Origin of the sequence: Gordonia malaquae, assembly GCF_037148075.1 — a bacterium.
In the GTDB taxonomy this organism is placed as follows: Bacteria; Actinomycetota; Actinomycetes; order Mycobacteriales; family Mycobacteriaceae; genus Gordonia; species Gordonia malaquae.
Genome location: NZ_JBBCUB010000003.1, coordinates 1 through 230,686 on the forward strand (window position 1 = coordinate 1; position 230,686 = coordinate 230,686).

The window sequence follows — 230,686 nt, forward strand, 5'->3', positions numbered from 1 at the left end:
CAGGCGAGCGAGTTCGAGAGGCGAATCGGGAAGATCAAAGGTGCTGGTCATGGTGTCCATCTCCCTTCGTCGCATCTTGCGATCATGTCCGGTTTTGCTGTTATCTCCAGTGTAGACCTACTATGAGTAGAATCACACTACTTTCGTAAATCAGTTCGATTTCCCGTCGAGTGCCTGCGATCTTCCCTGAATGAGCCTGATGACTGCGTTCAGTGCAGCCTCCGACGTCGCACCGACATCGGAGGCGGCGGCGAGATAGTCCGCAGCGAGCCCGAGGATGCGGTCGTCCATCACGAGCGCATCCTCAACGTCCGGAACCGCGGCGACTCGAGTGCCCGCTCCCCGCCGTGTCGTGATGACTCCAGCCTGCTCCAGTTCTCGGTACGCGTGAGCCGCCGTTCCCACCGCTACACCCAGGTCGCGCGCCAGCTGCCGCAGCGCGGGCAGCTTCGCGCCAATCGGCAGCCGTCCCGCTGCGATGTGTCCGATGATCTGCCGCCTGATCTGCTCAAACGCGGGTGTCGGATCGTCAAGATCGAGCGTGATTCGCGCATCCGGTTCCGTCATCGAGCGACCATCACCGGATCGTCCTCTCGGAGCTTCGGCGGGAACGCGAACATTCCCAAGGCGCCAAGCACGCCCAGGTAGCTCAGATTCATCACCCATGTCGACGTCGTCTTGACCGGGAAGTTGACCAGCCACCGATAGCCGTCCACGGCCGTGCCGCCTCCGTCCAGGTAGGTCACATATGCCCACGCAGCCGTCGACACCTCGTTCGCCACCGCGCCGATCGCGGCGAGGCTCGCGACCAGCATCAGCCCGAGCGCGCGGATGACGACCCCACTTCGTGACCACTTGTCGCTGTCCGTCCGGGGATCAAGATCCGGCCTCCAGACCGCCGCCCGGACGGTGACAGCGGCAAGCAGCGCGGCCACGACGACGTAGATGATCTGCAGCCAGATGTCGGCGCCGCCGCCGTAGTTGACGTCGACGCGTGGAGCATGGAATTCGCGGGCGTCACGAATCGCCGGCACCGCCACGAACAGCGTCGACACCACCGCGAGCCCGGCGACGACCCCAACGCTCCACACCAGCCAGGTCGGCGCCAACGTCCGCACGCTCCGTGGCGTTAGCGTCGCGATTCGCTTCGCCGGCTTCGGACTCGTGAGTTCGGTGATGGACAACGCGGCTAGCGGCAGCATGTACGCTCCGGGGTTCACCAGGAGCGCAAGCGCGTCGCCCGCCCAGTCAGGGAGCCCGAGAAACGAGTCTGTTGCGCTGGTCGCGCCGATGCCGTCGACGATGTTGAGGACAATCGACGCGACCATCAACGCGACCGCAATCATCATGTTCCGGCGCAGCCGTCGCCTGAAGTCCAGGTACTCCGGCGAGTCCGGCCCAGCTTCTGGCTTCGATGCACCCTTGAACAGCACGGACCCGGCGATGACCAATGCCAGAACTAAAGCTACGACGAACATGACCCGACCCCGATCTTGTATCAGTTGACTGATACATGATGGATCAGGCAGTCGACTTGTGTCAATCGACTATGACAAATCGCCGATCAAGGCCGGCGCGCGGCCGACTACTCCAGCACGAAGACGGGAATCAGCCGGTCGGTCTTGGTCTGGTACTCGGCGTAGGGCGGGTACGCGGCCACGGCGAGCTCCCACCAGTGGGCTCGCTCGTCGCCGGACACCTCGCGGGCGGTCTTCACGGAGACGACGTCGCCGTCCTGCACTGTGACCTGCGGGTTGGCTTTCACGTTGAAGTACCACGACGGGTGCTTCGGGTCGCCGCCCTTGGACGCGACCATCGCGTACTTGCCGTCCTCCTCCACGCGCATCAGGGGCACGTAGCGCTCCTTGCCCGACTTCGCGCCGAGCGTGGTGAACAGCACCACCTTCATGCCGTTGATTCCGACACCGTCGGTGGTTCCTTGGGCGAGGATCTTCTCGGTCTGGTTGCGGACCCAGTCGGTGGGGCTCAGTTCAGGAGTCATGCCTTCGACGGTAGCGCGGTTCCCGCGAGCTGACGCGGACATGAGAGGACCGCCCGGGTGGGGGGGATGCCCGGGCGGTCCGTGCTCTCGTAGATGTCAGCTCAGATGATGCACCTCCTGCAGTCCGTAGACGGGCGTGTCGAGGCCCTCGAAACGAGCCTTGAGCTGGAGCGCGAGGTACAGGGAGTAGTGGCGGGACTGATGCAGATTGCCGCCGTGGAACCAGAGACCCGGCTGCTGAGTCGGCTTCCACATGTTGCGCTGCTCCCCCTCCCACGGGCCGGGGTCCTTGGTGGTGTCGGAGCCGAGGCCCCACACCTTGCCGACCCGGTCCGCGACCTCTTGCCCCATCAGGTCGGCCGCCCAGCCGTTCATCGAGCCGTAGCCGGTCGCATAGACGACGACGTCGGCGGGCAGTTCGGTGCCGTCGGCGAGCACCACGCTGTTCTCCGTCAGATGATCGACACCGCCGTGGGCCAGCTTGATGGTGCCGTCGGCGACGCGCTCGCAGGCGCCGACGTCGATGTAGTAACCGGAGCCGCGTCGCAGGTACTTCATGAACAGACCGGACTCGTCGTCACCGAAATCGAGGTCGAATCCGGCCGCCTCGAGTCGGGCGTAGAAGTCCTTGTCGCGTTCGCGGATCTGGTCGTACAGCGGGATCTGGAACTGATGCATGATCTTGTACGGCAGCGACGCGAAGGTCATGTCGGCCTTCTTCGTGGTCATGCCGCCCTTCACCGCCTGCTCGCTGTAGAGCGCGCCGAGGCCGATCTCCATCAGCGAGTCGGACTTCACGATGTGCGTCGACGAACGCTGGACCATCGTGGTGTCGACGCCGTTCTCGACCAGCGCCTTGCAGATGTCGTGCGCCGAGTTGTTGGCGCCGATGACCACGACCTTCTTGCCGACGTACGCGTCCGGTCCCGGGTGCCGGCTCGAATGGTGCTGGTCGCCCGCGAAGACGTCGGCACCGGGAAACGTCGGAACATTCGCCTTGCCGGACATGCCTGTCGCCAAGACGAGCTGAGTCGGGTGCAGCGTCATCTTCTCGCCGTCGCGGACCAGCTCAACTGTCCATCGGCCCGCTTCCTCGTCGTATGACGCGGAGGTGCACTCGGTCTTGCTCCAGTACGGGACCTCCATCACCTTGGTGTAGAACTCGAGCCAGTCGCCGATCTTGTCCTTCGGCGCGAACACCGGCCAGTTGTCGGGGAACGGCAGGTACGGGAGGTGGTCGTACCAGACCGGGTCGTGCAGGCAGAGCGTCTTGTAGCGGCTGCGCCACTGGTCGCCCGGGCGGTCGTACTTGTCGACCACAACCGACGGAACACCGAGCTGCCGCAGGCGGGCGCCGAGCGCGATGCCGCCCTGACCGCCACCGATGACCAGCACGTACGGCTGGACGGCGGTGCCGAGTTCGGCTTCCTCGTCGTCCTTCTTCTCCGCCCACGACCGACGGTCCGGGTCGTTGCCGTGCACCGCGCCCATCGGCCGCGAGAAACCGTTGCGCTCCTCGTGCCCCTTGAGTTCCTGGAGGGTGGTGAGCAGCGTCCACGCACGATCCTCCCCGTCGTCGTCGGCCTTGATGCGGAGATGGCCGTCGCCTCGACCGGTGGCCGTCTCGAACTCGATGAACGCTTCGACGACGCCGTCCGACTCCGACGGGGCCTCGCTCGGCGCGAATCCGCGCGGTGCGGTCTCGGCGAGCCGCTCAGCGAGCATCTCTGCAATCTGATCCGGCCCCTCCACGGTCTTGAGGTTCCAGGTGAACGCCACCAGGTCGCGCCAGTAGCTGTCGGAGACGAACAGCGACGCCACGGCCTGCGGGTCGTTCGCTGCGAGCGCGTTGTTGAACTTGGCCAGCCAGGCGTCCATTCGTGCTCCCGGCGAGGCGGCTGCCGTGTCGATCACGATGTCGGCGGTCTGCGTCATCTGAACTTCCCTCTCGTTTCTCATGCACTTGATGTGATGGACAGCACACTCCATCGCCGATCGGGCAGACAAGGGTTGCAGAGCGTTGCAACGTCGTTGCGCCGCCTCACCGTGCGGCGCACTCTGGACGACAGGCAGATGTGACTGCCGCCACACGGTGAGGACGAGGACCAGATGACGATCACGACAGGCCACCCCGCACCCGAACCGGCCCTCGCGACCGGGGAGGACCCGCGCGCATTCGCACAGGTGCTGCACGCCGTCTACGACGCGGCGATGGCAGGCGAGCGCCTGCCGGCACGTCCCCGCTCGGTGATCGGGCAGTCATGGGAGCGGGCCGCCCACGCGGGCGTCGACCCCGACCGAGGCGGGCCGTCGGACCCGATCGCCGCCGCCGACCTCGCCGAACGACGCCGCTCGTCCGGCCTCGCAGATCTTCTGGACGACCTCACCCACGGGCTCGACGCCGTCGTCCGCGACAGCCCGAACATCCTCGTCGTGGCCGACGCCGACGGGCACGTCCTGTGGCGGGCCGGCACGTCGGCGGTGCGACGCCGCGCCGACCACCTTGGGTTCGTCGAGGGCGCGTCGTGGGCCGAAGGCGCCGTCGGCACCAACGCCATCGGCACCGCGCTCGCGTCCGGCCGAGCCGTGCAGGTGTTCTCCGCCGAACACTTCGTCCGCACACATCACGCGTGGACCTGCACCGGAGCACCGATTCGCGACCCGCGAACCGGCGGGCTGCTCGGCGCCGTGGATGTGAGCGGCCCCGCGTCGTCGATCCATCCGGCGACCGTCGCCCTGGTCGACTCGGTGGCCCGCCTCGCGGAGGCCCGACTGCAGATCGCGCATCACGACCAGCTCGACATGCTCCGCAGCGTCGCCGCCCCGATCCTGGCCCGTGCCGGGCGGCCCGCCCTCGCCGTCGACGAGTTCGGCTGGGTCGCCGCAGTCGACCGCGTTCCGCCGCGGCGACGGATCGCCCTGCCCTCCGACGTCGCGCCCGACCGGATGCACGTCGCCGGCCTCGGCCTGTGCGACCTCGAACCCCTCCCCGGCGGTTGGCTGGTGCGGCCCGCCGACGTCGAGTCGCGGACCGGGACGACCGTCGTGATCACCGACGAGCCCGACGGCCGGGCGATCGTCACCGTCCGAACGACGGACGGTGAATGGACCCATCGAGCCACCCCCAGGCATCGGGATCTGTTGGCGCAGTTGGCAGTTCACCCCGAAGGTTGCAGTGCCGCCGAACTCGCCGCCACCATCTTCGGCGATCCGACGCGCACCGTGACCGTGCGGGCCGAGATGTCGCGGCTCCGCAGAACCTTCGGCGGACTCCTCACGACCGGGCCGTACCGATTCGCGAGAGACGTCGACGTCACCGTCGCCTGATCGGCCGCCTTCGGTCGCTTCCGATAGCCTGGGGTCATGTTCGTCGTCGCACAGATCAGCGACCTGCACTTCCGCAACTCCGACCCGGAGCAACTCGCGCGCGTGGACGCCGTGATGCGCTACCTGAACGACCGCTGCGGCGGCCCGTCGGCGATCGACGCGCTCCTGGTTACCGGTGATCTCGCCGACGACGGGCTCCCCGGCCAGTACGAGGAAGCGGCCGCGCACGTCATCACCGAGATCCCCACACTCACGCTGCTCGGCAATCACGACGACCGCATCGCCTACCACGGCGGTCTACAGCCGGTGAACAACTCACTGCTCCTGGACGGACTGCTCTTGCTCGGCCTCGATTCGTCGATACCCGGTCGCCAGGACGGCGAACTCACCGAGACGACACTCGCGTGGGCGTCCGAGCAGATCGAGGCCGCGGGCCACGTCCCGGTCCTGATCGCGTTCCACCACCCGCCGATCGATGTGGGCATGCCGTTCATGGATTCGATCCGCCAACTCGACCCGTCGGGTTTCGAGGCGTTCGTGCGCCGTCACCAGAACATCGTGGGCCTGGTGTGCGGGCACATCCATTCCCCGTCTGCGACGACGTTCGCCGGAGTGCCACTGGTCACCGCGCCGGGTGTGTCGTCGACGTTGAACCTGCCGTTCGAAGGCGACGACGTCCTCAACGAGACGCAGCCGCCCGGCATCGCCTTCCACTTCATCGACGACACCGGGCGACTGACCACCCACTTCCGCAGCGTTCGGCTCGGCCAGGGCACGCCCTAACTCCGGTCAGCCGACCTCGCCCGGCTCCGCGCCGCGCATCGCGACCCGAGTGCCGGCCGCGAGTGCCGCCAATCCGATTCCGCACATCGCACCGACCACCAGGATCGAGCCGACCAGAGGCAGCGTCGGCACCGCGGACCCGCCTATGCCGATGCTCAGACCGATCAGCGGCGGGGCCGCCACCAGCAAGCCGAGGACAAGCGCCGCGCCTGCGACGAGAAGCGATTCGATCCGCATCATCGATCGGATCTGCTGTCGCTTCGCGCCGGCCAAGCGGAGAAGAGCGAAATCTCGACGCCGCTGTGTGGTGGCCATGACCAGGGTGTTCACCACCGCCACCGCGATGTAGCCCAGGATCACGACGAGCGCGATCGTGTTGACCCAGCCCTGCTGTTCCGCCTCGGCGCGATCGGCGGGATCGTCCGACGGCGCCACTGCGGTGAGACCCATGTCCGCCACCTTGGACGCGACGTCGGCGCCCGGTTCGGTGGACAGGAGAGCCTGCGTGCTCACTCCGGATTCGGTGTGTGCTCGGACCGTGTGGTCCGCCATCAGCGTGGCGCCGAAACCGAGGCCACGCGTGTACACGGCGACCACCGTCGCGTCGAGCGGTGCGCCGTCCCCGAAGAACCCGACCAGCCGACCACCGACATCCACCCTCGCGGTGGACGCGAAGTCCGTGCTGACGGCCACCGTGTTCTTCTCGGAGAGCCGAGTGAGGTCGCCCGAGCGGACGCCGACGTCGAGGGTGGCGGGCAGCGCCTCGGGATCGACGCCGGTCAGTGACATCGTGGTCCGGGTGTCACGGTCGTCGTCGACCATCCGGTACTGCGCGACCGCCTGGGTCGCCGTCAACGGATTCACTGCCAGCACACCCTGAATGTCGCGGAGGTCGTCGATCACCTCGGGCGCAAGCCCTCCGGGGTGCCGGACCGCGAGGTCGGCGGTCACTCCCACCCGGACTTCCGCCGACGCCGCGTCCGCCGTGATGGCGGGCGCCCCCAACTGGACGAGTCCGAGCCCGATCCCGAGGGCGAGTGGCGTGACCGCCGCCGCGAGCCTGCGGGTGTCGTGCCGCGCGGACGCGGCGGCCAGCACGGGTGCGGGTGCTCTGGTGCCGCGCAGCACAACGCCCACAACGGCGGTCATCGCCGACATCAACCACGGGCCGAGCAGCGCGACGGCGATGATCAGCAGGATCGCGGCACCCGCGGACGATGCCCGGGCAGCCTCGCCTTCGGCCATCATCGGCCCGGCGGACGCGGCGAAACCGCCTGCGCCGACGAGAATCCCGGCCACGAGCCGAAGCTTGTGCGGCGCAGCGGTCGGCGCCGCCGCGTCCCGCAGCGCGTCGACGGGGTCGAGCTTCGCCGGGCGTCGTGCGGCGATGAGTCCTGCGACGACGGCCGCGACCAGCACGGATCCGCAGGCGGCGACCGCGGGGAGCGGGCCTGCGGAGAGTTCGAAGTCGGACGGGATCACTCCACCTTCGACGAAGCCCCACTGGAGCGCACTCGCCAACAGGTAACCGGGGGCAACACCCACCGCCGCACCGAGAGCGGTGACCAGGAGCACCTCGCGCGTGACGATGCCGCGGATCTGCCTGCCCGATGCGCCCACCGCGCGGAGCAGCGCGAAGTCGCGATGCCTCGACTGCACCGATAGCGACAGCGTGCCCGACACGACGAACAGCGCGACGAGCAGGCAAGTTCCTGCGAAGGCGGCGCTGATCCCGATCAGCGCGGCACGCCCGGCGCCCGCATCTCGGAACTCGGTGTCACCGCGACTGCTGCCGGTACGTGCCTCGACGCCCGGGAACGCGCTCCGGATCCGGTCGGCCACCGACTCCGGGGACTGCCCCTCGCGTGGAACCACGGCGAGCACACGAGCCGAGCCCGGCGCGATGGAGGCCAGCATCTTGTCGCCGAGGTAGACGTCGGCCGGCCGGTCGTCGGACCGACCGATGTCGTCGACGGTCCCGACGACCGTGACGTCCACCCGGCGTCCGGCACGGTCGAGGACGGTGCGTTCGCCGACCGACAGCCCGCTCCCGTCGGCGACGACCACCTCACCGCGGCCCGTGGGCGCCCGACCGTCGACGATCTCGAGGCCTGTGATCGGAGCCGACTGCCATCCGTGTGCGATCACCGGCCGACCGCCGATCATCACCGGAGCCGAACGGTCCCCGATCACTTTCTCGACCTCCGGCATGGCTGCGATCCGCGACGCCGTGTCCTTCGGCAGCGGGGCGCGTTCGGCCAACGGCAGATCGGCGTCTTCGATCACGTCGACACTCTGCGGGCCGGAGACGACGATCGGCGCGCCCGCCAGTCTCTGGGGTTCAAGACCTCCGTGGAAGCCGGATTCGAAGAGGACACCCAGTCCGGTGATCAGCGCCGTCGCGATGAGGACGGCCACGAAGACGCCGATGAAGCTCGCGCGCGAGTGCCGGAGATCGGCGAGGACGAGTCGACGCACGGTCACCACGCCCCGAGTGAACTCATGCGGGAAGCGATCGCCTGCGCGTCGCCGCCCGCCATCGACCCGACGACCGCGCCGTCGGCGAGGAAGACGACGCGGTCGGCGTGTGCCGCGGCCACCGGATCGTGGGTGACCATGAGAATCGTCTGGTCCAGGGTGCGTGCGGTGTAGGCCAGGAGATCGAGGACCTGCTTGGCGGTCCGGGAGTCGAGGGCGCCTGTCGGTTCGTCGCCGAAAACGACGTGCGGCCGGGTGACGAGGGCGCGGGCGATCGCCACGCGTTGCTGCTGGCCGCCGGACAGTTCGGTCGGACGGTGCTTGCGTCGTTCGGCGAGTCCAACGGCGCCGATCAGGTAGTCGAGCCAGTCTCGGTCCACCGCGCGGCGCCCGAGCAGCAACGGGAGGGTGATGTTGTCTTCGACGGTGAGTGCCGGCAGCAGGTTGTACGACTGGAAGACGAACCCGACGTGATCTCGACGGAATGCGGTCAGCTTGTTGGCTCCGAGCTGCGACACCGTGTCACCGCCCATTCGGACGGTTCCGCTGGTCGGCGTGTCCAGGCCGGCGGCGCAGTGCAGCAGGGTGCTCTTGCCCGATCCCGACGGGCCCATGACCGCCGTGAACGAACCCGTCGGCAACGTCAGGTCGACGCCGCGCAACGCGGTGATCCCGCTGCGTCCCCTGCCGTACTTCTTGACGACCGCTTCCACGGCCAGTGCTGTCGATGTCATGGGGTCAACGCTATGAACGATGCCGATCGTTTCCGATACAGCAGACTGCCGAGTTCGGGGTATAGCCAGCTGTAGTGTCGTCGCCCGACGGGTACGGCAGACTCGTATCTGTGAATCGACCGCGTCCGCACCGTCCGATGCGGTCGTGGTGGACCGCTCTGCGGTTCGTCGTCGGTGAGACCGTTGCGGCCGTGGGCTCCACCGCGATCGGGATGGTGCTGCTGCTGGTGTCGCCGCTCATGCTGTTCACGGGCGGTTGGATCATCGTTCCCGCGCTCGCCGGGGTTCTCCATCGGTGGGCGGGGAGGGCTCAGGCCCGCTCGCGAGCCTTTCTCGGACGGCCGCAGACTCCCGATCGACCGCCGGCCGCGGTGTCGGTCACCAGACGCGAGCGGCTGAGCGCCGCACTGACTCTGACTACCGGGCGGGAACTCTGGTGGCTTGTGCTGCACGGACTCCCCGCCCTGCTCATCGGGCTGATCACCGTGGCGGTGCCGCTTGGGGTGGTGTCGTCACTGTCGGTGTTGATCCGCTGGCAGTACGCCCCCGAGGGCGAGCCTCTCATCGGTCCGTTCACCGTCACGTCGTGGGCGCAGGCGGCGTGGGCGCCGGTGGTGGCCCTCGGGTACGGGCTCCTCGCATGGTGGCTCGTCCCTGCAGTCGCGGCGATGTTCGCGCGGGCCACCGACAGGACTCTGACACCGTCGCGCCGCGCCGAACTGTCGGCTCGCGTCGACTCGCTGACTCTCAGCAGGGCCGCGGCGCTCGACGCTCACACCACCGAACTCCGCCGTATCGAACGCGACCTGCACGACGGCGCGCAGAACCGGCTCGTCGGCGTCGTCATGATGCTCGGGCTGGCGAAACGGGCCCTCGATTCCGGCGACCCCGCCGCCGTCGACTACGTCGAACGAGCGCAGCAAGCCGCGTCCGACGCGCTGAGTGGACTGCGCTCGACAGTCCACGACATCTATCCCCCGGTGCTCGCCGACCTCGGGCTGTCCGGTGCGCTGTCCGCGGTCGCCGGACGCAGCGCCGTGCCGTGCGACCTGCGGGCCGACGACATTCCGCGAGTGCCGGCCGCGGTGGAGGCCGCGGTGTACTTCGTCGTCGCGGAGTCGCTGAACAACGTCGCCAAGTACTCGAACGCCACACACGCGCAGATCTGCCTGACACACGACCGGCCCACCGACCGCCTTGTCGTCGAGGTGGTCGACGACGGTGTCGGAGGTGCTTCGATCCGGCCCGACGGAGGCCTCGAGGGGATCACTCGGCGGGTCCAGGCGTTCGAGGGGACCATGACTTTGTCCAGTCCGGTGGGCGGCCCCACCGTTGTCAGAACGGAACTGCCATGCGGATCGTGATCGCCGAAGACGACACCCTCCTGAGGGAGGGGCTGGCTCTGTTGTTGCGGAGCGAGGGTTTCGACGTCGTCGCGGCCGTCGACACCGGTGAGGCGTTCCTCGGCATGCTCGACGACGCCGACGCCGCCGTCCTCGACGTGCGGATGCCGCCGACGTTCACCGTCGAAGGGCTCGAGGCCGCTCGTGAGGCACGGCGACGCCGGCCAGGCTTCCCCGTGCTCGTGCTGTCGGCGTATGTCGAGGACAGGTACGCCGGACAACTCGTCGCCGAGGGGGCCGACGGCCTGGGATACCTGCTGAAGGAACGCGTGGGCGACGTCGGCGCTTTTGTCGACGCCCTCCGCAGAGTGGCTGCAGGCGGCACTGTGATGGACCCCGAAGTGGTGTCTCAGCTGATGAGCAGGAGAGCGACGGGCGACCCGATTCGCACGCTGACCCCGAGGGAACGCGAAGTCCTCGGCCTGATGGCCGAGGGACTCGACAACCAGACGATCGCCGGGCGACTGGTGGTGAGCGACACGGCCGTCAGCAAGCACATCGGGAACATCTTCGCCAAGCTCGGACTGTCGCCGTCCGACGGTGGGCACCGGCGAGTGCTCGCTGTGCTCGCGTATCTGCAGGACTGATCAGCCGGGAAACTCCAACTCGCTGAGCAGGTCGAGCAGCGCCGGGTGGTCGGGTGCGTGACGCAACGCCTCCTGCACCAGTGCGAGGGCGTCGGCGGTCAGACCGTCGTCGGCGGCGATGGTCGCGGACAGGTGCAGAACCGGTATCAACAGGCCGATCCAATTCGCGGCCCGGGCTCGTGCGGCCACGTCCACCAGCAATGCGGTGGAGCGTTCCGGATCCGACACCCGCACGATGTCGGCGCGCGCGAAGTCGAGCCGGGCTCGTTCGAAGTCGACGGGTGCGGCCGTCGCGAGTTCCTCGTACGCCTGGTCGGCACGCGCGAGGTAGGCATTGGCGCCGTCATGATCACCCGCGAAGTACGCCGTGAGGGCGGCCGTGCGGAGGCAGTCCGCCGCATCGAATCCCGCACCCGACTCCGAGTACCAGGTGACGGCGGCGTCCAGGTCGGCGAGAGCTTCGGGGAACTGCTGCTGGTCGGCGAGTTCGACGGCCCGCGCGGCGTGCAACTGCGCCTGGACGACCGGCGGCACGTGGTCGGTGTACGCGTCGATCACCCTGGTGTACGACTCCACGGAATCGCCGGACCGTCCCGCGGCGGACTGCGCCCGTGCCAGGACCTGCATGCCCTGCATCTGAGCCCCGATGTCGCCGCGCGTCTCCATCGTCGCCACCGCGGACTCCACGAGTTCGATCACGGCGAGCGGGTCCTCCTCGCGCATGAGCATGATGTGCCCGAGGTCGAAGCGCGCCACGTCGGCGGCCGCGTCGTCACCTTCGACCATCCACACCGCGAGAGCCCGTTCGGCGTCGTCCCGTGCGACGTCGATGTCGTCGAGGTCGAGCCGCAGCGCCGATCGTGACGCCAAGACCTCGGCCAGCAAGGAGTACCGCGCGACGGTCTCGGCCTCACCGAGCAGGAGGAGTGCAGCGGCGCCGTCCGTCCGTGCGGCGACGCCTGCGGCCAGCTGCAACGCCCCGACGAGTTCCGATCTATACAGCAATGCCTGATCGGGATCACTCGCGAGGTCGGCTGCGCGCCGCGCCGACACCAAGGCCGCGTCCACCTCGCGGGACGGGTCGAAACCGTCGGATCCGCGGGCGAGTTCACCGAGCACGTCCACCCGCAGACGGTGCAGCGCGGACCGCGACGCTGCGGCGTCGGCGTCGACCGAACCGGTCGCCGCGAGTGCCTCCGGATCGTCCAGGAGGGGAATCTCCCCGGCGTCCACCCGGTCGAGCACGGCGAGACCCTCGTCGACTGCTGCGAGCGCGCGGGTCGGGTCGAACGGGGCGAGAGCCATGCCGAGAAGTCGTGCGAAGTTGGCGCGTGCGCCCGCACTCCATTCGGGATCCGCGTCGCGCCAACCGGTGAGGAGTTCGGGGGATGCTCCGCCGCTGTGCACCTCGAGCAGCGCCGCGAGCAGATCCGACTGCGCCGACCATGCCGGATAGTCCGACCGGCTCGAGTCTGCCGCGGCGCGGAGCTCCTCGACGGCCCCGTGCGGATCGGTACGGCGTCGATCCCATGCCAGCATGTGCCGTGCTCGGATGCGGGTCCGGCCGGACAGCTCCTCGACCCGTGGCCGCAGCGCGTCCGCGCACTGTTCGGCGCGCCGCGGCGACGAGGAGGCGAACGCCGACAGGCCCGACACCAGTTCCGCAGCCGTCCGGTTCGCGATCGGCGTCACCCGGGTGTCGGCCTTGGTCTGCAGCGCGGTGGTCGCACGGACCGCCAACACCTCCTCGAGCCCCGCCGACACGGCGTTCGACGCATTGCGCACGTCGAACCGACCTGCCGTCACCCGGACGTAGTCGGCGAGTTCGGCGGCAACCTGCGACGCCGCGACCGGCCCGGGCACCCCGTCCTCGTCGCGTCGGACGACGACGGTGTCGGCGTCGCTGTCCGCGGCCGATGCGAAGGTCGCCGACAGCGCCGCGGCCAACTGTGCCGCCGCCAAGGGGTTTGGGCACTGGTCGACGACGTCCGCATGGCGCAGCGCCATCGGCAGCGCTTCGGCGAGCGCGTCGACCCGCAGGAGTGCGACCATCGCGTCAGCGATGTGGCCGTACAGATGAACCGGACTGTACGTCTCCTCCAGCGACCGCGCCGCTCTGATCACGTCGTCCCGACGTCCGGCGCGACCCCACGCCTCGATCAGTGCGCCGTACGTCTCCGCCGGATAGAAGCCACACCGTTCCGCCGGATCACCGTCGAGATCGGGAGTCGACAGCGCCTCGGCTTGGGAGTAGGCGCCCGCCGCGACGTAGACCGCGCCCACGGTCGCACGCGTCCCCGGGCCGCAGGTCCCGGCGGGCGGGCGGTAGTCGACGCACCCGTCGAGAATGCGGACGGCCTCGTCCGACCGTCCCTGGTGGACCGCGATGTCGGCGTGAACGGCAGCCTCAACGGCAGGCGCGTAGTACACGGTGCCTTTGACCCGCCGCGACCAGTCGTCGGTGATGCCGCGGATCTGGTCCAGGGACAACTCGGGGATTCCGGTGAGTGAATCGAGCAGGTCGACGACGGTCGTCTGGAACTGCTCCACCTGCCAGTCGTCGAGTTCGACGTCGGCGCCGTGGGCGTCCTGCGTCCGATACAGCCAGGCGACGAGTGTCAGCACGTCGGTGGTGCGGCCTGCCCACAGTGCGGAGTACGCGCCTTCGATCCGAGTGAGGATACGCAGGTCGAGGTCGCCGGTCTCGTCGGCGCGTGCGATCAGTGAGGGGAACGGAGCGAAGTCCTCGTGCCCGAATCGTGGGTCGCCGTGTCGTGCCATCCACAGGTCGTCGAGGATCTCGCCGATCGTCGGGTCGATGTGCGGGCCGCTCATTCCACGTCTCCTTCGATGCTGTCGCGGGTCGCGAGATCGGCGAGCAGGGTGATCGCCGAGTCGAGTTCGGACGCCGCGGCCACTCGCACCGAACGCCGCGCTCGGAGCATCGCCTGGCTGTAGATCACCCGGATGAGCGCTCCCGCTACGACGTCGTCGCCCAGGGTCGGGAGACGTTTGACCAGAGCGTTGGTCGCATTGAGGACCAGCACCGGCCGAGTCGGGGGGACGTCGCCGTCGTCGAGCGCGGCGAGCGCGGCGAGCCACGCGTCCGGTTCGCCCGCCGCCTCCGACAGCATCTCGGTCCGGTCCTGCGCGATGCGGGCCGAGTCGTCGGTCAACAACAGCGCGGAGATCCCGTCCGGATCGAACTCGCGCAGGCTCACCTCGCAGGCGAAGGGTGAGACCGCGCGCCGAGCCAGGTGAACTGCGGCATCGAACTCGGTGCGCAGTTCGGCGCTCGGCGTCGACAGGGCAGACAGCAGGAACTGCTGTCCGATGGGCTCGCACCTGCGCTGCGGGTCCGCGGCGATCAGCGCGCGGATGACGGCGGTCTCGAACGCGTGTCCGGCGTTCACCAGGCCGATTCCCCGCCCGGCGAGGATGTCGGCGAGCACCCGATAGTCGTCGACGCTCCCCGCGTAGCGGATCGTGTCGAATCGAGCGCGGAACGTGGCAAGCGGCATGGGACCGACGTTGGTGTCGAAGACACAGTGCTTGTCGACGAAGCCCAGCAGTTCCGGTCGGTGAGCGGCGAGGGCTTTGACTCCCTGCTCGTGCACGTTCAGGAATCTCTCTCGCACCACCGGACGCGAGCCGAGGCCCGTCAGCCACGCGGATATCTGCTCACCGAGCGAGACCGACACGGCGTCGAACAGGTCGTCGCGGACGAGTCCCTCACGCGACGCCGTCGGCTTCAGACCGGTCGAGTCGACGACGAGCCGCACGAAGTACGCCCATTCCGGGACCAGTGCGGGGACGTCCCCCACGAGGAGGCCCTTCACGTACACGCGGTGGGTCGCCCTGGCGACGAGGTCGCCACCGCTCGGCCGCACGAACGCCACTCCACGCAGGCCCGCCTCCGAGACGTCGACGTCGAACATCTCCAACGGCGTGAAACCGAGCTCGTCCTGGCTGAACGCGACGCGTGCCGCATCCCGGCCGCCGGACGGATCACCGAACAGGCCTGCGCCTCCGTTGACGCGCTCGCCGTTCACCAGCACCGGAGTCGGATGCATGGCGGTGTACTCGGCGGCGAGCGTCCGGACCTTCTCCGGCGCGAGCCATGAACGAGTGTCCGGGCGAGCGGTGATGCGGACGGTGGTGCCGGTGGCCTCGCGGTCGCCGGATGAGAGTTCAACCGCTCCCGATGACGAACCCGACCAGACGACGGCATCGGCGTCGTCCGCACGGGAAGTGACTTCGATGCGGTCGCCGACGAGGAATCCGCTGAGGAGGCCGACACCGAACTGACCGATCTGCGAGGTCGACCCGAACCCGAACGGGTCGCGCTTGGAGCTGGCGCCGATGGTCCCCAGCAGACGCGCGATGGTGTCGCCGGTCATGCCGACACCCTGGTCGGCGACCTCGAAGACTGCCCCGTCCGTCGTGATCTCGATCGGCGCGTCCGCCCGACCGGCCTCCGCCTGCGCGTCGATCGCGTTCTGCAGCAGCTCACGGACGTACACGCCCGGCCCCGTGTAGAGGTTGGTCCCGAGCACGTCGATCAAAGCGCTCAGATCGACGTCGAACACACTGGCGTCATCCATGCGTCGATCGTACGTTCACGCATGTCCTCCGTCGTCTGCCTGATCGGTACCGAGGTGCTGACGACCCGAGTCGCACCGTCGTGAACAATGTGCCGCAAAAGTCACACAAGGGCGGTGTACGAAACTCGGCCCGGCGTTACTTTCCCGCCAGGTCGTTAGTTTCGTGTCCCCGACGACTAAAAGCGATCGCCCCGCGGACCGAGGGTTCGCGGGGCGATCGTGGTGAAGAGACTCTTACAGAGCGGAGATGATGTCTTCCACTCGGTCCTTCGCGTCACCGAACAGCATCTGCGTGTTCTCGCGGAAGAACAGCGGGTTCTGGACACCGGCGTAACCGGCGGCCATCGAACGCTTGAACACGATGACGTCCTTGGCGTTCCAGACCTCGAGAACCGGCATGCCTGCGATCGGCGAGCTCGGATCCTCCGACGCCGCCGGGTTCACAGTGTCGTTGGCGCCGATGACCAGGACGACGTCGGTCTCCGGGAAGTCGTCGTTGATCTCGTCCATTTCCAGAACGACGTCGTACGGCACCTTCGCCTCGGCGAGCAGCACGTTCATGTGACCGGGCAGACGACCGGCGACGGGGTGGATGCCGAAGCGGACGTCGACGCCCTTGGCGCGCAACTTGGCGGTCAGGTCGGCCACCGGGTACTGCGCCTGTGCGACGGCCATGCCGTAGCCCGGCGTGATCACGACGGACGATGCCCCGGCGAGAAGCTCGGCTGCGGCGTCGGCCTGGATCTCGCGGTGTTCGCCGTAGTCCTTGTCCTCGGCCGGGCCGGCTTCGATGCCGAAGCCGCCCGCGATGACGGAGATGAACGAGCGGTTCATCGCCTTGCACATGATGTACGACAGGTACGCACCCGAGGAGCCGACGAGCGCACCGGTGACGATGAGCAGGTCGTTGCTGAGCAGGAAGCCCGATGCTGCCGCTGCCCAACCGGAGTACGAGTTCAGCATCGACACGACGACCGGCATGTCGCCGCCGCCGATCGAGGCCACCAGGTGCCAGCCGAGGAACAGCGCCAGGGCGGTGATGACGGCGAGCAGGACGTAACCGGTGGTGTCGTCCTTGAGGTCGCGTGCCACGTAGATGCCGGTGAGGACTGCGAACACGACGAGCGAGCCGACGTTGATGAAGTTCTTGCCGGGCAGCATCAGCGGTGCAGACTTGATCTTCGCCGACAGCTTCAGGTTGGCGACGATCGAACCGGTGAAGGTCACCGCGCCGATGAAGATGCCGATCGCGACCTCGGCTCCGTGGATGCCGATGAGGGCTCCGCGGTCGTCATCGGCGACATGCTCGAGGTGTGCGCCGGTGATGGCGCCGTTCCAGCCGATGAGGACGGCGGCGAGACCGACGAACGAGTGCAGCAGAGCGATCAGCTCGGGCATGCCCGTCATCTCGACGATCTTGGCGCGCCAGAGGCCGATCAGGGCACCGATGACGACGGCGCCCACCATCAGGCCGATGGAGATCCACTTGCCGTCGAGGTCGGTCATGTTGTCGACGGCGAGGGCGATCGTCGCGATGATCGCGACGGCCATGCCGACCATGCCGTAGGTGAGGCCGCTCTTGGCGGACTCGTGCTTGCTCAATCCGGCCAGCGACAGGATGAACAGGAGCGACGCGACGATGTACGCCGCAACAGTGATCGAATTGATGTCCATGGACGTCAGGCCCCCTTGCTGAACATGGCGAGCATGCGTCGGGTCACTGCGAAGCCACCGAAGATGTTGATGGAGGCGAGCAGGATCGCGATCGCGGAGAGCACGCGAATCGTGGTGTTGTCGGTGGCGATCTGCAGCAACGCGCCGACCACGACAACACCTGAGATGGCGTTGGTGACCGACATCAGCGGCGTGTGCAGGGCGTGCGCGACCTTGCCGATGACGTAGTAGCCGATGACGATCGCCAGCATGAGCACCGTGAAGTGCTGCGGGATCGGGTCGGGCGCGACGGCGACGACCAGGCCGTACAGGACGATGCCCGCGAGGACGAGCGCGACCTTCTTGCCGGCCGACATCGGAGCCTTGGGCTCGGCGACCGGCGCGGGCTCGGCCGCGGCGGCCTTCGGAGCTGCGGACACCTGAACGGGCGGCGGCGGCCACATGCCTTCGCCGTCACGCGTCACCGTGATGCCGCGCTGGACGACGTCGTCCATGTCGAGCGTCAGCTCACCGTCCTTCGACGGGGTGAGGAGCTTGAGCAGGTTGACGATGTTGGTGCCGTACAGCTGCGACGTCTGAGCGGCCAGACGGCCGGCCAGGTCGGTGTAACCGAGGATCGTCACACCGTTGTCGGTGACGACCTTCTCGTCGGTGACGGTGCCCGCGGCGTTGCCGCCGTTGGCAGCTGCCATGTCGACGATCACGGAGCCGTGCTTCATGCCGGCGACGGTCTCGGGCGACAGCAGCTTCGGAGCCGGACGGCCGGGGATCAGCGCAGTCGTGATGACGATGTCGGCGGCGCGCGCCTCCTCGTCGTACATCGACGCGGTGGCCGCCTCCTGCTCTGCGGTCATCTCCTTGGCGTAGCCGTCCTCAGACTTCTCCGCCTCGAAATCGACGTGCACGAATTCCGCGCCCATCGACTCGACCTGCTCGGCGACCTCGGGACGCACGTCGAACGCACGCACCACGGCGCCCATCGCGGACGCGGCGCCGATCGCGGCCAGACCGGCCACACCGGCGCCGACGACGAACACGCGAGCCGGCGGGATCTTGCCCGCTGCGGTCACCTGACCGGTGAACATGCGGCCGAACTCGTGCGCGGCCTCGACGACGGCACGGTAGCCCGCGACGTTCGCCATCGACGACAGCACGTCCATGGACTGTGCGCGCGAGATGCGCGGGACAGCATCCATGGCGAGCGCGGTGACGCCTGCGTTCGTCAGCTTCTCGACGAGTTCCGGGTTGCGCGCCGGGGCCATCATCGAGATCAGCACAGCGCCACGGCGCATGCGAGCGATCTCGGCGTCGGTCGGGGCGTTCACCTTGACGACCACGTCGGCGGCCCACACGTCGTCGGTCGAACCGACCCGTGCGCCCGCCTCGGTGAACGCCGCGTCAGGCTGCTCCGAGAGCGAACCCGCACCGGCCTCGACGAGGACGTCGTATCCGAGCTGCTGCAGCTGGCCGACCGTCTTGGCGGTGGCAGCGACGAGCGTCTCGCCTGTCTTGGACTCCTGAGGGATGCCGATCAGCATGTCGATGCCTCTCCTGCATTCATATCTGTTGTTCTCACCTTGATCTGATCGCCGCATCAGACGAGATCGACGGGCACAAGGTACAGGTCAACGCCAGGAGCTCCCGCTCCGGAGAACGGTTCCATAGTGACCGGCAAGTGCTTCATCGAACTCGCGCGATGCTGCAGGAAACGTGGGGTAACCCGCATGATGGAAAACGTGGGACGAACTTAGCACGGGGTAAGAATCACCCAAGAGTGCCTGTAAGTCAGATCACAGCACTGCTAGATGTGTGCTGCGGCGGATGCGCCGGCACGCCGACCGAAGTAGGAGCCTTCTCCGAGCTGAGTGCCCGAAGCGTAGCCCTTGCCGTCCTGCGCAAGATTGGCTGCGCAGGCTCCGGCGGCGTACAGGCCCGGGATTACCGAACCGTCCTCGTGCAGAACCGCGCCGTCGACGGTGGTCGCCATTCCGCCGATGGTGAAACCGGCGTACAGCGCCTTGCCGAGGCTCATGTCGAAGGCCGCCCAGGGCCCGCGATCCTGCGGGGCGAGGAACTCGGGGCTCTTGTGGAAGTCGGGATCCTCGCCGTTTGCAGCATAGGTGTTGTACCGGTCCAGAGTCGAAACGAGGGTGTCCCGATCCAGACCGAGACCGTCGGCCATCTCCTCCACCGTCTCCCATCCGTCGATGAACGGGCACAGCGGGAACTCCGGCCGCTGCATGTGCGCTTCGTCCACGATCAGATACGCGGCTCGATCGGTCTGGTCCATCACGAATCCCGATGTGCGGGAGTGATAAGAATCCTCTGCGACGAACCGCTTTCCCTCCTTGTTGACAGCCAGACCGGTCAACAGAATCGACGGCGGATACACGGGTGCGGTGATGAACGCCTGGTCCATGTGCTTGAGCTTCGCGCCCACCGAGACGCCCATGCGGATGCCGAGACCGTCGTCGTAGGTGCTGCCGAGCGTGAACGGCTTCTCGGCGAGCTGCGGAACGTATTCGGCGACCATGTCGGGGTTCATCACAAATCCGCCCGCCGCGATGATCACCGACTTGGCTTTGATGAAACCTTCAGTCGCACCGTCCTTGAAGCGGGCGCCGACCACCGCGCCGGAGTCGTCGACGATGAGCGCACGACCGCCGACCTCGTAGCGGATCGGGACGCCGAGCTCGCCGAGGCGGTCGACGAGCAGACCGATCACCATGCCCGCGCCGCCGGTGTCGCCCGGCACCGGAACCTTGTGTCCGCGGGGCGCTGGGATCGCCTGATCCTTGTACGGCCACACCTTCTCGTTGCCGGTGAACATCAGCCCCTGCGTCTGCGGCTGGATGACGGCCTTCTCCGGGTAGTACGACCGCTCGAACTCGAAGCCGAGGTTCTCCAGCCAACCGAAGTGCTCGACGCTGTCGTCGCAGTAGGCGCGGATCTTGTCGGGCTCGGGATCGCGAGAGACCGCCGTCAGGTACTTGACCATCTCGTCGGCGCTGTCCTCGTGCCCGGTGGCCTGCTGGACCGCAGTTCCGCCGCCGAGATAGAAGTGTCCGCCCGCCATGCAGCTGGTGCCGCCTGCCGCAGCCGAGCGTTCGAGCACGATGACACTCGCGCCCGCCTCTGCCGCTTCGACCGCCGCGCAGCATCCACCGATCCCCGCACCGAGAACCAGCACGTCCACGTCGTCCGTGTACTCCGCGACATCGTTCGCATCGACTGTTTCCGGAATGTCCAAGCCACTCATGGACGCCAGCCTAGACGATGTTCTAGAACATGTTCTAGTGTCACGGGAACTCGTACCGAGAGGAGTCGCGATGATCAGACACCACACGGTGGACGCCGGCGACATCACGATGCACGTCGCCGAACAGGGCGAAGGCGATCCGATCGTGCTGTGCCACGGCTTCCCCGGTCTCGGGTACAGCTGGCGACACCAGATGCAGGCACTCGCCGACGCCGGCTACCGCGCGATCGCACCCGATATGCGCGGCTATGGTGCGAGCTCGACCCCGACCGACTTCCGCGTCTACGACCGCACGCACACTGTCGCCGACATGGTCGCCCTGCTCGACGCCCTCGACATCGACCGAGCGGTGTTCGGCGGCCACGACTTCGGCGCTCACCTGGTGTGGGACCTGCCCGCGTGGGCACCCGACCGCGTCGTCGCACTCGCACAGCTCAGTGTTCCGCGCGTCGCACGGATGCCGGTGCGGCCCAGCGTCGCATTCGAGTACATGGCCAAGCAGCACTTTCTGCACCTGCACTACTTCCAGCGGCCAGGGGTCGCCGAGGCCGAACTGGACGCCCGCCCCCGCGAGTTCCTGGCGAAGCTGTTCCACGCCCTCAGCGGTGACGGCCGCTACCTCGACTGCTGGGGATTCCCGTCAGACGGCAACGGGTATCTCGACGTGCTGCCGGAGCCGCCCGCCCTCCCGTGGTCGTGGCTGTCGCAGGCGGAGTTCGACGTGTACGTCGCGCGCACCGGCTTCACCGGCGGCCTCAATTGGTACCGCGCGGAAGATCTGGTGTGGGAGCAGAACACGGACCTCCACGACACCCCCGTAGCCGTGCCGACAACGTTCATCGTCGGCGCTCAGGATCCCGTCCTGCAGATGATGGGCGACGATCCCCTCGCCCAGACCGCCGACCGTGTGCCCGGATTGCAGTCGACGCACGTGATCCCCGGCGCCGGCCACTTCGTGCAGATGGAAGCCGCCGACGAGGTCAATCGGATCCTCGTCGACTTCCTCGACGGGCTCTGACTACCGCCAAACCCAGAACGTGACGATGCGGCGCGGACCGTCGAACCCGTATCCGAGATACACACCGTTGCCGAACCTGCGGATCTCGTCGTGCAGGCCTCCGAGGCCACTGCGCGCATAGTCGATGCGGATCACGCGCTTCCCATCGAGCGCCGAACGCCCGTAATAGACGTTCGCCGGCAACGCCTCGCCGCCGAGCACCCGGTTGGTGAGCCACCCCCGGTAGAAGTGCTTGCCCGCCCACACACCGCCGATCGCCGACGACGCCCCGCTGTTCGGGCCTCCGATCGGCCGTGCCTGCCCGTTGTAGACGCCGACCGGCAGAGCACCCGCCTGCGCCGTGCGGAACAGGTGGTCGACGCCCGCCTGACTGCACGTGTTCCGCAGCGCGGAGACGGTCCCGGCCTTCGACGTCGCCGCGGTGACCGTCGACGGGCACCTCGGCGCGGCATCCGCCGGCGCGGGGGCGGCTACGACCAGCGCAAGGGCCGCCGCACATCCGGCCGCGACCATCGACAAAGACTTCCGAACGTTCATGACGGACCTCTCGTGACTTCGGGTTCCCGGCCTCGTTCAAGTCTGCGCGCCCGCGGCCCCGATCGGTAGCCCCTGATTCAGGCTTCGTCGGGATCGAGGGACGCGATGATCTCGCGCAGATCCGCCAGTTCCCGCGCGAGCTTGTCGCGGGCCTCGACGGTGAAGCTCCGCACCTGCGCAGCGAGTACAACGCCGGCCACCACAACGTCCACATCGAGGAGTTCAGCGACCGCCGCAACAGCGGTCTCGGCGTCGGCGGCATCGGCGACGAGCCGCATGACCTCGTCGCGCCGAGTGAGACCCGCGTCGAGAGCCGCGAGCAGCTGAAGCCTCTCGACCATCCGTTGCCTGTCGGTCACGACTGGGACCTCTCCAGCGTCCGGGGCGTCGTCGAGAACGAACAGTCCGTCATCGACGGCGTCCTCCCGTAGACCGGTGACCTCGACGGAACCACCCGCCGGCGTATCGACTCCGACAACCAGGCCCGTCCTTCCGTCGATGGTGATCGTCACTCGACGGTCGGGCGACTCCCCTGTCGCGAGCTCTATGGACCAGCACTCCCGGCCCTCGACGTTTCGAGGTTCGGGACCACCGACGACCGCTATGTCCCGCGACATCCGGTAGAGGAGACCTTGGCCTCCAATGAGGTCGAGCGGACTGAAACCGCCGCCGAGCCCCACCGCGCGGAACGACGACCGACCGCCGTCGTGCCGAGTGAGGTCACCGTCCTCGCCACGAAGGAACGTTGCCGTGCCGTCGGTGAGGAACAGGACCTCACCCTCGTGTTCGACTCGCCACTTGCCCGCTGCGGAGTACCAGAAATCGAACGTCTCGGCGCCGTCCGGAGTCCGGGCGGTCATCCGCCCTCGGAAGGAGACTGCAGTCGCACCGAAGTTGCGGCCGACCAGCTCCGGCCACGTGGGAGGTGTCATCAATCGAGCATAGGCCCGCGGAATGTTCACGCCAGCGGGCAGACATCGCCCTATACGGCGGCGTCACACCGCTCACGTGCACATTTGACGAAGGTCAGGACTTGACCAGGCGCGTGATGGCCTTCATCGCCTCGGCGATCTTCTCGTCGGCCGCCTCGTCGCTCTCGCGAGCGGCGGACACCACACAGTGATTCATGTGGTCCGACAGCAGTCCGAGACTCACCGCCTCGAGCGCCTTCGTCATCGCCGACACCTGCGTGAGGATGTCGATGCAGTACGCCTCTTCTTCGACCATCCGCTGGAGGCCGCGCGCCTGTCCCTCGATCAGCTTCAGACGACGGACGTAGCCGGCCTGATTGCCGATGTAGCCGTGGTGCCCGTGGTCGGCTTCGTCAGTGTTGTCGTGTGCGCACATGGCCCACCCTTTCGCCTATACCCCCCGCTGGTATCAGTTGTACCCGCTCGGGATGATTCCGTCTACCCCTGCGGGGTATCGGACGATGTCACTCCGGGAGTCGAGACGCGATCTCGGCGATGGTGCCGGCGACATCCCTGAGCGCCTCGCGGAGTTCCCTGGCATCGTCGGCGGCCGCCTCGTCGCGCAGGCGGTCGGCGGCGCCGCGAACAGCTGCGGTCATCGCCTTGAGATCGGCGCCGGTGAGTTCGGGCGTCGCAGTGGCGGCACGCCGCAGCGTCGTCGGCACCCCCATCCGCAGAGGATCATCAGTCGAGGCGATGACCTGCAGGATCGACGTGGTGAGGACCGCGTCGGACGTCGGCCGCACTTCCATCAGCGTGGCGTCGGGGTCGTCCCGGAAGACGACCGTCGTCGCGCCGCCCGGCGCGTCGTCGCCGAGAGAGGGCTCGTAGGTGTTGTCGACCTTCTTGCGCTTGTGCTTCTGCCGCTTGCCCGACCGGTCGTCCGCGGGCACGAACTTCGCTGGACCGGAGGTGACCGACTCCTCGGAGGTGATGATCACCGGCTCCGGATGAACGGCGACTGCGCCGTCGGGAACCTCGATCGGCGGGACGTCGTCGACCGGGCCCGACGGCGGGTCCACGACGTCCACCTCGTCGACGTCCACGACCTCAACATCGACGACGTCGACCTCCGCGGGCTCAGCCGGGACCGGATCGGTCGGAATCGCGGCGACCGGGGTGGGCGGCGCGTCCCCGAAGGTGCGCCAGGTGCCGTCCGGCGACGGAGGAACGAACGGCGCATCTTCGGGGCGGAGCGACGGGAGGTCGGCGAAGAGACGGTCCATCGCCGTCCTGGAGTCGACGACGTGCGGCCACCCGGGAGGGGTGGGCAGCGGCGCGAACGTCTCGGTCGGCGGGTCGGGATCCATGTCGAATGCGGACGGCGCAGGCCAGGGCGCAGTCGGCGGGAACGAAGGGCGGCTCGGCGGCACATACGCCGCAGCTGCGGCGGGCCTGCGGTCCATCGGCGACGCCGGATCGACCCGCGGAGCCTCCATGACCGGCGGTGCGGCGGGAGCGGCCACACTGTGCGGTCCGCTGTGGCCCCGGTAGAAGCGACACGGCGAACCGTCGACGCCCGCCATCGGGCAGGGATCCTCATCGCGGAGCATCTGCGCGCCGCGCGCGAAGTCGCCCCAGACCAGCCATCGGCGACGACCGTGATGCGGCTGGTCACCGTCCGATGCGTGGGCGCCGGGATGGCCTTCGTAGAGGACACATCCGATGAGCCACTCGGCGTCGGGTCCGAGACTGAGGGCGGCGCGTTCGTCCGATGTGGCGACGATCGACGACCAGCATCGTCCACCACTCATGGACACACCCCTTCCCGGCTGCTGCTGTGTGCAGTGTACGGAGGTTGCCGGGCGGTATCTAGGAGGTTGGCACGGCGCGTTCGCGCGCCGCGACCAGCCGATCGCCGTCCAGCACGAACTGCCGAGACACCGGATCCGCCGACGTCGCCGGGTGATCAGCACGTTGGTGGCAACCACGCGATTCCTCACGATGCAGCGCCGCGGCGACGATCGCACGGGCGGTGAGCGTGAGCGCGGCGTCTTCCGCGGACCGCAGATCGGTCCTCGGACGCAACGGCGAACCGTCGAGCAGCGCGGCGACCGATTCAAGCCCCGCAGCGTCACGGTCGAGGGCGACGTCGTGCGACATCGCATCCTGGAGGGCAGTCCGGTCGCAGACTCTGGCCGCACCCGACTCGGGCACGTCGACCTCGACCACACGCCTGCCGACCCTGGCGGACGCCTCGACCGCGCTGCGTCGACCCATCACAAGACCTTCGAGAAGGCTGTTGGACGCGAGCCGGTTCGCACCGTGCAGTCCGGTGCGGGCGGTCTCACCCGCGGCGAGGAGTCCCGGCACATCAGTCCGGCCGTCGCCGTCGGTGGCGACACCGCCGCACAGGTAATGCGCACCGGGAACCACCGGAAGATAACCGCCGGTCACGTCGAGACCCGACGCACGGACGCCCGCGGTGACCGTCGGGAAGCGGTCGGCGAAGTCGGCGACACCGGTGATGTCCAGGTGGACGCAGTCCGCGCCCGTCCGCTCCATTGCCGCGGCGACGGCGCGAGCGACCACGTCACGCGGGGCGAGATCACCGAGCGGGTGCACCGCGGCGGTGACCGACTGGCCGTTCATGTCGACGAGCCTGCCCCCTTCACCGCGAACCGCCTCGCTGACGAGCGTCCGGCGTCCACGAGCTCCCGGGACGAACAGCATGGTCGGGTGGAACTGCACGAACTCGAGGTCGGCGACGGCCGCACCGGCTCGGAGCGCGAGCGCAATGCCGTCTCCGGTGGCACCCGCCGGATTGGTGGTGGCGGCATACACGTGGCCCACCCCTCCGGTCGCGAGCAGGACCGTCGGCGCCCAGGCGACACCCGGCACGCCCGCCGTCACGTACGCCGCACCGACCACTTCGCCGTCGTGCACGAGGACGTCCGACGCCCACGTGTCGTCCAGCACGGTGAGCCCAGCGCGCCCGGCGGCCTCCCCGAGGGCCTGCTGCACGCGTGCGCCGGTCGCGTCACCTCCCGCATGGATGATCCGTCGGACGCTGTGGCCACCCTCGCGGGTGCGCAGGAATCGCCCTTGAGCGTCGGTGTCGAAGTGCGCGCCCCGGTCGACGAGCTGGCTCACCGCAGGCCAGCCGTCGGTCAGAATCGGCCTGGTGGACTTCGGATCGGTGAGACCAGCGCCGGCGTTCAGCGTGTCGGTGACGTGCAGGTCGATCGAGTCGTCGCCCATGGCGGGATCGACGACGGCGATCCCGCCCTGCGCGTAGAAGGTCGAGGTCGGGTGCTCGGCGTCGCCGGGATTCCACCGCTGCCCCTTGTTGAGGACGACAACGTCCAGCCCTGCGTCGACCGCCGACAATGCGGCCGTGAGTCCGGCGATTCCCGCACCGATCACAACGAGGTCGGCACGACGTTCCGTGCGTGCACCCATGACATGCTCCTGCCCGATTCCAACCACGAACCAGTTATCGACTCAGAATCGAAAACTCAGCTCGACGGTAGTCCTGCGCGCGGCGTGAGGCAATGACGAATCGGACGCGGGGCCCTGAAGCAACTAGACTCCTCAGGCGTGACGACCGTCGAACCCGATCCGGACTCCGGCCGAGGCGCCCTGCCCGCCGTGTCGCCGATCAGCGAAGTCGGCCGCTTCACGTCGACCTCCGTACATGCGGCGGCCGGCGTGGGGCGGCTCGCCGTCGGCGCCATCGGCGGCCTGTTCCGTGGTCAGACGCCCGGCGCGGCGGATGTGGCACGCGAAGTCCGACGCACCTTCGAGCACCTCGGCCCCACGTACGTGAAGCTCGGACAGCTCATCGCGTCCAGTCCCGGCGTGTTCGGTCCAACGCTTTCCAATGAGTTCGAGACTCTCCTCGATCAGGTTCGACCCCTCGACTTCGCCCAGGTCAAGACCCTCTTCGTCGAAGACCTCGGGGCGGCACCCGACGAGGTGTTCGCGACGTTCGACGAGACGCCGATCGCGTCGGCGTCCATCGCCCAGGTCCACACCGCGACGCTGCACAACGGCGACGAGGTGGTCGTCAAGATCCAGCGGCCCGGCATCGCCGGCCGCCTCGCACCCGACGTCGCGATCCTCGAGCGACTCGCGGGTCTAGTCGAGATCTCCGAGTACGGCCGCATGCTGTCAGCCCGCCACGTCGTCGAGGACTTCGCCGACGGCCTCGGCGCCGAACTCGATTTCCGCAATGAGGCCGCGACGATGGCCGAGTGGTTCGAGTGTCTGCAGCCCGGCCCCTTCGGGGACCGCGTCCGTGTCCCTCGCGTCCACCCCGAGCTGACGACCCGGCGTGTCATGACGATGGAACGCATCTACGCCACCCGCATCGACGACGCAGCCGCAGTCCGCGCGGCGGGCCACGACGGGGAGGCGCTCGTCCGCAATCTGCTGCTGTCGCTTCTCGACTCGGCGTTCCACGGCGGTCTCTTCCACGGCGATCTGCACGCGGGCAACGTCCTCGTCGACGACGACGGCAAGCTGGTCCTCCTCGACTTCGGCATCGTCGGACGCTTCGACGCCCGCACTCGCCGCATCCTCCGACAACTCGTCGTCGACCTGATCGTGAAACAGGACTACGACTCCGCGGGCCGCGCGATCTTCCTGCTCGGCGCGGTCCACAATCCGGGTTCGACGTCCAAGGGCGGCGACGACCTGCGCAAGGTCACCTCGCCGTTGTCGACGACCGAACTCGGATCGATGAGCTACACCGACCTCGGCAGGCAGCTCGCGGCCGTGGCGAAGGCGCACGACGCGCGGTTGCCACGCGAGCTCGTGCTCGTCGGGAAGCAACTGCTCTACGTTGAGAAGTACATGAAGCTGCTCGCGCCTCGATGGAAGGCGATCAGCGACCGAGAGATCTACGGCTACATGGCCGGGATCATGAAGGAAGCCGAACGTGATCGAAGGAGCCGTCTGAAATGAAGCGCGTCCTACTGGCCTTCACCGCGTTCTTCGGCGTCGCGTTCATCGCGGCAGCCGTCGTCATTCCCATCTACCTGGTGCCGAAGCTGAAGGTGGTGCCGCTCGACCTCGACATCACGTCGGTCGCGACGACCGTCCCGGCCCAGGGCGAGACCGGCGACCGCTTCCCCGCAGTCATCTTCGACCGCTGTTCGGTGACCAAGAAGAAGGCGGCGCAGTTCGACGCGCACCTGACTCAGCAGCGCCGTTCGGTGATCGTCGATCCGTCCGACGCTGACCAGGCCACTCTCCAGTCGGCGCAGACCGTGCGCATCGACCGCGTCCGCGACTCCGCGGGCACCGAACGCGACCTGACGATGTCGACGGACGGCGAGCGAGCCTGCGACGACGCGTTGCTCACGGCGACAGTCGACCGCGTGTCGGTGAACCGCAAGACCTCTGTCCCGAACGGTGTTGTCAGTTCACTGCAGCTCGAGTCGGTCCCTGAGGGCGGCAACGTCGAAGACGCCTCGGTCCGTCTCGACGACCGCAAGGGCTTCCAGTACAAATTCGGCTTCAACGTGCAGAAGCGCGAGTACTACTACTTCGACACGAACACGCGCCAGGACTCCCCGGCGAAGTTCGTGGAGGAGAAGGTCATCAACGGCGTCAAGACCTATCACTTCGAGGCCGACGTGCCCGAGAAGGACCTGTCCGACCTGCCGAACCCGCAGGGCGACGCCGCGCTCGGCACGATCCTGAACATGCCCGCCAGCTGGTGGGGCATCACCGGCCGGGGCGTCAAGGCCAAGGACATGGTCGAGATGCACCGCTACGGCGCCGCGACTCGCCACGTGTACGTGGAGCCGGTGACCGGCACGATCGTGTCCGGCTTCGAGGAGCAGCACCAGTACTTCAAGTCGCCCGACGACAGTTCGGAGACCCCTCGCGCCATCCGCGAGTTCCGCATGGACGCCCTGAAGGCGACGTTCCAGTGGTCCGACGAGACGGTCGCACAGCAGACCGACCGCGCGAAGCACTACGTGAACCTCCTCAAGTGGGGCGGCACGTACGTGCCGATCATCTTGGGTGTCCTTGGCGGTCTCCTGCTCCTCGCGTGGGTGTTCCTCGTCTGGCGCGGTCGCAAGAAGCCCGCCACCTCAGGCGACGATCCCCAGGACCCGCAGGACCAGCCGACCCTCGACGAGCCGACAAGCGGCGCTCCGCCCGCCGTCGCCCTCGACAAGGCCCCCGCAGACGAGACGCCGACCACGTCGTACGCGGTCACCGACGGCGCGTACACGTACGACCCGTCGTCGTTCGGCGATCCGAACCATCAGCGGCCGACGTTCGCGGCACCGTACGCGCCTGCGCCGGACACGACAGTCATCCCCTCTGTGGAGCCGGACGCCCCCGAGACCACGGTGCTCCCGGATCAGTCGCAGTGGCAGCGCGCCGTCCCCCAGGAGTCGGAGTGGCAGCCTCGCCACGAGGCACCCGACGCCCAGACGCCAGGCCACGTGGCGCCGAGCCCCCTCGACGACACGGACACCGGGGCGTTCCGGTCGCCGTTCGCCGACCCCACCCGACCGATGCCCGATCCCGACCAGAACCGCGATCGGTAGCGGCGCGAGCAGCGTGAACTACCTGAGGAACGTCCGACAAAGGCAGGTGGCGAGCCATGTCTCTGCTTTGGACACACCATCACGATTCGATTACGCTGAACGACCGAACGGGGGATCGGGCCGGTCTCAGTCCCTTGATTACGATCTTCCGGCGGCTTCGGCCGTCGCAGACGAAAAGGAAAACCGAATGCTCTCCAGCGCCCGTAAGCGCTTGACTGCCGGTGTGCTCGCACTGGCCACGGCTGCCACCGCAGCCGTCGTCGTCACCCCCGCACCGCAGGCTCAGGCCGCGGGCGTCGTCGAGAACGTCTGGTCCGCCGCGATGCACCGCAGCGTCCCCGTCAAGATCATCGACGGCGGCGCAGGCAAGTCGAAGCCGACCCTCTACCTGCTGGACGGCCTGCGCGCCCCCAAGCACAACAGCGGCTGGCTCATCGAGACCAACGTCGACCAGTTCATGGTCGGCAAGGGCACCAATGTCGCGATCCCGTTCGGCGGCGGCGGCAGCTTCTACACCAACTGGGAGCGGCGCGACCCGAAGCTCGGCCTCAACAAGTGGGAGACCTTCCTCACCCGGGAGCTCCCGGCGTACATGAAGAAGAACCACGGCAGTGACAACCGCCGCAACGGTGTCGCCGGCCTGTCGATGTCGGGCACCGCGGCGCTGAACCTCGCATCGCGCCACCCGAACTTCTACAAGGCCGTCGCCTCGTACTCGGGCTACCCGACCGTCACGATGCCCGGCTTCGGCCAGGGCATCCAGGCCTCCGTCATGGAGATGGGCGGCAACCCGGTCAACATGTGGGGTGTCTGGCCCGCAGGCGAGTGGGCCGCCAACGACCCGTTCCTGACTGCAGGCAACCTCGCAGGCCACCGCGTGTACGTGTCGTCGGGCACCGGCGTCGGCTCCAAGTACGACTCGTCACTCACCCCGGGCAGCCCGAACTTCAACGCGACCAAGTTCGCTCAGATGGTTCCGCTCGAGGTCGCCGCGTCGACCAGCTCGCAGCTGTACATCGCGCGTCTCGCGACGGTCCCGGGCGTCCGCCTCACCACGCACATCTCGCCCGACGGCGCGCACTGGTGGGACTACTGGCAGGCACGCTTCAAGGAGTCGTGGGCCTCGACCTTCCGCCCCGCCTTCTTCTGATCCTCTCCGCTCGTCGAGCGGAACCTGACGGCCGGCACCCCTCGTGGGTCGCCGGCCGTCGGCGTGTCAGCACTGGAGTCAGTAGGCCGAGCTAGGGTAGACGAGTGGGTACCGGACAGCACATTCTGACGAGTAAAACGCCGACGGCGGTGTTCCTGGTGGTGACCGTCGACGACGGTGGCGAGCAGGCCGCACGCGATGCGCTCGAAGGCCTCGCCGGCATCGTGACCACCGTGTCGTCGCGCGTTCCGGACGCCACACTGTGCGCGGTCGTCGCGATCGGGTCGGATGCGTGGGACCGACTCTTCTCGGGACCTCGTCCGGCAGAGCTGCACCCGTTCGTGGAATTGACGGGCGAGGTCCACACCGCGCCCGCCACCCCGGGCGATCTGCTTCTTCACATCAAGTCCGACCGCGCCGACCTCGCCTACGAGGTCGGACGGCTCTGGACGGCACAGCTCGGCGACGCCGTCACCACCGTCGACGAGACTCACGGCTTCCGGTACTTCGACATGCGCGACCTGATCGGGTTCGTCGACGGCACCGAGAACCCCAACGGTCCGGACGCCGTCTCCGCGATCACCGTCGACCCCGATCAGGATCCCGACTTCGCGGGCGGCAGTTACGTCGCCGTGCAGCGGTACGTCACCGAGTTCTCGGAATGGAATGCGCTGCCGACCTCCGATCAGGAGGACGCGATCGGACGGAGCAAGCTCGAGAACGTCGAGATGGACGACGACACCAAACCGTCGAACGCTCACACTGCACTGACGAACCTCCCCGACGTCGACGGCGAACCGCAGGACATCGTCCGCGACAACATGCCGTACGGCGACATCGCAGGCGACGGCGTGAAGGGCACCTATTTCATCGCGTACTCGAAGACCCCGGCGATCACCGAGGAGATGCTGCGCCACATGTTCCTCGGCGACCCGCCCGGCAACCATGACCGGCTGCTCGACTTCACCACAGCGGTCACCGGAACCCAGTTCTTCGCCCCGACGGCCGAGTTCCTGGCCGACCTGCCACCCGCTCCCGAGACCGAACCAGCCGAACAACCGACAACTGTCGGACCGTCCGACGGATCGCTCGGCATCGGATCGCTCCGCTGACCCCACCGAAGTGAACGACGGATTGAAAGGACACCACCCATGACCAATCTGCACCGCGAGCTCGCGCCGATCTCCACCGCCGCCTGGGCCGAGATCGAGGAGGAGGCCACCCGCTCGTTCAAGCGGAACGTGGCCGGACGTCGGCTCGTCGATGTGAAGGGCCCGCTCGGCCTCGACACCGACTCGGTGACCATCGGCCATCGCACCAAGATCGACGCACCCGCCGACGGCATCCAGGCGTACCTGCGCAACGCGCAGCCGCTCGTTGAACTGAAGGTGCCGTTCACCATCACCCGCGAGGCGATCGACGACGTGGAGCGCGGTGCTGCCGACTCCGACTGGGACCCGGTGGTCAACGCGGCTCGCGACCTCGCGCACGCCGAGGACCGGGCGATCTTCTCCGGCTACTCGGCGGCGAGCATCGCCGGAATGGCCGCAGGCGCCACCAAGATCGCACTTCCCGAGGACGTCCGCGACTACCCGGAGGCCCTCAGCCAGGCGATCAACGCGCTGCGTCTCGCATCGGTCGACGGCCCGTACTCTCTCGCCCTGTCGGCAGAGCTGTTCGCGCTGGTCAACGAGACGTCCAACCACGGTTACCCGATCCGCGAGCACCTACGGCGGCTCCTCGTCGACGGCGAGATCGTGTGGGCGCCCGCCATCAGCGGCGGATACCTGGTGTCGACTCGCGGCGGCGATTTTGAGCTGACCATCGGCCAGGACGTGTCCATCGGTTACGACTCGCACGACGCCGATGTGGTCAACCTGTACTTCACCGAGTCGTTCACCTACTTGAACTACACCGATGAGGCGGCCGTCGCGCTCACCTGACCGCCGAATTTCGAGGTGCCATGACGCCGAGGAGTGCGTAGGGTCGATCGGGTGCTGATCCGACTCCTTCGCATGTACCTGACGAAGTACCGCAGTCTGATCATCGCCGTGATCGCCCTCCAACTGGTGGCGACCGCGGCGATGCTCTATCTCCCCACCTTGAACGCCGACATCATCGACCGCGGAGTCGCAGCAGGCGACACCGGTTACATCCTGTCGACCGGCGGGTGGATGCTGCTCGTGTCGCTCGTTCAGATCGTGTGCTCGGTGGCCGCGATGTACTTCGGCGCGAAGGCAGCCCTCGGCGCAGGCCGCGACATGCGCCACGACCTCCTGCATCGGGTCAACGAATTCTCCGCACGCGAGGTCGGACGGTTCGGCGCGCCGTCGTTGATCACGCGCACCACGAACGACGTGCAGCAGGTGCAGCTTCTCGCCGTCATGTCGATCTCCATCCTGGTGACGGCTCCGATCATGGGCATCGGCGGCATCGCGATGGGCATGCACGTCGCGCTCCCGATCTCGTGGGTCCTCGTCGTGGCCGTGCCCATCCTCGGCATCACGATGGGTCTGATCATCGGCCGGATGATCCCGGCGTTCCGTTCGATGCAGGAACGCATCGACAACGTGAACCGGGTGATGCGCGAACAGATCACCGGCATCCGCGTGGTCCGGGCGTTCGTCCGCGAACGGTACGAGACCCAACGGTTCGGCGTCGCCAACGACGAACTCGCCGACGCGACGCTGAAGGTCGGGCGGATGACGGCGCTGATGTTCCCCGCCGTCATGCTGATCACCAACCTGACGTTGATCGCCGTCCTCTGGTTCGGTGGACACGCCGTCGACGACGGCTCCGTCGAGATCGGATCACTCACGGCGATGATCAGCTACGTCATGCAGATCATGATGTCGGTGATGATGGCGTCGTTCCTCGCGATGATGGCCCCGCGCGCCGGGGTGTGCGCCGAACGCATCTGCGAGGTCCTCGACACCGAGTCGTCGGTGCACTCGCCCGCAGTGGCGGAGGAGCAGACCGCCGACGCGGCGATCGTCGAGTTCGACGACGTCGAGTTCCGGTACCCGGGCGCTGCCGAACCTGTCCTGTGCGGGGTCTCGTTCACGACCGCGCCGGGCACCACGACGGCGATCGTCGGCTCCACCGGATCAGGTAAGACGACTCTGGTGAACCTGATCCCGCGCCTGCTCGACACGACCGGCGGAGTGCTCCGCGTCGGCGGCGTCGACGTCCGCGATCAGGATCCCGACCTGCTGCGGGCCGGCATCGGCGTCGTCCCCCAGCGGCCGTATCTCTTCTCCGGGACAGTCGCCACCAACCTCCGGCACGGCAAGCCCGACGCCACCGACGACGAACTGTGGGAGGCGCTGACCGTCGCGCAGGCCGCAGACTTCGTCCGGGCGATGCCCGACGGTCTCGACACCGCGATCTCGCAGGGCGGCACTACCGTGTCGGGCGGGCAACGACAGCGGTTGGCGATCGCACGCGCCCTCGTCCGCCGTCCTGCCGTCTACGTGTTCGACGACTCGTTCTCGGCCCTCGACCTGACGACCGACGCCCGACTGCGCGCCGCCTTGGCGCCCGCCACGCGCGACTCCGCGATGATCGTCGTCGCGCAGCGCATCTCGACCATCACCGGAGCCGACCAGATCGTCGTCCTCGACGCAGGCACCGTCGTCGGCATCGGAACGCACGACGAACTGCTCGAATCGTGTCCCACCTACGCTGAGATAGCCGAATCTCAGCTGTCGATCGGAGCCGAACAGTGACTCGCCCCGGAGCAGCCGGCCCGCCCGGAATGACGCCGTCGATGGAGAAGGCCGACTCGTTCGGACCATCGCTGAAGCGGCTCGTGCGCCACCTCGGCGCGTACCGCACGATGATGACCGTGATCGTCGTGTCGATCATCGGTTCCGTCGCACTCAACGCCTACTCGCCGCGAGTCCTCGGCGACGCCACCGACGAACTGTTCTCGGGTGTCATCGGATCGCAGTTGCCTGCCGGACTGACCAAAGACGAGGCCGTCGACGGGCTCCGCCAGTCGGGACACGACACGTTCGCCGACATGGTCTCCGCGATGGACGTCGTGCCGGGACACGGAGTCGACTTCAGTGCCGTCGGACGGATCCTCGCGATCGTTCTCGCGCTGTACGTGGCGTCGGCGCTGTTCGGTTGGCTCGGCGCGTACCTGCTGAACAAGGTCGTCGTCTCCACGATCACCGACCTGCGCGGCCGCATCGAGGCCAAGATCCATCGCCTGCCGTTGTCGTTCTACGACGAGTCCAAGCGCGGCGACCTCCTCAGCCGCGTGACGAACGATCTCGACAACCTCTCGCAGTCGCTGCAGCAGACGATCAGCCAGTTGCTCAACTCTGTGCTCATGGTGATCGCGATCCTCGTGATGATGCTGAGCATCTCCCCGCTGCTGTCGCTGATCGCCCTCGCCACCGTCCCGATCGCGGCTATCGCGACCGGCATGATCGCCAAGCGCTCCAAACCGCACTTCATCGGCCAGTGGTCGTCCACCGGCGCGCTCAACGCACAGATCGAAGAGGCATTCACCGGCCACGAGCTCGTCAAGGCGTTCGGTCGTCGGGAAGCCGTCGAAGCCGACTTCGACGAACGCAACACCGCGCTCTACGAATCGTCGTGGCGGGCCCAGTTCATCTCCGGCATCATCATGCCGACGATCATGTTCCTGGGGAACCTGAACTACGTCGCCGTCGCCGTCGTCGGCGGCCTGCGCGTGGCGTCCGGCCAGCTCAGCCTCGGCGAAGTGCAGGCGTTCATCCAGTACTCACGGCAGTTCACGCAGCCGCTCACCCAGATCGGGTCGATGTTCAACCTGATGCAGTCCGGTGTCGCGTCGGCCGAACGCATCTTCTCCGTCCTCGACGAGCCCGAAGAGGCCCCGGATCCCGAGAAGCCGGAGTCGCCGGAGGCCGGCCGAGGCCGCATCGTGTTCGACGACGTCTCGTTCCGGTACGTCGACGACCGCCCGCTGATCGAGAACCTGTCCCTGACCGCCGAAGCGGGCGACACCGTCGCCATCGTCGGCCCGACCGGCGCGGGCAAGACCACTCTCGTGAACCTGATCATGCGCTTCTACGAGGTGGACGAGGGGACCATCTGGATCGACGGCGTCGACGCCTCGCACATGTCGCGCGACGACCTCCGCGAACGCACCGGAATGGTGCTGCAGGACTCGTGGCTGTTCGGCGGGACCATCTACGACAACATCGCCTACGGCGACCCGACCGCCAGCCGCGAGGAGGTCCTCGAGGCGGCCCGGATCAGTCACGTCGACCACTTCGTGAAAACGCTGCCCGACGGGTACGACACCGTCCTCGACGACGAGGGCGGCGGCGTCTCCGCGGGTGAACGGCAGCTGATCACGATCGCACGCGCCTTCCTCGCCAAGCCGACGGTGCTGATCCTCGATGAGGCGACGAGCTCCGTCGACACCCGCACGGAACTCCTGATCGGCAAGGCGATGGCCAACCTGCGTGCCGATCGCACCAGCTTTGTCATCGCGCACCGCCTCTCCACGATCCGCGACGCCGACGTCATCGTGGTCATGGAGGACGGACACATCGTCGAGCAGGGCTCACACGAGTCGCTCCTCGAAGCCGAAGGGGCCTACTTCCGCCTCTACTCCGCCCAGTTCTCCGCCGCCGTCACGTAACCCCGTCCCACCCGGTCAGCGGGCGGAGACGTCCGCCTCGGCAGTCCTCGCGGGCTCGGCAGTGTCGCGTGTTGGAGATTGCTCGACGGTTGGTGGTGCTCCGCTGTGCAGCTGGCAAGGCGGAGGAGGGAGGGATACCGGCAGGTATCACGACCGACGACAACGCCGCCAGGTGTGCAGCGGGGTGCCGCCAACCATTCAGGAATGTTCGACACGCGACACCAGCGGCTCGCGCGCTGCGGAGGGCTCCGCGGACGTCTCCGCCCGCTGACCTCGTTGTGGTGTCTTCTTCCGGTTGCGTCGTTCCCCTCTCGGCAGGGTGCTGTCTGTTCCGCTCGTTCCTGTTGCCGCGCTCATCGTCGTTCCTACGCTGGCGGCTATGACCGCCGCGATGGCTAGCGATGGGAGGACGCCGATCGGTTGGTGGAGCAGCACGAAGCCTGCGACGGCGGCGATCGCCGGTTCCAGGCTCAGCAGGACGCCGAACACGTTCTTCGGCAGGCGGCGCAGGGCGCTCAGTTCGAGCGAGTAGGGGATGAGCGAGCCCAGGAGCGCGGTGCCCGCGGCGAGCGCGAGCAGACGCCAGTCGCCGACTGCGGGTGCCGCGGCGGCGCCTCCCATGGGCAGCAGCACGATCGATGAGATCACCAGGGCCGCGGCGAGACCACCCGTACCCGGTACGCGGGCGCTCACTTTGGCGCCCGCGAGAATGTAGCCGGCCCAGAAGAGGCCGGCGAGCAACGCGAACAGCACACCGATCGGGTCGAGCGACGACGCGCCGAGCACACTGTCCACACCGAGCAGCATCATGCCGACGAACGCCAGTCCGACCCACAGAAGGTCGGTGCGGCGGCGCGACAGGACCGCCGACAGGATCAGCGGGCCGAGGAACTCGATGGCGACGGCGGTGCCGAGTGGGATGCGGTCGATGGCGGCGTAGAACGAGCCGTTCATAGCGGCGAGCACCGCGCCGAACGCGACCACCGCACGCCATTGGGATCTGTCCCACCGGAGGACTCTCGGTCGGGTGATCGCGACCAACACCAGTGCCGCGATCGTCAGCCGCAGTTGCGTCGCACCCCATGAGCCGACGTCGTCGAAGAGGTGCACGGCCATCGCTGCTCCGAACTGCAACGACACGCATGAACCGATGATCATCGCCACCGCCGCGCCAGTCCGAGCCTCGCCAACCTTCATGTTCACGAGATCCACTCTTCGCCCGACGATACGATCAGTCCAGCGAATGTCTCTGGCCGATAATAGTTAGCAGTTCTGATGTGTTGAAGGGCCCGAAATGCTGAACGTCGCACGCCTCCGAGTGCTCCGCGAACTGCACCTGCGCGGAACTCTCGCCGCGGTCGCCGACGCCCTGTCGTACACACCGTCGGCCGTCTCTCAGCAGTTGTCCCAACTCGAGAAAGAGGCCGGGGTCCAACTGCTCGAGAAGGTCGGGCGCGGCGTCCGGCTGACCGATCAGGCGATCACCCTGGTCGGTCACACGGAGGCGATTCTCGCGCGCCTCGAACTCGCGGAGTCGGAGTTGGCGGCGGCACAGCCCGAGGTGAGAGGAGTCCTGCGGGTGGCGTCGTTCCAGTCGGTTGTTCTCGAGCTGGCCCCCGCAGCGCTCACTCTCCTCGCCGAGCGGCATCCACTGCTGCAGGTCGAGATCACGCAACGCGACGAAGTTCTCGGCAGCAGCGGACTCCTCGCGCACGAGTTCGACGTCGTCCTCGGCGAGGAGTTCCCGGGTGGACCCCATGAGATCCGCTCCGGAATCGACCGCGAGGATCTCCTCCGCGATCCGTTGCTCTTGGCGATGCCGTCCCACGGCCCACTCGCCGACCTGCCGGCCGACGTGACGCAGTTGGCCGACGCCCCGTGGGCACTCGACCCCGCGGATCTGGCGATGGGGGCGTGGTCGCGCGACGTGTGCCGATCGGCGGGCTTCGAACCGGACGTCCGTTTCGACACTCCGGATCCGCTCCTCCAGGCGCATCTGGTTCGCAGTGGTCACGCCGTCGCCTTGCTGCCGTCGCTCATCGCCGACGCCCACCTGCACGGAACACGGCTCGCGTCGCTGCCCGGCAATCCCCACCGCCGCCTGTACACGGCCGCTCGGGCCGGGCGGTCGGGTCATCCGTCGATCCGTGCTTTCCGGTCCGCGCTGGCACACGCCGCCCGCGGGTGAACTACCGTCGAGGCATGCCCGCATCGCGCATCGTCCTGCTCCGCGCCGTGAACGTCGGCGGCGCGAAGCTCCCGATGGAACGGCTTCGCGCGATCGCATCCGACCTCGGCGCCACAGACGTGTCGACGTACATCGCGTCCGGCAACCTGTTGTGCACTCCGCCTGGTGATCCGGACTCCTTCGACCGCACCCTCGAACAGGCGATCTCCGACGAGTTCGGGTACTTCCGCGAAGTGATCAGTCGGACGCCGGACGAGGTCGCCGCGGCTCTCGCCGCATCTCCGTTCACCGGCGGCAAGCATGCGCACATCTACTTCCTGACCGGTGTGCCCGACGCCGATGCGGCGGAGGCGTTCTGCGCGACCGACTTCGGCGGCGGGGAGCGGTTCGCGGTGATCGGCGCCGACCTGCACATCGACTATCCGGAGGGTGCGGGCGCCACGAAACTCACTCCCGCGAAGATCGCGAAACTGTTGGGCGTCACCGGGACCGGCCGGAACCTCCGGACCACTGCGACGCTCGTCGAACGGGCGCGGGCATGACGGAGCAGCCGCCGGGGTCGGTCGACGCCCGGTTCACGATGGCCGCCGAACGGACCCTGCTCGCCTGGTTGCGGACCGCGCTCGGGCTCCTCGCCGCCGGCGTCGCCGTGTTGCACGTGGTCGGCGACTTCGCCTCCCCTGCCCTGCAGACGACGCTCGGAGTGGCGCTGGTACTGCTCGGCGGCGCGTCGGCCGCCCTCGGCGCGTGGAGATGGCAGCGTGTCACGCGTGCCCTGTCCGACGGCGGGCCGATGCCTGGACCAGTCGGGATCTGGGTGCTCGTCGGTGCCTTCGTGGTGCTGGCGGTCGTGTTCGCGGTCGCTCGATGACCGCCCGGTAATCTGATCCATCATGAGCGCACCCGACTCCTCCGCGAAGACTGTCGAGATCTCCACCGACGGTGCGTGCCTCGGCAACCCCGGCCCCGGCGGTTGGGGTGCGATCCTCCGGTACGGCGACGTCGAGAAGGAGATCTCCGGCTCGGAGCCCGACACGACCAACAACCGCATGGAGCTGATGGCGGCGATCAAGGCACTGAACGCTCTCACTCGCCCGTCGACGGTGATCCTCTACACCGACTCCAGTTATGTCCGGAACGGCATCACCAAATGGGTCGCGGGCTGGGTCCGCAACGGCTGGAAGACCGCGTCCAAGCAGCCGGTCAAGAACGCCGACCTGTGGCAAGACCTCATCGACGCCGAGGACCAGCACACCGTCGAATGGCGCTGGGTCAAGGGCCACGCAGGCGACAAGTACAACGAGATCGCCGACACCCTCGCCACCTCCGCCGCCCGCGCTCTTAAGGGGTGACCAGCGCTTCAACGCACCTAGCCTGCCGTTTGGTGCCACCAGATGACACCAAACGGCAGGTCAGCGGCACTTCGGGCACTTGTGGAACGATGTCAGAGCGCTGCGTTCGGACAGCGCACGAGCCACCTTGGCGGCCGTGGAGCACGGCCGCCCGATAACCTGCCTGTACCAAGCCTCAAGGTGAGACGGTTCGCACTGACGGCGGCGTCTAGGTCCCGTTCCATATCTGCGTCCCGGTCGCGTGCACTGTTGTGGAAGCGCCATCCGTCAAGTTCGACGACGACTCCAGCGTCCGGATAGTCCAGATCCCGGTAGCCTTTTCGCCCGGACGTCGTCGGGGCCTGCCGGATCGCAGCCGGAAGGCCGTGCGGCCTTTCCACGTCGGTGAGGTAGCGATGCTCAAGCACCGAGCACGTGCCGGCAGCGATGTCTGTCAGCACGTCACGAACGAAAGCGCGGCGACGATAGCGGCCTCGGTTAGCGAGACAAGCGAGAAGTCGTTGAGCGGTCGTGACGCGAGCGTTCACCGCATCGGCGAGCACCGCAATCGTGTCGATCTCCGACGCCGCAGCCGATGCGACGTCGAGAACCGCCTCTTCGACACGCAGCCGAGGCGGCTGCAGATTCCACGCGACAGCCTCCTCGAGGTTCGATCGGCGATGGACCACAACACCCGGCCGCTTCGTGAACTTCCGATCGTCGGCGACCACAACGTGGATTGTCGCGCCTGCATTCGGGAGAACCGACGTGTAGCCGAGCGCGGCCGGGTACAGATCGAGCACAGCCGCCCACGCGCGCTGACGCCACGTGAGCGGTCCGGTGTGATTGACGTAGACGCCTGCGAAAACCACTGTCCAATCACGACGCCGAACAAGACGACGGATGTCGTTCGGCGTGTACCCGCATTTGATGGCTTGTCGGCGCGCGATGACGCCGTCCTGCATCGAGAGGACATCGGCGACGTTCAGATCGGCGGTCGTGGCCACGCCCGAATCGTGGCAAATAAGGGCCAATCGGTAAACACCGTTGTCCACAGGTACGGCGTCGCCGGCGAACCTGCCGTTTGGTGGCACAGGCCGACACCAAACGACAGGTTAAGGGTCTACACCTGGATCGGCGGGTAGAGCTGCTCCATGGTGTACTGCCGGTTCCGTCTCGCGGCCCAGGAGCTGAAGGCCAGGCTGCCGAGCATCACGCCCGCTAGGACGGCGACGCTGATGCCGAGGCGGTAGTCGACGCCGCCGGAGATCAGCTGTCGCATGCCGGTGACGGCGTACCCCATCGGGTCGTACGGGTGCAGGATCTGCGCGGGTTTCGCCGTCGTCTCCACTGGATATATGCCGCCGGACGCGACGATCTGCACCATCAGGAAGGCCAAGGACACCACGCGTCCGACGGCGACGCCGAGCACCGAGTTGAACATCTGTATCAACGCCAGGAACGCGGCGGAGACGAGGAGCATGAAACCGACCATCCCCAGCGGGTGTGCAGGGTCGAGGCCGACCGCGAAGTGCGCGACCAGGAACATGACGACCACCTGCGCGATCGCGATCAGTACGGCAGGCCAGTACGACGCGAGGATCGCGCGGAGGCCGCCGAGGCCGTTGACCACCGGACGCGCCTGCAGCGGCTTGATCATCATCCAGATGATGATGGTGCCGATGAACATGGCGAGCGGGAGGAAGAACGGCGCAAAACCAGCGCCGAACGTCGGAGCCTTGTTGTGGGTGAACTCGTTCAACGCAACGGGCTGGGACAGATTCGCCGCCGTCTTCTGACGCTGCGCGTCGTCACCGAAGTCGGGGATCTGCTTGACGCCGTCCGACAGCCCCTTCGACAGCTCATCCGCGCCCGCCGAGAGCTTCGGCGTGCCGTCCGCGAGCTGTGCGGCCCCCGTCGCCAGTCGGTTGCTTCCGTCGGTGAGCTGGATCAGACCGGAATTGAGCGCGGCCGACCCGTCCTTCAGCTGATTCGCACCGTCGGTGAGCTGCCCCAACTTGCCCGCGAGCTGACCGTTCTCGAGCATCGCCAGCATCCCGTAGAGCCCGGAGTTCTTGTCACCCAACTGCCGCGACAGCGCGCGCGACTGCTGCGACAGATTGTCGACGCGTTGTGTGGTGGACGGATCGACACCCTGCGTCTTGAGGAACGTCTGCACCGGCTTCAGCGAGTTCGCGAGGGCGCGGGCGTTCGGGTCCCTGCTGTTGCGCAGCTGAGTCATCACCCCGGTGAGCACATGCTCGGCCTGCGACTGCCCTGCGCCGACCTGTCCGACGACGTCGAGCACACTCGACATGTCCCGAGTCAGACGAGCGGCGTCGGCCGCGTACTGCGTGGGTTTGATCCCCGAGCTCGCCACCTGCGCAAGCGTGGCCTTCAACGGCCCTGCAGCCGAGTTGATGCCGTCGGCGAGCTGACCGGCGCCGTCCGCGAGCTTGGCCGAACCGTCGCGCGCGGTCACCATGTTGGTGGCCAGTTCGTCAGCGCCGGAGGCCAGCTTCTGGGCACCGTCGTCCGCCGTCTTGAGACCCGTGGCGAGTTGGTCCGCACCGTCGGCGGCCCTGGTCAGACCGGCACCGGCGGTGGTGAGCCCAACGAGCACCTGGTCGACGGCCTGCTGGCCGATCTTGTCGTTGAGCGTCGCGGTGACCTGCGCCGCCGCGTTCTGACCGATGATCCCGGCCAGGTAACTGTTGGCGTCGTTGAACTGGAAGTCGACCTGCGCCTTGTGCGGATTCTTCGTGGTCGCCGAGGCGATCGACGAGCTGAAGTCCTTCGGAATGGTGATCGTGAAGTAGTAACGGCCGTGGGCCAGACCGTCCGCGGCGTCCGCCGCATCGGTCACATTGACGCCGAGCTTGCCCGACGCGACGAGCTCGGTCTCCACCTGCTCGCCCGCGTTCAACGTCTTACCCTGGGCAGACGCCCCGGCATCCTCGTTGACCAGCGCGACAGGGACCTTGGCGACTTCGTCGAACGGATTCCAGAACACCCACAGGTACATGGCGCCGTACAGCAGCGGCATCAGGATGACGGTGACGATCGCGATGCGGGGCATCGCGCCTTTCGAGTACCGCTTGAGCTCGGTCCCGAGGGACATTCCAGCCAACATCAGCGCTTCCCTTCCCCGGAGGTGAGTTCGTCGTGCGTCAAGTTCGGGACATCGATGACGAGGCGATGGCCGAGGTCGTCGGGCAGCGGGTTGACGGTCGACGTGATCACCGTCTGCGCTTCACCGAGGTGAGCGAGACGTCGCACCAGGACCCGCTGGTTCACATCGCTGGTCACCTGGTCGATGCTTCCGACCACCAACAACGGCGGGCGCTTCGTGTTCGCGAGGGTGATCCGCAGGAGCATCCGGTCGAGCTCGGACAGGTCGTCGACGTATTCGTCGAGGTCGGGAAGCGGCAGGTCGCCGAACACCGGGCGGCCGAGACGTTCGAGGTCGTCGGCCCCGGCTTTGCCGATCAGTCGATACCACGGTGCATCCCACCGGATCTGCTCGGTGATCAGATCCACCACACGAACCGCGTTGTACACGGCGTCCAGTTCGTCGACGGCCGCCAGTCCGGCGATCCGGAAGATCTGCTTCGCCCCCGAGCGCCCGAACACCGACAGCTCGCCGCCCTTGATCTTCATTCGACCCGCAAGCGTCATCTGCAGGGCGGTGCGGCCCGATCCTGCGGGTCCACGCAGCACGGTGAGCCCGCCCGTGGGGATGTCGAGGTCGATCGGCCCGTAGACCGGTCCCCACGGCCCTCGTTGTGTGATCCCCCGGGCGACGACTGCTGGCTGGTCAGCGATGGTCATGCCTGGAGACTAGTGCTCAAACGTCCAGGTCACGATTCAGACCGGCCGTAGAGTGTGCGAACAGACGTTGTCAGATTTACGGTGGCGGCGGTCACGACACCGCCGCCGGGGCATATGTAGAGTCGATTTTCTAAAGGTTTTGCAGATTTGCGGACGGGCCTTCCGACCTCATCGGAGTCACGCGAGGAGCCTCATGAGCACACTGTGCGCAACAGCCGACCTGACCGACGTTCAGCGCGACATCCTGTCCACCGTCCGACGCTTCGTCGACAGTCAGATCCTGCCGGTCGCGACCGAGTTGGAGCACGCCGACGAGTACCCGGCCGACATCGTCGCGACGATGAAGGAGATGGGCATCTTCGGGCTGACCATCGACGAACAGTACGGTGGGCTCGGCGAATCACTGCTGACATACGCGCTGGTGGTCGAGGAGATCTCCCGCGGGTGGATGAGCGTCAGCGGCATCATCAACACACACTTCATCGTCGCCTACCTGCTGCAGCAGCACGGTACGCAGGAGCAGAAGGACAAGTACCTTCCGCGCCTCGCGGCGGGTGAACTCACCGGCGCGTTCTCGATGTCGGAGCCGGGTCTCGGGTCCGACGTCGCCGCGATCACGACCTCCGCCATCCCGGACGACGGCGGTCGGTACACGATCAACGGCCAGAAGATGTGGCTCACCAACGGCGGCACGTCGTCCCTCGTCGCCGTGCTCGTCCGCACCCCCGAGGGCAAGGACCGCCCGCACCAGAACTTGACGACCTTCCTGATCGAGAAGACTCCCGGCTTCGGCGAGGTCGCGCCCGGACTCACCATCCCGGGAAAGATCGAGAAGATGGGATACAAGGGTGTCGACACCACCGAACTCCTCTTCGACGGCTACTCGATCGACGCGGCCGAGATCCTCGGCGGCGAACCGGGGCGAGGTTTCTATCAGATGATGGACGGCGTCGAGGTGGGGCGCGTCAACGTCGCGGCGCGGGCCGTCGGCGTCGCGCACCGGGCGTTCGAACTCGGGACGTCGTACGCCCAGCAGCGCGAGACGTTCGGCAAACCGATCGCCCAGCATCAGGCCGTCCTGTTCCGCATCGCCGAGATGGGCACCAAGGTCGAGGCCGCACATCAGATGGTGGTCCGAGCCGCCCGCGTCAAAGACACAGGTGAGCGCAACGATCTCGAAGCGGGCATGGCGAAGTACCTCGCATCGGAGTACTGCCGCGACGTGGTCGAGGACGCGTTCCGAATCCACGGCGGCTACGGCTTCGCGAAGGAGTACGAGATCGAACGCCTCTACCGCGAGGCGCCGATGCTGCTGATCGGAGAAGGCACCGCCGACATCCAGCGCATGATCATCGGACGTCGCCTGCTGGAGATGCATGCCGACCACTGATCCCGTCGGGACGGCCGGACGTCGGCAGTCGAAGTCGGAGGCCACGCGCGCTCGCATCATCACCGCGGCCGCTAAGGTCCTCGCCGAGACCGGGTTCGGGCACACCCGACTGTCGGCCATCGCCGACGAGGCAGGCATGCAGATCGGCAGTCTCTACTACTACTTCGGGTCCAAGGACGAACTGGTGGAGGCCGCTCTCGGCGAGGCGGGCGCGCTGATCCACCGAGCCGTCTACAGCGCCGTCGACGACCTGCCGGAGACCGCGACGCCGGGTGAGCGGCTGTCGACTGCTGTCCGCAGCATCATCCGGGTCCGAATCGAGGTCGGCAACATGTCGGCCGCCCACATCCGCAACTATCGGGACGTCCCGAAGGAGATGCGCGACCGTCTCCGCCCATCTCTGGAGCGGTTCTCCGAGTTCTGGGCCGCCCTGGTCCACGACGCTGTCGAGTCCGGAGAGATCCGGTCCGACATCGACCCTCGCATACTGCACATGTTCGTATTCCACACGTCCGAACAGATATCGAAGTGGCCTGCCGCCCTCACGACGTCGACGGCCGACACCGTCGAGGCGATGCACCGATTGATTCTCGCCGGGCTCCGCGACCGCGATGACGGGGGCGATGCCCGTACGTGACCGGTATCGTCGCCGACCTCGACTCAGGGCGCCTCTCGGCGAGCCGCGTAGGCGGCCTCGTACTTCTGCTTGGCGAGGGCGGCGTCGGCGAGTTGCCGCTGGGTGAGCGGCGAGTTCCCGAGCCCGTGCTGCTGGAGCCTGCGCACGCGGTTCTGGTCCTTGTACGACACCGAGTAGACGAACGCGAGAATCGCGGCGAGCAGCACCATCAGCGCCCGAATCCACCAGTCGCCGCCGAACCCGAAGTAGAACGCGAGGTAGATCGGGAGGAAGCAGAACTGAGCGCGGATCAGGTGCCGCGGGGTGGCGAACCGGCCGGTGAGATCGTTGCGGACCCACTCGTGCTGCGCCTCGGGGAGCTTCGCTCCGTACGCGTAGGCGATCCACTGCAGCGGGTTCGGGCGAGCGCTCATCTCCGGGTCCTCACAGACGTCGATTCAAGTAGTGCGCTATTGAATATTGCACGAATCAATGCGCGATTCAATAGCGCACGATCGATTGGGGCTACTCTGTGTCCATGAGCACTGTGATCGACGGCAATCCCCTCGAACTGCATCGGCAGGTCTGCTTCGCGCTCGCCGTCGCCAATCGGTCGGTGCTCAAGATCTACCGCCGGGTCCTCGATCCCCTCGGACTCACGCACCCCCAGTACCTGGTGATGCTGGCACTGTGGGAGGATTCGCCGCTTCCGGTCAAGGACATCGGCCGCCTCCTGCAGCTCGACTCGGCGACACTGTCCCCCCTGCTCAAACGCCTCGAGGCCAGCGGGCTGATCACTCGTCGACGCAACGTCGACGACGAGCGAATCGTCGAGATCCTTCTCACCGGGGCGGGCGCGGCCCTACGAGAACAAGCACTGAGCATCCCCGGACAGGTGGTCGACGCACTCGGCGTCGACCTGTCCGACCTCGAAGAGCTGCACGCCGTTCTCACCAAGGTCAACGCCGCCGCCCTGCGCGCAGACGGCGCCTGAACGTCAATCGTTCAGAACCCTTCCGACAAGTCTCGCCATGTTTCGCTCACCGAGGGCGTTCGGGTGCACAGGCACCGGCTGGACAGTGGTCAAAAGCGGCTCCACCCACCGGACGCCCACGGGCTTGCACGCGTCGTGCCCGGTAGACGCCGTCGCGACGTCGACGAGGGTGACGCCGGTCTGCTCGGCGGCCCGTGCGATCGCGTCGTTCAACTCCACCTGGACACGATGAGTGAACTTCCCGTCGGCGGGAGCGACGGGCATGCCGGGGCACACAGAGTTCGAATCCGGCGCGATCCACGGATAGTTCAGTGCGAGCACCTTCGCATTCGGCGCGGCGACTCGCACCGCCTTCATCGCCCGAACCAGCTTCGGGAAGGTCTTGTCGCGAATGGTCTCGAGCACGGTCGTCGAGTTCTGATCCTCACACGGCGAGCCCCTCATTCCAGCCTTCACGCCGGCGATCACACACTTCATGACCGTGCCCGCGAAGACGTTCTCATCGTTGCCGCCGATCGAGAACGTGACGATGTCGACCTTCCCGTCGAGAGCACGGAGTTGCGGCTTCACGTCGCCGTTCTGCGAGGTGAAGAAGTCGTCCGTCGTCGCACCCCCACAACTGACATCGGTCAGCCGATACCGATTCTTCCGTGCGAGCAGGTGCGCGAAGTTGTCGTTCGCCTGTAGACACAGGAGCGAGGATCCCGGTGCCGGCGGAAGCACTCCGGAACCGGCCGAATAGCTGTCGCCGAGGTTGACGTAGCGAACAGTCTCCGCACGAGCATCTCCCGGTACCAGGCCGCCCGCCACGACCACCGCCGCTGCCATCGCCACTCCGAGTGCCGTCGAGAATCGGCTCCGCATCACATCATCTCCTGTAGATCGATTGATCGACAATTTGCACGAACTGTAACGCAGATCTCGATTCGGCAACAGAGTCCGCCGGGAATGGTTCGCCGACAAAGAACCTTGCAATCAAGTAGTTGAGGACTAAGCTAAAGGGAGGATCCCCGAGCGAAACGAGAGCGACATGACCGTCACCACCTCAGCCAATCACCCGTACAGCCCGGCATACCGGGCCGGAGACCACGTCTACGTCTCCGGAGCGCTGTCGGTGGACGTCGACTACCAGCCCGTTCCCGGCCGGGACGAGGCACTCGACGCCGCCGTCGCCCGAATGAGCGACCGCCTGGCCACCGCCGGAGCAACACTCTCCGACGTGGTAAAACTGACCTACTTCGTGACCGACCTCTCGTTGCGGGAAGAAGCGAACCGGCAGTTCGAGCGTCTCTTCGCCGTTCCGCGACCTGCCCGCACCTTCCTCGAAGTGAGTGCGCTCCCGTACGGTGCGACCGTGGAGATCGACGCGATAGCCGTCACCACCGACCACTCGTGATCGAAACGTCGGCCGACATCACGACCCGAAGGGATGAGCGAGTGTCTGAGCATCACCTACCACCGGACGCGGTCGACCACGCGATCGCGCAGTGGGCGCAGGAACGACCGACGCTCGACGTGTCGGCCCTCGAGGTCTTCGGCCGACTTCATCGCACCTACCTGCGATATCAGTCGTCCATGTCGACGTTGTTCGCCCAGTACGACCTGAACACGGCGTCGTTCGACGTCCTCGCCGCACTCCGTCGGTCGGGTCCTCCGTTCCGGATGACCTCGACCGACCTGGCCCGCACCATGCTCGTCACGACGGGCGGAGTCACGCTGCGTGTCGATCGTCTCGAGAAGTCAGGCCTGGTGGAGCGCCAGCGCGACGCCGACGACCGACGAGTGGTCTACGTCTGCCTGACCACGACCGGACTCCGGGTGATCGACGACGCCGCGACCGCCCATTTCCAGAACGAACTCGTCCTGCTCGACGGGCTGAACGAGACCGATCAGCGGCAGCTCGCTCGTCTGCTCCGCGCGTTGGAGTCGTCCATCCGCGACGCCGAGAACCGGCTCGACGAACCGGACTCCGCCTGACTGCGTGATCCACCGATGACGACGACGCGGCCGCCGGGATCAGTCCCGGCGGCCGCGTCGTTCTCGTCTCTCATGCGTCGGCGAGTCGTTTCGCCTGTTCTTCGGCCTGATTCCGGTACATGCGCCGCAGCCGGATCACACCGAGGTCGTGTTGGTAGAGGTTCTCGGCCTGATCGGCGTCGGACGCCATGTGTTCGAGCATGATGCGGTCCTGCTCCAGGACCGCCCAGTGGCGAGCCTCGAGCGTGGTCTTGTACAGGAAACGCCAGACGTCGCGCTCCCAGCCGCTCACGCGGCGGTAGCGCCAGAAGAACGTCGCCGTCTTGGTCGCGTCGATCGGCGTCGCCATTCCGACGATGCCGAACGATCCGCCGGGGCCCGCCGTCGCCGGGTACGGGATCTCCAGGTCGACCCAGTCGACACCGGTCCGGCAGAACTCGACCCAGTCGAAGTTCACGCCGCGCTGATCGGTCTTCTCGAAGAAGAAGCCGCGGTCGGTCTCGCGGATGCGGAACCGTGCCGAGGTGGCGCCGCCCGCCATCGAGTGCGACTCGTGATGGAGGAATGCTCCGTGCATCGGGTCGAGGAGATTCTCCAGTGCGAAACGCCACGGCGCATCCCACTCGACGTAGCAGAGGAACGCGGAGATGCCGTCGTCAGTGAGCCGTTCGGGGACCTCCAGAGGTCCGGGCTCAGCCTCCGGATCGGTGCCGAACCACGCCAGGATCGCTCCGCCGACCTCACGAATCGGAAGGCTCCTGACGAGTTTCTTCCCTTCGAGGTTGCACCCCGGCATGCCGGGCACGGCGAGCACCGTTCCATCGCCGCCCACCTGGACGCCGTGATACTGGCAGGCGATGCGGTCGCCGAGATGCATGCCCTGCGACAGCGGCGCACCGCGGTGAGGACACCGGTCGGCGAGCATCCGTACTTGTCCGTCCGACTGACGGAACAGCACCCACTGCTCGCCGAGCCGTTCGAGCTTCCGGATGGCGCCCCGTTCGACCCAGTCGGACGGGCAGACCGCATGCCACTGATCTCGCATGCCGGTCGCGAAGATGTCGTCGGCGGACAGAGCTCCTGGACTGTAGACGCGGGCCATCATCGGCCTCCGTTTCCTGAATTCGCGAGTCGAGCGATCTCGACCTGGAACGACTCCTGCGACCACGGCGTGCCGTCAGGACTGATGATGCCGATCTGATTGAGGCCTTCGACGAGGGCTTCGAGGGTGTGTCCCCCGTCGCCGAAGACCTGTTCGATCGCTTTGGCGAGCCGCGACTCGTACGGCGTCGGATCGGTTACACGTGCCTGATCAGGCACCAGATACAGACTCATCGAGCTCCTCCTAGAGGTCGAGTACCAATTCTTCGGACTGTGCGCGCGAGACGCAGATCATCATGGTTGCGCCGCTCTCCTGCTCGGAGGTCGACAAGACGAAGTCGCGGTGATCTGGGACGCCGCGCAGGACGCGGGTCTCGCAGCTTCCGCACATGCCTTCACGACACGAGTTGGGGACGTCGACACCGGCCCCTTCGAGTGCGTCGAGGATGGCGACGTCGGGACCCACCTCGACGGTGACGTCGGACGCGTCGCACCGGACGGTGAAGCCGGTGTCGGCGCCCGGCTCGTCCTCTTCGGCGCGCGCCTTGGGCTTGAATCGCTCAAGCCGGATCGTCTCCGCGTCCCATGCCTCGCCACGCTGTTCGACGGCGGCGAGCAGCCCTTCCGGGCCGCAGGTGTAGACGAGAGTGTCGGCTCGTGGCTCGCCGATCAGCGCGTCCAGATCGAGGACGCCCTCCCGGTCCTCACTGACGATCGACACGTTCTCGCCGTAGGCCTGCAGTTCTCCGACGAAGGCCATCGTCTCTCGACTACGACCGCCGTAGTGCAGTTCCCACTCGGCGCCTGAGCGGTGAGCCTGCGCGATCATCGGGAGCATCGGAGTGATGCCGATGCCGCCTGCGACGAAGACGTACTTCGGAGCGGCGAGCAGTTCGAAGTTGTTCCGCGGTGCGCTGACCGACACGAGGTGGCCGGGACGCAGGTCGTCGTGCACGTAGCGCGAACCGCCTCGGGTTGCCGGATCGCGGAGCACTCCGATCCGGTACTTCGTCTTGTCGGACGGGTCACCGCACAGCGAGTACTGGCGGACCAGGCCCTTCCCCAGGTGGATGTCGATGTGGGAGCCGGGGGTCCACTCGGGAAGTGAGCCGCCCGCGACGTCTTCCAAGTGGACCGACACGACGCCGTCGGCCTCCCACCGCATCGAGCGGACGAGAAGTTCCATTGTTCCGGTGTCCAGGTTCATTGCTCGACCTTTCCGAGCCGGCCCACAGTGGGCATTTAACTGAGTAGTGAATAGTTTAGCACTCAAGTATGAGAGGTGTCACAGATTTCGCCGAGTGAGTTCTCGGCAACCGTGCAGAACGTCAGCGCGGAACGGAGACCGGCGGCGTGAACGGAGTCGGCATCGGCCCGAATGCCGCGAGATCCACTTCGACGAGGACCGGGCCCCGCAGCGAAACCGCCTCGGGAAGCACCGACTCCGCGTCGTCTGCAGATCCGATTCGCCGGTAGTCGAGACCGAGGGCGCCGGACAGCGCGGCGAAGTCGGGGGTGGCGAGGTCGACGGCGTACGTCGGACCGGTCGTGGCCTGCATGTTCCGCAGCACGCCGTACCCGCCGTCGTTGAAGACGAGCATCACCAGCCACGGCTTCTCCTGTGCGACGGTCAGCAGTTCGCCGAGATGCACAGCGAGTCCGCCGTCGCCCGCGATGGCCAGCGTCGGGCGGGTCTCGTCGGCGAGAGCGGAGCCGATCGCCATGCCGAGGCCCTGTCCGATGCCGCCGCCACGCGGAAACACGTTGGCGCGGGGATCACTCATCGACAACAGGCGATTGCCCCAAGAGCTCGACGCGATGGTCACGTCGCGGGCGACGACCGAGTCGGCGGGGAACGCCGCGCGGACGGCGTCGCACAACCGCGCGTGATCGCCGAGTCCTGCACGTTGGCGGGTGCGGGCGTCGACACGGGCGCGCTTTCCACGCTCGGTCCACTCCGCGTCGACCTGTCCGCCGAAGTCCGTCGAGGCCAGGACCGCGTCGAGGACGGACCGGACGTCGCCCACGATGCCGGCCGTCACCGGGAACACACGGCCCGGGGCCGCCGCGTCGAGGTCCACCTGAATGTGGTGCGCCGGCACCGGGATCGAGTAGTCACCGGTCTCGTTGCTGCGGAAATGGGTGCCCAACGACACCAGCAGGTCGGCGTCGGCGAGCAGTTCGCGTCCGGCAGGCGTCGCACCGTAGTTGCCGACGCACAGCTCGTGCTCTTCGTCGACCGCGCCTCGTCCGGAGTTGCTCGTCAGCAGCGGGACGCCCCACCGCTCGACGAGCTCGGTGAGCTGCGCACCCGCGTCGCGGACACCGCCGCCCGCCCAGATCACCGGGCGCTCGGCGGCGTCGATCGCCGCGAGGAGCGGAGCGATCTGCTCTGCAGAGATCCCGGCCGGGGGCTCCGCGGAGATCGGCGGCCCCCCGATCACATCGTGCTCGGCGTACTGCAGATCGATCGGCCATTCGACGGACACCGGTCCGCCCGGCGCGGCCAGTGCGCGTCGGACACCGTCGCGCAGGATCTTTCCCGCGTCGCCCGGATCGGTGACGGTCACGGCGTAGGACGACACCGCCGTCAGCATGCCGAGCTGGTCTTTGGTCTCGTGGATGAAGCCCCGACCGGAGCCGAGATAGTCGGACTGCACCTGACCGGTGACATGCAGCACCGACGTGCCCGCGCTCAACGACTCGATCAAGGATCCCGCCGCGTTGCCCGCACCGGTTCCCGTGCTGGTCAGGGCGCATCCGAGCCCTCCCGTCGCGCGGGCGTAGCCGTCCGCGGCGTTGACCGCCCCGGCCTCGTGCCGCACCGGCACGAACCGCAGCTGTGCGGCGACGGCCTCGACCAGCGGCAGGTTGTGCACGCTGACGATTCCGAAGACGGTGTCGACGCCTGCCTCGCGCAGCACCTGCACGAGCAGGTCTCCGCCGTTCTTGATGTTCTTGTCGGTCATGGGGTTCTCCCGGGAGAGTCGACGATCGCGAGACGATCGAGAGGGCTGGAGGGGTGGGTCAGACGTACCGTGCGACGCCGCCGCACACGTCGAGGCAGGAGCCGGTGACATAGGACGATCGCGGCGAGAGCAGGGTGAGGATCATCGCGGCGACTTCGTCGGCGTGCCCGAAGCGACCGAGGGCGACACCCCGATCGTCGGCGATCCGGGCCTCCCACTCGGCGAACGACTGCGGGTCGCCGGACTGGTCGTAGCGTCGGCGCCACTGCCCGGTGTCGATCAGGCCGAGCGCGACGGAGTTCACGCGTACTTCGGGCGCGAGTTCCTGCGACAGCGACTTGCTGAGATTGAGCAGGCCGGCACGCGCCGCACTCGTCGCGACCAGTCTCGATTCGGGCTGGCGGGCGAGGACGGCGTTGACGTTGACGATGGCGGCCGCGTCCGATCGCCGAAGATGCGGCAGGGCGGCGTCGACGGTGTTGAGCACACTCGAGAACTTGAGGTCGAGCTCGTCGCGCCAGTCGTCGAGGGTGGTCTCGGCGCGGGGCGCCATTCTGGATCCGCCCGCATTGTTGACCACGCCGTCAAGCTGTCCGAACCTCTCGACGCCTGCGGCCACCACAGCGTCGACGTCGGCACGACTGCGGACGTCCGCCGCGACCGTCACAACCCGGTCCGCCGCATCCGGCGACGCCTCGGCCAGGGCGGCCGCGAGCTTGTCACCGTCACGGGCGCAGGTGACCACGTTCGCCCCTTCGTCGAGGAGGAGACGAGCGGTCGCCAGGCCGACGCCCGAGCTGCCTCCGGTGACCAGGTACGCGCGGTCGCGCAGCAGGAGATCCATGTCTGATGTCCTTCTAGTGGAAGACGAACCCGCCGTCGATGACGAGTTCCTGTCCAGTGATGTACGACGCCTCGTCCCCGAGCAGGAATGTGACTGCTCCGACGAGGTCGGCTGGGCGCTGCGGCCGAGTCAAGGCCCGGTTGCGCCGATACAGGTCGTGTCGGTGCTCGGGGACGTGCGCCGCCGACTCCGACTCGGTCAACCCCGGCGACACCGTGTTGACGGTGATGTCGTGAGGGCCGAGGTCGCGGGCCATCGCGCGGGTCAGTGCCGCCACGCCGCCCTTGGACGAGATGTAGTGGCACAGGTTCTGCGAGCCGTAGAGCGCCGCGTCCGACCCGATGTTGACGATCCGTCCGCCACCCGCGGCGATGAGATGCGGCGCAACTGCTCGGCTGACCAGGAACGTGCCCCGCAGGTTCACGTCGAGCACCCGGTCCCACTCCTCGAGGGCGAGTTCGTGGACGGCTTTGCCGCCGACGCCGTCGGCGAGGGCAGCGTTGTTGACGAGCCCGTGAATGGCACCGTCCGCGGTCACCGTCTGGACCATCGCCTCGACCGAGTCGGCCGAGCGGACGTCGAGTGGGCAGAACCTCGCCCGCACGCCCGCGTCGGCCAACGTCTCGACCGCGGCCGCGCCCCAGTCCTCTCGGATGTCGGCGACCCACACCTGCGCTCCGGCGAGACCGGCGTGCTCGGCGATCGCCAGTCCGAGGCCGCGCCCGGAACCGGTGACGAGCACGGTCTTCCCGGCCAGGTCCGTCACTGCGATCAGTCCCGGCTGACGCCGTGCATGACCGACGTCTCGGGGTAGGTCGGGACCTGCGGCTTCTGGGCGCCGATGATCACGCAGAACAGCGCGGGTTCGTCGGTGACGTTCTTCAGGCTGCGCGGCACGCCTGCGGGCACGACGATCATGTCGCGGTATCCGAGGGTGCGCTTCTCCTCCTTGCCGTCGCGGTGCACGCCGACCTCGATCTGCCCTTCGAGGACGAAGAACGCCTCTTCTGCGTCGTGGTGGGTGTGCTCGGGACCTTCGGCACCGGCCGGGAGCAGCATGTTCGAGAACGTGAACCCGCGCGACGGGATGATCCGCTTGTCGTCGCCGTGGTCGCCGGTGGCGCCCGATCCGACGTACCGGATCTGTGCGCGCTTGAACTGGTCTCCCGCCTTGGCCTGGAAGCCGAGTGCGTCCCAGTCCTCCTTGCGGCTCTCGCGGGTGAGGATGAGCGAGTCGGTGAACTCGGCGAGGTCGGAAGTCTGGTAGTCCATGTCTTTTCTCCTTCTAATGATGGTTGTGAATTTGATGAGTGTCACTGCGCGCGGAGGCGCTCGGTGATCTGGATGAACGATTCGGCCCAGGCGTTGAACGCCTCGGGTCGGTCGCGGTTGGCGAGATGCCCCGCCCCGCGGAGGGTCACGTACACGGCGCCGGGGACGCCTCCCGCGAGCACCTGGGACGCGGCGTGGCCGGTCACCTCGTCGCAGTCGCCCGCGACGACGAGTGTCGGCACGTTCACCTCCGGCAGGCGGTCGGTGTGATCGGTGGCCGCCATCGCCTCGGCGGCGCTGCGGTAGCCTGCCGGTCGGATGGCCGCGGCCATCTCCTCGGAGACCGCGGCGACCGCGGCCTCGTCGGCATCGGGAGCGAGCAGCCTCTGTGCACGATCCGCCGTGAACGCGGCCAGATCCGATTCGACCTCGGCGGCCCGTGCCAGCATCGAGCGGGCCGACTCCGGCGTCGCGCCGGAACCGACTGTCGAACTCCCGAGGATCAGGCTGCGCACCAGGTCGGGGCGCCGCAGGGCGAGTCGGGTGGCGATGACTCCGCCCCACGACATGCCGAGGACGTGAGCGCCCTGCTCGCCGCATCGATCCTCGATGAGCGCGGCCACGCGGTCTGCGTAGTCGTCCATGGTGAGCGGGGCCTCGACGTCGGCCGATCGGCCGTAACCGGGTGCGTCCCACGCAAGAAGCCGATGGTTCTCGGCGAGTTCGGCGACCTGAGGGTCGAACGAACGCGAACTTCCTCCGATGCCGTGCAGGAGGACAACGGCGGGGCCGGAGCCCTCGTCGAGAACGTGCAGGTCGGTCATGATTCCTCCGGTCATCGGTCGGCGCTCACGCGCAGGTCGGCGCGGCCGGCGAACGGGCCGTCGTCGGGCACACCCGCCATGTGGGAGCGCACCTCCGCGGACGGCGGGCCCGCGGTCCCCCAGGTGTCGGACAGTTCGGGGACGCGCCGCCACACGCGGCAGAGCCAGCGGTCCTCTTCCACCTGAGCGATGCCGGACGTGTACTCGCAGACCAGGCCGGCCGGGTCGGCGAAGTAGGAGAACGTGTTGTCGCCCGGCCCGTGTCGTCCGGGTCCCCACATCGGAACTACGCCGTGGTGCCGCAGCCGCCCGATGCCTCGCATGAAGTGGTCGACCGACGGCATCTCGTAGGCGACGTGGTTGATCGCCGTCCACTCCGCCTGGTTGAACGCGATGCTGTGGTGGTCGGAGTTGCAGCGCAGGAACGCCATCTGATGCTCGGACCAGTCGGACACCCGCATCCCGAGGACATCGGTGTAGAACGCGACGGCCGCGTCGATGTCGACGGTGTTCAGAACGACGTGGGTGACGCCGACCGGGACCGCGTCGGATCGATGCATCGTGGTGACCGCGTAGGCGGCGGCGAGGAGTTGGATCACCCGTCCCTCCGGGTCGACGAAGCTGACGCCGTATCCGGCGGCGATCTCGCCGGTCGGACCGGGGCCTGCGACGATCGGGACGCCGCGGGACCCGAGGCGGCGGGCGGCCTCGTCGACCTCCGCTGGAGTACGGACCGCGAACGTGATCCGGCCGAGGCCGTTCTGCTCCGCGGCCGTCAGCTGGAGGACGTGATGCTCGTCGCCGGCGCCTCGGAGCCATGCGCCCTCGCTGCCGCGTTCCACGACGGACAGGCCCCAGACGTTCTCATAGAAGTCCGCCGACTCCGACGCCGCCGACGTCCGCAGCTCGACGGATCGAAGCTTGGCCAGGGTCGCTACCGGCTGATTCATCGTGACCTCCTCAAATAACTTTACGATTAGTAGTTTAGCGCTCAAGTATTACTATGTGAAGTGTTTCACGAATCTTTTCAACAGTGACGGACGGCGCTACGCGTCGCCGACGCCCGCCCACGGGTTCGGTTCCGGGTCGAGCCCCAGGTAGACGCTCTTCACCCGGGAGTAGGCGGCGATGCCCTCCCGGCCCTTCTCGGTGCCGAGTCCACTCTCCTTGATGCCGCCGAACGGCGTAGAGATGGAGAACGCCTTGTACGTGTTGATCCAGACGTTGCCCGCCTCCAGCCGGTCGGCCAGCCGCAGCGCCCGTCGGTAGTCTCTCGTCCAGATGCCGGCGGCGAGTCCGTACACACTGTCGTTCGCCTTCCGAACCAGGTCGTCCTCGTCGGAGAACCCGAATGCGACGAGCACCGGACCGAAGATCTCCTCGCGTGACACCTTCGCGTCGGCGTCGAGCCCGTCGATGACTGTCGGCAGATAGTACGACCCCTCGGCGAGTGCGGGATCGTCAGGCGCACAACCGCCGCATCTGATCCGGCCGCCGTCGACGCGTGCGGAGTCGACGTACGCCGCGACACTGTCGCGATGCTTGCGATGGACGAGCGGCCCCACACGTGTCGCCGGGTCGAAACCGTCACCGACCGGCAGCGCCTGCGTGCACGCGACGAGTTTGTCCATGAACGTCTCGTAGAGCGAGTCGTGCACGAACAGCCGCGAGCCCGCGACACAGCTCTGTCCGGACGACGAGAAGATCCCGTACATCACGCCCGCCACCGCCTGATCGACGTCCGCGTCGTCGAGGACCACGGTCGGCGACTTGCCGCCCAGTTCCAAGGACACCGGCATGAGCTTCTCGGCCGCCTGATGGGCCAGCCCCCTGCCGGTGGACGTGCCGCCGGTGAAGCTCACCTTGCCGATGCCGGGATGCCTGACGATCGCGTCTCCGACGACGGACCCCCGGCCCGGCAGCACGGACACCAGACCGGCGGGGATACCCGCCTCCTCGATCAGTCGGGCGAGAGCCAGCGACACCAGAGGTGTCCACTCGGCCGGTTTGAGCACTACGGCGTTGCCCGCGGCGAGGGCAGGCGCGAGCTTCTGCGCGTCCGACGCGATAGGCGAGTTCCAGGGCGCGATCGCTCCGACGACGCCGATCGGCTCGTGCTGCACCCAGGTCCTGTAGTCGCCCCGCGGCGCCGTCATCGACTCGTCGTACGTCTCGAGGACGGACGCGAAGTAGCGGAACGTGCCGGCAGCGCTCCCGGCGAGTGCACGCGTCTCCGCGATCGACTTGCCGGTGTTGAAGGTCTGAAGCGTCGCGAGACGGTCTGCATCTCGTTCGACGAGGTCGCCGAGGCGCCGCAGATACGCTGCGCGGTGATGCGCCGCCATGCGTCGCCAGTCGGGGTCGGCCGCTGCCGCGGCTCCCGCGGCGACCGCGGCGTCGACGTCGTCGACCGTGGACTGCGAGACGGTCTGCAGGATGCGTCCGGTCGCCGGGTCGACGATCTCCGACGCGGGGCCTGCCACCGTGACCCACTTGCCTCCGACGAACGCCTCGTCCGGGATGGGGGTGAAGTCGGGCCTCATTTGGAGATCTCCTCAAGAGTGAGTTCCTTGGTCTCGACGGCGAACAGGGCGACGACGATCGCACCGATTCCTGCGACGACGGCGAATGCACCGAACACCCAGCTCAGCGACCCGCCGTGATCGAGGATCCAGCCGACGAGCAGAGGACCGACGACGATGCCGAGTCGGCCGGCGGCACCGCCGAACGCGGCACCCATCGCCCGCATGCGGGTCGGGTACAGCTCGGCGGTGTAGACGTACAGCGCCATGTTGACGGCGAACACGAGCAGTGCGGCGGATGCGGACCAGGCAAGAACGGCCGTCTCGGTGTTGGTGCCGAAGCCGGCGAGCAGTCCGAGCGTCAGGGCGCAGAGGGCCATCGCGGTCGAGATGCACAGGCGCCGACCGAGTCCATCGATCAGGAACGCGATCAGGAGGCAGCCGATCAGACCGGCGACGGTGGTGAACACGCTGTAGTGCAGCGCTGTCTCCGTGCTGACTCCGAAGTGCTTGCGGTAGAGGGTCGGCAGCCAGGACGCGATGCCGTAGTTCACGAAGTACGCACAGAGCCAGATCGACGCCAGCATCAGCGTGCGACGCAGGTAGATGCCTTCGAAGAGCTCACGGAAGCGAGCCTTGCGGACGACGGCCGGGTCGTCGACGGTAGGCCGCGGCTCGGCCAGTTCGATACCCCGCGAGCGCACATCGGCCTCGATGATCGACACCGACTCGTCGGCCTCGTCGAACCTGCCGCGTGCGGCGAGCCACCTGGGCGACTCGGGCAGGCGATGCAGGAGCGGAACGAGAAGCACCGGCAGCGCGCCGAGCGCGAAGAGGATCTGATAACCGTAGTTCGGCACGATCCACGCAGAGACCACCGCCGACACCACGAGACCGACCGGGAAGATCGTCTCGTAGAGCAGGACGAATCGACCTCGACCGTGCGCCTTGGCGATCTCGCCGATGTAGGCGGCGGCCACCGGGACCTCGGCCCCGAGGCCGAGACCTTGGATGAACCGCAAGATCATGAAGATGACGAGCGAGTTGGTGAACGCCATTCCGAGGCTGGCGATCGCATAGACGACGAGCGAGATCTCGATAACGCGCAGGCGGCCGATCCGGTCGGCGAGCCAGCCGCCGCCGAGCGCGCCGAACAGCATGCCGAGGCCGCCGACTGCGATGACCCAGGCGATCATCGTCGACGTGAGGTTCCAAGCGGTCGGGAGGTCGGGCAGCGAGTAGGCGATCATGAGCTGGTCGAAGCCGTCGAAGAAGGTGACGGCGCCGACGATGACACGTGCTTTGACGTGCCATCGGCTCATGGGCAGACGCTCCATGCGCGCATTGATCGCATCAGCCGCGCGCCCGGCGTCGATGGTGGAAGTCTCCATGTGAGTGCTCCTAGGCTGTTGGGACTCTGAGGGAGGAAGGAAGGCTAGTGCCTTAGGTCTCAATTATTTATAGCTTAAGTGTTGGCTGGATCACAAGGATTCGTGAAGTCGAGTTCAGATCACATCATCGTGCATCGAGGGGCGCAGTCCAGGCGTCGTAGCCGTACACCCAGTCGCCACCGCCCGCACTGCGCAGCCAGTTGTTGTCGCGGGACGACGCTTGAATCTTCGAAGCGCGCGGCTTCCGCACCGCCTCGTAGTACTCGAAGGCCGTCGACAGATCGTCGAAATCGGCCAGACACCGGGCCAGCACCACGGCATCCTCGCAGGCCTGACCTGCACCCTGAGCCATGAAGGGCGTCATCGGATGACACGCGTCGCCGAGGAGCACTGCGCGATTCGCACTCCAGGTGGGCAGCGGAGGTCGGACGTACAGCGCGGATTTGAGCACGCCGTCACATCGATCGAGGAGAGTCCGCGCCTCCGGGTGGAAGTCCGCATAGAGCGACAGGAGTTCGTCAATGCTCCCAGGCGCCGTCCACGACTCCTCGGTCCACGCGGTCTGACCGACCGTCGCGAAGACGAACACTTCGTCGAGGCCGAGCGGAAAGGTCACGATCTGCATGGCGGGGTCCGGTCCCCACCACTTCGTGAAGCAGTCGGCATTGGCGAGTCCGGCGACCGCATCGCTCGGGATCACCGCACGGAAGGCGACGATGCCGGTGAACTCCGGCTCGTCGGGCCCGAGCAACGCGTGACGCACGCGCGAATGGATGCCGTCGGCGCCCACGACGACGTCGACGAATGCGTCGGATCCGTCGGCGAACCGAAGGCGGACACCGTCGGCGCCGTCCTCGATGGACTCGAGTCGCCTGCCGAGCTCGATGACACCGCCGGGGAGGTCGCGCTCGAGTGCGGACATGAGGTCCCCTCGATGAACCGTGAGTTGCGGCGCGCCGTAGCGCTCGTGAGCGTCGTCGCCGAGCGCAACTCGCGAGGTCTCCTCGCCGGTGTCCCACATCCTGCTCAATCGAAACCGCGGGCGGCCGCCGTGGGCGCGCAGCCAGTCCCCCACTCCGCCGCCGAGACCGTCGAGAGCCTTGACCGCGTTGGGCGTGAGATTGACGTCCGCGCCGACCCTTGAGAAGCCGGACGACTGCTCATACACGGTCACGTCGACACCCGAACGGAGAAGCGCGGCAGCGGCCGTCAGGCCACCCACGCCTCCGCCGACGACCGCTGCCTGCAGTTTTTTCATCTGATGGACTCCCTGGGTGTGATCCGATTTAGCTTGCCACTTAACTATCTAGCAACAAGCTATAATCTGGATCACACCAATGGTCAAGCGGCGCGGCCCATCACAATCGAATGATCAGAAGTGTGTGCCTCCGTCGACACGCACCTCGGTGCCGGTGATGAACGCACCGTCGGAGCTCGCGAGCATCGCCACCACACCAGCGACGGTCTCGGGTCCGGCGAACCCCTGGCCGAGGGCCGGAGCGAGCTTCGCGAAGAGCATCATGTCCGCGTCCTCCGGCAGACCCGGGCCACGGCTTGCGCCGCTCTCACCACTGCCGTCGGTCATGCCCGACGAGATCGATCCCGGCTGAACCGCGGTGAAGCGGACTCCCTGCTTCGCGTACTCGGCTGCGAGTGCATGCGTCATCGACTGGATTCCGCCCTTCGACGCCGCGTACGCCGACATGTAGGGGTGCGCGAACATGGCCGACGTGGAACTGAAGTTGACCACGGCAGCGTCGTCCGACTCGATCAGAGCGGGCAGCGACTCCCGGATCATCAGGAAGGTGCCGACGAGATTCACTCGCAGCACCAGCTCGAAGTCCGCGAGCGACGTCTCGTGCGTGTGCGATGACCGGAGGATGCCCGCGGCGTTGACCAGGGCGTCGATGCCTCCGAGCGCCTCGCGGGCGGCGGCGACACCTGCGGTCACCGACGCCTCGTCGGAGACGTCGATGACCACGGTGGTGAGACGGCCTGCGGCGTCGCCCGCCTTGGCGACGGTGTCCGCGAGACCCGCTTCGCTGACGTCGGCGGCGACGACGGAGCCGCCCTCGGCGAGGACGCGGAGCACCGTCGCCTGACCGATCCCGGATCCGGCCCCGGTGATGACAACTCGGCGACCGTCGAAACGGGCGGGAACAACTGCGGACATGGTGGGCTCCTTCTACGGCTTAGGCAACGTGCGTGGACGCCAAGTCTCGCCCAGAAGCGCGCACACCGTCGCAGAATCTCCCGTCCAGCGGGAGGCGTCCCGACCCGTCCGATCAGCGAAGTCCGACCAACTCGCTCGACTCCTCCCACAGCCCGTCCACCAGGCGCTGGTTCCGCGTTTGACGTGACTGCGGCCCGTTCGGGCGGTTTCGATGGAAGTACACGCCGTTGACCACCGGGTCCGCGCCCCGCCTCGCCAACGCGATCAGCGGCTGCGCGCCCTTCTCCGGCGTGATCGGCCCCAGATGCCGCAACGGTGAACGGTAGGCGAGATCGACCCACTTCGAGTCCCGACCGAAGCTCGTCGCGACGGCGCCGGGGTGGACGGCGGCCGCCACGATCGCATCGCCCGCCCACCGTTGGGTGATCCCCCGCGCGAACAAGATGTTCATCAGCTTGCTGCTGCCGTACGCCCGTGGCTGGCCGATCTGTCGCCGGCGTCCGTCGAGATCGGTGAGATCAACCCTCCCCCATAGATTCCCGATGCTCGAGGTGTTGACCACCAGCGCACCAGCCGACGCCGCCGCCAGCCGCCCATGCAGCAGATTCGTCAGCAGATAACCGGCGAGATGATTCACCTGGAAGTTCGGTTCGAATCCGTCGGCGGTGCGGTCACCGGGGTGGAACGTGCCGCCCGCGTTGTTCAGGAGCACGTCGATCGAGTCGGTCCGCTCGACGATGTCCGCCGCGAGACGACGCACGTCGTCGAGCACACCGAAGTCGGCGCTGAGCACGGCCGCGCCGGTCTGGTCGGCCACCGCGGCGAGCTTGGTGGTCGACCGACCGACGACGATCAAGTCGACGTCGTCGCCGGCGAGTTCCCGGGCGGCGACTGCGCCGATCCCGTCGCTTCCGCCGGTGACGACGATCGTCCGACGTGGGAGTTCACTCATCGCGGAGTGCGACGAGCAGGTCGCCCGCCTCTACCTGCGCCACCTTGGTGATCGCGGTGCGGCTGACCACCCCACCATGCGGGGCGGTGATCGCGGCCTCCATCTTCATCGCCTCGATGGTGCCGATCGCGCCACCGGCCTCCACAGTGTCGCCTTCTGCGACCGACAGCGTGACCACGCCGGCGAACGGCGCGGCGACGTGGCCGGGATCGTTCTTGTCGGCCTTCTCGGCGGCCGGGATGTCGGCGGCGACGGACCGGTCGCGTGCGGTGACCGGCCGGAGCTGACCGTTCAGGATGCACATCACCGTTCGCATGCCGTGCTCGTCCGGTTCCGAGATCGCCTCGAGGCCGATCAGCAGGTTCACACCCTTCGACAGTTCGACGCGACTCTCCTGGCCACTGCGCAGACCGTAGAAGAACTGCCCCGCCGACAGACGCGACGTGTCGCCGAACTGCTCGACGTGCGCGAGGTATTCCTTGGTCGGGCCGGGGAACAGCAGCCGGTTGAGCGTCGCGCGGCGTGTGGCCGAGTCACCTGCCAAGCCGGCTTCGTCCTCGGCCGTCAGCTCGGTCTGCGGTTTGGCCTCGCTGCGACCGGCGAGTGCGCGAGTGCGGAACGGTTCCGGCCAGCCGCCGACGGGAGTGCCGAGTTCACCGCGCAGGAAGCCGATCACCGAATCGGGGATGTCGTAGCGTGCCGGGTCGGCGGCGAAGTCGTCGACGCTGACTCCCGAGCCGACGAGCGCGAGGGCGAGGTCGCCGACGACCTTCGACGACGGCGTCACCTTCACCAGGCGGCCGAGGAGACGGTCGGCGGCCGCGTACTTCGCCTCGACCTCCTCGAACCGGTCGGCCAGGCCGAGCGCCGCGGCCTGCGTGCGCAGGTTCGACAGCTGACCGCCGGGGATCTCGTGCGTGTACACGCGGCCGGTGGGCGACGGGACACCTGACTCGAACGGCACGTACACCTTGCGCAGCGCCTCCCAGTACGGCTCGAGGTCGCAGACCGCGTCGAGGCTGATCCCGGTGTCGCGGTCGCTGTGCGCCGCTGCCGCGACGATCGCCGACAGCGACGGCTGGCTCGTGGTGCCCGACATCGGGGCACTCGCGCCGTCGACCGCGTCGGCGCCCGCCTGCCACGCGGCGAGGTACGTCGCGAGCTGACCGCCGGGGGTGTCGTGCGTGTGGACGTGAATCGGCAGATCGAACTCCGACCGCAGCGCAGTGACCAGCTTCGTCGCGGCCGTCGGGCGCAGAAGTCCCGCCATGTCCTTGATGGCGAGGACATGCGCGCCCGCGTCGACGATCTGCTCCGCCAGGCGCAGGTAGTAGTCGAGCGTGTAGAGCTTCTCGTCTGGGTTCGCGAGGTCTCCGGTGTAGCTCATCGCGACCTCGGCGATCGTGGTGCCCGTCTCGCGGACCGCGTCGATCGCGGGACGCATCTGGTCGACGTTGTTGAGGGCGTCGAAGATGCGGAAGATGTCGATGCCCGTGGACGCGGCCTCTGCGACGAACGCACGCGTCACCGACTCCGGGTACGGCGTGTACCCGACGGTGTTGCGGCCGCGGAGCAGCATCTGCAGGCAGATGTTCGGGACGGCCTCACGCAGCTGCGCGAGCCGGTCCCACGGGTCCTCCTTCAAGAAGCGGAGAGCGACGTCATACGTCGCCCCGCCCCACGCCTCGATCGACAGCAGTTCCGGGGTCAGTCGCGCCACGTGCGGCGCGACCGCGGTCAGGCTCGACGTCCGGACCCGCGTCGCGAGCAGCGACTGGTGTGCGTCGCGGAACGTCGTGTCGGTGACCGCGAGTGCCGACTGCTCGCGCAGTGCCTTCGCGAAGCCCTCCGGGCCGAGTTCCAGCAGTCGCTGGCGCGACCCCGCGGGCGGCTCGACGCTGAGATCGACGGCCGGGAGCTTCTCCGTGGATCGTCCGGTCTTGGGTCGCGGACCGTCCGGAAGATTCACCGTCACGTCGGCGAGGTACGACAGGATCTTCGACGCACGGTCCGCCGAGGCGTTCAACGTGAGCAGGTGCGGACGTTCCTCGATGAACGACGTCGTCACGTGACCGGCGCGGAAGTCGGGATCGTCGAGCAGCGCCTGCAGGAACGGGATGTTCGTGGAGACGCCGCGAATACGGAACTCGGTGACGGCGCGACGCGCGTGGGCGACGGCCGATTCGAAGTCACGGCCACGGCAGGTGAGTTTGACGAGCATCGAGTCGAAGTAGGCTCCGACCTCGGCACCGAGCGCGGAACCGCCGTCCAGGCGGATGCCGCCGCCGCCGGGGCTGCGGTAGGCGGTGATGCGCCCGGTGTCCGGTCGGAATCCGTTCGCCGGGTCTTCCGTGGTGATGCGGCACTGCAGTGCGGCGCCGCGGATCACGATCGACTCCTGCGTCAGACCGAGTTCGGCGAGGGTCGCGCCCGCGGCCACGCGCAGCTGCGACTGCACGAGGTCGACGTCGGTGATCTCCTCGGTGACCGTGTGCTCCACCTGGATGCGCGGGTTCATCTCGATGAACATGTGGTGACCACGCTCGTCGACGAGGAATTCGACGGTGCCCGCGCAGCTGTAGCCGATCTGCCTGGCGAAGGCGACGGCGTCGGCGCAGATCTTCTCGCGCAGTGCCGGATCGAGGTTCGGCGCAGGCGCCAGCTCGACGACCTTCTGATGACGTCGCTGCACCGAGCAGTCGCGTTCGAAGAGGTGGATGACGTCGCCGTGGGTGTCGGCGAGGATCTGCACCTCGATGTGCCGCGGGTTGATGACGGCCTGCTCCAGGAACACCGTCGCGTCACCGAACGCCGACTCCGCCTCGCGCGATGCGGCCTCGATGGCCTCACGGAGTCCGGACAACTTCTCCACACGACGCATCCCGCGTCCGCCACCGCCTGCGACGGCCTTGACGAAGATCGGGAACGTCATGGTCTCGGCGACACGCAGCAGCTCGTCGACGTCGGTCGACGGCTCGGACGACGGCAGCACCGGGAGTCCGGCCGCCTTCGCGGCGGCGATCGCCCGTGCCTTGTTGCCGGTCAGTTCGAGCACCTCGCGCGGCGGCCCGACGAAGGTGATGCCCTCGGCCTCACATGCCGCGGCGAGGTCGGGGTTCTCCGACAGGAAGCCGTATCCCGGGTAGATCGCATCTGCGCCGGCCTGTTTGGCCGCATCGATGATGAGACCGATGTCCAGGTAGTTGCGGACGGGATGGCCGGGTTCGCCGATCTGGTACGACTCGTCGGCCTTGGTCCGGTGTCCGGAGTTGCGGTCCTCGTACGGGAACACGGCCACAGTCTTGATGCCGAGTTCGTAGGAGGCGCGGAAGGCGCGGATCGCGATCTCGCCGCGGTTGGCGACGAGGACTTTGGCGAAGTTCTGGGTGGTCATCGGATCGGTGTTCCTTTGATCATCGTCGTGCGACGCCCCGTGAAGGGTTCGGCAGGGAGCGTCGGGAGCATGCCGCGGCGGATTGGTGCACCACGTCATCGTCAAACGTAGTGGCGGCCACCGTAGGTCACAGTCCGATTCATTGAGACTGACGATCTGTTTTTGTCATAGAACGTTCAGGAACGCTCCATGTATTGGCCTGAGCCGATCTCACATTCGGTCGCCGGCGTCCGTCTACCGAGTAGAAACCACGATGAAGGGACCAGCGATGAGCATTCGACACATCGAGGCGAGCACGTCTCTCGGGCAGGTCACGATCGTCGCCGACGTTCCGCGAGGGGAGACGACCACGTCGTTGACCGGGTACGCGGGCGGACTCGAGCGCAAGCAGGCGCTGGTGGAGTTGGACGAGCCCGCGCCGGCCGTTGCCGGACGTCTGTTCTGACGACGAGAATGACGTTCACGATGAAGCAGCCGTTCGAGGAAGTCGTGCAGCAGCACGGGGAAACAGTCCTGCGCGTGTGCCGGTCGATCCTCGGGCTCCACCATGCTGATGACGCGTGGTCGGAGACGTTTCTGTCCGCGATGCGCGCCTACCCCGACCTGCCCGACACCGCGAACATCGAGGCGTGGCTGGTCACGATCGCCAGGCGCAAGTCGATCGACGTCCACCGCGCCGCCGCACGCAACCCGATTCCCGCCGAGCAACTCCCCGAAGCGCCGACTGCACTCGGCGTCCCCGGAGCGGTCGACGGCGAGGTGTGGGAGCACGTCGGACGACTGCCGGATCGGCAACGTCGAGCGATCACCCTGCGCTATCTGGCGGGTATGTCATACGCCGAGATCGCCGCCGTCATCGGCGGCACCGTCGACGCCGCCCGCCGAGCCTCGGCCGATGGCATGAAGAAACTGCGAAAGACCTATCCGGGCGCGACCGTGAAAGGAGCACGATCATGAACAACACCGACCACGACGCCGTCGCCGCCGCAAGCGCGCCGATCACCGCCGACCTACTGGCACGACTGCACTCCCGACTCGAGGCAGACGCGGCCGCTGAAGGACTTCTCGATGTCGCCTACACCGTCGTCGACTCCCCGGTGGGCGACCTGCTGCTGGCCGCGACACCGACCGGCCTGGTGCGGGTGGCGTTCGCCGTTGAGGACCACGACGCGGTGCTGACCGCGCTCGCGGAGAAGATCAGCCCACGGATCATGCGGGCCCCGGCCCGTCTCGACCCGGCCGCCCGCGAACTCGACGAGTACTTCGCAGGCCGCCGCCACCGGTTCGACCTGCCCTTGGACCTGTCGTTGTCGAGCGGATTCCGCAGACTCGTGCAGCAGCACCTTCCCGACATCGACTACGGCCAAACCCGCAGCTACAAGGAGATGGCGCTGATGGTCGGCAACCCGAACGCCGTCCGGGCGGTCGGCACAGCGTGCGCGACCAACCCGCTGCCGGTGGTCGTCCCGTGCCACCGGGTGCTGCGCACCGACGGCTCGCTCGGCGGATACATCGGTGGTCTGGAAGCGAAGACGACCCTTCTGGACATGGAGGCGGCAGCATGAGCACCCAGACCTGGGGCGAGCGGGTCGACTCGGCGGACTGGGACGCCGTCGCAGGCGAACTCGACGAGTTCGGCGGCGCACTCCTTCCTCAACTGCTGACCGTCGACGAAGCGGCTGGGATCCGCGACCTGTACGTCGAGGACGGACTGTTCCGCAGCACCGTCGACATGGCACGGCACCGATTCGGCGACGGTCAGTATCGGTACTTGAAGTCCCCCTATCCGGAGCCCGTCGAGCAGCTCAAGCAGGCGTTGTACCCGCGGTTGCAGCCGATCGCCCGTGATTGGTGGGCCCGGCTCGGTCGACCCACACCGTGGCCGGACACCCTCGACGAATGGCTCACGCAGTGCCACGACGCCGGTCAGACGAAGTCGACGGCCATCATCCTGCGGTACGGGCGCGGCGACTGGAACGCACTGCACCGCGACCTCTATGGCGACCTCGTGTTCCCGCTGCAAGTGGTGATCAACCTCAACGAGCCCGGCGTGGACCACACCGGCGGCGAGTTCCTGCTCGTCGAACAACGACCCCGCGCACAGTCGCGAGGCACCAGCACGCAACTTCCGCTAGGGCACGGATACGTGTTCACCACACGCGACCGCCCGGTGAGATCGGCCCGCGGATGGTCCGCGGCACCGGTCCGCCACGGAGTGTCCACCGTCCGATCCGGCGAGCGCCACACCCTCGCCCTCGTCTTCCACGACGCCGCGTGAGAGCACCGCCGAATCGGTTGATGCGAGAACGATCAGGAACGCTCGATCTCCAGACACAGCGACGACATCAGGTTGAGCAGAACGTTCAGCCCGTACGTGGTGAGGAATCCACCGACGTGCGGCAGCAGCTCGATGCCGAGCGCCGACGAGAACAGGGGCGACACCGTCGCGTCGTCGATCGTGGTGAGGACGAACGTGATGACCTGCGCCGCGATGTCGGCGGCGAGCTTTGCACTCGCCACGGTCACGTCGGCGAGGGTGATCGTCTGCGCGAGACCCACGCCGCGGCCCAGGAGCTTCGCGACCCCGAGGATCTCGGCGAGCTCAGGATTGTCCGACGAGCCGTTCTCCAAGCCGATGTCGATGATCTTCTCGAGTTCCGACGGCCCGGGGTCGGTTCCTTCGGGAACCCGGGTGGCGCCGAGGAACTTCTCCAGGCCGCGAGTGACCGTCGCGATCCGGTTCGCTGTCTTCTCGTCGCGGGCGTTGGCCTGCAGCAACTTCGACGTGAGCGAGACGATCCGACCGAGCGAGAGGTCGGAGACCGACGGGCAGGTGGACGGCTCGGCGATCGCGAGTTGGTCGGCGATCGACTGGATGATCGCCGGGACCTCGGTGGTGAACTGCAGGTCCGGGTCGGGTTTGCCCGCGCGGGAGATCTCGTCCGGCGTCATCTTCACCAGACACCGGCCGATGATCGCGTCGCTGACCTTCGAGTACAGCAGCGACATGCCCTGTGCGCCGAGTGACAACGGCATCGTGATCAGGGTGATGCTGCTCGCCGGGCCGGCCGCCAGCAGGACCGGCGCGATGTCGTTGAGCACCGACGACGGAATCAACACGGTGAGGTAGAAGTACAGCCACGCGGTCTCGACTGCCTGGCTGATCGTCAGATTGTCGAGCGTGATCGGCTGAGCGTACCGGCCCTCCTTGACGTTCATCAGCTGCGTCACGAGCCACTGGGAGATCGGGTCCCGATGCGTGTTCATGGGGGCCGATTCCGACGCGCCGAGGCCCCTCGGATGCGTCGACACCGCGAGCGTCGAGATCTCCATGCTGCGCAGATCGGCGAGCACCGACGCCCGGGCAGTCTCGGCTTCGGCACGCTGCGCGGGCGGAAGGAACGGCGTGAACGAGTCGAACACCGCTCGGACCACAGCACCGAAGGTCGCAGTCTCCGCGCCGACACAGCTCTGGTCGGACGTGCTGTCAGACGACCCGGTGCCCGTCGAGCCGGTGTCGGACGATCCGGTGCCCGAGCTCCCGGTGTCGGGCTTCTCGGGGTCGCTCGGCGACGCGGGATCGAGCGCGCCGCCCTCTGCCGTGTGCTGCTTGGTGAGCGTGTCGACCCCGCCGGGGGTGGTGACAGCGGCCGGGCTCTCCTCCATCGCGGCCGCTGCCGTCTCCACGGACGCCGTCAGATCACGAGCGGGCACCGGATTGCTCTGCCCGACGCTCATGACGATGACGGAACTCGCGAGAAGGGCGCCGCCGACGCGGATCACCCGCGACGACAGGAGACGACTAATTGCCACTGGACTACGAACCCTCTACTCACGACGTCACGCATGACCATGCGACGTCCACGAGTACATTGAGCCACGAGTTACGTCGATCACAACGCCTGCGGCTCAGTGCTGACGCACACACGGCCCGAGTCTGGCGTCGGCCGGTCGAAATCGTGCCGTCGACCGCCGCGCGGGTCTCACATAGTCATCCCACCGGGGTCATCCCAGTGGGTCACCCCGGTGGTCACCGCAGTGGGACCGCGACATCCGATCCGCCCTCGTGAGTGAGACGAGCACCGACCTGGACGATCTGGGGAGTCGGCGCGAACCCGCCGGCGAAGAGCACCTGTCCCTGGCCGAACGACGGCGAACGATCGAGGAGGTTCGGCGGGGCGTAACCGAAGACCTGCCCCAACTCAGCGAGGTCGAGCGCCGAGCTCATCTTCATCAACCCGAGGTTGTCGCACTGCGACAGGGCGTTCGGATGGACCTTGGACGGGCGCTGCGTCGAGAGAAGCAGCCAGATCCCGTACTTGCGGCCCTCGGCGGCTATCTGCACGATCCGGTCGGTGAGCAGCCTCTCCAGCGGCGTTGACGGGTTGGGCATGCAGAGATTGTGCGCTTCGTCGATCACGACTAGTCGGCCCACACGCTGACCGCGGTGCGCCCACAGGTTGTCCAAGACGGCCAGCGCGGTCGCCTGCGACTCCTCTGGCGTCCCGAACGATCCGAGGTCGACAACGGTCGCATCAGCCCGTTCCGCGATCGCATCGGTGACGTCCGGCCGCCCCCACGCCCACAGGTCCCAGTCGGCCACGCCGAGGTTCTCCAAACGGACCGCGATTCGCAGAAACTGCTCGTCCCCGCTTCTCCGCAGCCACTCGACGAGCGGTTCGTCCATGTCGGGCAGACCTGCGGCAGCCGATCTGATCATCGTGTTGAACTCGTCCGCGTCCCGGATCGGGTCGAGTTGAAGGATCGCCGACCGCGACCTGATGTCCATGTCCACGAACCGGACCTTCAGCGGGTTCTCCGCGCCGTCACCCGGCCGGAGCACGCGGACGGTGCGTCGGGCCAGTTCCGCCGACGCATCCTCCGGGGCGTCAGCGCGGACGGAGCCGAGTTCGGTGAAGTCGGAGTTCGGGTCCAGAACGACAATCGGCAACTCGGTGTGAAGCATCACCTGCTCGAGGAGCACACCGAGCGCGTACGTCTTTCCTGAACCGCTCTGGCCACACCAGAAGGTGTGCCGATTCAACCGGTGAGCCAGCAGCGACGCGGCGGTCTCGGAGTCGAGGTGGGTTCCGATCGGGAGATGAGTCGACATGCCGGGATCGTAGCGTTCGTCGCGCCGATGAGGGGCCGTCCGCTCAGTTCACCACCGCGTGGCCGACACACCGGTACCGGCGACGGTCGTCCGATCCTCGTCGAGACAGATCGACCGCAAGACATTGTGGAAGACGACCAGTCCGTACGTGTTCGGAGCGTTGATCACGCCCTTGATCCGCGGCATCAGGTCGACGCCGCCCATGGTCGCGGCGAGTCCCGACGCGGCCTGATCTTGGATCAGGGAGATCACCTGAGTGGTCAGCGCGTACGCGAAGTACGCGGCCGTGAGCGATTTGGTGACCGTCAGGTCCCACATCGGGACCATCTCACCGGGCTTGTCGCCCTTCGCGAGGTTGTGTGCCAACCCGACGAGCATGTCGGTGAGAGCACCGCCCGCGTACGGCGCCACGCCGAGCCCGTACGACAGCAGGGTCTCGACTGTCGAGAAGTCTGCGGGATCCGCGGGGATCAGGTTGTGGGGCACCAGCGTGATCTTCATGAACTGCTTCAGGCCGCGGATCCGGTTCTTGACCTCGGCCGCCGTGCCGCGGTTCGGCGCGACCGCCTGGAGGTACTCGGAGGTCCGTTCGACGACGCGCCCCAGGGACATGTCGGCGACGGCGGGACACGTTCCGGGTTCGGCGATCGACACCTGACCTGCGATGTCGGCGATGATCGACGGAACTTGCGAGGTGAAGGCCAGGTCGGGGTCGGGCCTGCCCGCCTGTTCGATCTGCGCCGGGGTCATCTGCGCGGTGCAGCGGTCGACCACCGCATTGCTGATCGCCTTGTAGAACAGCTTCATTCCGGCCGTGCCGATGGTGATCGGAAGGGTGATCAGGGTACCGAGCGACGTCGGGCCGACCGAGTAGAACGTCGGCATCGTGTCCTTGGCCATCGTCAGCGGGATGACCGCGGTCAGATAGAAGTACAACCACGCCGTCTCCACCGCCTGAGACACCGTGAGGTTGTCCACGCGAATCGGCCGACCGGCGTCGCCGTCCTTGACGTTCATCAGCTGCGTCACGATCCACTGCGAGATCGGATCGCGATAGGTGTTGATCGGCGCATCGTCGGACGCACCGAAGTCCGACGGGTGCATCGAGATCGCGAGATCAGAGATCGTCATCTGATGCAGACCCGACAGCGCCTTCGTCTTCGCCGCCCGTGCCGCGCCACGATGCTCAGCGGGTATCTGCGGAAGAAACGAATCGAACACCGCGCTGAAGACGACGCCGAGAGTCGCCGACCGACCGGGCGCGCACACGGTGCCGTCCGGGGACGTCACCGTCGGAGGTGACTTCTTCGGCGACGTAGGTGCAGTGGATTCCTCATCCACTGTCGTCGACCGGTCGAGAACCTGCTCGGGAAGGTCGACGACGGAGGCTCGGTCGGACGCCGACGGGACACCCCCCGTGCTCTGCGTGGTGCCGACCACCAGCAGGCCGCACACCATGGCGGCGGTTCCGATTCGCAGCGCCCGTGCGCGTGCCGTCTCACCGAACGTAATCACGTGAAGTTCTCCCGACTCACCAGCGTGCGGCAAGCACGCGACCGCTCTGTATCTAGCCACGTCGCGGACCGTTCTGCGCAATGAGACGGCAGTTTCGACACGAAATTAATCATCTGTTCGGACTAACGGCAAATCTGTGCCAGAGAGCGGCGTCGAGCGTCACGGACTGCATCCCGCATCGATCAGTTTTCGAGAAGCGGGAGTCGCGCAGACCGCCGTAGCGTTCTTCCCATGACATCGATCAACACACTCACAATCACCGCATCCGACGTCGACGCGACGCGGACCTTCTACAACTCGGCCTTCGGCCTCGGCGACCTGCTCCGCGTCGAGCACTCCGACGAACCGTCATCGGGCTTCCGCGGCTTCGCAGTCTCCCTCGTCGTCGCCGACGCCGGCGTGGTCGACGGGTTCTTCGACGCCGCCGTCGCCGCAGGGGCGAAGATCGTCAAGCCCGCGTCGAAGTCCCTCTGGGGGTACGGCGCGACCCTCGAGGCGCCCGACGGCACCGTGTGGACGCTCGCGTCGTCGACGAAGAAGGCCACCGGAGCGCCTCTGGGCGTCGTCGACTCGGTCGTCCTGCTGCTCGGCGCGTCCGACGTGGCGGCCACGAAGGCGTTCTACGTCGACAAGGGCCTGACCGTCGCGAAGAGCTTCGGCCGCAAGTACGTCGAATTCGAGAAGGGCGACGGACAGATCACCCTCGCACTGCAGAGCCGCAAGGCCACCGCCAAGAACGCCGGCGTGCCCGCTGACGGCAACGGGTCCCATCGCCTCCTCGTGTCGTCCGACGCCGGCGCGTTCACCGACCCCGACGGCTTCGCCTGGGTATAGGGCGTCAGAGGGCGAACGAGACGCCGGTCAACTCCGCCGACAGGTCCCACAACTTCGTCGCGACATCGAGGTCGCTCGCGCGGGCGGTGCGGCCCGCGAGCGCCGGGTGACCGCGCATCTCGTTGAGTCCGTCGGGTCCGACGTACGATCCGCCCGGCAGGTCCTGGCTCGCGGCGAACAGCATCGGCCACGTCCCCGCCTCAGCCGACTGTGCGATCACCTTGTTGCCGATCCGTCCACCCCAGTCGAACACCGGATTACCGGTGCGGGTCTGCAGGTTGGTGGCCGCGTAGCCGGGATGGGCGGCCATCGATCGGACCGTCGACCCCGCGGCGGTCAGCTTGCGCTGCAACTCGAGCGAGAACAGCAGGTTGGCGAGTTTCGACTGCCCGTACGCGGTCGCCCTGTTGTAGCCGCGCCGTTCCCAGTTGAGATCGGCGAGGTCGATTCGGCCACTGCGGTGCATCATCGACGACATCGTGACGACTCGGTCTGTGACGTGCGGAAGCAGCAGATTCGTGAGGGCGAAATGACCCAGGTGGTTGGTGCCGACCTGCATCTCGAACCCGTCCGCGGTCCGCGACTCGGGCACATTCATCACACCCGCATTGTTCGCCAGGACGGCGATGTCGCCGCTCCAGTCGCGCGCGAAGTCGCGGATCGACGAAAGGTCCGCGAGGTCGAGGCGTCGGACGTCGGTGTGTCCGCTCAGAGATGCCGCGGCCTTCTCGCCTTTGGTCGTGTCACGGACAGCGAGGACGACGTGCGCACCGACTCGCGCGAACTCCCGAGCCGCCACCAGACCCAGCCCACTGTTCGCGCCGGTGACGATCACCGTCCGACCGGTGAAGTCGGGAAGGTCGTCGGATGTCCACGTCATCGCATCGCTGGTCATCAATCCTTGCTATCACTCATCGCGACGCCTGTCATCGGCCGACGATGACTCGGGCCCCCCACGGACCCGAGTCACCGGCCGACGCCTATGAGGCGAACAGCCAATCGATCGATCGATCAACTGGTGGGTACCGTAGGCGGCGGGCGGCGACGATGTCCACCGAACGGCATGAATTCGGCCGTTCGGCGGATCGCCCTAGGGCAATTCACCCTCACTCTGCATCTCGATGAGCTTGAGCAGTATCGCGCGGAGTTCCGCCTTGGAGTCGCCGATCGCGGCGATCAGGCGAGGATCCGTGCGTTCCCGTTCCACCAGCGACTCGTACACAGTGCGGCCCGCGGCAGTCGCGGCGACAACCCTGCGACGATGATCCCCGGGATCAACTTCCCGCGTGACGTATCCACTGCGCACGAGCCGTTCGATCGTGTGGCTCGCGGTCTGGTCGGTCACCCTGGCGGCCCGCGCGATCTCACGCTGCGAAGACGGCCCGGCGGCGACGGTGTGCAACACCACGAGGCCGGCGCTCGACATGTCGTACTCGCGGAGCACACTCTCCCATTCGTGCTCCACCAGGCGCGCCGCCATCGAGAGCAACCGCCCGGTCGGCCACCCTGCGTATCCATCGTTCACGCCGATCAACCTACCTCCGAACGGGCGCGGGATTCGGACCGTTGAATTACTCAGTAGACTGAGCTTTAATTGCGGTACGTGAGCACGACACATCGCGGCCCCACGACGATCTCGGAGGACTCCGTGCCCGACCTCGCAGACACAGAACAGCCGACGAGTCGCAAACGATGGCTCATCCCCGCACTCTTGATCATCGTTTGGCTCATCGTCGGATCGATGGGCGGACAGTTCGCCGGCCGCCTCGGCGACGTTCAGACCAACGACAACTCGTCATTTCTACCTGCGTCTGCAGAAGCAACCGAGGTGGCGGAGCTCGAATCGTCATTCATCGACAGCACCAGCGTCCCGGCGATCATCGCCGCGTCACGCGATTCTGGAGTCACCCCCGCCGACATCGACTTCCTGCAGACGGCGACCGCCGCCGCAGCTGACGCGAACCAAGCCGTTCGGGCCGCCTCACCCGCCGTGCAGTCGCAGGACGGCGCAGCCGCGCGAGTCGTCGTTCCGATCGATTCGACGAGCGACGTCGCGGCCGTCGTCGAAGAGTTGCGCGAGGTGCTCGCCACGGGCGCGCCCGACGGCTTGTCCATGTATGTGACCGGGCCCGCGGGAACCGCCGCAGACCTGACCGAAGCGTTCGGCGGAATCGACGGGCTCCTCCTGCTCGTGGCAGGCATCGTCGTGATCCTGATCCTCATCGTCGTGTACCGGAGTCCCATCCTTCCGTTCGTCGTCATCCTGTCGGCGATCTTTGCGCTCGCTCTGGCCAGTGCGGTCGCGTACTGGCTCGCGTCCACCGACACGATCACGCTCAACGGCCAGAGCCAGGGCATCCTCTTCATCCTGGTGTTCGGCGCCGCGACCGATTACGCACTCCTGCTCGTCGCCCGTTACCGGGAGGAACTCTCCACAACGGACGACAAGTACGACGCGATGCGCACCGCATGGCGGGCGACCATCGAACCGGTCGCCGCGTCAGCGGGCACCGTGATCGCCGGCGTTCTGTGCCTGCTGCTGTCGGATCTGAACTCGAACCGCAGCCTCGGGCCGGTCGCCGCCATCGGAATCGCAGCGTCGCTGATCGCGTCGATGACATTCCTGCCCGCGGTTCTCGCGCTCATCGGACGGCGCGCCTTCTGGCCGCGGACTCCCGTCCACACGGTGTCACGACCTGCCGATGCCGAGCAGTCTCACCGCATCTGGGCAGCGCTCGCGCGGCAGGTCTCGCGCCGTCCGCGCACGATCTGGGTGGCCTGCGCGCTGCTTCTCGGCATCTTCGCCGCCCTCATGCCGTCCTTCAAGGCCGACGGCGTCGCCCAGTCGGACACGTTCCTCGTCACCGTCGACTCACAACGCGGTCAGGAAGTCCTCTCAGCGCATTTCGACGCGGACGCCGGATCCCCCGCGCTCATCATCACGAGCTCGGGAACAGTCGCCGCAGTTCAGAAAGCTGCGGCAGGCGTCGACGGAGTCGCCGCCGTGACCCCTGTCGGCGACCCGGGCGCCGCTCCCAAGACCGTGGACGGCCGCTCCGCGCTCCGAGCCGAACTCACCGATCCCGCAGACTCGCTCGCCGCCGAGGACACTGTCGTCCGACTCCGCGACGCCGTCCGGTCCGTCGACGGCTCCGATGCCCTTGTCGGCGGTTCGACAGCCGTCGACTTGGACACGAAAACCACCGCGACGCACGACAAGAATCTGATCATTCCCGTCGTGAGCCTGGTCGTCCTGCTGATCCTGTGTCTGCTGCTCCGCTCGATCCTCGCGCCGTTGATCCTGATGGCGACGGTGATCCTCTCGTTCGCGGCCACACTCGGGATCTCGTCGATCGTGTTCAACCACATCCTCGGGTTCCCCGGTGCGGATCCCGTCGTCCCGCTGTTCGCCTTCGTGTTCCTGGTGGCACTCGGGATCGACTACAACATCTTCCTGATGACACGCGCCCGTGAAGAAGCCCTCCAGATCGGGACGCGTCGAGGGATCATCAAGGCGTTGACCGTGACAGGCGGAGTGATCACGTCGGCAGGTGTCGTCCTTGCCGCCACCTTCTCCGCGCTCTCGGTGATTCCGCTGATCTTCCTCGCGCAGATCGCCTTCATCGTCGCGTTCGGAGTGCTGCTCGACGCCCTGATCGTTCGGACCCTGCTGGTCCCGGCCCTGGTGCACGACATCGGACAGAAGGTCTGGTGGCCCAGCCGCCTGAGCCGTTCCGAGCAAAGCCCCCGGTCGCCCCGCCCATAGGACACGCCCCCACTGCCCCCTGATCGATCGCAACTCGCACTGCCCGTTGAGCGAGCGAAGCGAGTCGAAGCATTGTCGCCATCTAGTTCGAACTAATTATCGATCTTGATATGATTTGTCACACCCACTGGCTATACTGGAGACATCAACACAGCAGCTGAAAGGAGGCGAGCACCATGACCGACACATTCGATCTCCCCGATTCGCCTCTAGAGCTCGCCCGCCTGCAAGACGCAGTAGCAGTGAAACTGTCCGCGGTGTCACTGACTCCGATGACCGACGACGACGTGCTCGACATGTCCGAGGTCTTCGAACGTTCCAATCGCCGGTCCGACGGCATCGGTGCACGGCTGTACGCGGAGGTCTCCACCCGCGGGGCCTACCGCAAAGCCGGCGTTCAGACGCCGGGCAAGTACCTCACCGCCGCCCTGCGCCTGGGCCTCGGCTCCAGCAAGCGCCGCGTCGCCGCAGCCTTGGCGATCAGCCCGATGTGCAACTACTCGGGCGATCAGCTCGACCCGGTCTTGCCGGCCACTGCGGCAGCGGTCGCCGATGGCGACTTGTCGGTCGACCACGTCAGCGAGATCGTGGCGGTCATCGAGGAGATCCCCGCTGCGATTCCGGCCGAGGACAAGGCCCGTGCCGAAGCCGAGCTCGCCGAGTTGTCTCGGCAGTTGACGCCGGAGGGCACCCGGGAGGTCGGTCGCCGGATACTGGCCCACCTGGACCCCGACGGGTCGTTGACCGACGATGCCGATCGCGCCCGGACTCGGGGATTTGCGATCCAACCGCAGGACAAGCGGCTGATGTCCAAGATCCTGGCGCAACTGTCGCCGTCGCTTCGAGCCAAGCTCGAAGCCGTTCTCACCCTCTGGGCAGAGCCCGGGATGAACAATCCCGACGACCCCGAGTCCCCGCGCGGCGCGGCCTACGGTGCAGATGCGGAAGCGCTCGCCGCCGCGCGTGAGCGCGACACGCGCTCGCAGTCCCAGCGCAATCACGACGCGCTCGAGGCGATGCTCGACCATCTGCTCGCCAACGGTGCCCTCGGTGATTCCGTCGCCCTCCCCGCCCACCTCGTGGTCACCGCTTCGCTGGAGGACCTCGAGAACCGTGCCGGTGTTGCGGTCACCGCCACCGGCACGCGTCTGCCGGTCACCGACCTTGTCGACATCGCAGCCGACGCCACGCCGTGGCTTGAAGTGTTCGAAGGCCAGTCTTCGCAGATCCTGCACCTGGGTCGCGGCAAGCGCCTCGCCTCGCTGGCTCAGCGGCTCGCGTTGTTCGGTCGGGACCGCGGATGCACCGCACCCGGATGCACTACCCCGTGGTCACGGACTCAGGCGCATCACATGCCCGACTGGCAAGACGGCGGACCCACCGACATCGACCACCTCGGAGGGGCCTGCGGAGGACACAACCGCAGCGTCTCCACCACACCCGGCGGATGGGAGACCACCGTCCTCACCTCTGGCCCATTCAAGGGCCGGGTCGGATGGCGGCCCACCGGCTCGAACCAGCCGTGGAAAGTCAACCACTCGCTGCAGCCCGAGAAGCTGCTCCCCGCGATCCGTGCCACTCAGTCCGGGTCGGCGGTCGAGAAATGGTTGTCGTGCCGGATCCCGGCACCACCGCCGGGACCGCCGGCCCCACCAGGGGTCGACGTGGTGCGGAACCCCGCCTGAGCTGGTCAGGCGGGGACACCGCCATGCTCGCAGGACTCCGGACTCCATCTCAGCCCGCTTCCAGTGAATGGAACTACTGCTTGTTGCAGCAAGCCACCCCTGCCACGTTGAAACCATGACTGCTCAACTCACTCTCAGCACCGCCGACCAGCTCATGGCAATCGAGGAGATCAAGCGGACGTTCTGCGCTCGCCTCCGCTGCATGGACAACAAGGAGTGGGAGGTCTATCCGACGCTGCACACCAACGATGTGGTCTCCGAGACCTGGGGAGGACTGCCGGCCGACAAGCAGCCGAAGACCGGCGGCACGTCGAATCGGATCGTTGGAAAGGAGAAGCTGACGGCCGCGATCAGCAGCTTCCTCGACGGCGACGTCAAGGTGACGACGGTGCATCACGGCCACATGCCGGAGATCGAACTGACGTCGGACACCACCGCCCGCGGCATCTGGGCGATGGAGGACAAGCTCTGGTGGACCAACGGCGATCACGAGGAGCATCTCCACGGATATGGCCACTACCACGAGGAGTACCGCAAGGAGAACGGCCGCTGGCTGATCAGCTACCGTCGGCTCAGCCGCCTCCGCGAAGACACGACTCCGAACTACTTCGACTACGTCACGGCGCTGTAGTCGCGTCGAAGCGCGCACCGATCGATTCGGCGACGGCCCGTAGCTCGGCGAGCTGATCGGTGTAGTGCGCGAGGCTCGATGCGGTGAGCGACGCCGTGATGATCGTCGCTCCCGCTTCGCGCAGACTCTCCAACCGGCGGCGGGTGTCCTCGGGATCACCGAGCGGATCGAGCAGTCCGCTCGTGAGGACGACGTCGAAACCATCGGGAAGGTCGACGCTCGACAGCATCTGGGACACCTGCTCCGGCGTCAAGGCGAACGGGCTAAACCCGTCACCCAGGTCAACAGCTCGGCGGAGCGCCCGACGGGTGCGTCCACCGACCCAGACCGGAACCGAATCCTGCACGGCGTGCGGCTCCACCATCACGTCGTCGTACGCGTAGAACGGACCGTCGTGCGTCGGAGTACCGGTGGATAACGCCGACCGGATAGCCGCGAGCGCGTCGTCGGCACGGGCGCCGCGGTCGTCGAAGGGCATGTCGAGGAGCTCGAACTCCTCGCGCAGGCTGCCGACGCCGACGCCGAGGACCAGTCGTCCACCGGACACCTGGTCGAGGGTGCCGTAGCGTTTCGCGACCTCGAGCGGATGGTGATAAACGAGGACCAACACGCTGGTGGCGAATCGAATGCGGTCGGTGACTGCGGCCAGATATCCGAACGTGGCGAGCGGATCCCAATAGACGCCGCCCCGTTCTGCGGCGACGTCGACCGGCACCGCCACGTGTTCACTGCACGTCACGTGGTGATAACCCAGCTGGTCAGCAGCCTTCGTCACGGTCGCCAACTCGGCGATGCCCGCACCCGCCTCCCAGACCTGAGTGGTCGGAGGGTAGGCGGTGACAACGGGGAGACCGAGACCGACGAACATCAGATCGCTCCGAGAATCGACGCTGACGAACCATGGCGGACAAGGTCGGACATGTACTCACTCCCCGATCGCGGACTGTTTCATCGAGCATCGCACGCACCGAGTCGACATCTATGCGTGGTCCTGCTGGGTGGGAGAACCACGCCGTGGTGAGCGCAGGAGTCGCCCTGTTCCCGGCATACATGGCACTATCGGACGGGAGAGTCTCTTCTGGGGGTGTATGGTGCCGTACTTCGGTCTGATCGTGCTGGTGGTCTGGGCGATAGCGCTCATCGACGTCGTCGTGGCCGAGGAGTACCGCGTCCGGCATCTGCCGAAGATCGCGTGGCTCATCATCGTGATTCTGCTGCCGCTCGTCGGCTCGCTCGTGTGGTTCCTCGTCGGCCGCCCGGAAGGCGCCCCCGCACCCGCCCGAACGACCGGCTATCCCGAGTACGAACGGCCGGGCAGATCGGCGCCGTCCAACCCAGACGACGACGAGGAGTTCCTCCGATCGATCCGCGAACGAGCGGAAGAACAGCGCCGCAAGGGCCGCGAACTGCGCGACAAGCAGGACCCAGACGGCGCGTCGTCGGAGGATTGACGGCTCCTCGAAGCAGCAGCAGCCGTCGACAACGCCGCCTCAACGCGGACGGCATGCCGCATCCGCGTAGCGTCGCCGCGCGGTTCGCATGCTTCCGTTGACGGCGTCGTTGAACCGGTCGAGCGCCCATGCGGCGCGGACTCCGAGGCGGCCCATGATCAGGCCTACAGCTCGGCCGAACCGCGGTTCGTCGGCCCACACGGTTGCCAAGTCGTCCGGCGTGTTTCCGGTCGCGATCCGGTCGGCGATGAGCGATCCGATGTAGGTCGCCTGTGCGAGTCCGTGACCGTTGCACGCGAGAGAGTAGTAGACGTTGCCCCCGACCGTCCCGGCCACGGGCAGCCAGGTCGCGGTGATCCCGATCCAGCCGCCCCACGCCTTCGCGACGGCCACGTCGGCCAGCGGTGGGAACCGGCGGTGGAACGCATCGGCGAGTTCCGCGACCACCGACGGGGCAGGAGTGCGCTCGGGAAGCGGGTAGTCGACGGCGCGCTCGATCCTGCGCACTCCGAAGACGATGGTGTTGCGCGCGGTGAGGCGGTAGTTCTCCATTATGTTGTGCTGCGTGACGAGACCGGAGCGGCTGGTCCAGCCGAGTGCGGCGAGCCGCTCCGGGTCGATCGGCTCGGTCTCGGCCTCTGTCACCCACATCGGGGAGGACAATCGCTTCGGAGTGATGTCCCACTCCCCAGCATTGGCGTTTGTGGCGAGCACGACGGTGCCCGCCCGGACGATGCCGCCGGGCGTCTCGACGACTACATCGTCCCCGTCGCGGACAACGTCTGTCACCTTCGACTGCTCGAAGACCCGGACCGACGAACCGAGGACTGCGGTGCGCAACCCGCGGAGGAACTTCCCTGGATTCAGGATGCCTCCGTTGACCTCCCGCATACCGCCGAGAAAGCCGTGGGGTATCCCCAGTTCGCGGGCGTCGCCTTCCGCGACCTGGGCGCCGGCCCGGCGGAGGACCTTCGCGATTCGCCGGGTCCGCCCGAGCTGGCCGCGGGACACCGCGGCGAAGACGTTGCCGGTGGCCTCGTAGTCGCAATCGATGCCGCGCGCCTCGATCAGCTCTTCGACATGGGCGGCCGCGTTCTCCGTCATCCGGATCAGCGCGGGCATCCGTTTGCGGTACAACAGGTCCAGCAGCTGGATGTCCCCGCCGGGAGCGCTGGCCAGTTGGCCTGCGTTGCGTGAGCCGGAACCGTACCCGCAGAACTCCGCCTCCAGCAGCACAGTGTCCACGCCGTGCTCTGCGAGCCGCAGCGCCGTCGCCATGCCGGCGAGGCCACCGCCGATCACGACAACAGAGCAGGCCAGATTCTCCGCCAGCGGAGCACGGACGTCGGCCGGCGGATCGATCCAGCCGGAGAATGCCGAGTAGGCGGTGCGCGCGATGGTCATGCGTTCTTCACCCCGTCCACGACGGCCGGGGCGGCGCCCCTGAAAGCGTCGGCTGCGCGGTTGTGCGCGTCGAACACCACGTAAGACCGGTACACGGCAAGCATCGCCAGGCCCCAGGTGAACAGCGCCAGAATGTAGAACAGCGTGTGGTCGGCGTCGTCGCCGGGAATATGCCAGAAGTCGTAGATCGACGCCACCACCACGTTCAACACCGTCGCGACCCACACCCAGACCGCATGGGTGCGCTCGCCGAGCGCCCACAGTCGCTGCCCGTAATACACGAAGAACGCGCTGACACCCAGCGCCATCACCAGGAAGAACACCTTTCCGGACGTGCCGATCTCGGTTGCGAACTCGGACAGCAGGAAGCCGAGCACCGCTGCGAGGGCAAAGGCGCCCACCTCGACGGTCCTCGTGGGCTTGTACCGGTGTGTGACGACGAGCAGGCCGAGGACCAGGATCACCGTGAAACCGATCGACCGGGAGAAGGCGTCCAGAAAGAACGCGAAGTGATACATCGGCGAATCGGTGCCGGCCTTGGTGATGCCGTAGACCAGGAAGTTGCTGCCCGACGTGGCCATGATGATCCACTCGAGGCCGATCAGCCAGTTCGAGTACTTCCTGATGAATTTGATGCCGCAGGTGAATCCGATGGCGATCATCCAGATGTCCGCTGCGGCGAAAAGCAATTCGCGCATGGTGCCGTTCCTTCGTGAGATGTGATCCGTGTCTCGTGACTGTTCTCACGGTGTCGCGGCGAACCCTCCACGCGCTACCGCGAGATGCAACATCCTCGATCGGCCTACGCAACACCTTGCACCAGTCGATGCGATTCGACGGCGGCCCTCCGTGCGGACATGTGCACCCTGCACTGCTCCACTTGAGAACAGGGCGCAGTGTGTTGTGGACCACACGAGGGCCGGACCGGCACGGTCGTAGGCACACCAAGTGACTACCGACACAGCGTCACCACCGAAAGGGCTCACGATGAAGACACTCCCGCAGACCGAAGAATTCGACATCGTCATCGTCGGTGCCGGTATCTCCGGTATCGGCGCCGCGAAGTACATCACCGAGGCGTTCCCGGGCAAGCGGGTGGTGATCCTCGAGGGCCGCGCGAACATCGGCGGTACGTGGGATCTGTTCAAGTACCCGGGCATCCGCTCGGACAACGGGCTGCACACCTTCGGCTACGAGTTCAAGGCCTGGACCGACCCGGACGCGATCGCGGAGGCCCCGAAGATCCTGCACTACCTGCAGGAGACGCTCGACGAGTTCGATCTCAATCGGCTGCTCCGATTCGAGCACTCCGTGCGGCGCGCCTCATGGTCGAGCGAGGACGCCCGCTGGACCCTCGACGTGAGCACTCCCGACGGCGACCGGCGCATCGCCACGAACTGGATCTTCGCCGGGACCGGCTACTACCGCTACGACGAGGGTTACACCCCGCACTTCGAGGGTCGAGAAGACTTCAAGGGCGACATCGTCCACCCCCAGCACTGGCCCGAGGACTACGACTACGCCGGGAAGAAGGTCGTGGTCGTCGGCAGCGGCGCGACAGCGGTGACGTTGATCCCGTCGATGCTGAATCACGAGGGCGCCGCGGCGCACGTCACCATGCTGCAGCGCACGCCGACCTACGTGGTGCCGTGGCCCAAGGTCGACAGCTTCGCCCAACTGCTCAGCCGAGTGTTCGGCGAGCAGCGCGGCTACGCGATGACCCGGTTCTTCAACATCTGGAGCGACCTCGCCCAGGTCAAGCTCATGCGCGCCTTCCCGAAGCTCACCCGCACGATCATCCGGCGCGTCAACGCCACATCCCTTCCGGAGGGCTACGACGTCGACACGCACTTCAACCCGCCGTACGACCCCTGGGATCAGCGCCTGTGCCTGTGCCCCGACGGCGACTTCTTCGAGGCGCTCAGCACCGGCGCCGCCTCCATCACGACCGACCGGATCGAACGGTTCACCGAATCCGGGATCGCACTCGAATCGGGTGAGCACCTCGACGCCGACCTCATCGTCACGGCGACCGGACTGAACATGCGTTTGCTCGGCGGCATCGACTTCGACGTCGACGGCGCCCCGATCCACCTTCCGGACACGGTCGCCTACCGCGGAGCGTTGCTCTCGGGGGTCCCCAACGTGGCCATCTCGATCGGTTACACGACGTCCGCGTGGACTCTGAAAGTCGGGATCCTCGCCCGCTACTTCTGCGACCTCGTCAAGCACATGGACGCCTTCGGGTACGACAGCGTCCGCGTCGAAGCCGACCCAGCCATGGAGCGTCGGCCGATCGTGGACCTGAGTTCCGGCTACGCCCAGCGCGCCCGCGACGTCATCCCCAAGCAGGGCACGGGTCTGTTCCAGATGTCGATGTCGTACCAGCAGGACGCGAAGATCCTCCGCGGCCCGCTGCTCGACGACGCCCTGGTGTTCGGCTCCACGACGGACGACGCGGCACCGTCGACGGAGAAGGAGGCCGTCCGTGTCTGAGCACACCGAGGACAGGTTCGCCCAGCTCCCGGGCGGCATCCGTGTCTGCTATCGGATGGACGGCCAGTTCGGCGCACCGCCCGTGCTGCTCATCGCCGGCCTCGCCGAGGACTTGACTACCTGGTCGGATCGATTCGTGTCGGCGCTGACCGCCACGGGGTTCCTCGTGATCCGCATGGACAACCGAGACTGCGGCCGGTCGACGTATGCGACGACACCGCCGCCGAACACACTGCAGCAACTGCTCGGCAAGGCCCGCCCCGATGCCTACACGCTGACGGACATGGCGGACGACGCGGCCCGGCTGATCGATCATCTCGGGATCAGCCGCACACACATCGTCGGGCGGTCGATGGGTGGCATGATTGCGCAGACCGTGGCCGCGCGGCATCCCGAACTGACCGCGTCGCTGACATCGCTGTACTCCACCACCGGTGATCGGAAGGTCGGACAGCCGGCGCCGTCGACCATGGCACTCATCGCGAGTCCTCCCCCGCGCGACCGAGTGGGCGCCGTCCGTGCGCACCTGCGGATGACGTCGCACCTCGCCAGCAGGGCGTACCCGATCGACGAGGTCGAGGAGGCGGCGCACGCCGTCACCACCTGGAACCGCACCGCAGGCGACGGTGTCGCCGGAACGGCCCGGCAGATCCAGGCGATCGCCGCGTCAGGCGACCGCACCGCCGAGCTGGCACGGATCACCGCGCCCACGTTGGTGATCAACGGCGACCGCGATCTCATCGTCGCACCGTCGGGCGGCGATGCGACGGCCGCCGCGATCCCCCACGCTCGCCAGATCGTGATCCCGGGCATGGGCCATCATCTTCCCGACGCGCTCGCCCTGCGTATCGCGGACCACGTCGTCTCGCACATCGAGAAGGTGGCGGCATGACCGAGCAGCGCACCGTCGACGCCGTGGTGATCGGCGCCGGGATCTCCGGGCTGACAGCGGCGCGGCGGCTCACACAGACCGGACGTTCCGTAGCGGTGATCGAGGCCGGCGACCGCGTCGGCGGCCGGACGATGAACCTGCAGGTGACCGACGGCGTGATCACCGAGGGCGGCGGCCAGTGGGTCGGTCCCGGACAAGATCGCGTCCTCGCATTGATCGACGAACTCGGCCTCACCACGTTCAAGACCTTCATCAACGGCAAATCGATCTACCACCGCCGCGGCCGGTCCAAGCGCTACGACGGAACGATCCCGCCGATGAGCCCACTCGCGATCGCCGACTTCGCCCAGTTGCAACTGCGGCTCGAGCGGATGGCGAAATCGATTCCCCTCGAAGCACCGTGGACGGCGCGCCGGGCGCAAGAGTGGGACGCGACCACCTTCGGCCGCTGGATCGACGAGCACTCGTTCACCGCTGAGGCCAGGGAGATGTTCACGATGGCCTTCACCGTGACCAATGCGGAGGACCTGCACAGCACCTCGCTGCTGGTCCAGCTCGCGCGGATCAAGGGTGGTGGCGGCATCGATCACGCCATCAACATCACCGACGGTGCCCAGGAATCGCGCGTGGTGGGCGGCACGGCGGCGCTCGCCGACCGCATGGCCGCCGACCTCGGGCCGTCCGTAGTGCTCGACTCCCCCGTGTCCGACGTCCACCAGGATGCCGACGGTGTGCTCGTCCGATCCGCGCGACTCGACGTCCGCGCGGACCGCGTCATCGTCGCGATGTCGCCAGGGGACGCCGCGCGCATCCGGTTCACGCCCGACCTCCCGACTCGGCGCAGCATGCTGCAGCGCCGATGGAGCAGCGGATCGGAGAACAAACTGTTCGCCGTCTACAACCGCCCCTTCTGGCGCGACCAGGGATTGAACGGCCAGGCCGTCTCCGACCTGCCTGTCGCGAACTACGTGGTCGACAACTCACCGCCGGATGCGAGCGCCGGAATCCTGCTGACCTTTCACGGCACCGCGGGTGCGGGCCGCGGTCAGCACTGGACCGACGCGATTCTCGACGATCCCGCTGCCCGCCGCGACGCCTTCCTGGCCGACCTGGTCACCCTGTTCGGGCCCGAGGCCGCGAACCCCGTGGCGTACCTGGAGAAGGACTGGACCCACGAGCCGTGGATAAGCGGCTGCGTCGGTTCCCGCGCGCCCGGATCACTGACCCAGTACACCGACGCGGACCGTCGGCCGATCGGGCGGATCCATTGGGCCGGAACGGAGACGGCGATCCTGAACCAGGGCTACATCGACGGTGCCGTCAGCGCAGCGGAACGTGCCGCTTCGGAGGTCCTCACCGCCGCGGGCGCCCGGGTCGGCGGGATCGTGATCTCATGACGCAACAGCGCGCAGTGCAGGCACCAGATGCCAGCACCGGCCTCGAACGCACTCTCGGGGTGCCGCAGATCGTCTTCATGGTGGTGGCTTTCGCCGCGCCCCTCACGGTCTTCGCCGGCCTGATCCCACTCATGCTCGGTACCGGGAACGGTATCGGGACACCCGTCGACTTCGTGATCGTCGGAATCGTGCTGGTGCTGTTCACCGTCGGCTACTCCGCGATGACCCCCGAGGTCCGGAACGCAGGTGCCTTCTACTCGTACGTCCAGCGCGGCCTCGGCACCACCGTCGGGCTCGGCGCCGCAGCACTCGCCCTGGTCACCTACGCCGTCCTGATCGTCTCCGTGACCGGATACCTCGGCGCCGCCGCCCGCAACGTGATCGTCACGTTCACCGGGGTGTCGGTGCCGTGGTGGATCCTCTCCGCCGCCGGGCTCGCGGCGATCGGCTACCTGGGCTACCGCAACGTCGAGGTGAGCGCCCGTGTGCTCGGCGTGCTGCTGGTCGCGGAGATCGGGATCGTCGCGCTGGTCGACCTCGCGATCGTGTTCCGCGGCGGCGCGGACGGACTCTCTGCCGAGCCGCTTTCCTGGGGCGCTTTCACGAGCGGCGCCACCGGAACCGGGATCATGTTCGCGGTCTTCGGGTTCGTCGGCTTCGAGGCGACTGCGGTGTTCCGCTCCGAGGCGAAGGACCCCGACCGCACCGTTCCCCGCGCCACCTACATCTCGGTGATTCTCATCGCCGTGATCTACGCCTTCTCCTCGTGGGCGATGATCAACGGGCTCGGGGTGGCCCGCGCCGCCGATCTCGCCGCCCAGGACCCCGAGGGGCTCGCGCCCGGGCTCGCGACACGCTATGTCTCACAGTTCGCGCACGACGTGGTGCAAGTACTTCTGGTCACCAGCTTCTTCGCGTGCATCCTCACCGCGCACAACGTGGTGTCGCGATACCTCTTCGCCCTCGGCCGGCAGGGCGCCCTGCCGCTGAGTCTCGGTGCGGTGCACCCCGCACACCGGTCGCCGCACGTCGCGTCGCTGCTCACTTCGGCGGTGATAGGCGTACTCGTCGCGGTCACGGCGATCGCCGCCCTCGACCCCGTCACGCAGGTCTACGCGTGGTTCGGCGGCGCCGGGACGCTCGGGCTGATCACGCTACTGGCCCTCACCTCGGCCGCGATAGTGGTGCACTTCCTCCGGTCGCGGACGACGAGCCTGTGGCGCGGCACCATCGCTCCGGTCCTCGCACTCGCCGCACTCGGGGCGATCCTGGTGCTGGTCGTGAGCAACTTCGACGTACTCATCGGCTCGGCCACCCTCGCCGACGCCTTCCTCGCCGTACTGACCGCCGCGTTCGTCGCCGGCCTCGTGTGGGCTCTCGCGCTGCGCCGCAACCGGCCGGACGTGTACGCGACCCTCGAATGACAGCTCGCACGACTCCGGCCGCGTCGCCGGAAACGCCCTCCCCCACTACCCGATTAGGACACGCCATGCAAACCACCACCCGTCCGACCCCGGTCACGGACGACGCCCGGGTCGTCATCGACGACGATGCCACGCCGATCGTCCGGCTGATCGGCCGTACGCTCCGCGACGCGGACCGGCTGGGCCACGCCCCCGACGTCCTCGGGCGCGCCGCGGGCACCGTCGCCGTCCGCTCGCACAACACCCCGCAGGCCGCCACCGTCGCCTTCGCCGATGGTGCCGTCACCGTCACGGGCGGCGTGTTCGCCCCGACCGACGCGACGGTGGTCGTCGACCTCGACAACCGCCTGGCGCGAAAGGGATCCGACGGTGACCCCGAGCTCGCGGACGCGATGCTCCGGGCCCTGCAGGTCCCGCTGCCCGAATGGCGTGAGGCGGCCGCCCGGTTCTGGGGCATCACCCGCGGAATCCACGGAATACCGGACGTGCTGCTCGCTGTGGCGACGGGTCCGGACGGCCGCGAGGAGGCCCGCTTCGGATCGGGCCCCTCGGCCTACCGCATCGTCGGCACCCCCGACGCGCTCGCCGGCGTGTTCACCGGCACCGATTTCCTCTTCACCGCTCTCGAACGCGGCCTACGCGTCCAAGGGAGCATGGCCCAGCTCTCGACCATGACCGCCGCATCTTGGAAGGCCCGCTACGATGTCTGATCTCACCGCTGTCACCCCCACTGGCTCGCCGGTCAAGGCCTACCGCGTCGAGGCAACCAATCACGACGGCAGCTTCATGGGCAAGAACGTCACCCCGGCGAAGTTCGACTCCGGCCGCACGTCCGGTTTCGCCTTCGCCGACGTCCTCTTCGCCATCGACTTGGGCACCGACATCGTCTTCGGCGATCCCTACCCCGAGTGGCGAGGCAACCTCTACGACATCTCGCTGCAGCCCGACATGAACACCCTGGTCGAGTGGAAGCCGGGCGTGCAGTCGGTGATCGGCGACTTCTGGCTCCGGGACGGCAGCCCCAATCCGATCTGCCCGCGCAACCTCATGCGGCGGCAGATCGACCGCCTCGCGGAGCTCGGCTACACCGCCACCGTCGCGGTGGAGATCGAGAGCACCCTGTTCGAGGAGTCCATCCAGGAGGCCCGCGCCCGCGGCTATCGCGACCTCACGGCCCTCGGCGGCGAGACCGGAGCCACCTACAACCTCGCCCGATCCTCGGACTGGATCGACTACATGGACGCCGTGACCGACCGGCTCGACGAGCTCGGCATCGTCTGGGAGGCGTGGACCGACGAGGCCGCGCCCGGCCAGACCGAGCTCAACATCGCACCCACCGATCCGCTCACCCTCGCCGATTCGTGGGTGCGTACCAAGCAGGTCATGCGTGAGATCGCCTGCGAGCACGGCCGGTCGGTGACTTTCATGGCCAAGCCGACGGCGGGCTTCGGGCAGGGGGCGCACCTGAACATCTCTCTGCAGCGGGACGGCGTCAACCAGTTCTACTCGCCCGACGGACCGTCCGAGACGATGCTGCGGGCCGTCGGCGGCCTGATGGCGACCATGGCGGGAAACACCCTGCTGGCACTGCCCCAGATCACCTCGTACCGCCGTCTCGTCGACGTCTCGGGCCCGCCCACCACCATCAGCTGGGGCGTGAACAACAAGACCGCGGCGCTGCGGGCGATCGCCGGCCACCCGAAGTACTCTCGGCTCGAGTACCGAGTGCCCGGCTCGGACGTCAACCCCTACTACGCGCTCGCCGGCGTCCTCGCCGGCGTCGTCGCGGGGATCGAAAAGGAGTTGGCACCCCCACCGCAGGTCGATGACATGGCCTGGTGCCTGCCCGACGACTGCGGTGTCGCGCGAATCCCAGACTCGATGGCCAAGGCGATCGACGCGTTCGACGGCGACGAGATCCTCCGCGAGTACCTCGGCGACGAGTTCGTCGACTTCTGGACCGCTTCGCGCCGCTGGGAGTGGATGCAGTTCCACACCACCGGCGGCGACCCGTACGCCGAACTCTCCGAGTGGGAGTCCCGACGCTACTTCGAGTTCTCATGAGCCGCCGCCCACTCATCGGGATCACCGGCCGACGATTCGAACTGGGCCTGATCGCGGGATCTGACCCCCGATACGGCAAGGCGTGCATGGACTCGTTCATGTCCGCGTTCGCAACCCGCATCGCGCAGGCCGGCGGCCTGCCGGTGCACCTGCCCTACGATGCCGACCCCGACGACGCCTGCGCATGGCTGTCGGGCGTGGTGATCACCGGCGGGCAGGACGTGCACCCCGACCGCTGGGGAGGCGACACCTCCGTCGTCCGGGACGTGGACCCGCGCACCGACACCAATGCGCACGACCCGGAACGCGACGAGTACGAGTTCGCCCTCACCCGCGCAGCCGTCGATCGCGGCATCCCACTGCTCGGCGTGTGCCGGGGACTGCAGGTGCTCAACACCGCACTCGGCGGGACGCTGATCTCGGACCTGCCACCCGGGCCGATCCCGCACCTGTCCCCGCAGTCCGCACCGACCGACGGCGACGCCGTCCACGTGGTGCGGTTCGAACCAGGCTCGACCGCCGCGCGCGTGTTCGGGTCCAGCATGACGACGAACTCGTGGCACCACCAGGCTGTCGACCGCTGCGGCACCGGTCTGATCGTCACGGGCCGCACCTCCGACGGAGTCGTCGAAGCGGTGGAGGCGCCCGGTGCGCCGATCCTCGGGGTGCAGTGGCACCCCGAGTGGATGAACAGCGACGACCCGGCGATGAGCTGGATCGTCGACGAATCGAAGAGCCGACAGGAGCTCCGACAGTGACCACACTTGACATCGAAGAGACCGGGCGGCGGATCGCCGTCGACTCGAGTCGCCTCGCGGACGAGCCGCAGATCGGCACCGTCACCGGTCTTCTGACCGACGGCGCGGCTCGCATGCCGGGCGCGGAACTGCTGCGATTCGGTGGCGAATCGTGGACGTATGAGCATGTCGACGCGGCGTCGTCGAGGCTCGCGCACATGCTGATCGCAGTTCACGGCATCGCCCCCGGCGACCGGGTCGCGATCATGTTGCCGAACGTCACGGGCTGGCCGCTCACCTGGTTCGCGGTGCTCAAAGCCGGCGCGGTCGCGGTGCCCGTCAACTCCGCCTACCGCGCGGCAGACCTGCGCTTCGTGCTGGAGGACTCCGGCACCCGTGTGATCGTGACCGACGCGGATCACCTCCCGCTGGTACACGAGGTGATCGCGAGCAGTTCCGCCTTGATCGGCGTCGCCGCCGTCGACATCGCGGAGAGCAGCGGCGCCGAGCACCCGTCCACCGCACCCACCGTGGACATCCGCCCGGACACCCTCGCGAACCTCCAGTACACCTCGGGCACCACCGGCTTTCCGAAGGCGTGCATGCTGACGCACGACTACTGGACTCGGATCGGCTGGACGTGCGCCGGAGCGGCAGGCCTCGGTCCCGACGACGTGCTGCTGACGGCGCAACCGTTCTCGTACATGGACCCCCAGTGGAACACCGTGATGGCGTTGACGACCGGCGCGCCGCTGGTGGTGCTGCCGAAGTTCTCGGCGTCCGGCTTCATGCGTGACGTGCGCCGCCACGGAGCGACGTTCTGCTACGTGCTCGGCTCGATGCCGACGTTGCTGTTCAAGCAGCCACCCGGCCCGGAGGACCGCGACAACCGGCTCCGGGGCGTGTTCTGCTCCGCGATCCCCGTGGCGCTGCACGCCGCGCTGGAGGAGCGCTGGGGCGCGCCCTGGCGAGAGGTCTACGGCATGACGGAGAGCGGCATAGACCTGTTCAGCCCGTTCCCGGACACCGCCGCCGTCGGCAGCGGGACTCTCGGACATCCCGTGCCCACCAAGCAGGTCCGGATCGTCGACACCGACGGCGCCGAGGTCCCGGCCGGGACACCGGGCGAGCTGACCGTGGCCGGCGTGCCGATGATGCTCGGCTACTGGAACCGCCCCGAGGAGACCGCACGAACTCTGCGTGACGGCCACCTGCACACCGGTGACCTTGCAGTCAAGGACGAGCGCGGCGGGATTCGCCTCGTGGGTCGCCTCAAGGACATGGTGCGGCGAGGCGGGGAGAACGTGGCGGCCGCGGAGGTGGAGGCGGCGCTCGAGCGCGACGACGCCGTGGTCGCGACCGCCGTGGTCGCCGAACCCGACGACGTGCTCGGCGAGGAGGTCAAAGCCTTCGTTCAGGTCGCCGCGAGTGTCGCCGAGGATCGGTCGACCGCCGAGGCGATCGTCGCCCGCGTCGCCGAGGGCCTCGCCCGCTTCAAGGTTCCGCGCTACGTCGAGTTCGTCGCGGACTTCCCGCGCACCCCGTCCGAGCGGGTGTCCAAACCAGTACTCAAAGCCCGCGCCGCGCAGGCCCCCGGCACCGTGCACGACCTGCGCGCGCCGGTACCGTCGAACAAGGAGAACCAGGTGGAGAACACCGACCAGGCGACCGAGAACGTGCTCGTCGAGGTGACTAGGGAGGTCGCCGTCATCACGCTGCGCCGCCCCGAGAAGCTCAACGCGCTCACTGCGCCGATGCGCAGGCGCCTGTCCGCGCTGATCCGCGAGTACGGAGCCGGCGACAAGGCACGGGGCATCGTGCTCACCGGGACCGGACGCGCGTTCAGCGCGGGTGAGGACCTCGCGGCCGCACCCACATCCTTCGAAGAGATGCGGGAGAGCTTCGAGAGCTTCCACGACGTGACCCGCGCCGTGATCGAGACCCGGGTCCCCGTGATCGCGGCGATCAACGGCATCGCCGTGGGCGGCGCGTCGGAGATCACCCTGTGCTGCGACGCCAGGTTCGGCACGCCGCAGACGGAGTACTACCAGCCGGAGAACGGACGCGGCCTCACGGTCTCCAACGCGTCCAGCATCCTGCTGCCTCGTATCGTCCGCAGCCACGCGATGCGGATGGTCCTGGCCTCCGAGCGGATCGGCGCCGACGAGGCACTGGAGATCGGCCTGCTCGACGAAATCGTCGAACCGGAAGCACTGCTGGACCGCGCCGTCGACACCGTGCACGCGTGGACCCCCGAGGGCGTCAACAACACCGCCCTGCACCTCGAGCTGCTGCGGCCGTCGATCGAGGAGATCGAGAGCGCCTTCGAGCGCGAGGACGCGGCGGCCGACGAGTCCTGGAACAGCGGCGCGTTCACCGCCGGCGTCCAGGGCTTCTGGAACGCACGCACACCCGCCACCGTGAACGGAGCGAACCGATGATCACCACCCGCGCCGCCGTGCTCACCGAGGTGGGCCGACCCCTGCTGTTGACCGATATCCACGTCGATGATCCAGAGCCGCACGAGGTCCGCGTCGCCGTCACGCACGTGGGGCTGTGCCACAGCGACCTGCACTACATGACCGGCACCGTCGAATCCGAGATCCCGGTCGTCGTCGGGCACGAGGTCGCGGGCGTCGTCGAGTCGGTCGGCTCCGCCGTCACCGACCTGAAGCCGGGCGACCGCGTGACCAGCGCGCTGACCCCGTCGTGCGGGCAGTGCGCGAACTGCAACGCCGGCCGGTCCACCCAGTGTCAGCGGCAGACGGAGATCCGGCGCAGGCCGCGGCCCGCGTACTCGCTTCCCGATGGGACGCCCGTGGCCCGCCTCGGCGACGTGGGCGCGTTCTCCGAGCACATCCTTCTCCGCGCGAACGCCGCCGTGAAGCTGCCCGACGACGTGCCCACCCGCGTCGGCTGCCTGCTGTCCTGCTGCATCGTGACCGGCGTCGGCGCGGTGTTCCGCGGGGCGCAGGTGCGCCCGGGTTCCACCGTCGCGGTGATCGGTTGCGGCGGAGTCGGTTCGGCCATCATCCAGGGCGCGCGGCTGGCCGGCGCGTCCGCGATCGTCGGCATCGACCTCGACGACGCCCGGCTCAAGGCCGCGCACGAGTACGGCGCCACGCACACCATCAACGGTGCGGGCGACGTGCGGGCCGAGATCACCGAACTTCTCGGCGACGGCGTGGACTACGCCTTCGAGGCAGTCGGGTCGGCGCGCACCGCCGCGACCGCGCTCGCGATCGTGCGGGCCACCGGCACCGCGTGCCTGGTGGGCATCGCACCCGACGGCACCGACGTGCCCGTCCCCGCCTCCGACTTCTTCTTCAGCGAGAAGCGGCTGATCGGCTCATACATGGGCTCCGGCCAGGCGCGTGAGGACATCGGGCAGTTCGCCCGCCTCTACCAGCGGGGCCGACTCCTGCTCGACGAGATGGTCACGGACGTCATCCCGTTCGAGGCGATCAACGAGGGCTTCGAGGCCATGAAATCGGGCGATGTCACGCGGATCGTCGTCGCCATGCCCACCAGTTCCGAGACCGAGGTGACCCAGTGACCGCTGAATCCACCACCACCCTCGCCCAGCCCCGCAGCTACATCGCCGGGGAGTGGGTCGAATGCGAGACGCTCGACACGTGGAACGTCGACCCGAACACCGGTGAGCCCGTACACCGCACGGTGACCACCACCCACGCCGGTCTGGACCGGGCGCTGGACCTCGCGCAGCGCGTCTACGACGCGACGGATTTCACCGCCGACGACGTACGGATCGAGCGCGCCGAGGCGCTGGAGCGGGCAGCGACGAACGTCGAGCAGCGGCTCGAGGAGATCGCGAGGGTCGACGCCCTCACCAGTGGCACGGCGATCGGCGCCACCCGCAAGCTCGCGGCGTTCCTCCCCCACCGCCTGCGTGGCGCGGCCGCCGAGGCGAGGAACATCGCCCGCGTCACCGCACTCTCCGCGGGCGGCCGCGACGTCCGGTTGCACCGGATCCCGTGGGGCCCCGCGGCGATCCTCACCCCGTGGAACGGGCCGAGCTTCATCCCGGCTGCGAAAGCGGCCAGCGCGATCGCCGCGGGCTGCCCCGTCATTCTCAAGCCGTCTGAGCACGCGCCCGCCAGCGCGCAGGTGATCGCCGAGTGCTTCGTCGACGCCGGCCTGCCCGAAGGTGCCCTTCAGCTCGTGCACGGCACCGGCGACATCGGCGCCGCACTGACGGGCGACCGCCGTGTCCAGGTGGTCTCGTTCACAGGCGGCCCGGGCGCGGGCCGGGCGATCGCCCGGGCGGCCGCGGAGGACTTCAAGGTTCTGCAGCTGGAGTTGGGCGGAAACAACCCCGTGATCGTGCTCGACGACGCCGACCTCGACGTGACCGCCGACGGGATCCTCACGGGCATGACGAACCTCAACGGACAATGGTGCGAGGGCCCGGGCAAAGTGCTCGCGCCGCAGCACCTCGTGCAGCCGCTCCGCGAGACGCTGGGCGAACGCATCGCGAAGCTGCGGATCGGGCACTCGCTGGACGAGGCCACCGACATCGGCCCCATCTCCAACGAGCCGCACTACCGTACCCTCCGGCAGCGGATCGACGGCCTGCGCGCACTCGGAGCCGAGGTCGACCAGCCGGGCGAGCTGCCAGACCTGGCCGGCTTCTTCCTGTCTCCCACCGTCGCCACCGGGTCCGACCCCTACCGCACGACGGCGGAGCTGTTCGGGCCGGTCGTCTCGCTGCACGGCGTGGGCTCCGAGGAGGAAGCGCTGCAGGCGGCGAACGCGCACCCGTCAGGACTGGACGCGTACGTCTTCGGCACCGACACCGATCACGCGATCGCCGTCGGCGCACGGGTCAAGTCCGGCGAGGTTCGCGTCAACGGCGCGAAGGTCGCCGACCTCGGCGACGACTCCGCGCAGAGCTTCTGGGGGCCGTCCGGCATCGGTGGGCACGGCCCGGCCGAATCGATCCGGGTGTTCTGCGGCGACCGGGTGGTCGGTGTGGACTCACCCGATCTGCCGATGTAGGCCCAGTGGGACGCCGCGAGTGTCAGGCGCGCAGTTGCACCAGCATCAGCGCGGCGACGACGCTCGCGGCGTTCTCCGCGAGCGGCGCGGGCAGGAGTTGGTCGGCCCGTGCCAGCCTCCGCTCGACAGTGTTCCTGTGCGTGAACAGGCGCTCGGCGGCTGCGGAGCCGTTGAACCGCTCTTGGACGTAGGTGAGCACGGTCTCGCGTAGCGCGGGGTCGGCCGTAGCCAGGTCGCCCAGTGTGTCGGCAACGAACTGATCTGCCTGCGCCATGTCGGCTGTGAGCACCGAGACCAGGGCGACGTCCTCGTAGCGCACGACGGTCCGATTCGAACCCAATCGGGCCAGCATGCGCTGCGCGGACGCCGCGTCGAGGTGGCTGCGGCGAAAACCTTCGAGGTCTTGGCCCGGCCGACCGAAAGCGAGGTGGATGCCCGGAGTGTCGGCGACGATCTCTTCAGCGACCTCGGCGGGTGGGACCACGTGTGCAGGCACCCACACCCACAGGGCGGAGCTGCTCGCGTTGAGTGTGAGCCTGCGTCCGGCCCCGCACATCCGCATCACCGCCTCCGCCGCGGTGTCGAGACCCGCCGCCTCCTCCGCTGAATCGCTCCAGATGATCGTGGCCACGTGATGCCCCGTCAGGGCGTAGCCGAGACGCGATTCCGCCCGGGCACGACCGATCGGCGCGCCTTCGAGCAGCAGCTGTACGGTGGCGTGCCGTTCCGCGTTGGCCCCCTTGGCGAGGTCGGCCCGGTCCTGCTCCACGAACTCGTCGAGCGCAGCGATCGAGTCGTCTATGAACGTCGACATCGAGCGCTCGGACACCTTCATCAGTTCCCGCAGCTCGTCGATGTCGGTTGTGGCGGCGAAACAGCCGTCGACCCACATCGCCCACGCCCCGTGCTGAGCGCCGCGCCAGGAACCCAGGTCGTGCAGATCAAGCCCACGGCGCACCACGTCTCGGGCGAACTGCAATATCTCCGGATCCATGCTTGGAGAAACCCGCATTCCCGGATCCTGGATGTTCGCGGACAGCCAGTGCAGCATGTTTGTCCGGTTCATCCGCCGGTCTGCGTCCAGCAGTTGCGGATCGTCGAGCAGGGCACGGTAGTCCGCGGATTCGTGCGCCGCCGCCGACACCTCTTCCGCGGCCGTGTCGGCCGCGGCGAGCATGCGCTCGGCCACAGACCGGATGAGCGCCGAGATGCGCACGCTCGGACGCAGCCACGCTTTTTCCACCGTCACACTGTAGCGCTGCGCAGGTTCGGTCGGTTCGGCTCGAGGACGCTACTGCAGTTCGGACAGCCTGCCTAGTGCAGCCCGAGCGCCGTCCTCGTCGATCAGACGCTGCCCGCCTGCTCGACCGCCGGCTACGACTCCGGCCACCTCCGGATACCGGACCTCGCTACGATTGTCGGGCGATGGAGTTGTCCTTCTGGTCGCGCCGCCGCCTGACCGGAGGAGAACGTACGATGTTGCACCTGCGCGTCACCTCTCCGAGTGACCGCTCATCGCACGTTCTGCGCATACTCACCGAGGAACGCGGCGCCACACACGTGACGCTGGCCGTCGGCGTCTCGGTCGATCCGGCCGGTGACGTCATCGAGGCAGATGTGACGCGCGGCTGCGCCAACGACGTCCTGAGTGCGTTGACGGAGTTGGACATCGCAAGAACGGGCAGCATCACTATCGAGCCCACCGGCACCGTTCTCTCTGACGCCGCGGACCGAGCTGACCGCGCATCGCGCACGCGCTCGGACGAAGCGGTGGTGTGGGATCAGCTGCTCGCCCACATGCGCGCAGGCGCCCGACTGACGCCCGTTTTCATGGTCTTCTTGACGATTGCGTTCCTGTTGTCAGCGGTCGGCATGGCAACAGCCTCTCAGCTCACCCTTGTCGGCGCGATGGTCGTTGGGCCCGAGTTCCGGCCGTTGGCAGCGCTGGCGGTCGGCATCGTCCGACGAGACTCCGAGCTCATGCGGAGCGCCGCACGGACGTTGGCCATCTCGTTCCCCGTAGCGATGGTGGTCACTGCACTGGCCACCCTGCTATGGATACACCTCGGGTGGATCGGCACAGGCGATGTCGAGAACGCACGCGCATTCGACTTCATCTACGAGGTCGGGCCGTTCTCGCTGGTAGTAGCACTGCTGGCGGGAGCGGCGGGAATGTTGGCTCTCGTCACCAGCACCTCCACCGTGCTGGTCGGAGTGTTCATCTCAGTGACGACGGTTCCCGCCGCAGGCCTGGCGGTCGTCGCGATGTTCGCCGGTAAGTGGAACGTCGCGCTGAGCTCTTTCGGTCAGCTCAGCGTGAATCTGATCGGGATCGTCGCCGCCGGAGTCGTAGTCCTGCTGGTGTTGCAACGCATCGGCCGCAGGGGTCAGCTCAAACGCGCCTCATGACCAAGCCCCTCAGCCCGAGCCATATCCGCGATCTTCGATAGATAGATATCAGCGCGAGGCGACGGTCCACCTCACCGGCCGATGTCCGCGCCCGGAGACAGCACCGACGGCACTGAGTTGACTGAGCGCGTAACGCACTTGCCGCTCTGTCAAGGTGCTCGCAGCAATCAGTTCGGCCACCGTGAGACCGGCAGCAGAGCCACTGAGTAGAGCGACCACCTCGTCGCCGTTCGGTACAGCACTCTGCTGACTCGACTCTGGTTGTGCCGCGGCTGCACTCTGATCGGAGACGACAGCGACGTCGAGGACATCGTCCGGGGAGAGATCCAGCGTGCCGGAGAGTCGATATCGTGCACCGCCACGTTCGCCTGCGACAACAGCGAGACCTCTGCTGACGAGATCCTGCAGAAGCGACGTCGCCTCTCGCGAGTCGATCTGATCGAACTCGCGCCGCACCATGCGATTCGTCCACTCTTGGCCGTGGTGCATCGATGCGAGGATGACTCGTTGTTCTTCGGTGAGCCTGTGCCCGGCCGCCGCCGTGGTCAACCAGCTCAGATCACGATCCGAAAGGAGACGCCGACGCGACACGACGGCGGTGAAAGACACCCCGGAGTCATGGAATTTCAGCGGTTTGAGGCCTGCGGCTCGCATTCGCTCTCGCGCCTCGCGAATACCTCCACCCTCGCCTTCGATCACTCGTCCGCCATCGGGAAGCGTCAACTTCTGACACAGCGCGTAGACAGTTTCATTGACCGCATGCTTGCCGCCGAGGTGCCCTAGTTGAGCTGTGGTGATTCCACGGAGGCCTCCCGGATTCGACACCGTGAGCCGGTCTCCGGTCAGACGAACCTCGACTCTCTTGCCGTGCGAGTGCGGACTCAAATCGCGGTGAACGAGCGCATTGCCGATCAGTTCACGGACCGTCACGGAAGGCAGTTCGGATTCGTCTACCGCATCACCGTCGGACCGATAGCCGATCGTGGTGTGCATGTTCCGTCCCACCCAGTCTCTGATCTCTGCGAACATCACCGGCAGTGGTCCCTCGAAGTGCTGCAAGTCGCGGTTCCGCGAGCCCGCTCCAGTGGGCAGCTGAACCGCCGCAGTTGCGGACCACGACGGCAGGAAACGCTGAGGGTACTCGGCGAGAACATATGCCCCCGCGACCGTCAGAAGCCCGTTCTTCGCCACCACTCCTAGATTCCGCAGAAGGACCTCGTCGCTCTTGTCGCGATGGAATGGCGACGCGTTCCGCGCGTTTCGCAGCAGCGTGTCCACATAGACCGAGTCGAGATCGTCGATACCAGAATCGGGAACATGACGAACGTCGTCGCGCACCCACATAGTCGTGTCTAGAGCGGCCTGCCGCTGGCGATCCTGGAGCATCTGCAACTCGACGTCCGACATCGCGTAGTCACCGTCCGCGTACCGGAGATACGCGCGTCCCTGATAGCGGCAGGGCCGCGCAGGCAGCGGAAGTCCTGCCACTTCGCAGACGACGACATTCTGGCCGGACACTCTGTAGTCCGTGAATCGCACGTCAACCGGCGGCTCGACCGCAGTCCGCGCCTGATTCGCGATCCCTTGCTTCATTTCGGAAACGTCCGCGATACCGGTCGGCTCGAAGTTCCGAGCCTCGTCGAGACCGACGACAATCGTTCCACCGTCAGGCATGTTCGCGAAGGCGGACAACGTCTCGCCCAGGGTGGGGACGCCTCCGCGACCCCGCTTCACCTCGCAGTCGGTGGTGTCTCCCTGCTGGTGACGGAGATCCTCGATCAGATCGTGCAGACCTTCAGGGGAGTCAATCATGACACGAACTTACATACACGCTGATGTAAGTTACAAGGATCTATGTAACTACATGTAGCTTCGCGCTGTCCCACTGCCGTCGAGCCACCACTCCTGACGCGAAGAGGACAGTCACTCAGCCCCGAGCCATGTCCACGAACTTCGATAGATGCAGCTGGTGGGCGACGGTGATCGTCGCCGTCGGGCCGTTTCGGTGCTTGCCGACGATGATGTCGGCCTCGCCTGCACGAGGATCGTCGCGCTCAATCGAGTCGGGGCGGTGCAGCAGGATGACCATGTCGGCGTCCTGCTCCAGCGATCCCGACTCACGCAGGTCGGACACCTGCGGGCGCTTGTCGGTTCGCTGTTCCGGACCACGGTTCAGCTGCGAGATCGCGACCACCGGGACTTCGAGCTCCTTGGCGAGGAGCTTGATCGAACGAGAGAACTCCGAGACCTCTTGCTGACGCGACTCGACCTTCTTGCCCGACGTCATCAGCTGCATGTAGTCGATGACGACGAGGCGCAGATCGTGACGCTGCTTGAGCCGCCGAGCCTTGGCTCGGATCTCCATCATCGTGAGGTTCGGCGAGTCGTCGATGAACAGCGGCGCCTCCGTGATCTCGCCCATGCGGCGGGCGAGACGGCTCCAGTCGTCGTCGGACATGTTGCCCGAACGCATGTCGCCGAGCTTCACCTTGGCTTCGGCCGAGAGCAGTCGCATGACGATCTCGGTCTTGCTCATCTCCAACGAGAACATCGCGCTGGTCAGGCCGTTGTGGATCGACGCCGACCGCAGCCAGTCCATCGCGAGAGTCGAGTTGTGGGTGGGGACCATCGCCTCACCCGCGAGATACAGGTGGCTGCGGTTGTCGACCTGGACGCAGCGCACCGGCACACTCGGCACCGGCCGGACCGCGACGACGAGCCGCGACCGCACGCGGGTCCGCAGTTCCTTGTGGCGCTGCATCTTGTCGTGGACGGTGAAGACGTCGTCGGACGCGGCGAGGCGCACCCAGCCGCTGCTCGCTCGACGGAACGTGTAGCCCAGGCCTGCGGCGAGATCGCCGACGATGCCCGACATGTGGTTGGTCGCGGCGGGAACGGTGATCCAGCCGTCGTCGTCGACGCGCGCACGGGAGTCGAGGATGCCCGCCAACAGGGCACGACGCTGCGTGACCGATCCGCGCAGGTACTCGCGAGGGATGCGGCCACCGAGGTCGGCCATCAACGTCATCACGTCGACAGGCCCTTCGTCCTCGATCCGCATGGTGATCTCGGGATCGTCGTACGCCATGCCTGCAAGGGCGCCGACCGTGTACGGGCCGTAGGCGAACGGGCGACGCGGCAATTCGAGCGGCTCCGCGTTCGGGACCGTCGCGCGCCCGGCGTACGACTGCAGCGCATCTGTGGTGAGGACCTCTCGCCGACCGTCGATGTCGGCCACCCACTGATGCTCCTGATCGGCGACGAGCGAACCGCCGTCATCGAACTCGATCTCAAAACACGGGCGCTGGGTCATCACCTCGGTCGCAGCCACCACACGCGTGGGACGTCCGTCGGCTCCGAGGAGCCGGTCGCCGACGGCGACCTTGCCCATCGTCGTCCACCCGCCGGGCGTGGGAAGCGGCGTGTCGAGGGCAAGCGCCTTTCCGACGCCGGGACGTGCGGCGACGATGATCATCTGTCCCGGGTGCAGGCCGTTGGTCAGCTTGTCGAGATCGGCGAAACCGGTCGGCACACCGAGCGACAATCCGCCGCGCGACGCGATCGAGTCGAGCTCGTCGAGGGTCGGCTGCAGCAGTTCTTCGAGGACGACGTAGTCCTCGGCCGTCCGCCGCTCGGTGACCTCGTACACCTCGGCCTGTGCCCGGTCGACCACCTCGGCCACGTCCTGGCCGCCGTCGCCCGCGTAGCCGTACTGCACGATGCGCGTGCCTGCTTCGACGAGTCGACGCAGGATCGCCTTCTCGCCGACGATCTCGGCGTAGTAGCCGGCGTTGGCGGCGGTCGGGACCGTTGAGATCAGAGTGTGCAGGTACGGCGCGCCACCGACTTTGCGGAGATCCCCGCGTCGCTCCAGCTCGGCGCTGACGGTGACGGCGTCGGCTGGCTCACCGCGCCCGTACAGCTCGAGGATCGCGTCGTAGACGGCCTGGTGCGCGGGCTTGTAGAAGTCGCCGGGGCGGATTCGCTCGAGGACGTCGGCGACGGCGTCCTTCGACAGCAGCATTCCGCCGAGCACGGACTGCTCGGCCTGCAGATCCTGCGGAGGCTGACGCCCGTAATCCTCCCGTGGAGGGGCACCTGGCTCTTCCGGCTCGGGACCCTGATCCTCCGGTTCTGCCACGCGCGTCTCCCCCACTCGTCGCTCTATGTCGCCCCGGCGCGGCCGCCCCCGGAGTCCTACCAGTTGCCACTGGGCGAACTGAAACCTTCCCAGAGGTTAGGGCCAGGCACCGAACCGCATCAAATGCCCCCTGTGGACAACACTGTTGATGCCGTGTGCACAACCGTGGAAACCTCTGGACGGCATGTGCAATCTCCTGTGTACAGCGTGGGGAATTCGACGAAGGTTCTGCGCCAAAGCCCAGGTCAACAAGGCATTCAAGTATCCCCAGGCAGCAGATCGCCGATCATCGGCGTGTTACGTTGCGCCACGCCCGGGCAGGACTCCACGAGAGGTTGAGGTCTGCGCGGTCGCCCTCCCCCACAAGCCCATTCATACGTTCGAAGGACGATGTCAGATCAGGCCGACGAGCTCATGGAGGGTCGTCCCCGACACCGTCTCCACGCTCCCGTCGTCCCGGGTCACCGCGAGGGTGAAATCGGACTCGAAACGAAAGTAGCCGGGACGGCCGATCAGGCGGTCCGTCACCGGGCGGAGCAATGCACTCCCGATGACGGGGACGTCGTCGAGCAGCGCCTGAGCGTGCAGGACGCGCCGAACGTCGAGAGTCAAGGAGAACTCGCCGGGGCTCTCCAGCGTGATGCTGGTGGGGTATTCACGACGCGCGACGGGGTCGTACGCGTTCGGCCCTTCGGACAGGACCGCCTCACCGGTGCTGAGGACGATCGAGTCGCCTTTGGCGAGCATCACCGGCGCGATCTGGAGCTTGCCGTACTTCTCCTGCGTCGCGACGACGGCGTAGAGCAGCGAATACTCCGCGGTGTAGAGCCTGCCCCAATGCCACTGTTCGATGACCTTCGGCATTGCGCCGACACCCCAGTTGTGGTCCGCGTACCCGGTGCCGACCACGTCCCACGACTCGTCGCCGACCCTCATCCGGCCGACGACAGTCGCACGCGGGGCGCCCACGCACCAGCCGAAGACCCCGCCGTCGCCGAAGAGCGTCTCCCCGCGACCCGGCATCCACGGCGGCAGCTCGTTGACGAACTCGAGGTCGAGTCGGACGTCGTCTTCGTCGAAGATCACCCGGTAGCGCGGGAGACCGCCCTCGCCGGGGATCACGCGCGCCGAGTTCTGACCGATCCGCACGTCCATCTCCTCGGTCGAGAAGTGCGCGGCCTTCGACGGATAGCGTTGTGCGATCTGACGTCTCGTCCCGTCGGGCCGGTAGACGATGATCTCCACCCACGGCCGGGCGAACGGTGGATCCTCGGGTCGACGCTTCACCAGGAAACCGACGACGGTGTATCCGTTGTCGAGGTGCGCGTCGAAGTACCAGTGCTCGAACGCACTGCGCTCGGCCCGCGCGTGGAATGCGTTGTGCCGAGGCAGCACTGCGGTCAGCTCACCGTCCTTGCGGCCCGGCCCGTTCCACGCTTCGACGACGTCGGTCGGCATGCCTTCTCCCTTCAACGACGCAGTGCGCCGGATGCGTCGAACTCGGCGTCTCGACCCGCCATCTGCGCGCGATACCAGTTCTCGCGGTGCGAGATCATCCACCGCTCGTGCAGTCTGCCGATCGAAGGGATCCGGCGGAGTGTCTCGATCAGCATCACCGCGGGCAGGCGCACCGCGATCCACAGCAGACCGGGCCACGCGTTCGGCATCCGGTATCTCGCATAGGTCGGCGGCATCATGAACAGGCGTGAGTACGCGGCGTACATCGTGCCGTTGTAGCGCTCACGCAGTCGTGTGAGTCCGGTGTGGCCGTCGCGCGGGGCGAACGCGGCGGGGAACGATTCGATCAGTTCCACGCCGTGGTCGCCGGAGTCGTGGCTGCGCGACACGGTCACCAGCGCAAGCAGTCGCAACGTGTCGGCGATGGTCTCCGGATACCACATGTTCCGGACCCCCAAGAGATGCCCCATGTAGCGCTGGAAGTGGATCAGTTCGTTGATCTCCGCGCGCGTGGTCTGCACTCCGACCATCCACAAGGCCATCGCGGGGACCACGCTTCCGCCCGCGAGCGTCAGGAGTTGGTACGCCTGGCTGATCGGGTAGCCCCAGCGCGTCGAGTCCCATTCCGGGTGCTCGGCGACGCGGCGACGGACGAACACGTGCATCACGCGGACGAGCATCGCCGTCGCCCGCCCCTGGCTTCCCGGGGTGAGCAGCGCTCCCGGTTCGGAGACGTCGATCCAGAACTTGGCGGTCTCCAGGAATCGGCGCAGGGCGTTGTCGCCCGCGTACCCGCCCGCCAACGAGAGCGGTGTCGCCACGGCGGCCTCGGTGTACATCTCGAGGGTCTCCCCGCCTGCGACGCTGAACAGGAACGTCCCCCATCGCCGCCAGGTGCGGGCGCCGGCCTCGACGAGCTCAGGGTCCACCCAGTCGGGGACGTCTTCGAACTCGGCGAACAGATCGACCATCGCCTGCGGCGGATCGTCGATGCTGCCGATCCCGTGATCGAGCGCTTGCGTCAACATGGCCCGACCCTCGGTCCGCCCTATCGCCCCGAGGAACACCTCGTCGACGAACCGCTCGGCGACGGGGTCGGAGCTGTGCATGTCGCCGCAGAACGCCTCGATCTGTTCCGTGGTCGGGAAGACGTCTTTGCCGGTCAACCCTTTCGCGAGTCTGCGCACACGGCGGACTGCCGGGCGGGCCATCGCCTGCCGATAAGGGAACGCGGAGGGTGTGACGGTGTTCACGACGCTGACCATACCACGAGGTATGGTTCGTGCGTAGGTGCGCTAACCTGGGTCGGTGCCTCGTCGAACCACTCGCCTCGCGGCCACCGACTGGGTGGACGCCGCGCTCGGCCTCATCACGACCGAGGGTGTGGCCAGCGTCAAGATCAACCGGCTGTGCGCCGTCCTCGAGGTCACCAAAGGCAGCTTCTACTGGCACTTCGACGACATCGACGCGCTCTGGGAGGCGATGGCGCAGCGCTGGCACGAGACGCACAATTCACGCCCCACCGAGCTCAACGCCCTCGCGTCACTCCCGGCGAACGAGCGCGTCGTGACCCTCGCGACCATGCTGATGTCCGATCGCAACCTCACCGTCGAGACGGCGATCCGCGACTGGGCCCGCACCAATCCGCGGATCGCCGCAACAGTGCAGCAGATCGATCGTGACGTGTTCGACGTGATCTACTCCGCGATGATCGAACTCGACCTCGGCGAGATCCGCGCCCGACTGATCGCGGGCCTGCTCGTCTACGCGGGCATCGGTTACATCCACGGCCACGACAGCCTGCCGAACCCGACTCCCGACGAGTTGCGCACAGCCATATCCGGCCTGCTTTCCCCCGCGCGCGATCACTGAGGCCGCAGGAGATCCCGCGGCTCGTCAGATCCGTCGACCATCCGCGCGATGCGCCGTTCCACTCGCCACCCGTCATCGGTGCGGATCAGCTCCCACTGATTGGCGGTGAGACGCGCGACGGCGAAGCCGTCGGTCGACGCCCGTCGGACGATGAGTTGCGAGTAACTGCGAACCGTCGCCCGGTCGCCGTCGAGTGTGATCTGCGGGGCCGTCATGAGATGTCCGCAGCCATGCGCGATCAGTCCCTGATGGGGGTCGCCCTCGACCATCGCCGCGATCTCCTCCCGCCCTGCGAGGAGCCCGGTGTCGACGTCGTAGATGCCGTCAGAGGTGAAGATGTCCGCCGTGACCTGCGCCGATCCGGTGTCGACCGCGGCCCCGTACGAGTGGACGAGGTCCATGATCGCCAGCCGGTCCTCGGCCGACCGAAGTCGTCCCTCGAGCGCGTCGAGCCGTTCTTCGATCGTCATTCCGCCGCCTCCATTCGGGACCCCACCAGGGGAAGAATTGCTTCGAACATCGCCTCCCAATTGGCGAGAGCGGGTTCAGTCTCCGGATCACGCGGATGGAACGTGTACGCCAGCCGGGCGCCGCGCATCGACGTGATCATCACTTCGCGCGTGCGGAGGTAATCGGGTGCGGCCGTGACCTGCGGACCGAACAATTCGTCGGCGCGGGCCCGGAGCACCCCGAGCATCCGGCGCTCGACGTCCGACAGCGCCTCACGAAGCTCCGGGTTCGCGGTACGCGCTCCCATCCAGAGCTCCATCGTCGCCCAGAAGCACGACTGCCCGGTGATCTCCCACATCGCCGCCACCGCGAATCGGATCCGTTCGCGCAGGTCGTCGGGGATCGCGACACCGGCCGTCAACTCGGCGATCCGGACGTCCGCGAGGTGATGGACCGCCGCCGTGAGCAGCACTTCTCGCGACGGGAAGTGGTGGAGAAGCCTACCGCGCGACACTCCCGCGACCTGCTGGATGTGCAGCGTGGTCGCCGCCGAGTAGCCCTCCTCGAAGAGGACCTTCGCCGCAGCCTCGAGAATCGTGTCGCGCGTCTGCGCCGCCCGGTCCTGCTGCTTTCGTTCCACGTGAATCATTCTGCACCCTTTTCAAACAGTCACCTCTGACTGTATCGTTCGGGACATGTCGCTTCCCGAGATCCTCCAGACTCCGCTCACCGTGCCCGTCGTCGCGTCGCCGATGTTCATCGCGTCGGGACCAAAACTCGTCGCCGCCCAGTGCCAGGCCGGCGTGATCGGCTCATTCCCCGCACTGAACGCCCGCCCGGCGTCGCAACTCGGAGACTGGCTCGACGAGATCACCGAGTCGAACGCCGCCTACGCGGCCGCCAACCCCGACGCCGTCGTGGCGCCGTTCGCCGTGAACCAGATCGTGCACAGGTCCAACGCGCGCCTCGACGAGGACCTCGCCACCATCGTCGAGCACAAGGTTCCGATCGTGATCACGTCGCTCGGCGCTCGCCCCGATGTGAACGAGGCCGTCCACTCCTACGGCGGCATCGTGCTCCACGACATCATCAACAACACGTTCGCGCACAAGGCGATCGAGCGCGGCGCCGACGGCCTCATCGCCGTCGCGGCAGGCGCCGGCGGCCACGCGGGCACCCTGTCGCCGTTCCCACTGATCCAGGAGATCCGCGAGTGGTTCGACGGCCCGCTGCTGCTGTCGGGAGCGATCGCCCACGGTCGCTCGATCCTCGCCGCGCTCGCGGCGGGCGCCGACTTCGCCTACGTCGGCTCGGCGTTCCTCGCGACCGATGAGGCCAACGTCGTCGAGGACTACAAGAACATGGTCGTCGACTCGCGGGCCGACGACATCGTCTACAGCAGCACGTTCACCGGTGTGCACGGCAATTACCTGCGCGGCAGCATCGAGGCTCACGGCCTCGACGCCGACAACCTGCCGAAGCCGACGTCCGGCCCCGATCCGCTCGAGGGCGGCCTCGGCGACATCAAGGCGTGGCGTGACGTGTGGGGCTGCGGCCAGGGCATCTCGTCCGTCGCTTCCCGCGGCACCGTGGCCCAGACCGTCGACCGTCTCGCCGCTGAGTTCAACGACGCACGCGACGCCCTCGACCGACGGACCGGCGCCGCAGCGCTCGTCTGATTCCCGCGCTCACTGAGAGCTCCGCTCAAATCGCCCGACGGCGGTGGAACGCGTGGTGGAATGAACAGATGCGAGCAGACCGTTCTCGTTTCACCCGCCTGACCACCGCCGTCGTCGCCTTGATCGCATTGGCGTCGGCGCTCGTCGCCGTGGCGCCTGCCGACGCCGCTCCCCTGCGGACCAAGCTGCCGCTCGGCCAGTACTCACCCGTGAACCCCGCGCGATTCACGTCGTACGCGTACACCGACGGTGGACGAACGTTCTTCATCGCGGCCCGGCGGCTCTGCCAGATCGGGCCGACCCCCGGCAACGTCGCCTGCTCCGGCCGCACGAAGAGCGCACCTCCGCGCACTGTCGGCGTCGCGATCACCGGGGACATGCAGGGCCCGCATTGGATACCCAGGGGAACGAGTTACCGATTCGGATCCCGCGCAGGCTTCCGCGCGCCGGTCCTCACACCCGGCCAACGCATCACATCGGCCAACGTGACGTGCGCGGTCCCGCGCCGCGGCGTTGTCATCTGCTCCACCGTGAACCGGGCGTTCGTCCTGACGTCTGCGACGCACCGGTTCTATTACCCGCGCGGCGACCGTCGCCACGATCGCAACCCTCGATAGGACACTGCACCCGTCCCCTTCGTGAGCGTGCGACGCACGTCTGCACGTTATTCTGATCTCCGATCAACCGAGCGATCGTCGAGAGGGGTCGACTGTGGGATTGCCGTCGATGGGACGCGCCCGAAGCAGAGGCGGCGAAGTCGCCACGATCGAGCTCTTCTTCGACCTCGTCTATGTCTTCGCGTTCAGCCAGTTGGCGGCCTTCTTCGTCGGACATCTGACCGGCCGAGGCGCACTCGAGATGCTGGTCCTGTTCGGCGGAGTCTGGTGGGTGTGGAACTACACCGCGTGGGCCACGAATTTCATCGACCCCGCCCGCATCCCCGTCCGGATTCTGCTGATCGTGCTCATGCTGGCGAGCCTGATCATGGCTGCCGCGATCCCGGAGGCGTTCGGCGACCGCGGCCACCAGTTCGCACTTGCATTGGCGGTGTTGCAGGTCATCCGCCCGCTGTTCATCGCGGTCACGATGCGAGGAACTCAAGTAGGGCGGAACTACGCGCACCTGTTGGCTTGGTCCACGGTCGCCGCATCGATCTGGGTGATCGGCGCGTTCTGTGAACCCGACACTCGCCTGATCGTGTGGGCTGTCGCCCTCGCGGTCGACGTCGCCGCTCCGATGGTCCGCACCTGGCTGCCGGTGCTCGGCGGCATCGAGATGAGCGAATGGAAACTGACGCCGGCCCACCTGGTCGAGCGGAATCGCCTGATCTTCCTCATCGCGCTCGGTGAGACCGTTCTGTCGATCGGCCGCGAGTTCGTGCACATGGAGTCGAGCCTGTCGTCGTACCTCGCACTGGGCGTCGCCTTCATCGTTCCCGTCACGTTCTGGTGGCTGTACTTCGCCCACCACTCAGACCGAACCGAGCGCCGACTCGAGGAATCCGACGACCCGACCGCCCTCGCTCGCGGCGGGTTCGCGTATGCGCACGCCATTCTCGTCGCGGGTGTCATCGTCACCGCAGTCGGCGCCGAGAAGATGCTCGCTCATCCCCATGACGACGCGACAGCCGTCTATGCACTGCTCATCGCCGGTGGACCGGCGTTGTTCTTCATGGGTCTGGCACTGTTCGTCGGATCGATCGGTGGCCTCGATCGCTATGAGTCGACCGTCGCCATCGTCGTCCTCGCAACGCTCGCCGCGATCGGGGCGGCCGCCGTTTCGCTCGGCCTAGACCTGTTCGTCCTGTCGGCACTTGTGTCGGTGACCCTGATCGCGGGTGTCGGATCGGCGTCATGGCATCACCGCAACGACGCCGCCGACGCCTAGCCGAGATCAGCTCAGACGCTCGAACACGGCCGCGAGACCCTGCCCACCGCCGATGCACATCGTCTCGACGGCGTAGCGGCCCTGGCGACGCTCAAGCTCTCGCACCATCGTCGCCAGGATCCGCACTCCGGTGGCGCCGACGGGATGACCGAGGGAGATCCCAGACCCGTTGACGTTGATGCGGTCGAAGTCGGAGGCTCCGAGTCCCAGCGCAGTTGTGCACGCGAGCACCTGCGCCGCGAACGCCTCGTTCAATTCGATGAGGTCGAGGTCGACGAGACCCAGGCCGGCGCGTTCCAGCGCGAGCTGCGTGGACGGCACCGGACCGATGCCCATCCGCGACGGCTCCACGCCGGACACCGCCCATGACACCAGGCGTGCGAGCGGGCGCAGTCCGAGACGTTCGGCTTCGTCACGAGATGCGACGATGCACACGGACGCGCCGTCGTTCTGACCGCTCGCATTGCCCGCGGTGACCGTCGCAGCCGGATCCACTTTGAGGCGCACCGGCCGCAGGGCCGCAAGCGCTTCGGCCGAGATGTCCGGCCGCGGATGCTCATCACGCAGATGGACCAGGTCGCCCCTGCGCGTGGAGACGGTGACCGGAACGATCTCGTCGTCGAACCGGCCCTCTGTCTGCGCAGCGACTGCACGCTGGTGCGAATTCAGAGCAAGCTCGTCCTGCGCTTCCCGGCTGATGGAGAACTCGGCCCGCAGATTCTCCGCCGTCTCCAACATGCCGCCCGGGACCGGGTGGAGTTTGCCACCAGCGGTCACTCGCCCGCGTCCGATGCGGTCGGCCAAGGTCGCGTCCGCGCCTCGAAGGCCGAACCTCAATCCCAGCGCGTAGTGCTCCGCCTGGCTCATGCTCTCCGCGCCGCCGGCGAGCACCAGGTCGGCGACTCCGGTCTGGACGCGCATAGCGGCATCGAGCACCGCCTGCAGACCCGACCCGCAGCGCCGATCCACCTGAATCCCGGGCACCGAGACGTCCAGTCCCGCATCGAGTGCGGCGACACGACCGATCGCGGGCGCCTCGCCGTTGGAGTAACACTGCCCGAAGATCACGTCGTCGATGTCGTCGCCGGTGACCCCGGTGCGCGCGACGAGTTCCCGAACGACAGTCGATGCGAGATCCGCGGCCGGCACGGTGGCGAACATGCCGCCGTAGCCGCCGACCGGCGTGCGGATCGGTTCACAGATCACGGCGTCGCGCATCAGAGCGGGTTCCCTTCTCACGGTGGATGTCCACCCCACACTATGGATCGCTCGACGAGCAGAGTCGGCGGAACGACAAAAGGCCGGTCACACCCTGCGAGGGGTGACCGGCCTTTGTGGCTCAGATCGCGAACGTCAGGCGACGACCGACAGGCTGAGCTTTGCTTCGACCTTCGGGTGCAGCTTCACGACGACCGGGTACGAGCCCAGTGCCTTGATGTGTCCCTTCGGCAGCTCCACGTTGCGCTTGTCGACTGCCGGACCGCCCGCGGTCCGGATGGCACCTGCGACGTCGGACGCGGAGACCGAGCCGAACAGCTTGCCCGAGTCGTGGGTCTTGACGGTCAGCGACACGTTGTCGAGACCTTCGAGAGCCTGCTTCAGTTCGTTCGCGTGGTCCAGGTCGCGCACGGCGCGAGCTTCCTGGGCGCGACGGATGCCTTCGACCTGCTTCTCGGCGCCACGGGTGGCGACGATCGCGAAGTTGCGGGGCAGCAGGTAGTTGCGTGCGTAGCCGTCACGGACCTCAACGAGGTCACCGGGAACTCCGAGGTTCTCGACTGCGGCAGTAAGGATCAGCTTCATGTCTTCTGTCCTTCCTGGTCAGCGACCGGTCGAGGTGAAGGGCAGCAGTGCCACTTCACGCGAGTTCTTGACGGCCACCGCGACGTCGCGCTGGTGCTGAACGCAGTTGCCGGTCACGCGACGCGAACGGATCTTGCCGCGGTCCGACAGGAAGCGACGCAGGAGCGCCGTGTCCTTGTAATCGATATCGGTCTTCTTGTCCTTGCAGAAGGTGCAGGCCTTGGCCTTCGTGATCTTCTCCACGCGGGCCTTGCGGCCGCCTTTAGCTTTTGCCATGTGATGCTCCAGTTGAGTGCCTCCGGGCTGGCGGGCCCGGAATCAGAAAGGTGGTTCGTCGTCCCCACCGGCGAAGCCGCCGCCGGCAGCAGGTGCGCTGCCCCACGGGTCTTCAGCCGGCTGGCTCGATGCAGCGGGTCGGCCGCCACCGGAGTTGCCTCCGTAGCCGCCGCCGGAGTTGCCTCCGCCGTAGTTACTGCCGCCGGAGTTGCCCCCGCCGTAGTTACCGCCGCCGCCCGAGTTCCCTCCGCCGAAATTGCCTCCGCCGCCGCGCTGGGTCCTGTTGACCTGTGCGGTGGCGTAGCGCAGCGAGGGACCGATCTCGTCCACTTCCAGCTCCACAACAGTGCGCTTCTCACCCTCACGGGTTTCGTACGACCGCTGCTTGAGCTTGCCCTGCACGATGACGCGGGTGCCCTTCTTGAGCGACTCAGTCACGTTCTCCGCGGCGTCACGCCAGATGCTGCAGCGGAGGAACAGCGCTTCGCCGTCCTTCCACTCGTTCGTCTGACGATCGAATGTGCGCGGAGTGGACGCCACCGTGAAATTGGCGACCGGCGCTCCGGACGGCGTGAAACGCAGTTCCGGATCGGCGGTCAGATTTCCGATGACCGTGATGACTGTGTCAGTCATGAGACTCCCCTAACGTCTGTGTGGAACGCCCGAAGGCACTCTGCAATGGTTACGCACCACAGTAGAGCGGACCTCTGACATTGTCAGGGCCGGATTCCACAGGTTTGTACAGGTGGTTCGTGGACGCGCCCGGCGCTTACTTGCGCAGGACCTTGGTGCGCAGAACCGACTCGTTCAGCTTCAGCTGACGGTCGAGCTCGTTGACCGTGTCCGGGGTCGCGTTGAGATCGATGACGGCGTAAATGCCTTCGTTGTGCTTGGCGATCTCGTAGGCAAGACGGCGCTTGCCCCAGATGTCGACGTTGTCCACACTTCCGCCGTCCTTACGGACGACATTGAGGAACGTATCCAGTGAAGGGGCGACGGTGCGCTCGTCCAAGCTCGGATCGAGAATGACCATCAGTTCGTAGTGACGCATGAAACCTCATCACCTCCTATGGGCTTAGTTCGGCCACGGACTGTCCGCGGCAGGAGGGTCGCCTGCGTCGGCAACCTGTCCAGGCTACATGAGTAGCCGGTGACCAGCGAAATCGTCTGCGTCCACTAACCTGACCACCATGCCTGCCACGTGGTCGACGCGCATCGGCCGTCCCCGTGTCGGCGAGGTCACCCTCGTCGTCCTCACCTCGCTGCTGCTGACCGTGTTCGCCCTGGCGTGGGCGTTCCGGGTGAAAGAAGTGTGCGGCGGTGCACCGTTCGACGAGTGGGGGCGAAGCTCGATCTTCCCGGCCGGACCGCCACGGGCACTGATCCCCTGCTACTCCGACATCATGCGGCTGTGGATAGGTCGCGATGTGGATCGCCACGTGTTCCCGTACATCCACGGCGGGATCAATGAACAGGGCGATCTGTTCGGCGGCGTCGTCGAGTACCCGGTGCTGTCCGGAATGCTGTTGTGGCTCGGCGCGATCGGCGCTCACACCGATGTGCAGTTCCTTCAGCACAGTGCTCTCATCCTCGCACCGTTCGCACTCGCGACGACCGCGCTGCTCGCGGTGATGACTCGCTGGTGGGTCCTGTTGTGGGCGGCGACCCCGCCGCTCGTCCTGTACGCATTCCACAATTGGGAACTGCCCGTCGTGTTCACCTCCGTCGCGGCCGTCGCCGTCATGGCGTACGGCGGGAGCGTCGATCCCCGGACCGGCGGACGTCGCATGTCGCTGAGACGAACCGCGATCATCGCGGCGGTGTTCCTCGGCATCGGCTTCTCGTTGAAGCTGTACCCGGGATTCTTCGTGCTCCCACTCGCGCTGTACGTGCTGACCGGCGGACAGTCTCTTCGCGCTCGGCGCACCCTGGACTGGGTCGGGGCGGCGTGGGTGGCCGGAACGGCGACGGTCGTCGTGATCGCCACGCAGGCGCCGTTCATGATCGCCGGCTACGACGGATGGAAGGCCGCCCTCGATTTCCAGGGCCGCCGCGAAGCGGATCTGACGACGAACAGCGTCTGGTACTGGGGACTGCGCCTGCTGACCGGCGGTGAGACCGACACCTATCACTCACTGGTCGGAGTGCTGTCGCCGTTGCTCGTCGCAGCCGGTTTCGCCGTCGCGGTGTGGCTCGGGTGGCGTGTCTATCAACGCGACGGAGTGTTCCCGTGGCTCGGCGTTGCGGCGGCGATGCTGTGCGCGTTCATGGTGTTCCACAAGGTGCACTCACCGCAGTACACGCTGTGGATCCTGCCGTTCTTCGTGATGTTGAGGGTCCGCTGGTGGATCATCGCCGCCTACCTGCTCACCGACGTCCTGCTCGACATCTCCATCTTCCGGTTGATGGGATACATGCATCATCCCGCGTCTGCTCCGTGGCAGGACTCCGTCGGGGTGAGCGTCAGCGTCTGGGTGCACGCGGCGATCCTGGTGGCGCTGATCGTGGGCTTCGTGCGGATGCCGATCCGCGAACCCCTCGCCTCGTATCTCACGACGTCGGTCGCGCCCCGAGGTCCGCTCACGCGCCTGGCCGACGCCGACGACGCCGATGCCCGGGCGTGGGTCGGCACGCCCACTCTCGTCCGAGGCGATGTGACCCTGCGCCCCCTGCGGACCTCGGACGCCGGGGCACTCGCGACGCTGGTGCCTGCGTCCGACCTGTCGCTGTACGCGTGGACCGGACCGATCCCGCAGACACCCGAGGACGCCACCCGGTGGATCACGACGGCGCTGTCGACACCGACGCGAGTGCCGTTCGCAGTCCTGCACGACGGCGAGTTCGTCGGCACCACCAGCCTGTACGACGTGGACGCGTCGAATCGCACCCTCGCGGTCGGCTTCACGTTCTACGGCCGCGCCGCGATGGGCACCGTCGTCAATCCGACCTCCAAGCTGCTGCTTCTCGAGCACGCCTTCGACACGTGCGGCGCGGTCCGCGTGGTGTGGCACACCCACGAGGGGAACTCCCGCTCACGAGCCGCGATCGCCAAGCTCGGCGCCGAGTTCGAGGGGCTCCTGCGCAAGCACCGGCGGTTCGGCGACGGCTGGCGGACCACCGCCCAGTTCGCCATGACCGACGACGACTGGCCTGGCCATCGTGACCGTCTCCTCGAGCGCGCCGCTCGCTGATCAGACCGGCAGCGGTGACTGGAGGAGGCGACCACCGTCGGGGTGCCGGACGGCCGCCGGACGCAGGAGATCCCACACGACGTAGGCGCAGAGGGCGACGACCATGATCCATCGAGCGCCCGCCATGACGTAGAACAGTTCGACCGGCACCCACTTGCGTTCGGGCGCGAGGAACAAGGCCATCCGCGGAACCCAGAGCAGCGCGTCGAAGGTCATCCACGCGAGCAGGACGCGCGGCTGTGGAATCGCGAGGACTGCGAGCGGAACCAGCCACAGCGACATCTCCGGTCGCCATTCCTTGCCGACCAGCAGCAGCCCGGCGACCAGCAGGAACATGAGCACCGGCAGTCGCGGTTCACGTCGAGATCTGAGTCCGACGTACGTCACGCCTGCCACGACTGCCACCATCAGCGCCAGCATGAGCGCGTTGACGACTGTCGGCTGTGCGTCCCACCCGGTGGCGCGGGCGATCAGGCTGTAGACGGAGTCGGGCCCGACGGCGCGGTCGCGCCACTGCGTGAAGGTCGCCGACCATCCGGACGGGTAGATCGAGGCGACCACACCGTTCACCACGCCCCACGTCAACAACGCGCCGATCGCCACACTCGCGGCATCGGAGAGTCGCCGTTCACGAACGCACAGGATCGCGATCGCGGGGATGAGCAGCAGGGGATAGATCGCAGACGCGGCGCCCAACCCGACGAACAGTCCGGTGAGCCACATCCGCTCCCGCGACCAGGCGTACATGGCCAGCGCGGTGAACATCACCGGCAGCACCTCGTACGAGGTGAACGCGTGCACGAGGACAAGCGGTGAGATCACCATGAGCGTGACGAGCCACGGGTCTCGGCGTCTGGTCCGCATGGTCGCCCACACTGCGATCAGCCAGCCCAGCGCCATCAGCAGCGCCGCGATGGTGAAGTAGTTGGCCACGTCGAGTGCCCTCGGCAGGCCGACTGCCTCGGTCAGAGCTCCCCAGCCGCGCGCCGCCTGCGCGGTGACGTACATGAAGGCTGCGGTCACGACCGGCACACCGATGTACTGCTTGACGTCGTCGTTCTCCCAATACGTGCGGAACGGTGCAGCGCCGCCGCGGAGGTCCGCGGGCGTCAGGTGGTTCTCGCTGTATCCGGCGATCACGTTCGAATAGCAGAGTCCGTAGAACTGGCGTTGGTGGTCCCAGTCCAGGCGCATCGTCGCGGCGGCGTCGTTCGACGGCGTCTGCTGCAGACATCCGCCCGCCTTGCCGAACCAACTGAACGCCAACACGAGCAGCGCGAGCAGGAACAGCACTCGTAGCGGGGTCCAGGTCCGGTTGCGGCCGATCGCTGCGTGCAGCCCGACCGGCCCGCCGATCGACGTGCTCAACTGCCCGACCAGCGGTTCGGTCCGCGACGGCAGCACCCTGTCGGTCGCGAGCCGCAGATCGTCGGCGAGCGGAGCAGGGCTGTCGACGTCTGAGACGCCGACAGCCCGGTCCGACGCAGTGGGCGTCGAACCGGGCTCGGTGTCGTGCGGTGCGGTCACTCAGTTTCCACGGGATCGAGTTCCGGTGCTGGCCCCGTCACCCGGGCCGAGCGTGACATCGCCATCTCCGCCGTTGTCGCCGTTGTCGCCACTGTTCCCGTTGTCGTTGTTTCCACCGGGAATCGTGACACCGGGCAGGATCGTGATGTTCCCGTCGTCACCCTCGCCGGGCAGACGCGGCCGCGACCGCTGGCGACTGGTCTCCGTGGGCGTGTACGTGGTGGGCGGAGGTTCATAGGGCACACCGGCCTGGCCACCGACGGGTTCGGGGTCGGGGAACTGTTCGACAGGCACGCCTTCGAGTGCGGCGTTCATCTGGGCGCGCCAGATCTGCGCGGGCAGACCGCTGCCGTAAATGGTTCCGCCATACGAGTTGCGGAGTGCGGTGCCCTTGTTGGTGCCGACCCAGACCGCCGTCGAGAGCTGCGGCGTGTAGCCGACCATCCAGGCGTCCTTGTTCTCGCCGGTGTCGCCGAGCTGAGCCGTACCGGTCTTGGCAGCGGACGGGCGGGCGCCGTACGTCGAGTCGTACAGTGCGTTGCCGTTCGAGTATGCGGCGATCGGTGAAAGAGCAGCCGACACGTTGTCGGCGACCGCCGCAGACACCACGCGCTTGCCCTTGTTGGCCTCACGGTCGAACAGCACGTCGCCGGTGGAGGTCTCCACCTTCTGGACGAGGTACGGCTCGCGGTAGATGCCCGATGCGGCGAGCGTCGCGTACGCCGACGCCATGTCCAGGACGCGGGTCGGGTACTGGCCGAGGACGATGCCGTTCTCGGGCTTGCCGTTCGGTTCGGACAGGGTGTGCTCGATGTCGCCGAAGCTCTCGGCGATGCCGAGTCGGTGCGCAGTGTCGGCAACTGCCTGCGGGCCGCCGTTGAGGTCCATCATCAGGCGGTAGAACACCGTGTTGAGGGACATCTTGGTCGCCGTCGCCAGGTTGCACGTTCCGCAGCTCTCGCCATCGGAGTTGTTGATCGTGATCCCGCCCGGGCCCACGTACGGGCTGGAGTCGTAACGCTGCGAGAGGGGGATGTCCTGCTCGAGGCCCGCGACCAGCGCGAACACCTTGAACACCGAACCGGTCTGGAGTCCGGCCGAGGCGTAGTCCCAGCCCTGGCCGTCGTTGCCGCCGAAGTAGCCGACGATGCCGCCGGTGGCCGGATCGATCGAGACCGACGCCGTCCGGAGTTCCTTCGGCTCGCCGGTCATCACGGAGCGCGCCTGGGAGACGAGAGCGTTCTGCACCTGCGGACGGATAGACGTGGTGATCTTCAGTCCACCGGTGCGCACGTCCTGCTCGGTGATGTCGAGCGTGTCGAGCTCAGCGAGCACCTTGCGTTCGATCAGGCCGTTGGGCCCGCTCTTGACGTCACTGCTGTCCGCGGCTTTGACAGCCGCGATCTTCGGGAACTGCTGGGTGTCGCGGTCGGCCTTCTGCAGGAAGCCGATGTCGACCATGCCGTCGAGCACGTAGTTCCAGCGTTCGGTCGCCATCTCGGGGTTGACCGCCGGATCGTAGAGCGACGGTCCGCGCACGATGCCCGCGAGGAGAGCGGACTCGGACGCGCTGAGGCAGTTCGCCCGCTTGGCGCGAGGGAGTTTCGAGTCGGCGCACTGTTCGGGAGTCACCTTGGTGATGTCTCGGTTGAAGTAGGCCTTCGCGGCAGCGGCGATGCCGTACGCGCCGCGCCCGAAGTAGATGGTGTTGAGGTACGCCGCCATGATCTCTTCTTTGGACCACTGGCGGGACATCTTGGTGGCGATGGCGAGCTCTTTGAACTTGCGCTTGTAGCTGACCTCGTCGCCGACGATGGCGTTCTTGACGTACTGCTGGGTGATCGTCGAGCCGCCGCCTGCTCCGCCGTCGCTGGTGAGCTTGCCCAGTGCCGCGCGCGAGAAGCCACGCAGCGAGAAGCCGACGTTGGAGTCGAAGTCGCGGTCTTCGGCCGCCTTGATCGCGGCGACCATCGACGTCGGGATGTTCTCGTACTTGACGTCGGTTCGGTTGCCCTCCGGCGGGACCACTCTGGCCAGCACACCGCCCTTGGAGTCGACGATGGTCGCGACCTGGTTCTGCTTGATGTCGCCCGGTGCGGGCACGACGACGGTCACGTACGTGAAGACGAACGCGGCCACGCCCACGATCACGAGGACCGGCACCGCGCCTGCCACGATGCCGACGACCCACGCCGCGATCTTCGCAGCGGTCCGTCGGCCCTCTGCCTTGTCCCCAGCTCCGCTGGTCATCGCTCACCCATTTCTCTGCGCTCATCGGTCCCGCGCGAGGACCGTCTCCACAACTCTGACGCACGGACGCGTCGCTGCCAACTCAGTAGCGGCGTCGACACCGTCCCGCTCGTCACCCTTCTGACGACTATTTCGCTGCGCGGCGGCGCTTCGTTGCGCGCGCCGGCACACCGGCAACGTACGACTGGATCAGATAGTTCCAGCGGCAGGTGCGGCACACCTCGACGACGTGGACGGTGAACTCCGGCGAGCGGGTCGCCAGGACCGCGATCTCCGGTTCCGTTCTCGCCGTGCCGGACGGTCCGCCGATTGTGCTTCCGAACAGCCATGACACCTGCGTCACCTGCTCTTTGCGGCACACCGGGCAGGGCCGGTCGGTGCTCTGACCGTGGAACTTGGCGGCCCGGAGCAGGTAGGTGTCCGCGTCGCACACGTCTTTCAACTGGACCTCACCCGCGCGCATGCGCGCCAGCGTGGCGCGGCGTGCGAGGGCGTAGTCGATCTGTTGACGGTGCACGGGATCCAGCGTAGACGCGCACTCCGCCGCCTCCGGCTGTGATGGAGATCAAACATCAGAAGCTACTGTTCAGTTCGATCCCGGTTATATCGATGCGATACATTGGTGGCTGCATCCAGCCGTCACAACGAGCCGAGAGGAGACCGACATGCTCGAAATGGCAGTTCTCGGCCTTCTTCTCGAATCCCCCATGCACGGGTACGAGCTGCGCAAGCGCCTCACCGGCCTGCTCGGCGCGTTCCGCGCGTTCTCGTACGGCTCGCTGTACCCGACATTGCGCCGCATGCGCGCCGACGGCCTGATCGCCGAGGACGACGCCGATACCGCGACTGGCGTCAAAGTCCGCCGCGGACGTCGCGTCTACCGTCTGACACCACTCGGCGAGACCCGCTTCAGCGAGCTCGTCGCCGACACCGGCCCGCAGAACTACACCGACGACGGCTTCGGCGTGCACCTCGCGTTCTTCAGCCGAACCCCGGCAGTCGCACGGATGCGGATCCTCGAAGGCCGCCGCCGCCAGGTGGAAGAGCGCCGCGAGGGTCTCCGCGAGATGCTCGGCCGCGCGATGGGATCCAGCGACCACTACACGCGCCAGATGCACGAGCTGAGCCTGGAGACCTCCGAACGCGAGGTCCAGTGGCTCAACAAGCTGATCGCCGACGAGGCGTCGGCGGGCTCCACAGATTTGAATGCCTGGACGCCGGCTCCCGGCGACGGCATCGAAAAAGGAAAGAAATCGGCGGTACAGCAGTCCGTCGTACCGCCACAGAATGAAGGAGAGCCCGACCATGGGTGAAACCAACAACGTGCGCGTGGCCATCGTGGGCGTGGGCAACTGCGCCTCATCCTTGGTCCAGGGCGTCGAGTACTACAAGGACGCTGACGAGAACGCAGTCGTTCCCGGCCTCATGCACGTCAAGTTCGGCGCGTACCACGTCCGCGACGTCCAGTTCGTCGCCGCGTTCGACGTGGACGCCAAGAAGGTCGGCTTCGACCTCGCCGAGGCGATCAACAACAGCGAGAACAACACCATCAAGATCGCCGACGTTCCGCCGCTGAACGTGACCGTCCAGCGCGGCCACACCCTCGACGGCCTCGGCAAGTACTACCGCGAGACCATCACCGAGGCCGACGGCGACGCTGTCGACGTGGTGCAGGCGCTGAAGGACGCGAAGGTCGACGTCCTCGTCTCGTACCTGCCCGTCGGCTCGGAGCAGGCCGACAAGTTCTACGCGCAGTGCGCGATCGACGCGGGTGTCGCATTCGTGAACGCCCTCCCCGTCTTCATCGCCTCCGACCCGGAGTGGGCGAAGAAGTTCACCGACGCCGGCGTCCCGATCGTCGGCGACGACATCAAGAGCCAGGTCGGCGCCACCATCACCCACCGCGTGATGGCGAAGCTGTTCGAGGACCGCGGCGTGGCCCTCGATCGCACGTACCAGCTGAACGTCGGCGGCAACATGGACTTCAAGAACATGCTCGAGCGTGAGCGCCTGGAGTCGAAGAAGGTCTCGAAGACCCAGGCCGTCACCAGCAACCTGAGCGGCTCGCTGGCCAACAAGGTGTACGACAAGAACGTGCACATCGGCCCGTCGGACTACGTCGCATGGCTCGACGACCGCAAGTGGGCGTACGTCCGCCTCGAAGGCCGTGCCTTCGGCGACGTGCCGCTGAACCTGGAGTACAAGCTCGAGGTCTGGGACTCGCCCAACTCGGCAGGCATCATCATCGACGCCGTGCGCGCCGCGAAGATCGCCAAGGACCGCGGCATCGGCGGCCCGATCCTCCCGGCATCGGCCTACCTCATGAAGAGCCCGCCGGAGCAGATCGCCGACGACGTCGCTCGCCAGCAGCTCGAAGCGTTCATCATCGGCGCCGAGTAAGCGTTCAGTACCGACAAGGCCCGGCACTCCTCACGGAGTGCCGGGCCTTGGTCTTTGTCGGCGCTGAAAGCGGGATCATCCAAGGTCCGGAGGCGCAGGACGAGCGACAGTCCCGTCGACGGTGAGCCAACCGTCGGCGACCATCGCCAGCAGCAACTGAGCCTTGTTCGCGACCGGACGCCCGGCGGCCTCGTACCGCTGCGTCACGCGGCGATAGTGCGTGCGCACCGTGCACTCGGCGACGAAATGCGCGGACGCGGTCTCCTTCACGGTCGCACCCATGACGTACTTCGCCATCACCTCCAATTCACGCGGAGTGATCACGACTCGCACCCGACCCTCGCCGAGCACATCGGTGATCGCGGAACGAATCGCTGCGGGCGCACCCGCAGCATCGCGGACCACCGTGGCTCCGGGCAGAACTGCGCCGAGGTCGGTGACGTCCACGACGACGACCACCTTCACCAGGTGGACGAGTAGCGGCGGAAGGGTCGTCGACGCCGCGGCGCCGTCGACGACGAGCACCTTCGGCAGCACCCGGCACTCCGCGAGCTCGGCGACGTCGACGATCCGCGAGCGGTAGCCGAGAGAGCGGATCCAGGACGCCGAGAGTTCCGCGGCGAACGCTCCAGCCGACAGGACGCCGACCGAATCGTCGAATCGCACCCCTTGACCACCGCCGGTCCGGGGACGGACGCGATGCGAGTGACGTCGCACGCCTTCGGAAGCCGTCGTCATCTGCCCTCGTTCTCGATCGAATGAACCAACGCATCCATCGTCTCGGTCGGGTACGACGAGAACAGCCTCCCAATCATCCTTTTGGTGGACAACTAGGAGGAAAAGGAACCGAACGGGTGAACCTTCATGCGCGATCACGCATGAAATGCGAACCTTCGAGTAAGATCCGACCAGTGTCGACTGGTCTACGAATACTCATCGCCTCTCCGCTGGGGCGCGTCGTCGCAGCTCCGCTCGAAGCCAATTTTCCTGAGGTGACGGTCTCCGTCGCCGCGACGGAGGCCGAGTTCAATCGGGCGATAACCGGGCAGGTGCGGTACGACGTCGTCGCTGCGGATCTCATCTGGAATCAGCCTGAGACCGAGTGGACGTTCGACGGCCTGGACGCGATCGACCGCCTGCGCGAGGTCGACCGCGTCGCGCCGGTGATCCTTGCGACGCAAGGCCACAGCATGGAACGCGACCACCTCGACGAGGCGATGCTGCGTGACGAAGTGTGGGGCGTCTTCCCGAAAGCAGCGGGCCTGCACCCCTTCATGGATTCGATCCGCTCGGTCGCGCTCGGCAACCGACTCCCCGATCGACCGGACCCGTCTGCGCCGAAACCGTTGTACGCCGAACTTCAGGGACGGCGTGGACACACGGCGGGCCGTCTGGCGGGTGCGATCGCGGCGGGTCGGGCCACTGACAACGCGACGCTCGCGCTCGCCGCGCAGGTCGCGCCGAGCACGGCGAACAAGGTGACGAGCCACTATCTCGGGCCGATCATCTCGGCCCGCGGTGAGCACAACAGCGCGTTGCCACTGACGCAGGGTGCGGTGTACCGCTGGTGCGGCGTCCACGCCCGCTATCTCGTCAGTTGGTGCCGCCGGAACGGTCACGCGGACGTTCTCGGCGACTGACGTCCCACTGCGAACCCACCGACTACGATTCGATGGCGATGTCCGATCCTGCCTCCCTCCTCGTGGTCCCGCTGCTGATGATCGCCGCGGCGCTGGCCAGCCGCGCGACCGCCCGCTGGGTAGCCGTACCCGTCGTCGTGTTCGAACTCGTGCTGGGCGTGGTCGCCGGTCCCGATGCCCTCGGCTGGGTGGACCGGACGCCGTTCCTCGCACAGTTGTCGCAGTTCGGCGTCTTGCTGCTCTTCTTCGTCGCCGGTTCGGAGATCGACGCCGCGTCCCTGCGCGGACGCACCGGACGCCGCGCGTGGCTGGGCTGGGCGATCAGCATCTGCGTCGGCGTCGGCGTCGGCTTCGTCGCAGAACCCGGCTTCGGCGCCCTGATCATCGGGATCTGCCTCGCTTCGACAGCGCTGGGCACACTGCTGCCCATCCTCCGCGACGCCGGCGATCTCGGCACACCGTTCGGCTCCGCCGTCGGCGCCGTCGGAACCGTCGGCGAGTTCGGACCGATCATCGCCATCTCCGTGTTTCTGGGGACTCGATCACCCGGCATGTCGACGGTCGTCCTCGTGGTGTTCGCGGTGATCGCACTAGCCGCGATCCTGCATGCTCAGCGACGACCTCATCACCGGCTGCACCGGATCGTGGAATCGACGTTGCACACATCGGGGCAGTTCGCGGTGCGATGCGTCCTGGGCGTCCTCGCCGTCCTCGTGTTCCTTGCGCTCCAACTCGGGGTGGACATGCTGCTCGGCGCGTTCACCGCGGGCATCGTGTGGCGACTGCTCATGCGGGATGCCGACGAATCCACCCGCCGAAGCGTCGAAGCAAAAGTCGACGCGTTGGCCTTCGGTTTCCTTGTGCCCGTCTTCTTCGTCTACACGGGAGTGAAGTTCGATCTCCGTGCACTGCTCGACGCGCCGCTCGCATTCACCGTGATCCCGATGATCGCCGTCGCACTCCTGCTCATTCGCGGGGTCCCGTCGATGCTCGCCGCGCCGGACGGCGCCTCCCGTCGTGAACGAGCGGCGGTCGGTCTGATGGGCGCGACCGCACTGCCGATCATCGTCGTCGCGACCGACATCGGCGTCGAACACCACGCGATCACCTCGACCGAAGCGGCCGTGTTCGTCGGCGCGGGCGTCCTGTCCGTGTTGGTGTTCCCGATCGTCGCCACTGCCGTGCGAAACCGCTGAGACGAACGGCTCACATCAGTTCGATCCAACCGTCGGCGACCATCCGGACCAGCAGTTGGGACTTGTTGGCGGCGGCGCGGCCGGCCTCCTCCTAGCGGCGCGTGACACGCTGGTAGTGCGTGCGGACGGTCGCCTCTGCGATGAAGTGCTTCGATGCGGTCTCCGAAACCGTCGCACCCATCACGTAGGTCGTCATGACGTCGCGTTCCCGATCGGTGAGCCGCACCGGGGCCCGCCGTGGCGCTCGGCCGAGGACCGCTCCGACGAGGCCCTCGACGTCGCCTGGTGCGGAGCTCGAATCGGCGACAATCCTCACCGAGGGCGGATATCCGGCCACAGCTCGGTCCGTGACGACGATGAAACGCACATGACGCAGGTGCCGAGCCATTCCCGCATCGAGCGCCGACGGGTCACGAGTGATCACCACGGCAGGCGGTTTCGGATCCGATCTGAGCTCAGTGCCGGTGACCACCCTCGACCGATAACCCATCGCGGCCAGCCAGGAGTCCAACCCGACCGCGTCGAGCGGAGTCGCCCCGAGCAGACCGACCACCCGCTCGGTCCTCGGGAGCCCGGTCGGGATCGACGTGAGACGGTGACCGGCCGACATCCGATGGAGGCGGTTCGCCTCCGAGAAGGAGGCATCCGGTTCCGACACCGTCATGTGGTCCCTACTTCCGCTGGAATGTGCTGCGTACGCGGGTCACCGTATCCCCGGACGCGAATGCACCGGCAGACCCGAATTCTCGGGTAAACCGAGCGGACGACCCCAGTTCAGGGGGCGAGAGTGAGCTCGCCGGACGCGTTGTACACCCGCCTGTCGATCTCCTCGCCCGCACTGTGCACAACGGTCATCAGGGACGATCTTCCCGGCGGGAGGATCCGAATGGTCAGTGTGCCGTCGACCGTCGCATCCAACGATGCCGTGACCGTCGTGACGATCCGCTCGACGATCTCCTCAGACGCCCCGTCGAGTCCATGGTCGTCCAGCAGGATGACGTCCACTCCGCGTCCGCGCGCCGCTCGCGCGGCGGCAGTGACCATCGGAACCGCGAGTGATCGGGCGCGCAGCGAATCCCTCAACTGAGCTTCGAGAAGTCCGCAGGCCCGCTGTTCGGCGTCGGTCAGCGCTCGAGGATCGGCCAGCCGCTCGAGAAGCGGTCGGACCAACGAGTCCAGACCCACCAGTTGGCGATCCCGCTCGTCGAGAACGGCCCGGTGAGCGGCCTCGGCCGCCGCTCGCTCGGTGCCCTCTTCACGCAACAGGAAGATGTCGCGTGCCGCGGGCCGGATAGTCAATCCGAAGAAGGTCGCCATGAGAAGCGGTGCAATGTTGATCAACGTCACGCTCAGCCCGTACCCGGGCCCCTGCCCGGTGCCCGCCGTCCAGAACACCGTGACGCCGATCGCGGCGAGCAGGGACATCCATCCCCAGATCGTCCGTCCCCGCACACACATGTAGGTCGAGACGGCCGTGGCGGCCGACAACGGCCACAACTGGAGTGCGCCCGGCTCCGCCGGAAGCGTGTAGACCACCAACGCCGTCGCGGCAGGACCCGCCACGGTCATGTACGCAGTCCATCCCGGCGGAAGCGGATCGCCCGCCGCACGGATGAGCCCGACCGCCGCCACGCTCACCAGCGCCCAGGCGAGCAGTTCGCGAAGCACGCCGCCGCTCTCGGAGGTGGTGACGGCGAGCAGCGCGTACGTGCAGACGCACCACGCTGCGAGGATCTGTGCGGCAACCGAGTGCAGGCCCATCAACGAGCGGACGTCGCCGTGTTCGACGTCGTCTACCATCATCCACCCTCGATGTCGTCACGCCAGGTCAGAGTGACTGTCGTTCCGTGCCCCACACGACTGACGACGTCCGCCTCGCCTCCGGGCAGCGACTCCAAGCGGCCCCGAATACTGACCGCGACACCGAGCCGGTGAGACGCGATCGCGGTCGGGTCGAAACCGACGCCGTCGTCCGACACCCGGATCGTCGTCTGACCGACTTCACCGGTGACCTCAACCCGACTCGTCGCGGCCGGGCCCGCATGGCGGACGGTGTTGCGCAGCGCCTCGGAGACCGCTGCGCCGAGCGCCCAGACGGCGTCGGCCGGCATCTTGCCGTCAGCGTCGAACGATCGCACGACGAACTCGGCGCGCACGTTCGCGTCGGCGGCGGCGGCACGCAGGTGGACGACCGCCTCATCCACCGTGAACGGACGATCCGTCCGCACGCCGGCCCTGACGTCGTCGAGTTCGGTGAGCGTCGCCTTCGCGAGAGCGCTGATCTCGTCGGTCGACGCCGAACGCGACGCGACGAGCAGAGTCGCCATCACACTGTCGTGGGTCAGCGCGTCGAAACGCTCGCGTTCCACCATCCGTCCGCGCTGCGACGCGGCCGCCTCGGCGACGGCGTGCGTCTGCGCCGTGGTGGTGTCCAGGACGCGACCAGTGCGCAGCGCCATCACCGAACCGCCGACGAACAGGCTGCAGAACATGACGGCGAACCCCGTCTCCGGCACCAGGTCGAAGAGCGTCGCCCCGTCACGAACCCACACGTTGATCATCTGCACTGCGACACAGCCGATCACCATGTGCGCGAAGGCGACCCGCGCAGGCCACGCGATGACCGCGGCGATGCTCGCCAGCCCGGGGAACGACGCGAACCACACCCCGTCGCCCATCGGGACGCCGGTCCCGTTCCACGCGAACGGGAACGATGCGACGACGACGAGGAAGGCAGACGCCGCCACTGCGCCGGACCAGCGGACGGCCCGCACATCGTCACGGAACGAGAGGACGCCGGGGACCAGCCCGGTGCCGAATGCGAGCACAACGGCGACCGGCGTCCACCACGGTGCGGTGCGGTCGGACCACGCGATCACCGAACCGGCGAGCATCACGGAGTACGCCACGTACCCGACGGTGGTGAATCGCGCGAAGATCCGGACGATGCGATCGAGATTCTCGCCGGTCGTCGTGTCGATCGGGAGCACCATCAGGCGGGACGCTCCGGCATCGGCAACAGGCCGTCTTCGACAGCACGCATGTACAGGTCGACCTTGGTGGCGGCGGGGCGGCCAGCCGCAGCGTACTTCGCCCGGATCCGGCCAACGTAGTCGGTGATCGTCTCCGTCGACAGGCCGGTCAGCCGCGCGACCCGGTCGGCCTTCTCCCCTGACGCGTACAGCGCGAGGACTTCCTGCTGTCGTGGACTCAGACCGGCCGCCGACAGGTCGGGATCTCCGTCGATCGCCGCGGCCCACTCGGTGGTGACCACCGGGAGTCCCGCGGCCGCAGCCTCGATCGCTTCGACGACGGCGTCGACGGGCGCCGACTTTCGCACGATCCCCAGCACGCCTGCCTTCGCGGCGAGCCGCACCATGTACGGGTTCTCCGCCCCCGTGAACACGAGGACCTCCAGACCCGCGGCCCGCAGTGCCTCCACGTTGGTGAACGGCGAAGATCCGTCCGCAAGGCGTAGATCGAGCATCACCAAGTCGAGGTCGGTTGGACCGCTCAACAGCTCCGGAACGGTCATCGCCGACGCGACCACAGCCAGACTCGGGTGGTCGGCGAGCATCGCCTCGATGCCGAGGACCACGGATGCGTGATCCTCGACCACTCCGATCCGTTTCACGTTCACACTGCGCTCCTCAACCCCGAGACCATCCACGACAGACGTGGATCGAAGGTATCCCCGCACGCAGTGGGATCGGGCGGCGCGCAGTCGCATTCAACCGTTTCGACGACACCGGGCTGATCGACGGCCACACGTGGTCTGCACCGGACCGATCTCATTCGAACCGAGGACATCAGGAATCTCCCTGATGCCGCATAGCGGATTACAGGCTAATCTCGGCGCTGTGTTGTGGGGCACGTCGTGGCACGATCACCGTGTCGTCCAGGCCAGACTTCGTTTGCACGATCGACGTCGTCCACCCCCGGAACACAAAACACACATAAGCTGACGAACAAGCCCGGCCTCCTTCGGACCAGGCACCGACCATCGAGCGGACGCTCGGCGAGAATGAAAGGCACTGCACATGGGTGTGAGCTTGACCAAGGGCGGCAACGTCTCCCTCACCAAGGAGGCCCCCGGCCTGACCGCCGTCTCCATCGGCCTCGGCTGGGACGTCCGTTCCACCACCGGCACCGACTTCGACCTCGACGGCAGCGCCATCGCGCTGAACGCCGACAAGAAGGCAGTGTCGGACCAGCACTTCATCTTCTTCAACAACCTGCGCTCGCCCGACGGCTCGATCGAGCACACCGGCGACAACACCACCGGCGACGGTGACGGCGACGACGAGGTCATCAACGTCGACCTCGCAGGCGTCCCGCCGGAGATCGGCTCCATCGTGTTCCCCGTCTCGATCTACGACGCGGACGCACGCAGCCAGTCGTTCGGCCAGGTCCGCAACGCGTTCATCCGCGTCGTCAACCGCGCCAACGGCTCGGAGATCGCCCGCTACGACCTGTCCGAGGACGCGTCGACCGAGACCGCGATGGTCTTCGGTGAGCTGTACCGCAACGGCGCCGACTGGAAGTTCCGCGCAATCGGCCAGGGCTACGCATCGGGTCTCGCGGGCATCGCCCGCGACTTCGGCGTCAACGTCTAACCCCTCACCGCCGCAACAGCAACGACGCACCGACGGGCCTACTGCTCGTCGGTGCGTCGCGCCACGTACGACGAGCTGTCGACTTCGATGATGTCGCGCCGTCCACGAAAGAAAAGGCCGACACCCACGTGATTCTCCGCATCTTCGGACTCTCGTTCGTGATCTCCATCGCGGCGCTTGTCGTCGCATTCGTCTACGGCGGGCCCGAAGCCCTCCTGCTGACGGTCATCCTCGGCATCCTCGAAGTGTCGCTCTCCTTCGACAACGCCGTCATCAACGCCACCGTCCTCCGCCGGATGAGCGAGTTCTGGCAGAAGATCTTCCTCACCGTCGGCATCGTGATCGCCGTGTTCGGCATGCGGATCCTGTTCCCGCTGGCCATCGTGTGGATCACCGCCGGACTCAACCCGGTGCAGGCGTTCGACCTAGCGCTCAACCCTCCGACGGACCCGAACGCCGACAGCTACGAATCGCTGATCACCGCGGCGCACCCGCAGATCGCGTCGTTCGGCGGCATGTTCCTGCTGATGCTGTTCCTCGGCTTCATCTTCGACGACAAGGAGATCACCTGGTTGTCGTGGCTGGAGAAGCCGCTGATCCGCATCGGAAAGCTCGATCAGCTCGCCGTCGTCATCGCCGCAGCGATCCTCGTGATCACCGCGACGTTCATCGCTCACGAGGGCGAAGGTGCGACGGTCATGATCGCCGGAACCCTCGGCATGATCTCGTACATCCTGGTCAACGGCCTCGGTGAACTGTTCAATGTCGAAGAGGAGGGCGACGAACCGTCGACCGGTCCGTCCGACCTGGCGAAGGCCACCGGCAAAGCCGGCTTCTTCCTGTTCCTGTACCTCGAAGTGCTCGACGCCAGCTTCTCGTTCGACGGTGTGATCGGCGCGTTCGCCATCACCGCGGACCCGATCATCATCGCCCTCGGTCTCGGCCTCATCGGCGCACTGTTCGTCCGTTCGCTGACCGTGTACCTGGTCCGCCAGGGCACCCTGTCGGAGTACGTCTACCTCGAGCACGGCGCCCACTGGGCGATCGGCGCACTCGCGTTCATCCTCATGTACTCGATCGGCACACCGGTCCCCGAGGTCGTCACCGGCCTGGTCGGCGTCGCGTTGATCGGCGCCGCGATGATCAGCAGCATCATCCGTCGCCGCAAGGAGACCGACGAGCCTGCCGACGACGCCGCACTCGTCGACTCGAAGGAGTAGCGCTGATGACGATCGACACGAGCACCGGGTCGATCATGCGAATGTCTGCCGACCAGGCCGCCCGCCGCTGACTGGATACGATCGAATCGTGCCCACCAATCCGCGCCGGGGCCTGTTCGGCAGGCGATCGCAGAGCGATCGCGCCACGCCTGCGCAGCTCGCGGCTCTGACCGACGCCTTCTTCGCCTGTGAACGGGCGATGGGCGACATGGCGAGCGCCGTACAAGCCGCGCAGGCGGTGGCGCCCGGTTCCATCGCGACCGCCGAATGGGACACCGCACGGGACCGTTACGACCAGGTGATCTCCCGTTACTTGGTGATCTCGGCCGACGACTCTCCCGAGGCCACTCCGGCGAACGTGGAGCAGTGCACTCGGGCGTTCGTCGAGACCACGGAATGGCTCGGTCGCTACGCGGCGTGGCAGGCGTCGGGTCTGCAAGCCGGGCGAGCCGCGATCACCGGCGCCGCCCAAGCCGAACAGCAGGCCCGAGTGGCGGCCAACCAGGCGCTCACCGCGCTCGATCAGGCACCGGTCGAGCATGCTCACCTGACATCGGTTCGAACCGCGGCCGACGCTCTCGCACAAGACCTCACCGGGTTCGAAGCGGCGACGGGCCTCACCGAGCGCCAACGTGCGGCAGACCTCGTCGTCGAAGCCGCGCACCGCGTCATCGATCTCCTCGATCGGGCACCCGGCCTCACCGCCGAGACCGAGAAGACCATGCGGTCGCTCGCCACTCGCAGGCAGGCCGTCGAGACGAAACTCGACGGACTGCCCGCTGTGATGTCACAACTGCTGCGGGACTTCAGTTCCGAATGCTCCATCGACCTCGTCGACGTCCCCGAAGACGTCCGACACCACCTGCAGAACGCGGACGAACGACTCGACCGGGCACGAGTCCTCCTCGGCCACGCACCCGATGAGGCACGAGCCGCCACCGAACAGGCCAGGGCCCACCTGGCGGACGCGGACGAACAGCTCGACCGCGTCGTCGACAGGCTGTCGGACCTTCGAGACGTCCGCGCCGATCCGACGGTCGCCGCATCCCGCGTCCGCTTCCGGATCCGGGACGCCCAGAACTTCGCCGTCGACAATCACCAGGTCCGCGAGTGGGGCTCGGTGCTCGACGCCCAGAACGACCGAGTCGACCGCGCCGCAGCGGTCCTCGAACGCATCCACCCCGACTACTGGTTCTACCTCTCCGAACTGCGGGCCGTCGACGCCCGCGTCACCGACATCATCGGACGGATGCGCGATCACGTCTCGCGCGCCTGACGACACACCTACCGAACGAAAGGAGCAGCCCATGTCCGCCGACATCGCCGTTGACTCCGTCGACCTCGCCGCCACCGGGGGGATCACGCAGTTCCCCCAGCTGTCCGACGAGCAGCTCGACCGCCTGTTCCTGCACCGCCCGCAGACAGTCGACCTGCACTCCCCGATCGACCATCTCGCCATCGCCCTCGGCGCCACCCTCTACGTGCCCGCCACCCGCGACGACCTGACCTCGGTCATCCGACGTCGCGCCGAATCCGGGGTCACGTCGATGGTCATCGACCTCGAAGACGCCGTCGCCGATGAAGATGAGGCGACCGCCGTCGAGCGCACCATTGCAACCCTCACCGATTTCGCCCACGACAACTGGGATCGCCTACTGCTGTTCGTCCGTGTCCGGACCACCGATCACATCGAGACCATCACCGCGGGTCTCGTCCCCGGCCACTGCCTCGCGGGCTTCGTGATCCCGAAGTTCGAAGCCGAATCGGGCGCCGCGGCTCTGGACACCATCGCCGCGGTGTCCGCTGACTGGGACCGCCCCCTCTACGTGATGCCCGTCCTCGAGACGCCGCGCATCGTGCACCGCGAGACGCGCGACGCCGAACTCGCCGCCATCCGTGAAGTGCTCAATCGTCACCGTGAACGGGTCCTGGCCGTCCGCATCGGCGCCACCGACATCTGCGGACTGTTCGGCATCCGCCGCGACCGAGACGTCACCATCTACGACGTACGAGTCGCCGCCGACGCCGTCGCGGGCATCGTCAACATGCTCGGACGCAGCGACGGCACCGGCTTCGTGATCACCGGGCCGGTGTGGGAGTACTTCGCGAACCACGAGCGCATGTTCGCGCCGACGCTGCGGCACACACCGTTCCGCGAGCACGACGCCGTCTACTTCCGACAGCAGCTGGTGAGCCGGGACCTCGACGGGCTGCTCCGGGAGATCGCCCTCGACCGCGCCAACGGCATCACCGGCAAGACAGTGATCCATCCCGTCCACGTCGGCGCCGTGCACTCGCTCTCGACAGTCACCGACGAGGAGTACTCCGACGCCCTCGACATCCTCGACCGCGACGGCGGCGGTGCTCAGGCCTCCGCGTACGGCAACAAGATGAACGAGCTGAAACCGCACCGCAACTGGGCGCTCGGGGTGATGAACCGGGCGCACGTCTTCGGCGTCACCCGCCGCGACATCAGCTTCGTCGACCTTCTCACCGAATGGGCTGGTGACCGATGACCCCCTCCTGGGTGACCGACACCTTCGATGCACACGTCTCCGGGGTCGACGACCTCGTCGAACTGGGGTTGCGCCGCAACCCGAAACGCGCGCACCTGCTGGTGTCGACGGTGCTCGGCAAGCACATCCCGACCCCGCCGTCGCGGGTGCGCGGTGCGGCGAACGATCTCGGCGACGCCGTCACCGGGATCCTCGACGACGAGACCTCCACCGCGACGGTCCTCGGATTCGCCGAGACCGCGACGGGGCTCGGACACTGCGTCGCCGAGCGCATCGGGGCGGCCCGCTACCTGCACTCCACGCGCCGTGCCGTCGACGGTGCGGCGGTACACGGCTCCTTCGAGGAGGGCCACTCCCACGCGACGACTCACCTGCTGCAGCCGACCGACGCCGACTTCCTCGACACAGATCCGTCCGTACCCGTGGTGCTCGTCGACGACGAGATCAGCACCGGCCGCACCGCAGTCGAGGCGATCGAGGCGCTGCACGGTCTCCACCCACACCAGCGTTATCTCGTCGCGTCGCTCGTAGACATGCGCGACGACGGACACCGCGCCGAGTGCGACGCCGCCGCGACTCGCCTCGGCGTCACGATCGACTTCACCGCGCTCGCCGACGGCGCCATTCGTCTGCCCGACGGGATGACCGAGCGGGTGGTGGCCCTCGACGCGCCCGACCTCAACCCGACGGCGCCGACCCGCGGAGACGTCACGTTCTTCACCGCGGGTTGGCCCGCGGCCGTCCCGGACGGCGGCAGGCACGGTTTCCTCGCCGCCGACACCGCCCCGTTCCATCGGGCCGTCGACGATGTCGTCGCCGGACTGTCCGACGTGTTCGCCGCGGGTGACCAGGTGACCGTCGTCGGGCACGAAGAGCTGATGTATCTGCCCCTGTGCATCGCGGAGCGACTCGGCTCGTACGGTGTCGACACGCGTTTCCAGACCACGTCCCGATCACCCGCCCACGTCCGCGACCAGGACGGATACCCCCTTCGTCGCGGCTTCGCGTTCCCTGCTCCCGAGTCGCGCCTGCGCTCTGCCTCCTCAAGCGAGTCGAAGCGCCCTGCCGAAGACACCCGCTACCTGTACAACGTCGCCGAACCCGGCTCAGACGACATCCCGTCGGTCCTGCTGGTGATCGACGACCCCGCCGACACCGCCGCGTTGCGTGCGGACGGTGGACTGCTCGACGTCCTGTCAGCAGCCGGGCATCGCGTCGTCGTGCTGACGGTGCCGGCGACCGATCCCGCACGCTTGTCCCGCTCACGCACCCCGAGTGCACAACGCATCGAACCGACAGGCGGCCCACTGCGTGCGCCCGACTTCGGGTCCTACGCGCCGAGTGAGGTCGCGTGGCTGCTCAAGGACCTGTCCGAGTACTCGCTCGAAGGAGACGTCGCCGAGCGGGAGCGCCGCATCCAGGCGGGTGTCGCGCACTACGCGGAGTCGTTGCCCGTCGAGTTCCAGCCCGGCGCGGCGTACCTCGAACTGTTCGACGCGACACTCACGTCGTCGGCCCGTCGACTGGCACTCGCCGTCGGAACAGTCGCCGAACTGATCCTGGCCGAACGCTCCTCGAATCCGACGCTTGTCTCCCTCGCCCGTGCCGGAACCCCCGTCGGAACGCTGATCGCACGGTGGATTCGGGCGACCCGTCGTTCTCAGCCGGCGCACTACAGCGTCTCGATCGTGCGTGGTCGTGGCATCGACGCCGTGGCCTTGGACTACATCGCCGAACGTCATGACCCCGCGTCGGTGGTGTTCGTCGACGGATGGACCGGCAAGGGCGCCATCGCGAAGGAACTCACCGCGGCCCTGCGGGTGTACGAGGACGGCGGGGGTGCGCATTTCGACGACGAGCTCGCCGTGCTCGCCGATCCCGGATCGTGCACACGCCTGTACGGCACACGCGACGACTTCCTGATCGCCTCGGCCTGCCTCAACTCGACGGTGTCCGGACTCGTGTCGCGCACTGTGCTCAACGACGACCTGATCGGTCCGGGCGATTTCCACGGCGCCAAGTTCTATCGCGATCTGATGCCGCACGACGTGTCGAACCGCTTCCTCGACGCCGTCACCGCCGAGTTCGACGCCGTCTTCGATCAGGCGCGCGCCGACGCAGCGGCCCTGCGCGGTGCCGACCGAACTCCCACCTGGGAGGGCTGGGCATCAGTCGAGGAGATGCAGCGGCGGTACGGACTGTCGTCGATCAACTTCGTGAAACCCGGCATCGGCGAGACCACCAGAGTCCTCCTGCGTCGGGTGCCGTGGCGGATCCTGGTGCGCGACGCCGATCTCCCCGATCACGAGCACATCCGTCTCCTCGCCGCCGAACGCGGTGTGCCGGTCGACGTGGTGCCCGATCTCGCGTACTCCTGCGTCGGTCTGATCAAGGAGTCCGTGTGAACGCCCTCATGGCCACCGACCTCGACCGCACGATGATCTTCTCCCGTGCGGCGTCGGGCTTCTCGACCGCGCTCGAAGAGCGGTCCGGGTCTCCGAGCGCGGTCGAGGAACCCGTGTGCGTGGAGATCTACAACGCCGCGCCGTTGTCGTTCATGACCCCCGGCGCCGTGACGAAGCTGACCGCGCTGGCCGCGTCGACTCCTGTGGTCCCGACCACCACTCGCACACGTGAGCAGTTCGAGCGCATCACCCTTCCAGGCGGTCCGTTCGCGTACGCCGTGGTGAGCAACGGCGGCCGGATCGTTCGCGACGGCGAGAACGACGACGAATGGCGCTCAGCGTTGGAGGCGCGGATCGCGACGACGTCGGCGCCCGTCGCTGAACTGCACGCCGACCTCCAGACGAGAATCGACGAGTCGTGGGTGTCGTCGACGCGTATCGCCGACGATCTGTTCGCCTACCTCGTGGTCGACTTGGACCGGCAGCCCTCCGACTTCGTCGACGACTGGCGGGCATGGTGCACTCCCCGGGGTTGGTCGGTGTCGCAGCAGGGCCGCAAGATCTACGCGATGCCCGACGGCGTGACCAAGTCCGCCGCCGTCGCCGAGGTTCGCCGCAGGCTCGTCGACGACGGTGTTCTCACACCGGACGCGCCACTGTTCGCGGCAGGCGACGGTCAGCTGGACGCCGACCTGCTCGAGTACGCCGACCACGCCATCCGTCCGGCCCACGGCGAGCTCCACGACTCCGGCTGGACCCGGCCGGGACTCACCGTGACAGCGTCGGCAGGTATCGAGGCAGGCGAGGAGATCCTCGACTGGTTCGTCGACCACGCACATCACCCAGCGTCAGCGCCCCATCCGCTCCGACCGGCTCTCGCCGAGAAGTAAGAGGTAATCCGATGTCTTCACTCACCAAGGGCCAGAATGCGGCGCTCCCGACCGGGGACGTCGTCGTGTCCGTCGACGTGGCTGCGGCCGCCGACTTGTCGGCACTTCTCGTCACCGAGGCGGGCAAGGTGCGCAGCGACGCCGACTTCGTGTTCTTCAACCAGCCTGCGGGACCCGGCGTTCAGCTTCGCGACGGGCGCCTGCACATCTCGACCGCCGGCATCCCGTCGGACATCACCGCGATCCGCGCCGTGATCACCCTGGACGACACCACCCGCAGCTTCGGGCAGTTCGCACCGCCGGTGACCCGCGTGTTCGACGCCGCGGGCGCCCCGCTGTTCGACTACGTCGTCGACGGCCTGACGGCCGAGTCAGTCGTCATCGCGGCAGAGGTGTACCAGCGCAACGGGCAGTGGAAGGTCCGGGCGGTCGGCCAGGGCTACGCGGGCGGTTTCGCCGACCTGGTCCGCGACCACGGCGTCGCGGTCGACGACGCCCCGGCCCAGGCTGCTCCCCCGGCGCCGCCCGTCGCTGCGGCCCCGCCGGCCTACAACCCGCCGCCGCAGCAGAGTTACACGCCGCCGCCCGCCCCGCCGAGTTACGCGCCGCCCGCCCCACAGCAGAACTACGCACCTGTGGCCCCGACGTATGGCGCTCCCGCCCAGCCTCAGTACGGCGCTCCCGCCCAGCCCCCTGCGCCGCCGCAGGAACAGGCGCCGATCAGCCTCTCGAAGGACCGGCCCGTCTCGCTGGTCAAGGGCCAGAAGGTGTCGCTGAAGAAGGACGGCGGCGTTCCGCTCACCCAGGTGTGGATGGGCCTCGGCTGGGATCCGGTGCAGACCGGGAAACGCGGTTTCTTCGGCGGCGGCGGAGGCGGCGGCGACATCGACCTCGACGCGTCGGTCCTGCTGTTCTCGCAGGGGAACTGCGTCGAAAGCGTGTACTTCGGCAACCTCCGGTCGAAGAACCAGTCGATCGTCCATTCCGGCGACAACCTGACTGGTGAGGGCGCGGGCGACGACGAGGTGATCTCGGTCGACCTGTCGGCGATCCCGCCGCACGTGGACCGTCTGGCGTTCATCGTCACCTCCTACCGAGGGCAGACCTTCGCCGAGGTCCAGAACGCGTACTGCCGACTCATCGACCAGATGACCAACGCCGAGCTCGCGCGCTACACGCTTGCAGGCGGCATGCCGTTCACCGGCGTGTGCATGGCCGTCATGTCGCGGATCAACGGCGAATGGCAGCTCCGCGCCGTCGGCGAGGGCTTCAACGCCAAGACCGCCAACAAAGCGATCCCGCACGTGATGCCGTACCTCGCCTGAGCTCCGTCCGCCAGTTGTGTCACGTATGTGGTCACAACTGGCGGAGGGAAGCCGAACTCGAGCATTTGTGGAAGAGTTGTCGCATGACCGACGAGCTTCCCGAAACCACACCGGAGTCCACACAGTCGCGACTGGGCGGACTTACATCGAAGCTGCCCGAGATCTCCGGACGCACCAAGGCGATCATCGGTGTGAGCATCGTCGTGCTGTTGGTCGTGGGGTACCTGATATTGCAGCGCTTCCTTCCTCAGTGGTGGGGTCGTGAGATCGCTGCCGACGTCGGCGGGAGCTTCACCCGCGGTTCGCTCTACGGTCTCGGATACGGGCTGCTCGGCTCCGCGGTGACGCTGATCCTGCTGTACTTCGCGTACGTGACGATCGGCCGCTACCGGAACATCGTGTCGTGGACGCTGTTGGTGCTCGCTCTGGCATCGACTGTCCCCAACCTGCTGACCCTCAGCGTGGTCATCGGCAATGGGAGCGGCGCGGAATCCGGACGTCTCGCCCTCGACTACGACGGAATGGGCTTCCGCGGCGCGACTCTTATCGGGCTGATCATCGGCATTGTCATCGGCCTCGCCGTCGACTTCTATCTGCTCGGGAAGCGGCGCGCCAAGGCCAAGGCGGACGTGGCCGCCTGACGACGCATGTGCTTGCAGATCGCGGCCGCATGAACTCTCAGATTTCCGTCAGCCCCGCATGATGAAGTGGTGTCGGCTAGACACCTAATCGGTAGATCGAACGAAAGGAACATCTCATGAGCGTGAGCCTCGCCAAGGGCGGAAACGTCTCCCTCGCCAAGGAGGCCCCCGGCCTCACCGCGGTGACGATCGGCCTCGGTTGGGACGTCCGGACCACCTCCGGTGTCGACTTCGACCTCGACGGCAGCGCATTGGCGCTCGGTGCCAACGGCAAGGTCCCCTCCGACCAGCATTTCGTCTTCTACAACAACCTCCGTTCGCCCGACGGTTCGATCGAGCACACCGGCGACAACCTGACCGGTGAGGGCGACGGCGACGACGAATCGATCAACGTCGACCTCGCCGCTGTGCCGCCGGAGATCGCCAGCATCGTCTTCCCGGTGTCGATCCACGACGCGACCGCGCGCGGTCAGTCGTTCGGCCAGGTCCGCAACGCATTCATCCGGGTCGTCAATCGCGCGAACGGCACCGAGATCGCCCGCTACGACCTCACCGAGGACGCGTCGTCGGAGACGGCAATGAGCTTCGGCGAGCTGTACCGCTACAACGGCGAGTGGAAGTTCCGCGCGATCGGTCAGGGCTACGCGAGCGGCCTCGCGGGGATCGCCCGCGACTTCGGCGTCAACATCTGACGGTTCGTCCGATGCCGATCGTCGTCCGCGCTGCCCATTCGTTCGAGGATGTGCGGACGATGGTCGGCCCCAAGCGGCCCGACGCGAGCGTGTGCTTCTGCCTGAGCCATCGACTCCCCGCGAAGCAGAACCGCGCCCTCGTCGGGCCGGCACGCGGCGAATACGTCCGCTCGCTGTGTGAATCGACCATCGCGCCCGGTGTCCTCGCCTACGACGGCGACGACGTCGTCGGCTGGGCGGGGGTCGCGCCGCGGTCCGAGACGTCATTCGCGAGATCCACCAAGATCCCCCACCTCGACGACCTTCCCGTCTGGTCGGTCTGGTGCCTGCGTGTGCGTCCCGGCCATCGAGGCGAGGGCATCACGGCGTCCCTGCTCGATGGCGCGATCGACTTCGCCCGCACCAACGGCGCCCCGGTCCTCGAGGGTTACCCCTCCGACAACGGCGCCGACCGCATCGACCTGACCATGGCGTTCGTTGGATCGCGGACCATGTTCGAGCGCGCCGGTTTCGTCTACGCCGGCCCGACGTCGTCACTGTCGGGCGGCTTCCCACGCGTGATCATGCGCTACGACCTGCGCGGCTGACGTCGTGCAGGCCGCGCCTGCTCAGGACGAGCCTGATCCGATCGTGTCGAGAATGCTCGATGGCTTCTCACTGATGGTCACCGTTCGGCAGCCCAGTTCGACTGTTGCACCGGGTCCGGTGTTGAGCGCGTAGACGCACACCCTCTGCTGTCCGGTCTTCTTGGTCGACAACACCGCCTCATAGCCGTGGAACGCACCGACGTTGTGCGCCTTGTCGACGTCGTTGCGGGCGACGTTCGCGGTGAGCGCGTGACTCTCGACGCCCGGCGTACCCAGGCCTCCGCCGATGTAGACGTGGACAGCGATCGACTGTGTCACCGTGTCTCGATCGAACGCCCATCCCCTCACCTTTCACCTTGGCGCCAGCTGGAGAGGACACCTCATCGATGGATCCGACCGGATTCGACCCGACGGGTGGACTGTCGATCGTGACTGCACGACACCCGAGTTCGACGCTGTCTCCACCGCCGATGTTGATCGCGTAGACACAGACGTCCTGCCTTCCGCGCTTGTTCGTGGCCAACATCGAGTCGAATCCGTGGAGCGCCCCGACACCGTGTGCACTGTCCACGTCGGGTCGCGAAACGTTGGCGGTGAGAGCGTGTCCCTCGACACCAGCAGTTCCGACTCCGCCTCCCACGTACACATGGACGTCGATCGATCGCGCAAGGGCGTCTCGGTCGAACGCCCAACCTCGGACCTTCACCTTGCCCGGAGACGGCGAACTCACCTCGTCGAGGGATCCGACCGGATCCAAAGCCGAGGGCGAGTCCCCGAAATACTGACTGGATCCACGAATATGAATGTAGCCACTGGGGCCGTCAACACCTGAATACGTGACGTGCCGAGAGTTCCAGCCGGCATTGTCCTCGGTGACCGTCACGGACCCATCCGGTTGATACGCTTCGACCCACGCCACGTGCCCGTAGCTTCCCGCTGGCTTCTTTCCGGGAGCCCAATATGCGATCGCTCCGATCGCCGGAGTCAGATTCTTCTCACCGGGAGCGCGGGTCCACCAGTCACCGGCGTTTCCCCAAGAAGTCCCAGGATCGGGCATTCCATTGCGGGCGAGCCGATAAGCAACATAACGAGTGCAGTTGTGTTCGCCGCCGAAGTAGTAGGTGTCGGCCCATGTACTCGTGTAGGCACCATATCCAGATCCCTCGACACACCCGTAGTCGGCTCGGGAGCAGTGTGCAATCTGCGCGGACTCAGCGGGCGGCGCAGTCGCAACGATTCCACACACCGCAACGAGCAGCGTGAGCAGCACCACCGCGAACCGTCCAACTGTCGACCTCATCGGGCCCTCCTGGTGAGTCCTGAACGCGCACAGTGCACGTAAGTCTCAAACCTCACCAGGACCGGGGTGCACCCTCCACTCTGGGGAGCCGAGTTCCACCGGACGGTGGAACAGATTCATCCACCCGATCCACAATCCCCTAGTGCCTGGCCGTCACTCACCACGCCAGACGGATCCACGGACTCTTCGGGTCGGTGAGGAGCATCCGCAGTAGCGGAAGGTGGATGTCGAGCGACTCGTCGACGTCCGCGGGTCCTTCGTCGGCGCACCACAGTGCCCGTCCGACGACGTACGACGCCCCGTACTCCGGCCACCCGCCGACCCGCTGACGTCCGATGTCCACAGCTCTCTGCAGCAGCGGCAGCACATCGTCCGGGGTGCACCACCCGTGTGCCACTGACCGGCGCGCAAGCATCGCCATCCGCGTCAGGTCCCACGCGCACGTCGTCGGCGGAATGAGCTCCGGCATGGCGGGCCGCGACAGCGCCATCAGCGTCTCGCTCACCGCCTGGGCTGCGGCCGGTCCCGACTGCCTACCCACCAGTTGGACGAGTTCGGCCTGCCGGTCCGGGGTCTCCCGCCGGAATGGCAGGGCCGTCGCCAGCGCCTCGTCCATCTCCGGGGCGTGCATGCCGTCGAGCAGAGCTCGCATGGTCATCATCGCGTCGTCACGCCCGGTGATGCCCCAGAACTTCTTGAGGTCCCGCTTGGAGCCGAATCCGCCTGCACGGTAGTCGAAGTCGTCGCAATGACTGTCGGCGACGCGGCCTCTCCACCACACCATCTGATAGGGCGCCCCGAGCGCCAGCCCGCGAACGTGATCGAGTGAGTACTTCGGCTGAGGCAGCCACAGAAAGGGATCAGACACGGACCCGACCATATCGGACTTTCTCCACGGATGTCGGGCGCCTGAACGACGAAGGAGCGCACCGCCGACTGGCGATGCGCTCCTTGTCGTTCGCTGATTTCTAGTCGACGCCGAAATCGATGGCGGCGCGGTCGAGCGACTCCGAGGCCGCGTCCTCCGGGCTGCCGCCCGCGATGGCCTGCGCGCCGCCCTCGGACAGTTCGCCGACGAGGTCTGCGGTCGCCCCGCCGACGATGCCGAGCGTCGCGTACTGCTCGAGGCGCGAACGCGAGTCGGCGATGTCGAGGTTGCGCATCGTCAGCTGACCGATGCGGTCGGCAGGCCCGAACGCGGCGTCGCCGACACGCTCCATCGACAGCTTGTCCGGGTGGTACGAGAGCGCCGGGCCCTGCGTGTTCAGGAAGTGGTAGTCGTCGCCGCGGCGGAGACGGACGGTCACTTCACCGGTGATAGCGGAACCGACCCAGCGGACGAGTGCCTCGCGGAGCATGAGCGCCTGCGAGTCCATCCAGCGGCCCTCGTACATGAGTCGACCGAGGCGACGACCCTCATTGTGGTAGTTCGCGACGGTGTCTTCGTTGTGGATCGCGTTGACGAGACGCTCGTAGCCGATGTGCAGCAGCGCCATGCCGGGCGCCTCGTAGATGCCGCGCGACTTGGCTTCGATGATGCGGTTCTCGATCTGATCCGAGACGCCGAGGCCGTGACGGCCGCCGATCTCGTTGGCCTTCAGGACGAGTGCGACGGCGTCGTCGAACACCTCACCGTTGATCGCGACCGGGCGACCCTGCTCGAAGCGGATCGTGACGTCTTCGGTGGCGACCTCGACGTCGTCGCGCCACGCGGCGACACCCATGATCGGCTCGACCACGTCGAGGCCGTGGTCGAGGTGCTCGAGGGTCTTGGCCTCGTGCGTCGCGCCCCAGATGTTGGCGTCTGTCGAGTACGCCTTCTCCTGCGAGTCGCGATACGGCAGCTTCCGCTCGACGAGCCACTGGCTCATCTCATGGCGACCGCCGAGCTCCTCGACGAACTGGGTGTCGAGCCACGGCTTGTAGATCCGCAGGTTCGGGTTGGCCATCAAGCCGTAGCGGTAGAACCGCTCGATGTCGTTGCCCTTGTAGGTGGAGCCGTCGCCCCAGATGTCGACGCCGTCCTCCTTCATGGCGCGGACCAGCAGCATGCCGGTCACTACACGGCCGAGCGGCGTGGTGTTGAAGTAGGTCTTGCCGGAGCTGCGGATGTGGAACGCACCGCACTGGAGCGCGACCAGGCCTTCTTCGACGAGCGCCGAACGGCAGTCGACCAGGCGCGAGATCTCAGCGCCGTACTGCTCGGCGCGTCCGGGCACGGACGCGATGTCCGGCTCGTCGGCCTGACCGAGGTCAGCGGTGTAGGTGCAGGGCACCGCACCGTTCTCGCGCATCCACGCGACGGCGACGGAGGTGTCAAGGCCACCCGAGAAGGCGATTCCGACACGCTCGCCCTTGGGCAGAGAACTCAGCACTTTCGACATACGTCCAGCTTAAACAGTGGTTCCGCGTCCCAACGAATCTGGTCGGATTGCGACCGGCGACCGCGCGTCGTGGAACCGCTCTGTGCGTCTGTGCGTCTGACCTTGTATGGGGGATGCTGGGATACGCACTCGCGCGCAACTGCATGCCGAGGGACTGACGGACACAGACATCCGCAGGATGGTTGAGAACGGCACTCTCACCCGCCTGCGGCCCGGGTGGTTCGCCCTCGGCGCTCATGATCTCCGTGCGGCGACCGCAGTGCGAGACGGCGGCGTCCTCGGATGCGTGTCGGCGCTTCAGTTCCACGGACTCTGGGTTCCGCCCGGACACACCGCACTACACCTGCGACGCAGTCCCAAGATGACCGGCAAGAAAGCCGCATGCCGACCCTTCCAGGGGCCGGTCCGCTCCACCGTCGACGCGGTCGACTCCATCCCCGTCGCCCTCAAGTACGCGGCACACTGCCTCGACGCCGACGAATGGATTGCCGTGTGCGACTCGCATCTGAACTCGACCGGCGAATCGGTAGAAGATCTACTCGCTCAAATGGGAGCGGTCGGGCCGACAGTCCGCGATCTCGCCTACCGCACCGATCCGCGTGCACAATCCGGGACGGAGAGCATCACGCGGGTGCGGCTCCGCGCCGCACACTTCACAGTTGTCGTCCAACCGCGGATAGCGGGCATCGACTGGTCCGACCTACGGATCGGAAAGCTGATTCTTGAATGCGACTCGGTGCTTCACCACTCGAGTCGCGAGGACTACGAGCGCGATCATCATCGCGACCGCCGCGCCCTGCTCGATGGGTGGCTGACGATGCGGCTCACGTACGACGACATCCTGTACGACTGGCCGGGCACCCTCGCCGACATCCGCGCGATCACCCGGGCCGACCGTCACCGTGCGAGGAGTGCCCGCGACCGCGCAAATGGTGCAAAGATCGCTTCGCGAATCGGGCCAGGAGGGCAATATGCCCTCGTGGCCCGATTTCTGAGGCGATCCTCGCGGCAGTTCGGTCAGAAGCCTCCGTTGATGAAGTCTGCGTAGGCGGGGAGGTCGAGCTGGCCGTGCCCGGAGAGGCCGATCACGACGACTTCCTCCTTGTCGCTGTTCGCGACGTGGGCGGCGCAGGCGGCGATCGCGTGCGTCGACTCCGGAGCGGGGACGATGCCCTGGGCCCGCGCGAACTGCACACCGGCGCTGAACGCGTCGTGCTGATCGATCGCGGTGCCCTCGACCAGGCCGAGCTCCACTGTGTGGCTGAGTGCCGGCGCCATGCCGTGGTAGCGGAGGCCACCTGCGTGGATGGGGTCCGGAACGAAGTCCATGCCGAGGGTGTGCATCTTCAGCAGCGGGGTCAGGCCTGCGACGTCGCCGTGGTCGTAGCGGTATTCACCCTGCGTGATCGACGGGCACGCCGACGGTTCGGCTGCGACGATGCGCGGGTTCGAACGGCCGTGGATCTTCTCGCGCAGGAACGGGAACGACAGACCGGCGAGGTTCGATCCGCCACCGGCACAACCGAACACGACGTCGGCGCCACCGGGCTCAACGGCGTACAGCTGGTCGACTGCCTCCTGGCCGATCACACTCTGATGCAGGACGACGTGGTTCAAGACGCTGCCGAGTGCGTACCGGGTGTCGTCGTTCTTGGCGGCGACCTCAACGGCCTCCGACACGGCCATGCCGAGACTGCCGGTGGTGTTCGGATCCTTCTCGAGCATCGCGCGGCCTGCCTCTGTGAGGTCGGACGGGCTCGGGTGCAGCGTTCCGCCGTAGGTGCGGATGAGGTGTCCGCGGTACGGCTTGGAGTCGTACGACGCCCGGACCTGCCACACCTCGACGTCGATGCCGAACTGCGCGCCGGCGAACGACAGCGCACTGCCCCACTGGCCCGCACCGGTCTCGGTCGTCAGCTTCTTCACGCCGTCGACGCTGTTGTAGTAGGCCTGCGCGACAGCGGAGTTCGTCTTGTGGCTGCCGACCGGGCTCACACCCTCGTACTTCACGTAGATGCGAGCCTTGGTGTTCAGCGCCTCTTCGAACTTGCGGGCGCGGAACAGCGGCGAGGGACGCCACATCTTGTAGATCTCACGAACCTGTTCCGGGATCTCGATGTACGCCTCGGTCGAGACCTCCTGCGCGATGAGGCCTGCCGGGAACAGCGCAGCGAGATCCTCCGGGCCGACCGGCTCCTTGGTTCCCGGGTGCAGGTGCGGCGGGATCGGCTGGTCGAGTTCGGCCGCCAGGTTGTACCAGTGGGTGGGGACGTCCACGGTCACGAGATCGGGGTTCGTGGCGTCAACATTGCTTGTCATGCACGTCACAATAACGGGCGGTCTACCCTCGGAGCACATGACGGGTCGACGATGGCGGTGCAATGGTCCCGACGGGCTCGCCGATTTCGAGTTCGTGCAGGTCGAGGCCGCGACGCCGGGCCCGGACGAGGTGCGAGTCGAGGTCAGCGCGGCGGGTGTCAATCCGGCCGATCTCAAACACACCCGACGCGCTACGGCCTACCCGATGCCGGTCGGCTATGAGATCGCCGGGGTCGTCACCGACGTCGGATCCGCAGCGGCCGGTCTCTTCGCGCCGGGTGACCGGGTGGTCGCCTTCCGCGTGCACGGCGGTTACGCGACGGAGCTGACGTTCCCGGCCGAGAAGGCCTTCATCCTGCCCGACTCCGTCGACGACATCAGCGCAGCCGGACTGCTCCTCGCCGGCACGACGGCTGCCGACATGCTGCATCGCAGCGGAGCGTCCGACGGTGACACGATCCTCGTGCACGGAGCGTCGGGCGCGGTCGGCGCGACTCTTCTGCAGCTTGCGGCGCGCCGTGGCGTCCGCGTCGTCGGGACGGCGAGCCCCTCAAGGCTCGACGCGGTGCGCCGGTTCGGCGGGACACCCGTCGCCTATGGCCCGGGACTGGTGGACCGGCTCCGCGATTGGACCTTCGACGCCGCCCTCGACCTCGCCGGCACTGACGAGGCGACCGATGCGTCGTTGGCACTCGTGTCTGACAAGTCGCGGATCATCACAGCCGCGAACAAGCCTGCCGCCGACCGGCACGGCTTCGTCGCTGTGGCGGGCATGGACCCGGAGAGCACCGCGTTCCGCGATGCCGTGCGCCCCGAGCTCATCATCCTCCTCGCCGCGGGCGAACTGGAAGTGCCTGTCGCCCAGACGTTCCCACTCGCTCAGGCGCGTGAGGCCCTGGAACTCGTTGCGTCCGGCGCCGCAGGCGGCAAGGTCGTGCTCACCGCCTGAGGCCGACTACACCAGGATCGGCAGCGCTCCGGGACGGACGGTGACGGTCACCGGGAACGCGCTGAGCAGGTCGCCGTCGGCATGGACGGGCAGTTGCCGGTCCGCGTCGAGAGTGACCGCGGTTCCGGACAGGAACTCGATCTCCTCTCGTCCCGCGTGCGCCCCCGTCTTCGCCTGCTTCATTAGGCTCGCAAGGCGGTACTTCGAGTGATCACCGCGGATCAGCATCACCTGGATCTCACCGCTGTCGACCGACGCCGTGGGAACCATGCGGAGCCCGTGCCCGTAGTCGCCCGAGTTCGCGACCACCACGATGTGCGCGGACGACTCGTGACGGACTCCGTCGACGGTGAGCGCCACCTGGAAGGGCTTCCACCGAAGTGCGGTCAGGACCGGTGCGATCCGGTACGACACCCGCCCCATCCAACGAAGCCGGTTGATCAACTCGGTCGCCACCGAGTCGAGGCCGACGTACACGTTGCCGACCGCGACAGCAGTGGTCCCATCAGGTCGTTCCACATCGAACACGTCCATCCGCCGCACTCGGCCACCTGCCAGCACCGCGGCGATGGCGGTCGGCTCCAGCGGCAGCCCGAGGTGGCGGACGAGGTCGTTGCCACGCCCGGCGGCAGCGACGCCCATCTGCGCGCCGTCGATCGCCAGCACACCTTCGGCCACGTCGCGGACGTGCCCGTCTCCGCCGACGGCAACCGTCAGCGCACCACTGCGCGCGGCTTCGGTCGCCACACGTGTAGCGTGCGCCGACGATTCCGACTCGATCACCTCGACGTCGGAGACGCCGAGCCGATCCAGTTCCGCGGCGACGGCAGGCCACTGCTGTTTGGCCGCCCCGCCACCGGAGATCGGGTTCACCACCGCGACGATGCGCGGCGCGTCAGCGCTGGTCACGGCAGCAGAATACCGGGATTGAGGATCCCGTTGGGGTCGAGTGCGTTCTTCACGGCACGCAGCGCGGTCACCTGAACGTCGCCGATCTCTTCGAGGTATGTGCCGCGATGATCGGTGCCGACAGCGTGATGGTGAGTGATCGACGCGCCGGCCGCGCGGATCGCGGCGTTCGCCGCCGCCTTCGCCTTCCCCCACTGCTCGAGCGGATCGGCGAGAGCGTTGGAGATCACGGTGAAGTACAGCGACGCACCGGTCGGGTAGACGTGGGAGATGTGGCACATGACCACGGCGGGCGTGCCCTGCTCGCCGAGGGCGCCGGTGACCGCGGCTGTGACGTCAGCCTTCAGCTTGTCGATGTTCGACCAGAAGGTCACCGTCTCCAAGGTCTCCACCAGTGCACCCGCGTCGAGCAGCGGATCACGCAGGTACGGACCACGGAACCGGCCTTCCCGCCAATGCTCGCCCGGCTCGGTTCCGAGCGGCGTTCCGCCGAGTTCAGTGAGGCGTGCGGTCACGTAGGCGTCGCGGCATTCGACGTCCGCCTGATCGCCTTCAAACCCGACGACCATCAGGCAGCCCCCGACGGGGCCGCTGGCCGAGCCTGCCGCCGACGGGTTCGCCAGATTGAGACCGGTCTCGGCCTCGTCGGACAGGCGCAGCACGGTGGGCTTGACGTTCGCCTGCGCGAGGGCACGCATCGCGGTGGCGCCCGCGACGAAGTCGGGGAAGTGCCAGCCGTAGAAGCGTCGGACCGCCGGCGCCGGGTGGACACGCACGCGTACCAGCGTGACCACGCCGAATGCACCTTCACTGCCGAGGACCAGCTGCCGCAGGTCAGGGCCGGCGGCCGACTTGGGAGCGGTGCCGATCTCGGCGACGCCGCCGGGGGTCGCGAGAGTCAGGCCGACGACCATTTCGTCGAAGCGGCCGTAGCCGATCGACGATTGACCGGCAGAGCGGGTGACGGCGCAGCCCCCGACCGTTGCGCCCTCGTACGACTGAGGGAAGTGCCCGAGCTCGAATCCGCGCTCGCCGAGCAGGCGCTCAGCGTCGGGAAGTCGCGTGCCCGCGGCGAAGGTGGCGATCTGCGAGACCTCGTCGAGTGCGATCAGTCCGGTCAGCTGGCGGAGGTCGAGGCTGATGATCGGGCGCGTGCGGTCGGGGACGAGGCCACCGGTGACGGTGGTGCCGCCCGCGTAGGGGCTCAGGCCGATGCCCGCGGCGTCGCACACGGCGAGGACGGCGGCAACCTGGTCTGCGGTGGTCGGCGCGACGACCGCATCCGGCGCGTCGCTGGCGTCTCCGGCGCGGAACTTCAGCAGGTCAGGAGTCGAGAAGCCACGAAGGCGGGCAGCACGAAGCGTGTCGTCGGTGCTGACCTGTGCGCCGGTGGCGGCGAGGTCGGCCAGTGCGGCGTCGTCGAGTCGTGATGCGGGGATCACCAGGTCGACCGGTGCAGGCGCGGCTTCGTTGATGCCGAGCATGGTCAGCGCGCCGATCACCGAGTCGGAGAGGTGCATCGGGTCGTTCGGGTTGCCCCAGCGACCCGGGGTGAAGTCGACGACGTCGACGGCGGTCTCGCTCGTGGTCATTTTCGGCCTTCCATTCAGCGTTGGTGATACAGTTATACATATGATGTCGCAGCGAATCAATGGAGCGAGAGCCAACGGGGCCTCGACCTCGTCCCGCACCCCGAGCGCTTCCTCCCGCACCCCGAGCGCAGTCGAGGGGAGAACCGCAGCGAACGCGATCAGCGAGGACGTGATCCTCGATGCCGCGGCGAAGCTGATGTCCACCATCGGCATCCGCCGCACCACGATGGCCGACGTCGCGCGCACCGCCGAGGTGTCCCGCGCGACTCTCTACCGGCGCTTTCCGAATGTGGAATCGCTTGCCGCACAAGTCACTACGCGAGAGTTCACGCGTATCGCGGCCGCGTCACCCGCTCGCGAGGGCCTCGCCACGCGGGAGTCGATGATCGTCGGACTCGTGCACCTCGTGAGCGCCGCCCGGAAGCATCCCCTGCTGCAGAGGATCATCGAGCTGGATCCCGAGTTCCTCATGCCGTACCTGCTCCACCGCACCGGCCGGACGTCGCGCAGCCAGCTCGACACGATCGAACACCTGCTGACCGCAGGGCAGGCGACAGGAGAGATCCGCGCCGGCGACGCCGGCCGGATGGCGACCACCGTCCTGCAGATGGCGTGGTCGTTCGCGCTGACCGGCCCCGTCTTCACCGACCCCGACGACGTCGACGCGCTCGACGACGAACTCTCGGAACTCCTCGAAAGGTACCTCCGCCCATGACCTTCGACCTGCTCGCCGGCCACCCGTCCATCGACCCGTCGTCGCTCCTGTCACCTACTCGTCGCAGCGCCGACCTGGCTCGGCTCGCTGAATCGCCGGCAGTTGACCTCGTGGTGATCGGCGGGGGCGTGACCGGCGCCGGCGTCGCCCTCGACGCCGTCTCCCGCGGCTTGTCGACGGTGCTCATCGAGAGCCGTGATCTCGCGTTCGGCACCAGCCGGTGGTCATCGAAGCTCGTGCACGGCGGCCTTCGCTACCTGGCGTCCGGCGCCGTCGGCATCGCATACGAGAGCGCTGTAGAGCGTGACGCGTTGATCTGCAAGATCGCTCCGCACTTGGTGCGGCCGCTGCCGCAGGTGGTGCCGCTGACGAAGGACGTCAACTTCTTCAACGCTGCCCTGACGCGGACCGGTTTCCTGGCCGGTGACGCACTGCGAATCGCCGCCAAGACTCCGTCGTCCACGCTGGCCCGCTCACGCCGCATCTCCGCCGCCGAGGTTGTTGACCTCGCGCCGACCGTCAAGCAGGACGGACTGCGCGGCGGGCTCCTGAACTGGGACGGACAGCTCAACGACGACGCCCGCCTCGTCATCGGAATCGCGCGGTCCGCGGCTTCGCTCGGGGCGACTGTCCTCACCCACGCCCGCGCCGACCAGGTGACCGGGACATCTGTCGATGTGACCGACGAACTCACCGGTGCCAGCTTCGGGATCCGCGCGAAGGCCGTCGTGAACGCGACGGGTGTGTGGGCCGCGCAAGTCGACTCCGCGATCGCCCTTCGTCCGAGCCGCGGCACCCATCTAGTGATGAGCCAGGACAGCTTCAACGGTCTGACGGCTGGACTCACCGTCGCCGTGCCCGGCCATTTCGGCCGCTACGTCTTCGCCCTTCCGCAGGCCGACGGCCGCGTGTACGTCGGGCTCACCGACGAGGAGGCCGACGGTGAGATCCCCGACGTTCCGCAGCCGGAGGAGTCGGAGATCGACTTCCTCCTCGATACAGTGAACCTCGCACTCGGCATACCGCTGACCCGTGACGACGTGATCGGCACCTATTCCGGGCTGCGTCCGCTTCTCGATTCCAGATCGGGCGAGACGTCCGACGTGTCGCGCAAGCACGCTGTCCTCACACGTGACGACGGGCTGGTGACCGTGGTCGGCGGAAAGCTGACCACCTACCGTCGCATGGCGCAGGACGCCGTCGACGCAGCGATCAAGGCGTCAGGCCTCACCGCATCCGCATGCCGGACACGCACATTGCCACTGGTCGGAGCCGCAGGACCCGACGTCCTCGCCGCCGTCAACGCGCCCGATCGTTTGGTCGCGAAGTACGGGACGGAAGCGCCGGCCGTCGTCGACCTCGGGGCATCCAACCCGGTCCTCGCCGCACCGGTGGCCGACGGCACCGAAGTGACCGGGGCCGAGTTCGTGTTCGGTGTGCACGCCGAGGGCGCGATCACTGTGGATGATGTCCTCGAGCGCCGATCCCGCCTCTCCCTCACGCCACTAGTCGCCGACGCCGCCCGCCCCGCCGCAGAGGCCGCGTTCTAGCCGCAGTCCTACTGCTCCTTGAGCGCCCTTCGTCTCGCTGCGCTCGCTCAGGACCCGCGGAGCGAGTCGAAAGGTCTGTGCTGCAAAACCTTTCGACTCGCAAGCTCGCTCAATGAGCAGTGGGGAACCGGCTCACTCAAGGCGCAGTGGGGGCCAGCTCGCTCGAGCAGTGGGCCAGCTCGCTCGAGGAGTGGCGGGGCGAGCGTCGGTTGAGCAGCAGTGGGCAGGGGATCGCCTCGACGGCGGGGCTAGTCGGGGAGCATCGGGGCGTCGTCGCCGTGGTGGCGGTTGATCAGTGCGCCGCGGGTGACGGCGTCGCGGCCGAACTTGCCGCGCAGGGAGTCGACGGCGACGTCGAGCGCGGCGGCGTGATCGTCTCCGTCGAACGGCAGGGTGAGTTGGACGGCCCCGTGGTCGGCGAGATTCGTCAAAGACAGCCCGATCAGTGTGCAGCCTCGTTCCCGGACGATCGGCATCGCATCATCGAGCAGCCCGCGCGCCACCGCGAGGATCGTCTCCGTCGAGTCCGTCGGATCGGGCAGTGAGCGGGATCGGGTGACCGCGTCGAAGTCTTGAAACCGAAGTCGGAGGACCACGGTCCGCGTCAGTCGGTCGGCCTTGCGAAGCCTGGCGCCGAGGCGGTCGACGATCGCCAACAGCGTCGCCTCGATATCGGACTCCGACTTGATCCGACGTCCGAGCGCTCGTTGTGCCCCGATCGATCGGCGTCGTCGGCCCGTCTCGACCCGCCTCGGGTCGCGGGCCATCGACAGGGCGTACAAGTGCGCGCCCGTACCGCGGCCGAGAAGCCCGCACATGCGCGACTCCCCCAACTCCGCGATCTGCCCCACAGTGGAGATCCCGGCGTCATAGAGTCGCGCCTCCGTCTTCGCTCCCACACCCCACAACCGCCGCACGGGAAGCGGATGCAGAAAGTCGAGTTCACGTCCCGCCTCCACGTGCAGAAGTCCGTCCGGCTTCCCGACAGCACTCGCGACCTTCGCCAGGAACTTGCTGCGCGCCACACCCACGGTGATCGGCAGACCGACGTCGAGCCGGACACGCTCCCGAAGGCGCTCCGCTATCTCGACCGGAGTTCCACTGATCTTGCGCAGTCCGGAAACGTCGAGAAACGCCTCGTCGACCGATATGCCCTCCACCAGCGGTGTCACGTCCCTAAAGACGTTGAACACTGCCTTCGACGCCTCCATGTACGCGTCGAATCGCGGGGGCATCGTCACCGCCGTCGGACACAGAGCTCGCGCCTCATGACCGGGCATCGGGGATCGGACGCCGACGGCTTTCGCCTCGTAACTCGCCGCCAACACGACGCCGCCCCCGACGAGCACGGGACGCCCACGAAGGTGCGGGTGGTCGCGTTGCTCGACTGACGCGTAGAACGAGTCGAGGTCGGCGTGGAGGATCGACGCGTCGGCGCGTTCGAACTGTTCGATCCTCATGCAGCGATCATGGCACCCCGGTATGACAATCTCCGACGGTCGATATGACAGATGTCATCGGAGTTCCATGACGAGCACACACGAACCGATGACTCGGCGCACTACTGCACACGCCGGTCGGCCGCGAGGCTTGAGGCATGAACACAACACCCTCCGCAGGACGGTCCCCCAGACCCGAACCCGGGCTCCGCGACGCCTCGTTCCACGACCTGTTCATGGACTGCTGCCGCCTCGGCCCGGCACCGACACGATCCCGAGAGCTGTTCGTGATCGCCGTGACCGCCGTCCTCATCGGATTGGTGCTCGTCATCGTGCAGCCGCCCCTGGCCGCGGGTGCGTTCGCAGTCGGCATCGTCGGCGCGATCATGGCCGTGCGCTGGGGTGTCGGCACTCGCGACAAGTGGGCACAACGATGACCGCGATCATCGACGCCCACAACCTGCACCGTTGGTACGGGCACGGCGACGCTGCCTATCACGCAGTGCGCGGTGTCGACCTCACCGTCGACGAGGGCGAGGTGTTCGCGCTGCTCGGAACCAACGGAGCAGGCAAGACGTCGACCCTCGATCTCCTCGAAGGCCTGGCAACGCCGGACGACGGCGCGGTCGCGGTGTTCGGACTCGACCCCGTCAACGATCGGCGGGCGGTCCGTCCAGACGTAGGCATCATGCTGCAGTCCGGAGGACTGCCCGCCGAACTGACCGTCGTCGAGACACTCGAGATGTGGCGCGGCACATGCAGCCATCCGACCACCGTGGACGACGTTCTAGAGAAGGTGAGCCTCGCGGACCGGGCAGGCGTCCGAGTCGGTTCGCTGTCCGGCGGGGAGCAGCGCCGCGTCGACCTGGCCTGTGCGCTGCTCGGACGTCCACGCCTGCTCTTCCTCGACGAGCCGACCACCGGTCTCGATCCCGAGAGCCGGCGCGCCACCTGGACGCTGCTCGCCGACCTCAAGGCCGAGGGCGTCACGATGGTTCTGACGACCCACTACCTCGATGAAGCCGAGGCACTCGCGGACCGCATCGCGATCATGCACGCCGGATCCGTCTCGCGAGAAGGAACACTGCGCGACATCGTCGACGCGCACCCGTCCACCGTCACGTTCGACGCCCCGGACGTCGCGCTCCCGGAGTTCAGCGGCATGCATTCCGAAGCGGGCCGAGTCGAGATCCGCACCTTCGCGCTCCAGCGCGACCTGCACAGACTGTTGACCTGGGCCGATACCGCCGACGTGCACCTGTCGGGCCTGGCGGCCCGAGCCGCATCACTCGAGTCGGTGTTCCTCGACATCGCCGGCGAGACCACCCTTGCGACGACCGGAGCAGACCGATGACCACTGCAGACACCTTCCGACGCCGCCCGTTGTACTCACTCGCACGCGCCGAGTTCCGTCAGTTCCTCCGTAACAGGACGCTCGTGGTGATGGGCGTCGTGTTCCCCGTCCTCCTGCCACTCACGATCTTTCTGCTCTCCCGCAGCAACGGCGTCACTCACGACTCGGTAGCGGCGACGTTCGACATGTTCGCGCTGTACGCCCTGGTGTTCGTGCAGTTCTACACGGTGTTGTCGATGGTCACGACACGCCGTGGCGAAGGCGTGCTGAAACGACTGCGAACCGGTGAGGCGGCCGATTGGCAGATACTCGCCGCACCCAACGTGCCGGGCGTGACGGTGACCGCCGCCTCGTCGCTTGTGGTCGCGGCCGTCGTCTACGGTTCCGGCGCCCCCGCTCCGGCGAATCCGCTTCTCATAGCGCTCGGCCTGGCCGCGGGAGTGCCCGTGTTCGGATTGCTCGCCCTCGCCACCAGCGGATTCACGAAGAACGCCGAGGCCGCACAGATCACGTCCCTGCCGGTCATGGCCCTGGCGATGATCGGGATGGGCAACATTCGCGACGCCCTGCCCGACCGCGCCGCCGACATCGTCGGGTGGACGCCCTACGCCGCGGTGTCCGACCTGGTCCGCCTCGGCGCGTCGGACGGCACCGTGAGCGGGACGTTCGCCGATTCCGCCGGTCCGGTTGCGACACTTGTCATATGGACCGCACTCGCGATCGCTCTCGTCTACAAGTCGTTCCGCTGGGACGACCGCGGATGAACCTGACGCCCGGACGGTGGGCCCGCTTGTCCGAACCGGCCAAGTATCGGGCCTACACCCGGGCGACACTGCTCGGCGTGGTCACGATGGTGGGTGTGCTCGCCGCCGCCAATCTCCGCGAGCACGCGGGTGTGCTTGCCGTGATGTTGACGGCGACGGTGTCGGCACTGATGGCTTTCGAGGCCCGACCCGAGTTGACCGGGCGTGATCAACCACGCCTGGACACCTGGCTGGCCGGCGTCGCCACGGTCGGGTTCATCGGATCATGGCTCGCCGGGCTGGTCGCGGTGCGTTCATCGACCGGCGACGCCGTCGCGTTCGCTCGCGGTGGCGCCTGGTTCGTGGTGGTGCTCGCCGCTGCAGCCCTGCTTCCGTTCATGGCAAGACGCTGGGAGGCCCTCACCGCGATCGCCCTCATCACCGCGATCGTTTCTGGCGCCCCGGACGATCGGCTGGTGAACGTGCTGCCCCCGGCACTCGTGGCCGTGTTCTGCTGCGGGACCACACGGGCGTCGCTGTGGGCGCTGCGGATCGTCGACGACCTCGACGAGGCCCGCCGGACGCAAGCCGAACTCGAGGTCGCCGAGGAACGGCTGCGGTTCGCGCGCGACCTGCACGACGTGGTGGGCCGCGGCTTCTCCACGATCGCGGTGAAGAGCGAACTCGCGTCTCGCCTTCTGCGCGCCGGTGCCTCCGAGCGCGCAGCCGCCGAGATGGACGAGGTCAAAGCTCTCGCCGTGTCGTCCATGGAGGAGATGCGCTCGTTGGTCCGCGGCTACCGCGGGATCGATCTGACGGGAGAGGTCGCCGGGGCCCGGTCTCTCCTAGCCGCCGCGGGCTGCGACCTGATGGTCGCGGGTCGACCGGAGGACGTCCCGGAGCGGCTCCACGAAGCGGCCGCATGGGTGGTCCGCGAAGGGACCACCAACATCGTCCGGCATTCATCGGCCACCACTGCGACACTTGATCTCGGCTCGTCCGGGATGAAGCTGACCAACAACGGTGTCGTCGTTCCGATCGGAGCCCAATCCGGTCTCCTCGGCCTGTCCGAGCGCCTCGCCGCGGTCGGCGGTGCCGTGACCACAGCTTCCGATGATGGAGCCTTCACCCTGGACGTTCGTTGGGAGACGACATGATTCCGGTTCTACTGGCCGACGACGAGACCCTCATCCGGTCGGCCCTGGCCACCATGCTCGGGATGGAGGACGACCTCGACGTGGTCGCCGACGTCAGCACCGGAGAAGACCTCGTCCGCCTGTGGCGGGCACGGATCGACGACGGTCTCCCGACTGCGGTCGCCGTCCTCGACCTGCAGCTTCCCGGCATCGACGGCATCGAGGTCGCTCAGCAGATCCTGGCGATGTCGCCGGATGCAGGGACACTCATCGTGACGAGCCACGGCCGCCCCGGATATCTGAAACGTGCATTGTCGGTCGGCGTTCGCGGGTTTCTGCCCAAGACAGCGTCGGCGGAGACACTCGCCGCGGTGATCCGCTCGGTGCACGACGGCGGGCGCTACGTCGATCCGGAGCTCGCCGCGGAAGCGATCTCCACCGGCGACTCGGTGCTCACCGCACGCGAAGCCGATGTGCTCGAGTTCGCGATCGACGGCTCGTCGATCGACGAGATCGCGGCGCGCGCTCACCTGTCGCCCGGCACCACCCGCAACTACCTCTCGTCGGCGATGGCCAAGCTCGCCGTCGCGAATCGCTACGAGGCCGCCGTCAAGGCGCGAGAACTCGGCTGGATCTGAAGCCGTGCGGATTTCCCTGAGTCACTGCTCCTTGAACGACCCGCACGTCCCCTGCTCCTTGAACGACCCGCACGTCCCCTGCTCCTTGAGCGAGCTTGCGAGTCGAAAGGTGCTGCCGCAGGAGCCTTTCGACTCGCTTCGCTCGCTCAAGGAGCAGGTGGAGGCCGCTCACCAAAGGAGCAGGTACGGGCCGCGCGCTCAAGACGCGGGGAGGAGCGGAGTCGCGAGACCGGCGTTATGCGAGGCGTCGGGCCTTGAGCACTTCGTCGTTGATGTGCGCACCGTTGCCCGCGGCGATCCCGCGCGGACGCACTTCGGAGACCTCGACGACCCAGCCGTCGCCGAGGAGGCCCGCGATGTCGGCCGGCTGGAAGAAGTCGGCCGGGTCGAAGCCGTGAGCACGCATTCCCTCGGCTTCGTGGGCGACGACGAGCAGGGTCCCGCCGGGGGCGACCGCGCCGATCAGCGCATCCACCAGCACTCGACGTCCCTGCGGGATCGGGAAGTAGAACGCCGAGACCAGGTCGAACGGCGCGTTCGGGACGGGTTCGACAGCCAGGTCCACTCGATTCCACGAGATGGTCCCCTTCGGGTCAGCTTCGCGCGCTCGGTCTATGGCTACCTGCGAGATGTCGACCGCTGTCACGGCCCATCCCTTGCCGGTGAGCCAACGAGCGTCGGCGCCCTCACCGGAGCCGACGTCGAGCGCCGAACCGGGCTGGAGCGAGTCGGCCTCCACGAGGAGTGCGGGATTCACGTTTGTCGTCCAGATCCGGTCTGACATGCGGTAACGCTCGTCCCATTCCTGGGCGGACTCGGGATGGCGGGGCGCCTGCGTCGGGGCGGCGTGATGATCGTGGTCGTGGCTCATATTCACAACGTATCGGCCAGCATGCCGAACTGTCATGCACATTTGCGTATGACGCAAGAAGCGGGTCCGGGTGCACACTGGAGCCATGACATTCCCTGTGCGCATCGGTGTCCAGCTCCAGCCCCAGCACTCCCCCGACTACAACCTCATTCGCGACGCAGTCCGCCGCGCAGAAGACATCGGCGTAGACGTCGTCTTCAACTGGGACCACTTCTTCCCGCTGTCCGGCGATCCCGACGGTGCTCACTTCGAATGCTGGACGATGCTCGGCGCATGGGCGGAACAGACCGAACGCATCGAGTTCGGCCCCCTCGTCGCGTGCAACAGCTACCGGAATCCGGAGCTGCTCGCCGACATGGCGCGGACGGTGGACCGGATCTCGAACGGCCGCCTGATCCTCGGGATCGGCAGCGGCTGGTTCAAGCGCGACTACGACGAGTACGGCTACGACTTCACCACCACCGGAAAGCGACTGGACGCTCTCGGCGAGTCGTTGCCACGCATCGAGTCGCGAATGGCTCAACTGAACCCGCAGCCCGTGCGCAAGATCCCCGTGCTGATCGGCGGAGGCGGCGAGAAGAAGACCTTGCGGCATGTCGCCGCGCATGCCGACATCTGGCATTCGTTCGTGGATGTCGAGACCTACCGACACAAGTCGGCGATCCTCGCCGAACACTGCGCTGCCGTTGGCCGCGACCCGTCAACCATCGAGCGGTCCGCGGAGTTGAAGGCCGACGGTGGCGTCGACGAGCTGAAGCGATTCGGCGACGCCATCACCGCGGAGGGCGTGAGTCTGCTGACGCTCGCCGTCAACGGCCCCGACTACGACCTCTCTGTCGTCGAGAGCCTGGTCCGCTGGCGCGACAGCCGCGCCGGCTGAGACCGGTTCAGTCGAGCCACTCCCGTGTGTACAGGTCTTGCCAGCGGACCGTCACATCCGACCGGGCCGCGGCACTCGCGTGCGTCCCGATCGTCGAGATGAGAACGTCGTCCACGATGTCGCGCACCTGATCGGACAGCGCGACGAGATCGTCCGCATACCGGGCGATCAAACCCATCCGGACAGCGTCGACACGATCGTCGGGGCCGTCCACCGACGCGAACACCACAAGCCTTCCGATCGTGCGACGGACGCGGACTGCGATGAGTTGTTTGAGGACTCTGTCACTCACCCACACGCCCGGCGCGTCGGCGACGAGTGAGCGCGCAGGTCGGCGCACCCGGCCGAGGCCCGATGAGATCGACGAGATGAGCCGTTCCACGTCGCTGTCCGGCTCCTGCTGGTCTCGCACGGCGTCCACCAGCCAGCCGTCGGTCGGGTCGGCGCTCTGATCGTCACGCTTGGCGTCGTTCACGGCCGTTCTCCTTTCCCGCGGGCAGCCGGTCTGTCACTCTCGGAGGGCTTCGCACCAGGCTGCCACGGTGCTAGTCGGGTCACCAGGAACTTCCGACTTCGCTGCAGGTGACCCCTGACCGAGCCCGTGCTGACCCGGAGCACCTGGGCGATCTCGTCGATGGTGAGACCCTCCACCTCCTTCAGCCACCAGGCGGCCCGCGAGGCGTACGGAAGGTTCTCGAGTTCAGCGCGCAACGCGTCCATCAGGGCCGAGTGCTCCGCCATGTCGGCGGGCTCCGGCCCCTTGGCGAGCAGGTCGACGAATCGCTCGTCGGACACGGGCAGGTCCCGTCGCTTCCGATAGTGGTCGACCGTCTTCCGGTGTGCGACAGCGAACATCCACGTCCGGAAAGAGCTACGGAATCCGAAGTCCGGCAGTGCTTTCCAGGTATCGAGAAGAGTCTCTTGAGCGAGATCCTCGGCGACCTGAGGGTCGCTCACCATCCTCCGCATGTAGCGGAGCAGAACCGGTGACATGCGTCGGACCAGCACTGCGAACGCTTCAGTGTCGCCGACCGCAGCAGTCGCGGCGAGCTCGTCGTCGCTGAGCTCGCCCAGGTCCATTTCCCCCGTGTGATGGGGATCACGTGACATCATGCGTGCAACTTCCCCGCCTCCCTGCGACTGACCATACACACGGATCGCGTGTTCCGACGCCGTCGGACGAGGGGTCGTGATCCGTGCGCCGCACAATGAACCGGCATTACGCCATGGACAAAGGAGTTCGCGTGTCAGAGAACGCAACCACCACCGCACCTGCAGCCGAGAACAAGGCGGACGCCGCCGTCACGACAGAGCAGAAGTCCTCCGCAGGTCGCGAGATCGCACGGCGTGACACCGCAGGCGATCGTGGCCGTACGTCGATCGCCGACATCGTCGTGGCGAAGATCGCGGGCATCGCAGCGCGCGAGATCGACGGCGTCTACGACGTCGGCGGCACCACCGAGCGTGTGGTCGGCAAGGTCCGGGAGGTACTGCCCGGCACCGGCGTCAGCGCCACCCAGGGCATCGATGTGGAGGTCGGCGAACGCCAGGCAGCCGTCGACGTGTCGATCGTCGCCGAGTACGGCGTCGCCATTCATCAACTGGCAGCAGCCATCCGGCGCAACGTGATCAGCGCGATCGAGCAGATGACGGGACTCGAAGTGACCGAGGTCAACGTGACCGTCCACGACGTGAACTTCGGTGACGAGGTGGAGCCGTCCGGTTCGTCGCGGAGGGTCGAGTGATGAGCGACGAGTCCACCGCCGAGCGGATCGCCGAGGCCGTGCTCGCCATACCCGGCGTGGTCGACCTCCACAGCGGTCTCTTCGGTGAAGTGGCCACATACCTCCCGGGCCGGCGCGTTCCGGGCATCGCGATCCGCGATGACGACGGAGAGGTCCACCTGGTGGTCGATCTCGCTCACGACCTGCAATCGGTCGCGACTGCTGCGCGAGAGGCGGCCGAGGAGATCACCGGCAAGGAGTTCGCGGTCGTCGTCGAAGACGTCGAATCTGATCGGAAGGCGGGATGATGAAGAACAATGCAGTCATCGGCCTGTTCGCGGGCCTGCTGTTGGCCATCGCGGCGACGACGGGCGGTTTCTGGGGGCTGACCGTCGCACTGGTGCTCGGCGCGATCGGCACCGTCGTCGGTCTGCACCGCGACGGAGTGATCGATCTGGGCGCCGTGGTGCGGAGCAGGGGCCGTGGCTGACCGGCCGATGGCGGACCCACCCGGCGCGCTGGTCATCGCCGACAGAGTCGTCGAGAAGATCGCGACCCGGGCGGCGTTGAACGTCGACGGGGTGGTCCGGCACCAGGACACCGTCGGCTCGCTGCTCGGCGCCGCCGGAGACCGACTCGGCATCGGCGCAGACCTGCCGAGAGCGACCGTCGACTCGGTGGGCAGCGCCCGTCGGCTCTCACTGACGGTGGCGCTCACGTGGCCGTCCGAGGTCACGCGTCTGACCCGGGAGATCCGCAGTCGTGTGGCGGACGAGCTCGAAGAGTACACCGGCGACCGGCCAGTGCGGGTCGATGTCACGGTGAGACACCTCGTCCCACGCGGTGAAGTCTCGCGTCGGAAGAACGGGTACATCGACCTGCCCGCATTGGCCGACGCCGACACCCGCGCCGAATCACATCGATTGGAGGAGGAGACCTCATGACACGCACTCGAACGGCGGACCCGTCGGGGTCGGCCGACATCTCGGACCGTCGTGTGTTCAGGCCGTCCGGCCTCCCCGGCGCTGCGGTGTTCGGGGCTGTGCTCGGCGCGGCCCTGCTGGTCCTGTGCGGGGTGGCGATCCGCGATCTCGTGGTCACGGCCGGCTGGGCGCAGGGACCGCCGTGGCTCGGCGACCTCGCTGAACGTTCGTCGGACGCGTCGTGGGAATCATGGGCCTGGCCGACGGTCATCGCGCTGGTCGTCGTCGGTGTCGTGCTGCTCGTGCTCGCGGCGAAGCCGCGTAAGCCCACGCACCTCCGACTCGCAGGGCACGACGTGATGTGGACCAGGCGCATCGACGTCGCACGTCGCTGCAGCGCTGCGGCCGACGACGTGGCCGGCGTCGATCACGCGACGACCGTCGTCACTCGACGGCGCGTGAAGAGCACCGTGCACTGCCGCGACGACGTGGACCGGTCCGCCGTTCAAGCCGCCGTCGAGGGGGTCGTCGCCGAGCTCGAGTCGTCGCCCCGGGTGAAGGTCCGATTCGTTCACTCACGTGGAGGTCGACGATGAACCGCACACCCGCGTCATTTCACCGCTTGTCTACCGCATTGATCGGCTTGCTTCTGATCGCCGTGGGTGGAGCGGCCCTCGCGCATCGGTTCGGGGTCAGGCCTGTCTCCGATTGGGTCGACCGCTTCGACCCGTCGTCGATCGACCGCCTCTCCGGTAGCGGATGGTGGACGGCCGTGCTCGCGGGCGTGGTTGTCGTCTCTCTCATCTGGGGCCTCGTCCTCATCGGGTCCACCATCAGACCCCGAGCGGTCGACGATCTTGAACTCGACGGATCCGACCCGAGCGGAGAGCTGGTGATCGCGCCCAAACTCATCGCGTCCGCCGTCGCCGACGACCTCGCGAGTGACACGATGTTCCAGAAGGTGTCGGCTCGTGCGCTCGACGACCGGTCGCGGAAGATCATCCGAGTGGAGGTGACGGCGCGACCCGATCGGAGCTACGCCGACATCGCCGAACGCGTCGGCCGTGCGACCAGCCAGATCGCGGATGCTCTGGTCGGATCAGACGTCCACGTGCAGGCGTTCATCCATCTGGAGCGCTCGCCGAAACACTGAGCTGTCAGCGTCCCACGTGCAGCGCGTGAACAGCGGCGCGACGCCCCGACATGCCGTGGACTCCCCCGCCGGGCGCCGTCGCCGACGAGCACAGGTAGACGCCGGGCAGGCCCGTGAACTGGGGAGTCTGCGACAGGATCGGACGCACGAGCAGTTGTCGCAGGCTCGCCGCCCCACAGTTGATGTCACCGGCGATGTAGTTGCTGTTGTGGACGGCGAAGTCGGCGGCCGTCGTCACGATCGCGCCGTCGACGATGTCGCTGAAGCCCGGCGCACGGCGTTCGATCGCCGCAATGACAGCCGCCGACATGTCGACGTCGCACCCGGCGGGCACATGGCAGTACGCCCAAGCGAGGTGCGTGCCCGCGGGCGCCCGGGTCGGATCCACTCGGGTCGGCTCACCGCCGAGTACCCACGGCCGGCGCGGGACTCGACCTGCGGCGACATCGGCCTCCGTCGTGCGGATGTGGGCGAGGTCGTCGGCGAGGTGGAACGTAGCGGTGGCGGCCATGACGTCCGGGCGATGCGCCCACGGGATCGGCTCAGAGAGCAGAAAGTCGACCTTGCAGACACCCGGACCGTAGTCGAAGCGGCGCAATGCTCGTGCGTAGCGACGCGGCAACGCGTCGCCGATGACACGCTGAACCACCGCGGGCGAGGTGTCGAAGAACAGGTCGGCGTCGGCCGGCAGCTGCGCCCGCTCGGTCACTTCGACTCCGGTCTCGATCCGTCCGCCGTGTCCGACGACGACGGCGGCCAGCGCGTCGACGATCGCCTGCGAACCGCCCTCGGCGACCGGCCAGCCGGTCTCGGTCAGCATGCCCAGAAGCAGTCCGGCCGCCGACGAGCCGAGCGTGGACAACGGCCGAATCCCGTGAGCGGCGATCGCCGCGAACGCGGCGGCGGCGCGGTCGGTGCGGAACGCCTTCGCAAGCACATCAACCGGTGCCAGCGCAGCGGGCGAGAACCTGGCCATATCGAGGGTCCTGCGTGGAATGGCGGGCATGGCGAGTATGTCGTCGGCGAGCGCAGCGGGCTGAGTCGATGGTGTGACAAGCCGCTCCCAGCGCGTCGCATCCACGCCGAACTCCTCTGCGAGGGAATGCTTTTCGCGTCTCACGGCGATCACGTCGCCATCGGCGACGTGCGCGATCGACACGTCCGGAATGCACCACCGCAGGCCGTGGACGGTGAGATCGAGATCTGCGAAGGCCGGCGAGACGAACCCCGTCGGGTGCACTGCCGAGCACACATCGCGACGGATTCCGGCGCCGAACGCCTCATCGGTGCGCGCACCTCCGCCGATCGTCTCGGCGGCTTCGAGAACCAGCACGCGACGGCCCGCGACGGCGAGAGTGGCGGCGGCGGTCAGGCCGTTCGGCCCCGAACCCACGACGACGGCATCGAACACGTCACGCACTATTCACTCCTCTCACAGACGCCCACCTCGAGTGTCACCCAGACGATAGATTGGTGCCATGTCGTCCGCCTCTGCCCGACGGTTGCTGGCCCTCGCGTCCGTGCCAGTCGCCTTGTTCCTCGGCTCATCGACCGCCGGATCGGCTCACGCCCAGCCACCGCTGCATCTTCCGGCTCAGGTCGTCGACCCGGCGAATGCGTTGAACGCCGCACAGAGTGCAGAGATCGAGCAGTCCGTCACCGAACTCGCCGACGACCACGAGATCGCCTACTGGGTGGTCTACGTGAAGAACTTCGACGGACTCTCTCCCGAGGAATGGACGTCGCGGACCGTCGCGCAGAGCGATTTCGGAACGCGCGACGTGATCCTCGCGATCGCGACCGACACCCGCACCGCCTACCTGCAGGCGCCGTTCGACGTGGACGGGCTCACGGACTCCGAGATCGCGGCGATCACCGCCGACGACCTGGACCCCGCTGTGACGGAAGGGCGATTCGCCGACGCCGCGCTGTCTGTCGGTTCGGCACTCGGGTCCGCTGCCGACGACGACTCCGCATCTCGGGTCGGCCTGATCACGACGGTTGCCGTCATCGGCGTCCTCGCAGCCGTCGGCGTGGCGCTGTACGTCCGGAAGCGACGCGCCGACGAACCGGACGAGGAGGCGTTCACGGCCGACGAACTGGGACGTCAGCCGCTCAGCGAACTCGACCCGTGGTCCCGCGAGGTCCTGACCGGCACTGATCGGGCGATCGCGACCAGCGCCGACGAACTCTCGCTGGCCGTCGACGAGCTCGGACCCGACGTGGCGCAGCCGTTCACCGATGCGGTGCTCGACGCTCGCGCGGCGCTCGCCGACGCGTTCACACTCCGGCAGAGGATCGACGACGGACTCGTCCCCGACCCCGAGGAGCAGCGCTCGCTTCTGGTCCGGATCATCACGACATGCTCGGACGCCGACGCCTCACTCGACCAGCAGGTCGCCGGATTCGACGCGTTACGCAACCTGCTCAGCGATCCGGCCACTCGATTCGACGCCCTAGAGGCGCGGGTCGCCGAACTCACCGCCCGACTTCCCGTGACCCAGTCGAGGCTCGACGAGCTGACAGCCGAACACGGCGGCGACGTCATCTCGATCACCGAGAACGTCGCGCTGGCCGCCGAGCAATTGCAGTTCGCGGAAGACGTTCTTGAGCAAGGCCGCGAAGCGGCCGCCGCCGGAGCCACCGGACGCGGCTCCGTCGTTGGTTCCATCCGCTCGGCCGAAGGCGCGCTGGATCAGGCCGCGAAACTGCTCGACGCCGTCGACGGATCTGATCCGAGCAGCACCGACGACATCGATCTGCCCGCAGTGATCGACCGCGTACAGGCGGCCTCCGACTACGTCGAAACACGTCGAGGCGTGGTCGGATCCATCGCACGGACTCGCCTGTCCGAGGCGCGCCGACTCGCGGACACCGCCGCCGACCTCGCCGAATCCGATCCAGCAGCGTCGGCGGAAGCTGCACTGAGAGCCTCGATACTCGCCGATCAGGCGTTGACCGCTGCTCGGGCCGACGTCGCCGACTGGTTCGATTCGCAGCGTGTGCCGTCAGGCGACTCGTATGGCGATCTTGCCCCGGTCTTGACCGGCATCCTCGTCGACACCGTTCTCAACGACGATGTCCACGACGGCGGTTACAGCCACGACGGTCGGAGCCCGGCGTCGTACGGTGGATCGTCGAGTTCGGGGCGCATCGGCGTCGGCGGCCGGATCTGACATGCCCACAGCATTGATCACCGGCGCCAGCCGCGGTGTGGGCGCCCAGATCGCACGAGCGCTCGCACCCACTCACGATCTCCTGCTCGGCGGCCGAGGCAGTGCCGAACTCGACACTCTCGCAATGGAACTCGACGGTGCCGCGACGTTCCCAGTGGATCTCACCGACCACGACTCGCTCGAAGCGGCGACCGAGGCCGTCACGTCGCTCGACGTCCTCGTGCACAGTGCAGGGGTCGCGAGCAGCCTGGAGTCGGTCGCGGACACACCCGCCGACGAGTGGCGGTACCTGCTCGAGGTGAATCTCATCGCCGCTGCTGAACTGACCCGACTGCTGTTGCCCGCGCTGCGGGCGGCCGGAGGTCACGTCGTATTCCTCAACTCGGGAGCGGGCATGCGAGTCAATCCGGGGTGGACGCCGTACGCGGCGAGCAAGTTCGGATTGCGAGCACTCGCGGACGGTCTCCGGCTGGAGGAGCCGTCGCTGCGAGTCACGTCCGTGTTCCCCGGCCGGATCGACACCGACATGCAGCGCGACATCGTCGCGATCGAAGGCGCCGATTACGACCCGTCGAAGTTCCTCAAGCCGGAGACCGTCGCCGCGGCAGTGGCCCACGCGATCTCGACGCCGTCGGACGCTCACCCCACGGACGTGGTCCTGCGCCCGACAGGTCGCTGAACGATCCCACCAGATCCGCCGCCAGACGTTCGACATACGCCTGGTCGAACAGGGCGGACGCGTACAGTATCTCCACCCGTCCCACCGCGCCCCGCGTCGGCGCAACGATAGACACGTGCAGGTCACATCGTGCGATGTCGACGGGGTACGGCGTCACGTGTACCCCGGGAACGCCCGGATCGCGGTCCATCGTCAGCATCACCTGGAACAGCGGGTGTCGATCGGTCGGCGACGGACCCAGCGCGTCGACCACGTCGGTGAATGCGGTCGCCGAGTGTGCAAACGCCTCATTCTCAGCCTTCCGTACCGCCTCGACTGTGGCAGGCCAGGACGCCGACATCCGGCATAAGACGCTGACCGTGTTCACGAACATGCCGACCACCCCGTCCCACCGAGTGTCGTCGCGTCCCGAGATCAGGGCGCCGATCGGGACGGCCCTCGCGCCGCTCCGCGCGCTCACCAGCCCTGCAAGCGTCGCACGGAGAACGGTTAATTCGGTCACCCGATGCTCTTGAGCGGCGTCGCCGACAGCGGCCCATTGACCCGGCTCGATCGGGTATGACACCCGTGCTCCGCGGTCGTCCCATACCGGGCGTCTCCGCGTCACGGCGGCAAGGTCGACCACAATTGATGCTGTCGGCGCGAAGTGCGCGATGTCCGCGGCCCGATGCATGTCGGCCCGGGCTGTCGCGAGACGCGCATAGTCCCGGTAGTCGCCGTCTCGTGCCCGCGGCGGCTCGGTGAGGCTCGACGCCAGAATGCGCAAGGATTCGCCGTCCACCGCGAGGTGATGGAAAGCGAATCCGACCTGCGTGGCGGCCACACGCGGGGCGATCACGACGCGGATCGGGTAACCGGAGGCCACGTCGATCGGCTCGTGCAGGCGTCGACGCATGTCGGACCCGTCGGCGAGCGACTCGATTCGCCATCGATCCGGATCCGCGGTCGAATCGACGGTGAAGGTCGCATCGTCGGCGAACCTGCTGCGGAGCATCGGATGAGCATCCAGGAGGGAACCGACGAGCCCTCGTGCATCGGCCGTCGACATGAACCCCGGAACAGTTACCTCGAAGGCGATGAGGTGATCGATCCTGCCCCGGCCTTCGAACACCGTGCGCTGCACCGGGGAGATCGGCACCGGCCCGTCGCTGGACAGTGCGGGTTGGGACTGCTCACGTGCAATCGCGTCGATGAGATCAGCGATCCGCAGGGGAGTGCCGGACTCGAAGACGTCGCGGACGCCGATACTCACGCCGAGTCGTCCGTTGATGTCGGCCGCCACTGCTGTCGCCGACAGGGAGTCGCCGGCGAGGTCGAAGAAGTCGTCGTCGATCCCCACCCGGTCAGCGCCGAGGGCCCGTTCGAAAGCGTCGACCACAGCCTGCTCCACCTCGGTCGAAGGAGCACGGAACCGCCGCCGCTCGCCGACCACCGGCGGCGGCAGCGCAGATGCGTCGATCTTGTTGTTCACCGTCAGCGGGAGATCGTCGAGCAATGTCACTCCGGCCGGGGTGTATGAGGAACCGGCCGCGTCACGCACACTCTCGCGCACGCGTCGGGCCAGGTCCTCCGTGTCGACGCCGGTAGCGGGAACCACGTACGTGTGCAGGGAGATCCGTGACTCGGTGTGATGCGCGACGGTGACGGTCCCCGTCACGAGACCGGTGGCCAGCACGGCCCGATCTGTCTCGGCCGGCTCGACGCGTACCCCGTTGATCTTGACCTGGCCGTCGCCGCGGCCGAGGAACCACAATCGATCATCGACCCCGCGCCGCACACGATCACCCGTCCGGTACATCCGTCCGCCGTCACCGTCCACCGAGGCGATGAAACGGTCCGCAGTGCGGCCTGTCGGTCCGACGACGCCGCGCGCGAGGCTGGGACCCGCCACGTACAGTTCACCCTCACCGCCCCGCGGGACCGGGCGAAGTCGCCGGTCGAGAACGTGGATCCGCACTCCTCGCATCGGCTCGCCGAGGGGGATCTGCGGTTCAACACCGTCGGGGTCGATCGGGTCGGTCAGAGTCACACTGCACGTGGTCTCGGTGGGACCGTACGCGCAGCGGACGGTCCTGGTCCGCGCCCATCGCCGGATCAGCGGCGCGGGACACACGTCTCCGCCGACGATCAGGTGCGTGAGGTTCGGGAGGCCCTCGGCCGGGAGCGTCGCGAGCACCGCGGGCGTGACGAACAGATGAGTGACGCCCCGGCTCTCCAGCAACGACTCGAGGTCTGCTCCACCGCGCACCTCGGGCGGGACGATCACCAGCGCTGCACCGGCGTGGGCCGCCGCGAGCATCTCGACGATCGCCGTGTCGAAGCCCGGAGACGCGAGATGCGCGACAACACTGGTGTCGTCCAGGCAGTAGTGATCATCCATCTCGTCGACGAGAGCACCGATTCCGCTGTGCGTCACCACGATCCCTTTCGGGGTCCCCGTACTGCCGGACGTGTACAGCAGATACGCGGCCGCGTTGTGCCTGACGCCAGGCGGAATGCTCTCCCCAGGGGTCCGACGGTCGGCGACGGCGAGGTCGGCGAGGTTGATGTCGGCGGCCGACCCGAGACCGAGCACCAGCGCCGGACGCGCGTCGCCCAGCATGGTCCGCCGACGCTTCTCCGGCAACGTCGGATCGATCGGCAACACGCACATGCCGGCTGCCGCGACCGCCCACGCGGCGACCACACTGTGAACTGATCTCTCACACACGACAGCGATGACGGCACCGGGGCGTGCGCGTTCACGCAGGCTTCGCGCGATGTCTGCGGTCCGCTCTGCGAGGGCGGCGTACGTGTGTTCGCGACCGTCGGCGTCGATCACGGCCACCCGGTCGCGTCGGCGGTGCCTGAGGTACTCGTCGGCGAGCGTCCGCATTCGGTCCGACGGCTCGCCCACAAGCGCCGATGTCGGCTCGGTGACGTCCAGGCCGACGATCGGAGCGTCCAGTTTCGCGGCACTCAGCGCCCGGACTCCGCCGACGACATCCCCGAGCAGAGCCTCCGCAAAGGCGACGTCGTGAGCCTCGGCGTTGACCTCGATCTCGATCCGGAGGGTGTCCGCTCCTCCCGGGTACACGTTGATGTTCACGTCGTCGACCGGCCCGGTCGTGAGCACCCTCAACTCGGCCCGAACCCCGTCGCCGAGGCTGACATCCGGGATCGACGGCACCAAGTTCACCACGGGTCCGAGGCGCTGACGCTCGTGGTCGGCGACGATCTCCTCGAACCGGAGGCACTGGTGGCGGAGTGCTTCGGACAGTGTTGCCGCGACGGCGCGCAGAAGAGTGTCGACGGACTCGGCGTCCACCTGTTCGATGAGAATGGGCAGCAGGTTCGACATCGTCCCGGCGGCGGCGCGGACGGCTGCCGTCGTGCGCCCGGATGTCACGAGCGTGAGCGGGATCGACGATCGATCGGAGATCCGGGACAGGCCGACCGCGCACCCCGCGACCAGGACCGCGACTGTCGGCACACCTGCTCGAACGGCGACCTGGCCGAGTTCGGATGCAGACGAGACGTTCAGATCGACTCCGACGACGTGCGAGGAAGACGACGGGCCGACCGTGCGCGGTGCGAACCGGAGCGGAGCCGGCGCCGCAGCCATCACATCACGCCAGTAGTCGCTGTCGCGCAGTCGACGGTTCGACACGAGATAGGTCTGCTCGTGGTCGAGGATCGCATCGATACCACGCGGAGACGGGGGAGCACTGCTGTCGGCTGCCGAACCGACTCGTGTTCGGTAACGATGCGCGACGTGGCGCATCATCAGGCCGGCCGCATACCCGTCGAGGAGGATGTGGTGCGCACGGGCATAAAGCGTCCACCTCGACGGACCGAGCTCAAGGAGCACACATCGCAGAAGGGGACCCGCCAGGTCGACCGGTTCCCGCGTCGCGGCGGCCATCCACTCGACGGCGGCACGTTCCGGATCGTCCTCGTTGATCATCGACACGGTCTCTGTCAGGCGAGGCCGGCTGTGCACATCCCCAGACAGCATGGGCCGGCCGTCCACCACGAGACGAGTGCTGGACACCCCGAGGTCCGCGCACACCTCGTCCACACACGCCGCGAGGGTGCCTGCGTCGAGCGGCCCTTCGATGTCCAAGCACTGCGCCACGACGATCGGGACACTGTCCCCGACCATCTGCTGGGCGAACCACAGAGCCCGTTGGGCGCGATTCAGCGGAAGATCGTTCATAGTGCCGCGGAACGGACTGCCCGCACGACAACAATCCGCTCGTCGGTCTGACCAGGTTCGATGAGTCCCCTTTCGGCGAGCCAGCCTGCCCGTTCTCGTGTGACGGGTCCGAACTCCAGTCGCGCCTCGTCGACGACAGATCCCGAGAGTCCGTTCATAGTCAGACGATCGACGACTTCCGCCACGCCTGCGATGTCGGAGAAGACCAGGAGGAGTACACCTTCGGCGCCGAGTATCCCGGCGGCTCGGTCGACGATCACATCGAGCACTGCCCGGCCGTCTGGACCCGCGTCCCAAGCGTGACCGTCGAACGTGTCGTGCGGAGCTGGGACGTACGGCGGGTTGGCGACGAGCAGATCGACAGGCTCCGGCGGCGACCACGTCCGCACATCGGCCTGCACTGAGTCGACCACGACATCGTTGGCGGCCGCATTCATCGCGATGGCCCGAACTGCGTCTCGGCGATCGTCTACGGCGCAGACAACGGCGCCGGCGAGGGCTGCATAGATCGACGCGATCCCACTTCCGGCGCAGAGTTCGACCACCGACTGGTTCGGCGGCGCGCCCACGAGTTCACCGACCACGTGGCGACAGAGCAGTGCTGAGTCCACCGAGGGCGGGTACACCCCGCGAACGTCGACTACGTCGGGGCGCGGATAGGGGAGTTCCGCGAGAATCCGGCTCGTCGTCTCTTCACCGACGGCCCAGTCGACGATCATCGCGCGACTGCGGGCAGAAGTGACGACCGTCCGGATTCCCACGCGTCCCAGATCTGCTCGGTGAGCAGGTTCTCGACGACCAGGCACGCGCGCGCACCGCGCACGAGTCCGATGCGGTCGGCGGGCGTGACACCGAGAGCACCGGCGACTCGGCGAACGATCAGTTGCTCGTGGACGGCGTCTGCCTCCACGTGCTCGTCGTAGAAGATGCGCGCCGATTCGTCAACACCGAGCCGGCGCAGGGCCCTGCTGTAATCCCTGCTGGGAAGCGATGAGGACATCTCGATGAGGCAGAGATGTCCCACGAGCTCGTTGACTCGACTCCGGTGCATACCGAAATACGACAATGTGTTCAACGCGACCAAGGTGGCCGCCGGAACACTGTCGATATAGTGCGCATAGGAATCATTCAATTCAAGCTCTCGCATCAATCTGGCAAACAACTCGGAATGCATGTAGTCGAGTCGTCCGCCACCGTATTCGTCCGATTGGACTTCCACGAGCGCGGCCTTGGCCGAGCCTGCGATTCGCGGAATCGCGTGAGTGTGAAGGTCCGCTTCGCGTAGTTGATTGAGCGAGCGGTGAATCACGATCTCCCGAAACTGCTCGACGGTGCCTTTGGTCGCCATGAATCTGGCGAGCGGCGGCCCGTCGTCGGATGCGCCGATCCGGAAGAGCTCGTCGACGACGTCGGGCGGATCGACGACACGCCCGACCGATTCGTCGAGCGCTGCGATATGAAGCTTCTCCAGGTCCGATCGGAGACGTAGCAGGTCAGGATCCCATCCGAGCTCGTCGTCGACGCCGTCGATCCCTCGAAGGTGGAGTTCGTACAGCAATGTGAGCGCAAGCTGCGCATCGTCGTCCGCGAATACGTCGACGACGTGGTCGACACCCGTCGACGCCACCCTGCGGCAGGAATCGCGGCGATCCCTCAGATCAGCGAGCAAAGCCTCAGTGATCTTTCCGCGCGCGGCGGGAACAGGCATTCTCAACGCTTGGATCGGTCTACGCTCACGGTCCGTGAGTACACTCGAATCAATCATCGATTGCTGCTCCCGTGGGATTGGAACAATGGCTATTCACAATAGGTCCGGCGACTCCGTTTCCGGAGAAGTGACCGTATTCCCGTGCCCTGGCGGCCCTCTTCTCGTTCGCGGTCCTGTTTCAGTCGTCAATTCCGATGGTAGCGCGTTCTCGCCACGCCGACAGACGGTCGCGTTCTGCCGCTGCGGCCGGTCGACCATTGCTCCGATGTGCGACGGTTCGCACAAGAGTGGACGACCGAAACAATAGCGGCGTGCGCTTTCCGGCCGCCGTTCTTGTGCTAGCGGCGACGGCATTCACGGTTGTCGTCGACGAGACGTCTATCGCCCTGCTCGGTCCGTCCGTGGCCGCCGAGTTCGGACTCGGCGATCAGATCCGTCATCTTCTCGTCACCCCGTTCGCGGCGGCTTTCATCGGGACCCTGCCGGTAGCGGTCCTGCTCTTCGGACGTGTCGACCCACGGCGTGCGGTGGCGCCTGCCGTCTGTGTCTTCGCCGGCAGCGCCGCGGCCGGAGCCCTAGCACCGTCTGTGCTCGCGCTGGTGGGCGCCCGCGTCGCCCAGGGCGCGGCCGCCGCAGTCGTGATGACGTGCGTGCTGGCATCACTGCATGTCGTGACTGCCGACTCGCCGACTCGGACCCGTGACTTCGCGCTGTTCTCCGTGGTCTCCGGTTCGGGCGCGGTCGCCGCTCTGCTGGTGGCGGCGCCATTGGCGACCGTGTCGTGGCGTCTGTGCTTCTGGGCGGTTTGTGCGGCGGCCCTCTGCTGTGTCGCCGGCTGGCTCATTGTGGGGTCTGAGTCGAGCGAGGCCAGGCGATCTCAGCCCGGCACATCGGGGTCGTCGACACCGTGGCGCGCCCTGTCGACGACGTCCCTTGTGAATGCCGTCCTGAGTGCTTCCGTCATCACGGTCAGCTTCGCCGTGCAGCAGGATCACGGGTGGTCTCCGGCCGAGACCGGGATCGGCTTCCTCCCGCTCAACGGCGCGGCGGCGATCGGGGCCGTGGTGGTGTCGCGGTTCTCCGCCCGACTCGGGCAGGGGTTCCTTCTCTGCGGAGGCATCGGCCTGCTCGCTGCGGGGTGTGCACTTCTCGGAGTCGTTCCGCAGCAGCCTGCGGCCATTCTCTCCGCGACGGTTCCACTCGGCCTCGGCCTCGGAATAGCTCTTCCGCTGGTCAACGACGGTGTGCTGAGGGGCGCCGATTCCCGGCCGATGCACCGCGCTGCCGCGCTGGGTGTCGCTCAGCAGATCGGACTCGCCGTGGGTGCAGTGATCGCGGCCGTCCACTCACCGGTTGCACTCGGCGTCTTGGCCGCCTGCGTCGCACTGTGGGCGGCGACCGCTCAAACCTCGCCGAGCCCGCGCAGATAGTTCCCGATGATCGCGGTGGTCCGATCGGGTTCGCGGCCGATGACCGTCCGCGCCAGCACCAACGCATCGGTGAGACCGGTGAGCGCTTCCACCTGATCGACGTCAGACGGCACTCCCGCCTTCGCAAGAGCGGCTGCCGCAATGCGAGTTGTCATCTCATGAACGTCCCCCGGTGCTGTCAGTCGATCCCGTAGGTCTGGTCGGTCGGCCAGTTCAAGGATCAATGCGTATCGGGCTCGCATGTCGTCGGTGCGTGCCACCAGTGTGTCGACGAGCCCGACGAGCGCGTCGGTGAGTTCGGCAACGCTCACTCGATCACGACTCACGAGCTCGCTTCCGAGGCTGATAGTCACGTGGTGGGCATCGGCGATCGCCCGCTCCGAGAGGGTGTCGATCACGATCTCAAGCAGCGCTGATCGTGTCTTCGCGTGATATGACGTGGTCCCCGACGGAACATCCGCCTCCCGGTCGACGGCTCGATGCGTCAGCGCACGGACGCCGTCGCGCGCGATGATTCTGATCGCGCTGTCGGCGATCGTCGTGCGCCGGTCTGACCGCTCAGCGGGTGTTGACACGACCCGATACTACAGGTGTAGCGTCTGGTTCAGAGCCACTACACCTGTAGCGCTAGGACCGGAGGCTGAGATGACAATGATCGACGATCACGTCGACCGAGATCTGTATCCGTTCGAATCCCGCTGGTTCACGTCCCCTGCCGGGCGCGTTCACTATGTGGACGAGGGGAGCGGCCCGACGATCGTGTTCTGCCACGGGTCACCGACCTGGGGTTTCATGTTCCGCAAGGTGATGGCCTCGTTGCGGAACGACTACCGCTGCATCGCCGCCGACCTTCTCGGCTTCGGCCTCTCGGAGCGCCCAGACATGTTCGGTTACACCGTTCGTGAGCATGTCGCAGTGATCAGCGAACTGCTCGACCACCTCGGCGTCGACGACTACATCCTGGTCGGGCACGACTGGGGAGGGCCCATCGGGCTGGCCGCATCGATTCCGCGCGCCGACCGACTCCGTGGACTGGTACTGACGAACACGTGTTTCTGGCCGATCACCAGACTTCCGAACCGCCTGTTCAGCACAGTGATGGGCACCCGGGTGATGCGTCGTCGAATAATGGAGCGGAACTTCCTCGTCGAACAGGTACTTCTGGGCCGTTTCGGGCCGCAGCTGACCGCCGCCGAGGCCGATCAGTATCGACTCGTTCAGCCTTCACCTTCGGCTCGACGAGGTCTCGCGGTGATCCCGACCGAGATCACCGCGGCGGCCCCACTTCTCGCGACGTTGGAGCACGACGTCGCATCACTTCTGAGGGACCGTCCGGTGGTGGCGGCGTGGGGAATGCGGGACCGGGTGTTCCCGGCGCCCTCGTGCCTGCCGCGCATTCACGCAGCGTTCGACGACGTCACCGAGGTGCGGATCCCGCACGCAGGCCACTTCACTGCCGAAGAAGCGCCCGACGACCTGATTCGCGCGATCGTCGAGCGCTTTCCGATCAGAGCTGCTTGAGGTCCGACTGCTCCCAGACGGCGCGCATCGAGACGATCTTGCCCTCGTCGTTGAACACCATGATGTCGACGGGGGTGATCTCGAACTTCATTCCGGCAGTACCGGTGACCAGGGTGAACTCGAAGACCGCGGTGTCGCCGGCGATCTTGGTCCACTTGAGAGTGGCATCGCGGCTGTCGAGGTTCGTGATGATGCCGTAGAACTCGACCAGTTCCTCGCGAGTGCTGCGGATCGGTGCGCCGATCGGGTCTTCGACAGTCGCACCCTCTGCGTACAGGTCGGCGATGTCGTCTGCGGATCCGCCGTTGAGTCCATCGATGTAGGCCTGGACGGTCGCGGCGATCTTCTCCGACAGTGTGAGTTCCTGCTGGTCAGCGGTCATGTTCACTCCCTGAATTGAAACGTGTTCTAGTTGAACCGTAGCAGGGGACAGGCGCGCACTGAAGGGTCCTGGCACGATTGGCCCATGGTGATCCGCTCGCTCCTCCTGTTCGCTCTCGCCGCCGTCGCCGAGATCGGGGGCGCATGGCTGGTCTGGCAGGGAGTGCGTGAACATCGCGGTTGGCTGTGGATCGGTGCCGGAGTCATTGCGTTGGGCGCCTACGGTTTTGTCGCCACCCTGCAACCGGATGCCGAGTTCGGCCGCATCCTCGCCGCGTACGGCGGAGTGTTCGTGGCCGGATCACTCGCATGGGGGATGATCGCCGACGGTTACCGCCCGGATCGGTGGGACGTCATCGGCGCGCTCGTCTGCCTCGCAGGCGTTGCCCTGATCATGTATGCGCCACGAACGAGCTGAACGAGGCACTTATTGACAGACGAGGCATGCATGCGTGCCTCGTCTGTCGCTGAGCGCCTCGTTCGGACTGCGCGCGTTCTGCGATCAGCGCAGGTCGGCGCTGCTCTTGCCCAGCACACGGCGGGCGATGATCAGCTGCTGGATCTGCTGGGTGCCCTCGAAGATGTCGAGGATCTTCGAGTCACGCGCCCACTTCTCGAGCATCTCCTTCTCGGAGAAGCCCGCGGTGGCGCCGATCTCGACGGCCTTGTTCGTCAGATCGGTGACCGTGCGGCCGGCCTTGGCCTTCGACATCGACGCCTCAGCCGAGTTCGGCTGCTTGTTGTCGGCCATCCACGCGGCGCGCAGCGTCAGCATCCACGACGCCTCCCAATCGGACTCCAGTCGGATGAACTCCGCGACGGCCGCGTGCTGAGCAGCAACGGGGCGGTCGTAGTCGATCTCGTGGCCTGCCTCCTCGATGATCCGACGGAGCTCTTCGAGTGCGGCGCGGCCGAGACCGACCGCCATCGCGGCGACCACCGGGCGGGTGTTGTCGAACGTCTGCATGACGCCGCCGAAACCCTTCTTGACGTTGATCTCCGGTGTGCCCAAGAGATTGTCGGCCGACACGCGTGCGTTCTCGAATCGCACGACAGCGGTGTCGGACGAGCGGATCCCGAGCTTGTGCTCGAGGCGAGCGACGGTGACACCCTCGGTGGACATCGGGACGACGAAGCTCTTGATGGCGGCCCGTCCGACGTTCTTGTCGAGCGTCGCCCAGACCACGACGTGGTCGGCGCGTGAACCGGCGGTCACGAAGATCTTCTCGCCGTTGATGACGTACTCGTCACCGTCGAGAACAGCGGTGGTCGACACGGCGGCCGAGTCGGAGCCGAAGCCCGGCTCGGTGATCGCCATCGCCGCCCACACGTCGGCGAAGCGTTCGAGCTGCTCCTCGTTCGCGACAGCGGCGATCGCGGCGTTGCCGAGCCCCTGGTAGGGGATCGACAGCATCAGCCCGACATCGCCCCAGCTCAGCTCGCGCGCATTGAGCACTGAGCGGAGATTGGCGCCGTTGACGGTGTCCTCTTTGGCCGCGGCGGCCTTGTCGGAGTCTTTGTCACCGCCACGCGCCTGCTTCGCGATCTTGCCGAGTTCGTCCAGTTCCACCGGGTACTCGTGTTCGGCCTGGTCGTACTTGCGGGAGATGGGCCGGAAGATGTGCTCGGCTGCGAGACGGGCGCGCTCGACCGTGGAGTTCAGCTTCTCCGGGAGCTCAAGGTTGATAGCCATGCCGCAACCTTACTATCGAGTAAGTTACTTGTCGATAGGCTCCCGCGGGCGGGGCCGCTACGGTCGAAGCGTGACCTCCCGCGCGTACCCCCCGCTCCGCACCGCACCGCCGGCCGAACTTGTGACCGGCGGCCGATACAACTTCGGCACCTACGACGGTCCGATCGCGACGATCAATCCGCTCGACGCGGCCGGTGACGGCCTGCTCGCGGGGCCTCGGCGCGCCGTGCGCGACCTCGGACTCAAGGAGTGGGAGGCGTTCCAGCTCGGTGACGACGACTGGTTCGTCCTCGGCGCCGTCTACAACGCGAAGGCCCTCGGCCTCCTGCAGGTCCTGGTGGTCGACAAGCGCAAAGACACCATCACCCGATTCGAGACGAAGCTGCCGTCACCGATGCTGTCGGTGGCGCGCGGCCTGTCCGGCACCACATCGCACGGTGACTTCGACGGGCTCAAGATCTCCCTCGGAAACGACCTTCCCGACGGAACCCTGACCGTCGACGCGACCCGCTCTGCGCGAGGCGACAACCCGTCGCTCTCGCTGCACACGACGGGGGACTGTTCACCCGAGTCGGCTGCTCACCTCGTGGTCGTCCACCCGTTCGCCGACAACGACGCCCTGTACTCGCACAAGGTGATGATGCCGATGACCGGCTCGCTCGTCCTCGGCGACGAGCGGGTCGGATTCGCCGACGACCACGGCTTCCTGATTCTCGACGACCATCACGGCGACTACCCGCGTCCGATGAAGTACGACTGGATCACCGCTGCGCGCCGTACCGACGGCAGGGTTGAAGGGTTCAACCTGACCGACAACCAGATCCGGAACCCCGCCGAGTTCAACGAGAACGCGATCTGGGTCGGGAACAGCCTCGACCGGCTTCCGCCGGTGACCTTCGAACGGCCCGACGGGCCGTGGGGGATGTGGCGGGCCCGAGACGCCGAGGGCGCCGTCGACGTGACGTTCACTCCCGTCGTGAAGTCGACGATGCACGTCGGACCGAGGAAGGTGCTCGCCGAGTACTACGCGCCCTACGGCTGGTTCTCCGGCGTCATCCACGGCGAGAACAACACGCTCTCCGTCGACGGCATGTACGGCGTCGGCGAGCAGAAGCGCATCACCGTCTGAGGGCCACCCGCTGTAACGCTTCACGGCCGAAACACACTGGGAAAGATCGGACATCTGAGCATAAGATCGCGATGTGAACAACCGCGTTGATCTCTCCGCGTTCGATGCCGCGTGGCGAGTGCGATGGCCCGACAGCCGACCCATCGGCCACGAATTGCGGTCCACGGCTCACAAGACCTGGGTGCGCTTCCACAGCCTGCCCGAGTCGAAGAGATACGCCGAGAACAACGCTGAACACCGCGAGATTCTGACACGCCATCTCACCGTGTTGAACGATCTGAGTTCCTCCGCCGCTACCCCGATCGACGACCTCCGCGTCATCTCGCTGGCATGGTCCGGGTCCGCCGAGCCGACTCAGCGAGATTCCGAGCTCGTATCTGCGACTTCCCACGCGGAGTACTGGCAGTCTCTCCCGTACGACCTCAGTGACCCGGACTACCCATACTGGGTACACCTGTACGTCGGTCGCACCTCTGTCGGCACCGATGAGCTCCGCTCGCTACTGCGGCTGGTCGCTGACGACAGGACCAGCGAAGTCATCTTTGCGCCGGCGACAGCCACCTGGCTGTACCACCCATATGACGGCGGTGGAGACGTGATTGCGCCTGACCTCGCAACGCGAGACGCCCTGAAAAGGCGGTATGCCGAATGGTTGTCACCCCACCCCTTGGGCCTGTGACCAGCTAGTACGGCTGCCTCCGGGTACGACTACGCCCCGGCGCTGGAAGCGATCCGGGGCGTGAAAGATGTATGGGGTGCGACGGTGACGAATTCGCGACCTTGTGCAGACAGGGCGGCCGACAGCAGGTCGGCGGCGGGATGTGAATCGGTGACGATGCGGGTGACGGTCTGATCGGCGAGGAGTCGTTTGAGGACTGTCGACGAGTCGTCTTCTCGACATGTCTCGTCGATCCGCATTCCGCGGGAAAAGGCCCATTCCTTGAGCTCGCTCGCACTGCGCGGGTCACTCAGATAGAGCGCCGTCCGAGCCGGCCGCGTCGACTGTGAAACGGGCGTGTCGGAGACGTCGACCAGGATCAGGCGTCCCACTTTCCGCGCAGGGTGAGGCAACGTCCCGTTCTTGAACCAGCGTTGCGCGGTCTTCGTGGAGATCCCCTGCGTCTGCGCGTACTGGGTGAGGTTCATCGTCGCCACGAAGAGACAGTGTCCAGCCGATGTACGTCCGAAGTCAATTCATATCCGGTCAATAAAAGACTTGACCGGACTTTAGCGGACCCTTAGCGTTCTCCACGTCATACAACGTCTTCCTAGCTCAGTGGATAGAGCGTCCGGCTACGAACCGGAAGGTCAGGGGTTCAAATCCCTTGGAGGACACGCGAAGCGGGAAGAGGCTCGGGCAGTCATGGTCATTGAGGCGATAGATCGAATACCCGTCGTGGTCCGCAATGCGGACAACGCCGTGCTCCACTGTCGACCTTTTCGCGAGATCGTCGGGCACCTGCTCGAAGGAAAGGTGTGGGTGGTCGCGAACTTCGACCCTCCGGTCATCGCACACGCGGTGTCCATGCAGATCGAGGTTCCGCGGGAGGTGATCCTTCGCGACTACGTGTACCGCCCGTACGTGGAGGTGGATCGTACGACGCGCGAGAAGATCCTGCGTCGGGACCGCCATCTCTGCGGCTACTGCGGCCTGCACGCGAACACGTGGGATCACGTGATGCCGCAGTCCCGCGGCGGCGGGAACACCTGGTTCAACTGCATCGCAGCATGCGGACCGTGCAATTGGGACAAGGGCGATCGCACCCCGGAAGAGGCGGGCCTCCGCCTGCTCTGGGAGCCCTACCGTCCCGCCTGGGCGTGATGCCCATTGAGAGAAGAACATTGTTGAGAGGAGGGGACTCATGAACGAGTACCCCGTCGCGCTTCCCGGAGCGCGGGCCGACACGCTGATGTGGGCCGAACCGGGAGAGATCGAACCTGCAGCGCTGGACCAGCTCCGGAACATCTCCAAGCTCCCCTGGGTGGAGAAGCTGCGTGTGATGCCGGACGTGCACCTCGGCAAGGGTGCAACCGTCGGTTCGGTGATCGCGATGCGCGACGCCGTCGCGCCTGCCGCTGTCGGTGTCGACATCGGCTGCGGCATGGCCGCCGTCCAGACCGATCTGACAATGGACGATCTGCCGGACAGCCTCGCACCTCTGCGTGCGGGCATCGAGCAGGCCGTGCCCGTCGGCTTCAACGCCCACAACGGCGTCACCGACGTGCTGCGGAAGCAGTGGCCGCTGAAGCGCGAGGCCGATCGCCTCTTCGGATCGTTCGACGCGCTCCGTGCGCCGAAGATCGCCGAGCGTGAAGGTCGCATGCGCGTACAGTGTGGATCGCTGGGCGGGGGCAATCATTTCATCGAAGTGTGCGCGGACGACGACGGCAGCATCTGGCTGATGCTTCACTCCGGCTCCCGCAACATCGGCAACGAACTCGCGCGTCGGCACATCGAGACCGCTCGAACCCTCGAGCACAATCTCGGTCTGCCGGACCGCGACCTCGCCGTGTTCCTCGCGGGGACCGACGAGATGTCCGCCTACCTGCACGATCTGTACTGGGCGCAGGATTACGCCCGGCTCAACCGAGCGGCGATGATGGCCCTGGTCAAGGCTGTCGTCGTCGAACACTTCCCGCAGGTGACGTTCCGGTCGGAGGTGCAGTGCCACCACAACTACGTCGCGGAGGAGACCTACGACGGCGTGGACGTGATCGTCACCCGCAAGGGCGCGATTCGCGCGGGTTCTGGCGACCTCGGGCTGATTCCGGGCTCCATGGGAACCGGATCGTTCGTCGTCCGTGGTCTCGGCAACGAACAAGGCCTGTGCTCGGCGTCTCACGGTGCCGGTCGTCGTATGTCGCGGACCAAGGCGAAGAAGACGTTCACCGTCGACGACCTCGCCGCGCAGACGGTTGGAGTCGAATGCCGCAAGGACCGCGGGGTGCTCGACGAGATCCCGGGCGCCTACAAGGACCTCCAGCAGGTGATCGACGCCCAGACCACCGGGCCGTCACCGTTGGTCGAGGTGGTCGCCCGCCTCACCACGCTGATGTGCGTCAAAGGCTGAGCGCCCGCTGCAAGACGCAAAAGTCAGTACTCAGACGCGACACCGAGCGCAACATATGCCCTCGAGTCTCGATCTGAGTACTGACTTTTGACGTAGCTACTACGGGATGATGTTCACCATGCGGCCGGGAACGTAGATCACCTTGCGCGGTTCGCCGTCGAGCAGCGCCGCGATCTTCTCGTCGGCCAGCGCGGCAGCGACGACGGTGGCCTCGTCGGCGTCGGCGGCAACCGTCACTCGACTCCGGACCTTGCCCTTGACCTGGACCGGGATCTCGACGCTGTCGTCCACGAGGAACTGCTCGTCGACCTCGGGGAACGGTCCGTGCGCCAACGATCCCTCGTGGCCGAGGCGTCCCCAGAGCTCTTCGGCGAGGTGCGGAGCGAGGGGAGCGAGCATCAGCACGACTGCCTCCACGGCCGCTCGCGGTGCGCCCTTCGGGTACGCCTTCGTCAGGTGGTTGGTCAGCTCGATGAGCTTGGCGACTGCCGTGTTGGTCCGCAGGTTCGCGAAGTCGTCACGAACACCATCGGCAGTCCGGTTGACGGCCTTCAGGGTGTCCACGTCGGCCTCGTCGTCGGTGACGCGGACCTCGCCGGACTCCTCGTCGACGACCAGACGCCACACACGCTGCAGGAAGCGCTGCGCGCCGACAACGTCCTTCGTCGCCCACGGACGCGACTGGTCGAGCGGACCCATCGACATCTCGTAGACGCGGAGGGTGTCGGCGCCGTAGTCGCGGCAGATGTCGTCGGGAGCCACGGAGTTCTTGAGCGACTTGCCCATCTTCCCGTACTCCTGTTTGACCTCTTCATCCTGGTAGAAGAACTTCCCGTCCTTCTCCACGACCTCTTCGGCAGGCACGTAGACGCCACGCGAATCGGTGTACGCGAACGCCTGGATCATGCCCTGGTTGAACAGGCGACGGTACGGTTCCACGCTGGTCACGTATCCGAGGTCGAACAGCACCTTGTGCCAGAAGCGCGAGTACAGCAGGTGCAGGACCGCGTGCTCCATGCCGCCGATGTACAGGTCCAGACCGCCGGGGTCGTTCGGCCCGTGCAGGGCCGGACGCGGACCCATCCAATACGCCTCGTTCTCCTTGGCGCAGAGGGTCTCGTCGTTGGTCGGGTCGATGTAGCGCAGCTGGTACCAGGAGCTGCCCGCCCACTGCGGCATCACGTTGGTGTCTCGCGTGTACGTCTGCACGCCGTCGCCGAGGTCCAGCTCGACGCTCACCCAGTCGGTGGCCTTCGCCAGCGGGGGAGACGGCTCACTGTCGGCGTCGTTCGGGTCGAACGCGACGGGCGCGTAGTCGGCCACCTCGGGCAGCTCGATCGGCAGCATCGACTCCGGCAACGCGTGCGGAGCGCCGTCGGCGTCGTACACGATGGGAAACGGCTCACCCCAGTAGCGCTGACGGGCGAAGAGCCAATCCCGCAGCTTGTACTGAATGGTTCCGGTACCCGTGCCCTCTGCTTCCAGTCGTTCGATGATCGCGGCCTTCGCGTCGGCCACGTTCAGGCCGTTCAGGAAGTCGGAGTTCACCAACGGTCCGTCACCGGTGTACGCCGCCTCGGCGATGCCGTCGTCCGAGCCGATCACTTCGAGCAGCGGGAGGCCGAAGGCGGTCGCGAACTCGTAGTCGCGGGTGTCGTGCGCCGGCACCGCCATGATGGCGCCGGTGCCGTAGCCGATCAGGACGTAGTCGGCGATGAAGACCGGCACCTGCGCACCGTTCACGGGGTTGGTGGCGTACGTACCGGTGAAGACGCCGGTCTTCTCCTTGTTCTCTTGGCGCTCGACGTCGCTCTTGGCCGCGATCGACGCGCGGTACGCGGCGACGGCATCAGCGGGAGTGGCCGCACCGGCGGTCCAGCGAGCATCCACACCGTCGGGCCATACGTCGGCGACCAGCGCGTCGACCAGCTCGTGCTCGGGCGCCAGGACCATGTAGCTGGCGCCGAACAGCGTGTCGGGACGCGTGGTGAACACCTCGATCGGCGAACCGACGGCGGTTGCGAACTTCACCTGCGCGCCGCGCGACCGGCCGATCCAGTTGCGCTGCATCGTCTTGACCTTCTCCGGCCAGTCGAGCAGGTCGAGGTCGTCGATCAGGCGATCCGAGTACGCGGTGATCCGCATCATCCACTGGCGGAGGTTCTTGCGGAAGACGGGGAAGTTGCCGCGCTCGGACTTGCCGTCGGCGGTCACCTCCTCGTTCGCGAGCACAGTGCCGAGCCCGGGGCACCAGTTGACGAGCGAGTTGCTCACATACACGAGGCGGTACGAGTCGATGACGTCGTTCCGTTCGGCGACCGACAACGCAGACCATGCGCGTCCGTCATCCAGCGTCCGTGCGCCCGAAGCGAACTCGTCGACGAGCTCAGAGATCGGGCGGGCCTTGCCCTGCGAGGCGTCGAACCAGGCGTTGTAGATCTGCAGGAAGATCCACTGAGTCCAGCGGTAGAACTCGACATCGGTGGTGGCGACTCGGCGTCGCTCGTCATGCCCGAGGCCGAGACGCCGGATCTGTCCGAGGTACCGCTCGATGTTCGCCTCGGTGGTGGTGCGCGGGTGTGTGCCGGTCTGCACCGCGTACTGCTCGGCCGGCAGACCGAACGAGTCGAAACCCATCGTGTGCAGGACGTTCTTCCCGGTCATCCGCTGGAACCGGGCGAAGACGTCCGTGCCGATGAAGCCGAGTGGATGGCCGACGTGAAGTCCCGCACCCGACGGATACGGGAACATGTCCTGCACGAACAGCTTGTCGTCGGCGTCGGCACCGGCGCCGTCGAACGCGCTGAAGTCGCCCGCTAGCGGCCCGACCGGGTTCGGTGCGTGGAAGGTGCCGTCGGTCGCCCAACGCTCCTGCCAGCGCGACTCGATCTCACCGGCCGTTGCGGCGGTGTACCGATGCCCGGGAACAGACTCGGCGGGACGATGCGAAGAATCAGCGGAGGTCACCCCACCAGGGTAAATCGTCGCTGTTCGACGCCCAAAAGCACGGTTGCCGTCGTCACACGATTCGAAACGGGAACGAGGTCGGTCGTACAGTTGGTTCTGTGCACATCTTGTCCGTCGTCACCGCCGTTCTCGCGCTCGTGCTCGCAGTGTTCTGGGCAGGCGTCGGCACGGCCGGCTTGCTCGGCGCGCTCAAGCGCAATCGGTGGATCGGAGTCCGATCCGATGAGACGATGCGCTCCGCCGAAGCATTCACCGCAGGCAACAAGGCGGCCTCGCCTGGTTTCCTCTTCACCGCACTGATTCTCGCGATCGGCGGTGTGCTCGGATTCTCCGGCGACCTCGGCTTCCTGTTCGCGATCGTCGCCATCGTCGCCGGTTTCGGAATCGCGGTCCTCGCCGCCGGATTCGGTGTCCGAGTGGCCGCGGCAGTCCCCGAGCCGGAGAACGAGGGCGGATGCAGCTCGGGCTGCTGCTCAGGTGAGACCACCGACTCGGCCGACCACGGACACGGCGACGACCCGGCCTCTGACTGCGGTACCAGCTCGTGCGGCTCGTGTGCACTGCAGGGCATGTGCACCACCGACGACGCCGTGGCAGATCGGCCCGCTCACTCCGCTCCCGGCGCCGTGACAGATCGGCCCGCTCACTCCGCTCCCGGCGCCGTGCACTGATCAGTATGCGCAAGCTACTCGAGAAGTCGCCGATCGACGGTTTCATCCTCTCGATCTTCGCCGCGGTCGTCGTCGCCGCAGTCCTCCCGGCAAGCGGAGTGTTCGCCGAAGTGATGGACTGGGTCGTCACCTGCCTGATCGCACTCCTGTTCTTCCTGTACGGCACCCGGCTGTCGCCCCGCGAGGCGCTCGACGGTCTCACTCACTGGCGTCTGCACACCACGATCCTGGCCTTCACATTTGTGCTGTTCCCGATCGTCGGACTGCTGCTGAAGCCCGTCCTGACCCCGATGATCGGCTCCGACCTGGCCGCCGGTTTCCTCTACCTCACGCTTGTTCCGTCGACCGTGCAGTCGTCGATCGCGTTCACCTCGATCGCCCGCGGCAACGTGGCCGGCGCCATCGTCAGCGCATCGGCGTCCAACCTGATCGGCGTCGTCTTGACCCCGGCGCTGGTCGTGCTGACGATGAGCTCCACCGCCGGTGTTCACATCAGCGGAGACTCGATCCTGAAGATCTGTCTGCAGATCCTCGTCCCATTCATCGTCGGGCAGCTCGCGCGACCGCTGGTGAGCCCGTTCTTGAAGAAGTACGCCGAGCCTACGAAGTACGTCGACCGCGGCTCGATCGTCTTGGTGGTCTACGTCGCGTTCAGCGAGGGCGTGCAGTCGGGGCTGTGGAGCAGTGTCACCGCGTTCGAAGTGATCATGGTTGCGGTGGTGTCGCTGGTCCTGGTCTGCGTGATGCTCGCTTTGACGTGGTTCGTCCCGCGCCGGATGGGCTTCGACCGGGCCGACTCGATTGCGATCCAGTTCTGCGGGACCAAGAAGAGCCTCGCGACCGGCCTCCCCCTGGCGAGTGTCATGTTCAGTGGATCGATCGTCGGTTTCATGGTGCTGCCGTTGATGATCTTCCACCAGATCCAGCTGGTCCTCTGCGCCTGGCTGTCGGCCCGCTACGGCCGTGACGCTCCCGCGCAGGAGACTCAGGTCGCCTGAGTCTGGCGGATCCGCCGGTAGATCAGGAACGCCAACGACAGCAGTCCGACGCCGATCGCGACCATCAGTGCAACGTCGGCGCCGAGCGTGGCTCCGACCGCCCACGAGATCAGCAGGACGGTCGCCGTCCAACTGACCGCTCCGATGGCACTGGCTATCGCGAACCGCCGGAACGGCATCCGACGGGCGCCTGCGACCAGCGGGATCAGACTTCTGACGAATCCGATCCAGCGTGCGGACGCGACTGCGACGATCGCGTCACCCGGACTCGGCGCCTGTTGTCGTGCCCGGATCATGCGCCGTGTCATCCGGCGACCCAACCGCGTGGCGCTCAATCGAGGACCGAATCCTCGTCCCACCCAGTAGCCAGTCCAGTCGCCTGCGATGGCGGCCAGCGCGCTCAACACGATGAGGACGCCGATGTGCGCGGATCCGATCGAGGCGACGACCCCCGCCGCGATCAGCACGCCTTCGCTCGGCACCACAACACCCACGACGACGACCGACGTTTCGATGTAGACAACTCCCGCGGTGATCACGTACACCGCCCACGCGGGTGCCGCGTCGATCCACGACGTCAACTGATCGGTCAGGAAGTGCATTCTGGTGTCAACCGCGAGGCGGTCAGTTGTCTTCCGGGCGCAGGGGATACGTGGACAGCAGCGGCAGCGGCCACGGCTGTCGCTGCAGCACTCGCTGCCAGATGTCGACCGAGGGCTCCGACAACAGATCGGTCGGGAGTCCCGGAGCCACGATCCAGCTGCTCTCGGCGAGCTCGTCGTCCAACTGCCCGGCCTCCCACCCCGCATATCCGGCGAAGATCCGGACACCGGTGAGCACGGTCGCCATCTCCTCCGGGTCTGCGTCGAGGTCGACCATCGCGACCGGCCCGAGCACCTGGTGGAGTTTGGGCTGCTTGGCGACGTCGACGCCGGCTTTCGCCACGCCGAGGCACAGCGCCGACGACGTTCCCACCGGTCCGCCGACGAAGACAGCGCGCGGACTGGCCGCCAGGTCGGCCCAGCGGGGGAGGATGTTGTGGACCGCGGCGTCGCTCATCCGGTTCAGGACGACGCCGAGCGTGCCCTGCTCGTCGTGCTCGATCACATAAACGACGGTCCGCACGAACGTCTCACCCGACAACGCTGTGGACGCGATCAGAAGCGCCCCGGGAGCCACCTCGGGTCGATCGTGAATGAACTCACCGCCGGACACCATCCCATCATGACACCAGATGGCCCGGTGTGGACGTGACGCGGCCACGACGTTGCCCGAATCGAGTCGTTCACGACAGGCCTGCGAATCATTCATGTGACGTGCGCCGACCGTGCGATCCGCGTTGTCTTCCGTCGGTAGGATCAAGAGGTGAGCTTCTGGTCGCAGGTCAAGTCCCCGGGCCTGCTTCGCCTGCTCGGAGTCAGGGTGTTGAGCCAGCTCAGCGACGGCGCGTTTCAGGCGGCGCTCGCGTTCTCGATCTTGTTCAACCCGGATCGGCACACCGACCCGATCGCGATCGCCGCCGGATTCGCCGTTCTTCTTCTTCCGTACTCGGTTCTCGGTCCGTTCGCGGGTGCACTCCTCGACCATTGGGACAGGCGCCGCGTCCTGGTCTGGGTGAACGTCTTGCGGGCCCTCGCGGTCGTTCTCGTGGCCATCACGATGAGCGCCAATGTCCCCGACACGGCTGTCCTCCTAGCGGCCCTGGTGGTGACCGGATGCAGTCGCTTCGTCGCGTCGGGTCTGTCCGCCGGACTGCCCCATGTGGCGCCCGCGTCGGTGATCATCGAGATGAACGCCGTCTTCACCACGCTCGGCGCAGCGATGCTCGCCGCGGGCGCAGCCGTGTCGACGGTGCTGAGGGCGGTTTTCGGCGCCGACAACGCCGGATCAGGCGCCACCCTTCTGTCCGGAGCTGTGTTCGCTCTCTGTTCCGGTCTGCTCGCCGCGACCTTCGCCCCCAAGCGTCTCGGACCCGACCGGCCCGACGGCGCGGGGCACTCTGCGCTGTACTCGATGGGTCGTGGGCTCTCCCACGGCATCCGCGCCGTGGCCGACCATCCCAGCGTCGCCGTGGTCCTCGGCGCCATCGGCGTCCACCGCATCATCTTCGGCATGAACACGTTGATGTTCCTGCTGATCGTCCGCAACTTCGACCTCGGTTGGCCGCTGTTCACCAACGTCCGTGCGATGGCCGCGATCGGCGCCGCGGTCGCACTCGGCGCGCTGATCGCCGCCGTCTCGACACCGTGGTCGGTCCACCACTTCGGACGACGCCGCACCATCGCGTGTGCACTCGTCGTCGGAGCGCTGGCCGAAGCGCTCATCGGACCGCTGCAGGCGGCGACCGTTCTGCTCAGCGCCGGTCTCCTCGGACTGGCAGGCCAGACGGTCAAGCTGTGCGGCGACGTCGCCATGCAGTGCGACGTGCCCGACTCGTACCGCGGTCAGGTGTTCGCCGTTCAGGACGCACTCTTCAACTCGGCCTTCGTGGCAGCCGCCTTCGTCGCCGCACTGGTGATCCCGGCCAACGGTTTCTCGGTCGGGCTGATCGCGGTGGGGACGCTTCTGTACGTTCTCGGCGCCGCATTCGTCTGGCGGTCGAACCCGGCGGTCGTCGAGGGCCCCGACCCGGCCGCCGTCGAACGAGAACAGCACCTCGTCTGACCTTCCGCCCTTCTCAGTCCATCGGGCGAGAGTCGTCGGCGTACCCGTCCCCGTCCGAGTCGATCAGGACGGTGTCGTCGGAGCCGTCCCCGTCAGTGTCCAGAGCAGATTCTCGCGGCCTCTCGAGCGGTGGCGCAGGCTCGACGGGACGTTCCCAGAGTCCCCTCCCACCGTCGGTGAACACCGATTCGGGGCGACCGTCATCGTCGAGATCGAGCGCCGAGCGGTCGGCGACACCGTCGCCGTCGGAATCCCACATGGCGTCGTCGGTGAAACCGTCACCGTCGAAATCGATGCTCACGGCGTCGAGCAGACCGTCACCGGACAGGTCCAGGTCGGCAGGCGAACGCCACGTCGAGAGCTCGCCGTCGCCGGTTCCGAATCCGTACTCGATGACGGGGTCCATACCAGTTAGACGCACAGACTCCGTCTGAGGTTCCGCCGCCCGCGGCGTGTCGCTTGATCGCCGGTCAGTACCCCATGGTGCGGATGGCGTTGGCGAGATCGTCGAGCTGCTCGCGACGGACGTCGAGATGAGGGGAGACGCGTAGGAACGACCGGTCGCCTGCGAGCGGTGCCCGCCACGGCTCCGCAGCGGTCACCAGAATCCCCGATTGCAGCAGTTTTGCTTTCGCCGCGTGCAGGTCGGACGGTCCCCATCCGGGCGGCGGCGCGAGCGTCACCAGCGCAGACGCCTCGTCGACAGGCTCGACCACCTCCCAGCTGCCGATGCCGTTGAGACGTTCTCGGGTGATGCGGCCGATGGCTGCGAGCTCCGCGTACACGCGGTCCGGGCCGATCTCGACGACCTCGGCGACCGCTTGACCGAGTCCGAGCTGACCCGCGATGAACGACTCCGAGAAGAACACGTCGATGTGCGCGAGCGCGTCGGGCCGGACCGCGACGAAGCCGACCCCGCGTGGGCCGGTCAGCCACTTGCGGGCGGTGCCGTACACCGCGTCCGCGCCGGTCACCGTCGGCACGTGTCCGACGGACTGGGCCATGTCGACGACGACGGGCACACCGGCGTTGTGGGCGACCTCGACGATCTGTTCCACCGGCTGCACCACACCGCTCGCCGAGCCGATGTGGCAGACGTGGATGAAGTCGGGCTGCTCGAACTGCAGCATGTTCTCCAGCGCATCGACGTCGATCCGCCCGTAGACGTCAGCATCGGGCAGCGCCCGGACCGCGAAGTTCCGTCGCTCGAACTCGGCGAGGTTCGGGCCGAACTCGTTCTTCCCGACCCAGACGATCGGCGACATGGGCAACGCCCAGCCGTTGAGCAGGGCGCGCAGCGCCGCCCGAGCGCTGTCGCGGTAGGAGAGCTCTTCCGGGCTGTGCCCGATCAGCGAGGCGATCGCAGCGCGGCTCGCGTCGAGCGCTTCGGCCTGATCGTCGGCGGCGACGTATGCGCCGCGCTCTGCCTCGCGTTGAAGGTGTCGAGTGATCGAGTCGACGGTCGACCGTGATGATCGACCCGCCGACGCCGCGTCCAGATGAGCGAGCGACGGCTCGACTCGCGCTGCATGCCACTGTTCCCCGAGTTCACTGCAGTACATGGCCACGAATCTACCCTCGGCGCTGATCCGGCGAGCACGACGACGATCACAGCCCGGGAAACTATCCGAAGCGAGGTCTCTGGCAGAGTCGGACGGCTCAACGGCGCCGCGCCGATCAGCGAGCCGAGCGCTCCGCCCACCAGGCCCGGAGCGCCGCTTCGGCGTCATCGTGGCTCATCGGACCGGCGTCGAGCCGCAATTCCTTGAGGTACCGCCACGCTTCGCCGACGAGGGGACCCGGAGGGAGACCGAGGAGCTCCATGATCGCGTTGCCGTCCAGATCGGGACGGACCCGATCGAGGTCCTCCGCCTCCTTGAGGACAGCGATGCGCTGTTCCAACTCGTCGTATGTCTCCTGCAGCTTCCGGGCGCGCCGACGATTCCGGGTGGTGCAGTCCGCGCGCACCAGCTTGTGCAGTCGGTCGAGCAGGGGACCTGCGTCGGCGACGTAGCGGCGGACCGCGGAATCTGTCCACCGTCCGTCGCCGTACCCGTGGAAGCGCAGGTGCAGAAACACCAACTGCGACACCTCGTCGACGATCGCCTTCGGGTACTTGAGGGCACGCATGCGCTTGCGGACCATCTTCGCGCCGACCACTTCATGGTGGTGGAAGCTGACGCCGCCGCCGTCCTCGTGACGCCTGGTGGCAGGCTTTCCGATGTCGTGGAGGAGCGCCGCCCACCGCAGCACGAGGTCCGGGTCGCCCGTCTCCAGGTCGACAGCCTGCTTCAACACCGTCAACGAGTGCTGGTAGACGTCCTTGTGCTGGTGATGCTCGTCGATCGTCAGCTTCATTCCGGGGATCTCCGGGAGCACCCGGTCGGCGAGCCCGGACTCCACGAGCAGGTCGACTCCGTCGAGGGGGAACTCTCCGAGGATCATCTTGTCGAGTTCCACCCGGACACGTTCGACGGTGATCCGATCGATCTGTTCCGCCATCTCACGAGTCGCGTCGAGGACCCGGTCGGCGAGCGCGAATCCGAGTTGTGACACGAATCGAACACCGCGCAGCATGCGGAGCGGGTCGTCATTGAACGAGTTCTCGGGCGCAGACGGAGTGTCGATGACACCCGCGAGCAGATCGCTCATGCCGTCGAGAGGATCGCAGAACTCCTGGGAGCCGTCCGGCAGAAGGCGCACGGCCATCGCGTTCACCCGGAAGTCACGCCGGATCAGGTCGCCGTCGAGCGTGTCGCCGAAGGTGACGATCGGGTTTCGACTCACCTGGTCATACATATCGGATCGGAACGTGGTGATCTCGACCATGTGATCGTCGAACTGTGCGCTGACGGTCCCGAAATCGATGCCGGTGTCCCAGACCGCAGGCGCCCAGCCGCGGAGGATCTCGCTGATCACATCCGGTCTGGCGTCTGTCGTGAAGTCGAGATCGTTGCCCAGCCTCCCGAGCACCGCGTCTCGCACCGAGCCTCCGACCAGGTACAACTCGTGTCCACGGTCGGCGAACCGGGCCGCCAGCGGGGTCACGACGTCGCTCAGGGAGGAAAGGGTGACACTCGCCGCTGCAAGGAGGCGGGTACGACGTTCGGCGCGAGCGTCGTCCCTCGCGCCACCGCTCTGCGCACTGCCGGTCATGGGATGCAAGACTACCGACCCCGACATGCGGCTCGCGCGGTCAGCCTTCGATAGCTAACAGACGGTAACGAACGGCTAGCATCGGAGTGTGTCTGCCGAACCATCACTGCACCATACGGACGTCGCCTCCGACGCTCCGTCGGGCAGTGGTGCCGCAGACAAGGCGACGAGCGGCGGTCCGGATCAGCCACAGCGCAACCGTCGTAACCGTCGCGGTCGACGCCGCCGCGGACGCCGCTCCGGCAGGCCCGCCGACGCCGCCAAGGTCGATGAGGCGACTCAGGACGACCGATCGGCTCCTGACAGCACCCCGAAACCATCCGACCTCGCTGCGCGCTCCCGACGAGGCAACTCGTCCTCGTCGAACGCCGACAAGAACTCTCCCGCGTCGATGCCGCGCACCAAACGTCGCGGTGGACGCCGCGCACCTGAACCGGAACCGTCGCCCAAACTGCGGACCGTCCGGGAGACGTCGGCGGGAGGTCTGGTGCTCGCCGACCTCGACGCGCCTTTCGACGACATGACGGCCGCACTCATCGGTCGGGTGGACCGTCGAGGCCGAACGATGTGGTCCCTGCCCAAGGGGCACATCGAGACGGGCGAGACGGCCGAGCAGACCGCCATGCGCGAGGTGGCCGAGGAGACGGGCATCTCCGGGACCATCGTCGCACCGCTGGGCAAGATCGACTACTGGTTCGTCAGTGAAGGCCGACGCATCCACAAGACCGTCCATCATTACCTTCTGCGGTTCACCGGCGGCGAACTCTCCGACGAGGACTACGAGGTGAGTGAGGTCGCGTGGGTGCCGCTCAGCGAATTGCCACGGAAGCTCACGTATTCTGACGAGCGACGTCTCGCACGGATGGCCGAATCGGTGATTGCCGATCTCCGCAGCGACCCCAGCCGGTTGGCGCAGTCGGAGGCCTCCTGCATCCGTACCGAACCGAACGACTATGAGAAAGCCGCAGCCGCCCGCAATCAGCGCCGAAACGAACCGCCGCCCCCGGTCAAAGCCCGGCGGCGCAGGCGGCGACCGCGGCGCCCGGCCAACGGTGACTCGTAGCCGCGCGGGGCGCGGGGCGCGGCTGACGGCGTTCGCCGCCGCAGTGTTCCTGATCGTCGGATTCGTTCTGGTCGCCGGCGGCGTCGGGCCTGCAGCAGCCGAACCGGACGGCGGCCCCAACACTCACTACGCGTCTGTGGCCCTCACCGAGGTGACTCCGTCGACCGTCACCGGGAGCACGGGACACACGGTCACTGTGCGCGGACGGGTGACCAACACCTTCGACCGTCCGATCCGCGACGTGATCGTCCGACTCCAGAGGGCGTCCGCCGCCACCTCGACGGATCTGCGCACAGTGCTCGACGCCGACCCGTCCGTCTACGAGACCTCGACGTCGTTCACAGACGTCGTCAAGGAACTCGCACCGCGGCAGAGTGCCGACTTCACCGTGTCGGTGCCGCTCTCGACCGGCGGGCTGGCGATCACGAAGGCGGGCGTCTACCCGCTGTTGGTCAATGTGAACGGAACCCCGGACTACGGCGGCCAGGCGCGCATCGCCGACTCCCGCACCCTGTTGCCCGTGTTGTCGCTTCCGGCGGACCGCACCCGGGCCGAACAGTGGACGGAGCCGGGGTCGGGCGCCGACGTCGATCCTCTTCTGGGACGTGACGGGTCCATCGCCGCGGACGACTCGAGCCCGACGGCGTTCACGTTCCTGTGGCCGTTGGCCGCACCTCCCCAGCAGGCCGCGGGAACCCTCGGCGGAGACACCGCCGACATGCGCCTCACCAGCGACGCCATGGCCGCTTCGCTCGAACCGGGCGGGCGTCTGGGGCAGTCGTTGAAGGCGCTCGAGTCGATCGTCGGCGTCTCCGACAACGGTGACCCGAAACCGGCCGAGGCCGACGACCGCGTTCGCAGCGCCATCTGCATCGCCGTCGACCCCGACCTGCTCGTGACTGTGAAGGGGATGGCGTCCGGGTACGTCGTCACCGACGATCCGGCCGATCCGGCTGCATCCACCCGCAGCGGCGAAGGATCGTCGACTGCGAAGGCGTGGCTTCAGCGACTGTCCAAGGTCGCGTCGTCGATGTGCGTGACGGCACTCCCGTACGCGCAGGCCGGCCTCGACTCACTGCACCGGATCTCCGACGCCGCACTGTCCGACGACGCGATCGCCGGTGGATACGACACCGTCGACGATCTGCTCGGAGTCACTTCGGTCCGCGGTCTCACCGTGCCCGCGGTAGGAACGCTCACCGACCGAGGCCGCACCTTTCTGAGCGGACGTGAGGGCTCAGGCGCGGCCGCAGTGGTCTCGACGTCCGTCGAGCCCGGCCAGAGTGATCGCACCGGCTCATCGATCATCGGCCGATACCGTTCCGACGGATTCGCTCTCCAGACCTACGATGCCGGTGTCAGCAGTGCGCTCGGAGCCGTCGGCGCCCACGCGAGCGTGCCGTCGTACATTCCGGCGTGGCAGCGGGTCGACACGTCCGGCGAGTCGGACGTGTCGCGCAGGCAGACGGCCGCCGCTTCGCTCGCCCTGCCCATGCTCGACGTCCCGACCCGCACCGAAGGTGAGGGCCCGCCCGAGATCACCGAGGTGACAGGTCGCAGCGCGTTCACCGTGCCACCCGTGTACTGGTCGCCGACACCGGCCGACGCACGCGCCATCCTCGACACCGCCGACCTGATGGTCGCCTCCGGGACAGCGAACCCGGTCCCGCTGAAGGACGTCGTGGCTGGACTGGCCGAGGCGAACTCACGTGCCGATCTGGTCGTCCCCGGCGACGTTCCGCAGCTCACTGCCAGCGGCTACCCGCTGTCGTCGAAGGATCTGACGACGGTACAGCGCGACCTCCGCCTCATCGGGCAGCTGGAGGACTCGTTCGCCACCGGTCACGATCTGCCGTTCACTCCCGACGAGTACCTCGATCCGCTTCGGCGCGATCTCCTGCGCGCGGTGTCCACTCCGGCGAGCACGGATCTCACCGTCTACCGAGTCGAACGGCCCCGACGCCTCACCGCGGTCGGCCTCACCCTCAGCCACATCAAACAGTCGGTGTCCCTGCTCGATCCGAGCGGGCGGTACACGCTCGCCTCCGAACGCAGTCCACTGCTGCTGGTGGTCCGCAACGACCTCGCACTGCCTATCAAGGTGCGCCTGGACATCACGGCACCGGACGAGATCAGCGTCGGCGACGTGGGTGTGGTCGAGATCCCCGCCCAGGGCACACGGCAGTTGCAGCTGCCGACCCACGCGTCCAGCTCTCAGCCTGCGACTGTCCGGATCGCACTCGTCACCAGCAACGACGTTCCGCTGAGCACTCCGGTCGACTTGTCCATCTACGCGAACGCCTACGGCAAGCCGCTGTTCTACATCACGATCGCGGCCGGCGTCATCCTGATCCTGCTGACTGCGCGGCGCCTGTGGCACCGGTTCCGCGGCGAGCCCGACCCGGCCGATGAGGATCGGCCCGAACCCGACGAGCACGAACGTGAACTCGCCTCCGCCGGCTACCAGCAGCGTCTGGCCGCCGAGCGTGTCGTGACCGACACCCCGGAGCGCGAGAACCCCGACCCCGGAGAGCGTGCATGACGACCGAGCAGAAGCAAGCAGTCGACACCCCGTCCGACGAGAGCGTGATGCGGACCGGTGGGTCCATCGCAATCGCCACCCTGACAAGCCGCATCACCGGGTTCGTCCGCACGGTCCTCGTGCTGGCGATGCTCGGAGGGGCGGTGTCGTCGGCGTTCCAAGCCGCATACGTGCTGCCGAACATGATCGCCGAAGTCGTGCTCGGCGCAGTGCTGACCGCCATCGTCATCCCCGTGCTGGTGCGCGCCGAGGCTGAGGACGACGACGGAGGCGTCGGGTTCATCAACCGCATCTTCACACTCACGCTCGTCGTGCTCGGTGCGGCTACACTCATCGCGCTCATCGCCGCACCGCTTCTCACCATGTTGAATGTGGGTGACGACGGCAAGGTCGACCGCTCCCTGACCACTGCACTGGCATATCTGCTGCTCCCGGAGATCCTGTTCTACGGCCTCTCTGCCCTGTTCATCGCGATCCTGAACATGAAGGGCCTGTTCAAGCCCGGCGCATGGGCACCGGTTCTGAACAACATCGTCCAGATCACGACGCTGGTTCTCTTCTATCTGATGCCGGGCGAGCTCACCCTCAACCCGGCTCGGATGTCCGACCCCAAATTGCTCGTCCTGGGTGTCGGAACCACGCTCGGCGTTGTGATGCAGGCGGCGATTCTGGTGCCGTACCTGCGGAAGGCGGGTGTGAAGCTGAGCCTCAAGTGGGGCTTGGACGATCGTCTCCGCCGGTTCGGCAACATGGCCGTCGCGATCATCGGTTACGTCCTCGTGCTGCAGGTCGGCCTGGTGATCACCTACCGGATCGCGGCCCACGCATCAGCCTCGGGCATCTCCGTCTACGCCACCCACTGGCAGCTCCTGCAGCTGCCGTACGGCGTGCTCGGCGTGACGATCCTGACCGCGATCATGCCGCGACTCTCCCGCAATGCGGCGGCCGACGACACCGCCGCGGTCGTCGACGACATGTCCCTCGCGACTCGACTCACGATGATCTCGCTGGTACCGGTCGTCGCGTTCATGACGTTCTTCGGGCCTGCCATCGGCATCGCGGTGTTCAACTTCGGCAACTTCGAACAGGACACGGCGTCGCAACTGGGTTCGGTGCTCGCCTGGGGCGCCTTCACTCTCATCCCGTACGCGATGACCCTCGTACAGCTGCGAGTCTTCTACGCCCGTGAGGACGCCTGGACTCCCACCGCGATGGTCCTCGGCATCACCGTCGTCAAGGTCGCGGCGTCGTACCTCGGCCCGGTCCTCTTCGACGATCCGGAACTCGTCGTCCGGTGGTTGTCCCTCTCCAACGGCCTCGGGTACCTGGTCGGAGCGATTGTCGGCCACCTTCTGCTCAAGCGCACCCTCGGCGGGGCGGTGATGACCGATGTGGCCCGCTCGTCGCTGATCACGTTGGGGGTCTCCGTCGTGACCGCCGGAGCAGTGTGGGGGATCGCCGAAGTCACCGGCCTGCATCGCATGTCCACCGAGGCCGGCAAGATCGGGTCGGTCGCGTATCTCGCGATCACCGCGATCGTGGTGCTCGGTGTGGTCTATCTGATGTTGACGGCGCTCAAACTGCCCGACATGGTCGCGATCAGCAACACGGTGATGCGTCTGGTGGGCCGCTTCATCCCGAAGCTGGCACCTGCCCCGGAGCCGGAGGCGGATCGCGATTCGCACACGATGACGGTCCAGTTCCCGCGGATCTCGTCGGACGAATCATTCCCGTACGCTGGGCAAGTAGATGTCCGACGCCGCTTCGACCGTGGCACGGCCACGTGGCAGGAGTACTCCGCGTACTCCGGCGGTGCCGCGGGCGAGACGACCGTCATCCCTGTCATCCGTCCCGGACGTCCGGCGCGCCCGCCGATACGCCCGGCCGCTGGGCCGACGCAGCCTCAACGCCCGCAAGGAGTTCAACCGATGTCCGCATCCGACTCGGACGACGACCGTCGTCCGTCGACGGAGCCGACACGGGCGATGATTCCGAAAGCCGATGTGCCCGCCCAACCGCGCGGGCCGAAGCTGGTGCCCGGTGCCGCCGTCGCGGGTGGACGTTACCGACTGCTCGAGCCGCAGGGCGGCACTCGCGGTCTGGCGTTCTGGCGCGCGAAGGACACCGGACTGGACCGCGAGGTCGGTCTGACGTTTGTCGATCCGCTGCAACAGGCTCCGCCGATCAATCCAGGCGATCGCGATCCGCAGGACGAGGGTCCACAGGCCATCCTTCACCGCACGCGGCGTCTCGGGCAGTTGCACACCGCGGGCGTGGCGCGCGTCCTCGACGTGGTGCGGAGCGCGTCCGGCGGCATCGTCGTCACCGAGTGGGTGAACGGCTCCACACTCGCCGAGGTCGCCGCGACCGCGCCGTCGGCCACGGGTGCCGCACGTGCCGTCCGGGCGCTCGCCGCAGGCGCCGAGGCCGCTCATCGTGCGGGCGCGGTGCTGTCCATCGACCACCCCGACCGCATTCGCATCAGCTCCGACGGCGACGCGGTGTTGGCGTTCCCCGCGATTCTGGCCGATGACGACAGATCGTCTGACGTGCGTGGACTCGGTGCGGTTCTGTACGCGCTCCTACTGAACCGCTGGACACTCGACGGTGAGACAGGCAAGGAGCTGACGACCGCCGCCATCGCACGCGGCCTCGTCGGCGGCATGCGCCTCGCTGACCCCGATCCGCGGAATCCCGGGCAGCCGATAGCGCCGATGCAGGCTCGCCAGGAGATCCCGTTCGAGATCTCGGCGGTCGCTTCGCGTGCTCTCGAAGGCGACCGAGGCATCCGAACTGCCGCCACCGTGCAGCACGTTCTCGACCAGGCGACGGTCGTCGATCTGCAGACCGACATGCTGCCGCGAGTCGAGACGCGAATGCCTCCGGTGTCTGTCGCACCGATCAGCCGGACACGCAAGGAACGGTTGATGGGCGAAGGGCAGGCGGGAAAGCGGAACGTCGCACTGCTCGCGGGCGGCGCCTTGTTCATCCTGTTCGTCATCGTGGCGGTCATCGTCGCCGCAACCAACATGTTCGCCTCGCCCGACGACGAGAACAACCTCGACTCGTTCCTGCCGAACTCGTCGTCGAGTGCGTCGCAGACGCCCGGCACAGACGGCGGATCACCGTTGTCTGTCGCTGCCGTCACTCTGCTGGATGTGTCGGATCAGGACCCGGACTCGTCGAGCAACATCACGAACGTGCTCACCGGTGCATCGCCGGCGTGGAAGACCGACAACTATCGCGGTGCACAGTTCGCCGGTCTCAAAGACGGCCTCGGTCTGATGTTCCGGCTGAAGGCCCCGGGATCGGTCAAGTCCGTCACCATCGAGACGACGACGCCCGGCTTCAGTGTCGAGCTGCGCACAGCATCCCGCAGGCCCTCATCACTCGACGCGACGACCGAGGTCGGGAGCGGAACGGTCGACGCCAGAAAGGTGACGTTGAAGGTCGGGTCCCCGTCGAGCTCCGGTTACTTCATCGTGTGGTTGACGTCGCTCCCGGAGAACGGCAGCGGATATCAAGCCGTCATCAACCGCGTCACCCTGCGCTGACGATGGACGACGGCGCGGTTCTCTGCGACGACGGGCTGTTCCGCACCCCGTGGGGCGCAGTGCCCGGCATGATGCGCGATTACTACGACACCGAGTGGGGCCTCCCGGTGGTCGGGGAGAACGCCTACTTCGAGCGGCTGTCGCTGGAGGGATTTCAGGCAGGACTGTCATGGGCGACGATCCTCCGCAAACGTCCCGCGTTCCGCGAAGTGTTCGCCGACTTCGACGTCGACACGGTCGCAGCCTTCGGGCCCGACGTCGTCGAATCGCTGATGTCGGATGCTCGGATCGTCCGCAATCGGGCCAAGATCGAGGCCACCATCGGTAACGCGCGGGCCACCGTCGGCCTGCGCGACGAGGGAGGGCTCGAAGCCTTCCTGTGGTCGTTCAAGCCTGCGGAGACGCCGTGCCCGATTCGGATGAGCGAGGTCCCGACCACGTCCGATGAATCGGCGAGTATGTCGAAAGCTTTGCGCAAGAAGGGTTTTCGGTTCGTCGGTCCGACAACCATGTACGCACTGATGGAAGCTGTCGGCATTGTCGACACACATCTCGTCGACTCGCACCGCCGAGGCGCGTCCGGGGTCTGGCCGGCTGCTCCCGCTTACTGAGCCGAGACTAGGACGACGTCGCAGTCGGCGCCCATCCCGGTGGTCCGAAGACGTATCCGAGCTTGTCGCGCAGGGTCGGGGCCGACCGGACGTCGCGCGCGATCGCGGCGTATTCGTAGGTCTGCAGAGTCCAGACGTTGTAGGTGTCAACCGGCTTGGTGAGTCCGTAGTGGGGACGGTGGAGTTCCGGTTGGAACGATCCGAACCACCGATCGAAGATGATGAACACCCCTCCGTAGTTGCGGTCGAGGTACTCGGCGTCGCTGCCGTGATGCACGCGGTGGTGCGACGGGGTGTTCATGACGTACTCGAACGGCCTCCACATGCGATCGATGTGCTCGGTGTGCACCCAGAACTGGTAGATCAGGTTCACCGCGTACGTCCCGAACACCACCGCGGGCGGAATGCCGAGCGCGGGGAGCGGAAGCCAGATGATCAGGCTCATCGTCGGATTCCATTTCTGCCGCAGTGCGGTCGCGAAGTTGTAGTACTCACTGGAGTGATGCGCCTGGTGCGTCGCCCAGACCAGGCGCACCCGATGTGCGATCCGATGCTGCCAGTAGTAGAGCAAGTCGACGGCGACGAACCCGATCACCCACGTGTACCAACCCGTGATCGGCAGCTGCCATGGTGCGACGTAGGCGAACAGCGCCGTGTAGACGGCCAACGCGACGATCTTGCCGAGAGCCGACGTGCCTATCGACACCAGACCCATCACCAGGGATGCCTTGGTGTCCGCTGCCGCGTACGCTCCCTTGCCGGGCCTGCCGTCGTCGTCGACGTCGGACAGCTTGGCGGCTGCGAACAATTCGAGGCCCAGCATCAGCGCGAAGAACGGGATCGCGAGCACTGTCGGTTCGCGCATCGCCTCGGGCAGGGAACTCCACATTTGTGGAACGATAACGAGTCAGTTCTGCCCGGTCCACTGTGGAATATGATTGGCACGATGAGCAGCACTGTCGGGGGACGCACGTACGGTGGGATGACAGCCGAGGATCGACTCGTTCAACGTCGAGAGTCCCTGATCGGGGCCGGGCTGGAGCTGTTCGGGACGCAGGGATATCCGAACGTCTCCGTGAAGCGGATCTGTGACGACGCCGGACTCACCCAGCGGTACTTCTACGAGTCGTTCCCCGATCGCGCGGCTCTGCTGGCCGAAGTGTACTCGAGGTGTGTTGACACGGCCCGTCACGCGACAGTCGCTGCTGCGGCGAGCGTCTTCACCGAGGCGGGCATCAGTGGGGGAGCGATACCGCCCGAGCTGATCCCGCGCGTCACCACCGAATCCCTCGGAGCCATGATCCGGTGTCTGGCCGACGACCCCAGACGCGCTCGGATCATGATGATCGAAGTCGTCGGAGTGAGTCCAGAACTGGAGAAGCTCCGACTGACGGCGATTCACGAATGGGCGTCACTCATCGTCGGCATAGCCGTCGGCGACGATGCTCCGACCTCGCACCAACGCATGGCTGCGATCGGGCTCGTCGGTGCACTCACTCAATTGCTCGTCGAATGGCAGATGGCCGTCACCGATCCGATCACCCCCGAGATGGGACCGGAGCTCTTCGAAGTGGAAGCGATCCATGCCGTGATGACCGACATGTTCACATCCACCTACGAACGGATCTTCACGCCTTCGTGATCCATTGCGTGCGGATCCTGTCGGCCACCGCCTCCGCGTCCGGCACCACGAACAGAACTTCGGACCCGTCGCTCAGCGTCACGCACAAGCGATCCTGCTTGCCACCACTCCAGAACTTGCCCGTGCCCGGCGCCGTCCCGATCGCCGACGCGTATCGATGCTGGACAGCGAAGCGCGCGCCCTGCGCCCGCTTGCCCTTCGGCTCGAACACGATGTGCGTCTTTGTCAACTCAAGCCGACCGGGTACAGCGACCATCCCCGCCGATCGGGCAGCAGTCCATGTCGCCAACGGCTGGTCTTCGGTCATGGGTCGAGAATACCGATATGGAGTAGTCGCCATCCTGGAGCGACCACCACGTTGTGAACCCGCGACCGGGTTGTCCACAGATTCGACCCAAACATGCAGAAGAATCCGCGTGTTATCCACAACTACCTAGAAACCGCTAAATCGGACTGTCGACCTGCCTAGTCTCATTCGCATGACTCGGGGGACGATCGATTCGCGCAGCGACTACCAGTTGGTACAGGACCACGCCCGCGGCGAGGCCTCGGCATTCCACGAACTGATCGCACGCCATCAGAACAAGCTGTGGGCCGTCGCATTGCGCACCACGGGAAACCACGACGACGCGTCAGACGCACTGCAGGAGGCGTTGCTGTCGATCCACACTCGGGCTGACAGTTTCCGCAACGACTGCAGCGTGTCGAGCTGGATGCACCGCATCGTCCTGAACGCGTCGCTCGATCGACTGCGACGCGTCAAGCACCACAGTGCCTCCCTGTTGTTCGAAGACGACGAGACTCTCATCGATCCCCAGGACCACAACGCCGACATCGACTTGTCCGTGTCGATCGGCCGGGCCCTAGACGTCCTCCCTGCCGAACAGCGCGCGGTGATCGTGCTCGTCGACGTGTACGGGCACAGCGTCTGCGAAGCGTCACGATTGCTGGGCGTGCCCGAAGGCACGGTGAAGAGCCGGTGCAACCGGGCCCGCAAGAAGCTCGCCCTGGTGCTGGGTCACCTGCGCGACGATGAATGACGACGCCGGGCGACACGCCCGACCCGATCCGAAATGGAACCGAAGTCCGGATACATGCGTCTAACTGTTGAAGGGACCGAACAATCAACGTGACGGCGGGCGGACAGATTCTGATGGAGCACAACGGAGCGGTACGACGACCACTGGACGTCTCCGACTCCGAACCGACCGACAACACGGAGATCACCACCGCGGTCGACGCGACGGTCGCCGACCTTCGCTCTCTGAGGGATGAGGAGATCCCCGTACCCGACGATGTCCGGGCCCGGATTCGCCAGACCATCGCGAGCCTGACCGACAGCTGAACCACGAGCACCCCGGCCCGCCGGGAACATCAGCCCATATCCTTGTGTTGAACGTTGAGCCGCGCGAAAAGCACGCGCTCTACAAACGCGACACGGAGGATAGATGAGCGACACCGACAACCAGATCCACGAACTGATCATCGTGGGTTCGGGACCCGCCGGCTACACGGCTGCGATCTACGCGGCACGCGCTGAGCTGTCGCCCGTCGTCTTCGAGGGCGTGTCGTTCGGCGGCGCTCTGATGACCACCACCGAGGTCGAGAACTTCCCCGGTTTCCAGAAGGGCATCCAGGGGCCCGAGCTCATGGATGAGATGCGGGAGCAGGCTATCCGCTTCGGCGCCGACCTTCGCATCGAAGAGGTCGACACCATGCGCCTTGAGGGCGACATCAAAGAGGTCGAGGTCGGGGGAGAGGTGTACCGCGCACGCGCAGTGATCCTCGCGATGGGTGCTGCCGCACGCTACCTCGGAGTCCCCGGGGAGCAAGAGCTGCTCGGCCGCGGAGTCTCGTCGTGTGCAACGTGTGACGGCTTCTTCTTCAAGGAGCAGGACATCGTGGTGGTCGGCGGAGGCGACTCCGCCATGGAGGAGGCCACGTTCCTCACCAAGTTCGCACGCAAGGTCAGCCTGATCCACCGTCGCGAGGAGTTTCGCTCGTCGAAGATCATGCTTGAGCGCGCACGCGAGAACGACAAGATCGAGTTTGTCACGAACACTGCCGTCTCCGCGGTCAAAGGCGACGGCTCGGTGTCCGAGCTCGAGCTGGTCGACACCGTCACCGGCGAGACTCGTACCCTGGCCGCCACCGGAATGTTCGTCGCCATCGGTCACGATCCCCGGAGCGAACTCGTCCGCGGCCAGGTCGACCTCGACGACGATGGTTACGTGAAGGTCGACGGCCGTTCCACGTACACCAACATCCCCGGCGTGTTCGCCTGCGGCGACCTCGTCGACCACACCTACCGCCAGGCGATCACCGCCGCCGGCAGCGGCTGCTCGGCCGCCATCGACGCTGAGCGCTGGCTCGCCGAGCACGCCTGACAGTCCACCACTGAATAACTAAGGAGCACTCCCATGGCAGTTCACACCGTTGATGTCACCGACGCCACGTTCGCGTCCGACGTTCTGGAATCGAACAAGCCCGTCCTCGTCGACTTCTGGGCCACCTGGTGCGGACCCTGCAAGATGGTCGCTCCCGTCCTCGATGAGATCGCCCGTGACAACGGCGAGAAGATCACCGTCGCCAAGATCGACATCGACGCCAACCCCGGAGTCGCCCGCGACTTCCAGATCATGTCGATCCCGACCATGATTCTGTTCGAGAACGGCAAGCCCACCAAGACCATTCAGGGCGCCAAGCCGAAGGCTGCGATCCTGCGGGAGCTCGCCCCCGTCCTCGAGTGACCATCGGGTCTCAATAGCCGACTTCATTTGTCGGCACCACCGGAGACCTGAGAGAATAGAGCGGTGCAGTGACGGCCGCCGATCTGCACAAGATCGGCGGCCGTCACCCTTTTGCGAGAGAGAAGTGGGGTTCTCCATGCCGGTATTGCGTCTGGGCGACCATGGCTCGGCAGTAGCCGAAGTCAGGGCGATCTTGGCATCACGGGGACTGCTCCCCGCCGCCCCGACAGCAGCGCCGAGCAACGAGCGAAGCCCGTGGTCGCCACCAGAGGCTGTGTTCGACGCCGCCTGTGATCGGGCAGTCCGTGCGTTCCAGCAAGAGCGTGGACTCATCGTCGACGGCATCGTCGGACACGCCACGTACAACGCACTCAGGGAAGCGTCGTACACATTGGGCAGTCGAGTCCTGCTGTACCGTCTCTCGGCCCCTATGACGGGCGACGACGTCGCAACCCTCCAGTCGCGATTGCAGAATCTCGGCTACTACCACGGGCTGGTCGACGGAGTCTTCGGCGATGTCACCCACAACTCCGTCGGCCTGTACCAAACCGAGTACGGCCTCTCCTCCGATGGCATCTGCGGCCCCGAGACACTTCGCTCTCTCAATCGTCTCGGCACCCGCATCACCGGCGGTTCCCCACATGCCATCCGGGAAGAGGAGCACGTGCGACGCTCGGGTCCCCAGCTCACCGGTAAGCGAATCCTGATCGACCCGGGCGCCACCGATGACTCGGACGCAGCGATCCTGTGGGACCTCGCATCGCGTCTGGAAGGTCGCATGTCGGCTGCGGGTATGGAGACCTTCCTGTCGCACGACGGCAAGTCCTCACCCGATGACGATGAGCGCGCCCGCGTCGCCAATCTCGCCGATGTCGACCTGATGATCTCGCTTCGTGCCGGCCACTACGCCAACGACCATGCCAACGGCGTCGCGACGTTTTACTTCGGAAACACCCACGGCTCGTTCTCGACCATCGGCCGCAACCTGGCGAGCTACATTCAGCGCGAGCTCGTTGCGCGCACAGACTTCCTCGACTGCCGCACCCACGAGCGCACGTGGAACATCCTCCGACTCACGCGCATGCCTGTCGTCCTCGTGGAGGCTGGATACATCACCAATCCGCACGACGCTGCGATCCTGTCTGACGCCTCTGCGCGCGACACGATCGCCGAGGCTGTTCTCGTCGCGGTGAAGCGTCTCTACCTTCTTGGCGAGAACGATCGCCCGACAGGCACGTACACCTTTGCCGACCTCCTCGAGGCAGAGCGAATCACACCGATGTAGTTCATCTTGTTTCCCGTGAAACAACGGCCCGGCTGATTTCAGCCGGGCCGTTTTCGTATCTGTTCGTTGCTGTTCCCTCTCCTGCTTGTTGGCCGAGCGTCGCATCTCTGCTCGTTGAGCGAGCGAAGCGAGTCGAAGCGTCCCACAACAACAGCGCTCGGAAGACGGCGGTTCAGCAGGCAGAAGGGCAACGCGCGCCCTACGAGCTGGAGGCGACGCGCGCGCGACAAACAGGAAGTGCGGCACCCGTAGAACTAGCAGAAGAAGTGGCGCACCCGGTCAATACGCCTGTCTTCACGACGGCTCGATTGCCGATGAACCCTGTCGGAACGGTGCTTGACTTCTACTGGAGCAATGCAGCGCCGCTTGATTCACGTGAAACACTCGCCGATCGAGGGCGGTCGCGTACAGATCAGCAGACGGGGGAGGGGAGGGGCGATGGGGCCGACAGGCTGATGTCGGCCTCAAGAACAAGCTTCTCAAGGGCGCGTTCGACTGCTGACTTCCAGCCGAGGCCTTCGTCGAGCTCAAGCCGCAAGCGCGGGAGATACAGATCGGGCGCCACGACCTCGAATCCCGCGTCAAGCAAGAATGACGTCGGCATCAGACAGAGTTGGCAAGTATCCGATGCCATACCACTGCCCAGCATCAGGCCGACGAGATCCTGCTCAAGGGGCTCACGATCTCCACTGAAACCGAACGCCTCAATCGCTCGGACACCGCGTCGTACGACATCGCTCACGACGGCGTCAACCAGAGTGTGTAGCGCGTCATCGAACCCCGGCTCCACGCGCACGGTGGTCAGCAGAACGGCATCGGATCCGACGGGTCCGGTGGGGAACCGTCGAGCCCGCGGCACACGATTCGGGGGAGCATACAGTGCCGTGCCGACGACATTCCCCGTCGTCGACTCGACCGCCACTTGACCGCACGTACCCCATTCCAGGAGCAGTCCCGAGATCCACGCTTCTTTGTCGAACTCGCTCTCCAGCGTTTCACGTGAAACGGATGCGGAAGGATCTAGCGTCTCGCCGTCGCCCTGAACCATCTCCCAGAACACGCAACGGCGTGTATGCGCCGGCAACGAATGGAACATCTCGAGTTCCAGAGGCGTCACTGACACGCTCATCGCTGCTCCAATCCCGCATATTCTAGAAGTCCTGTCACTGTGACGTTTTGGACTAGTGCACCCGCACCACCGTTGGTAAAACGGGTATTTCGGTCATCTACTGGGAGTCTGTGTTCTCCGCAATCACGGTGACAATGCGTTCCAGATCATCAACGGAACCGAACTCGATGACGACCTTTCCCTTCCGCTTGCTCAGGCTCACCGTCACCTTGGTGTCGAGACGGTCCGACAACCGATCGGCGACGTCTTGAAGACCAGGCATCTGCATCTGCTGACGCTTGCGCGGCGTGGCTGTAGGAACCGCACCGTCGTGATTGGCGAGAGTCACCGCCTCCTCGGTCGCACGAACGGACAACCCCTCGGCGACAATGCGGGCAGCCAGCGCCTCCTGAGCGTCGGCGCCCGTCTCCAACGAGAGAAGGGCGCGAGCATGACCTGCCGACAGAACGCCCGCCGCGACCCGACGCTGAACCGGAATCGGGAGCTTCAGCAGACGGATCATGTTCGTGATCACTGGACGTGAACGTCCGAGCCGATTGGCCAGTTCTTCGTGCGTCACGTCGAACTCTTCGAGCAGCTGCTGATACGCGGCCGCCTCTTCCAAAGGATTCAGCTGGGCACGATGGATGTTCTCCAAGAGCGCGTCGCGCAGCATGTCGCCGTCAGGTGTCTGCCGAACGATAGCCGGAATGGCCTCGAGGCCTACGCTGGTGCCTGCACGCCACCGACGCTCGCCCATGATGAGCTGATACTTGACACCCGCTGCGGTGGGGGAGGGGAGCTCCCGCACCACGATCGGCTGCATCAGGCCGAACTCTCGGATCGAATGCTCAAGCTCCGCCAACGCCTCTTCGTCGAACACAGTTCGCGGCTGATGGGGATTCGGCTGGATCTGCGACGGCGGGATCTCACGGTAGACGGCACCCAGATCGTCACTGTCCGCCGCAGTCGCAGATGTGTCCGCAAACGGATCCGTAGACACTGCCGAACCCGGACGCGGAACCACACCGGACCCGCCACCGATAACCACGTCAGCGGCCGCTGCACCCATCCGGGTGGTGTTCGTCCCGTGGCCCTCTTCAGTCGGTCCAGTCGGAATCAGTGCGGCCAGCCCACGTCCGAGCCCGCCACGACGCTGCGCGTCACGCTGCTGTGCCATTACGCCAGACCTCCTTCGACCGCTGCGCGCTGTGCGAGTTCGCGGGACGCGTCCAAGTAACTCATTGATCCACGTGAACCCGGGTCGTACTCGATGATCGTCATCCCGAAGCCCGGAGCTTCCGACACCTTCACGCTCCGGGGGATGATCGTCGACAGCACCTTGTCACCGAAGTGTCCGCGGACTTCAGCGGCCACCTGATCGGCCAGCTTGGTGCGTCCGTCGTACATCGTGAGAAGGATCGTCGAGACGTGCAGTTCCTTGTTGAGGTGCGCCTGGACGAGTTCGATGTTCCGGAGCAACTGGCCGACTCCTTCCAACGCGTAGTACTCGCACTGGATCGGAATCAGGACTTCCCGTGCCGCCACCATCGCGTTCACAGTCAACAGACCGAGCGACGGAGGGCAATCGATCAGGACGTAGTCGATGCCGAGCTCAGCCAACACGTCGTGATCCAACGCGTTGCGGAGTCGACTCTCACGAGCGACCACGGACACCAGCTCGATCTCTGCACCCGCAAGGTCCAAGGTGGACGGGACACAGTAGAGCCGTTCGTTGGCGGGAGAACGCTGAATGGCGTCGCGCAGCGACACGTCGTCGAGCAGCATCTCGTACACCGAGGCGATGCCAGGCTGACGATGATCGATGCCTAGGGCAGTGCTGGCGTTGCCCTGCGGATCGAGGTCGATCACAAGTACACCGAGTCCGTGGATCGCGAGGCCTGCGGCGAGGTTCACGGCCGACGTGGTCTTGCCGACGCCGCCCTTCTGATTCGCAACGGTCATGATCCGCGGACGTGCCGGACGGGGGAGGGTACCGGTGCCACCGGGGGTCAGCACCTGACTGGCGCGCTCGGCAGCAGCGGCGATCGGAGTATCCCCATACGGCTGCGCCTGGGGAACGGACGGCGTTTCACGTGAAACAGAGGGTTCGTAGTGGGGCACCCCGGAGCTCCTTTTGTCGTTGCTTCCATTGTGCGCCCTGCGTCGAAAGGACACCAATTCTCTATCGCTTCCGCTTCGCACGACGCGCGGCTCGGCGTGCAGCAGCGATGTCACTCGCGAGCTCCACCCTTGTTCCGGTGAGTAGAGTCGTCGGTTCGTCCAGTACATCTACTCCGCATTGAGACACCCTCAGATCAGCGAGCCCAGCCTTTCGAACTGCGTCACGATCTCGTTCGATCTCGTCCGCGACCGAGCGACCCTTCAATGCCACCAGACTGCCGCCGACCTTGATCAACGGCGCCGACCAACCGGCGAGACGAGCAAGGGGAGCGACTGCTCGAGACGTCACGATGTCTGCTGTGCCGACCGTGGACACGATCGCCTTCTCTTCTGCACGACCGCGGACGACCGTCACATTGTCGAGCCCGAGCTCCGCAACCACTTCATCCAAGAATGTCGTTCGACGAAGGAGCGGCTCGATCAAAGTAATCGACACGTGACGTTTCGCGATGGCAAGGGGAATGCCCGGCAATCCCGCGCCCGATCCGATGTCGAACACCGTCGAACCATCGTCGATCGCCTCTCCGAGCACACCGCAGTTCAGGATGTGTCGGGTCCACAGCCGCGACACTTCACTCGGTCCGATCAGCCCACGAAGGACACCTTCTTCCGTGAGTATTCGAGCGTAGCCCTCGGCCAGATCGAGTCGGTCACCGAAGACCTCAGTCGCGCTCGCCGGTGTCGGCTCACAGTCGATCGCCGCTTGTTCGTCTGTCATCTGTCCCCGTTCGCTACTTCCGCGTTTCACGTGAAACACGGTGAATCACATGCATGTCATTCTCCCCTGTGAAACGAGAGAAGTCCCGGCCGGGTGGCCGGGACTTCTCAATACTCATGGGGGAGGGGAGTGGATCACTCCTTGATGACGACGACGCGCCGCTTCGGCTCCGCCCCTTCACTCTCACTGTAGACACCATCGACGGCGGCCACGGCATCGTGAACGATCTTCCGTTCAAACGGGGTCATCGGATCGAGCGACTCACGACCACCGGCGTCACCGTCCCGCACGCGCTCGGCGACCTCGGTGCCCAGTCGGGCAAGACGATCACGACGGTCGGCCCGCCAGCGACCGACGTCGAGCATCAGTCGGCTGCGGTCGCCCGTCGCCTGCTGCACCGCGAGACGGGTCAGCTCCTGAAGTGCGTCCAGCACTTCGCCATCGCGACCGACCAACTTCGACAGATCCTTGCCTCCGTCGATGCTGACGATCGCACGATCACCGTCGACGTCGAGATCGATGTCGCCGTCGAAGTCGAGCACGTCGAGCAGCTGCTCGAGGTAGTCGCCCGCGATCTCGCCTTCTTCGACCAAACGGTCTTCTTCGTCGACCTCCTCGACGTCCACATCGGGCTCGACGGGCGCCTGCACAGCGTCTCCAGTCATGGTTGTACCTCTATCTGTCTTGACGAAAAAGTTCTGGTGGGGCGAAGCGGCTCAGCGCTTGCGGCCCTGCTTGTTCTTCTTGTTGCGCTTGTTGCCGGCCTGCTTGGCGCCGCCGGGCTTGTTCGCGGGGCGCTGGCCGGGAGCAGGCTTCTTCGGCGCCTCGTCGACGACGGTCTCCGTCTTCTTCGTGAGATCGGTCTTCTTCTCGACCTCGACTGTCTCGTCGACGACATGCTTCGTCTTGGCACCGGGCTTTGCACCGGGCTTCGGGGCGTTGGCCTTGTTGCGCTCTTCCTTGGCGAGCTTGGCCTCTTCCTCTTCTTTCGCCATACGGCCGAACACGATGTGCTGCTGGGCGTAGGTCCAGAGGTTGTTGCTCACCCAGTAGATGAGGATGGCGACGGGGAAGAACGGACCGGTCACGAGGATGCCCAGCGGGAAGACGTACAGCGCGAGCTTGTTCATGATGCGCGTCTGCGGGTTGTCGGCAGCCTCAGCTGTCTGACGTGCGACCGAGGCGCGGGAGTTCATGTGCGTCGCGATCGAGGCGACGATCATCAGCGGAACGACGACAAAGGCGATCTGCCAGCGTGTGAAGTCGATGGCGCCGCCGGGTTCGACGAACGCCTTGAACTGCTCCACCGGCTCGGTGATGTACGACGACAACGGAACACCGAACAGGCGAGCATCAAGGAAGTTCGCGACCTGATCGGGGCTGAACGCATAGTTCCCGATCGAGCGGGTCTCCTCAGCGGTCATAGCGTGGCTCGGTGCACCGAACGGCATCGCGGTTCCGGCGCCCATGCGGTTGAACGAGCGGAGGACGTGGAACAGACCGATGAACACGGGGATCTGCATGAACATCGGGAGGCAGCCGAGGAGCGGGTTGAAGCCGTGCTCCTTCTGGAGCTTCTGCATCTCCTCGGTCATCTTGACCCGGTCGTTGGCGTACTTCTTGCGAATCGCCTGCATCTGCGGGTTGATTTCCTGCATCTGCTTCGTCGTGCGGATCTGCTTGACGAACGGCTTGTACAGGATCGCACGGAGCGAGAAGACCAGGAAGACCACCGACAGCGCCCATGCGACGCCGTCGCCGCCGGGAGTGTTCGGTGTCAGGTGGTCGAACAGCCAGTGCCAGACCCACATGATCCAGGACACCGGGTAGTAGATGAAGTTGAGCACGGCTCAATGACCCCTATCTGATGACGACGCCGCGGCGTCGCTGGTGGAAAGCGTGGAGGGGACCGTTCTCCGGCACCGGGTCGTAACCGGGCTTGTGCCAAGGTCCGCATTTGAGCAGTCGCCAGACCGACAGCACTGAACCCCAAAGGAATCCGTGCTTGGTCAAGGCTTCAACTGCGTAGCCACTGCACGTCGGCTCGAACCGACACGTGGGCATGCGAGTGGGAGAGATCCAAGTCCGGTACAGCTCGACCACGAAGATCAGCGACCGTCGAGGGAGCGAGTACAGACTGCGAAAGAACGTCATGAGGAAGAACCTGCCCGCGCGAACGCCTTCTGCGCCTTCGGGTGGGCGAATCCAGCCCGGAGTTGAGCAGCGAGTTCATCGGTCGACCGGGTCGCGATCGACGGGAACGCACGGAGGACGACAAATGTCTCCGGGTTCTCGAGCTCAGGACGGATCTGGGCGAAGGCGTGCCGAAGACGCCGAGCGACGCGATGACGGACGACGGCGTTGCCGACCTTCTTCGAGACGATCAGCCCGAGCCAGGGCCCACCGTGAAGCGCGACATCGGCCCGCAGACCGGTGGAGTCCGGCCACTGGGCGCCGACAGGCGCGAGATGAATCACCAGATCACGCGCCGAAACCCGCACACCGGAACCCAGTGTGCGGGTGAAGTCGGATCTCGTGGAGATCCGCCTGGAGTCGGCAGTCACCGATCAGCGCGATCGGAGGCGCGCCGAATCAGGCGGTCAGCTTGGCGCGGCCCTTGGAACGACGGCCGTTCACGATGGCGCGGCCGGCGCGGGTACGCATGCGCAGACGGAAACCGTGCACACGAGCGCGACGACGGTTGTTGGGCTGGAAAGTACGCTTCCCCTTAGCCACTGGGTACTCCTCGGGTCGAAACTGCAGGTGGTCCTCGGCCCATGCCCACCTGCGCGGTCTCATCCCACAAGGAATGACCAGCAAGCGTGCTTGGGCGACCCTCCGAGACTACTCAGAGCCGCCTCCCGAATCAAACCGCTCCCCACCAGGCTCGATCCGTCCCCATGGAATTACAGCCTTGGGATTTGTTCACAGGTTTGTCCACAGATGTGGACAACTGTGTGGAGAAGTTCGCATCGGCGTCGGCGTTCATGGCACGCTTTAACCCTGTGCCTGTGGACAAACCAGTGAGGGGGCGAGGGATGCCGAGCGATCGGGAATCGTTCAACGATGTGTGGGGCAAGGTCGTCGCTGAACTGACCGATGGAACGGGACCCCAAGGTGCGCAGCCGCTTTCGCGCATGCAAAAGGCCTGGCTGTCGTTGGTTCAGCCGTTGACGATGACCGAGGGCTTTGCACTGCTCGCCGTCCCGACACCACTTGTTCAGGAGCAGATCGAGCGCGATCTGCGCGACCTGATCCGCGCCACCTTGAACCGTCATCTCGACCAGACTGTGGATATCGCGGTCCGCGTCGCCGAACCGCAAGAGGTCGCGCCGGCGCCTGTGGAGACCATGGGGACAACCTCTCCCGTCACACCAGTAACACCAGTGACTGATGCCACACCGTCAGGTCAGTTCGCGTCGCTCAATTACGACGATCAACCGACTCAAGGCCCACATCCCGGGCCTCGTGAGTGGACCACCTACTTCTCTGATCGCGACGTCGCTACGCCCGCGGAGAGCAGCACCACTTCGCTGCATCCGCGGTACACCTTTGACACTTTTGTCATCGGCGCGTCGAACCGCTTCGCGCATGCATCCGCGGTGGCCGTCGCCGAGAACCCGGCTCGGGCGTACAACCCCCTGTTCATCTGGGGTGAGTCCGGTCTGGGCAAGACCCACCTTCTTCATGCGGCAGGTCACTACGCTCAGCGGCTGTACCCGGGCATGCGCGTGAAGTACGTGTCGACCGAAGAGTTCACGAACGATTTCATCAACTCGCTGCGTGACGACCGTCGTGCCGTGTTCAAGCGGCGCTACCGCGACATCGACATGCTGCTCATCGACGACATCCAGTTCCTGGAGGGTCGCGAGGGCATCCAGGAGGAGTTCTTCCACACGTTCAACACGCTGCACAACGCGAACAAGCAGATCGTGGTGTCGTCGGACCGTCCGCCGAAGCAGTTGGCCACGCTCGAAGACCGACTCCGCACCCGATTCGAGTGGGGCCTGATCACCGACGTCCAGCCGCCGGATCTCGAGACGCGGATCGCGATCCTTCGCAAGAAGGCGCAGATGGACAAGCTTGCAGCGCCGGACGACGTACTCGAGCTCATCGCCTCGAAGATCGAACGCAACATCCGCGAACTCGAAGGCGCCCTGATCAGGGTGACGGCGTTCGCATCGCTGCAGAACGCCGAACTCGACCGTTCTCTGGCCGAAGTGGTTCTCAAGGCGCTCATGCCCGACGACGGGTCGATCGAGATCAGCGCCGCCAGCATTCTCGCGATCTCCGCGGAGTATTTCGACATCTCGATCGAGGATCTGCGCGGGCCCAGCAAGGTCCGCAACGTGACCCAGGCCAGACAGATCGCCATGTATCTGTGCCGTGAGCTCACCGATCTGTCGTTGCCGAAGATCGGCGAGGCGTTCGACCGCGATCACACGACCGTCATGCACGCGGTCAAGAAGATCAACAAGGAGATGCCCGAGCGGCCGAAGGTCTATGACCACGTCCAGGAACTCACCGCGCGTGTGAAGCAGCGCGCGAACCGTTGACCCTCAAGTGACCCACCAGAGTTGTCGCCAGTCGTCCCGGCACGTGTTCCCGTGTGTCGTCACCGGCGTGTCGCTCCTACAAAACCCCAGGTGCGCTTCGCCGACACCCTGTGGACAACTTGGTGACCAATGGCCGGAAAGTTGTGCACAGGAGTTGTGCACACTGTGGATAAATATCGGCGTCCACAGGGGCACAGATTTGTCCACAGGCGCCGTCCTTTCCGGTTCCACACGGCTAGGCACCGCATGACCTGCGATTACGACGGTTGTCCACAGATTTCACAGGCCCTACTACTACTTAGAATTTCTTTCTAGAGATCTTCCTTTAAAAGTAGGAGTGTGGATGCACAGCTCCACCGACTCCCGACCCGTCGCCGGGGTGCCCCAAATCCCACGGGTGTTGCGACCACCCACGGTGGTCGCTCTAAAGTGGGATTCATCGCGGCACTTGACGTGCCACCGGGCTTCGCACATCCGTGCTCCAGGGCCGAACCAGCAGAAGGGCAATCACCGCTGATGAAGTTTCGTGTCGTGCGTGACGAGTTCGCCGACGCCGTCGCGTGGGTCGCCAGGAGCCTGCCGTCTCGTCCGCCCGTGCCGGTTCTCGGCTGTGTGGTCCTGACCGCGGGCGACGACGGCCTGCGTGTGTCCGGCTTCGACTACGAGGTCTCGGCAACACAGACGATCTCCGCTGAGGTCGCCGAATCCGGAAAGTCGCTGGTCTCGGGCAGATTGCTCGCCGACATCACCAAAGCGCTCCCGCACAAGCCCGTCGATGTGACCATCGACGGGAGCCGGGTCGCGATCTCGTGCGGCAGCTCCAAGTTCTCGCTTCCGACGATGCCCGTAGAGGATTACCCGGATCTGCCGGACGTACCGGAGACCACGGGAACCGTCCCGGCAGAGTTGTTCGCCGAAGCCGTCTCGCAGGTGGCTGTCGCCGCAGGCCGCGACGACACGCTGCCGATGCTCACGGGTGTTCGTGTCGAGATCGAGGGCGACAAGGTCGTCCTCGCGGCCACCGACAGGTTCCGCCTCGCGGTCCGCGAACTGCAGTGGGCCCCAGCGGAATCCGGTGCGTCCGGTGCTGCGCTGGTCCCGGCGAAGACGCTGTCCGAAGCGGCCAAGTCGGCCGGCTCGGATGCGACGGGAAGTGTCGAGCTCGCTTTCGGCTCGGTCCACGCGATCGGCTCCGACGGCATCCTCGGCATCACGAACAACGCGAAGAAGACCACCACTCGACTCCTCGACGCCGAGTTCCCGAAGTTTCGTCAGCTGTTCCCGGCAGGCCACACGTCGGTCGCCACCGTCGAGAGCGCCCCGCTGATCGAGGCCATCAAGCGTGTGGCGCTGGTCGCCGAGCGCGGCGCGCAGGTCCGGATGGACTTCAGTCGTGACGCGGTCATGTTGACCGCAGGCGGCGACGAAGCCGGCAAGGCCGAAGAAGAGTTGCCCGTCTCGTTCTACGGCGAGCCGATCATCATCGCGTTCAACCCGACGTACCTGCTCGACGGCCTCGCAGCCATCGGCTCCTCGATCGTCGAGTTCGGATTCACCAACCCTGAGCCGGACGGCAGCGGACAGCGTCGCGCCGCCGTGCGTCCCGCAGTGCTGCGGCCCGCGTCGGGCGACGATCCTTCCGCGGACGAGTCGGGTCTGTATGCGGCCCCGGACAGCGAGTTCAGCTACCTGCTCATGCCGGTCCGCCTGCCGGGCTGACCTGCACACTCACCACGCCTGAAAGAGGATCTCACCATGCAGCTCGGACTTGTCGGCCTCGGCAAAATGGGTGACAACATGCGGGCCCGCGTCAAGGCCGCAGGCCACGACGTGGTCGGCTACGACCCCCGTCCGGAAGTCTCCGACGTCGCCGACCTCGCCGGTCTCGTCGAAGCGCTCGAGGCGCCCCGCGTCGTGTGGTTGATGGTCCCGCACGGAGAGGTGACGCGTAACTCGGTCACCGAGCTCGCAGGCCTGCTCGAGCCCGGCGACGTGGTGATCGACGGTGGCAACTCGCGTTTCACCGACGACCAGCCGCACGCCGAACTCCTCGCCGTGAAGGGGATCGGTTACCTCGACTGCGGCGTCTCCGGCGGTGTGTGGGGACGCGACAACGGCTACGCACTGATGGTCGGCGGCAGCAAGGACGACGTCGCGAAGGTCATGCCGATCTTCGACGCGCTGCGTCCTGAGGGGCCGCGGGAGAACGGCTTCGTGCACGTCGGACCCGTCGGTGCAGGTCACTACGCAAAGATGGTGCACAACGGCATCGAGTACGGCCTGATGCACGCCTACGCCGAGGGATACGAGCTCCTCGACGCGGAGCCGCTCATCGAAGACGTCACCGGCACGCTCCGCGCCTGGACACAGGGCACAGTCGTCCGTTCGTGGCTCCTGGACCTGCTGGTTCGTGCACTCGACGAGGATCCGGGCCTGTCCGAGATCTCCGACTACACCACCGACTCCGGTGAAGGCCGCTGGACCGTCGAAGAGGCGATCCGCCATTCGGTCCCCGCGAACGTCATCTCCGCTGCACTCTTCGCGCGCTTCGCGTCGCGTCAGGAGACGTCGCCGGCTCTGAAAGCGGTGTCGGCACTGCGCAACCAGTTCGGTGGACACGCCATGCGTGACGGTTCGGGCGCCAGCGTGGGCGAGACGTCCAAGCACTGAGGATTATGGATCACCGGTGTTCGTCCGGGAACTGAGTCTGCGCGACTATCGGTCGTGGCCGGCAGCGGAGTTCACTCTTGCTCCGGAGACGACGGTGTTCGTCGGTCGAAACGGATTCGGAAAGACGAATCTGCTCGAGTCGCTGTTCTACGTCTCGACACTCCGATCACACCGAGTGTCGGCTGATGCGCCGCTGGTCAGATCGGGATGTGATGCTGCGAAAGTGTCGGCGACCGTCGAGAACGACGGTCGTGAACTGACCGTCGACCTGACGATCGCGGCGTCAGGCGCGAACAAGGCGACGATCAACACACGTCCGGTACGGCGTACACGGGAAGTCCTCGGGATTCTGCGGACCGTGTTGTTCGCGCCGGAGGACCTGTCGTTGGTGCGGGGGGATCCGGGGGAGCGGCGCCGATTCGTCGACGAACTCGTGGCGCAACTCCGGCCGATCGCCGCGGGCGCCAAGGCAGACTACGACCGTGTCCTCCGTCAACGATCGGCGTTGTTGAAGACCGCGGGCGCAGCGATGCGTCGCGGCGAGACCGATTCGGTGTTGAGCACTCTCGACGTCTGGGACGGTCACCTCGCCGAGCTCGGAGCACAGGTCACGGCGGCGCGATTGGCCGTCGTCCGACAGATCGCACCCCATGTGACCGGCGGATACGCGTCGATCGCACCGCACTCGCGACCGGCGACCATCGCCTATAGATCCGCTGCCGGGCTCGAAGTCGACGCCTCCGACGGCGGCGACGAGGCGATTCCGCACATCCGTGACGTGCTCGCCGACCGCCTGGTGCAGATGCGCTCGAAGGAGATAGACCGGGGCCTGTGCCTGGTGGGTCCGCATCGGGACGACGTCGAACTGGTCCTCGGTGACGAACCGGCGAAGGGATTCGCCAGCCACGGGGAGTCGTGGTCGTTCGCCCTCGCACTGCGGCTGGCCAGCGTGGAACTGCTCCGCGACGATGGAGTGGACCCGGTGATCATGCTCGACGACGTGTTCGCCGAACTCGACGTCCGACGCCGCGAGAAGCTCGCCGAGTTCACCGCGGGCACCGAACAACTGCTGGTCACAGCCGCCGTCGCGGACGACATCCCGGCGTCGGTCGGTGGCAGACGGGTCACGATCGGGGTGTCCGACGACGACGGACCGCGTCATTCGTTGGTCGTCGACGACGATTCGATGAGGAACGATTCACTGGTGGACGAGCCGAGCGGGGAGGTGCCGTCGGAATGACTGAGGACGATCCGCTCGCCGGGCGCAGCGGGTACGAGATGGCGCGCAAGGCACTTGAAGACGCGCGCGCTGAGGCGAAGGCTGCAGGCAAATCGGTCGGCATGGGGCGATCTGCGCCGATGCGCCCGCGTCGTTCCGGCGACCGGTCACGTCGTTCCTGGTCAGGTGCCGGACCGGACTCACGCGATCCCCAACCGCTCGGCAGGCTCACCGGCAAGATCGCGAAGTCACGAGGCTGGGAGCCGAAGGTCGCCGAAGGCACGGTGTTCGGCATGTGGCCGACGATCGTTGGCGAGGACATCGCGTCGCACGCGACGCCGGAACGCATGGCCGACGGTGTCCTGCACATTCGTGCGGAGTCGACGGCGTGGGCGACGCAGCTGCGATACATGCAGGGGCAGATCATCGCGAAGATCGCCGCCGCCATCGGACACGGCGTGGTCAAGAGCCTGCGGATCGTCGGACCGCAGGCGCCGTCGTGGCGGAAAGGTCCCCGTCACGTATCCGGTCGGGGACCGCGCGACACGTACGGCTGATCGCGATTGTGACGCTTCGCAAGCGCCGAATCCATCAACGGACTCGACGGAACCCGAATTCGTCGCGCTGCGTTTGAATCAGGGCATGGCGTACCGCATGTCTGCGCGTCTACCGAGTACACTGACAGAGACTTACTCGCGAGATGAACAGGAGTGGACCCTTCGTGGCCGACACCAGTAGCAACGAGCCGAAGAAGAACAGCAAAGGCAAGGCCGGCGAATACGGTGCGGACTCCATCAGCATCCTCGAGGGACTCGAGGCAGTCCGCAAACGCCCCGGCATGTACATCGGCTCGACAGGTGAGCGCGGTCTGCACCACCTGATCTGGGAAGTCGTCGACAACTCGGTCGACGAGGCGATGGCCGGACATGCCACGCGCGTGGACGTCACGCTGCTGGCCGACGGCGGAATCCGCGTCGTCGACGACGGTCGAGGCATGCCCGTCGGCATGCACGCCACCGGTGTTCCCGCTGTTGAGGTCATCATGACCCAGCTGCACGCGGGCGGAAAGTTCGACTCCGATTCGTACGCCGTCTCCGGTGGTCTGCACGGTGTCGGCATCTCGGTCGTGAACGCGCTGTCCACGCGCGTCGACCTCGAGATCCGCAACAACGGTTCGTTCTGGAACCAGACCTACACCTACGCCGAGCCCGGTCCGCTCGTCGAAGGCGTCGCGACCCGCGAGACCGGAACGTCGGTCTCGTTCTGGCCGGACGCACAGATCTTCGAGACGGTGAAGTTCAACGCCGAGACCGTCGCTCGTCGTCTCCAGGAGATGGCATTCCTGAACAAGGGTCTGACGATCACGCTCACCGACGAGCGGATCACCGAGGCAGATGTCGAAGCAGCGCCGGACGTGGAGGGCGACGACAGCGCGGAGTCGATCAAGACCGCCGATGAGCGTGCCGAGAAGATCGCCAAGGTCAAGACCCGGACGTACCACTACCCGGACGGTCTCGTCGACTACATCAAGCACCTCAACCGCACCAAGAACGCTGTGCACAAGTCGGTCGTCGGCTTCGCAGCCAAGGGCACCGGCCATGAGGTCGAGATCGCGATGCAGTGGAACGACTCGTACTCGGAGAGTGTTCACACCTTCGCGAACACCATCAACACGCACGAGGGCGGAACACACGAAGAGGGCTTCCGCGCTGCACTGACCAGCACGGTCAACAAGTACGCCCTCGACAAGAAGCTGATCAAGGACAAGAAGGAAGATCGTCTCTCCGGCGACGACATCCGTGAGGGCCTCGCCGCGGTGATCTCGGTGAAGGTCGGCGACCCGCAGTTCGAAGGTCAGACGAAGACCAAACTCGGCAACACCGAGGTCAAGAGCTTCGTGCAGAAGGCGTGCAACGAGCACCTCGCCGACTGGTTCGAGGCGAACCCGGCCGAAGCGAAGATCATCATCCGCAAGGCGGCCGACTCCCACCAGGCTCGTGCCGCGGCCCGCCGCGCACGTGACATGGTGCGTCGCAAGACGGCGACCGACATCGGCGGACTCCCCGGCAAGCTCGCCGACTGCCGCAGCAAGGATCCGGAGAAGTCCGAGGTCTACATCGTGGAGGGCGACTCCGCAGGCGGCTCGGCCAAGTCGGGCCGCGACTCGATGTATCAGGCGATCCTGCCGCTGCGAGGCAAGATCATCAACGTCGAGAAGGCACGCATCGACCGCGTCTTGAAGAACGCTGAGGTCCAGTCGATCATCACCGCATTCGGCACCGGCATCCACGACGAGTTCGACATCGCCAAGCTGCGGTACCACAAGATCGTGCTCATGGCCGACGCCGACGTCGACGGTCAGCACATCGCGACGCTGCTGCTCACGCTGCTGTTCCGTTTCATGCGCCCGCTGATCGAGCAGGGTCACGTCTTCTTGGCGCAGCCGCCGCTGTACAAGCTGAAGTGGCAGAAGGGCGCCGCACCGGACTTCGCGTACAGCGACCGTGAGCGCGACGCGCTGCTGGAGGCCGGCAAGGCCGCAGGCAAGAAGATCAACATGGCCGACGGCATCCAGCGCTACAAGGGTCTGGGCGAGATGAACGCCAGCGAGCTGTGGGAGACCACGATGGATCCCGATGTCCGCGTCCTCAAGCAGGTCACCCTCGACGACGCCGCCGCCGCCGACGAACTGTTCTCCATCCTGATGGGCGAAGACGTCGCTGCTCGCCGCAGCTTCATCGCACGCAACGCCAAGGACGTCCGCTTCCTCGACGTGTGACTTCTCGACTGCGCTCGAAGGCCCGGTGGGGAGCCCCCGATCGTCGAGCGCAGTCGAGACGCAGTCCATCCAGATCGCCAAGCGCAGTCGAGATGTAAACCCCGGCCCGTCGAGCGCAGTCGAGACGAATACAAGAAAGTGAATCAATGAGCGACGAAACCGACCTGTCACCGCTGAACGGCGACGGAACCGGCGACCGCATCGATCCCGTCGACCTCGGCCAGGAGATGCAGAACTCCTACATCGACTACGCGATGAGCGTGATCGTCGGCCGCGCATTGCCGGAGGTCCGCGACGGCCTCAAGCCGGTGCACCGTCGTCTGCTGTACGCGTCGTTCGACGCGGGCTTCCGCCCGGAGCGCGGCTATGTGAAGTCGGCTCGCCCGGTGTCGGAGACGATGGGTAACTACCACCCGCACGGCGACAGCTCGATCTACGACGCGCTGGTCCGCCTCGCACAGCCGTGGTCGATGCGCTACCCGTTGATCGACGGCCAGGGCAACTTCGGCTCCCGCGGCAACGACGGTGCGGCCGCCATGCGTTACACGGAGGCTCGCCTCACGCCGCTGGCGATGGAGATGCTCCGCGACATCACCGAGGAGACCGTCGACTTCGTCCCGAACTACGACGGCAAGACCGAGGAGCCGACGGTCCTGCCGTCGCGCGTCCCGAACCTGCTGATCAACGGTTCCGGCGGCATCGCCGTCGGTATGGCGACGAACATTCCGCCGCACAACCTGCGTGAAGTGGCCGACGCCGTGTTCTGGGCTCTGGAGAACCCGGAAGCGGATGAGGAGAGCACCCTCGAGGCGTGCATGGAGGCCGTGAAGGGGCCTGACTTCCCGACTGCGGGTCTGATCGTCGGCAGCCAGGGCATCAAGGACGCCTACATGACCGGCCGCGGCAGCATCCGCATGCGCAGCGTGGTCGACATCGAGGAGAACAAGGGCGCCACGCAGCTGGTTGTCACCGAGCTCCCGTTCCAGGTGAACCCCGACAACTTGATCGGGTCGATCGCCGAGCAGGTGAACGATGGCAAACTCAAGGGCATCAGCAAGATCGACGACGAGTCGTCCGACCGCGCAGGCATGCGGATCGTCATCACGCTGCGTCGTGACGCTGTCGCGAAGGTCGTGCTGAACAACCTCTACAAGCACAGTCAGCTGCAGACCAACTTCGGCGCCAACATGCTGTCGATCGTCGACGGTGTACCGCGCACCCTGCGTCTGGACCAGATGATCCGCTACTACGTGGCTCACCAGATCGAAGTGATCGTCCGACGGACCAGGTACCGCCTGCGCAAGGCGGAGGAGCGCGCACACATCCTGCGTGGTCTTGTGAAGGCTCTGGACGCCCTCGACGAGGTGATCGCTCTGATCCGCGCGTCGGCCAACACCGACGCCGCCCGCAGCGGATTGATGGATCTCCTCGACATCGACGAGATCCAGGCCGACGCGATTCTCGCGATGCAGCTGCGTCGTCTGTCCGCTCTCGAGCGTCAGAAGATCATCGACGAGTTGGCCGAGATCGAGCGCGAGATCGCCGATCTGAAGGACATTCTGGAGCGCCCCGAGCGTCAGCGCGCCATCGTGCGCGATGAGCTCAAGGAGGTCGTCGACAAGTACGGCGACGACCGTCGTACCAAGATCATCGCCGCCGAGGGCGACGTGACCGACGAGGATCTGATCGCTCGCGAAGACGTTGTCGTCACGATCACCGAGACCGGGTACGCCAAGCGCACCAAGACCGATCTGTACCGCAGCCAGAAGCGTGGCGGCAAGGGAGTCCAGGGCGCCGGCCTGAAGCAGGACGACATCGTCGCTCACTTCTTCGTGTCGAGCACCCACGACTGGCTGCTGTTCTTCACCACGAAGGGCCGCGTCTACCGCGCGAAGGCGTACGAGCTTCCCGAAGCGAACCGCACCGCTCGCGGTCAGCACGTCGCGAATCTCTTGGCGTTCCAGCCGGAGGAGCGGATCGCCCAGGTCATCCGGATCTCCGGCTACGACCACGCCCCGTACCTGGTGCTCGCCACCCGCAACGGCCTGGTCAAGAAGTCGCGCCTGGACGCGTTCGATTCGAACCGTTCCGGCGGTCTGGCCGCGATCAACCTCCGTGGTGACGACGAGCTGGTCGGCGCACAGCTGTGCAGCGGCGACGACGATCTGCTGCTCGTGTCGAAGAAGGGCCAGTCGATCCGCTTCACCGCGGGCGACGAGGCGTTGCGCCCGATGGGCCGTCAGACGTCCGGTGTGCAGGGCATGCGGTTCAACGACGACGACGAACTGCTGTCGCTCAACGTGGTCCAGGACGACACCTACCTGCTGGTCGCGACTTCGGGCGGCTACGCGAAGCGCACCGAGATCAGCGAGTACACACCTCAGGGCCGCGGCGGCAAGGGCGTGCTGACCATCCAGTACGACCCCAAGCGCGGCGAGCTGGTCGGCGCGATCATCGTCGACCTCGACAGCGAGGTGTACGCGATCACGTCTGGCGGCGGTGTGATCAGGACTCTTGCGAAGCAGGTCCGAAAGGCCGGACGTCAGACAAAGGGCGTTCGCCTGATGAACCTATCGGACGGCGACAACCTGTTGGCCATCGCCCGCAACGCCGACGAGCCGGAAGAGGGCGCGGCAGAGCAGGAATGACGCCTGATGCGTTTAGGGTGGGTGGTGTCACCCGTCCAGTGAGGAATTGCTTGTGAGCACACCTGACGACCAGAACGCCGACCGCGGCCAGGTCGTTCCCCCGTGGAAGCGGGGGGAGAAGTCCGCGTCGACCGGTCTGACTGCCGGTGAGATGGCCAAGGCCGTCTCGTCCGACGACGCGCGCCCCGCCGGCCCGGCTCCTCGGGGAGTCGTGTCGGGACAGCGTCCGTCGACGCCGTCATCGGGCCCGATCCCGACCGTCGGTCCGCCTGCTGCGACGCCCCCGAAGACACCGACGGGGCCGCAGCAGGCCGCGCCGCAGGCCCCCAAGCCTGCGTTTGTGGAATCAGACACGCGGAACATCCCGCGCGACGATCTGGCCAAGAAGGACCAGCTGCCCGATCTCGACGCGATTCACCAGGTGGAGGCGTCGAAGGACGCTAAGGCGGCCGCTGCGCGCGCACAGTCGCAGACCATTCCGTCGCGTGCCATCGGCGTTCCGCTGCGTGCGGCGGTGCAGATCCGGCGCGTCGACCCTTGGTCGGTGTTCAAGGTGACCGGCGTGCTCTCGATCGCGGGCTTCTTCATCTGGATGATCGCGGTGGCCGTCCTGTACGGCGTCCTGGCGGGCATGGGCGTGTGGGATCAGATCAACGGCTCGTTCGGCGACATCATCTCCTCGGACGGCACCAGTAGCGGCTCCGACATCATCGGAACAGGGATGGTGTTCGGGTTCTCGGCAGGCTTCGGTGTGGTCGCTGCGATTCTCATCACAGGTATCGCGACGATCTCGGCGTACATCTACAACGTGTGTGCCGACATGGTCGGCGGCGTCGAAGTGACGCTGGCCGACCTCGACTGAGAGGTAGTCGCCGCTAGGTCTCTGACCTGCCGTTTTGGTACTTCCGGAATCGTCGGGTAACGTTCCATCTCGGTTCAAGGGCCTATAGCTCAGGCGGTTAGAGCGCTTCGCTGATAACGAAGAGGTCGGAGGTTCAAGTCCTCCTAGGCCCACCATGACCACCCGGTGATCGACTATCATGGTCGAAGCCACCCGGGGCCTTAGCTCAGTTGGTAGAGCGCCGCCTTTGCAAGGCGGATGTCAGGAGTTCGAATCTCCTAGGCTCCACAAATGGCATATTTGGATATGTGCCAGGACTGGATTTGGAAATGCCCCAGACGACGATCGTCTGGGGCTTTTTCGTGTGCTCAGATCTGTTTTTGGTCCCTGTTTGGAGCGTTCTCGGCATGCTGTGCCACGCTGTCGGTGGAGATTGTGGCTGTGGCAGCAGCATCCAGTGCGCAATGATCAGCGGTGGTCGAGGTGCGAACATCTTTGAAGCCTCGGGGCTTGGAGAGTTGCCCGCGAGGTTGGAGGGAAGCGCGGTTGCGCTTAGCCGCCTGGACCGGGCTCGCGTGATCCTAAGGTGACGTTAGTGTGCGTAGTCTGGGTTGTAGGCGGCCTATGTGCGATCGGGAAGCCTGCAGGGACCGCTTCTCTGCGTAGCCGGTAGTGGTTGACGATGCAGGCGTGGTTGTGGGCGAAGATTGTGAAGCCCAGAAGGAATGCGGTCTTGATGAGGCCGAAGACGCGGGTGTAGCCACGCACGAACGGTTGACCGCCGCGCAGCTGGCTGTTGGCGGATTCGACGGCATTGCCGCGGTGGTAGTCCTTAAGCCACTTTGTTGTGCCGTATGGGTGGCGTTGGCGGATGTTTGGGAGGTAGCTGTCGTCGAGGGTGACGGTGCCGTTGCAGCCGCAGCCTTCAGAGCAGCTTGTAGTCGGTCTGTCCTGGGAACCGCGCATCGAGAAAGGCGTATTCGGGCATCTGATCGGCGACGAGGCGCGGTCGGCTCGGACTGGGCCGCGGAGTCGCTGCTTGCTATTCGCGCGTGTCATCGGCTTGTATCCGTAGAGGTTGAATCGTTCGTCGTAGCGTTTGGCGAGTTCTGCGTGGCTGGCGGCATCTGGAGTGGAACTGTGGGCCGGAAGACTGCGTAGGTGTCTAGGCAGGGCATCGGTGAATAGGGTTCCGTCGATCACGACTGTGCCCGGGATGGGGCCGGGTCTGGAGGCTCGTTGCGTGATCTTGAGGTCAAAGACCGGGTCGATCCCTAGTTCGCGGAGTCGTCCAGTCCAGAACTTGGGGACAGAGCTGTTGTAGGCGCGGTCTGCCGGTATGTCGGTGATGGTGTGGCCCTGGGCGAGTATGTGGTCGATGATCGGTAGGGCGGCCCGTCCGTGGTGGAACCCTGCAGGGGTGAGACTTGCGCCCACGATGTAGTTCGGAACGGTGTGTTCGGAGTTGAAGGCGCGTGTGTTGACGGCAAGGTTTAAGTCGTACCCGACAAACGGTCCGGAAGATCGGTTGTTGTGAGATGACCGATGCCCGTCGCGTGCGTCAGGATCCTTGGTTCGTTGGAACCGGCCGTCATCACGGAGTATCGGCCAAAGGCTACGACCGGACTTCCTTTTGGCTGGCGGGTCCTCTGGTTCATCGTGGGCCGTTGGTGCAGGGTCGATGCCCTTCGCCCAGTAGGCCTGGATCCTGCCCCAGCTCTCGTAATCGGTGGAGTCCACGGACACCGACAGGGCGGAGCGCTTGGGTACTTGCCAGTCGAAGACACCGTTCATCAAGTCCACGATGTCGATGCGCCCGGCCTGGACGAGTTCTTCGACTCGATCGAGGAAGTGGGTGACCTGATCGTAGTGGAGGTTGTCCAAGCCGAGGCGTTCGTGTTGGCCTGATGTCAGGCCGCAGTAGGTTGCGTAGATTTGGGTGGCGTGTAGCGGGCGGCGCGCGAGAGCGGTTAGCAGTGTAAGGATGAAGAAGTGGGACGGTAGGAACTCCCTCGGCCGTCCACGATTCTCATGGATCATCGCCATGTCGAGGAGCTGACGGGATCGACTTTGTAGGACGCTGTCGTAGGCGACTGTGAAGTGGTGGTCGCTGGAAGGTGGGCCATCGCCGACTTCCATGGTGTCAATCTGACGGAGCTTCACGACGGCCATCTCAAAAGTCGTAAAGACCAGTGTCTGTGACGATCGCTTCGGGGCTGATGTCGGCTAGGAGGAGGTGCATCAGTGAGTCGATGAATACAACGGTGCGTCGTCCGTAGGCGCCGAGAATGTGCGTGATAGGGATCGGTGAGGTCAACGCCGCGTGTGCCCAGGTGGCGCGCAATCGGGTTACGGTCAGCGGCCGCAGCGGCTCGGGGATTTCACATCGTGCGAGCAGCGACCACAGCGTTTCGATCCGAGGTACAGGCTTGTCTCGCAGCAATGGAACACCTGGTGGGAGCTGGTGCACGAGGTCGGTTAGGAGTGGTGCGTACGTCGTACGGATCGGCACGATTCTCTGTTCAAGAGCAACGGCGTATCGGTTTGGGGCGACGGTGACAATATTCTGTGCGGTCAGATGGGCGATCTCGTCGGGAGATAGGCCCGCCCCTAAGCCGAGGCCGAGGAGGGTTGCCATGACTCGCCTACGGGCCGGGGTGCCTTGCGACTGTGCAACTTCGACGAGCCACGCGCATTCACTGGCGGTGTACGGCTGACTTGGGGCCGAAGTCGGGTATGCCGGGCTATTTGAATCCCATCGTGCACGACGAGTGACCCGGCGGCCGATGGTTCGCAGGTGTGATCGTCGAGTACCCCGGCTCGCGAGACTCTGATTGCGGCAACCGGTCGCGATGTATCTCTCGATTGTGTCGGGAACGAATAGTTCCTCAACGTCTAGACTGTGGCCCAGCTCATCGGCCCAGACGAGGAAGTGAGTGACGGCTAGAATCTTGTGACTGGCATCAGTTCCGCTGACCGGGTTGCTCGAACGGGTGATTTGCCGGGCCTTATCCGCAATTCGTGTCCACGTGGTCAAGCTGATCGACGTCGGGAGGTAGGAGTCGATCGCGACATCGACGCTTGTTCCCCTCACTGTGCGATCACCGCAACTTGGTCATGACTCGAGGTGGCGCGTGGGAGAGATCGGCAGCACAAGATGACGTGTATTGTCACGAAGGAACTCCTAGCAGGGTTCAGATGACGGCGGGTGCAACCGCCGTTTGAGATGTCAGGCGCTGGCCGGAAGGTCGGCGCCTGATGTCATGAGAAGTGAAGTGTCTACGCGGCCTTCAGGCCGGGCAGCCGATCGCGTAGAACGTCCGTACCGCCCTTGAAATCGTTTGACCCCGCTCGGCGGCGATTGTGTACAGAAGCGCGGCGACATCGGTGGGCAACCGGAGTTCAACCCGTGTAATCGCTGCTCGCTTGTGGGCTGCCGCCGCGGACGTTGGCGTTTGTTCGACGTGGTGGTTGGTCATGACTGTTCCTGTTCGCCGGTGTGTGCCGGTTTAACCCGGTAGACCTATCCGACCATGGGGCGGCTACCAGCAATCGGTCAGAATTTCTCGCCGACAATCTGAACCTTGCTTACCGACTGACCTGAGTCGCGAAAGTTCAATGACCACGATCCGTACAGACAAACCAGACACAATGCTGGTCGAACCAATCCCAGGTCATTGTCAAGCCGCGGATCAGAAGGGATATCTTCCGTTTCGGCTGGAAGGGTCAGCGTGCAAAAACTCGAATTGACGTCGGGCGTGTCGCCAGTCGCTGGAGATGGGGAGTTGACCTTATGACTTCGCCGAGACTGTGCCCTGGAGCCGGTCCGTCCAAAGGAACAGCTTCCGTCCGACGCGAGTGAGCCTCCGGCTGCGAACTTCTCATCGATCGGCATTGGTGACCTACCAGTGATAGGTGCGCGACGATGGCGGTGTCGGAGGCGGTTACGACCAAAATAGGTAGCTCGACGCGACCTTCTGGCGACATGGCAATCGACCGCTGTTCGCTACGCCGAGAGATTCAGGCCCTGGACTCCGCCAAATCCTGCCAGTCGCAAACATTTGATGCTGAGGTAGTCGGATGAGGTGGGAGACACATCCGTTGACATCTGACAGGTATGACGACCTCGCGAAAGTCGTGAACCCGAGACGACGCGCGCATCGTTGCCGGTGTCTGGCCGGCTGCCCGATCTTCGATGAGACTCACGACTCTTGGTGCGAGACTCGGGAACAGAGGTTGATTCGTCTCTCAGAACAGCAGCCACCAGCAGGTGTGTTGGTCTACCGCGATGGTGCTGCCGTAGGCTGGTGTCAGGTGGCAGCTCGCAACTGGGCCTGGTCCACACCGATACATCCATCGGGAGAGAGTGGATCCCTGGCGCAGACTAGAGTCTGGGAAATCTCATGCATAGTCGTGCGCCCAGGGATCCGTCGTCAGGGCGTGACTGCACATCTGATTGAGGGTGCTGTCGAGTACGCCGCTTCAGAAGGCGCATGCGCGATCGAGTCATACCCGGTCAACCCGCGGGGCCGAATCGACCCACAGACGGCTTCAGTGGGAACGAAGATCATGTTCGACCGCACCGGATTCAGAGTCGTCGGAGTGACGAAGATGCGCGTCAGCCGAATGTCACGACTGGTGATGCGACGAGAACTCAGTTGACAACGCCTGCGGCCATCCTGATGAGTTGGACGGTCGTAGGGAGTAGAAGGCGAGTATCCAGGTGGCATCGCCCGCCTGTGACCAGGAATAGACGAATCGGGCGAGGTGACTGTGCGACGATGACTTTCATGGAGTCGGTTCAACCCTCCGTCGATGCCGTCTACGACCAGGTAACTGCACACCTGGCTACCCTCGACGGTCCTGGTCTCGTCGAGGAGCTGCGCGCGCTCCTCGGTGCGCGTCTGGTCGCGTATCTCGCGGACGCGTCGAGCACCTCCACTGTCACCAGCTACATCGACGACGCGGTCATCATCCCGGACCATGCCCGCGAGCGGTTGCAGGCGGCCTACACCGTCGCTGCCCTGCAACATCAACTCGGTGCCACCCCCGGGTTGATCCAGGCGTGGTTTCAAGGGCGCGTTCCGCCGCTGAACGATCGCGCACCGGCGAGGGTTATCGTTGACGATCCCAGCTTCGACCGGCACAGGATGATCTCGGCCGCGGCAGCGATGGTGATCGAGTAGTGGACGCCGACGACGCTGAGTTCGCAGCGACGCAGAGAATCGGCAATAGAATCCATGCACCCGCGCAGGCAGAAGCAGTCTTCGACTCACTGATGGAGCCGCCACTACACATCCGACGTCAAATCGAGGCGTTCAGGGACGGTCTCCTCGACGCTGCCGACTAGCAGCCCGGCGATGTCAGTCGTCACTGCCAGCTAGGGTCGAGTCACTGGCTCAGCAAGTGGAGGTCGACGTGGACGACTCGAACCACGCCTGCGCAACTGTCGGTATGTTTCAACGCAACAGTCATGCCTCCGTAAGCGATGCGTCTGCCCACCACGCAGTCCGGCGGTCGAGTAGACATCTCTCCACTCGACCGCCGGCGTGTCCGGTCTGCCGCCTACTACCCGGACCCTTAGTTCATCCCCAGTGCTGGCGGAAGGCCATATCGACGAGCATTCGTGTCCCAAGGATGGGTGAGCTCGTACTGGTAGTGGTTCGCAATACTCGGGTCGAGCGACTCGAAGGGCATCCAACCGACCTCGAAGGCAAGTTCAGTGTTCGTGGCTTTTCTCTTGGCTCCCAGCTGGACCGTGCAGAACCAGATTCCTTCCTGCATCGCTCGGCAGTTGTCGTAGACGAGGTAGTTGGCGTCGAGGCGCTTCAACGGCGGGATCGCCTTGATCGCGTCCCCGATAGCGAGAGGTAGCGCCCGTAGGATCTGACCATCGATACCTGGGCCTGCGACTCGTCCGAGCCCCTTGATGATGTTGAACAGGTCTGTCAGTTTCTGATCGGTCACCACGTAGCGTTTGCCGGGTTTACCGATCCCCGCATCGGAGACCTTGCGCCAGTCAAGCGCAATTCCATTTCGTCCGTCAATCGTCGAAACGGCGTCTCGGCGGACCTGCCCCTGGACAGTCTGCCCGGTTCCCCCGGGGAACAGCCACGGCATCGCGTCGATGAGGGGCTTGAGTTGCGGAACTTCAGTCGGGATCGGAACGAAGCGGTTGGTGATGGCTCCGCCATTGTTGGTCGGCGTGTATAGGTGCTTTCCCGCCCATGCGAGCATTCCGACGTCTTGCATAAACTTCACGAAAGGGCCACTGCACGACAGGTGATCGGTTAGGGCGCTGGGAACGATCCGCTTCACGGCGTTGGTAACCGAACCGACCGGGAGTTCCAGCGCTACTTCGAGGATCGACACGAGATTCGGGACCGTCGAGCACGTCGGAACTGACAGCATCAGAGTGTCCGCCCCAAACATCGGTCCACCCTGACCCAGGAAGCGGAAGATGTCCTTCTTTCGCTCGTTACTGGACGCCCGGAAGGCCTGGTACGTACGGCGCCAGTTCTGGTTGTACGAGGAGCAAGCCTCT

General features: G+C 66.6%; 212 protein-coding genes, 3 tRNA genes and 1 pseudogene (1 of these 216 cut by a window edge). 112 read left to right on the forward strand and 104 right to left on the reverse strand.

Annotated features, from left to right (window positions below; all coding sequences use genetic code 11):
• Positions 1-150: 150 nt before the first annotated feature.
• From WFK36_RS12025 to WFK36_RS12040, 4 genes are all read right to left on the reverse strand, one after another.
• The gene (locus WFK36_RS12025; RefSeq protein WP_336791943.1) at positions 151-567 is read right to left on the reverse strand and encodes a GntR family transcriptional regulator; all 417 of its coding nucleotides are present in this window, start codon (positions 565-567) and stop codon (positions 151-153) included.
• Positions 564-1,478 (reverse strand): hypothetical protein, encoded by a 915-nt coding sequence (locus WFK36_RS12030; RefSeq protein ID WP_336791944.1) that lies wholly within the window; start codon positions 1,476-1,478, stop codon positions 564-566. The genes WFK36_RS12025 and WFK36_RS12030 overlap by 4 nt, the downstream gene beginning before the upstream one ends.
• Before the next feature lie 107 nt (positions 1,479-1,585).
• The gene (locus tag WFK36_RS12035; RefSeq protein ID WP_040519527.1) at positions 1,586-2,002 is read right to left on the reverse strand and encodes a nitroreductase family deazaflavin-dependent oxidoreductase; all 417 of its coding nucleotides are present in this window, start codon (positions 2,000-2,002) and stop codon (positions 1,586-1,588) included.
• Positions 2,003-2,098: 96 nt separating this feature from the next.
• Complete coding sequence (locus WFK36_RS12040; protein ID WP_336791947.1) at positions 2,099-3,937, reverse strand: NAD(P)/FAD-dependent oxidoreductase; 1,839 nt, start codon at positions 3,935-3,937, stop codon at positions 2,099-2,101.
• 174 nt (positions 3,938-4,111) lie between these two features.
• Between WFK36_RS12040 and WFK36_RS12045 the strand changes: the two genes are divergently transcribed.
• Positions 4,112-5,329 (forward strand): GAF domain-containing protein, encoded by a 1,218-nt coding sequence (locus tag WFK36_RS12045; RefSeq protein WP_336791948.1) that lies wholly within the window; start codon positions 4,112-4,114, stop codon positions 5,327-5,329.
• Positions 5,330-5,365: 36 nt separating this feature from the next.
• The gene (locus WFK36_RS12050) at positions 5,366-6,112 is read left to right on the forward strand and encodes a metallophosphoesterase (protein ID WP_336791949.1); all 747 of its coding nucleotides are present in this window, start codon (positions 5,366-5,368) and stop codon (positions 6,110-6,112) included.
• Positions 6,113-6,118: 6 nt separating this feature from the next.
• Here the strand turns inward: WFK36_RS12050 and WFK36_RS12055 are convergent, their stop codons facing one another.
• Both WFK36_RS12055 and WFK36_RS12060 read right to left on the reverse strand, forming a co-directional pair.
• Positions 6,119-8,599: an ABC transporter permease gene (locus WFK36_RS12055; protein ID WP_336791951.1), complete on the reverse strand. Its 2,481-nt coding sequence runs from the start codon at positions 8,597-8,599 to the stop codon at positions 6,119-6,121.
• On the reverse strand, positions 8,593-9,324 hold the full coding sequence (locus tag WFK36_RS12060) for an ABC transporter ATP-binding protein (protein ID WP_336791952.1): 732 nt from the start codon (positions 9,322-9,324) through the stop codon (positions 8,593-8,595). The genes WFK36_RS12055 and WFK36_RS12060 overlap by 7 nt, the downstream gene beginning before the upstream one ends.
• A 110-nt stretch (positions 9,325-9,434) precedes the next feature.
• Between WFK36_RS12060 and WFK36_RS12065 the strand changes: the two genes are divergently transcribed.
• Together WFK36_RS12065 and WFK36_RS12070 are read left to right on the forward strand one after the other, a co-directional pair.
• Positions 9,435-10,688, forward strand: a complete 1,254-nt coding sequence (locus tag WFK36_RS12065) for a sensor histidine kinase (RefSeq protein WP_336791954.1) — start codon at positions 9,435-9,437, stop codon at positions 10,686-10,688.
• Complete coding sequence (locus tag WFK36_RS12070) at positions 10,676-11,314, forward strand: response regulator transcription factor (RefSeq protein ID WP_336791955.1); 639 nt, start codon at positions 10,676-10,678, stop codon at positions 11,312-11,314. Before WFK36_RS12065 ends, WFK36_RS12070 begins: the two co-directional genes overlap by 13 nt.
• Here the strand turns inward: WFK36_RS12070 and WFK36_RS12075 are convergent, their stop codons facing one another.
• The 5 genes from WFK36_RS12075 to WFK36_RS12095 all read right to left on the reverse strand — a co-directional run bounded on the left by WFK36_RS12075 (position 11,315) and on the right by WFK36_RS12095 (position 20,851).
• Entirely contained in the window at positions 11,315-14,149 is a 2,835-nt protein-coding gene (locus WFK36_RS12075; protein WP_336791956.1) for a hypothetical protein, read from the reverse strand.
• Entirely contained in the window at positions 14,146-15,918 is a 1,773-nt protein-coding gene (locus WFK36_RS12080; RefSeq protein ID WP_336791957.1) for an HSP90 family protein, read from the reverse strand. The genes WFK36_RS12075 and WFK36_RS12080 overlap by 4 nt, the downstream gene beginning before the upstream one ends.
• A 234-nt stretch (positions 15,919-16,152) precedes the next feature.
• A complete protein-coding gene (pntB, locus tag WFK36_RS12085) occupies positions 16,153-17,592 on the reverse strand; it encodes a Re/Si-specific NAD(P)(+) transhydrogenase subunit beta (RefSeq protein ID WP_336791959.1) in 1,440 nt (479 codons plus the stop codon).
• Between the two features lie 5 nt (positions 17,593-17,597).
• Positions 17,598-19,130 carry a Re/Si-specific NAD(P)(+) transhydrogenase subunit alpha gene (locus WFK36_RS12090; RefSeq protein ID WP_008377023.1) on the reverse strand — a complete coding sequence of 511 codons (1,533 nt, stop codon included), beginning with the start codon at positions 19,128-19,130 and terminating at the stop codon, positions 17,598-17,600.
• Between the two features lie 263 nt (positions 19,131-19,393).
• A complete protein-coding gene (locus WFK36_RS12095; RefSeq protein ID WP_336791961.1) occupies positions 19,394-20,851 on the reverse strand; it encodes an FAD-binding protein in 1,458 nt (485 codons plus the stop codon).
• A 70-nt stretch (positions 20,852-20,921) separates the two neighbouring features.
• On the opposite strand from WFK36_RS12095, the gene WFK36_RS12100 reads away from it, so the two are divergent.
• Complete coding sequence (locus WFK36_RS12100) at positions 20,922-21,869, forward strand: alpha/beta fold hydrolase (protein ID WP_336791963.1); 948 nt, start codon at positions 20,922-20,924, stop codon at positions 21,867-21,869.
• On the opposite strand, the gene WFK36_RS12105 is transcribed toward WFK36_RS12100, so the two are convergent.
• The 5 genes from WFK36_RS12105 to nadB form a co-directional block, all read right to left on the reverse strand.
• Entirely contained in the window at positions 21,870-22,406 is a 537-nt protein-coding gene (locus WFK36_RS12105) for a hypothetical protein (protein ID WP_336791965.1), read from the reverse strand. It abuts the gene before it with no gap.
• Between the two features lie 77 nt (positions 22,407-22,483).
• Positions 22,484-23,338 carry a hypothetical protein gene (locus WFK36_RS12110; RefSeq protein ID WP_336791966.1) on the reverse strand — a complete coding sequence of 285 codons (855 nt, stop codon included), beginning with the start codon at positions 23,336-23,338 and terminating at the stop codon, positions 22,484-22,486.
• Between the two features lie 94 nt (positions 23,339-23,432).
• On the reverse strand, positions 23,433-23,753 hold the full coding sequence (locus WFK36_RS12115; RefSeq protein WP_008377016.1) for a metal-sensitive transcriptional regulator: 321 nt from the start codon (positions 23,751-23,753) through the stop codon (positions 23,433-23,435).
• Positions 23,754-23,841: 88 nt separating this feature from the next.
• The gene (locus WFK36_RS12120) at positions 23,842-25,131 is read right to left on the reverse strand and encodes a hypothetical protein (RefSeq protein ID WP_336791967.1); all 1,290 of its coding nucleotides are present in this window, start codon (positions 25,129-25,131) and stop codon (positions 23,842-23,844) included.
• A gap of 58 nt (positions 25,132-25,189) precedes the next feature.
• Entirely contained in the window at positions 25,190-26,779 is a 1,590-nt protein-coding gene (gene nadB / locus WFK36_RS12125) for an L-aspartate oxidase (protein ID WP_336791968.1), read from the reverse strand.
• Between the two features lie 138 nt (positions 26,780-26,917).
• Between nadB and WFK36_RS12130 the strand changes: the two genes are divergently transcribed.
• The 7 genes from WFK36_RS12130 (at position 26,918) to WFK36_RS12160 (ending at position 36,683) form a co-directional block, all read left to right on the forward strand.
• Entirely contained in the window at positions 26,918-28,285 is a 1,368-nt protein-coding gene (locus tag WFK36_RS12130) for an ABC1 kinase family protein (protein ID WP_336791970.1), read from the forward strand.
• Positions 28,282-29,889, forward strand: a complete 1,608-nt coding sequence (pgfA, locus tag WFK36_RS12135) for a cell envelope lipid trafficking protein PgfA (protein ID WP_336791971.1) — start codon at positions 28,282-28,284, stop codon at positions 29,887-29,889. Before WFK36_RS12130 ends, pgfA begins: the two co-directional genes overlap by 4 nt.
• Positions 29,890-30,076: 187 nt before the next feature.
• The gene (locus tag WFK36_RS12140) at positions 30,077-31,039 is read left to right on the forward strand and encodes an alpha/beta hydrolase (RefSeq protein WP_008377007.1); all 963 of its coding nucleotides are present in this window, start codon (positions 30,077-30,079) and stop codon (positions 31,037-31,039) included.
• A 104-nt stretch (positions 31,040-31,143) separates the two neighbouring features.
• Positions 31,144-32,151: a Dyp-type peroxidase gene (locus tag WFK36_RS12145; RefSeq protein WP_336791973.1), complete on the forward strand. Its 1,008-nt coding sequence runs from the start codon at positions 31,144-31,146 to the stop codon at positions 32,149-32,151.
• Positions 32,152-32,190: 39 nt separating this feature from the next.
• A complete protein-coding gene (locus WFK36_RS12150) occupies positions 32,191-32,982 on the forward strand; it encodes a family 1 encapsulin nanocompartment shell protein (RefSeq protein ID WP_336791974.1) in 792 nt (263 codons plus the stop codon).
• A gap of 51 nt (positions 32,983-33,033) precedes the next feature.
• Entirely contained in the window at positions 33,034-34,767 is a 1,734-nt protein-coding gene (locus tag WFK36_RS12155) for an ABC transporter ATP-binding protein (protein ID WP_336791976.1), read from the forward strand.
• Entirely contained in the window at positions 34,764-36,683 is a 1,920-nt protein-coding gene (locus WFK36_RS12160) for an ABC transporter ATP-binding protein (protein WP_419717486.1), read from the forward strand. The genes WFK36_RS12155 and WFK36_RS12160 overlap by 4 nt, the downstream gene beginning before the upstream one ends.
• 198 nt (positions 36,684-36,881) lie before the next feature.
• Here the strand turns inward: WFK36_RS12160 and WFK36_RS12165 are convergent, their stop codons facing one another.
• A complete protein-coding gene (locus WFK36_RS12165; RefSeq protein WP_336792522.1) occupies positions 36,882-37,880 on the reverse strand; it encodes an EamA family transporter in 999 nt (332 codons plus the stop codon).
• A gap of 97 nt (positions 37,881-37,977) precedes the next feature.
• Here WFK36_RS12165 and WFK36_RS12170 point away from each other — a divergent pair, with 97 nt between their 5' ends.
• The 4 genes from WFK36_RS12170 to rnhA are packed head-to-tail and all read left to right on the forward strand — an operon-like array spanning position 37,978 to position 40,223.
• A complete protein-coding gene (locus WFK36_RS12170; RefSeq protein ID WP_008376998.1) occupies positions 37,978-38,871 on the forward strand; it encodes a LysR family transcriptional regulator in 894 nt (297 codons plus the stop codon).
• Positions 38,872-38,885: 14 nt separating this feature from the next.
• Positions 38,886-39,413, forward strand: coding sequence for a DUF1697 domain-containing protein (locus WFK36_RS12175; RefSeq protein WP_336791977.1), 528 nt, complete (start codon positions 38,886-38,888; stop codon positions 39,411-39,413).
• Entirely contained in the window at positions 39,410-39,742 is a 333-nt protein-coding gene (locus WFK36_RS12180; RefSeq protein ID WP_336791978.1) for a YidH family protein, read from the forward strand. The genes WFK36_RS12175 and WFK36_RS12180 overlap by 4 nt, the downstream gene beginning before the upstream one ends.
• 22 nt (positions 39,743-39,764) lie before the next feature.
• Positions 39,765-40,223 (forward strand): ribonuclease HI, encoded by a 459-nt coding sequence (rnhA, locus tag WFK36_RS12185; RefSeq protein WP_336791980.1) that lies wholly within the window; start codon positions 39,765-39,767, stop codon positions 40,221-40,223.
• 92 nt (positions 40,224-40,315) lie between these two features.
• Here the strand turns inward: rnhA and WFK36_RS12190 are convergent, their stop codons facing one another.
• The 3 genes from WFK36_RS12190 to WFK36_RS12200 all read right to left on the reverse strand — a co-directional run bounded on the left by WFK36_RS12190 (position 40,316) and on the right by WFK36_RS12200 (position 44,033).
• The gene (locus tag WFK36_RS12190) at positions 40,316-41,209 is read right to left on the reverse strand and encodes a hypothetical protein (protein ID WP_336791981.1); all 894 of its coding nucleotides are present in this window, start codon (positions 41,207-41,209) and stop codon (positions 40,316-40,318) included.
• 116 nt (positions 41,210-41,325) lie between these two features.
• Entirely contained in the window at positions 41,326-43,335 is a 2,010-nt protein-coding gene (locus WFK36_RS12195; protein ID WP_336791983.1) for a YhgE/Pip domain-containing protein, read from the reverse strand.
• Positions 43,335-44,033, reverse strand: coding sequence for a hypothetical protein (locus tag WFK36_RS12200; protein ID WP_336791984.1), 699 nt, complete (start codon positions 44,031-44,033; stop codon positions 43,335-43,337). Before WFK36_RS12200 ends, WFK36_RS12195 begins: the two co-directional genes overlap by 1 nt.
• A 193-nt stretch (positions 44,034-44,226) precedes the next feature.
• On the opposite strand from WFK36_RS12200, the gene WFK36_RS12205 reads away from it, so the two are divergent.
• Together WFK36_RS12205 and WFK36_RS12210 are read left to right on the forward strand one after the other, a co-directional pair.
• Positions 44,227-45,423, forward strand: a complete 1,197-nt coding sequence (locus tag WFK36_RS12205; RefSeq protein ID WP_336791986.1) for an acyl-CoA dehydrogenase family protein — start codon at positions 44,227-44,229, stop codon at positions 45,421-45,423.
• Positions 45,410-46,060 carry a TetR/AcrR family transcriptional regulator gene (locus WFK36_RS12210; RefSeq protein WP_336791987.1) on the forward strand — a complete coding sequence of 217 codons (651 nt, stop codon included), beginning with the start codon at positions 45,410-45,412 and terminating at the stop codon, positions 46,058-46,060. Before WFK36_RS12205 ends, WFK36_RS12210 begins: the two co-directional genes overlap by 14 nt.
• A gap of 23 nt (positions 46,061-46,083) precedes the next feature.
• Here the strand turns inward: WFK36_RS12210 and WFK36_RS12215 are convergent, their stop codons facing one another.
• Positions 46,084-46,473, reverse strand: a complete 390-nt coding sequence (locus WFK36_RS12215; RefSeq protein WP_008376986.1) for a DUF5313 family protein — start codon at positions 46,471-46,473, stop codon at positions 46,084-46,086.
• A 104-nt stretch (positions 46,474-46,577) separates the two neighbouring features.
• Between WFK36_RS12215 and WFK36_RS12220 the strand changes: the two genes are divergently transcribed.
• On the forward strand, positions 46,578-47,033 hold the full coding sequence (locus WFK36_RS12220) for a MarR family winged helix-turn-helix transcriptional regulator (protein WP_336791988.1): 456 nt from the start codon (positions 46,578-46,580) through the stop codon (positions 47,031-47,033).
• A gap of 3 nt (positions 47,034-47,036) precedes the next feature.
• Here WFK36_RS12220 and WFK36_RS12225 read toward each other — a convergent pair whose 3' ends face one another.
• On the reverse strand, positions 47,037-47,897 hold the full coding sequence (locus WFK36_RS12225; RefSeq protein WP_336791989.1) for an SGNH/GDSL hydrolase family protein: 861 nt from the start codon (positions 47,895-47,897) through the stop codon (positions 47,037-47,039).
• Between the two features lie 166 nt (positions 47,898-48,063).
• Between WFK36_RS12225 and WFK36_RS12230 the strand changes: the two genes are divergently transcribed.
• Both WFK36_RS12230 and WFK36_RS12235 read left to right on the forward strand, forming a co-directional pair.
• On the forward strand, positions 48,064-48,429 hold the full coding sequence (locus WFK36_RS12230) for a RidA family protein (RefSeq protein ID WP_336791990.1): 366 nt from the start codon (positions 48,064-48,066) through the stop codon (positions 48,427-48,429).
• A 41-nt stretch (positions 48,430-48,470) separates the two neighbouring features.
• Complete coding sequence (locus WFK36_RS12235; RefSeq protein WP_336791992.1) at positions 48,471-49,010, forward strand: MarR family winged helix-turn-helix transcriptional regulator; 540 nt, start codon at positions 48,471-48,473, stop codon at positions 49,008-49,010.
• 70 nt (positions 49,011-49,080) lie between these two features.
• Here the strand turns inward: WFK36_RS12235 and WFK36_RS12240 are convergent, their stop codons facing one another.
• From WFK36_RS12240 to WFK36_RS12310, 15 genes are all read right to left on the reverse strand, one after another.
• Positions 49,081-50,112: a Rieske 2Fe-2S domain-containing protein gene (locus WFK36_RS12240; protein WP_419717494.1), complete on the reverse strand. Its 1,032-nt coding sequence runs from the start codon at positions 50,110-50,112 to the stop codon at positions 49,081-49,083.
• On the reverse strand, positions 50,112-50,345 hold the full coding sequence (locus WFK36_RS12245; RefSeq protein ID WP_336791995.1) for a recombinase-like helix-turn-helix domain-containing protein: 234 nt from the start codon (positions 50,343-50,345) through the stop codon (positions 50,112-50,114). The genes WFK36_RS12240 and WFK36_RS12245 overlap by 1 nt, the downstream gene beginning before the upstream one ends.
• 10 nt (positions 50,346-50,355) lie before the next feature.
• The gene (locus WFK36_RS12250) at positions 50,356-51,318 is read right to left on the reverse strand and encodes a PDR/VanB family oxidoreductase (protein ID WP_336791997.1); all 963 of its coding nucleotides are present in this window, start codon (positions 51,316-51,318) and stop codon (positions 50,356-50,358) included.
• A 121-nt stretch (positions 51,319-51,439) separates the two neighbouring features.
• Positions 51,440-53,080, reverse strand: a complete 1,641-nt coding sequence (locus WFK36_RS12255) for a thiamine pyrophosphate-binding protein (RefSeq protein ID WP_336791998.1) — start codon at positions 53,078-53,080, stop codon at positions 51,440-51,442.
• 58 nt (positions 53,081-53,138) lie between these two features.
• Positions 53,139-53,924 (reverse strand): SDR family oxidoreductase, encoded by a 786-nt coding sequence (locus tag WFK36_RS12260; RefSeq protein ID WP_336791999.1) that lies wholly within the window; start codon positions 53,922-53,924, stop codon positions 53,139-53,141.
• A gap of 13 nt (positions 53,925-53,937) precedes the next feature.
• Complete coding sequence (locus tag WFK36_RS12265) at positions 53,938-54,690, reverse strand: 3-oxoacyl-ACP reductase family protein (protein WP_336792000.1); 753 nt, start codon at positions 54,688-54,690, stop codon at positions 53,938-53,940.
• A gap of 5 nt (positions 54,691-54,695) precedes the next feature.
• Entirely contained in the window at positions 54,696-55,196 is a 501-nt protein-coding gene (locus WFK36_RS12270) for a cupin domain-containing protein (protein WP_336792001.1), read from the reverse strand.
• Positions 55,197-55,237: 41 nt separating this feature from the next.
• Entirely contained in the window at positions 55,238-56,020 is a 783-nt protein-coding gene (locus WFK36_RS12275; RefSeq protein ID WP_336792002.1) for an alpha/beta fold hydrolase, read from the reverse strand.
• Between the two features lie 11 nt (positions 56,021-56,031).
• A complete protein-coding gene (locus WFK36_RS12280) occupies positions 56,032-56,970 on the reverse strand; it encodes a VOC family protein (protein ID WP_336792003.1) in 939 nt (312 codons plus the stop codon).
• A 96-nt stretch (positions 56,971-57,066) separates the two neighbouring features.
• Positions 57,067-58,563, reverse strand: a complete 1,497-nt coding sequence (locus tag WFK36_RS12285; protein ID WP_336792004.1) for an aldehyde dehydrogenase — start codon at positions 58,561-58,563, stop codon at positions 57,067-57,069.
• Positions 58,560-59,933 (reverse strand): MFS transporter, encoded by a 1,374-nt coding sequence (locus WFK36_RS12290; RefSeq protein WP_336792005.1) that lies wholly within the window; start codon positions 59,931-59,933, stop codon positions 58,560-58,562. Before WFK36_RS12290 ends, WFK36_RS12285 begins: the two co-directional genes overlap by 4 nt.
• A gap of 124 nt (positions 59,934-60,057) precedes the next feature.
• Positions 60,058-61,191, reverse strand: a complete 1,134-nt coding sequence (locus tag WFK36_RS12295) for an FAD-dependent monooxygenase (protein WP_336792006.1) — start codon at positions 61,189-61,191, stop codon at positions 60,058-60,060.
• Positions 61,192-61,305: 114 nt separating this feature from the next.
• A complete protein-coding gene (locus tag WFK36_RS12300; RefSeq protein ID WP_008376984.1) occupies positions 61,306-62,106 on the reverse strand; it encodes an SDR family NAD(P)-dependent oxidoreductase in 801 nt (266 codons plus the stop codon).
• Positions 62,107-62,218: 112 nt separating this feature from the next.
• Positions 62,219-63,058, reverse strand: a complete 840-nt coding sequence (locus WFK36_RS12305) for an SDR family NAD(P)-dependent oxidoreductase (RefSeq protein ID WP_336792007.1) — start codon at positions 63,056-63,058, stop codon at positions 62,219-62,221.
• Positions 63,051-66,452, reverse strand: coding sequence for a pyruvate carboxylase (locus WFK36_RS12310; protein ID WP_336792008.1), 3,402 nt, complete (start codon positions 66,450-66,452; stop codon positions 63,051-63,053). The genes WFK36_RS12305 and WFK36_RS12310 overlap by 8 nt, the downstream gene beginning before the upstream one ends.
• A 268-nt stretch (positions 66,453-66,720) precedes the next feature.
• Between WFK36_RS12310 and WFK36_RS12315 the strand changes: the two genes are divergently transcribed.
• From WFK36_RS12315 to WFK36_RS12330, 4 genes are read left to right on the forward strand one after another with little or no spacing between them, the layout of a single operon-like run.
• On the forward strand, positions 66,721-66,897 hold the full coding sequence (locus tag WFK36_RS12315; protein ID WP_336792009.1) for a hypothetical protein: 177 nt from the start codon (positions 66,721-66,723) through the stop codon (positions 66,895-66,897).
• Positions 66,898-66,917: 20 nt separating this feature from the next.
• Complete coding sequence (locus WFK36_RS12320) at positions 66,918-67,409, forward strand: RNA polymerase sigma factor (RefSeq protein WP_336792523.1); 492 nt, start codon at positions 66,918-66,920, stop codon at positions 67,407-67,409.
• Complete coding sequence (locus WFK36_RS12325) at positions 67,406-68,017, forward strand: methylated-DNA--[protein]-cysteine S-methyltransferase (protein WP_336792011.1); 612 nt, start codon at positions 67,406-67,408, stop codon at positions 68,015-68,017. Before WFK36_RS12320 ends, WFK36_RS12325 begins: the two co-directional genes overlap by 4 nt.
• The gene (locus WFK36_RS12330) at positions 68,014-68,730 is read left to right on the forward strand and encodes a 2OG-Fe(II) oxygenase (protein ID WP_336792013.1); all 717 of its coding nucleotides are present in this window, start codon (positions 68,014-68,016) and stop codon (positions 68,728-68,730) included. Before WFK36_RS12325 ends, WFK36_RS12330 begins: the two co-directional genes overlap by 4 nt.
• Positions 68,731-68,762: 32 nt before the next feature.
• Here the strand turns inward: WFK36_RS12330 and WFK36_RS12335 are convergent, their stop codons facing one another.
• The 3 genes from WFK36_RS12335 to WFK36_RS12345 form a co-directional block, all read right to left on the reverse strand.
• A complete protein-coding gene (locus WFK36_RS12335) occupies positions 68,763-70,265 on the reverse strand; it encodes a hypothetical protein (protein ID WP_336792015.1) in 1,503 nt (500 codons plus the stop codon).
• Between the two features lie 217 nt (positions 70,266-70,482).
• Positions 70,483-71,565: an ATP-binding protein gene (locus WFK36_RS12340; RefSeq protein ID WP_336792016.1), complete on the reverse strand. Its 1,083-nt coding sequence runs from the start codon at positions 71,563-71,565 to the stop codon at positions 70,483-70,485.
• 48 nt (positions 71,566-71,613) lie between these two features.
• Positions 71,614-73,080: a hypothetical protein gene (locus tag WFK36_RS12345; protein ID WP_336792018.1), complete on the reverse strand. Its 1,467-nt coding sequence runs from the start codon at positions 73,078-73,080 to the stop codon at positions 71,614-71,616.
• A 231-nt stretch (positions 73,081-73,311) separates the two neighbouring features.
• On the opposite strand from WFK36_RS12345, the gene WFK36_RS12350 reads away from it, so the two are divergent.
• Positions 73,312-73,914: a glyoxalase gene (locus tag WFK36_RS12350; protein WP_336792019.1), complete on the forward strand. Its 603-nt coding sequence runs from the start codon at positions 73,312-73,314 to the stop codon at positions 73,912-73,914.
• 4 nt (positions 73,915-73,918) lie between these two features.
• Here WFK36_RS12350 and WFK36_RS12355 read toward each other — a convergent pair whose 3' ends face one another.
• Both WFK36_RS12355 and WFK36_RS12360 read right to left on the reverse strand, forming a co-directional pair.
• On the reverse strand, positions 73,919-74,809 hold the full coding sequence (locus WFK36_RS12355; RefSeq protein WP_336792020.1) for an oxidoreductase: 891 nt from the start codon (positions 74,807-74,809) through the stop codon (positions 73,919-73,921).
• 195 nt (positions 74,810-75,004) lie between these two features.
• Positions 75,005-75,394 carry a MarR family winged helix-turn-helix transcriptional regulator gene (locus WFK36_RS12360; RefSeq protein WP_336792524.1) on the reverse strand — a complete coding sequence of 130 codons (390 nt, stop codon included), beginning with the start codon at positions 75,392-75,394 and terminating at the stop codon, positions 75,005-75,007.
• A gap of 168 nt (positions 75,395-75,562) precedes the next feature.
• On the opposite strand from WFK36_RS12360, the gene WFK36_RS12365 reads away from it, so the two are divergent.
• From WFK36_RS12365 to WFK36_RS12375, 3 genes are all read left to right on the forward strand, one after another.
• Positions 75,563-77,680: an MMPL family transporter gene (locus tag WFK36_RS12365; protein ID WP_336792526.1), complete on the forward strand. Its 2,118-nt coding sequence runs from the start codon at positions 75,563-75,565 to the stop codon at positions 77,678-77,680.
• A 176-nt stretch (positions 77,681-77,856) separates the two neighbouring features.
• Entirely contained in the window at positions 77,857-79,365 is a 1,509-nt protein-coding gene (locus WFK36_RS12370) for an HNH endonuclease signature motif containing protein (RefSeq protein ID WP_336792022.1), read from the forward strand.
• Positions 79,366-79,480: 115 nt separating this feature from the next.
• Positions 79,481-79,996 (forward strand): nuclear transport factor 2 family protein, encoded by a 516-nt coding sequence (locus WFK36_RS12375; RefSeq protein WP_336792023.1) that lies wholly within the window; start codon positions 79,481-79,483, stop codon positions 79,994-79,996.
• On the opposite strand, the gene WFK36_RS12380 is transcribed toward WFK36_RS12375, so the two are convergent.
• Entirely contained in the window at positions 79,983-80,864 is an 882-nt protein-coding gene (locus WFK36_RS12380; RefSeq protein WP_336792024.1) for an LLM class F420-dependent oxidoreductase, read from the reverse strand. The genes WFK36_RS12375 and WFK36_RS12380 overlap by 14 nt on opposite strands.
• Before the next feature lie 223 nt (positions 80,865-81,087).
• On the opposite strand from WFK36_RS12380, the gene WFK36_RS12385 reads away from it, so the two are divergent.
• Complete coding sequence (locus WFK36_RS12385) at positions 81,088-81,447, forward strand: PLD nuclease N-terminal domain-containing protein (RefSeq protein ID WP_336792528.1); 360 nt, start codon at positions 81,088-81,090, stop codon at positions 81,445-81,447.
• A gap of 39 nt (positions 81,448-81,486) precedes the next feature.
• Here WFK36_RS12385 and WFK36_RS12390 read toward each other — a convergent pair whose 3' ends face one another.
• Both WFK36_RS12390 and WFK36_RS12395 read right to left on the reverse strand, forming a co-directional pair.
• Positions 81,487-82,851, reverse strand: coding sequence for an NAD(P)/FAD-dependent oxidoreductase (locus WFK36_RS12390; protein ID WP_336792025.1), 1,365 nt, complete (start codon positions 82,849-82,851; stop codon positions 81,487-81,489).
• Entirely contained in the window at positions 82,848-83,549 is a 702-nt protein-coding gene (locus WFK36_RS12395) for a transporter (RefSeq protein ID WP_336792026.1), read from the reverse strand. The genes WFK36_RS12390 and WFK36_RS12395 overlap by 4 nt, the downstream gene beginning before the upstream one ends.
• 289 nt (positions 83,550-83,838) lie before the next feature.
• Between WFK36_RS12395 and WFK36_RS12400 the strand changes: the two genes are divergently transcribed.
• From WFK36_RS12400 to WFK36_RS12445, 10 genes are all read left to right on the forward strand, one after another.
• Entirely contained in the window at positions 83,839-85,347 is a 1,509-nt protein-coding gene (locus tag WFK36_RS12400; protein ID WP_336792028.1) for a flavin-containing monooxygenase, read from the forward strand.
• Positions 85,340-86,239, forward strand: coding sequence for an alpha/beta fold hydrolase (locus WFK36_RS12405; protein ID WP_336792029.1), 900 nt, complete (start codon positions 85,340-85,342; stop codon positions 86,237-86,239). Before WFK36_RS12400 ends, WFK36_RS12405 begins: the two co-directional genes overlap by 8 nt.
• Positions 86,236-87,636 carry a flavin monoamine oxidase family protein gene (locus WFK36_RS12410; RefSeq protein WP_336792030.1) on the forward strand — a complete coding sequence of 467 codons (1,401 nt, stop codon included), beginning with the start codon at positions 86,236-86,238 and terminating at the stop codon, positions 87,634-87,636. The genes WFK36_RS12405 and WFK36_RS12410 overlap by 4 nt, the downstream gene beginning before the upstream one ends.
• Positions 87,633-89,060 carry an APC family permease gene (locus WFK36_RS12415; protein ID WP_336792031.1) on the forward strand — a complete coding sequence of 476 codons (1,428 nt, stop codon included), beginning with the start codon at positions 87,633-87,635 and terminating at the stop codon, positions 89,058-89,060. The genes WFK36_RS12410 and WFK36_RS12415 overlap by 4 nt, the downstream gene beginning before the upstream one ends.
• Before the next feature lie 65 nt (positions 89,061-89,125).
• Entirely contained in the window at positions 89,126-89,770 is a 645-nt protein-coding gene (locus WFK36_RS12420) for a hypothetical protein (protein ID WP_336792033.1), read from the forward strand.
• Positions 89,763-91,124, forward strand: coding sequence for a glutamine synthetase family protein (locus WFK36_RS12425; protein WP_336792034.1), 1,362 nt, complete (start codon positions 89,763-89,765; stop codon positions 91,122-91,124). Before WFK36_RS12420 ends, WFK36_RS12425 begins: the two co-directional genes overlap by 8 nt.
• Positions 91,121-91,882: a gamma-glutamyl-gamma-aminobutyrate hydrolase family protein gene (locus WFK36_RS12430; protein WP_336792035.1), complete on the forward strand. Its 762-nt coding sequence runs from the start codon at positions 91,121-91,123 to the stop codon at positions 91,880-91,882. Before WFK36_RS12425 ends, WFK36_RS12430 begins: the two co-directional genes overlap by 4 nt.
• Positions 91,879-94,302, forward strand: coding sequence for an AMP-binding protein (locus WFK36_RS12435; protein WP_419717487.1), 2,424 nt, complete (start codon positions 91,879-91,881; stop codon positions 94,300-94,302). Before WFK36_RS12430 ends, WFK36_RS12435 begins: the two co-directional genes overlap by 4 nt.
• Positions 94,299-95,417, forward strand: coding sequence for a Zn-dependent alcohol dehydrogenase (locus WFK36_RS12440; RefSeq protein ID WP_336792037.1), 1,119 nt, complete (start codon positions 94,299-94,301; stop codon positions 95,415-95,417). The genes WFK36_RS12435 and WFK36_RS12440 overlap by 4 nt, the downstream gene beginning before the upstream one ends.
• Complete coding sequence (locus WFK36_RS12445; RefSeq protein WP_336792038.1) at positions 95,414-96,880, forward strand: aldehyde dehydrogenase family protein; 1,467 nt, start codon at positions 95,414-95,416, stop codon at positions 96,878-96,880. The genes WFK36_RS12440 and WFK36_RS12445 overlap by 4 nt, the downstream gene beginning before the upstream one ends.
• A gap of 22 nt (positions 96,881-96,902) precedes the next feature.
• On the opposite strand, the gene WFK36_RS12450 is transcribed toward WFK36_RS12445, so the two are convergent.
• Complete coding sequence (locus WFK36_RS12450; protein ID WP_336792039.1) at positions 96,903-98,123, reverse strand: PucR family transcriptional regulator; 1,221 nt, start codon at positions 98,121-98,123, stop codon at positions 96,903-96,905.
• A gap of 233 nt (positions 98,124-98,356) precedes the next feature.
• Between WFK36_RS12450 and WFK36_RS12455 the strand changes: the two genes are divergently transcribed.
• The gene (locus WFK36_RS12455) at positions 98,357-99,289 is read left to right on the forward strand and encodes a DUF389 domain-containing protein (RefSeq protein WP_336792040.1); all 933 of its coding nucleotides are present in this window, start codon (positions 98,357-98,359) and stop codon (positions 99,287-99,289) included.
• A 48-nt stretch (positions 99,290-99,337) separates the two neighbouring features.
• On the opposite strand, the gene WFK36_RS12460 is transcribed toward WFK36_RS12455, so the two are convergent.
• The 4 genes from WFK36_RS12460 to WFK36_RS12475 all read right to left on the reverse strand — a co-directional run bounded on the left by WFK36_RS12460 (position 99,338) and on the right by WFK36_RS12475 (position 106,153).
• Positions 99,338-101,101: an ATP-binding protein gene (locus WFK36_RS12460; RefSeq protein WP_336792042.1), complete on the reverse strand. Its 1,764-nt coding sequence runs from the start codon at positions 101,099-101,101 to the stop codon at positions 99,338-99,340.
• Between the two features lie 115 nt (positions 101,102-101,216).
• Positions 101,217-103,430, reverse strand: a complete 2,214-nt coding sequence (dnaB, locus tag WFK36_RS12465; RefSeq protein WP_336792044.1) for a replicative DNA helicase — start codon at positions 103,428-103,430, stop codon at positions 101,217-101,219.
• A 393-nt stretch (positions 103,431-103,823) separates the two neighbouring features.
• Positions 103,824-104,888, reverse strand: a complete 1,065-nt coding sequence (locus WFK36_RS12470) for a lipocalin-like domain-containing protein (RefSeq protein ID WP_336792046.1) — start codon at positions 104,886-104,888, stop codon at positions 103,824-103,826.
• An 11-nt stretch (positions 104,889-104,899) separates the two neighbouring features.
• Positions 104,900-106,153, reverse strand: a complete 1,254-nt coding sequence (locus tag WFK36_RS12475; RefSeq protein ID WP_336792048.1) for an oxygenase MpaB family protein — start codon at positions 106,151-106,153, stop codon at positions 104,900-104,902.
• Positions 106,154-106,196: 43 nt separating this feature from the next.
• On the opposite strand from WFK36_RS12475, the gene WFK36_RS12480 reads away from it, so the two are divergent.
• Entirely contained in the window at positions 106,197-106,760 is a 564-nt protein-coding gene (locus WFK36_RS12480) for a TetR/AcrR family transcriptional regulator (protein ID WP_336792050.1), read from the forward strand.
• On the opposite strand, the gene WFK36_RS12485 is transcribed toward WFK36_RS12480, so the two are convergent.
• Together WFK36_RS12485 and WFK36_RS12490 are read right to left on the reverse strand one after the other, a co-directional pair.
• Entirely contained in the window at positions 106,754-107,230 is a 477-nt protein-coding gene (locus tag WFK36_RS12485) for a nuclear transport factor 2 family protein (protein WP_336792052.1), read from the reverse strand. The two genes, WFK36_RS12480 and WFK36_RS12485, sit on opposite strands and share 7 nt — an antisense overlap.
• Positions 107,227-107,859, reverse strand: coding sequence for a TetR/AcrR family transcriptional regulator (locus WFK36_RS12490; RefSeq protein ID WP_336792054.1), 633 nt, complete (start codon positions 107,857-107,859; stop codon positions 107,227-107,229). Before WFK36_RS12490 ends, WFK36_RS12485 begins: the two co-directional genes overlap by 4 nt.
• Positions 107,860-107,905: 46 nt before the next feature.
• On the opposite strand from WFK36_RS12490, the gene WFK36_RS12495 reads away from it, so the two are divergent.
• The 3 genes from WFK36_RS12495 to WFK36_RS12505 all read left to right on the forward strand — a co-directional run bounded on the left by WFK36_RS12495 (position 107,906) and on the right by WFK36_RS12505 (position 110,776).
• Complete coding sequence (locus WFK36_RS12495) at positions 107,906-108,889, forward strand: NAD(P)H-dependent flavin oxidoreductase (protein ID WP_008379322.1); 984 nt, start codon at positions 107,906-107,908, stop codon at positions 108,887-108,889.
• A gap of 68 nt (positions 108,890-108,957) precedes the next feature.
• Positions 108,958-109,506, forward strand: a complete 549-nt coding sequence (locus WFK36_RS12500; RefSeq protein ID WP_336792056.1) for a hypothetical protein — start codon at positions 108,958-108,960, stop codon at positions 109,504-109,506.
• 94 nt (positions 109,507-109,600) lie between these two features.
• Complete coding sequence (locus WFK36_RS12505; protein ID WP_336792058.1) at positions 109,601-110,776, forward strand: low temperature requirement protein A; 1,176 nt, start codon at positions 109,601-109,603, stop codon at positions 110,774-110,776.
• Between the two features lie 6 nt (positions 110,777-110,782).
• Here the strand turns inward: WFK36_RS12505 and WFK36_RS12510 are convergent, their stop codons facing one another.
• From WFK36_RS12510 to rpsF, 5 genes are all read right to left on the reverse strand, one after another.
• A complete protein-coding gene (locus WFK36_RS12510) occupies positions 110,783-111,994 on the reverse strand; it encodes an acetyl-CoA C-acetyltransferase (RefSeq protein WP_336792531.1) in 1,212 nt (403 codons plus the stop codon).
• Positions 111,995-112,129: 135 nt separating this feature from the next.
• A complete protein-coding gene (rplI, locus tag WFK36_RS12515; protein WP_008379330.1) occupies positions 112,130-112,579 on the reverse strand; it encodes a 50S ribosomal protein L9 in 450 nt (149 codons plus the stop codon).
• Positions 112,580-112,597: 18 nt separating this feature from the next.
• Complete coding sequence (gene rpsR, locus WFK36_RS12520; protein ID WP_205330022.1) at positions 112,598-112,855, reverse strand: 30S ribosomal protein S18; 258 nt, start codon at positions 112,853-112,855, stop codon at positions 112,598-112,600.
• 42 nt (positions 112,856-112,897) lie between these two features.
• Positions 112,898-113,488: a single-stranded DNA-binding protein gene (locus WFK36_RS12525; RefSeq protein WP_336792060.1), complete on the reverse strand. Its 591-nt coding sequence runs from the start codon at positions 113,486-113,488 to the stop codon at positions 112,898-112,900.
• Positions 113,489-113,624: 136 nt separating this feature from the next.
• On the reverse strand, positions 113,625-113,906 hold the full coding sequence (gene rpsF, locus WFK36_RS12530; RefSeq protein ID WP_008379334.1) for a 30S ribosomal protein S6: 282 nt from the start codon (positions 113,904-113,906) through the stop codon (positions 113,625-113,627).
• A 139-nt stretch (positions 113,907-114,045) separates the two neighbouring features.
• On the opposite strand from rpsF, the gene WFK36_RS12535 reads away from it, so the two are divergent.
• A complete protein-coding gene (locus WFK36_RS12535) occupies positions 114,046-116,046 on the forward strand; it encodes a GNAT family N-acetyltransferase (RefSeq protein WP_336792061.1) in 2,001 nt (666 codons plus the stop codon).
• Here the strand turns inward: WFK36_RS12535 and WFK36_RS12540 are convergent, their stop codons facing one another.
• From WFK36_RS12540 to WFK36_RS12550, 3 genes are all read right to left on the reverse strand, one after another.
• Positions 116,047-117,573 (reverse strand): glycosyltransferase family 87 protein, encoded by a 1,527-nt coding sequence (locus WFK36_RS12540; RefSeq protein ID WP_336792062.1) that lies wholly within the window; start codon positions 117,571-117,573, stop codon positions 116,047-116,049.
• Complete coding sequence (locus WFK36_RS12545) at positions 117,574-119,823, reverse strand: transglycosylase domain-containing protein (protein ID WP_336792063.1); 2,250 nt, start codon at positions 119,821-119,823, stop codon at positions 117,574-117,576.
• A gap of 127 nt (positions 119,824-119,950) precedes the next feature.
• Positions 119,951-120,340, reverse strand: a complete 390-nt coding sequence (locus WFK36_RS12550; protein WP_008379341.1) for a DUF5318 family protein — start codon at positions 120,338-120,340, stop codon at positions 119,951-119,953.
• A 148-nt stretch (positions 120,341-120,488) separates the two neighbouring features.
• On the opposite strand from WFK36_RS12550, the gene WFK36_RS12555 reads away from it, so the two are divergent.
• On the forward strand, positions 120,489-121,136 hold the full coding sequence (locus WFK36_RS12555) for a PadR family transcriptional regulator (protein WP_008379342.1): 648 nt from the start codon (positions 120,489-120,491) through the stop codon (positions 121,134-121,136).
• Positions 121,129-122,223: an inositol-3-phosphate synthase gene (locus WFK36_RS12560; protein WP_008379344.1), complete on the forward strand. Its 1,095-nt coding sequence runs from the start codon at positions 121,129-121,131 to the stop codon at positions 122,221-122,223. Before WFK36_RS12555 ends, WFK36_RS12560 begins: the two co-directional genes overlap by 8 nt.
• A gap of 75 nt (positions 122,224-122,298) precedes the next feature.
• Here the strand turns inward: WFK36_RS12560 and WFK36_RS12565 are convergent, their stop codons facing one another.
• The gene (locus WFK36_RS12565) at positions 122,299-122,889 is read right to left on the reverse strand and encodes a helix-turn-helix transcriptional regulator (protein WP_008379346.1); all 591 of its coding nucleotides are present in this window, start codon (positions 122,887-122,889) and stop codon (positions 122,299-122,301) included.
• A 245-nt stretch (positions 122,890-123,134) separates the two neighbouring features.
• Between WFK36_RS12565 and WFK36_RS12570 the strand changes: the two genes are divergently transcribed.
• Together WFK36_RS12570 and WFK36_RS12575 are read left to right on the forward strand one after the other, a co-directional pair.
• Positions 123,135-123,863: an MSMEG_1198 family transcriptional regulator gene (locus WFK36_RS12570; RefSeq protein WP_008379348.1), complete on the forward strand. Its 729-nt coding sequence runs from the start codon at positions 123,135-123,137 to the stop codon at positions 123,861-123,863.
• A 38-nt stretch (positions 123,864-123,901) separates the two neighbouring features.
• Positions 123,902-125,059 carry a cation:proton antiporter gene (locus WFK36_RS12575; RefSeq protein ID WP_336792068.1) on the forward strand — a complete coding sequence of 386 codons (1,158 nt, stop codon included), beginning with the start codon at positions 123,902-123,904 and terminating at the stop codon, positions 125,057-125,059.
• 91 nt (positions 125,060-125,150) lie between these two features.
• Here WFK36_RS12575 and WFK36_RS12580 read toward each other — a convergent pair whose 3' ends face one another.
• From WFK36_RS12580 to WFK36_RS12595, 4 genes are all read right to left on the reverse strand, one after another.
• Positions 125,151-125,723 carry a helix-turn-helix transcriptional regulator gene (locus WFK36_RS12580; RefSeq protein WP_336792070.1) on the reverse strand — a complete coding sequence of 191 codons (573 nt, stop codon included), beginning with the start codon at positions 125,721-125,723 and terminating at the stop codon, positions 125,151-125,153.
• A 110-nt stretch (positions 125,724-125,833) separates the two neighbouring features.
• The gene (locus tag WFK36_RS12585) at positions 125,834-126,862 is read right to left on the reverse strand and encodes a hypothetical protein (RefSeq protein WP_336792072.1); all 1,029 of its coding nucleotides are present in this window, start codon (positions 126,860-126,862) and stop codon (positions 125,834-125,836) included.
• On the reverse strand, positions 126,859-128,052 hold the full coding sequence (locus WFK36_RS12590) for a sensor histidine kinase (protein ID WP_336792074.1): 1,194 nt from the start codon (positions 128,050-128,052) through the stop codon (positions 126,859-126,861). The genes WFK36_RS12585 and WFK36_RS12590 overlap by 4 nt, the downstream gene beginning before the upstream one ends.
• Positions 128,052-128,699 (reverse strand): response regulator transcription factor, encoded by a 648-nt coding sequence (locus WFK36_RS12595; RefSeq protein WP_336792076.1) that lies wholly within the window; start codon positions 128,697-128,699, stop codon positions 128,052-128,054. The genes WFK36_RS12590 and WFK36_RS12595 overlap by 1 nt, the downstream gene beginning before the upstream one ends.
• Before the next feature lie 400 nt (positions 128,700-129,099).
• Between WFK36_RS12595 and WFK36_RS12600 the strand changes: the two genes are divergently transcribed.
• From WFK36_RS12600 to WFK36_RS12645, 10 genes are all read left to right on the forward strand, one after another.
• The gene (locus WFK36_RS12600) at positions 129,100-129,675 is read left to right on the forward strand and encodes a TerD family protein (protein WP_008379356.1); all 576 of its coding nucleotides are present in this window, start codon (positions 129,100-129,102) and stop codon (positions 129,673-129,675) included.
• Between the two features lie 128 nt (positions 129,676-129,803).
• Positions 129,804-130,895 (forward strand): DUF475 domain-containing protein, encoded by a 1,092-nt coding sequence (locus WFK36_RS12605; RefSeq protein WP_008379358.1) that lies wholly within the window; start codon positions 129,804-129,806, stop codon positions 130,893-130,895.
• Between the two features lie 88 nt (positions 130,896-130,983).
• The gene (locus tag WFK36_RS12610; protein ID WP_336792077.1) at positions 130,984-132,171 is read left to right on the forward strand and encodes a hypothetical protein; all 1,188 of its coding nucleotides are present in this window, start codon (positions 130,984-130,986) and stop codon (positions 132,169-132,171) included.
• A gap of 31 nt (positions 132,172-132,202) precedes the next feature.
• Positions 132,203-133,411 carry an HpcH/HpaI aldolase/citrate lyase family protein gene (locus WFK36_RS12615; protein ID WP_336792078.1) on the forward strand — a complete coding sequence of 403 codons (1,209 nt, stop codon included), beginning with the start codon at positions 132,203-132,205 and terminating at the stop codon, positions 133,409-133,411.
• Entirely contained in the window at positions 133,408-135,816 is a 2,409-nt protein-coding gene (locus tag WFK36_RS12620; RefSeq protein WP_336792079.1) for a phosphoribosyltransferase, read from the forward strand. The genes WFK36_RS12615 and WFK36_RS12620 overlap by 4 nt, the downstream gene beginning before the upstream one ends.
• Positions 135,813-136,706 carry an HAD family hydrolase gene (locus WFK36_RS12625; protein WP_336792080.1) on the forward strand — a complete coding sequence of 298 codons (894 nt, stop codon included), beginning with the start codon at positions 135,813-135,815 and terminating at the stop codon, positions 136,704-136,706. The genes WFK36_RS12620 and WFK36_RS12625 overlap by 4 nt, the downstream gene beginning before the upstream one ends.
• Positions 136,707-136,717: 11 nt before the next feature.
• Positions 136,718-138,031 carry a TerD family protein gene (locus WFK36_RS12630; RefSeq protein WP_336792081.1) on the forward strand — a complete coding sequence of 438 codons (1,314 nt, stop codon included), beginning with the start codon at positions 136,718-136,720 and terminating at the stop codon, positions 138,029-138,031.
• Between the two features lie 83 nt (positions 138,032-138,114).
• The gene (locus WFK36_RS12635) at positions 138,115-138,672 is read left to right on the forward strand and encodes a permease (protein ID WP_336792082.1); all 558 of its coding nucleotides are present in this window, start codon (positions 138,115-138,117) and stop codon (positions 138,670-138,672) included.
• A 116-nt stretch (positions 138,673-138,788) separates the two neighbouring features.
• Complete coding sequence (locus WFK36_RS12640; protein WP_336792084.1) at positions 138,789-139,364, forward strand: TerD family protein; 576 nt, start codon at positions 138,789-138,791, stop codon at positions 139,362-139,364.
• Between the two features lie 11 nt (positions 139,365-139,375).
• Complete coding sequence (locus tag WFK36_RS12645) at positions 139,376-139,951, forward strand: GNAT family N-acetyltransferase (protein ID WP_336792085.1); 576 nt, start codon at positions 139,376-139,378, stop codon at positions 139,949-139,951.
• A 21-nt stretch (positions 139,952-139,972) separates the two neighbouring features.
• Here WFK36_RS12645 and WFK36_RS12650 read toward each other — a convergent pair whose 3' ends face one another.
• From WFK36_RS12650 to argG, 4 genes and pseudogenes are all read right to left on the reverse strand, one after another.
• On the reverse strand, positions 139,973-140,269 hold the full coding sequence (locus WFK36_RS12650; protein WP_336792087.1) for a hypothetical protein: 297 nt from the start codon (positions 140,267-140,269) through the stop codon (positions 139,973-139,975).
• A 556-nt stretch (positions 140,270-140,825) separates the two neighbouring features.
• Positions 140,826-141,251: pseudogene (locus WFK36_RS22760) on the reverse strand (CHAP domain-containing protein); the annotation flags it as partial.
• Positions 141,252-141,408: 157 nt separating this feature from the next.
• Positions 141,409-142,119 carry a DUF1266 domain-containing protein gene (locus tag WFK36_RS12655; protein ID WP_336792088.1) on the reverse strand — a complete coding sequence of 237 codons (711 nt, stop codon included), beginning with the start codon at positions 142,117-142,119 and terminating at the stop codon, positions 141,409-141,411.
• A 100-nt stretch (positions 142,120-142,219) separates the two neighbouring features.
• Complete coding sequence (argG, locus tag WFK36_RS12660; protein WP_008379391.1) at positions 142,220-143,635, reverse strand: argininosuccinate synthase; 1,416 nt, start codon at positions 143,633-143,635, stop codon at positions 142,220-142,222.
• Between the two features lie 178 nt (positions 143,636-143,813).
• On the opposite strand from argG, the gene WFK36_RS12665 reads away from it, so the two are divergent.
• The gene (locus WFK36_RS12665; RefSeq protein WP_336792089.1) at positions 143,814-144,683 is read left to right on the forward strand and encodes a hypothetical protein; all 870 of its coding nucleotides are present in this window, start codon (positions 143,814-143,816) and stop codon (positions 144,681-144,683) included.
• Here the strand turns inward: WFK36_RS12665 and WFK36_RS12670 are convergent.
• Positions 144,653-145,954: a TrpB-like pyridoxal phosphate-dependent enzyme gene (locus WFK36_RS12670; protein WP_336792090.1), complete on the reverse strand. Its 1,302-nt coding sequence runs from the start codon at positions 145,952-145,954 to the stop codon at positions 144,653-144,655. The genes WFK36_RS12665 and WFK36_RS12670 overlap by 31 nt on opposite strands.
• A gap of 37 nt (positions 145,955-145,991) precedes the next feature.
• Between WFK36_RS12670 and WFK36_RS12675 the strand changes: the two genes are divergently transcribed.
• Complete coding sequence (locus tag WFK36_RS12675; RefSeq protein ID WP_336792092.1) at positions 145,992-146,903, forward strand: quinone oxidoreductase family protein; 912 nt, start codon at positions 145,992-145,994, stop codon at positions 146,901-146,903.
• A 6-nt stretch (positions 146,904-146,909) separates the two neighbouring features.
• Here the strand turns inward: WFK36_RS12675 and WFK36_RS12680 are convergent, their stop codons facing one another.
• Both WFK36_RS12680 and WFK36_RS12685 read right to left on the reverse strand, forming a co-directional pair.
• Positions 146,910-147,812, reverse strand: coding sequence for a diacylglycerol/lipid kinase family protein (locus WFK36_RS12680; protein WP_336792094.1), 903 nt, complete (start codon positions 147,810-147,812; stop codon positions 146,910-146,912).
• Positions 147,809-149,404: an FAD-binding oxidoreductase gene (locus WFK36_RS12685; RefSeq protein ID WP_336792095.1), complete on the reverse strand. Its 1,596-nt coding sequence runs from the start codon at positions 149,402-149,404 to the stop codon at positions 147,809-147,811. The genes WFK36_RS12680 and WFK36_RS12685 overlap by 4 nt, the downstream gene beginning before the upstream one ends.
• 40 nt (positions 149,405-149,444) lie before the next feature.
• Between WFK36_RS12685 and WFK36_RS12690 the strand changes: the two genes are divergently transcribed.
• Together WFK36_RS12690 and WFK36_RS12695 are read left to right on the forward strand one after the other, a co-directional pair.
• Positions 149,445-150,119, forward strand: a complete 675-nt coding sequence (locus WFK36_RS12690; protein ID WP_336792096.1) for a TetR/AcrR family transcriptional regulator — start codon at positions 149,445-149,447, stop codon at positions 150,117-150,119.
• Complete coding sequence (locus tag WFK36_RS12695; protein ID WP_336792097.1) at positions 150,116-151,669, forward strand: glycerol-3-phosphate dehydrogenase/oxidase; 1,554 nt, start codon at positions 150,116-150,118, stop codon at positions 151,667-151,669. The genes WFK36_RS12690 and WFK36_RS12695 overlap by 4 nt, the downstream gene beginning before the upstream one ends.
• 248 nt (positions 151,670-151,917) lie before the next feature.
• On the opposite strand, the gene dinB is transcribed toward WFK36_RS12695, so the two are convergent.
• Entirely contained in the window at positions 151,918-153,129 is a 1,212-nt protein-coding gene (dinB, locus tag WFK36_RS12700; protein ID WP_336792098.1) for a DNA polymerase IV, read from the reverse strand.
• Between the two features lie 137 nt (positions 153,130-153,266).
• Between dinB and WFK36_RS12705 the strand changes: the two genes are divergently transcribed.
• From WFK36_RS12705 to WFK36_RS12725, 5 genes are read left to right on the forward strand one after another with little or no spacing between them, the layout of a single operon-like run.
• A complete protein-coding gene (locus tag WFK36_RS12705) occupies positions 153,267-153,545 on the forward strand; it encodes a hypothetical protein (protein WP_336792099.1) in 279 nt (92 codons plus the stop codon).
• The gene (locus WFK36_RS12710) at positions 153,542-154,462 is read left to right on the forward strand and encodes an ABC transporter ATP-binding protein (protein WP_336792101.1); all 921 of its coding nucleotides are present in this window, start codon (positions 153,542-153,544) and stop codon (positions 154,460-154,462) included. Before WFK36_RS12705 ends, WFK36_RS12710 begins: the two co-directional genes overlap by 4 nt.
• On the forward strand, positions 154,459-155,226 hold the full coding sequence (locus tag WFK36_RS12715) for an ABC transporter permease (protein WP_336792102.1): 768 nt from the start codon (positions 154,459-154,461) through the stop codon (positions 155,224-155,226). Before WFK36_RS12710 ends, WFK36_RS12715 begins: the two co-directional genes overlap by 4 nt.
• Positions 155,223-156,362, forward strand: coding sequence for a sensor histidine kinase (locus WFK36_RS12720; RefSeq protein ID WP_336792104.1), 1,140 nt, complete (start codon positions 155,223-155,225; stop codon positions 156,360-156,362). The genes WFK36_RS12715 and WFK36_RS12720 overlap by 4 nt, the downstream gene beginning before the upstream one ends.
• The gene (locus WFK36_RS12725) at positions 156,359-156,979 is read left to right on the forward strand and encodes a response regulator transcription factor (protein ID WP_336792105.1); all 621 of its coding nucleotides are present in this window, start codon (positions 156,359-156,361) and stop codon (positions 156,977-156,979) included. Before WFK36_RS12720 ends, WFK36_RS12725 begins: the two co-directional genes overlap by 4 nt.
• Before the next feature lie 235 nt (positions 156,980-157,214).
• Here WFK36_RS12725 and WFK36_RS12730 read toward each other — a convergent pair whose 3' ends face one another.
• A complete protein-coding gene (locus WFK36_RS12730) occupies positions 157,215-157,850 on the reverse strand; it encodes a class I SAM-dependent methyltransferase (protein WP_336792106.1) in 636 nt (211 codons plus the stop codon).
• 85 nt (positions 157,851-157,935) lie between these two features.
• Between WFK36_RS12730 and WFK36_RS12735 the strand changes: the two genes are divergently transcribed.
• Positions 157,936-158,730 (forward strand): LLM class F420-dependent oxidoreductase, encoded by a 795-nt coding sequence (locus WFK36_RS12735; RefSeq protein ID WP_336792108.1) that lies wholly within the window; start codon positions 157,936-157,938, stop codon positions 158,728-158,730.
• Positions 158,731-158,737: 7 nt separating this feature from the next.
• Here the strand turns inward: WFK36_RS12735 and WFK36_RS12740 are convergent, their stop codons facing one another.
• Entirely contained in the window at positions 158,738-159,205 is a 468-nt protein-coding gene (locus WFK36_RS12740; RefSeq protein WP_336792109.1) for a hypothetical protein, read from the reverse strand.
• On the reverse strand, positions 159,202-159,843 hold the full coding sequence (locus tag WFK36_RS12745) for an RNA polymerase sigma factor (RefSeq protein WP_336792111.1): 642 nt from the start codon (positions 159,841-159,843) through the stop codon (positions 159,202-159,204). The genes WFK36_RS12740 and WFK36_RS12745 overlap by 4 nt, the downstream gene beginning before the upstream one ends.
• A 131-nt stretch (positions 159,844-159,974) precedes the next feature.
• Between WFK36_RS12745 and WFK36_RS12750 the strand changes: the two genes are divergently transcribed.
• Genes WFK36_RS12750 through WFK36_RS12775 form a run of 6 tightly spaced genes read left to right on the forward strand, consistent with a single transcriptional unit; the run spans position 159,975 to position 162,530 of the window.
• Entirely contained in the window at positions 159,975-160,475 is a 501-nt protein-coding gene (locus WFK36_RS12750) for an Asp23/Gls24 family envelope stress response protein (protein WP_336792113.1), read from the forward strand.
• Positions 160,475-160,762 carry a hypothetical protein gene (locus tag WFK36_RS12755; RefSeq protein WP_008379421.1) on the forward strand — a complete coding sequence of 96 codons (288 nt, stop codon included), beginning with the start codon at positions 160,475-160,477 and terminating at the stop codon, positions 160,760-160,762. The genes WFK36_RS12750 and WFK36_RS12755 overlap by 1 nt, the downstream gene beginning before the upstream one ends.
• Entirely contained in the window at positions 160,762-160,944 is a 183-nt protein-coding gene (locus WFK36_RS12760; RefSeq protein ID WP_336792532.1) for a DUF2273 domain-containing protein, read from the forward strand. The genes WFK36_RS12755 and WFK36_RS12760 overlap by 1 nt, the downstream gene beginning before the upstream one ends.
• The gene (locus tag WFK36_RS12765; protein WP_336792116.1) at positions 160,937-161,398 is read left to right on the forward strand and encodes an Asp23/Gls24 family envelope stress response protein; all 462 of its coding nucleotides are present in this window, start codon (positions 160,937-160,939) and stop codon (positions 161,396-161,398) included. Before WFK36_RS12760 ends, WFK36_RS12765 begins: the two co-directional genes overlap by 8 nt.
• A complete protein-coding gene (locus tag WFK36_RS12770) occupies positions 161,395-161,973 on the forward strand; it encodes a DUF6286 domain-containing protein (RefSeq protein WP_336792118.1) in 579 nt (192 codons plus the stop codon). Before WFK36_RS12765 ends, WFK36_RS12770 begins: the two co-directional genes overlap by 4 nt.
• The gene (locus tag WFK36_RS12775) at positions 161,970-162,530 is read left to right on the forward strand and encodes an Asp23/Gls24 family envelope stress response protein (protein ID WP_336792120.1); all 561 of its coding nucleotides are present in this window, start codon (positions 161,970-161,972) and stop codon (positions 162,528-162,530) included. The genes WFK36_RS12770 and WFK36_RS12775 overlap by 4 nt, the downstream gene beginning before the upstream one ends.
• A gap of 4 nt (positions 162,531-162,534) precedes the next feature.
• Here WFK36_RS12775 and WFK36_RS12780 read toward each other — a convergent pair whose 3' ends face one another.
• Positions 162,535-163,950 (reverse strand): phytoene desaturase family protein, encoded by a 1,416-nt coding sequence (locus WFK36_RS12780; protein ID WP_336792122.1) that lies wholly within the window; start codon positions 163,948-163,950, stop codon positions 162,535-162,537.
• Between the two features lie 58 nt (positions 163,951-164,008).
• Here WFK36_RS12780 and WFK36_RS12785 point away from each other — a divergent pair, with 58 nt between their 5' ends.
• Positions 164,009-165,706, forward strand: coding sequence for a TPM domain-containing protein (locus WFK36_RS12785; protein ID WP_336792124.1), 1,698 nt, complete (start codon positions 164,009-164,011; stop codon positions 165,704-165,706).
• Position 165,707: 1 nt separating this feature from the next.
• Positions 165,708-166,385 (forward strand): SDR family oxidoreductase, encoded by a 678-nt coding sequence (locus tag WFK36_RS12790; RefSeq protein WP_008379430.1) that lies wholly within the window; start codon positions 165,708-165,710, stop codon positions 166,383-166,385.
• Here WFK36_RS12790 and WFK36_RS12795 read toward each other — a convergent pair.
• The 3 genes from WFK36_RS12795 to WFK36_RS12805 are packed head-to-tail and all read right to left on the reverse strand — an operon-like array spanning position 166,288 to position 172,291.
• The gene (locus WFK36_RS12795; RefSeq protein WP_336792125.1) at positions 166,288-170,583 is read right to left on the reverse strand and encodes an amino acid adenylation domain-containing protein; all 4,296 of its coding nucleotides are present in this window, start codon (positions 170,581-170,583) and stop codon (positions 166,288-166,290) included. The genes WFK36_RS12790 and WFK36_RS12795 overlap by 98 nt on opposite strands.
• Positions 170,580-171,302 (reverse strand): methyltransferase, encoded by a 723-nt coding sequence (locus WFK36_RS12800; RefSeq protein ID WP_336792126.1) that lies wholly within the window; start codon positions 171,300-171,302, stop codon positions 170,580-170,582. The genes WFK36_RS12795 and WFK36_RS12800 overlap by 4 nt, the downstream gene beginning before the upstream one ends.
• Entirely contained in the window at positions 171,299-172,291 is a 993-nt protein-coding gene (locus WFK36_RS12805; protein ID WP_336792127.1) for an iron-containing redox enzyme family protein, read from the reverse strand. Before WFK36_RS12805 ends, WFK36_RS12800 begins: the two co-directional genes overlap by 4 nt.
• Positions 172,292-172,376: 85 nt before the next feature.
• Here WFK36_RS12805 and WFK36_RS12810 point away from each other — a divergent pair, with 85 nt between their 5' ends.
• Together WFK36_RS12810 and WFK36_RS12815 are read left to right on the forward strand one after the other, a co-directional pair.
• Positions 172,377-172,598: a CDGSH iron-sulfur domain-containing protein gene (locus WFK36_RS12810; protein WP_336792534.1), complete on the forward strand. Its 222-nt coding sequence runs from the start codon at positions 172,377-172,379 to the stop codon at positions 172,596-172,598.
• A 4-nt stretch (positions 172,599-172,602) separates the two neighbouring features.
• On the forward strand, positions 172,603-173,721 hold the full coding sequence (locus WFK36_RS12815; protein ID WP_336792128.1) for an MFS transporter: 1,119 nt from the start codon (positions 172,603-172,605) through the stop codon (positions 173,719-173,721).
• On the opposite strand, the gene WFK36_RS12820 is transcribed toward WFK36_RS12815, so the two are convergent.
• Positions 173,694-174,296 (reverse strand): TetR/AcrR family transcriptional regulator, encoded by a 603-nt coding sequence (locus WFK36_RS12820; RefSeq protein WP_336792129.1) that lies wholly within the window; start codon positions 174,294-174,296, stop codon positions 173,694-173,696. The genes WFK36_RS12815 and WFK36_RS12820 overlap by 28 nt on opposite strands.
• Positions 174,297-174,366: 70 nt before the next feature.
• Here WFK36_RS12820 and WFK36_RS12825 point away from each other — a divergent pair, with 70 nt between their 5' ends.
• Positions 174,367-175,242 carry an alpha/beta fold hydrolase gene (locus tag WFK36_RS12825; RefSeq protein ID WP_336792130.1) on the forward strand — a complete coding sequence of 292 codons (876 nt, stop codon included), beginning with the start codon at positions 174,367-174,369 and terminating at the stop codon, positions 175,240-175,242.
• Here the strand turns inward: WFK36_RS12825 and WFK36_RS12830 are convergent.
• Entirely contained in the window at positions 175,229-175,624 is a 396-nt protein-coding gene (locus tag WFK36_RS12830; RefSeq protein WP_336792131.1) for a nuclear transport factor 2 family protein, read from the reverse strand. The genes WFK36_RS12825 and WFK36_RS12830 overlap by 14 nt on opposite strands.
• 84 nt (positions 175,625-175,708) lie before the next feature.
• On the opposite strand from WFK36_RS12830, the gene WFK36_RS12835 reads away from it, so the two are divergent.
• On the forward strand, positions 175,709-176,041 hold the full coding sequence (locus WFK36_RS12835) for a YnfA family protein (RefSeq protein WP_336792132.1): 333 nt from the start codon (positions 175,709-175,711) through the stop codon (positions 176,039-176,041).
• An 84-nt stretch (positions 176,042-176,125) separates the two neighbouring features.
• Here the strand turns inward: WFK36_RS12835 and WFK36_RS12840 are convergent, their stop codons facing one another.
• On the reverse strand, positions 176,126-177,316 hold the full coding sequence (locus WFK36_RS12840) for an acyl-CoA dehydrogenase family protein (protein ID WP_336792133.1): 1,191 nt from the start codon (positions 177,314-177,316) through the stop codon (positions 176,126-176,128).
• 70 nt (positions 177,317-177,386) lie between these two features.
• Between WFK36_RS12840 and WFK36_RS12845 the strand changes: the two genes are divergently transcribed.
• Positions 177,387-178,445: a DUF2804 family protein gene (locus WFK36_RS12845; RefSeq protein ID WP_336792134.1), complete on the forward strand. Its 1,059-nt coding sequence runs from the start codon at positions 177,387-177,389 to the stop codon at positions 178,443-178,445.
• A 118-nt stretch (positions 178,446-178,563) separates the two neighbouring features.
• Positions 178,564-179,124 carry a DUF3885 domain-containing protein gene (locus WFK36_RS12850; protein WP_419717495.1) on the forward strand — a complete coding sequence of 187 codons (561 nt, stop codon included), beginning with the start codon at positions 178,564-178,566 and terminating at the stop codon, positions 179,122-179,124.
• Positions 179,125-179,153: 29 nt separating this feature from the next.
• On the opposite strand, the gene WFK36_RS12855 is transcribed toward WFK36_RS12850, so the two are convergent.
• The gene (locus WFK36_RS12855) at positions 179,154-179,600 is read right to left on the reverse strand and encodes a hypothetical protein (RefSeq protein WP_336792136.1); all 447 of its coding nucleotides are present in this window, start codon (positions 179,598-179,600) and stop codon (positions 179,154-179,156) included.
• A gap of 107 nt (positions 179,601-179,707) precedes the next feature.
• Here WFK36_RS12855 and WFK36_RS12860 point away from each other — a divergent pair.
• The 3 genes from WFK36_RS12860 to WFK36_RS12870 all read left to right on the forward strand — a co-directional run bounded on the left by WFK36_RS12860 (position 179,708) and on the right by WFK36_RS12870 (position 181,516).
• Positions 179,708-179,780: transfer RNA gene (locus tag WFK36_RS12860), tRNA-Arg, on the forward strand.
• Between the two features lie 28 nt (positions 179,781-179,808).
• Complete coding sequence (locus WFK36_RS12865) at positions 179,809-180,267, forward strand: HNH endonuclease (RefSeq protein ID WP_336792138.1); 459 nt, start codon at positions 179,809-179,811, stop codon at positions 180,265-180,267.
• A 40-nt stretch (positions 180,268-180,307) separates the two neighbouring features.
• Positions 180,308-181,516, forward strand: a complete 1,209-nt coding sequence (locus WFK36_RS12870) for an RtcB family protein (RefSeq protein ID WP_336792139.1) — start codon at positions 180,308-180,310, stop codon at positions 181,514-181,516.
• Between the two features lie 99 nt (positions 181,517-181,615).
• On the opposite strand, the gene leuS is transcribed toward WFK36_RS12870, so the two are convergent.
• Positions 181,616-184,483: a leucine--tRNA ligase gene (gene leuS / locus WFK36_RS12875; protein WP_336792141.1), complete on the reverse strand. Its 2,868-nt coding sequence runs from the start codon at positions 184,481-184,483 to the stop codon at positions 181,616-181,618.
• A 98-nt stretch (positions 184,484-184,581) separates the two neighbouring features.
• Between leuS and WFK36_RS12880 the strand changes: the two genes are divergently transcribed.
• Both WFK36_RS12880 and WFK36_RS12885 read left to right on the forward strand, forming a co-directional pair.
• Positions 184,582-185,154 carry an SdpI family protein gene (locus WFK36_RS12880; RefSeq protein WP_336792142.1) on the forward strand — a complete coding sequence of 191 codons (573 nt, stop codon included), beginning with the start codon at positions 184,582-184,584 and terminating at the stop codon, positions 185,152-185,154.
• A gap of 5 nt (positions 185,155-185,159) precedes the next feature.
• Positions 185,160-186,152, forward strand: a complete 993-nt coding sequence (locus tag WFK36_RS12885) for a bile acid:sodium symporter family protein (protein WP_008381405.1) — start codon at positions 185,160-185,162, stop codon at positions 186,150-186,152.
• On the opposite strand, the gene WFK36_RS12890 is transcribed toward WFK36_RS12885, so the two are convergent.
• Complete coding sequence (locus WFK36_RS12890; RefSeq protein ID WP_336792143.1) at positions 186,140-186,754, reverse strand: DedA family protein; 615 nt, start codon at positions 186,752-186,754, stop codon at positions 186,140-186,142. The two genes, WFK36_RS12885 and WFK36_RS12890, sit on opposite strands and share 13 nt — an antisense overlap.
• Positions 186,755-186,776: 22 nt before the next feature.
• Positions 186,777-187,370: a YqgE/AlgH family protein gene (locus WFK36_RS12895; RefSeq protein ID WP_008381409.1), complete on the reverse strand. Its 594-nt coding sequence runs from the start codon at positions 187,368-187,370 to the stop codon at positions 186,777-186,779.
• Positions 187,371-187,517: 147 nt separating this feature from the next.
• Between WFK36_RS12895 and WFK36_RS12900 the strand changes: the two genes are divergently transcribed.
• Positions 187,518-188,816 carry an MFS transporter gene (locus tag WFK36_RS12900; protein WP_336792144.1) on the forward strand — a complete coding sequence of 433 codons (1,299 nt, stop codon included), beginning with the start codon at positions 187,518-187,520 and terminating at the stop codon, positions 188,814-188,816.
• 13 nt (positions 188,817-188,829) lie between these two features.
• On the opposite strand, the gene WFK36_RS12905 is transcribed toward WFK36_RS12900, so the two are convergent.
• The 3 genes from WFK36_RS12905 to WFK36_RS12915 all read right to left on the reverse strand — a co-directional run bounded on the left by WFK36_RS12905 (position 188,830) and on the right by WFK36_RS12915 (position 191,972).
• Entirely contained in the window at positions 188,830-189,222 is a 393-nt protein-coding gene (locus WFK36_RS12905; RefSeq protein ID WP_336792145.1) for a hypothetical protein, read from the reverse strand.
• A 64-nt stretch (positions 189,223-189,286) separates the two neighbouring features.
• Positions 189,287-190,378: an aminotransferase class V-fold PLP-dependent enzyme gene (locus tag WFK36_RS12910; protein WP_008381420.1), complete on the reverse strand. Its 1,092-nt coding sequence runs from the start codon at positions 190,376-190,378 to the stop codon at positions 189,287-189,289.
• Between the two features lie 115 nt (positions 190,379-190,493).
• The gene (locus WFK36_RS12915) at positions 190,494-191,972 is read right to left on the reverse strand and encodes a CCA tRNA nucleotidyltransferase (protein ID WP_336792146.1); all 1,479 of its coding nucleotides are present in this window, start codon (positions 191,970-191,972) and stop codon (positions 190,494-190,496) included.
• Positions 191,973-192,060: 88 nt separating this feature from the next.
• Between WFK36_RS12915 and WFK36_RS12920 the strand changes: the two genes are divergently transcribed.
• The 4 genes from WFK36_RS12920 to WFK36_RS12935 are packed head-to-tail and all read left to right on the forward strand — an operon-like array spanning position 192,061 to position 199,742.
• Complete coding sequence (locus tag WFK36_RS12920) at positions 192,061-193,035, forward strand: NUDIX hydrolase (protein WP_336792148.1); 975 nt, start codon at positions 192,061-192,063, stop codon at positions 193,033-193,035.
• Entirely contained in the window at positions 193,025-195,577 is a 2,553-nt protein-coding gene (locus WFK36_RS12925; protein ID WP_336792150.1) for a DUF6049 family protein, read from the forward strand. Before WFK36_RS12920 ends, WFK36_RS12925 begins: the two co-directional genes overlap by 11 nt.
• Positions 195,574-199,131, forward strand: coding sequence for a murein biosynthesis integral membrane protein MurJ (murJ, locus tag WFK36_RS12930; RefSeq protein WP_336792152.1), 3,558 nt, complete (start codon positions 195,574-195,576; stop codon positions 199,129-199,131). Before WFK36_RS12925 ends, murJ begins: the two co-directional genes overlap by 4 nt.
• Positions 199,132-199,133: 2 nt before the next feature.
• The gene (locus tag WFK36_RS12935; RefSeq protein ID WP_336792154.1) at positions 199,134-199,742 is read left to right on the forward strand and encodes a DNA-3-methyladenine glycosylase I; all 609 of its coding nucleotides are present in this window, start codon (positions 199,134-199,136) and stop codon (positions 199,740-199,742) included.
• Between the two features lie 7 nt (positions 199,743-199,749).
• Here the strand turns inward: WFK36_RS12935 and WFK36_RS12940 are convergent, their stop codons facing one another.
• On the reverse strand, positions 199,750-200,631 hold the full coding sequence (locus tag WFK36_RS12940) for a sterol desaturase family protein (protein WP_336792156.1): 882 nt from the start codon (positions 200,629-200,631) through the stop codon (positions 199,750-199,752).
• A 57-nt stretch (positions 200,632-200,688) separates the two neighbouring features.
• On the opposite strand from WFK36_RS12940, the gene WFK36_RS12945 reads away from it, so the two are divergent.
• Positions 200,689-201,384, forward strand: a complete 696-nt coding sequence (locus WFK36_RS12945; protein WP_336792158.1) for a TetR/AcrR family transcriptional regulator — start codon at positions 200,689-200,691, stop codon at positions 201,382-201,384.
• On the opposite strand, the gene WFK36_RS12950 is transcribed toward WFK36_RS12945, so the two are convergent.
• Positions 201,371-201,691 (reverse strand): hypothetical protein, encoded by a 321-nt coding sequence (locus tag WFK36_RS12950; RefSeq protein WP_336792160.1) that lies wholly within the window; start codon positions 201,689-201,691, stop codon positions 201,371-201,373. The two genes, WFK36_RS12945 and WFK36_RS12950, sit on opposite strands and share 14 nt — an antisense overlap.
• 172 nt (positions 201,692-201,863) lie before the next feature.
• Between WFK36_RS12950 and sigM the strand changes: the two genes are divergently transcribed.
• The 5 genes from sigM to WFK36_RS12975 all read left to right on the forward strand — a co-directional run bounded on the left by sigM (position 201,864) and on the right by WFK36_RS12975 (position 205,419).
• Positions 201,864-202,424, forward strand: a complete 561-nt coding sequence (gene sigM / locus WFK36_RS12955; protein WP_008381435.1) for an RNA polymerase sigma factor SigM — start codon at positions 201,864-201,866, stop codon at positions 202,422-202,424.
• Between the two features lie 113 nt (positions 202,425-202,537).
• The gene (locus WFK36_RS12960; RefSeq protein ID WP_336792161.1) at positions 202,538-202,729 is read left to right on the forward strand and encodes a hypothetical protein; all 192 of its coding nucleotides are present in this window, start codon (positions 202,538-202,540) and stop codon (positions 202,727-202,729) included.
• A gap of 103 nt (positions 202,730-202,832) precedes the next feature.
• Positions 202,833-203,771 carry a thioredoxin-disulfide reductase gene (trxB, locus tag WFK36_RS12965; RefSeq protein WP_008381438.1) on the forward strand — a complete coding sequence of 313 codons (939 nt, stop codon included), beginning with the start codon at positions 202,833-202,835 and terminating at the stop codon, positions 203,769-203,771.
• A gap of 33 nt (positions 203,772-203,804) precedes the next feature.
• A complete protein-coding gene (gene trxA, locus WFK36_RS12970; RefSeq protein WP_008381440.1) occupies positions 203,805-204,134 on the forward strand; it encodes a thioredoxin in 330 nt (109 codons plus the stop codon).
• Positions 204,135-204,270: 136 nt separating this feature from the next.
• A complete protein-coding gene (locus WFK36_RS12975; RefSeq protein WP_336792164.1) occupies positions 204,271-205,419 on the forward strand; it encodes an N-acetylmuramoyl-L-alanine amidase in 1,149 nt (382 codons plus the stop codon).
• 412 nt (positions 205,420-205,831) lie between these two features.
• Here the strand turns inward: WFK36_RS12975 and WFK36_RS12980 are convergent, their stop codons facing one another.
• The 9 genes from WFK36_RS12980 to rpmH all read right to left on the reverse strand — a co-directional run bounded on the left by WFK36_RS12980 (position 205,832) and on the right by rpmH (position 212,165).
• On the reverse strand, positions 205,832-206,548 hold the full coding sequence (locus WFK36_RS12980; RefSeq protein WP_336792166.1) for a hypothetical protein: 717 nt from the start codon (positions 206,546-206,548) through the stop codon (positions 205,832-205,834).
• A gap of 97 nt (positions 206,549-206,645) precedes the next feature.
• Complete coding sequence (locus WFK36_RS12985) at positions 206,646-207,707, reverse strand: ParB/RepB/Spo0J family partition protein (RefSeq protein ID WP_336792168.1); 1,062 nt, start codon at positions 207,705-207,707, stop codon at positions 206,646-206,648.
• Positions 207,707-208,651: a ParA family protein gene (locus WFK36_RS12990; RefSeq protein WP_008381445.1), complete on the reverse strand. Its 945-nt coding sequence runs from the start codon at positions 208,649-208,651 to the stop codon at positions 207,707-207,709. Before WFK36_RS12990 ends, WFK36_RS12985 begins: the two co-directional genes overlap by 1 nt.
• 61 nt (positions 208,652-208,712) lie before the next feature.
• Positions 208,713-209,429, reverse strand: a complete 717-nt coding sequence (gene rsmG, locus WFK36_RS12995) for a 16S rRNA (guanine(527)-N(7))-methyltransferase RsmG (RefSeq protein ID WP_336792171.1) — start codon at positions 209,427-209,429, stop codon at positions 208,713-208,715.
• 134 nt (positions 209,430-209,563) lie between these two features.
• Positions 209,564-210,094, reverse strand: coding sequence for a Jag family protein (locus WFK36_RS13000; protein WP_008381447.1), 531 nt, complete (start codon positions 210,092-210,094; stop codon positions 209,564-209,566).
• 51 nt (positions 210,095-210,145) lie between these two features.
• Positions 210,146-211,276, reverse strand: coding sequence for a membrane protein insertase YidC (yidC, locus tag WFK36_RS13005; protein WP_008381448.1), 1,131 nt, complete (start codon positions 211,274-211,276; stop codon positions 210,146-210,148).
• Between the two features lie 13 nt (positions 211,277-211,289).
• Positions 211,290-211,583 (reverse strand): membrane protein insertion efficiency factor YidD, encoded by a 294-nt coding sequence (gene yidD / locus WFK36_RS13010; protein ID WP_205330111.1) that lies wholly within the window; start codon positions 211,581-211,583, stop codon positions 211,290-211,292.
• Positions 211,580-211,993, reverse strand: coding sequence for a ribonuclease P protein component (rnpA, locus tag WFK36_RS13015; protein ID WP_008381450.1), 414 nt, complete (start codon positions 211,991-211,993; stop codon positions 211,580-211,582). The genes yidD and rnpA overlap by 4 nt, the downstream gene beginning before the upstream one ends.
• A 28-nt stretch (positions 211,994-212,021) precedes the next feature.
• On the reverse strand, positions 212,022-212,165 hold the full coding sequence (rpmH, locus tag WFK36_RS13020) for a 50S ribosomal protein L34 (protein ID WP_006337454.1): 144 nt from the start codon (positions 212,163-212,165) through the stop codon (positions 212,022-212,024).
• A gap of 302 nt (positions 212,166-212,467) precedes the next feature.
• Between rpmH and dnaA the strand changes: the two genes are divergently transcribed.
• From dnaA to WFK36_RS13070, 10 genes are all read left to right on the forward strand, one after another.
• Positions 212,468-213,985 (forward strand): chromosomal replication initiator protein DnaA, encoded by a 1,518-nt coding sequence (gene dnaA, locus WFK36_RS13025; protein ID WP_008381451.1) that lies wholly within the window; start codon positions 212,468-212,470, stop codon positions 213,983-213,985.
• Between the two features lie 516 nt (positions 213,986-214,501).
• Positions 214,502-215,704: a DNA polymerase III subunit beta gene (gene dnaN / locus WFK36_RS13030; protein WP_336792178.1), complete on the forward strand. Its 1,203-nt coding sequence runs from the start codon at positions 214,502-214,504 to the stop codon at positions 215,702-215,704.
• A gap of 36 nt (positions 215,705-215,740) precedes the next feature.
• The gene (gene gnd / locus WFK36_RS13035) at positions 215,741-216,655 is read left to right on the forward strand and encodes a phosphogluconate dehydrogenase (NAD(+)-dependent, decarboxylating) (RefSeq protein WP_008381453.1); all 915 of its coding nucleotides are present in this window, start codon (positions 215,741-215,743) and stop codon (positions 216,653-216,655) included.
• 16 nt (positions 216,656-216,671) lie between these two features.
• Complete coding sequence (recF, locus tag WFK36_RS13040) at positions 216,672-217,895, forward strand: DNA replication/repair protein RecF (protein WP_336792180.1); 1,224 nt, start codon at positions 216,672-216,674, stop codon at positions 217,893-217,895.
• Positions 217,892-218,431, forward strand: a complete 540-nt coding sequence (locus WFK36_RS13045) for a DUF721 family protein (protein WP_008381455.1) — start codon at positions 217,892-217,894, stop codon at positions 218,429-218,431. Before recF ends, WFK36_RS13045 begins: the two co-directional genes overlap by 4 nt.
• Before the next feature lie 164 nt (positions 218,432-218,595).
• On the forward strand, positions 218,596-220,653 hold the full coding sequence (gyrB, locus tag WFK36_RS13050; protein WP_008381456.1) for a DNA topoisomerase (ATP-hydrolyzing) subunit B: 2,058 nt from the start codon (positions 218,596-218,598) through the stop codon (positions 220,651-220,653).
• Positions 220,654-220,799: 146 nt separating this feature from the next.
• The gene (gyrA, locus tag WFK36_RS13055; RefSeq protein WP_008381458.1) at positions 220,800-223,301 is read left to right on the forward strand and encodes a DNA gyrase subunit A; all 2,502 of its coding nucleotides are present in this window, start codon (positions 220,800-220,802) and stop codon (positions 223,299-223,301) included.
• A 52-nt stretch (positions 223,302-223,353) separates the two neighbouring features.
• Positions 223,354-224,163, forward strand: a complete 810-nt coding sequence (locus WFK36_RS13060; protein WP_336792182.1) for a DUF3566 domain-containing protein — start codon at positions 223,354-223,356, stop codon at positions 224,161-224,163.
• A 78-nt stretch (positions 224,164-224,241) separates the two neighbouring features.
• Positions 224,242-224,318: transfer RNA gene (locus WFK36_RS13065), tRNA-Ile, on the forward strand.
• Between the two features lie 39 nt (positions 224,319-224,357).
• A tRNA-Ala gene (locus WFK36_RS13070) sits at positions 224,358-224,430 on the forward strand.
• 264 nt (positions 224,431-224,694) lie between these two features.
• Here WFK36_RS13070 and WFK36_RS13075 read toward each other — a convergent pair.
• Positions 224,695-226,314, reverse strand: coding sequence for a hypothetical protein (locus WFK36_RS13075; RefSeq protein ID WP_336792183.1), 1,620 nt, complete (start codon positions 226,312-226,314; stop codon positions 224,695-224,697).
• A gap of 1 nt (position 226,315) precedes the next feature.
• Positions 226,316-226,780, reverse strand: a complete 465-nt coding sequence (locus WFK36_RS13080) for a hypothetical protein (RefSeq protein ID WP_336792184.1) — start codon at positions 226,778-226,780, stop codon at positions 226,316-226,318.
• Between the two features lie 1,442 nt (positions 226,781-228,222).
• Here WFK36_RS13080 and WFK36_RS22765 point away from each other — a divergent pair.
• Both WFK36_RS22765 and WFK36_RS13085 read left to right on the forward strand, forming a co-directional pair.
• Positions 228,223-228,804, forward strand: a complete 582-nt coding sequence (locus tag WFK36_RS22765) for a GNAT family N-acetyltransferase (protein WP_419717488.1) — start codon at positions 228,223-228,225, stop codon at positions 228,802-228,804.
• Positions 228,805-228,923: 119 nt separating this feature from the next.
• The gene (locus tag WFK36_RS13085; protein ID WP_336792186.1) at positions 228,924-229,328 is read left to right on the forward strand and encodes a hypothetical protein; all 405 of its coding nucleotides are present in this window, start codon (positions 228,924-228,926) and stop codon (positions 229,326-229,328) included.
• 394 nt (positions 229,329-229,722) lie between these two features.
• Here the strand turns inward: WFK36_RS13085 and WFK36_RS13090 are convergent, their stop codons facing one another.
• Positions 229,723-230,686 carry the 3' portion of a thrombospondin type 3 repeat-containing protein gene (locus tag WFK36_RS13090; protein WP_336792188.1) on the reverse strand. It continues 476 nt past the right edge of the window, so only the last 964 of its 1,440 coding nucleotides appear in the window; its start codon lies beyond the right edge, outside the window; its stop codon occupies positions 229,723-229,725.

Coding starts and splice junctions, on each gene's coding strand:
- WFK36_RS12025 (WP_336791943.1), bottom strand. CDS start 567: ATGACGGAACCGGATGCGCGAATCACGCTCGATCTTGACGATCCGACA.
- WFK36_RS12030 (WP_336791944.1), bottom strand. CDS start 1,478: ATGTTCGTCGTAGCTTTAGTTCTGGCATTGGTCATCGCCGGGTCCGTG.
- WFK36_RS12035 (WP_040519527.1), bottom strand. CDS start 2,002: ATGACTCCTGAACTGAGCCCCACCGACTGGGTCCGCAACCAGACCGAG.
- WFK36_RS12040 (WP_336791947.1), bottom strand. CDS start 3,937: ATGACGCAGACCGCCGACATCGTGATCGACACGGCAGCCGCCTCGCCG.
- WFK36_RS12045 (WP_336791948.1), top strand. CDS start 4,112: ATGACGATCACGACAGGCCACCCCGCACCCGAACCGGCCCTCGCGACC.
- WFK36_RS12050 (WP_336791949.1), top strand. CDS start 5,366: ATGTTCGTCGTCGCACAGATCAGCGACCTGCACTTCCGCAACTCCGAC.
- WFK36_RS12060 (WP_336791952.1), bottom strand. CDS start 9,324: ATGACATCGACAGCACTGGCCGTGGAAGCGGTCGTCAAGAAGTACGGC.
- WFK36_RS12070 (WP_336791955.1), top strand. CDS start 10,676: ATGCGGATCGTGATCGCCGAAGACGACACCCTCCTGAGGGAGGGGCTG.
- WFK36_RS12075 (WP_336791956.1), bottom strand. CDS start 14,149: ATGAGCGGCCCGCACATCGACCCGACGATCGGCGAGATCCTCGACGAC.
- WFK36_RS12080 (WP_336791957.1), bottom strand. CDS start 15,918: ATGGATGACGCCAGTGTGTTCGACGTCGATCTGAGCGCTTTGATCGAC.
- pntB (WP_336791959.1), bottom strand. CDS start 17,592: ATGGACATCAATTCGATCACTGTTGCGGCGTACATCGTCGCGTCGCTC.
- WFK36_RS12090 (WP_008377023.1), bottom strand. CDS start 19,130: ATGCTGATCGGCATCCCTCAGGAGTCCAAGACAGGCGAGACGCTCGTC.
- WFK36_RS12095 (WP_336791961.1), bottom strand. CDS start 20,851: ATGAGTGGCTTGGACATTCCGGAAACAGTCGATGCGAACGATGTCGCG.
- WFK36_RS12100 (WP_336791963.1), top strand. CDS start 20,922: ATGATCAGACACCACACGGTGGACGCCGGCGACATCACGATGCACGTC.
- WFK36_RS12105 (WP_336791965.1), bottom strand. CDS start 22,406: ATGAACGTTCGGAAGTCTTTGTCGATGGTCGCGGCCGGATGTGCGGCG.
- WFK36_RS12110 (WP_336791966.1), bottom strand. CDS start 23,338: ATGACACCTCCCACGTGGCCGGAGCTGGTCGGCCGCAACTTCGGTGCG.
- WFK36_RS12115 (WP_008377016.1), bottom strand. CDS start 23,753: ATGTGCGCACACGACAACACTGACGAAGCCGACCACGGGCACCACGGC.
- WFK36_RS12120 (WP_336791967.1), bottom strand. CDS start 25,131: ATGAGTGGTGGACGATGCTGGTCGTCGATCGTCGCCACATCGGACGAA.
- nadB (WP_336791968.1), bottom strand. CDS start 26,779: ATGGGTGCACGCACGGAACGTCGTGCCGACCTCGTTGTGATCGGTGCG.
- pgfA (WP_336791971.1), top strand. CDS start 28,282: ATGAAGCGCGTCCTACTGGCCTTCACCGCGTTCTTCGGCGTCGCGTTC.
- WFK36_RS12140 (WP_008377007.1), top strand. CDS start 30,077: ATGCTCTCCAGCGCCCGTAAGCGCTTGACTGCCGGTGTGCTCGCACTG.
- WFK36_RS12150 (WP_336791974.1), top strand. CDS start 32,191: ATGACCAATCTGCACCGCGAGCTCGCGCCGATCTCCACCGCCGCCTGG.
- WFK36_RS12165 (WP_336792522.1), bottom strand. CDS start 37,880: ATGAAGGTTGGCGAGGCTCGGACTGGCGCGGCGGTGGCGATGATCATC.
- WFK36_RS12170 (WP_008376998.1), top strand. CDS start 37,978: ATGCTGAACGTCGCACGCCTCCGAGTGCTCCGCGAACTGCACCTGCGC.
- WFK36_RS12175 (WP_336791977.1), top strand. CDS start 38,886: ATGCCCGCATCGCGCATCGTCCTGCTCCGCGCCGTGAACGTCGGCGGC.
- WFK36_RS12180 (WP_336791978.1), top strand. CDS start 39,410: ATGACGGAGCAGCCGCCGGGGTCGGTCGACGCCCGGTTCACGATGGCC.
- rnhA (WP_336791980.1), top strand. CDS start 39,765: ATGAGCGCACCCGACTCCTCCGCGAAGACTGTCGAGATCTCCACCGAC.
- WFK36_RS12195 (WP_336791983.1), bottom strand. CDS start 43,335: ATGTTGGCTGGAATGTCCCTCGGGACCGAGCTCAAGCGGTACTCGAAA.
- WFK36_RS12200 (WP_336791984.1), bottom strand. CDS start 44,033: ATGACCATCGCTGACCAGCCAGCAGTCGTCGCCCGGGGGATCACACAA.
- WFK36_RS12205 (WP_336791986.1), top strand. CDS start 44,227: ATGAGCACACTGTGCGCAACAGCCGACCTGACCGACGTTCAGCGCGAC.
- WFK36_RS12210 (WP_336791987.1), top strand. CDS start 45,410: ATGCCGACCACTGATCCCGTCGGGACGGCCGGACGTCGGCAGTCGAAG.
- WFK36_RS12215 (WP_008376986.1), bottom strand. CDS start 46,473: ATGAGCGCTCGCCCGAACCCGCTGCAGTGGATCGCCTACGCGTACGGA.
- WFK36_RS12220 (WP_336791988.1), top strand. CDS start 46,578: ATGAGCACTGTGATCGACGGCAATCCCCTCGAACTGCATCGGCAGGTC.
- WFK36_RS12225 (WP_336791989.1), bottom strand. CDS start 47,897: ATGCGGAGCCGATTCTCGACGGCACTCGGAGTGGCGATGGCAGCGGCG.
- WFK36_RS12230 (WP_336791990.1), top strand. CDS start 48,064: ATGACCGTCACCACCTCAGCCAATCACCCGTACAGCCCGGCATACCGG.
- WFK36_RS12240 (WP_419717494.1), bottom strand. CDS start 50,112: ATGGCCCGCGTCTACAGTCCAGGAGCTCTGTCCGCCGACGACATCTTC.
- WFK36_RS12245 (WP_336791995.1), bottom strand. CDS start 50,345: ATGAGTCTGTATCTGGTGCCTGATCAGGCACGTGTAACCGATCCGACG.
- WFK36_RS12250 (WP_336791997.1), bottom strand. CDS start 51,318: ATGAACCTGGACACCGGAACAATGGAACTTCTCGTCCGCTCGATGCGG.
- WFK36_RS12255 (WP_336791998.1), bottom strand. CDS start 53,080: ATGACCGACAAGAACATCAAGAACGGCGGAGACCTGCTCGTGCAGGTG.
- WFK36_RS12260 (WP_336791999.1), bottom strand. CDS start 53,924: ATGGATCTCCTGCTGCGCGACCGCGCGTACCTGGTCACCGGAGGCAGC.
- WFK36_RS12270 (WP_336792001.1), bottom strand. CDS start 55,196: ATGGACTACCAGACTTCCGACCTCGCCGAGTTCACCGACTCGCTCATC.
- WFK36_RS12275 (WP_336792002.1), bottom strand. CDS start 56,020: ATGACCGACCTGCACGTTCTCGACGAGGGCTCCGGCCCCGCCGTTGTC.
- WFK36_RS12280 (WP_336792003.1), bottom strand. CDS start 56,970: ATGAATCAGCCGGTAGCGACCCTGGCCAAGCTTCGATCCGTCGAGCTG.
- WFK36_RS12285 (WP_336792004.1), bottom strand. CDS start 58,563: ATGAGGCCCGACTTCACCCCCATCCCGGACGAGGCGTTCGTCGGAGGC.
- WFK36_RS12290 (WP_336792005.1), bottom strand. CDS start 59,933: ATGGAGACTTCCACCATCGACGCCGGGCGCGCGGCTGATGCGATCAAT.
- WFK36_RS12295 (WP_336792006.1), bottom strand. CDS start 61,191: ATGAAAAAACTGCAGGCAGCGGTCGTCGGCGGAGGCGTGGGTGGCCTG.
- WFK36_RS12300 (WP_008376984.1), bottom strand. CDS start 62,106: ATGTCCGCAGTTGTTCCCGCCCGTTTCGACGGTCGCCGAGTTGTCATC.
- WFK36_RS12305 (WP_336792007.1), bottom strand. CDS start 63,058: ATGAGTGAACTCCCACGTCGGACGATCGTCGTCACCGGCGGAAGCGAC.
- WFK36_RS12310 (WP_336792008.1), bottom strand. CDS start 66,452: ATGACCACCCAGAACTTCGCCAAAGTCCTCGTCGCCAACCGCGGCGAG.
- WFK36_RS12315 (WP_336792009.1), top strand. CDS start 66,721: ATGAGCATTCGACACATCGAGGCGAGCACGTCTCTCGGGCAGGTCACG.
- WFK36_RS12320 (WP_336792523.1), top strand. CDS start 66,918: ATGAAGCAGCCGTTCGAGGAAGTCGTGCAGCAGCACGGGGAAACAGTC.
- WFK36_RS12325 (WP_336792011.1), top strand. CDS start 67,406: ATGAACAACACCGACCACGACGCCGTCGCCGCCGCAAGCGCGCCGATC.
- WFK36_RS12330 (WP_336792013.1), top strand. CDS start 68,014: ATGAGCACCCAGACCTGGGGCGAGCGGGTCGACTCGGCGGACTGGGAC.
- WFK36_RS12340 (WP_336792016.1), bottom strand. CDS start 71,565: ATGTCGACTCATCTCCCGATCGGAACCCACCTCGACTCCGAGACCGCC.
- WFK36_RS12350 (WP_336792019.1), top strand. CDS start 73,312: ATGACATCGATCAACACACTCACAATCACCGCATCCGACGTCGACGCG.
- WFK36_RS12355 (WP_336792020.1), bottom strand. CDS start 74,809: ATGACCAGCGATGCGATGACGTGGACATCCGACGACCTTCCCGACTTC.
- WFK36_RS12360 (WP_336792524.1), bottom strand. CDS start 75,394: ATGGCGGCGCGCCTGGTGGAGCACGAATGGGAGAGTGTGCTCCGCGAG.
- WFK36_RS12370 (WP_336792022.1), top strand. CDS start 77,857: ATGACCGACACATTCGATCTCCCCGATTCGCCTCTAGAGCTCGCCCGC.
- WFK36_RS12375 (WP_336792023.1), top strand. CDS start 79,481: ATGACTGCTCAACTCACTCTCAGCACCGCCGACCAGCTCATGGCAATC.
- WFK36_RS12380 (WP_336792024.1), bottom strand. CDS start 80,864: ATGTTCGTCGGTCTCGGTCTCCCCGTTGTCACCGCCTACCCTCCGACC.
- WFK36_RS12390 (WP_336792025.1), bottom strand. CDS start 82,851: ATGACCATCGCGCGCACCGCCTACTCGGCATTCTCCGGCTGGATCGAT.
- WFK36_RS12395 (WP_336792026.1), bottom strand. CDS start 83,549: ATGCGCGAATTGCTTTTCGCCGCAGCGGACATCTGGATGATCGCCATC.
- WFK36_RS12400 (WP_336792028.1), top strand. CDS start 83,839: ATGAAGACACTCCCGCAGACCGAAGAATTCGACATCGTCATCGTCGGT.
- WFK36_RS12410 (WP_336792030.1), top strand. CDS start 86,236: ATGACCGAGCAGCGCACCGTCGACGCCGTGGTGATCGGCGCCGGGATC.
- WFK36_RS12415 (WP_336792031.1), top strand. CDS start 87,633: ATGACGCAACAGCGCGCAGTGCAGGCACCAGATGCCAGCACCGGCCTC.
- WFK36_RS12420 (WP_336792033.1), top strand. CDS start 89,126: ATGCAAACCACCACCCGTCCGACCCCGGTCACGGACGACGCCCGGGTC.
- WFK36_RS12425 (WP_336792034.1), top strand. CDS start 89,763: ATGTCTGATCTCACCGCTGTCACCCCCACTGGCTCGCCGGTCAAGGCC.
- WFK36_RS12430 (WP_336792035.1), top strand. CDS start 91,121: ATGAGCCGCCGCCCACTCATCGGGATCACCGGCCGACGATTCGAACTG.
- WFK36_RS12440 (WP_336792037.1), top strand. CDS start 94,299: ATGATCACCACCCGCGCCGCCGTGCTCACCGAGGTGGGCCGACCCCTG.
- WFK36_RS12455 (WP_336792040.1), top strand. CDS start 98,357: ATGTTGCACCTGCGCGTCACCTCTCCGAGTGACCGCTCATCGCACGTT.
- WFK36_RS12460 (WP_336792042.1), bottom strand. CDS start 101,101: ATGATTGACTCCCCTGAAGGTCTGCACGATCTGATCGAGGATCTCCGT.
- WFK36_RS12470 (WP_336792046.1), bottom strand. CDS start 104,888: ATGCCGACCGACGTCGTCGAAGCGTGGAACGGGCCGGGCCGCAAGGAC.
- WFK36_RS12475 (WP_336792048.1), bottom strand. CDS start 106,153: ATGGTCAGCGTCGTGAACACCGTCACACCCTCCGCGTTCCCTTATCGG.
- WFK36_RS12485 (WP_336792052.1), bottom strand. CDS start 107,230: ATGACGATCGAAGAACGGCTCGACGCGCTCGAGGGACGACTTCGGTCG.
- WFK36_RS12490 (WP_336792054.1), bottom strand. CDS start 107,859: ATGATTCACGTGGAACGAAAGCAGCAGGACCGGGCGGCGCAGACGCGC.
- WFK36_RS12495 (WP_008379322.1), top strand. CDS start 107,906: ATGTCGCTTCCCGAGATCCTCCAGACTCCGCTCACCGTGCCCGTCGTC.
- WFK36_RS12500 (WP_336792056.1), top strand. CDS start 108,958: ATGCGAGCAGACCGTTCTCGTTTCACCCGCCTGACCACCGCCGTCGTC.
- WFK36_RS12510 (WP_336792531.1), bottom strand. CDS start 111,994: ATGCGCGACGCCGTGATCTGTGAACCGATCCGCACGCCGGTCGGCGGC.
- rplI (WP_008379330.1), bottom strand. CDS start 112,579: ATGAAGCTGATCCTTACTGCCGCAGTCGAGAACCTCGGAGTTCCCGGT.
- rpsR (WP_205330022.1), bottom strand. CDS start 112,855: ATGGCAAAAGCTAAAGGCGGCCGCAAGGCCCGCGTGGAGAAGATCACG.
- WFK36_RS12525 (WP_336792060.1), bottom strand. CDS start 113,488: ATGACTGACACAGTCATCACGGTCATCGGAAATCTGACCGCCGATCCG.
- rpsF (WP_008379334.1), bottom strand. CDS start 113,906: ATGCGTCACTACGAACTGATGGTCATTCTCGATCCGAGCTTGGACGAG.
- WFK36_RS12535 (WP_336792061.1), top strand. CDS start 114,046: ATGCCTGCCACGTGGTCGACGCGCATCGGCCGTCCCCGTGTCGGCGAG.
- WFK36_RS12545 (WP_336792063.1), bottom strand. CDS start 119,823: ATGACCAGCGGAGCTGGGGACAAGGCAGAGGGCCGACGGACCGCTGCG.
- WFK36_RS12555 (WP_008379342.1), top strand. CDS start 120,489: ATGCTCGAAATGGCAGTTCTCGGCCTTCTTCTCGAATCCCCCATGCAC.
- WFK36_RS12560 (WP_008379344.1), top strand. CDS start 121,129: ATGGGTGAAACCAACAACGTGCGCGTGGCCATCGTGGGCGTGGGCAAC.
- WFK36_RS12575 (WP_336792068.1), top strand. CDS start 123,902: ATGTCCGATCCTGCCTCCCTCCTCGTGGTCCCGCTGCTGATGATCGCC.
- WFK36_RS12580 (WP_336792070.1), bottom strand. CDS start 125,723: ATGACGGTGTCGGAACCGGATGCCTCCTTCTCGGAGGCGAACCGCCTC.
- WFK36_RS12585 (WP_336792072.1), bottom strand. CDS start 126,862: ATGATGGTAGACGACGTCGAACACGGCGACGTCCGCTCGTTGATGGGC.
- WFK36_RS12590 (WP_336792074.1), bottom strand. CDS start 128,052: ATGGTGCTCCCGATCGACACGACGACCGGCGAGAATCTCGATCGCATC.
- WFK36_RS12600 (WP_008379356.1), top strand. CDS start 129,100: ATGGGTGTGAGCTTGACCAAGGGCGGCAACGTCTCCCTCACCAAGGAG.
- WFK36_RS12615 (WP_336792078.1), top strand. CDS start 132,203: ATGTCCGCCGACATCGCCGTTGACTCCGTCGACCTCGCCGCCACCGGG.
- WFK36_RS12620 (WP_336792079.1), top strand. CDS start 133,408: ATGACCCCCTCCTGGGTGACCGACACCTTCGATGCACACGTCTCCGGG.
- WFK36_RS12630 (WP_336792081.1), top strand. CDS start 136,718: ATGTCTTCACTCACCAAGGGCCAGAATGCGGCGCTCCCGACCGGGGAC.
- WFK36_RS12635 (WP_336792082.1), top strand. CDS start 138,115: ATGACCGACGAGCTTCCCGAAACCACACCGGAGTCCACACAGTCGCGA.
- WFK36_RS12640 (WP_336792084.1), top strand. CDS start 138,789: ATGAGCGTGAGCCTCGCCAAGGGCGGAAACGTCTCCCTCGCCAAGGAG.
- WFK36_RS12645 (WP_336792085.1), top strand. CDS start 139,376: ATGCCGATCGTCGTCCGCGCTGCCCATTCGTTCGAGGATGTGCGGACG.
- argG (WP_008379391.1), bottom strand. CDS start 143,635: ATGTCGAAAGTGCTGAGTTCTCTGCCCAAGGGCGAGCGTGTCGGAATC.
- WFK36_RS12665 (WP_336792089.1), top strand. CDS start 143,814: ATGGTTGAGAACGGCACTCTCACCCGCCTGCGGCCCGGGTGGTTCGCC.
- WFK36_RS12670 (WP_336792090.1), bottom strand. CDS start 145,954: ATGACAAGCAATGTTGACGCCACGAACCCCGATCTCGTGACCGTGGAC.
- WFK36_RS12675 (WP_336792092.1), top strand. CDS start 145,992: ATGACGGGTCGACGATGGCGGTGCAATGGTCCCGACGGGCTCGCCGAT.
- WFK36_RS12685 (WP_336792095.1), bottom strand. CDS start 149,404: ATGACCACGAGCGAGACCGCCGTCGACGTCGTCGACTTCACCCCGGGT.
- WFK36_RS12690 (WP_336792096.1), top strand. CDS start 149,445: ATGATGTCGCAGCGAATCAATGGAGCGAGAGCCAACGGGGCCTCGACC.
- WFK36_RS12695 (WP_336792097.1), top strand. CDS start 150,116: ATGACCTTCGACCTGCTCGCCGGCCACCCGTCCATCGACCCGTCGTCG.
- dinB (WP_336792098.1), bottom strand. CDS start 153,129: ATGAGGATCGAACAGTTCGAACGCGCCGACGCGTCGATCCTCCACGCC.
- WFK36_RS12705 (WP_336792099.1), top strand. CDS start 153,267: ATGAACACAACACCCTCCGCAGGACGGTCCCCCAGACCCGAACCCGGG.
- WFK36_RS12710 (WP_336792101.1), top strand. CDS start 153,542: ATGACCGCGATCATCGACGCCCACAACCTGCACCGTTGGTACGGGCAC.
- WFK36_RS12715 (WP_336792102.1), top strand. CDS start 154,459: ATGACCACTGCAGACACCTTCCGACGCCGCCCGTTGTACTCACTCGCA.
- WFK36_RS12720 (WP_336792104.1), top strand. CDS start 155,223: ATGAACCTGACGCCCGGACGGTGGGCCCGCTTGTCCGAACCGGCCAAG.
- WFK36_RS12725 (WP_336792105.1), top strand. CDS start 156,359: ATGATTCCGGTTCTACTGGCCGACGACGAGACCCTCATCCGGTCGGCC.
- WFK36_RS12730 (WP_336792106.1), bottom strand. CDS start 157,850: ATGAGCCACGACCACGATCATCACGCCGCCCCGACGCAGGCGCCCCGC.
- WFK36_RS12735 (WP_336792108.1), top strand. CDS start 157,936: ATGACATTCCCTGTGCGCATCGGTGTCCAGCTCCAGCCCCAGCACTCC.
- WFK36_RS12745 (WP_336792111.1), bottom strand. CDS start 159,843: ATGATGTCACGTGATCCCCATCACACGGGGGAAATGGACCTGGGCGAG.
- WFK36_RS12755 (WP_008379421.1), top strand. CDS start 160,475: ATGAGCGACGAGTCCACCGCCGAGCGGATCGCCGAGGCCGTGCTCGCC.
- WFK36_RS12760 (WP_336792532.1), top strand. CDS start 160,762: ATGAAGAACAATGCAGTCATCGGCCTGTTCGCGGGCCTGCTGTTGGCC.
- WFK36_RS12770 (WP_336792118.1), top strand. CDS start 161,395: ATGACACGCACTCGAACGGCGGACCCGTCGGGGTCGGCCGACATCTCG.
- WFK36_RS12775 (WP_336792120.1), top strand. CDS start 161,970: ATGAACCGCACACCCGCGTCATTTCACCGCTTGTCTACCGCATTGATC.
- WFK36_RS12785 (WP_336792124.1), top strand. CDS start 164,009: ATGTCGTCCGCCTCTGCCCGACGGTTGCTGGCCCTCGCGTCCGTGCCA.
- WFK36_RS12790 (WP_008379430.1), top strand. CDS start 165,708: ATGCCCACAGCATTGATCACCGGCGCCAGCCGCGGTGTGGGCGCCCAG.
- WFK36_RS12795 (WP_336792125.1), bottom strand. CDS start 170,583: ATGAACGATCTTCCGCTGAATCGCGCCCAACGGGCTCTGTGGTTCGCC.
- WFK36_RS12800 (WP_336792126.1), bottom strand. CDS start 171,302: ATGATCGTCGACTGGGCCGTCGGTGAAGAGACGACGAGCCGGATTCTC.
- WFK36_RS12805 (WP_336792127.1), bottom strand. CDS start 172,291: ATGCCTGTTCCCGCCGCGCGCGGAAAGATCACTGAGGCTTTGCTCGCT.
- WFK36_RS12810 (WP_336792534.1), top strand. CDS start 172,377: ATGGCTATTCACAATAGGTCCGGCGACTCCGTTTCCGGAGAAGTGACC.
- WFK36_RS12825 (WP_336792130.1), top strand. CDS start 174,367: ATGACAATGATCGACGATCACGTCGACCGAGATCTGTATCCGTTCGAA.
- WFK36_RS12830 (WP_336792131.1), bottom strand. CDS start 175,624: ATGACCGCTGACCAGCAGGAACTCACACTGTCGGAGAAGATCGCCGCG.
- WFK36_RS12835 (WP_336792132.1), top strand. CDS start 175,709: ATGGTGATCCGCTCGCTCCTCCTGTTCGCTCTCGCCGCCGTCGCCGAG.
- WFK36_RS12840 (WP_336792133.1), bottom strand. CDS start 177,316: ATGGCTATCAACCTTGAGCTCCCGGAGAAGCTGAACTCCACGGTCGAG.
- WFK36_RS12865 (WP_336792138.1), top strand. CDS start 179,809: ATGGTCATTGAGGCGATAGATCGAATACCCGTCGTGGTCCGCAATGCG.
- WFK36_RS12870 (WP_336792139.1), top strand. CDS start 180,308: ATGAACGAGTACCCCGTCGCGCTTCCCGGAGCGCGGGCCGACACGCTG.
- WFK36_RS12885 (WP_008381405.1), top strand. CDS start 185,160: ATGCGCAAGCTACTCGAGAAGTCGCCGATCGACGGTTTCATCCTCTCG.
- WFK36_RS12890 (WP_336792143.1), bottom strand. CDS start 186,754: ATGCACTTCCTGACCGATCAGTTGACGTCGTGGATCGACGCGGCACCC.
- WFK36_RS12895 (WP_008381409.1), bottom strand. CDS start 187,370: ATGGTGTCCGGCGGTGAGTTCATTCACGATCGACCCGAGGTGGCTCCC.
- WFK36_RS12905 (WP_336792145.1), bottom strand. CDS start 189,222: ATGGACCCCGTCATCGAGTACGGATTCGGAACCGGCGACGGCGAGCTC.
- WFK36_RS12910 (WP_008381420.1), bottom strand. CDS start 190,378: ATGTACTGCAGTGAACTCGGGGAACAGTGGCATGCAGCGCGAGTCGAG.
- WFK36_RS12915 (WP_336792146.1), bottom strand. CDS start 191,972: ATGACCGGCAGTGCGCAGAGCGGTGGCGCGAGGGACGACGCTCGCGCC.
- murJ (WP_336792152.1), top strand. CDS start 195,574: ATGACGACCGAGCAGAAGCAAGCAGTCGACACCCCGTCCGACGAGAGC.
- WFK36_RS12935 (WP_336792154.1), top strand. CDS start 199,134: ATGGACGACGGCGCGGTTCTCTGCGACGACGGGCTGTTCCGCACCCCG.
- WFK36_RS12940 (WP_336792156.1), bottom strand. CDS start 200,631: ATGTGGAGTTCCCTGCCCGAGGCGATGCGCGAACCGACAGTGCTCGCG.
- WFK36_RS12945 (WP_336792158.1), top strand. CDS start 200,689: ATGAGCAGCACTGTCGGGGGACGCACGTACGGTGGGATGACAGCCGAG.
- WFK36_RS12950 (WP_336792160.1), bottom strand. CDS start 201,691: ATGACCGAAGACCAGCCGTTGGCGACATGGACTGCTGCCCGATCGGCG.
- sigM (WP_008381435.1), top strand. CDS start 201,864: ATGACTCGGGGGACGATCGATTCGCGCAGCGACTACCAGTTGGTACAG.
- WFK36_RS12960 (WP_336792161.1), top strand. CDS start 202,538: ATGGAGCACAACGGAGCGGTACGACGACCACTGGACGTCTCCGACTCC.
- trxB (WP_008381438.1), top strand. CDS start 202,833: ATGAGCGACACCGACAACCAGATCCACGAACTGATCATCGTGGGTTCG.
- trxA (WP_008381440.1), top strand. CDS start 203,805: ATGGCAGTTCACACCGTTGATGTCACCGACGCCACGTTCGCGTCCGAC.
- WFK36_RS12975 (WP_336792164.1), top strand. CDS start 204,271: ATGCCGGTATTGCGTCTGGGCGACCATGGCTCGGCAGTAGCCGAAGTC.
- WFK36_RS12980 (WP_336792166.1), bottom strand. CDS start 206,548: ATGAGCGTGTCAGTGACGCCTCTGGAACTCGAGATGTTCCATTCGTTG.
- WFK36_RS12985 (WP_336792168.1), bottom strand. CDS start 207,707: ATGGCACAGCAGCGTGACGCGCAGCGTCGTGGCGGGCTCGGACGTGGG.
- rsmG (WP_336792171.1), bottom strand. CDS start 209,429: ATGACAGACGAACAAGCGGCGATCGACTGTGAGCCGACACCGGCGAGC.
- WFK36_RS13000 (WP_008381447.1), bottom strand. CDS start 210,094: ATGACTGGAGACGCTGTGCAGGCGCCCGTCGAGCCCGATGTGGACGTC.
- yidD (WP_205330111.1), bottom strand. CDS start 211,583: ATGACGTTCTTTCGCAGTCTGTACTCGCTCCCTCGACGGTCGCTGATC.
- dnaA (WP_008381451.1), top strand. CDS start 212,468: ATGCCGAGCGATCGGGAATCGTTCAACGATGTGTGGGGCAAGGTCGTC.
- dnaN (WP_336792178.1), top strand. CDS start 214,502: ATGAAGTTTCGTGTCGTGCGTGACGAGTTCGCCGACGCCGTCGCGTGG.
- gnd (WP_008381453.1), top strand. CDS start 215,741: ATGCAGCTCGGACTTGTCGGCCTCGGCAAAATGGGTGACAACATGCGG.
- WFK36_RS13045 (WP_008381455.1), top strand. CDS start 217,892: ATGACTGAGGACGATCCGCTCGCCGGGCGCAGCGGGTACGAGATGGCG.
- gyrA (WP_008381458.1), top strand. CDS start 220,800: ATGAGCGACGAAACCGACCTGTCACCGCTGAACGGCGACGGAACCGGC.
- WFK36_RS13075 (WP_336792183.1), bottom strand. CDS start 226,314: ATGGCCGTCGTGAAGCTCCGTCAGATTGACACCATGGAAGTCGGCGAT.
- WFK36_RS13080 (WP_336792184.1), bottom strand. CDS start 226,780: ATGGCAACCCTCCTCGGCCTCGGCTTAGGGGCGGGCCTATCTCCCGAC.
- WFK36_RS22765 (WP_419717488.1), top strand. CDS start 228,223: ATGAGGTGGGAGACACATCCGTTGACATCTGACAGGTATGACGACCTC.
- WFK36_RS13085 (WP_336792186.1), top strand. CDS start 228,924: ATGACTTTCATGGAGTCGGTTCAACCCTCCGTCGATGCCGTCTACGAC.